Source organism: Paucibacter sp. Y2R2-4, from assembly GCF_025717535.1.
GTDB lineage: Bacteria > Pseudomonadota > Gammaproteobacteria > Burkholderiales > Burkholderiaceae_C > Paucibacter_A.
In genome coordinates this window covers 114,663-344,429 of the sequence record NZ_JAJIRO010000001.1, presented here as the reverse complement: position 1 = coordinate 344,429, position 229,767 = coordinate 114,663, and the positions used below count along the sequence as shown (strand labels likewise).

Annotated in this window: 192 protein-coding genes, 1 tRNA gene, 1 other RNA gene and 2 riboswitches (2 of these 196 running past the window's edge); of the genes, 117 read left to right on the top strand and 77 right to left on the bottom strand. The window is 61.9% G+C overall.

All coding sequences use genetic code 11. From position 1 onward, the window contains the following. The 3 genes from hslO to LNV06_RS01425 all read left to right on the top strand — a co-directional run. Positions 1-48, top strand: partial view of an Hsp33 family molecular chaperone HslO gene (hslO, locus tag LNV06_RS01435; protein WP_263536464.1) — the final stretch only. Its footprint begins 915 nt before the window's first position; only the last 48 of its 963 coding nucleotides appear in the window; the start codon falls outside the window, past its left edge; its stop codon occupies positions 46-48. 89 nt (positions 49-137) lie between these two features. Continuing rightward, positions 138-752: a LysE family translocator gene (locus LNV06_RS01430; RefSeq protein ID WP_263536463.1), complete on the top strand. Its 615-nt coding sequence runs from the start codon at positions 138-140 to the stop codon at positions 750-752. 48 nt (positions 753-800) lie between these two features. Further along, complete coding sequence (locus LNV06_RS01425; RefSeq protein WP_263536462.1) at positions 801-1,862, top strand: 6-phosphofructokinase; 1,062 nt, start codon at positions 801-803, stop codon at positions 1,860-1,862. Between the two features lie 12 nt (positions 1,863-1,874). On the opposite strand, the gene LNV06_RS01420 is transcribed toward LNV06_RS01425, so the two are convergent. The 8 genes from LNV06_RS01420 to mutS all read right to left on the bottom strand — a co-directional run bounded on the left by LNV06_RS01420 (position 1,875) and on the right by mutS (position 11,044). Beyond that, positions 1,875-2,537: an AAA family ATPase gene (locus LNV06_RS01420; RefSeq protein WP_318013404.1), complete on the bottom strand. Its 663-nt coding sequence runs from the start codon at positions 2,535-2,537 to the stop codon at positions 1,875-1,877. A 28-nt stretch (positions 2,538-2,565) separates the two neighbouring features. After that, positions 2,566-3,219, bottom strand: coding sequence for a nicotinamide riboside transporter PnuC (pnuC, locus tag LNV06_RS01415; protein ID WP_263536461.1), 654 nt, complete (start codon positions 3,217-3,219; stop codon positions 2,566-2,568). Positions 3,220-3,275: 56 nt separating this feature from the next. Beyond that, positions 3,276-3,545 (bottom strand): septum formation initiator family protein, encoded by a 270-nt coding sequence (locus LNV06_RS01410; RefSeq protein ID WP_263536460.1) that lies wholly within the window; start codon positions 3,543-3,545, stop codon positions 3,276-3,278. A 55-nt stretch (positions 3,546-3,600) separates the two neighbouring features. Then, positions 3,601-4,887, bottom strand: a complete 1,287-nt coding sequence (gene eno / locus LNV06_RS01405; RefSeq protein WP_263536459.1) for a phosphopyruvate hydratase — start codon at positions 4,885-4,887, stop codon at positions 3,601-3,603. Between the two features lie 113 nt (positions 4,888-5,000). Then, positions 5,001-5,858, bottom strand: a complete 858-nt coding sequence (kdsA, locus tag LNV06_RS01400) for a 3-deoxy-8-phosphooctulonate synthase (RefSeq protein ID WP_263536458.1) — start codon at positions 5,856-5,858, stop codon at positions 5,001-5,003. Between the two features lie 13 nt (positions 5,859-5,871). Further along, on the bottom strand, positions 5,872-7,515 hold the full coding sequence (gene pyrG, locus LNV06_RS01395) for a CTP synthase (protein ID WP_263536457.1): 1,644 nt from the start codon (positions 7,513-7,515) through the stop codon (positions 5,872-5,874). A 43-nt stretch (positions 7,516-7,558) separates the two neighbouring features. Continuing rightward, positions 7,559-8,434 (bottom strand): alpha/beta fold hydrolase, encoded by an 876-nt coding sequence (locus LNV06_RS01390; RefSeq protein ID WP_263536456.1) that lies wholly within the window; start codon positions 8,432-8,434, stop codon positions 7,559-7,561. An 18-nt stretch (positions 8,435-8,452) separates the two neighbouring features. Beyond that, positions 8,453-11,044: a DNA mismatch repair protein MutS gene (gene mutS / locus LNV06_RS01385; protein WP_263536455.1), complete on the bottom strand. Its 2,592-nt coding sequence runs from the start codon at positions 11,042-11,044 to the stop codon at positions 8,453-8,455. A gap of 105 nt (positions 11,045-11,149) precedes the next feature. Here mutS and LNV06_RS01380 point away from each other — a divergent pair, with 105 nt between their 5' ends. Then, positions 11,150-12,238 (top strand): hypothetical protein, encoded by a 1,089-nt coding sequence (locus LNV06_RS01380; RefSeq protein ID WP_263536454.1) that lies wholly within the window; start codon positions 11,150-11,152, stop codon positions 12,236-12,238. 72 nt (positions 12,239-12,310) lie between these two features. On the opposite strand, the gene LNV06_RS01375 is transcribed toward LNV06_RS01380, so the two are convergent. Further along, positions 12,311-13,261 (bottom strand): inositol monophosphatase family protein, encoded by a 951-nt coding sequence (locus LNV06_RS01375; protein WP_263536453.1) that lies wholly within the window; start codon positions 13,259-13,261, stop codon positions 12,311-12,313. 195 nt (positions 13,262-13,456) lie between these two features. Between LNV06_RS01375 and LNV06_RS01370 the strand changes: the two genes are divergently transcribed. After that, complete coding sequence (locus LNV06_RS01370; protein ID WP_263536452.1) at positions 13,457-14,212, top strand: RNA methyltransferase; 756 nt, start codon at positions 13,457-13,459, stop codon at positions 14,210-14,212. A gap of 44 nt (positions 14,213-14,256) precedes the next feature. Next, on the top strand, positions 14,257-15,036 hold the full coding sequence (cysE, locus tag LNV06_RS01365) for a serine O-acetyltransferase (protein WP_263536451.1): 780 nt from the start codon (positions 14,257-14,259) through the stop codon (positions 15,034-15,036). Positions 15,037-15,081: 45 nt separating this feature from the next. Here the strand turns inward: cysE and mog are convergent, their stop codons facing one another. Both mog and yjgA read right to left on the bottom strand, forming a co-directional pair. Continuing rightward, entirely contained in the window at positions 15,082-15,696 is a 615-nt protein-coding gene (gene mog, locus LNV06_RS01360) for a molybdopterin adenylyltransferase (RefSeq protein ID WP_263536450.1), read from the bottom strand. Beyond that, entirely contained in the window at positions 15,689-16,258 is a 570-nt protein-coding gene (gene yjgA, locus LNV06_RS01355) for a ribosome biogenesis factor YjgA (RefSeq protein ID WP_263536449.1), read from the bottom strand. The genes mog and yjgA overlap by 8 nt, the downstream gene beginning before the upstream one ends. A 233-nt stretch (positions 16,259-16,491) precedes the next feature. Here yjgA and pmbA point away from each other — a divergent pair, with 233 nt between their 5' ends. Both pmbA and LNV06_RS01345 read left to right on the top strand, forming a co-directional pair. Next, positions 16,492-17,916, top strand: coding sequence for a metalloprotease PmbA (gene pmbA / locus LNV06_RS01350; protein ID WP_263536448.1), 1,425 nt, complete (start codon positions 16,492-16,494; stop codon positions 17,914-17,916). 166 nt (positions 17,917-18,082) lie between these two features. Continuing rightward, on the top strand, positions 18,083-19,165 hold the full coding sequence (locus LNV06_RS01345; protein ID WP_263536447.1) for a TRAP transporter substrate-binding protein: 1,083 nt from the start codon (positions 18,083-18,085) through the stop codon (positions 19,163-19,165). Between the two features lie 114 nt (positions 19,166-19,279). Here the strand turns inward: LNV06_RS01345 and LNV06_RS01340 are convergent, their stop codons facing one another. From LNV06_RS01340 to LNV06_RS01315, 6 genes are all read right to left on the bottom strand, one after another. Next, positions 19,280-20,875 carry a TRAP transporter large permease gene (locus tag LNV06_RS01340; RefSeq protein ID WP_263536446.1) on the bottom strand — a complete coding sequence of 532 codons (1,596 nt, stop codon included), beginning with the start codon at positions 20,873-20,875 and terminating at the stop codon, positions 19,280-19,282. Further along, positions 20,875-21,483, bottom strand: a complete 609-nt coding sequence (locus LNV06_RS01335) for a TRAP transporter small permease subunit (RefSeq protein WP_263536445.1) — start codon at positions 21,481-21,483, stop codon at positions 20,875-20,877. Before LNV06_RS01335 ends, LNV06_RS01340 begins: the two co-directional genes overlap by 1 nt. A 219-nt stretch (positions 21,484-21,702) precedes the next feature. Further along, positions 21,703-22,044 (bottom strand): protein tyrosine phosphatase family protein, encoded by a 342-nt coding sequence (locus LNV06_RS01330; RefSeq protein ID WP_263536444.1) that lies wholly within the window; start codon positions 22,042-22,044, stop codon positions 21,703-21,705. 10 nt (positions 22,045-22,054) lie between these two features. Beyond that, complete coding sequence (locus tag LNV06_RS01325) at positions 22,055-22,501, bottom strand: GatB/YqeY domain-containing protein (protein ID WP_263536443.1); 447 nt, start codon at positions 22,499-22,501, stop codon at positions 22,055-22,057. Between the two features lie 205 nt (positions 22,502-22,706). Beyond that, positions 22,707-22,919, bottom strand: a complete 213-nt coding sequence (rpsU, locus tag LNV06_RS01320) for a 30S ribosomal protein S21 (RefSeq protein WP_007833691.1) — start codon at positions 22,917-22,919, stop codon at positions 22,707-22,709. A 183-nt stretch (positions 22,920-23,102) separates the two neighbouring features. After that, positions 23,103-24,320: a BaiN/RdsA family NAD(P)/FAD-dependent oxidoreductase gene (locus tag LNV06_RS01315; RefSeq protein WP_263536442.1), complete on the bottom strand. Its 1,218-nt coding sequence runs from the start codon at positions 24,318-24,320 to the stop codon at positions 23,103-23,105. A 369-nt stretch (positions 24,321-24,689) separates the two neighbouring features. Between LNV06_RS01315 and LNV06_RS01310 the strand changes: the two genes are divergently transcribed. Then, positions 24,690-25,712 carry a GGDEF domain-containing protein gene (locus tag LNV06_RS01310; RefSeq protein ID WP_263536441.1) on the top strand — a complete coding sequence of 341 codons (1,023 nt, stop codon included), beginning with the start codon at positions 24,690-24,692 and terminating at the stop codon, positions 25,710-25,712. 63 nt (positions 25,713-25,775) lie between these two features. Here LNV06_RS01310 and LNV06_RS01305 read toward each other — a convergent pair whose 3' ends face one another. The 5 genes from LNV06_RS01305 to nth all read right to left on the bottom strand — a co-directional run bounded on the left by LNV06_RS01305 (position 25,776) and on the right by nth (position 27,722). After that, positions 25,776-26,231: an EVE domain-containing protein gene (locus tag LNV06_RS01305; RefSeq protein ID WP_263536440.1), complete on the bottom strand. Its 456-nt coding sequence runs from the start codon at positions 26,229-26,231 to the stop codon at positions 25,776-25,778. Between the two features lie 86 nt (positions 26,232-26,317). Beyond that, positions 26,318-26,495: non-coding RNA, 6S RNA (gene ssrS / locus LNV06_RS22700), on the bottom strand. A 39-nt stretch (positions 26,496-26,534) separates the two neighbouring features. Then, a complete protein-coding gene (locus LNV06_RS01300; protein ID WP_263536439.1) occupies positions 26,535-26,852 on the bottom strand; it encodes a cell division protein ZapA in 318 nt (105 codons plus the stop codon). Beyond that, positions 26,849-27,064: a cell division protein ZapB gene (locus LNV06_RS01295; protein WP_263536438.1), complete on the bottom strand. Its 216-nt coding sequence runs from the start codon at positions 27,062-27,064 to the stop codon at positions 26,849-26,851. Before LNV06_RS01295 ends, LNV06_RS01300 begins: the two co-directional genes overlap by 4 nt. 16 nt (positions 27,065-27,080) lie before the next feature. Next, entirely contained in the window at positions 27,081-27,722 is a 642-nt protein-coding gene (gene nth / locus LNV06_RS01290) for an endonuclease III (RefSeq protein ID WP_263536437.1), read from the bottom strand. Between the two features lie 98 nt (positions 27,723-27,820). On the opposite strand from nth, the gene LNV06_RS01285 reads away from it, so the two are divergent. The 4 genes from LNV06_RS01285 to LNV06_RS01270 are packed head-to-tail and all read left to right on the top strand — an operon-like array spanning position 27,821 to position 31,531. Continuing rightward, positions 27,821-29,293, top strand: a complete 1,473-nt coding sequence (locus LNV06_RS01285; protein WP_263536436.1) for an ArnT family glycosyltransferase — start codon at positions 27,821-27,823, stop codon at positions 29,291-29,293. A 5-nt stretch (positions 29,294-29,298) separates the two neighbouring features. Continuing rightward, positions 29,299-30,339: a glycosyltransferase family 2 protein gene (locus LNV06_RS01280; RefSeq protein WP_263536435.1), complete on the top strand. Its 1,041-nt coding sequence runs from the start codon at positions 29,299-29,301 to the stop codon at positions 30,337-30,339. Then, positions 30,336-30,737, top strand: a complete 402-nt coding sequence (locus LNV06_RS01275) for a GtrA family protein (RefSeq protein WP_263536434.1) — start codon at positions 30,336-30,338, stop codon at positions 30,735-30,737. The genes LNV06_RS01280 and LNV06_RS01275 overlap by 4 nt, the downstream gene beginning before the upstream one ends. Then, positions 30,734-31,531 carry a ChbG/HpnK family deacetylase gene (locus LNV06_RS01270; protein ID WP_263536433.1) on the top strand — a complete coding sequence of 266 codons (798 nt, stop codon included), beginning with the start codon at positions 30,734-30,736 and terminating at the stop codon, positions 31,529-31,531. Before LNV06_RS01275 ends, LNV06_RS01270 begins: the two co-directional genes overlap by 4 nt. Positions 31,532-31,560: 29 nt before the next feature. Here the strand turns inward: LNV06_RS01270 and rsxB are convergent, their stop codons facing one another. The 3 genes from rsxB to LNV06_RS01255 all read right to left on the bottom strand — a co-directional run bounded on the left by rsxB (position 31,561) and on the right by LNV06_RS01255 (position 34,982). Then, entirely contained in the window at positions 31,561-32,214 is a 654-nt protein-coding gene (gene rsxB, locus LNV06_RS01265) for an electron transport complex subunit RsxB (protein ID WP_263537479.1), read from the bottom strand. A 49-nt stretch (positions 32,215-32,263) separates the two neighbouring features. Then, positions 32,264-33,592 (bottom strand): polyhydroxyalkanoate depolymerase, encoded by a 1,329-nt coding sequence (locus LNV06_RS01260; protein ID WP_263536432.1) that lies wholly within the window; start codon positions 33,590-33,592, stop codon positions 32,264-32,266. 187 nt (positions 33,593-33,779) lie between these two features. Continuing rightward, on the bottom strand, positions 33,780-34,982 hold the full coding sequence (locus LNV06_RS01255) for an amino acid aminotransferase (protein WP_263536431.1): 1,203 nt from the start codon (positions 34,980-34,982) through the stop codon (positions 33,780-33,782). Between the two features lie 137 nt (positions 34,983-35,119). On the opposite strand from LNV06_RS01255, the gene uvrB reads away from it, so the two are divergent. From uvrB to tsaD, 9 genes are all read left to right on the top strand, one after another. After that, positions 35,120-37,216: an excinuclease ABC subunit UvrB gene (uvrB, locus tag LNV06_RS01250; RefSeq protein WP_263536430.1), complete on the top strand. Its 2,097-nt coding sequence runs from the start codon at positions 35,120-35,122 to the stop codon at positions 37,214-37,216. Between the two features lie 201 nt (positions 37,217-37,417). Then, positions 37,418-37,951, top strand: a complete 534-nt coding sequence (locus LNV06_RS01245) for a Fe-S cluster assembly transcription factor (protein WP_263536429.1) — start codon at positions 37,418-37,420, stop codon at positions 37,949-37,951. A gap of 45 nt (positions 37,952-37,996) precedes the next feature. Then, positions 37,997-39,217: an IscS subfamily cysteine desulfurase gene (locus LNV06_RS01240; protein WP_263536428.1), complete on the top strand. Its 1,221-nt coding sequence runs from the start codon at positions 37,997-37,999 to the stop codon at positions 39,215-39,217. Between the two features lie 41 nt (positions 39,218-39,258). Beyond that, positions 39,259-39,663, top strand: coding sequence for a Fe-S cluster assembly scaffold IscU (gene iscU, locus LNV06_RS01235; protein WP_263536427.1), 405 nt, complete (start codon positions 39,259-39,261; stop codon positions 39,661-39,663). 12 nt (positions 39,664-39,675) lie between these two features. Then, positions 39,676-39,999 carry an iron-sulfur cluster assembly protein IscA gene (iscA, locus tag LNV06_RS01230; protein ID WP_263536426.1) on the top strand — a complete coding sequence of 108 codons (324 nt, stop codon included), beginning with the start codon at positions 39,676-39,678 and terminating at the stop codon, positions 39,997-39,999. 74 nt (positions 40,000-40,073) lie between these two features. Next, complete coding sequence (hscB, locus tag LNV06_RS01225) at positions 40,074-40,592, top strand: Fe-S protein assembly co-chaperone HscB (protein WP_263536425.1); 519 nt, start codon at positions 40,074-40,076, stop codon at positions 40,590-40,592. Between the two features lie 32 nt (positions 40,593-40,624). Further along, on the top strand, positions 40,625-42,481 hold the full coding sequence (gene hscA, locus LNV06_RS01220; protein ID WP_263536424.1) for a Fe-S protein assembly chaperone HscA: 1,857 nt from the start codon (positions 40,625-40,627) through the stop codon (positions 42,479-42,481). A 21-nt stretch (positions 42,482-42,502) separates the two neighbouring features. Then, a complete protein-coding gene (fdx, locus tag LNV06_RS01215) occupies positions 42,503-42,841 on the top strand; it encodes an ISC system 2Fe-2S type ferredoxin (protein ID WP_263536423.1) in 339 nt (112 codons plus the stop codon). Positions 42,842-42,849: 8 nt separating this feature from the next. Further along, a complete protein-coding gene (tsaD, locus tag LNV06_RS01210) occupies positions 42,850-43,881 on the top strand; it encodes a tRNA (adenosine(37)-N6)-threonylcarbamoyltransferase complex transferase subunit TsaD (protein WP_263536422.1) in 1,032 nt (343 codons plus the stop codon). Between the two features lie 34 nt (positions 43,882-43,915). Here the strand turns inward: tsaD and LNV06_RS01205 are convergent, their stop codons facing one another. After that, positions 43,916-44,356, bottom strand: coding sequence for an Hsp20/alpha crystallin family protein (locus LNV06_RS01205; protein ID WP_263536421.1), 441 nt, complete (start codon positions 44,354-44,356; stop codon positions 43,916-43,918). Positions 44,357-44,830: 474 nt separating this feature from the next. Between LNV06_RS01205 and rpsO the strand changes: the two genes are divergently transcribed. From rpsO to LNV06_RS01080, 25 genes are all read left to right on the top strand, one after another. Further along, positions 44,831-45,100: a 30S ribosomal protein S15 gene (gene rpsO / locus LNV06_RS01200; RefSeq protein WP_263536420.1), complete on the top strand. Its 270-nt coding sequence runs from the start codon at positions 44,831-44,833 to the stop codon at positions 45,098-45,100. Positions 45,101-45,374: 274 nt separating this feature from the next. After that, positions 45,375-47,504 carry a polyribonucleotide nucleotidyltransferase gene (gene pnp, locus LNV06_RS01195; protein WP_263536419.1) on the top strand — a complete coding sequence of 710 codons (2,130 nt, stop codon included), beginning with the start codon at positions 45,375-45,377 and terminating at the stop codon, positions 47,502-47,504. A 19-nt stretch (positions 47,505-47,523) separates the two neighbouring features. After that, a complete protein-coding gene (locus LNV06_RS01190; protein WP_263536418.1) occupies positions 47,524-48,513 on the top strand; it encodes an NAD(P)H-quinone oxidoreductase in 990 nt (329 codons plus the stop codon). Positions 48,514-48,536: 23 nt separating this feature from the next. Next, positions 48,537-49,277, top strand: coding sequence for a triose-phosphate isomerase (gene tpiA, locus LNV06_RS01185; RefSeq protein ID WP_263536417.1), 741 nt, complete (start codon positions 48,537-48,539; stop codon positions 49,275-49,277). A gap of 90 nt (positions 49,278-49,367) precedes the next feature. Continuing rightward, positions 49,368-49,748, top strand: coding sequence for a preprotein translocase subunit SecG (secG, locus tag LNV06_RS01180; RefSeq protein ID WP_263536416.1), 381 nt, complete (start codon positions 49,368-49,370; stop codon positions 49,746-49,748). A gap of 164 nt (positions 49,749-49,912) precedes the next feature. Further along, a tRNA-Leu gene (locus LNV06_RS01175) sits at positions 49,913-49,997 on the top strand. Between the two features lie 214 nt (positions 49,998-50,211). Then, positions 50,212-50,571, top strand: a complete 360-nt coding sequence (locus LNV06_RS01170; protein WP_263536415.1) for an NADH-quinone oxidoreductase subunit A — start codon at positions 50,212-50,214, stop codon at positions 50,569-50,571. A 44-nt stretch (positions 50,572-50,615) separates the two neighbouring features. Beyond that, positions 50,616-51,092, top strand: coding sequence for a NuoB/complex I 20 kDa subunit family protein (locus LNV06_RS01165; protein WP_046113908.1), 477 nt, complete (start codon positions 50,616-50,618; stop codon positions 51,090-51,092). 14 nt (positions 51,093-51,106) lie between these two features. After that, on the top strand, positions 51,107-51,700 hold the full coding sequence (locus LNV06_RS01160) for an NADH-quinone oxidoreductase subunit C (protein WP_263536414.1): 594 nt from the start codon (positions 51,107-51,109) through the stop codon (positions 51,698-51,700). Positions 51,701-51,703: 3 nt separating this feature from the next. Further along, positions 51,704-52,957 carry an NADH-quinone oxidoreductase subunit D gene (locus tag LNV06_RS01155; protein WP_263536413.1) on the top strand — a complete coding sequence of 418 codons (1,254 nt, stop codon included), beginning with the start codon at positions 51,704-51,706 and terminating at the stop codon, positions 52,955-52,957. A gap of 8 nt (positions 52,958-52,965) precedes the next feature. Continuing rightward, positions 52,966-53,490 (top strand): NADH-quinone oxidoreductase subunit NuoE family protein, encoded by a 525-nt coding sequence (locus LNV06_RS01150; RefSeq protein ID WP_263536412.1) that lies wholly within the window; start codon positions 52,966-52,968, stop codon positions 53,488-53,490. Between the two features lie 15 nt (positions 53,491-53,505). Further along, on the top strand, positions 53,506-54,858 hold the full coding sequence (gene nuoF / locus LNV06_RS01145; RefSeq protein ID WP_263536411.1) for an NADH-quinone oxidoreductase subunit NuoF: 1,353 nt from the start codon (positions 53,506-53,508) through the stop codon (positions 54,856-54,858). A gap of 18 nt (positions 54,859-54,876) precedes the next feature. Further along, positions 54,877-57,204, top strand: a complete 2,328-nt coding sequence (gene nuoG, locus LNV06_RS01140; RefSeq protein WP_263536410.1) for an NADH-quinone oxidoreductase subunit NuoG — start codon at positions 54,877-54,879, stop codon at positions 57,202-57,204. 16 nt (positions 57,205-57,220) lie between these two features. Continuing rightward, on the top strand, positions 57,221-58,279 hold the full coding sequence (nuoH, locus tag LNV06_RS01135) for an NADH-quinone oxidoreductase subunit NuoH (RefSeq protein WP_263536409.1): 1,059 nt from the start codon (positions 57,221-57,223) through the stop codon (positions 58,277-58,279). 14 nt (positions 58,280-58,293) lie between these two features. After that, positions 58,294-58,779 carry an NADH-quinone oxidoreductase subunit NuoI gene (gene nuoI / locus LNV06_RS01130; protein ID WP_263536408.1) on the top strand — a complete coding sequence of 162 codons (486 nt, stop codon included), beginning with the start codon at positions 58,294-58,296 and terminating at the stop codon, positions 58,777-58,779. Between the two features lie 70 nt (positions 58,780-58,849). Further along, positions 58,850-59,500 (top strand): NADH-quinone oxidoreductase subunit J, encoded by a 651-nt coding sequence (locus tag LNV06_RS01125; RefSeq protein WP_263536407.1) that lies wholly within the window; start codon positions 58,850-58,852, stop codon positions 59,498-59,500. Continuing rightward, positions 59,500-59,808, top strand: a complete 309-nt coding sequence (nuoK, locus tag LNV06_RS01120) for an NADH-quinone oxidoreductase subunit NuoK (RefSeq protein WP_263537478.1) — start codon at positions 59,500-59,502, stop codon at positions 59,806-59,808. Before LNV06_RS01125 ends, nuoK begins: the two co-directional genes overlap by 1 nt. Positions 59,809-59,815: 7 nt before the next feature. Next, a complete protein-coding gene (gene nuoL, locus LNV06_RS01115) occupies positions 59,816-61,867 on the top strand; it encodes an NADH-quinone oxidoreductase subunit L (protein WP_263536406.1) in 2,052 nt (683 codons plus the stop codon). Between the two features lie 19 nt (positions 61,868-61,886). Beyond that, positions 61,887-63,365 carry an NADH-quinone oxidoreductase subunit M gene (locus LNV06_RS01110; RefSeq protein WP_263536405.1) on the top strand — a complete coding sequence of 493 codons (1,479 nt, stop codon included), beginning with the start codon at positions 61,887-61,889 and terminating at the stop codon, positions 63,363-63,365. A gap of 16 nt (positions 63,366-63,381) precedes the next feature. Further along, a complete protein-coding gene (gene nuoN, locus LNV06_RS01105) occupies positions 63,382-64,863 on the top strand; it encodes an NADH-quinone oxidoreductase subunit NuoN (RefSeq protein ID WP_263536404.1) in 1,482 nt (493 codons plus the stop codon). Between the two features lie 16 nt (positions 64,864-64,879). Continuing rightward, entirely contained in the window at positions 64,880-65,188 is a 309-nt protein-coding gene (locus LNV06_RS01100; protein ID WP_263536403.1) for a DUF2818 family protein, read from the top strand. Next, positions 65,178-65,783: an NUDIX domain-containing protein gene (locus LNV06_RS01095; protein ID WP_263536402.1), complete on the top strand. Its 606-nt coding sequence runs from the start codon at positions 65,178-65,180 to the stop codon at positions 65,781-65,783. The genes LNV06_RS01100 and LNV06_RS01095 overlap by 11 nt, the downstream gene beginning before the upstream one ends. Positions 65,784-65,810: 27 nt before the next feature. Beyond that, a complete protein-coding gene (locus LNV06_RS01090; RefSeq protein WP_263536401.1) occupies positions 65,811-66,377 on the top strand; it encodes a DUF1178 family protein in 567 nt (188 codons plus the stop codon). A gap of 134 nt (positions 66,378-66,511) precedes the next feature. Beyond that, entirely contained in the window at positions 66,512-67,687 is a 1,176-nt protein-coding gene (locus LNV06_RS01085; RefSeq protein ID WP_263536400.1) for an efflux RND transporter periplasmic adaptor subunit, read from the top strand. 6 nt (positions 67,688-67,693) lie between these two features. Next, complete coding sequence (locus tag LNV06_RS01080) at positions 67,694-70,918, top strand: efflux RND transporter permease subunit (RefSeq protein ID WP_263536399.1); 3,225 nt, start codon at positions 67,694-67,696, stop codon at positions 70,916-70,918. A 21-nt stretch (positions 70,919-70,939) separates the two neighbouring features. On the opposite strand, the gene LNV06_RS01075 is transcribed toward LNV06_RS01080, so the two are convergent. Next, positions 70,940-72,349, bottom strand: a complete 1,410-nt coding sequence (locus tag LNV06_RS01075; protein WP_263536398.1) for an FAD-binding oxidoreductase — start codon at positions 72,347-72,349, stop codon at positions 70,940-70,942. Then, the gene (locus LNV06_RS01070) at positions 72,346-72,795 is read right to left on the bottom strand and encodes a DUF2069 domain-containing protein (protein WP_263536397.1); all 450 of its coding nucleotides are present in this window, start codon (positions 72,793-72,795) and stop codon (positions 72,346-72,348) included. The genes LNV06_RS01075 and LNV06_RS01070 overlap by 4 nt, the downstream gene beginning before the upstream one ends. An 18-nt stretch (positions 72,796-72,813) precedes the next feature. On the opposite strand from LNV06_RS01070, the gene LNV06_RS01065 reads away from it, so the two are divergent. After that, the gene (locus tag LNV06_RS01065) at positions 72,814-74,049 is read left to right on the top strand and encodes a YihY family inner membrane protein (protein WP_263536396.1); all 1,236 of its coding nucleotides are present in this window, start codon (positions 72,814-72,816) and stop codon (positions 74,047-74,049) included. A 47-nt stretch (positions 74,050-74,096) separates the two neighbouring features. Here the strand turns inward: LNV06_RS01065 and LNV06_RS01060 are convergent, their stop codons facing one another. Next, positions 74,097-74,684, bottom strand: a complete 588-nt coding sequence (locus tag LNV06_RS01060; RefSeq protein WP_263536395.1) for a helix-turn-helix domain-containing protein — start codon at positions 74,682-74,684, stop codon at positions 74,097-74,099. 94 nt (positions 74,685-74,778) lie between these two features. Between LNV06_RS01060 and kbl the strand changes: the two genes are divergently transcribed. From kbl to LNV06_RS01045, 3 genes are all read left to right on the top strand, one after another. Continuing rightward, positions 74,779-75,984: a glycine C-acetyltransferase gene (gene kbl / locus LNV06_RS01055; protein ID WP_263536394.1), complete on the top strand. Its 1,206-nt coding sequence runs from the start codon at positions 74,779-74,781 to the stop codon at positions 75,982-75,984. A 57-nt stretch (positions 75,985-76,041) separates the two neighbouring features. Next, positions 76,042-76,998: an NAD-dependent epimerase/dehydratase family protein gene (locus LNV06_RS01050; protein WP_263536393.1), complete on the top strand. Its 957-nt coding sequence runs from the start codon at positions 76,042-76,044 to the stop codon at positions 76,996-76,998. Positions 76,999-77,231: 233 nt separating this feature from the next. Then, positions 77,232-78,026 (top strand): MipA/OmpV family protein, encoded by a 795-nt coding sequence (locus tag LNV06_RS01045; protein ID WP_263536392.1) that lies wholly within the window; start codon positions 77,232-77,234, stop codon positions 78,024-78,026. 13 nt (positions 78,027-78,039) lie between these two features. On the opposite strand, the gene LNV06_RS01040 is transcribed toward LNV06_RS01045, so the two are convergent. Both LNV06_RS01040 and LNV06_RS01035 read right to left on the bottom strand, forming a co-directional pair. Next, positions 78,040-78,852, bottom strand: coding sequence for an alpha/beta fold hydrolase (locus LNV06_RS01040; RefSeq protein ID WP_263536391.1), 813 nt, complete (start codon positions 78,850-78,852; stop codon positions 78,040-78,042). An 18-nt stretch (positions 78,853-78,870) separates the two neighbouring features. After that, the gene (locus LNV06_RS01035) at positions 78,871-80,175 is read right to left on the bottom strand and encodes an O-acetylhomoserine aminocarboxypropyltransferase (RefSeq protein ID WP_263536390.1); all 1,305 of its coding nucleotides are present in this window, start codon (positions 80,173-80,175) and stop codon (positions 78,871-78,873) included. Between the two features lie 115 nt (positions 80,176-80,290). Between LNV06_RS01035 and LNV06_RS01030 the strand changes: the two genes are divergently transcribed. The 6 genes from LNV06_RS01030 (at position 80,291) to LNV06_RS01005 (ending at position 88,662) form a co-directional block, all read left to right on the top strand. After that, positions 80,291-80,761 (top strand): CBS domain-containing protein, encoded by a 471-nt coding sequence (locus LNV06_RS01030; RefSeq protein ID WP_263536389.1) that lies wholly within the window; start codon positions 80,291-80,293, stop codon positions 80,759-80,761. A gap of 148 nt (positions 80,762-80,909) precedes the next feature. Next, positions 80,910-82,010 (top strand): chorismate synthase, encoded by a 1,101-nt coding sequence (gene aroC, locus LNV06_RS01025; protein WP_263536388.1) that lies wholly within the window; start codon positions 80,910-80,912, stop codon positions 82,008-82,010. 5 nt (positions 82,011-82,015) lie between these two features. Further along, positions 82,016-83,218, top strand: a complete 1,203-nt coding sequence (locus LNV06_RS01020) for an MFS transporter (protein WP_263536387.1) — start codon at positions 82,016-82,018, stop codon at positions 83,216-83,218. Positions 83,219-83,346: 128 nt separating this feature from the next. Further along, positions 83,347-84,549, top strand: a complete 1,203-nt coding sequence (locus LNV06_RS01015; RefSeq protein ID WP_263536386.1) for an efflux RND transporter periplasmic adaptor subunit — start codon at positions 83,347-83,349, stop codon at positions 84,547-84,549. A gap of 10 nt (positions 84,550-84,559) precedes the next feature. Further along, entirely contained in the window at positions 84,560-87,781 is a 3,222-nt protein-coding gene (locus LNV06_RS01010) for an efflux RND transporter permease subunit (RefSeq protein WP_263536385.1), read from the top strand. 113 nt (positions 87,782-87,894) lie between these two features. Then, positions 87,895-88,662 carry a substrate-binding periplasmic protein gene (locus tag LNV06_RS01005; RefSeq protein WP_263536384.1) on the top strand — a complete coding sequence of 256 codons (768 nt, stop codon included), beginning with the start codon at positions 87,895-87,897 and terminating at the stop codon, positions 88,660-88,662. Between the two features lie 36 nt (positions 88,663-88,698). Here the strand turns inward: LNV06_RS01005 and arsH are convergent, their stop codons facing one another. Genes arsH through LNV06_RS00985 form a run of 4 tightly spaced genes read right to left on the bottom strand, consistent with a single transcriptional unit; the run spans position 88,699 to position 91,000 of the window. Then, positions 88,699-89,430 carry an arsenical resistance protein ArsH gene (gene arsH / locus LNV06_RS01000; protein ID WP_263536383.1) on the bottom strand — a complete coding sequence of 244 codons (732 nt, stop codon included), beginning with the start codon at positions 89,428-89,430 and terminating at the stop codon, positions 88,699-88,701. After that, on the bottom strand, positions 89,423-90,115 hold the full coding sequence (locus LNV06_RS00995; RefSeq protein WP_263536382.1) for an aquaporin: 693 nt from the start codon (positions 90,113-90,115) through the stop codon (positions 89,423-89,425). Before LNV06_RS00995 ends, arsH begins: the two co-directional genes overlap by 8 nt. A gap of 2 nt (positions 90,116-90,117) precedes the next feature. Next, positions 90,118-90,642 carry an arsenate reductase ArsC gene (locus LNV06_RS00990; RefSeq protein ID WP_263536381.1) on the bottom strand — a complete coding sequence of 175 codons (525 nt, stop codon included), beginning with the start codon at positions 90,640-90,642 and terminating at the stop codon, positions 90,118-90,120. Positions 90,643-90,676: 34 nt separating this feature from the next. Continuing rightward, complete coding sequence (locus tag LNV06_RS00985) at positions 90,677-91,000, bottom strand: ArsR/SmtB family transcription factor (RefSeq protein WP_263536380.1); 324 nt, start codon at positions 90,998-91,000, stop codon at positions 90,677-90,679. Between the two features lie 184 nt (positions 91,001-91,184). Here LNV06_RS00985 and arsA point away from each other — a divergent pair, with 184 nt between their 5' ends. Continuing rightward, complete coding sequence (gene arsA / locus LNV06_RS00980; RefSeq protein WP_318013401.1) at positions 91,185-92,966, top strand: arsenical pump-driving ATPase; 1,782 nt, start codon at positions 91,185-91,187, stop codon at positions 92,964-92,966. A gap of 11 nt (positions 92,967-92,977) precedes the next feature. On the opposite strand, the gene LNV06_RS00975 is transcribed toward arsA, so the two are convergent. The 7 genes from LNV06_RS00975 to LNV06_RS00945 all read right to left on the bottom strand — a co-directional run bounded on the left by LNV06_RS00975 (position 92,978) and on the right by LNV06_RS00945 (position 105,454). Continuing rightward, positions 92,978-94,369, bottom strand: a complete 1,392-nt coding sequence (locus LNV06_RS00975; RefSeq protein ID WP_263536379.1) for an L-serine ammonia-lyase — start codon at positions 94,367-94,369, stop codon at positions 92,978-92,980. A 99-nt stretch (positions 94,370-94,468) separates the two neighbouring features. Continuing rightward, a complete protein-coding gene (gene gcvP / locus LNV06_RS00970) occupies positions 94,469-97,366 on the bottom strand; it encodes an aminomethyl-transferring glycine dehydrogenase (protein ID WP_263536378.1) in 2,898 nt (965 codons plus the stop codon). A gap of 158 nt (positions 97,367-97,524) precedes the next feature. Further along, a complete protein-coding gene (gcvH, locus tag LNV06_RS00965) occupies positions 97,525-97,899 on the bottom strand; it encodes a glycine cleavage system protein GcvH (protein WP_263536377.1) in 375 nt (124 codons plus the stop codon). A gap of 137 nt (positions 97,900-98,036) precedes the next feature. Next, positions 98,037-99,158 (bottom strand): glycine cleavage system aminomethyltransferase GcvT, encoded by a 1,122-nt coding sequence (gene gcvT / locus LNV06_RS00960; RefSeq protein WP_263536376.1) that lies wholly within the window; start codon positions 99,156-99,158, stop codon positions 98,037-98,039. 54 nt (positions 99,159-99,212) lie between these two features. Beyond that, a riboswitch (glycine riboswitch) is annotated at positions 99,213-99,322 on the bottom strand. A gap of 17 nt (positions 99,323-99,339) precedes the next feature. Further along, a riboswitch (glycine riboswitch) is annotated at positions 99,340-99,443 on the bottom strand. Between the two features lie 54 nt (positions 99,444-99,497). Next, the gene (locus tag LNV06_RS00955; protein WP_263536375.1) at positions 99,498-102,857 is read right to left on the bottom strand and encodes an amidohydrolase family protein; all 3,360 of its coding nucleotides are present in this window, start codon (positions 102,855-102,857) and stop codon (positions 99,498-99,500) included. Positions 102,858-103,019: 162 nt separating this feature from the next. After that, complete coding sequence (locus LNV06_RS00950; protein ID WP_263536374.1) at positions 103,020-103,712, bottom strand: response regulator transcription factor; 693 nt, start codon at positions 103,710-103,712, stop codon at positions 103,020-103,022. After that, entirely contained in the window at positions 103,709-105,454 is a 1,746-nt protein-coding gene (locus tag LNV06_RS00945; protein WP_263536373.1) for a PAS domain-containing sensor histidine kinase, read from the bottom strand. The genes LNV06_RS00950 and LNV06_RS00945 overlap by 4 nt, the downstream gene beginning before the upstream one ends. 285 nt (positions 105,455-105,739) lie before the next feature. Between LNV06_RS00945 and LNV06_RS00940 the strand changes: the two genes are divergently transcribed. The 13 genes from LNV06_RS00940 (at position 105,740) to LNV06_RS00880 (ending at position 119,831) form a co-directional block, all read left to right on the top strand. Next, positions 105,740-106,141 carry a response regulator gene (locus LNV06_RS00940; protein ID WP_263536372.1) on the top strand — a complete coding sequence of 134 codons (402 nt, stop codon included), beginning with the start codon at positions 105,740-105,742 and terminating at the stop codon, positions 106,139-106,141. A 117-nt stretch (positions 106,142-106,258) separates the two neighbouring features. Beyond that, complete coding sequence (locus LNV06_RS00935) at positions 106,259-108,184, top strand: methyl-accepting chemotaxis protein (RefSeq protein ID WP_263536371.1); 1,926 nt, start codon at positions 106,259-106,261, stop codon at positions 108,182-108,184. 14 nt (positions 108,185-108,198) lie between these two features. Beyond that, the gene (locus LNV06_RS00930; RefSeq protein ID WP_263536370.1) at positions 108,199-109,782 is read left to right on the top strand and encodes a chemotaxis protein CheW; all 1,584 of its coding nucleotides are present in this window, start codon (positions 108,199-108,201) and stop codon (positions 109,780-109,782) included. An 18-nt stretch (positions 109,783-109,800) separates the two neighbouring features. Further along, entirely contained in the window at positions 109,801-110,931 is a 1,131-nt protein-coding gene (cheB, locus tag LNV06_RS00925) for a chemotaxis-specific protein-glutamate methyltransferase CheB (protein ID WP_263536369.1), read from the top strand. Positions 110,932-111,018: 87 nt separating this feature from the next. Then, the gene (locus LNV06_RS00920; protein ID WP_263536368.1) at positions 111,019-111,567 is read left to right on the top strand and encodes a HEAT repeat domain-containing protein; all 549 of its coding nucleotides are present in this window, start codon (positions 111,019-111,021) and stop codon (positions 111,565-111,567) included. 7 nt (positions 111,568-111,574) lie between these two features. Continuing rightward, the gene (locus LNV06_RS00915; RefSeq protein WP_263536367.1) at positions 111,575-112,420 is read left to right on the top strand and encodes a CheR family methyltransferase; all 846 of its coding nucleotides are present in this window, start codon (positions 111,575-111,577) and stop codon (positions 112,418-112,420) included. After that, positions 112,417-112,785: a response regulator gene (locus LNV06_RS00910; protein ID WP_263536366.1), complete on the top strand. Its 369-nt coding sequence runs from the start codon at positions 112,417-112,419 to the stop codon at positions 112,783-112,785. The genes LNV06_RS00915 and LNV06_RS00910 overlap by 4 nt, the downstream gene beginning before the upstream one ends. Next, positions 112,782-115,430 (top strand): chemotaxis protein CheA, encoded by a 2,649-nt coding sequence (locus LNV06_RS00905; RefSeq protein ID WP_263536365.1) that lies wholly within the window; start codon positions 112,782-112,784, stop codon positions 115,428-115,430. Before LNV06_RS00910 ends, LNV06_RS00905 begins: the two co-directional genes overlap by 4 nt. After that, positions 115,430-115,681, top strand: a complete 252-nt coding sequence (locus LNV06_RS00900; RefSeq protein WP_263536364.1) for a hypothetical protein — start codon at positions 115,430-115,432, stop codon at positions 115,679-115,681. The genes LNV06_RS00905 and LNV06_RS00900 overlap by 1 nt, the downstream gene beginning before the upstream one ends. Positions 115,682-115,683: 2 nt before the next feature. After that, positions 115,684-116,058 (top strand): response regulator, encoded by a 375-nt coding sequence (locus LNV06_RS00895; RefSeq protein ID WP_263536363.1) that lies wholly within the window; start codon positions 115,684-115,686, stop codon positions 116,056-116,058. Between the two features lie 36 nt (positions 116,059-116,094). Next, on the top strand, positions 116,095-117,342 hold the full coding sequence (locus tag LNV06_RS22515) for a methyl-accepting chemotaxis protein (RefSeq protein ID WP_318013400.1): 1,248 nt from the start codon (positions 116,095-116,097) through the stop codon (positions 117,340-117,342). Between the two features lie 86 nt (positions 117,343-117,428). After that, entirely contained in the window at positions 117,429-118,139 is a 711-nt protein-coding gene (locus tag LNV06_RS00885; protein ID WP_263536362.1) for a ParA family protein, read from the top strand. A gap of 699 nt (positions 118,140-118,838) precedes the next feature. Then, positions 118,839-119,831 (top strand): PEP-CTERM sorting domain-containing protein, encoded by a 993-nt coding sequence (locus LNV06_RS00880; protein WP_263536361.1) that lies wholly within the window; start codon positions 118,839-118,841, stop codon positions 119,829-119,831. Positions 119,832-120,457: 626 nt separating this feature from the next. Here the strand turns inward: LNV06_RS00880 and LNV06_RS00875 are convergent. Further along, positions 120,458-121,570, bottom strand: a complete 1,113-nt coding sequence (locus tag LNV06_RS00875) for an oxidoreductase (RefSeq protein ID WP_263536360.1) — start codon at positions 121,568-121,570, stop codon at positions 120,458-120,460. A gap of 1 nt (position 121,571) precedes the next feature. Further along, entirely contained in the window at positions 121,572-121,967 is a 396-nt protein-coding gene (locus LNV06_RS00870; protein ID WP_263536359.1) for a RidA family protein, read from the bottom strand. A 152-nt stretch (positions 121,968-122,119) separates the two neighbouring features. Between LNV06_RS00870 and LNV06_RS00865 the strand changes: the two genes are divergently transcribed. Together LNV06_RS00865 and LNV06_RS00860 are read left to right on the top strand one after the other, a co-directional pair. Beyond that, positions 122,120-123,037, top strand: a complete 918-nt coding sequence (locus LNV06_RS00865; protein ID WP_263536358.1) for a LysR substrate-binding domain-containing protein — start codon at positions 122,120-122,122, stop codon at positions 123,035-123,037. A 58-nt stretch (positions 123,038-123,095) separates the two neighbouring features. Next, positions 123,096-123,719 (top strand): DUF998 domain-containing protein, encoded by a 624-nt coding sequence (locus tag LNV06_RS00860; RefSeq protein ID WP_318013399.1) that lies wholly within the window; start codon positions 123,096-123,098, stop codon positions 123,717-123,719. Between the two features lie 881 nt (positions 123,720-124,600). Here the strand turns inward: LNV06_RS00860 and LNV06_RS00855 are convergent. Beyond that, positions 124,601-124,990, bottom strand: a complete 390-nt coding sequence (locus tag LNV06_RS00855; RefSeq protein WP_263536356.1) for a RidA family protein — start codon at positions 124,988-124,990, stop codon at positions 124,601-124,603. Between the two features lie 70 nt (positions 124,991-125,060). Between LNV06_RS00855 and LNV06_RS00850 the strand changes: the two genes are divergently transcribed. Further along, positions 125,061-125,756 carry an ArsR/SmtB family transcription factor gene (locus LNV06_RS00850; RefSeq protein ID WP_263536355.1) on the top strand — a complete coding sequence of 232 codons (696 nt, stop codon included), beginning with the start codon at positions 125,061-125,063 and terminating at the stop codon, positions 125,754-125,756. Positions 125,757-126,174: 418 nt separating this feature from the next. Here the strand turns inward: LNV06_RS00850 and LNV06_RS00845 are convergent, their stop codons facing one another. Genes LNV06_RS00845 through LNV06_RS00835 form a run of 3 tightly spaced genes read right to left on the bottom strand, consistent with a single transcriptional unit; the run spans position 126,175 to position 130,424 of the window. Further along, complete coding sequence (locus LNV06_RS00845) at positions 126,175-127,632, bottom strand: efflux transporter outer membrane subunit (protein ID WP_263536354.1); 1,458 nt, start codon at positions 127,630-127,632, stop codon at positions 126,175-126,177. A gap of 31 nt (positions 127,633-127,663) precedes the next feature. Then, the gene (locus tag LNV06_RS00840) at positions 127,664-129,271 is read right to left on the bottom strand and encodes a DHA2 family efflux MFS transporter permease subunit (RefSeq protein ID WP_263536353.1); all 1,608 of its coding nucleotides are present in this window, start codon (positions 129,269-129,271) and stop codon (positions 127,664-127,666) included. 31 nt (positions 129,272-129,302) lie between these two features. Further along, the gene (locus LNV06_RS00835) at positions 129,303-130,424 is read right to left on the bottom strand and encodes an HlyD family secretion protein (protein WP_263536352.1); all 1,122 of its coding nucleotides are present in this window, start codon (positions 130,422-130,424) and stop codon (positions 129,303-129,305) included. A 113-nt stretch (positions 130,425-130,537) separates the two neighbouring features. Here LNV06_RS00835 and LNV06_RS00830 point away from each other — a divergent pair, with 113 nt between their 5' ends. Then, positions 130,538-131,263 carry a TetR/AcrR family transcriptional regulator gene (locus LNV06_RS00830; protein WP_263536351.1) on the top strand — a complete coding sequence of 242 codons (726 nt, stop codon included), beginning with the start codon at positions 130,538-130,540 and terminating at the stop codon, positions 131,261-131,263. A gap of 849 nt (positions 131,264-132,112) precedes the next feature. On the opposite strand, the gene LNV06_RS00825 is transcribed toward LNV06_RS00830, so the two are convergent. After that, on the bottom strand, positions 132,113-133,228 hold the full coding sequence (locus LNV06_RS00825) for a chromate transporter (RefSeq protein WP_411970067.1): 1,116 nt from the start codon (positions 133,226-133,228) through the stop codon (positions 132,113-132,115). Positions 133,229-133,458: 230 nt separating this feature from the next. Further along, a complete protein-coding gene (locus tag LNV06_RS00820) occupies positions 133,459-136,125 on the bottom strand; it encodes a TonB-dependent receptor plug domain-containing protein (protein WP_263536349.1) in 2,667 nt (888 codons plus the stop codon). Between the two features lie 565 nt (positions 136,126-136,690). Between LNV06_RS00820 and LNV06_RS00815 the strand changes: the two genes are divergently transcribed. From LNV06_RS00815 to LNV06_RS00765, 11 genes are all read left to right on the top strand, one after another. Beyond that, positions 136,691-137,122, top strand: a complete 432-nt coding sequence (locus LNV06_RS00815) for a DUF6152 family protein (RefSeq protein ID WP_263536348.1) — start codon at positions 136,691-136,693, stop codon at positions 137,120-137,122. A 64-nt stretch (positions 137,123-137,186) separates the two neighbouring features. Continuing rightward, entirely contained in the window at positions 137,187-138,095 is a 909-nt protein-coding gene (locus LNV06_RS00810) for a hypothetical protein (protein ID WP_263536347.1), read from the top strand. A gap of 14 nt (positions 138,096-138,109) precedes the next feature. Then, complete coding sequence (locus LNV06_RS00805) at positions 138,110-139,093, top strand: hypothetical protein (protein ID WP_263536346.1); 984 nt, start codon at positions 138,110-138,112, stop codon at positions 139,091-139,093. Positions 139,094-139,115: 22 nt separating this feature from the next. Further along, positions 139,116-140,075 carry a hypothetical protein gene (locus LNV06_RS00800; protein ID WP_263536345.1) on the top strand — a complete coding sequence of 320 codons (960 nt, stop codon included), beginning with the start codon at positions 139,116-139,118 and terminating at the stop codon, positions 140,073-140,075. Positions 140,076-140,647: 572 nt separating this feature from the next. Further along, positions 140,648-141,175, top strand: a complete 528-nt coding sequence (locus tag LNV06_RS00795) for a rhodanese-like domain-containing protein (protein WP_263536344.1) — start codon at positions 140,648-140,650, stop codon at positions 141,173-141,175. An 8-nt stretch (positions 141,176-141,183) separates the two neighbouring features. Next, positions 141,184-141,675, top strand: a complete 492-nt coding sequence (locus LNV06_RS00790; RefSeq protein ID WP_263536343.1) for a DUF6644 family protein — start codon at positions 141,184-141,186, stop codon at positions 141,673-141,675. Between the two features lie 18 nt (positions 141,676-141,693). After that, positions 141,694-142,221, top strand: a complete 528-nt coding sequence (locus tag LNV06_RS00785) for a hypothetical protein (RefSeq protein WP_263536342.1) — start codon at positions 141,694-141,696, stop codon at positions 142,219-142,221. Positions 142,222-142,274: 53 nt separating this feature from the next. Continuing rightward, complete coding sequence (locus tag LNV06_RS00780) at positions 142,275-142,853, top strand: hypothetical protein (RefSeq protein WP_263536341.1); 579 nt, start codon at positions 142,275-142,277, stop codon at positions 142,851-142,853. 67 nt (positions 142,854-142,920) lie between these two features. Next, entirely contained in the window at positions 142,921-143,496 is a 576-nt protein-coding gene (locus tag LNV06_RS00775) for a GlcG/HbpS family heme-binding protein (RefSeq protein ID WP_263536340.1), read from the top strand. Between the two features lie 5 nt (positions 143,497-143,501). Beyond that, on the top strand, positions 143,502-145,712 hold the full coding sequence (locus LNV06_RS00770; RefSeq protein ID WP_263536339.1) for a protein-disulfide reductase DsbD family protein: 2,211 nt from the start codon (positions 143,502-143,504) through the stop codon (positions 145,710-145,712). Between the two features lie 68 nt (positions 145,713-145,780). Continuing rightward, complete coding sequence (locus LNV06_RS00765; protein WP_263536338.1) at positions 145,781-146,464, top strand: redoxin domain-containing protein; 684 nt, start codon at positions 145,781-145,783, stop codon at positions 146,462-146,464. A gap of 306 nt (positions 146,465-146,770) precedes the next feature. Here the strand turns inward: LNV06_RS00765 and LNV06_RS00760 are convergent, their stop codons facing one another. After that, the gene (locus tag LNV06_RS00760; RefSeq protein ID WP_263536337.1) at positions 146,771-148,642 is read right to left on the bottom strand and encodes a ricin-type beta-trefoil lectin domain protein; all 1,872 of its coding nucleotides are present in this window, start codon (positions 148,640-148,642) and stop codon (positions 146,771-146,773) included. Between the two features lie 47 nt (positions 148,643-148,689). Then, positions 148,690-151,836 carry a beta strand repeat-containing protein gene (locus LNV06_RS00755; protein ID WP_263536336.1) on the bottom strand — a complete coding sequence of 1,049 codons (3,147 nt, stop codon included), beginning with the start codon at positions 151,834-151,836 and terminating at the stop codon, positions 148,690-148,692. Positions 151,837-152,023: 187 nt separating this feature from the next. Here LNV06_RS00755 and LNV06_RS00750 point away from each other — a divergent pair, with 187 nt between their 5' ends. Next, positions 152,024-152,659, top strand: a complete 636-nt coding sequence (locus LNV06_RS00750) for a response regulator (protein WP_263536335.1) — start codon at positions 152,024-152,026, stop codon at positions 152,657-152,659. 39 nt (positions 152,660-152,698) lie between these two features. Here the strand turns inward: LNV06_RS00750 and LNV06_RS00745 are convergent, their stop codons facing one another. After that, the gene (locus LNV06_RS00745; protein ID WP_263536334.1) at positions 152,699-154,498 is read right to left on the bottom strand and encodes an ATP-binding response regulator; all 1,800 of its coding nucleotides are present in this window, start codon (positions 154,496-154,498) and stop codon (positions 152,699-152,701) included. Between the two features lie 415 nt (positions 154,499-154,913). Here LNV06_RS00745 and LNV06_RS00740 point away from each other — a divergent pair, with 415 nt between their 5' ends. Further along, positions 154,914-155,138: a hypothetical protein gene (locus LNV06_RS00740; RefSeq protein ID WP_263536333.1), complete on the top strand. Its 225-nt coding sequence runs from the start codon at positions 154,914-154,916 to the stop codon at positions 155,136-155,138. Between the two features lie 140 nt (positions 155,139-155,278). Here the strand turns inward: LNV06_RS00740 and LNV06_RS00735 are convergent, their stop codons facing one another. After that, on the bottom strand, positions 155,279-166,903 hold the full coding sequence (locus LNV06_RS00735; RefSeq protein WP_263536332.1) for an autotransporter outer membrane beta-barrel domain-containing protein: 11,625 nt from the start codon (positions 166,901-166,903) through the stop codon (positions 155,279-155,281). A 1,288-nt stretch (positions 166,904-168,191) separates the two neighbouring features. Between LNV06_RS00735 and LNV06_RS00730 the strand changes: the two genes are divergently transcribed. Continuing rightward, on the top strand, positions 168,192-168,677 hold the full coding sequence (locus tag LNV06_RS00730; protein WP_263536331.1) for an Hcp family type VI secretion system effector: 486 nt from the start codon (positions 168,192-168,194) through the stop codon (positions 168,675-168,677). Between the two features lie 151 nt (positions 168,678-168,828). On the opposite strand, the gene LNV06_RS00725 is transcribed toward LNV06_RS00730, so the two are convergent. After that, positions 168,829-170,013, bottom strand: a complete 1,185-nt coding sequence (locus LNV06_RS00725) for an esterase-like activity of phytase family protein (RefSeq protein WP_263536330.1) — start codon at positions 170,011-170,013, stop codon at positions 168,829-168,831. Positions 170,014-170,204: 191 nt separating this feature from the next. Next, entirely contained in the window at positions 170,205-171,098 is an 894-nt protein-coding gene (locus LNV06_RS00720; protein WP_263536329.1) for a dienelactone hydrolase family protein, read from the bottom strand. Between the two features lie 440 nt (positions 171,099-171,538). Here LNV06_RS00720 and LNV06_RS00715 point away from each other — a divergent pair, with 440 nt between their 5' ends. The 4 genes from LNV06_RS00715 to LNV06_RS00700 all read left to right on the top strand — a co-directional run bounded on the left by LNV06_RS00715 (position 171,539) and on the right by LNV06_RS00700 (position 175,749). Next, positions 171,539-172,228 (top strand): DUF3348 family protein, encoded by a 690-nt coding sequence (locus LNV06_RS00715; RefSeq protein ID WP_263536328.1) that lies wholly within the window; start codon positions 171,539-171,541, stop codon positions 172,226-172,228. Further along, a complete protein-coding gene (locus LNV06_RS00710; RefSeq protein ID WP_263536327.1) occupies positions 172,225-174,543 on the top strand; it encodes a hypothetical protein in 2,319 nt (772 codons plus the stop codon). Before LNV06_RS00715 ends, LNV06_RS00710 begins: the two co-directional genes overlap by 4 nt. Further along, positions 174,536-175,219, top strand: a complete 684-nt coding sequence (locus LNV06_RS00705; RefSeq protein ID WP_263536326.1) for an OmpA family protein — start codon at positions 174,536-174,538, stop codon at positions 175,217-175,219. The genes LNV06_RS00710 and LNV06_RS00705 overlap by 8 nt, the downstream gene beginning before the upstream one ends. Positions 175,220-175,281: 62 nt before the next feature. Then, complete coding sequence (locus tag LNV06_RS00700; RefSeq protein ID WP_263536325.1) at positions 175,282-175,749, top strand: DUF2894 domain-containing protein; 468 nt, start codon at positions 175,282-175,284, stop codon at positions 175,747-175,749. A 78-nt stretch (positions 175,750-175,827) separates the two neighbouring features. Here the strand turns inward: LNV06_RS00700 and LNV06_RS00695 are convergent, their stop codons facing one another. Both LNV06_RS00695 and LNV06_RS00690 read right to left on the bottom strand, forming a co-directional pair. Beyond that, on the bottom strand, positions 175,828-176,721 hold the full coding sequence (locus LNV06_RS00695) for a dienelactone hydrolase family protein (RefSeq protein WP_263536324.1): 894 nt from the start codon (positions 176,719-176,721) through the stop codon (positions 175,828-175,830). Positions 176,722-177,000: 279 nt separating this feature from the next. Continuing rightward, positions 177,001-177,687, bottom strand: coding sequence for a PEP-CTERM sorting domain-containing protein (locus LNV06_RS00690; protein ID WP_263536323.1), 687 nt, complete (start codon positions 177,685-177,687; stop codon positions 177,001-177,003). 216 nt (positions 177,688-177,903) lie between these two features. Here LNV06_RS00690 and LNV06_RS00685 point away from each other — a divergent pair, with 216 nt between their 5' ends. The 3 genes from LNV06_RS00685 to LNV06_RS00675 all read left to right on the top strand — a co-directional run bounded on the left by LNV06_RS00685 (position 177,904) and on the right by LNV06_RS00675 (position 181,910). Then, the gene (locus LNV06_RS00685) at positions 177,904-179,346 is read left to right on the top strand and encodes an aldehyde dehydrogenase family protein (protein WP_263536322.1); all 1,443 of its coding nucleotides are present in this window, start codon (positions 177,904-177,906) and stop codon (positions 179,344-179,346) included. A 138-nt stretch (positions 179,347-179,484) separates the two neighbouring features. Then, positions 179,485-180,279 carry a collagenase gene (locus LNV06_RS00680; RefSeq protein WP_263536321.1) on the top strand — a complete coding sequence of 265 codons (795 nt, stop codon included), beginning with the start codon at positions 179,485-179,487 and terminating at the stop codon, positions 180,277-180,279. A 47-nt stretch (positions 180,280-180,326) separates the two neighbouring features. Further along, positions 180,327-181,910, top strand: a complete 1,584-nt coding sequence (locus LNV06_RS00675) for a dipeptidase (protein WP_263536320.1) — start codon at positions 180,327-180,329, stop codon at positions 181,908-181,910. A gap of 5 nt (positions 181,911-181,915) precedes the next feature. Here the strand turns inward: LNV06_RS00675 and LNV06_RS00670 are convergent, their stop codons facing one another. From LNV06_RS00670 to mltG, 7 genes are all read right to left on the bottom strand, one after another. After that, entirely contained in the window at positions 181,916-182,152 is a 237-nt protein-coding gene (locus tag LNV06_RS00670) for a hypothetical protein (RefSeq protein ID WP_263536319.1), read from the bottom strand. Positions 182,153-182,315: 163 nt separating this feature from the next. Next, positions 182,316-182,951: an ankyrin repeat domain-containing protein gene (locus LNV06_RS00665; RefSeq protein ID WP_263536318.1), complete on the bottom strand. Its 636-nt coding sequence runs from the start codon at positions 182,949-182,951 to the stop codon at positions 182,316-182,318. A gap of 43 nt (positions 182,952-182,994) precedes the next feature. After that, positions 182,995-183,774, bottom strand: coding sequence for a TatD family hydrolase (locus LNV06_RS00660; RefSeq protein ID WP_263536317.1), 780 nt, complete (start codon positions 183,772-183,774; stop codon positions 182,995-182,997). Between the two features lie 55 nt (positions 183,775-183,829). Then, on the bottom strand, positions 183,830-184,255 hold the full coding sequence (locus LNV06_RS00655) for a PilZ domain-containing protein (RefSeq protein WP_263536316.1): 426 nt from the start codon (positions 184,253-184,255) through the stop codon (positions 183,830-183,832). Positions 184,256-184,321: 66 nt separating this feature from the next. Further along, positions 184,322-185,359: a DNA polymerase III delta subunit-related protein gene (locus LNV06_RS00650; RefSeq protein WP_263536315.1), complete on the bottom strand. Its 1,038-nt coding sequence runs from the start codon at positions 185,357-185,359 to the stop codon at positions 184,322-184,324. Continuing rightward, positions 185,353-185,964 carry a dTMP kinase gene (tmk, locus tag LNV06_RS00645; RefSeq protein WP_263536314.1) on the bottom strand — a complete coding sequence of 204 codons (612 nt, stop codon included), beginning with the start codon at positions 185,962-185,964 and terminating at the stop codon, positions 185,353-185,355. The genes LNV06_RS00650 and tmk overlap by 7 nt, the downstream gene beginning before the upstream one ends. 20 nt (positions 185,965-185,984) lie before the next feature. Beyond that, entirely contained in the window at positions 185,985-186,989 is a 1,005-nt protein-coding gene (gene mltG / locus LNV06_RS00640; protein ID WP_263536313.1) for an endolytic transglycosylase MltG, read from the bottom strand. Between the two features lie 67 nt (positions 186,990-187,056). Between mltG and ygfZ the strand changes: the two genes are divergently transcribed. Next, entirely contained in the window at positions 187,057-187,998 is a 942-nt protein-coding gene (ygfZ, locus tag LNV06_RS00635; protein WP_263536312.1) for a CAF17-like 4Fe-4S cluster assembly/insertion protein YgfZ, read from the top strand. Between the two features lie 11 nt (positions 187,999-188,009). Continuing rightward, positions 188,010-188,315, top strand: a complete 306-nt coding sequence (locus LNV06_RS00630; protein WP_263536311.1) for a DUF4936 family protein — start codon at positions 188,010-188,012, stop codon at positions 188,313-188,315. Here LNV06_RS00630 and LNV06_RS00625 read toward each other — a convergent pair. Both LNV06_RS00625 and LNV06_RS00620 read right to left on the bottom strand, forming a co-directional pair. Beyond that, positions 188,302-189,171, bottom strand: a complete 870-nt coding sequence (locus tag LNV06_RS00625) for a YbgC/FadM family acyl-CoA thioesterase (protein ID WP_263536310.1) — start codon at positions 189,169-189,171, stop codon at positions 188,302-188,304. The two genes, LNV06_RS00630 and LNV06_RS00625, sit on opposite strands and share 14 nt — an antisense overlap. Positions 189,172-189,182: 11 nt before the next feature. Continuing rightward, complete coding sequence (locus tag LNV06_RS00620) at positions 189,183-190,106, bottom strand: alpha/beta hydrolase (protein ID WP_263537475.1); 924 nt, start codon at positions 190,104-190,106, stop codon at positions 189,183-189,185. Between the two features lie 119 nt (positions 190,107-190,225). Between LNV06_RS00620 and gbd the strand changes: the two genes are divergently transcribed. From gbd to LNV06_RS00605, 3 genes are all read left to right on the top strand, one after another. After that, on the top strand, positions 190,226-191,374 hold the full coding sequence (gene gbd / locus LNV06_RS00615) for a 4-hydroxybutyrate dehydrogenase (RefSeq protein WP_263536309.1): 1,149 nt from the start codon (positions 190,226-190,228) through the stop codon (positions 191,372-191,374). 178 nt (positions 191,375-191,552) lie between these two features. Further along, the gene (locus tag LNV06_RS00610; protein WP_263536308.1) at positions 191,553-193,265 is read left to right on the top strand and encodes a hypothetical protein; all 1,713 of its coding nucleotides are present in this window, start codon (positions 191,553-191,555) and stop codon (positions 193,263-193,265) included. A gap of 297 nt (positions 193,266-193,562) precedes the next feature. Further along, the gene (locus LNV06_RS00605) at positions 193,563-194,102 is read left to right on the top strand and encodes a PEP-CTERM sorting domain-containing protein (protein ID WP_263536307.1); all 540 of its coding nucleotides are present in this window, start codon (positions 193,563-193,565) and stop codon (positions 194,100-194,102) included. Between the two features lie 95 nt (positions 194,103-194,197). On the opposite strand, the gene aceA is transcribed toward LNV06_RS00605, so the two are convergent. After that, entirely contained in the window at positions 194,198-195,496 is a 1,299-nt protein-coding gene (gene aceA / locus LNV06_RS00600) for an isocitrate lyase (protein WP_411970037.1), read from the bottom strand. A 460-nt stretch (positions 195,497-195,956) separates the two neighbouring features. Between aceA and LNV06_RS00595 the strand changes: the two genes are divergently transcribed. Then, entirely contained in the window at positions 195,957-196,598 is a 642-nt protein-coding gene (locus LNV06_RS00595; RefSeq protein ID WP_263536306.1) for a Vat family streptogramin A O-acetyltransferase, read from the top strand. Between the two features lie 56 nt (positions 196,599-196,654). On the opposite strand, the gene LNV06_RS00590 is transcribed toward LNV06_RS00595, so the two are convergent. From LNV06_RS00590 to LNV06_RS00580, 3 genes are read right to left on the bottom strand one after another with little or no spacing between them, the layout of a single operon-like run. Beyond that, the gene (locus tag LNV06_RS00590) at positions 196,655-197,257 is read right to left on the bottom strand and encodes a MarC family protein (protein WP_263536305.1); all 603 of its coding nucleotides are present in this window, start codon (positions 197,255-197,257) and stop codon (positions 196,655-196,657) included. A 25-nt stretch (positions 197,258-197,282) separates the two neighbouring features. Then, positions 197,283-198,284 carry a site-specific tyrosine recombinase XerD gene (gene xerD, locus LNV06_RS00585; protein WP_411970036.1) on the bottom strand — a complete coding sequence of 334 codons (1,002 nt, stop codon included), beginning with the start codon at positions 198,282-198,284 and terminating at the stop codon, positions 197,283-197,285. Further along, positions 198,238-199,215, bottom strand: coding sequence for a tripartite tricarboxylate transporter substrate binding protein BugE (locus LNV06_RS00580; protein WP_263536303.1), 978 nt, complete (start codon positions 199,213-199,215; stop codon positions 198,238-198,240). Before LNV06_RS00580 ends, xerD begins: the two co-directional genes overlap by 47 nt. A gap of 203 nt (positions 199,216-199,418) precedes the next feature. On the opposite strand from LNV06_RS00580, the gene LNV06_RS00575 reads away from it, so the two are divergent. Continuing rightward, a complete protein-coding gene (locus tag LNV06_RS00575; RefSeq protein WP_263536302.1) occupies positions 199,419-200,330 on the top strand; it encodes an AEC family transporter in 912 nt (303 codons plus the stop codon). 13 nt (positions 200,331-200,343) lie between these two features. Here LNV06_RS00575 and queG read toward each other — a convergent pair whose 3' ends face one another. Continuing rightward, complete coding sequence (gene queG, locus LNV06_RS00570) at positions 200,344-201,414, bottom strand: tRNA epoxyqueuosine(34) reductase QueG (RefSeq protein WP_263537473.1); 1,071 nt, start codon at positions 201,412-201,414, stop codon at positions 200,344-200,346. A gap of 45 nt (positions 201,415-201,459) precedes the next feature. On the opposite strand from queG, the gene tsaE reads away from it, so the two are divergent. Both tsaE and LNV06_RS00560 read left to right on the top strand, forming a co-directional pair. Then, complete coding sequence (gene tsaE / locus LNV06_RS00565) at positions 201,460-201,981, top strand: tRNA (adenosine(37)-N6)-threonylcarbamoyltransferase complex ATPase subunit type 1 TsaE (protein ID WP_263536301.1); 522 nt, start codon at positions 201,460-201,462, stop codon at positions 201,979-201,981. Then, positions 201,978-203,375 carry an N-acetylmuramoyl-L-alanine amidase gene (locus LNV06_RS00560; protein WP_263536300.1) on the top strand — a complete coding sequence of 466 codons (1,398 nt, stop codon included), beginning with the start codon at positions 201,978-201,980 and terminating at the stop codon, positions 203,373-203,375. The genes tsaE and LNV06_RS00560 overlap by 4 nt, the downstream gene beginning before the upstream one ends. Positions 203,376-203,408: 33 nt before the next feature. On the opposite strand, the gene LNV06_RS00555 is transcribed toward LNV06_RS00560, so the two are convergent. Beyond that, on the bottom strand, positions 203,409-204,050 hold the full coding sequence (locus LNV06_RS00555; RefSeq protein ID WP_263536299.1) for a DedA family protein: 642 nt from the start codon (positions 204,048-204,050) through the stop codon (positions 203,409-203,411). An 84-nt stretch (positions 204,051-204,134) separates the two neighbouring features. On the opposite strand from LNV06_RS00555, the gene mutL reads away from it, so the two are divergent. The 6 genes from mutL (at position 204,135) to LNV06_RS00525 (ending at position 213,656) form a co-directional block, all read left to right on the top strand. After that, positions 204,135-206,105 (top strand): DNA mismatch repair endonuclease MutL, encoded by a 1,971-nt coding sequence (gene mutL, locus LNV06_RS00550; RefSeq protein WP_263536298.1) that lies wholly within the window; start codon positions 204,135-204,137, stop codon positions 206,103-206,105. A 97-nt stretch (positions 206,106-206,202) separates the two neighbouring features. After that, positions 206,203-208,083, top strand: coding sequence for a pseudouridine synthase (locus LNV06_RS00545; protein ID WP_263536297.1), 1,881 nt, complete (start codon positions 206,203-206,205; stop codon positions 208,081-208,083). Positions 208,084-208,113: 30 nt separating this feature from the next. Further along, a complete protein-coding gene (gene miaA, locus LNV06_RS00540) occupies positions 208,114-209,109 on the top strand; it encodes a tRNA (adenosine(37)-N6)-dimethylallyltransferase MiaA (protein ID WP_263536296.1) in 996 nt (331 codons plus the stop codon). Further along, positions 209,096-209,788, top strand: a complete 693-nt coding sequence (locus LNV06_RS00535; RefSeq protein WP_263536295.1) for an ABC transporter ATP-binding protein — start codon at positions 209,096-209,098, stop codon at positions 209,786-209,788. The genes miaA and LNV06_RS00535 overlap by 14 nt, the downstream gene beginning before the upstream one ends. A 2-nt stretch (positions 209,789-209,790) precedes the next feature. Then, complete coding sequence (locus LNV06_RS00530) at positions 209,791-212,460, top strand: ABC transporter permease (protein ID WP_263536294.1); 2,670 nt, start codon at positions 209,791-209,793, stop codon at positions 212,458-212,460. After that, entirely contained in the window at positions 212,460-213,656 is a 1,197-nt protein-coding gene (locus LNV06_RS00525) for a lipocalin-like domain-containing protein (protein ID WP_263536293.1), read from the top strand. Before LNV06_RS00530 ends, LNV06_RS00525 begins: the two co-directional genes overlap by 1 nt. 43 nt (positions 213,657-213,699) lie before the next feature. Here the strand turns inward: LNV06_RS00525 and LNV06_RS00520 are convergent, their stop codons facing one another. After that, positions 213,700-214,479, bottom strand: a complete 780-nt coding sequence (locus LNV06_RS00520) for a GGDEF domain-containing protein (RefSeq protein ID WP_263536292.1) — start codon at positions 214,477-214,479, stop codon at positions 213,700-213,702. Positions 214,480-214,748: 269 nt separating this feature from the next. Here LNV06_RS00520 and LNV06_RS00515 point away from each other — a divergent pair, with 269 nt between their 5' ends. Then, entirely contained in the window at positions 214,749-216,899 is a 2,151-nt protein-coding gene (locus LNV06_RS00515; protein ID WP_263536291.1) for an acetyl-CoA hydrolase/transferase C-terminal domain-containing protein, read from the top strand. 109 nt (positions 216,900-217,008) lie between these two features. After that, positions 217,009-218,904: an ABC transporter transmembrane domain-containing protein gene (locus LNV06_RS00510; protein WP_263536290.1), complete on the top strand. Its 1,896-nt coding sequence runs from the start codon at positions 217,009-217,011 to the stop codon at positions 218,902-218,904. A 103-nt stretch (positions 218,905-219,007) separates the two neighbouring features. On the opposite strand, the gene LNV06_RS00505 is transcribed toward LNV06_RS00510, so the two are convergent. Genes LNV06_RS00505 through LNV06_RS00495 form a run of 3 tightly spaced genes read right to left on the bottom strand, consistent with a single transcriptional unit; the run spans position 219,008 to position 221,912 of the window. Next, positions 219,008-219,628, bottom strand: coding sequence for a DUF4136 domain-containing protein (locus tag LNV06_RS00505; RefSeq protein ID WP_263536289.1), 621 nt, complete (start codon positions 219,626-219,628; stop codon positions 219,008-219,010). Between the two features lie 46 nt (positions 219,629-219,674). Continuing rightward, positions 219,675-220,346 carry a hypothetical protein gene (locus tag LNV06_RS00500; protein WP_263536288.1) on the bottom strand — a complete coding sequence of 224 codons (672 nt, stop codon included), beginning with the start codon at positions 220,344-220,346 and terminating at the stop codon, positions 219,675-219,677. Between the two features lie 33 nt (positions 220,347-220,379). Then, complete coding sequence (locus LNV06_RS00495; RefSeq protein WP_263536287.1) at positions 220,380-221,912, bottom strand: copper resistance protein NlpE N-terminal domain-containing protein; 1,533 nt, start codon at positions 221,910-221,912, stop codon at positions 220,380-220,382. Positions 221,913-222,235: 323 nt separating this feature from the next. Here LNV06_RS00495 and LNV06_RS00490 point away from each other — a divergent pair, with 323 nt between their 5' ends. The 4 genes in view from LNV06_RS00490 to LNV06_RS00475 are tightly spaced (at most 15 nt apart) and all read left to right on the top strand, a layout consistent with a single transcriptional unit that may run on beyond the window. Continuing rightward, complete coding sequence (locus tag LNV06_RS00490) at positions 222,236-223,483, top strand: efflux RND transporter periplasmic adaptor subunit (protein ID WP_263536286.1); 1,248 nt, start codon at positions 222,236-222,238, stop codon at positions 223,481-223,483. Between the two features lie 15 nt (positions 223,484-223,498). Next, the gene (locus LNV06_RS00485) at positions 223,499-226,642 is read left to right on the top strand and encodes an efflux RND transporter permease subunit (protein WP_263536285.1); all 3,144 of its coding nucleotides are present in this window, start codon (positions 223,499-223,501) and stop codon (positions 226,640-226,642) included. After that, positions 226,639-228,078, top strand: coding sequence for an efflux transporter outer membrane subunit (locus tag LNV06_RS00480; RefSeq protein WP_263536284.1), 1,440 nt, complete (start codon positions 226,639-226,641; stop codon positions 228,076-228,078). The genes LNV06_RS00485 and LNV06_RS00480 overlap by 4 nt, the downstream gene beginning before the upstream one ends. After that, positions 228,079-229,767 carry the 5' portion of an AsmA family protein gene (locus tag LNV06_RS00475; RefSeq protein WP_263536283.1) on the top strand. It continues 402 nt past the right edge of the window, so 1,689 of the gene's 2,091 nt are visible here — the first part of the coding sequence; it begins with the start codon at positions 228,079-228,081; the stop codon falls past the right edge of the window.

The following is a 229,767-nucleotide window of genomic DNA, read 5'->3' as shown; positions in this document are numbered from 1 at the left end:
TTCGCAGCCGACCATGCGCAAGCCGGAGGTAGTGGCACGGTGCAGTAATGTTCTGTCGGCGCTTGCATTGCTGATCCCACGGTCGGAGGTCCGCGCATGACTAAGATGGCGGGGCACGCATCAGCAAAGGACACAGCATGTTTGGAATTGCGGACTACAGCGCCTTCGTCATCGCCATCATCGTGTTCTTGTTGATCCCAGGGCCGGGCAATCTGGCCTTGATCACCTCCACCGGCAAGGGAGGTATTCGCGGCGGCCTGGCAGCTACGCTGGGTGTGATTGCTGGTGACCAGGTCTTGATGTGGCTGGCCGTGGCCGGTGTGGCCGCCTTGCTGGCTGCCTATCCGGCGGCTTTTCATGCGGTGCAGTGGATAGGTGCGGCCTATCTGGCTTGGCTGGGATTCAAGATGCTGTTGGCCAAGCCCGGCGATGCGCCGGTCTTGAGCATGCAGCCCCGGCAGTTCTTTCGCCAGACAGTGCTGATCACCTTGCTGAACCCCAAGGCCATCGTGTTCTACATGGCCTTCTTTCCGCTTTTTGTCGATCCTAAACGGCACTTGGGTTTGCTGACCTTCGCAGCCATGGCGCTGACGATTGCGGCCCTGACTTTTCTCTATGGCTTGGTCATGGTCTTGTTGACTCATTTCTTGGCGGAACGCATGCGCGCCAACCCGCGTGTGGGTGCTTGGCTGAATCGCGTGGCCGGTGTGTTCTTGATCGGCTTTGGCATCAAGCTGGCGATCAGTAAGTAAGCAAGCAAGTTGGCAGCTCTGGCCTTCATGTGTTGAGGGAGTGCATCGATGCATATCGGCATCTTGACCGGCGGCGGCGATTGCCCCGGATTGAACGCAGTCATACGCGCCGTCAGCTTGGCGCTGATCAATGAATGCGGCGCCAAGGTCAGCGGCATTCGGCAGGGTTTTCTGGGTCTGATTGAGAAGCGAACGCTGGAGTTGGACAGCTTGGTCGTGAGCGGCATCCTGGCTCAGGGCGGCACCATCCTCGGCACGCACAATCGCTGCGACCCTTTCCACTACTTTGCGGCTGGCGGTGCCGATGTGTCCGCGCAGTTGCTGGCCTATGTGGCCGAGTTGCAGCTGGATGCTGTGGTGGTCATTGGCGGCGATGGCACCATGGCGATTGCCGAGCGACTGAGTCGTCTGGGCTTGCCGGTGGTGGGGGTGCCCAAGACGATTGATAACGACCTGCCACTGACCGAGCGCAGTTTTGGTTTTGATAGCGCTGTGGCCGTAGTCGCAGAGGCCTTGGATCGCTTGGCCACCACCGCGCGCAGCCATGGCCGCGTGATGATTGCCGAGACCATGGGGCGCTATGCCGGCTGGATCGCCTTGGAAGGCGGCATTGCCGGCGCTGCCGATGTGATTCTGTTGCCCGAGCTGCCTTATGAGCTCGAGGCGGTGGCTGAGTTCTGCCGGGCCCGTGAGGCGGAGCCGGGCTACACCTTGATCTGTATCGCCGAAGGTGCCCATCCGCGGGACGCCGGGATGGTGGTTCACCAAAAACTGAAGGACAGCCCTGATCCCCTGCGCTTGGGTGGGGTGGGGGCAGTGTTGGCGCATCAGCTGCAAGAGCGCCTGGGCAGCGAAGTTCGCTCCACGCTTTTGGGTCATGTACAGCGCGGCGGCACCCCGACGGCTTTTGATCGAATCTTGGCTACTCAGTTTGGCAGTTATGCCGCCCAACTGCTAAAGCACGGCCGCTTTGGTCGCATGGTGGCCTTGCAGGCGGGGGCCTTGACCGATGTGTCGCTGGCCGAGGTGGCGGGTGGCAACCGGCGGGTGCCGCTGGATCATCCGCTGCTGCAGGCAGCGCATGGCTTGGGGCTCAGTCTGGGGCAGTGATCGGGGCCAGGCTCAGCGCTTGAAGGCTTGGTGTTCGCATTCCGGCACATCGCAGTTCTCACAGGCCCAGCGCCATTCGGGCAAGGCGTCTTGCCGCGCATTCAGGCGGGTGAACAGACCCTGTCGAGCTTGTCGTTGGTGCTTCAACAAGGGCGTGATGGCGTTCAGCGCAGCTTCCAAGCGAGCCATGCCGCTGCCGGCCACCACCGACCAGTTCAGACCGCCGTTCAGCAAAGCGGCGCGAATAGCGGTATCGATAGGCCGCCGCACATGGGCACCGTCTCTCTGCAGCCCATCGGCCACCCAAGGTAAATCGAGCGCGGTCAGCAGGGTGAGGGCGCAGCGGCGGTGAAAAGCTAAGGCCTCCGCTAACAGCGACGCGTCGGAAAACAGGTACTGGCTGTAAATGGCGGTCATCAGCGCACTGGTGTCACAAATAACCAGATCATGGGTTTGTGCGGCAGCCTCGATACGTGCTGTTTGTTCGGCGGCGATGCCGGCCTGCTCCGCTATGCGCGGTGTGCGTTGTTGAACTTCGCACCATTCACGCAAGTATTCCGGCACCAGGGTGCAGCGCAGTCCTGTGGCTTGACTCAGGTGCAGGGTCAGGTCTTGCGCCAGCGTGCTCTTGCCGGTGCTCTCGGCGCCGACGATGGCGATCAGGGTGGCAGTCAAGATGGGTGTGCCGCGGGGCCCAATGGGCTCAAACGCCAATGGCTGCAGAGGCCGGGGCTGGTCGCATATGGCGATCCCAGGCGCGCCAACCGGCCACCGACATGGGGATGAAAACGGCGTAAAGCAACACGGTCAACCAATAGCCCTTGTAGGCAAACAGGGCAACGCTGATGACATTGACCAGCACCCAGACGCTCCAGTTTTCCTGGTACTTGCGCGCTAAGAGCCATTGGCCCAAAAGGCTGGCCACGGTGGGCAAGGCATCCCAAAAGGGCAACGGTGAATCGGTTTGATGTTTCAGAAAAAAGCCCAGAGCGGGCCAGGCGAGCAAAGTGATGGCGACCGATATCGCCAAACCCTGAGGGCTGAGCCTGCGTACTTTGAGCGCCGACCCATCCTCGCCCTTACCGCGCAGCCATTGCCACCAGCCCCACAAAGCCAAGGCCGCAAAGAGCAATTGCAAAGAGGCTTCGCCGTAAAGCTTGCCGCTCCAAAACAAGAGGAAGTACAGCAGCGAACTCGTGATGGCCAAGGGCCAGGCCAGCATATGCACGCGCATATTGCAAACCACCATCCAGACCGCCAGCGCAAAAGCAAGCAGCTCTACCCAAGTGATCGGGCTGCCCAGCAGCTCAAAAGCCGGCAAGAGCAGCGGTTGCAGCGTCAGCAGCAGCGCGTCCATGCGGGAAGGAGTAGGAGATATGGAGGGAAAGCGGGAAGTTCAAGAAGGGCCGCCGCTCAGCGCCGCACCTGGACGTAGATTTCGTCCGGCTTGATCATGCCGAGCTCGTAGCGGGCCTTTTCTTCGACCATTTCCAGGCCCTCGCGCAGATCGCGCAGTTCGGCTTCAAGCTGAGCATTGCGCTGGCGCGCCTTGTCGTTCTCGCTCTCGACCTGGGCCAGCTCTGCGCGCAACTGCACGCCACGCGGCAAGCCGCCCTTGCCCAACCAGAGTTGGGCCTGGACGGCCAGCAAAAAAGCGACGAGGAGCAGGCTGATCGTTTTCACACGCGAAGTTTAGCCCAGCGGCAAGACGAGTCTTGTGCCGCCGGGCCCGACCCGATTAACGCAGGTTGTAGAACGCAGCGCGGCCGGGGTACACGGCCACATCGCCCAGGTCTTCTTCGATGCGCAGCAGCTGGTTGTACTTGGCCATGCGGTCCGAGCGAGACAGCGAACCGGTCTTGATCTGGCCGGCGTTCAGGCCGACGGCGATGTCAGAGATGGTGCTGTCTTCGGTTTCGCCCGAGCGGTGCGAGATCACGGCGGTGTAGCCGGCGCGCTTGGCCATTTCGATGGCAGCGAAGGTCTCGGTCAGAGTGCCGATCTGGTTGATCTTGATCAGGATCGAGTTGGCAATGCCTTTGTCGATGCCTTCTTTCAAGATCTTGGTATTGGTGACGAAGAGGTCGTCGCCCACGATCTGCACATTTTTGCCCAGGCGGTCGGTCAGCAGCTTCCAGCCGTCCCAGTCGCCTTCGGCCATGCCGTCTTCGATCGAGATGATGGGGTATTTGTCGACCCAGGTGGCCAGCATATCGGTCCATTCCTGGGCCGTCAGTTGCAGGCCGCCTTCGCCTTCAAGCACGTACTTGCCGTCCTTGTAGAACTCGCTGGCAGCGCAGTCCAGGCCAATGGCGATTTGCTCACCGGCGGTGTAGCCGGCCTTGTCGATGGCGTCCAGGATCAGCTGGATGGCGGCTTCATGGCTTTCCACGCTGGGCGCGAAACCACCTTCGTCGCCGACGGCGGTGGAGATGCCCTTGTCGTGCAGGATCTTCTTCAGCGCGTGGAACACCTCAGCGCCCCAGCGCAGGGCTTCACGGAAGCTCGGTGCGCCGACGGGGATGATCATCAGCTCTTGCAGGTCGAGGCTGTTGTTGGCGTGCGCGCCGCCGTTGATGACGTTCATCATCGGCACGGGCAGTTGGTTGCCGTTCATGCCGCCGAAGTAACGGTACAGGGGCAGACCCGACTCTTCGGCCGCGGCGCGGGCCACGGCCATGGACACGGCCAGCATGGCGTTGGCGCCCAGGCGGCTCTTGTTCTCGGTGCCGTCCAGATCGATCAGGGTGCGGTCCAGGAAGGCTTGCTCGGAAGCGTCTAGGCCCAGCACGGCCTCGGAGATTTCGGTGTTGATGTGTTCAACGGCCTTCAACACGCCCTTGCCCAGGTAACGGCTCTTGTCGCCGTCACGCAGTTCGATGGCTTCGCGCGAGCCGGTCGAGGCGCCCGAAGGCACGGCCGCACGGCCCATCACGCCGGATTCCAGCAAGACATCGCATTCGACGGTCGGGTTGCCGCGGCTGTCCAAAATTTCGCGGCCGACGATATCAACAATGGCACTCATTCAAGCTCTCCAAAAGGTCAAAAATTCGGGTTCGGCGCGCATCTTGCCAGCTGGCAGTTACCGGCGCTGAACAATCTTGCGCGGCGTCCGCCCCGCAAGGCGGGCGATTCAATTCAGGCGGTGAAGTCGTTCTCGAGCAGGGGCTGGCTCTTGACCACGCGGTCCAGGGCCACCAATTGCTCCAGCAAAGCGCGCATATGCTTCAGCGGCACGGCGTTTGGCCCATCGGACCATGCTTCAGCCGGGCAGGGATGGGTTTCCATGAAGAGACCCGCCACACCGGCGGCGACGCCAGCACGGGCCAACACCGGCACCATCTCGCGGGCGCCGCCGCTGCTGGTGCCTTGGCCGCCGGGCTTTTGCACCGAGTGGGTCACATCGAACACCACCGGCGCGCCAGACTTGCGCATCTCGGCCAGGCTGCTCATGTCGGCCACCAGGTTGTTGTAACCAAAGCTAACGCCACGCTCGCAGGCCAGGAAACGGTCTTCCGACAGGCCGGCTTCGCGCGCAGCGTCGCGGGCCTTGTCGATGACGTTCTTCATATCCCAAGGGGCCAGGAACTGGCCCTTCTTGATATTCACCGGCTTGCCGGACTTGGCCACCGCGCGAATGAAGTCGGTCTGCCGGCACAAAAACGCCGGCGTCTGCAGCACGTCCACCACACTGGCCACCTCGGCCACCTGCGACTCATCATGCACATCGGTGATGATGGGCAGCTGCAACTGCTTGCGGACCTCGTCCAGGATCTTCAGGCCCGCGTCAATGCCCACACCGCGACGGGTCGAGCCCGAGGAGCGGTTGGCCTTGTCGAAGGAGCCCTTGTAGATCAGTGGAATGCCCAGAGCCGTGCAGGCTTCCTTCAGTTGGCCAGCGACGTCCATCGACATCTCCAGGCCCTCGATCGAGCAGGTACCGGCGATCAGGAAGAAAGGCCGGTCGATGCCGACCTCAAAACCGCAAAGCTTCATGGGCTAGATTCCTTCAGGCCTGTTGGTGGTCCAGCGCCGCCTTGATGAAGGCGGTGAACAGCGGGTGGCCGTCCCAAGGGGTGGACTTGAACTCGGGGTGGAACTGCACGCCCACATACCAGGGGTGAACCGCGCGGGGCAGCTCCACCATCTCGGTCAGCTTTTCGCGCTGGGTGATGGCCGAGATGACCAGACCGGCCTTCTGCAGTTGATCCAAGTAATGCTCATTGGCCTCGTAGCGATGGCGATGACGCTCGCTGACCACCGGGCCATAGATGTCATGGGCCAAAGTGCCGGGGGCCACGTCGGAGCTCTGAGCGCCCAGGCGCATGGTGCCGCCCAGATTGGAATTTTCGTCGCGCTTTTGAATGCTGCCGTCGGCGTCTTGCCACTCGTCGATCAAGGCGATCACCGGGTGCGGGGTCTCGGGGTCAAACTCGGTCGAGTTCGCGCCGCCCAGGCCCGCCATATGGCGTGCGTATTCAATCGTAGCGACTTGCATTCCCAGGCAGATGCCCAGGTAGGGCATCTTGTGTTCGCGGGCATATTGAGCCGCCAAGATCTTGCCTTCCACACCGCGCTTGCCGAAGCCGCCAGGCACCAAGATGGCGTCGTATTGCTTCAGTTGGTCGATGTTGGTCGCACTCAGCAGTTCCGAATCCACATACTCGATATTGACGCGAGCGTGGTTGTGGATGCCGGCGTGGCGCAGCGCCTCGTTGAGCGACTTGTAGGAGTCGCTCAAGTCGGTGTACTTGCCGCACATGGCGATGGTCACGTTCTTGGCCGGGTTCAGCACCTCGTGCACCAAGGTGTCCCAACGCTTCAGGTCGGTGGACTTGGTGTTGAGCTGCAGCTTTGTGCAGATCAGCTGATCCAGACCTTGCTCATGCAGCATGCGGGGCACCTTGTAGATGGTGTCCACATCCCACATCGAGATCACGCCGTACTCGGGCACATTGGTGAAGAGCGAAATCTTTTCGCGCTCGTCGTCCGGAATGCGGCGGTCGGCGCGGCACAGCAGCGCATCGGGCTGGATACCGATTTCGCGCATCTTTTGCACCGTGTGCTGGGTCGGCTTGGTCTTGAGTTCGCCGGCAGCGGCGATCCAAGGCACATAGGACAGGTGCACAAAGGCGACATTGTTCGGGCCGGCCTTCAGGCTCATCTGACGCGCTGCTTCCAGGAAGGGCAGCGACTCGATGTCACCGACCGTGCCGCCGATTTCAACGATAGCCACATCGACCGCATCGGCGGTGCCGACACCGGCGCCACGACGCACGAAATCTTGGATTTCGTTGGTGATGTGCGGAATCACCTGCACGGTCTTGCCGAGGTAGTCGCCGCGGCGTTCCTTCTCCAGCACGGACATATAAATCTGCCCGGTGGTGAAGTTGTTGGCGCGCTTCATGCGCGTGGTAATGAAGCGTTCGTAGTGGCCCAGATCGAGGTCGGTTTCCGCGCCGTCTTCGGTGACGAACACCTCGCCGTGCTGGAAGGGGGACATCGTGCCCGGATCCACATTGATGTAGGGATCGAGCTTGATCAGGGTGACCTTGAGGCCGCGAGATTCGAGAATGGCAGCCAGTGAAGCTGATGCGATGCCCTTGCCGAGTGAGGACACCACACCGCCCGTGACGTAGACGTATTTGGTCATGTCTTGCAGCGTCCATCAAAAACGCTGTGGTGGTAAAGCGCGATTATAGAGGAGGCGAACCTTGGGTTTCAGGCGCGGCGTGAGGCAAGTGCATCACTTCCAGCATTTGCAGCACCAAAGCGGCGGTGTCGTCGGGGCGCTCGAAGGGGTAGAGGTGCGAGCCCTCCATCCAGACAAAGTGCGGGTGGGCCAGCGCCTTGCTGGCGGCCGAGCCTGCTTGGCGCAACTCTTCCGATTGGGTTCCTGCAATGAAGCCGACAGGGCATTGCGGCGGGTGCTTTTGCATGAGTCGACCGAGGTGGTGGGGCAGGGTCTCGTAAATGCGGGTTTCCAATTCGCGCCGAAAGCGCAGATGAGTGCTGCCGTCGGCGCCTTCTTCAAAGCCGCTGTCGACATAGTCTTGCAGCACGCGCGGGTCCCAGCGGGCGAATTTGTGCTTGCCAGCAAAATGCGTCAGCACCGCCTCGCGGTTGGGCCACGTGTGGCGGCGCTGCCTGGACACGCGACCCGGCGACACCCGGGGCATCAGGCCTGTGGCCTTGATGACCTGCACACTGTGCGCGCGCCAGCCAGTCACCAAGGGAGAGTCCAGCATCAGCAGCGATTGCGCCAGATCGGGGCGGCGGCAGGCCGCCATCAGGCTGAGCAAGCCGCCCAGCGAATGCCCGACCAAGGTGACGGGGCCAGGCTCAGGCATGGAGGGCTGGACCTGCTGTTCGATGAACTGAATCAGCTGCTCGCGCAGATGCGGCCAGTTGCTGGTGATGGGAAAGACCGGGTCGTGGCCAATCTGCGGCAGGGCATGCACCGTCCAACCGGCGCGCTGCCAGGCCTCGAACAGCACGCGATAGCAACCGGCGCCAAAACCATTGGCGTGCGAAAAAACAAGGGTCTTGGAAATGCCGGGGGCGCGTTTCATCGGGACTTCGACTGTGTTTCAGCTGGGCTTGGATTTGCTCAGCTTCTTCAATTGATAGACCAGCGCCAGCGCATCGCGCGGGCTGAGGGCGTCGGGGTCCACATCTTCCATGGCCAAGACCAAAGCGTGGGTCTCCTGGGTGACAGCGGGCTCCGGTGTTGCGGGAGCAGCAAACAAATCAATTTGCAGTTTGCTGTCCGAGGCCTTGGCTTCCAGCGCTTCCAAGGTCGAGCGCGCCTGACGCACCAAGCTGGCCGGCATGCCGGCCAAACGCGCCACTTGCACGCCATAGCTGCGGCTGGCCGGGCCGGGCTGTATCTCGTGCAGGAAGACGATGGAGTCGCCGCTTTCCACCGCGCCCACATGGCAATTGATGGCCTGCTGATGCTTGGTGGGGAATTCGGTCAGCTCAAAGTAATGGGTAGCAAAGAGCGTGAAAGCGCGGGTCTTGTCATGCAAATGGCTGGCGATGGCGCCGGCCAGGGCCAGGCCGTCAAAGGTGGAGGTGCCGCGCCCGATCTCGTCCATCAAGACCAGCGAGTGCTCGGTGGCGCTGTGCAGAATCGCCGCGCCTTCGGTCATCTCCAGCATGAAGGTGGACTGGGCGTTAGCCAAATCATCGGCAGCGCCAATGCGGGTGTGGATGGCATCCATGGGGCCTAAGCGGCAGGCGCTGGCCGGTACATAGCTGCCCATGGCGGCCAGCAGGCTGATCAGGGCCACCTGCCGCATAAAGGTGCTCTTACCGCCCATATTCGGGCCGGTAATCATCAACATGCGGGTGCGCGCATCCAGCCGGCAATCATTGGCCATGAACTCGCCGGCACCGGTTTCGCGCAGCCGTGCTTCCACCACCGGGTGGCGGCCGGCCATGATGTCGATGCAAGGTTGATTGACGAACTCCGGCCGGCACCAGCGCAGGCTGTGCGCCCGCTCGGCCAGCGCGGCCAAGGCATCTAGGCTGGCCAGCGCCCGGCCGAGTGCGGTCAAGGCCTGCAGTTCTTCGGTCAGTTGGTCCAGCAACATTTCGAACAAGAGCTTCTCGCGCGCCAGGGCGCGCTCTTGGGCGGACAAGGCCTTGTCTTCAAACGCCTTCAACTCCGGCGTGATGTAGCGCTCGGCGTTCTTCAGCGTTTGGCGGCGCTGATAGTCCAGCGGCACTTTGTCGACCTGTCCTTGGGTGACCTCGATATAGAAGCCATGCACCTTGTTGAACTGCACCCGCAAATTGGGAATGCCGGTGCGGGCACGTTCGCGGGTTTCCAGGTCCAGCAAGAAGGCATCGCAATTGCTTTGGATGCCGCGCAACTCGTCCAACTCGGCATCAAAACCATCGGCGATCACGCCGCCATCCCGCACCAGTACGGCTGGCTCTTCGGCAATCGCATGGCGCAGCAGCTCTTCGATATGCGGCGAGGCGCGAAGCCCTTGTGCCAGGCTGTCGAGCAGGGCGCTGCCGCCGGGCAAGGTCTGTTGCAGCGCGGGCAAAACCTGCAAAGTGTTGCGCAGGCCGGTCAACTCGCGCGGGCGCACTTGGCGTAGCGCAATGCGCGCGGCAATGCGCTCCACATCGGAGACTTGACGCAAGCCTTCCCGCAGTGCCTCAGGCGAGGCGCGCATGAAGGCCTCGATGGCACCGTGTCGCGCCAGGGCCTCGCCTCGCTCACGCTTGGGATGAAGCAACCAGTGGCGCAGCGCGCGGCTGCCCATGCCGGTGCGGCAGCTGTCCAGCAGCGACATCAGGGTGGGCGAGCTTTCTCCGCGCAGCGTTTGTGTGAGTTCCAGATTGCGCTGCGTGGCGGGCGGCAAGTCCAGTAAATCGCTGCTGCGCTGCACCTGCAGGCTCTTGACGTGGGCGAGTGCCCGACCCTGTGTGTGTTCGGCATAACTGAGCAAGGCAGCGGCGGCCGCTTGGGCCGCGCTGAGTTCTTGCGCATTGAAGCCGGCCAAGCTGGCCACGCCCAGCTGCTCGCACAGCTTGCGCGCGCCCAGATTGCTGTCGAACTGCCAACTGGGTCGATTGGTGATGGCCACATGCGCGGCCAGCACACCGGCGGGTTGCCGCTCCCGGTCCACCAGCACTTCGGCCGGGCTCAGGCGCGCCAGCCAGGAGGGCAGCTCTTTGTCGTTGCATTCGGCCAGACCGAGTTGCCCTTGGGTCATCGACAACCAGGCCAGCCCGTGGTTCTTGCCTTGCTGCACCACCGCCAGCAAGACCGAATCCTGCTTGTCGGCCAGCAACTCGCTGTCCGTGACCGTGCCTGGGGTGACCACGCGCACCACCTTGCGCTCAACCGGCCCTTTGCTGGTGGCTACATCGCCGACCTGTTCCGCAATTGCCACCGCTTCGCCCAGCTTGATCAGCTTGGCCAAATAGCTCTCTAAAGCGCTGACCGGAATGCCCGCCATCACCACAGGTTGGCCGGCGCTTTGGCCGCGGGCGGTCAGGGTGATGTCCAGCAGCGCATTGGCCTTGCGAGCGTCATCAAAGAAGACCTCGTAGAAGTCACCCATGCGAAAGAACACCAACTCATCGGGGTGCTCGGCCTTGATGCGAAGGTACTGCGCCATCACGGGTGTATGGGCGCTGAAATCTGGGGTCTGGCTCATGGGGCTTTCAAACATGAACAAAGCCCTCGGGTGGAGGGCTTTGAGGTGGAGCCGTAGTTTAAGCGGCGCTGGCCCTGTTATCGTCTCGCGCCGCAGGAGGGAACAATGGCGAATTGGACGGGGCGTGTTTGGGGATCGGCTTTGCTTGCATTGGCGCCATTGGGAGCGGCAGTCGCCGCGCCTTTGTGTGAGCAACTGGCCAGTCAAGCGCGAGGCCTGCCGGAAACGGCCTGGCGGGCGGTGAATTCGCCCATGCGCGAGCTTTTGCGTTTTGAGTCTCGGCCGCAGGGGCGAGTGCCTGCGGCATTGCTGCGAGAACTGCGCCACAGCCCAGACATGCGAGAGGCGCTCGGGATCACAAGCGACTCGGCTTTTGAAATTGAGCGACTCTCAGGCACCCAGGTCTACCGAGTGGATGCCTTTGGCGGAAGCGCCAACTGCCAGTCATCGGTCTTCTATCAAATCAAGCCCAAGGGCAAACCCAAGCGCATTGATGCGCCGTTTGAGGACTCGCTTTGCGCCACGCAGTCGGGCGCGTTTGGCCATCCTTTGGGGCAAGCGGCTTATGTGGTGTACGGAAGCAGCAGTGCGCTGAGTCAAGACGAAGTGATTCAGTTGGCGCCGTGGACGGGGCGTGGGTGGGGCGCAGTATGCAAGCTCAGTTTGAGTTTCAAAATCGCCTACCGTATCAGCCGAGAGTTCTGTGCGGACCCGGCGCTGTGTGCTTCGACCCGCCAAACAGCGCTGGCCCTGGCCAGGGCCTATAGCAAGACACGAGAGCCAGAGCTTGAGCAAGAAGCGCACGACAAGGCGATGGAAGAGCGGGGTCTTGACACTTCGCGCTGGGCCGAGGGGCGAGTCCCCGATGAAGAGTTTTCGCAGGCGCTTCGGCGCATGGACAGTCAGATCGAAGCGCCTCAGTCCATTGAGTTCCCGAGTTTCGACGCAGACCCTCGCTCACTCGACGTGTTCATCAGCAGCTATGCCAATGTCGATGTCCGCAAAGTGCCCTTGTTGCTCAATGGCCAATGGGTGCTCGCCGTGGTCGGACAGGCGGGCGTGGCTTGGCGTGAAAGCACGGTGACTTTGGTGAGCCTGTTTCTGCTCAAGGATGGGCAGTTGCAGCCCGTAGCAAGCTTCCAAGTGCAGGCTGAACGCGCAAGACTCCGGGAGGCGCTTGCGGCTCAGCCATGAAAAAAGGCCCTCCGTAAGAGGGCCTCGTCATTTGCAACTCAGCAGCTGAGTTGCTACCGGCACTGGGTTCGGTTACTCAGTGTCGGTTTTCTTAATGCGTACTGCGGCGCGCTTCTTGGTGGCTGGCGCTGCAGCGGCGGCAAGCGCGTCTACGGCAGAGGTCTTGCCTTCAGCGTCGCCACTCTCGGCCTTGGCCTCGTCCTCGGCGCTGATCACGCGGGTGTAGGGTGCCAAGATGGTGACCAATTGGCCGTAGATCTTGGGGCTGCCGGCCACCACTTCTCGCTGATGCAAGAAGTCGGATTCGCCGGTGAAGTTGCCAATCAGGCCACCTGCTTCGGTGATGATCAGCGAGCCGGCTGCCACGTCCCAGGGTTGCAGGCCGGTTTCAAAGAAGGCGTCGTAGTAGCCGGCGGCCACATAGCAAAGATCGAGTGCGGCAGCGCCGGGGCGGCGCAGGCCGGCGCATTCCACCATCACGGCCTCGAACATCTTCATATAGCGCTTGAAGTTGTCGCCGCGGCGGAAGGGGAAGCCGGTGCCGATCAGGGCGTCGCTCAAGCGGGTGCGCTTGGAGACACGCAGGCGGCGGTCGTTCATGAAGGCGCCGCGACCCTTGGTGGCGTAGAACAGGTCGTTGCGGGTGGGGTCGTAAACGACGGCTTGCTGCACCACGCCGCGATGCGCCAGCGCGATCGACACGCAGTACATCGGCAGGCCGTGGATGAAATTGGTGGTGCCGTCCAGCGGATCGATGATCCAAACGAATTCAGAATGCTTGGCGCCATACTCGCGGCCCGACTCTTCGGCGAGGATGCCGTGGTCGGGGTAGGCTTGCAGCAGCGTTTCAATGATGATTTTTTCAGCAGCTTGGTCCACCTCGGTCACAAAGTCATTGGGCGACTTGGTGTTGATCTTCAGAATGTCGAGGTCCATGGAGGCGCGGTTGATGATGGCACCGGCCGCACGCGCCGCCTTGATGGCGACATTGAGCATGGGATGGAGTGAAGCTTGCTGCGTCATTCGTGAAAACCTTGGTTGGCCGGCGCACATGGCTTTGCACCATGGGCTCGGGAGGTGAACTGGCGGAAAAAAAGAGCGACCTGAGTTGGGTTTCGCGGTCAATGTTTGGCCGGACTCAGGATAATCCCGTATTTTAGCCGAGCCTTGCCGATTCCTCCAAATTCCAGCTCAGCGGGATGTGATGCCGGCGTAGATATGACACGATTTATCCTGATTCAAACCAGCCATCCCGGCAATGTCGGCGCCACGGCTCGCGCCATGAAGGTGATGGGTTTTTCTGAACTGGTCTTGGTCAAGCCGCGTTTTGCGGATGTGCTGAGCCAGGAGGAAACGGTGGCCATGGCCAGCGGTGCTGCAGACATTTTGGTTCGCGCCCGCATTGTGGAGACGCTGGAAGAGGCGCTCGACGGCGTGACCTTTGCTTGCGCCACGGCCATGACGCCGCGTGACTTTGGCCCGCCCGTGCGCGAGCCGCGCGCTTTGTTTGGTGAGTTGGCCGCCAGCCCGCACAAAGTTGGTCTGGTGTTCGGCTCCGAGCGCTACGGCATGAGCAATGAGGATGTGTACCGCTGCCATGCGGTGCTGTCGATACCGACCCATCCTGACTACGGCTCATTGAATCTGGCCCAGGCCGTGCAACTTTTGGCCTATGACTGGCGGCAAGCCTTGGGCGGTTTTTCTGTGGCGCCACGAACCGACGAACCGAACTTTGCGGACGCGAAGGCGGTGCAAGGCTTGCTGCAGCACTTGCAAAGCTCTTTGGAAGCGATTGGCTATCTGAACCCCGCCGCGCCCAAGAAGTTAATCCCTCGGCTCAACCAGCTCTTCAATCGCGCCGGACTGACGAGCGAAGAGGTGCACATCTTCCGAGGCATTGCTCGCGCCATGGTGGAAGCGCCTCGCAGCCCTCATGCCAAGCCAGGCGCAAGCCTCACCGCCAGCGAAGATTGAATCGCACCGCTAAACTGGCCGACCCTCTCTTGCTTTGAGTCTCCATGTTCCAGCGCATCCGCGAAGACATTGCCTGCATTCTTGAACGTGACCCGGCCGCACGCACGGCCTGGGAAGTGCTGACCTGCTACCCAGGGCTGCATGCGCTGATCCTGCATCGCCGGGCGCATTGGTGCTGGACGCATGGGCTGAAGTGGCTGGGTCGCTTCATCTCACATTGCACTCGCTTCTTGACGGGGATCGAGATTCACCCGGGCGCAACGATTGCTCGCAAGGTCTTCATCGACCACGGCATGGGCATCGTCATCGGTGAGATGGCCGAAATCGGCGAGGGCTGCACCATTTATCAAGGTGTGACTCTGGGCGGCACCGCATTGGTGAAGGGGGCCAAGCGACACCCCACTTTGGAGGCCGGCGTCATCATTGGTGCCAATGCCTGTGTCTTGGGCGGTTTTACCGTGGGCGCGGGCGCGCGGGTCGGTTCAGGTGCGGTGGTGACCAAACCAGTCCCGGCGGGTGCCACGGCCGTGGGCAACCCTGCTCGCATCATCGAGGCCAAGGCCGATGTGCTGCGCGAAGAAGCTGCAGCCAAGATGGGTTTCTCAGCCTACGGAGTCAGCCAAGGCGATGACCCGATGGCACAGGCCCTGCGCGGCTTGATTGACAACGCCGCCGGTCATGAACATCAAATCGCCTTGTTGTGGCAGGCGGTTTGCAAGCTGTCTGCCGCCTCGCGCTCGCCCGTTGGGGACTGCGTTCCACAAGACGCCCAGCAAGACGAAGCCTTTGATGCGGCCTCTTTGAGCCGCCTGGTCAAAGAGTAGTTGCGGCTAGTGGCGCCGGCCGGGCAGAGCCCGGTCACCAACCCATCAGCTTGCGCTGCGTGCAGGCCGCTGCGCAGCCTTGGGGCGAAAGGCTTTCACCACAGCTTCGCGAGTTTCCATATACGGCCCGCCGATCAGATCGATGCAATAAGGTACGGCAGCAAAAATGCCGTCAACCTCCTGCTTGCCCTGCGCGTCCTTCAAACCGCCCAGGGTTTCAGCAATCGATTTGGGTTGGCCCGGCAGATTGATGATCAGCGCTTTGCCGCGGATCACCGCCACTTGGCGCGACAAAATTGCCGTCGGCACAAAGCGCAGCGAGATCTGCCGCATTTGTTCGCCAAAGCCCGGCATTTCTTTGTCGGCCACATCCAGGGTGGCTTCTGGCGTGACGTCGCGCAGCGCCGGGCCGGTTCCGCCGGTGGTCAAGACCAGGTCGCAGGACTTCTCGTCCACCAGTTCACGCAGGGTCTTGGCAATCAGAGCCCGCTCGTCAGGAATCAAGCGCGCTTCGTACGTGATGGGGTTGATCAGCGCCGAACCCAGCCAAGCTTGCAGGGCCGGTAGTCCTTTGTCTTCGTAGACGCCCTCAGAAGCCCGGTCACTGATCGAAACAATGCCGATGCGTAGCATGTCCGGGGGCGGCAAGGCCTCACTCATCCGTCTCGTCCTCAGCCGATTCGTCCGCAGGTGACACGCGCAGCTGTTCCGTTTTGATGAACTGAAACAGATCACGGAAGGCTCGGCCGGAGCGTTGCTCAGGTGCGGCGGCCGCGTCTTTGCGAGCGGCACGAACCAGGCTGCGCAGTTGCTGAACATCAATGCCTTCATGTTCGGCAATGAACTGCTGCAAGGCCGAGTCATCGGCCAGCAGGCGTTCGCGCCAGCGTTCGCTCTGGTGCAGGGCCAAGCTGTCTTTGGCGTGGCCGAGCTTGTAGGCGGCAACCGCTTCGCGCAGCGGTTCTGGGTCCACGCGGCGCATCAGCTTGCCGATGTACTGCATCTGGCGCCGCCGGCCTTCGTGCGAGGTGATTTTCTTGGCGGCGCGCAAAGCGTCCGCCAGGATCTCAGGCAGTGCCAGGGGCTCAAGCCTGCTGGCAGGCAGCGTCAACAGTTCTTCGCCCAGCGCCTGCAGTTCGGTCATGTCGCGCTTAAGCTGGCTTTTGCTGGGGCGATCGAAGTCATCGTCTTCGTCGGCCGGAAATTCTTCTTGTGTTCTCATGATGCGGGTCTTGCTTGTCGTGCGGATAGGCAGATGGGGCGGGCGGCGCGCCCAGGACGCCCGAGCTTTTGAAAGGCTCAAGTCGTCTGGGAAGCGGGCACTGTTGATAAGTGCTGCTGCGCACGCGGATGCTCGGCGGCTCGTATGATTGTCCCCCAGTTCTGATTCTCAGTGCAGCAGGCTCTTATTGAGCTCGCGCTGTGCGGCCATTCTTTTCTACGGCACCTTTATCCATGTCCAAGCTCCTCAAGTCTTCTTTCAGTCAAAGCGCCGACAAGCCCGCGAGTTCGGGAGTTTCCAGCGGCAGTGGCTTTGCCTACCGGAGCGAGCAATTCCAGCAATTGATTGAAGACGTCTTGGCCGAGGCCAAAAAGCTCGGCGCCTCGGACGCCGGCGCGGAAGTCTCCGAAGGCTGTGGTTTGTCCGTTTCAACCCGTATGGGTGAGTTGGAGAACGTCGAGCGCAACCGCGATAAGTCCTTGGGGGTTTCCGTCTATGTGGGCCAGCGTCGCGGCAATGCCAGTACCTCGGACTTTTCACCGCAAGCCCTGCGCGATACGGTGCGCGCGGCCTTCGACATCGCGCGCTTCACTGCCGAAGATCCGGTGGCTGGTTTGCCGGATGAGGAAGATTTGTCGCGGGACGCGTCCAGCCGCCCCGAGCTCGACCTGTTCCACCCGTGGGCCATCGATGCGCAGGCGGCAGCGGAATTGGCGCTGCGCTGCGAAGCCGCTGCCTTTGCGGTAGACCGCCGCATCAGCAATAGTGAAGGTGCTGCGGTTTCGGCGCAGCAATCGCATTTCTTCACCGGCAATAGCCGTGGTTTTCGGGGTGGCTATGCCAGTTCGCGCCATTCGATTTCGGTCGCGCCGATTGCCGGCCGCGGCGCGCAAATGCAGCGCGACTCTTGGTACAGCTCGATGCGCGATGCCAACGACTTGGCTTCTGCCGAAGCAATTGGCCGTTACGCAGCTGAACGCGCATTGGCCCGATTGAAATCGCGCCGCGTGCCGACGGCCGAAGTGCCGGTGCTGTTTGAAAGCACGGTGGCCGCGGGCTTGCTGGGCGCTTTGGTGCAAGCAGCCAGTGGTGGCGCCTTGTACCGCCGCGCCAGCTTCTTGCTCGATAGCTTGGGTAAACCGGTCTTAGCCTCGCATATCGACATTCATGAGAATCCGCATGAGCTCAAGGGCAAGGGCAGTGCGCCTTTTGACGACGAAGGCGTGATTACTCGTCCGCGCCATGTGGTCGAAGGTGGTGTGCTGCAGGGCTATTTCTTGAGCACCTATTCCGCGCGCAAACTGGGCATGCGCACCACCGGGCATGCCGGCGGTTCACACAATCTGCGCATGACTTCCCGCTTGACCGCGCCGGGCGACGATTTGCAAACCATGCTGCGCCGCTTGGGCACCGGATTGTTTGTGACCGAGCTGATGGGGCAGGGCGTCAATTACGTGACCGGCGACTATTCCCGAGGCGTCAGTGGCTATTGGGTGGAAAAGGGCGAAATCGCTTTCCCGGTGCATGAATTGACCATTGCCGGCAATCTGAGCGAGATGTTCCAAAACATCATTGGCATTGGTTGCGATCGCTACACCATGGGTGGCAAGACCATGGGTTCGGTGCTGATTTCTCGGATGAAATTAGCGGGCAGCTAATGCGAATTGTCAGCTGACAGTCAGCTTCGACTCAGGCGTTTTTGGCTCTGCATTGCCGCCCCAAGAAAGGGCGTTTTTTGACCGGGTTTGCACCGGTGAGCATTGTTTTGGGGCACCCTAGAATCGGCTCGCATTTCGCGCAGTTCATCAACCAGGAGTCCCCAAGATGGAGCGTCGTTCCTTTGTTCGGCAAGCAGGTCTGGCCGGTGTGTTGGCTGCAGGTGCGGCACCCGCTGTCGTGCATGCCCAGGCCAATGTTCGTTGGCGTTTGGCCTCGAGTTTCCCCAAGTCCTTGGACACGATTTTTGGTGCAGCCGATGTGTTCGCCAAAAAAGTGAATGAGCTTTCGGGCGGCAAGTTCCAGGTGGCCGTGCACGCGGGCGGCGAGTTGATGCCCGCCTTTGGCGTGGTCGACGGGGTGCAAAACGGCACGGTGGAAATGGCTCACACGGCGCCTTACTATTTCTTCGGCAAGGATGAGACTTTTGCGCTTGGTTGCGCCGTACCCTTTGGCTTGAACAGCCGTCAGATGACGGCCTGGATGGTTGAGGGCAATGGTCTGAAACTGATGCGAGAGTTCTATCGCAACTACAACATCATCAGTTTCCCGGGCGGCAATACCGGTGCGCAGATGGGCGGCTGGTATCGAAAAGAAATCAAGTCGGTGGCCGACATCAAGGGCATGAAGATGCGCATTGGTGGCTTTGCCGGCAAAGTGCTGGAGCGCATGGGTGGCGTGCCGCAGAACATCCCCGGGGGTGAAATTTACTCGGCCTTGGAGAAGGGCACGATTGATGCCGCAGAATGGGTTGGCCCCTATGACGATCAAAAGCTGGGTTTCAATAAAGTGGCGCCCAACTACTATTACCCAGGCTGGTGGGAAGGCGGCCCCGAGCTGGACTTCTTCATCAACATCAAGGCTTACGAGGCTTTGAACCCTGAGTACAAGGCGATTGTGGAGGCGGCTTCTGCTGTGGCCCATATCGATATGCAAGCCAAGTACGACGCCAAGAATCCGGCGGCTTTGAAGCAGTTGGTGGGCTCGGGCACCAAGCTGTTCAAGTTCCCCAAGGATGTGCTGGATTCGGCCTTCAAAGAGTCGATGGCGCTTTACAGCGAGTTGTCCAGCAAGAACCCGAACTGGAAAAAGGTCTACGAAGACTATTCAAACTTCCGGCGTGACCAAAACCTGTGGTTCCGTTTCGCAGAAGCGGGTTTTGACGACTTTATGCAAGCGCAAAAGCTGTAACTCCAGTCCGCAAAGAATGAAGCCCTGGGGCCGAAAGGCCTCAGGGCTTTTTCAATGGGAAAGGCCGTTTTCGAGTGTCGGCAAACGGCCTTGTTTCATGGCAGTCTGAATAACTTACTTCTTGCTGGCCGCTTCTTCTTGCATGGAGCGCTTCACAGCTTCCATCGGGTCGGCCTCTTGCGGGCTTGATGCGGGAGAGGAAGCCGCTTGCGCGGGCGGGTCGAAACCAAACAACTTGCTGGCCTCGTCCGCCGAAGTCTCAGCCTTCTCTGGTTTTTCTTCGGCGCTATTGCCCATGCCTTGCAGCAGTTCGGTGGCCTGGTTCATATCGACCACCTTTTCTTTGTCCAAAAAGGCGGTCACCGACTGCGGGAAAGCGATCACGATGGCCACCAAGACCAATTGCATGATGACCCAGGGAATGGCGCCCAAATAGATGTCTTTGGATTGAACCTTGGCAGGAATCGAACCGCTCTTGAAGAGGCTGTCGGAGATGCCGCGCAAATAAAACAAAGCAAAGCCGAAGGGTGGGTGCATGAAGCTCGTCTGCATATTCACGCACAGCATCACGCCGAACCACACCAGATCGATGCCCATCTTGTCAGCCACAGGGGCCAGGAAGGGCAGGATGATGAAGGCGATCTCGAAGAAGTCGAGGAAGAAGGCCAGGAAGAAGATGAAGATGTTGACGGCGATCAGAAAGCCCACCTGGCCGCCCGGCAAATTGGACAGCAAGTGCTCGATCCAAATGCCGCCTTCCACACCTTGGAAGACCAACGAGAAGGTGCGCGAGCCGATCAAGATGAACACCACCATGGCGGTGATGCGCATGGTGCCGGCCATGGCTTCTTTGACCAAGGGCCAGCTGAGGCGGCCATGCATTGCAGCCAGGATGAACGCGCCGACCGCGCCCATGGCGCCGGCCTCTGTGGGTGTGCAAACGGCGGTGTCGATGCCGGGCAGGCCGCCCATGCTGCCCAACACGGCAAAGATCAGCACCGCTGAAGGGATGATGCCGCGCAAGCATTTGATCCACAGTGCGGCGCCTTGCAGGCTACGTGCAGTCTTGGGTACGCCGGGTACATGCTCTGGCTTCACGCGGCTCAACACAAAGGTGTAGAGCGCGAAGATCAGCACTTGAAGAATGGACGGTCCCCAGGCCCCTTTGTACATATCGCCGACGGAGCGGCCCAGTTGATCGGCCAACACCACCAAGACCAGCGATGGCGGCACCAATTGAGTGATGGTGCCCGAGGCTGCCAGCACGCCGGTGGCATAGCGCATGTTGTAGCCGTAGCGCATCATCACCGGCAGCGAGATCATCGCCATGGCGATCACTTGACCGGCCACGGTGCCGGTGATGGCGCCGAGGATGAAGCCGACGATGATGACCGAGTAGCCCAGGCCACCACGCACCGGGCCAAAGAGCTGGCCCATCGAGTCCAGCATGTCTTCGGCCAGGCCACATTTTTCCAGCATGGCTCCCATCAAGGTGAAGAAGGGAATGGCCAATAGCAAATCGTTGGACAAAATGCCGAACACGTTTTGCGGCAGCGCGGCCATGAATTCGGGTGGGAACCAGCCCTGCGAAATGGCAAAGAAGCCGCAGGCCAAGCCCAGTGCGGCCAGCGAGAAGGCGACAGGGAAGCCGATCAGCATGACCACGATCAGCCCCGCGAACATCAGCGGGGGGAAACTCTCCATGCTCATCATTGCAGCGGCCTCTCGTAGTGGGTGTCCATCTCGTAGCTATGGGTCAGCCAGCCGATGCGTTTGATCAACTCAGCCAGCCCTTGCAGCCAGACCAGGGCAAAGCCCAGAGGCAGGGTCAACATGGCGGGCCAGCGGATCAAACCGCCCGAGTTGTTGGACATCTCGCCGCTGCTGAATAGCTTCCAGACATAACCCAAGAATCCGAGGCTTGCGACGCTGTCTTCAGGCCGCATTCCTGTGGTCAGTTTGACCATGAAGAGGGCCCAGGAGAGCCAGGCCATATAGGCAATCACCGGCAGCAGAAACACCAGCAAGCCGAATAGGTCCACATAGACCTTGCCGTGTCCGGAGAGGCGGCTGTAGAACAGGTCGACTCGCACATGTTCATTGACCTTCAGCACCTGCGCAGCGCCAAACATCACGCACACGGCGAACATGTACCACTGGATCTCCAAGAAGGAGTTGGAGCTGTAGTCAAAGGCGTAGCGCACAACCGCATTGGCGGCGCTGACCAGGCATGAGATCAGAACTGCCCACTTGGCAATGACGCCGAAGCGGGCTGTTAGAGCATCAATGCCTCTGGCGAGGGCGAGGAGGGCTTGCATCTGGAGTCCGACTGAAAGATTGGGCCATGCGAGGCAGCGCTACAAACCCAAGATCACAGGGCTTGTGGCAACTGACGCGCCGGGGTCAAAAAAAGACCCCAGCCGCACTGTAGCCAGTCGGAACTGCATGAAGCCTCAAATTCCCTGAGATTCAGGGAAAGCACCGAGTCGATGCTTGGGGCTGGCGCTTGTTGGCGCCCTTTGCCCGTGCCCTCGAGTTCAGGCGGCAGTTGCCGCGTTAAACAGTCGCGTAGAGCGTGCGCCCGAGCGGCAAAAAGCCAGAATAGGTCGAGGCAGCTCGGCCAGCAATTGCTTGAATTGCTCGATCTCTTCGGGAGATTGATAGCCCCCATTGACCGGCAGGTGGCAATAGGCCAGACCGGCATCCAAGGCCGCGGCTTCGATCTGCGCGCTGGTCGGCTGATCGGGCCCGCCCTCAAAGTCTGGGCGATTGTTGATCACGCTGCGAAAACCTGCAGCTGCCGCCTCGGCCATCGCTGCAGGCTCCAACTGCGGTGCTACACAAACCTCGGGCGTCAGGGCTTGGATAGTTAAGCTCATGGCTTGATGCTCACTGGCTGAGGGCTTGCTTGACTGCGACCGAGACCAAAGACATCTCAGCCTTGCCGCTCAGTTGCGCCTTCACGGCGGCCATGACTCGACCCATATCGGCCGGGCCCTTGGCGCCCAGTTCGCTGACGATGGCATTGACCGCTGTCTGCACTTCCTCGGCGCTCATGCGCTGGGGCAAATAAGCTTCCAGCACTTTCAACTCGACCGCTTCTTTTTCGGCCAAGTCCGGGCGACCGCCGGCGGTGAATTGGCTGATGGAGTCTTTGCGTTGCTTGATCAGCTTGTCAACGATGGCCACCAAGGCGACATCGTCTACAACGATGCGCTCATCCACTTCTTTTTGCTTCACGGCGGCCAGCAGACCTCGAATGGTGACCAGCTTGTCAGCCTCTTTGGCGCGCATCGCGGCCTTCATGTCTTCGGTGATGCGGTCTTTCAAACTCATGGCGAATCCTTTAGCTCGGTAAAAGGGCTTGGGTGAAATTGTGAGGGCAAATAGATGAAGGCAAAGACGTGCCAAGCAAAGTGGGCTGCGCAAAGAAAAGGCCCGCGACAGCGTCCTGTGCGGGCCTTGTTCTTGAGCTTGTTCAGCTGCTTCGGCTTGAGCCGATTTTCGTTTCAGCGCCCAAAGGCGCTAGCAAAGTCGAAAATCAGTACAGCTTCTTGGGCAGCTGCATGCTGCGAACGCGCTTGTAGTGACGCTTGACGGCAGCAGCCTTCTTGCGCTTACGCTCAGCCGTGGGCTTCTCGTAAAACTCGCGGGCGCGCAGATCGGTCAGCAGGCCCAGTTTTTCGATAGTGCGCTTGAAACGGCGCAGAGCCACATCAAACGGCTCATTCTCTTTGACGCGAATCGTGGTCATGAAAAAGTATTTCCTTCAATATGCGCTCGGTGTTCGTCAATCACTTCGTTCAAATCGACTCCTTGCAGAATCATTTTGAACCCCGTGTTTGAAGCGGCTTTTCCGGATTCCGCTTCAAAAATGTTGCGAATCGACGCGCAGGGTTTGCCAGCAAAGACAGCGATTGTAGCCTGATTTTCACACTTATTCCATAGTCTCGCAGATAGATCTTGCGCAAGCTGCCGCGCTGGACCACGCCCACTGGAAGTTATAGCCCCCCAGCCAGCCGGTCACATCCACCACTTCTCCAATGAAATGCAGGCCGGGCACGCGCTTGCTTTCCAGGCTTTGTGAGCTCAATTCGCGTGTGTCAACGCCGCCACGCATCACCTCGGCCTTGCGCCAGCCTTCGCTGCCATTGGGCGTCAAGCTCCAAGCCTGTAGTTGCTTGGCGAGGTTTTGCAGGTCTTTGTCTTTGCATTCAGGCATGGCCCGATTGCTCGGCAAGCCGAGACGCTCCAGCCAGGCTTGAGCCAGGCGTTGCGGCAGCATCGTGGCCAGCAAATTGCCTACTTGGCGACGCGAGTCGGATTTGGCGGCCTTGAGTTGCTCTTGCAAATCAGCGTCGGGGGCCAGGTTGATTTGCAAGGCTTGGCCTTCCGTCCAAAAGCTGGAGATTTGCAAAATTGCGGGGCCACTCAAGCCGCGATGGGTGAACAGCAAGTCTTCGAGAAAGCGCCCGCCAGACTTACCTTTGCCGGTGCTGACTGTGACCGGCAGCGAGAGTCCCGACAAGGCGGAGAAGGGCGCCCAAGCTTCGGCGTCAAAGGTCAAGGGCACCAGCGCAGGCCTAGGCTCCACAATCTTGTGGCCGAAACGCTTAGCCAGCCGCAAGCCCCAATCGCTGGCGCCAATTTTGGGGATGGAGAGTCCGCCGCTTGCGATCACCAGTCGGCGAGCAAGAACCTGGCCACGCGAGGTTTCGATGATGAAACCCTCTTTTTGTTCGCTTTGCTGCTGCACATCGAGCACGGTGCAGGGCTGCCAACGCTCAACCCCGCCGACCTCGCACTCATTCAGAAGCAGGCGAATGATCTGTTCGCTGGAGTCATCGCAGAACAGCTGACCTTTGTGCTTCTCGTGGAAAGCGATGCCGTGCTTTTGCACGAGTGCGATGAAGTCCTGGCTGCTGTAACGCGCCAAAGCCGATCGGCAAAAAGCAGGGTTGTCGGACAAAAAATTGTTAGGCCCGACGTCACGGTTGGTGAAGTTGCAACGGCCGCCGCCTGAGATGCGAATCTTCTCGGCGACCCGTTCTGCGTGGTCGATCAAGAGCACGCGCTGACCGCCTTGACCGGCCATGCCTGCGCAAAAAAGGCCGGCTGCACCGGCACCGACGACGACCAAGTCAAAACTGTGCATGGGGTTTGTTTTTCTAAGTAAAGCTGTGTCTGGCTTGGGTTCAGCCCTCTTGGGCAGGCATGCGCGCCTCCAAGTTCGGGCATTGTCCCGCAGATGAGGTGCTGGAGCCCCTTAACTCTCGCACTCAACGGAGTCTCCTGGTGCGATAGTTCAGCCAGCTGGGCGCTTCAAGTGTTTGTGCATTGATACCATCGCACTCAATCCTTGCTGGTATCGGTTTGCTGCCAAGCTAGGGGGAAGAGCTCCGGGCATGATGAAGTCCACTTGATCAGGCAAGCCGAAGCCCACTACATTTCCGACACATAGGTCGATCAACCGGCACTGGATGCAGCAAGACCAGTGGACGGGGCAAAGAGCATTCGAGGATTCATGGACATATCAGCCGCAGCTTTTGACGATGCCGTGCCAGGACAGAAGTCTTTGGCTCAATGGCTGGCCAGCCAGCCTGAATTGGCTTCGGGCTTGGGGGAAGCGGTCCTGAGTTTGATCGAACCTTTGGATGCATTCGCGGCCATCAAGTCACTGGCCTCAGGGCGTTATGTCTATGGCAGCGCGGGTCTTGAGCATTTATTCGGGCAGGGCAGTTTGGTCGGAAGCTTGGACAACGATTTGATGCGAGCCGACGAAGTGATCGGCATGCGTCGGGTCGAACAGGCGGTCATGGCTCAGCGCAGCATGGTCGTTAGCGAGCATAGGCTTGAATTGGCTGGGCGTCGGCGTGAGTTCACGGTCACCCGAGCGCCCTTGGGAACGGATCACATCCTGGCAGTTTGGCGTGAGCGCACTGAGGAGCGCCACCGAGAGACGCATCTGCAGCGTGCCTTACAGCAGATCGAGCAACAGCAGAAAACCATCGAGCAAATCCGCCGTGAGCTGCAGCAAGGCTCGGGGCGGGACGACACCTCGGGTCTGTATTTGCGCGCCCAGTTCGACGATCAGCTCTTGCGCGAGATTGATCTCTCCACCCGCGAACACCGGGAATTCGCGCTGGTCATCATTGCTTTAGATCCGGTGCCAGCAGCCGCGCAGGCCATGGGCGAAGAGGCGAATCAGCGCTTGCTGGAAGGCATGGGACGCATGTTGCGCGCCAATACACGCGCCATGGATGCGGCCTGCCGGATTGGCGAAACGCGCTTTGCCGTGCTCTTGTCAGGCGTGGGCCTGGCGACAGCGCATGCCCGCATGGAGCAATTGCGTCGCCAATGTACGGCTCAGATCATCGTGCTGAACGGCGTCGATATGGGGCTGTCGATTTCGATGGGAGTGTCGAGTTTTCCTCACACGGCCTCGAAGCAGGAAGAGCTGGTGTCGGCCAGCGAAGCGGCAGTGCAAGAAGCGCAGCGGCGTGGTGGCAACCAGGTCGTATTGGCTTCCATCCCCTTTATCAACTGACGCCACTGCGTCAATCGAGTCGACTTGGCCGTTTGCTATGTATCGGCAAGACGGCGCCCTGCATCAGAGCCTGTCCAGCAGCATTTGCCATTCGGTCGGCGTAACTGGCGTGATCGAGAGCCGGCTGCCGGGTTGCAGCACTCTTAGGCTTTGCAGAGCGGGGTCGGCTCGAAGCTCAGCCAAGCTGAGCAGCCGGGTCTTTTTTCCAAACTTCACGTCGACATGCAACCAGCGCGGCGATTCCAAGCTGGCCTTGGCGTCGAAGTAGGGGCTGCTCGGGTCGAACTGCGTCGCGTCGGGGTAGGCCTCGCTGGCCACTGTGGCCAAACCAGCAATGCCGGGCGCTAGGCAGGATGAGTGATAGAACAGAACCCCGTCGCCGATGCGCATCTGGTCGCGCATGAAGTTGCGAGCCTGATAGTTACGTACCCCAATCCATGGCACCGTTTGATTGGGCGCAAGTTCGAGATCGTCGATCGAGCACTCGCTGGGCTCGGACTTCATCAGCCAGTAGTTCAAGAGCGTGCCGACAAGAGAAGTTGGGGGAGCAAGCTTCAGGCCTTGGGATCGCAAGGTGCTGCGATTTGGCCTGAAATCAGGAATAAGGTGTCCACCGCGAACCGTGAGCCGCAGTCCTGAACCAGGGGTTCAGGTGGGCGAGGTCAGCCGAGCATTGGGTTCATCTGACGCGAGACGATCACGCTTGCTGGGCGATATTCCAAGCCCTTGCTCAGAGAGCATTGGTTCAAGGACATATAAAGCTCACGCGAACGCAATGGACGGAAGTGATTCTAAGCCCAGCGTCGTGACAAACCGATGGCCTTAGAGCAATTGCCCGTCGTGGCCGAGGGCTTCGTCAAGGCGACGCATCAGACCTTCAAGGTCGGGTAGGGATTCGGATCCATTCGCCGCAACTTGTGGTGCGCTCGGCGCAGGGGCGGACCCATCCGCCAACTGATAAGCCAGATTCAATGCGGCAAGAACGGCGATGCGTTCACGGGCTTTGACGCGCCCAGCGTCGCGGATCGCGCTCATTTCTCGGTCGACTTGGCCGACCGCCTTGCTCAGGGCGGCCTCGCCGCCGTCGGGGCAGCCGAGCAGATAGCTCTGGCCCATGATGGTCACTTCCATTTGCTTCACGAAGAACTCTTTCCGGATTCGTTTTCTACAGGCAGACGTTCCAACAGTACGTCAATGCGTGCTCTGGCTGCGTTCAGACGCGAGCGCAGGTTGTCGCGCTCGTGGCTCAGCTCCTTCACCTGCTCCTGCAAGAGGGTGTTGGTGCGTTTCAATTCGTCGTGGCGGAGCAGCAGGCGCTCGACGCGGTCGATCAAGTCGGTGATGCTTGGCATGGTTCCCCGTGGCTCCCTAGGCAGACTTGAATTGTAGGCGGCCATGATCACATTGAGCCGCCACGCTGCAACTTGCACATAAGGGGGTGCGAGCCTTGCAGACATAGCGGCCATGCAGAATCAGCCAATGGTGGGCGTCCACCATGAACTCGGCTGGGATTCTTTTCATCAGCCCCAACTCAACCGCCAGAGGCGTTTTTCCTGGCGCGAGTCCGGTTCGATTGCTCACTCGAAAAATATGCGTATCCACCGCCATGGCTGCTTGGCCGAAAGCTACGTTGAGCACCACATTGGCGGTCTTTCGACCCACGCCGGGCAGCGCCTCCAGCGCTTCGCGGGTATTGGGCACCTTGCCGCCATGCTGTTCGATCAAGATCTGGCAAGTGGCGATCAAGTGCTTGGCCTTGCTGCGAAACAGCCCAATCGTGCGGATGTATTCGCACAGCCCAGGCTCACCCAGCGCTAACATTTTTTCAGGCGTGTTGGCCACCACAAACAAGCGCCTCGTGGCTTTGTTGACTCCCACATCGGTGGCCTGAGCCGACAGCAGCACGGCGGCCAATAGCTCAAAGACACTGGCGTACTCCAGTTCGGTCTGAGGCGCGGGATTGGCGGCGCGCAAGGTTTCGAAGAAAGTTTGAATGTGCTGAGCGTTCATTGCTTGCCATTGTCTCCTCTGGACGGGCTGACCACAGCTCGCTGGATTTGCAGAGAAGCGGTGGCATGATGCCGGCATTCCACCGTCTCACCCTGTCCATGTCTCGTCCGTCCGAAAAAACGTCGTCAAACGCCGCGCTCAGACCCTGGCTTGTTTTGCTGCTCTGCATCTTGCTGCTGCGACTGCTGACCTTGCCATTGCTGCCATTGACCGACCACACCGAGGCGCGCTACGCCGAGATCGCTAGGCTGATGGTGCAGACCGCAGACTGGATCAGCCCCCACATCACGCCCAGCGAGGTTTTTTGGGCCAAGCCGCCTTTGTCTACTTGGGGGCAGGCCATCTTGATGAGCCTGTTCGGCATCAGCGAATGGTCCGGCCGTTTGGCCGCGGTGCTGTGGAGCGTGATGGGTGTGCTGGCCCTGGCTTGGATGCTGGACGGCGTCTTCAGTCGCTTGCAGATTCTGGCGGCGCAGGTTTTGCTGGCTTTGTGCCCTTTGTTCTTCATCAGCGCCGGCGCGGTCATGACCGATGCCACGCTGGGTGCTGCCGTGATCTTTGTGCAAGCTGCTTGGTGGCGGGTGTTGGCGGCGCAGGGCGCCTCACGCCAACGCGCCGCGCGATGGCTTGCTTTTGGCATGGCCTTGGCCTTGTTGACCAAGGGACCGGCCGCCGCGGTACTGGCGCTCTTGCCTGTGTTCATGCATGCCGCCTGGCGCAAACATTGGACCGAAGTGCGCGCCGTTGCCTCTGATCTCTGGGTTTGGCTGATTTGCTTGGGCGTGGCTTTGCCCTGGTATGTCATGGCTGAATTGAAGACCCCCGGCTTTGTTGAGTACTTTGTGCTGGGTGAGCATGTGATGCGTTTCCTGCAGCCTGGGTGGAAGGGCGATCGCTATGGATTCGCGCATGCCCAGCCCTTGGGCATGATCTGGTTGTTCACCTTGGTAGCGGCCTTGCCGGCGGTCGTGGTCCTGCTGGGGCGTCTGCCCTATCTGCGCTTCAAACAAGGGCGGGGCGCGATCACAGCGCAACTTCAACTGGGCAGCCAGAGTTCTCTGGAGGCCGGCCGCAAGATTGACTTGGCCTGCTATGCCCTGTGCATTGCCTTGGCCCCCTTGCTTTTGTTCAGCGCTGCTCGGAACCTGATCTTCACCTACGCAATGACGGCCTTGCCGGGGCTGGTGATTCTGGCCATTGCGCTATTGCCTGAGACTTGGCTGCGTCGCTCCGCCAGTTATTTGAGCTTCTCGGCCTTGGCGCTTTTGTACGCCTGGGCCTTTGTGTTCAAGCTGCCGCAGATCAGCCGGGCCAATTCAGATCTGCCTTTGATTGAGGCCTATCGCCAGGCTTGCCTGACGCAAGATTGCAAGCTCAGCTATGCCGGCAAACCCAATTACTCGGCCTACTTCTACACCTCGGGCCGGCTCTATGCGGGCATGCCAGGTGTAGCGGGTCGTCCTGCGTTCAAAGTGCTGCGTGTCGATAGACAATCGGAGTTGCGCGCAACAGCCCTGGCCTGCAACAAGGACCAGTGCCTGGTGCCCGACGATGGCTCCGAAAGCAAATGACTCTGATGCAAACCAGCACTACTTCCAACTTGACTCCTCAGCAGCAGGCCGTTGATAGGCCCGGCGGGCTGCTCAGCGACAGCGTTCGCGACAAGCCGCGGCTGCTCAGCATCGTTTTGCCGGCCTTCAACGAAGCGCGCAATCTGGCCATCTTGCTGCCAGAACTGAGCCTGAAATTGAGCGGTCAGGCTCAGCAACTGGAGTTGCTGGTGATTGACGATGGCAGCAGCGACGACACCGTCCTGGTGGTTCAAAGCCTGATGGCCCAGGGCCTGCCCGTGCGGTTGCTGCGGCTGTCGCGCAATTTCGGTAAAGAAGCGGCGCTGTGTGCTGGTTTGGATGCCGCCGATGGAGACGCGGTCATCATCATGGATTCTGACGGGCAGCACCCCATCAGTAGCGCACTGCAGATGCTGGAGGACTGGCGCGCAGGGTTTGACGTGGTGTACGCCGTACAAAAGGGCCGCAGCGAATCTCAGTCCTTGGCGCGTCGTAGCTATACCAAGGTTTTTTACTGGCTGATGCGCCACGGCTCGCGGGTCGATATGCCGCCTAATGCCGGCGACTTCCGCTTGCTTGATCGCAAAGTGGTCTTGGTGCTGCGGCGCCTGCCTGAGCGCGCGCGTTATATGAAGGGCTTGTTCGCTTGGGTGGGCTTCAAGGCCAAGGCTCTCGAGTACGTACCAGACGCTCGCTTGCACGGCGAGTCGACCTTTGGCTATATGCAGCTTTTGTCCTTCGCCGTCGTGGGGCTGACGGCCTTCACCAAGATGCCGCTGCGGCTGGTGTCTGTGCTCGGTCTGATGGTGTCCTTGGTGTCGGTCGGCTTTGGTTTTTGGATCGTGATGGAAAAGGCCGTATTTGGCCAACCGGTGAGTGGTTTCACCACCTTGGCCGCGTCCATCACCTTCCTGGCGGGCGTGCAACTGCTGTGCTTGGGCATCATTGCCGAGTACCTGGGGCGCGTTTTTGATGAGGTGAAGCAGCGCCCCTTGTATGTGACGCAAGACCTGACCCCGCCGCTGCAAGCGCCGGAGTCCAAGTGAGTTCATTGGTTTGGTTTGGCCTCGTTGGCGCCAGTGCTGCCGCGGTGCATTTGGGCGTGGTCTGGTGGCTGGTGGAACAGTTTCATCTGGCCGCCTTGCTCGCCAATGTCTTGGGTTTTCTGCTCGCTTTTTGCGTGAGTTTTGTCGGTCATCATCGGTTCAGCTTTGCGGCCCAACAGGCCCAGGTTCGCCAGGCGCTGCCGCGCTTTGCGGCCGTGGCGCTGCTGGGCTTTGTCAGCAATGAGGCCTTGTATGCCTTGCTGCTTCGCGCGGGCTTGGAGTACCGCTTGGCCCTGTTCTTGGTGCTGGTGGCCGTCGCCGGCATGACCTGGCTTTTGAGTCGCTTTTGGGCCTTCCGTTCGAATGGCGCGAGCGGCTCCAACGGGGCGCAAGTTTGAAGCGCATCCAAATTTGTGCCGACGATTACGGCTTTGATGCCGGTGTCAGCTTAGGGATTTTGGAGTGCATTGATGCGGGGCGCATCAGCGCCACCAGCTGCATGGTCTTATCGCCGGACTGGTCAGAATGGGCGCCGGCCTTACGCGATCGACTTGACATGGCTGATTACGGCCTGCATCTCGATCTGAATGAGTTTGCACTGTACGCACCAGGGCGAGACTTGAAGGGATGGATTGCTGCCAGCTACCTCGGTCAGCTGCAGGCCTCGCAAGTGAAGGATTGGGTGGAGCAGCAGCTCGATGCCTTTGAGTCGGCCATGCAATCCGCTCCGGCCTATCTGGATGGGCATCAGCACCTGCATCAGCTGCCGGTTGTGCGTGAGGCGGTTTTAGACGCTTTAACTCGGCGTTATGGTGTTGATTGCGCCTTGCGGTCCACGCGCAGTCGCAACTGGCGCGGGCTCAAAGCGGCGGTGATTGCCGGATTAGGCGAGGCCGCGCTGCGTCTGGGTGCGCGCCAAGCAGGCTTGCGCATGAATCAGGACTTTGCGGGTGTTTACGGCTTTGGTCCTGAGACTTTGTTGCCTGACTTCATTGCGAGCTGCCTGGCCAGTTTGCCGGATGCGGGCTTGCTGATGATCCACCCGGGACGTGAGGCCTCAGGGACGCGGCCGGATGCCATTCGGGCCGCACGCCTGCGAGAACGAGCGTTTTGGCTTAGCGCGGATGCCGGAGAGATGCTGGCGATCCACGGCGTGCAACTGGGCATGAGCGAGGACTGGCCGGCGGCTTGAGTGCCCGATCGCCAAATGTTCAGTCCGGCTTAGCCGTGGCGTTTGGCTCTTGCTCGCGCCAGAGCGGCTTCAATCACCGCACGCTTGCGGTCCAGCTCTTGCGGATCGGTGATCTTGGACGCTTCTTCAAGATGGGCCAACTTGGCCTCAGCCTTGGCCTGCAAGCGGGCCTCGTTTTCACGGGTCTCGCGGCTGCGCTTCAGTTGGTGGAACTGGTAGCGGCCGCGTGCCTGTTCGGCCTGTGCTGGGCTCCAGGCATCCCAAGCGGTGAGCGTTGGCTGAAGCTCGACCATTGAAATGCAGTCCACCGGGCAGGCCGGCACACAGAGCTCGCAACCGGTGCACTGTTCATTGACGATCAAGTGCATTTGCTTGGGCGCGCCCACAATGCAGTCCACCGGGCAGGCCTTGATGCACAGGGTGCAGCCGATGCACCAGCTTTCATCAATCACCGCCAGCTTGAGCGGCCCTTCTTGGCCATGTTCAGCACTCAAGGGCAGAGTCGGCAAGCCCGTCAATACAGCAAGCCGCCGAATGCCCTCGGCGCCGCCCGGCGGGCATTGGTTGATGGCCGCTTCTTGCTTAGCCACGGCTTCGGCATAGCTGTGGCAATCAGGGTAGCCGCAGCGGGTGCACTGGGTTTGCGGCAAGGCCGCATCGAGGCTTGCAATCAAAGACCGCAAGGGCTCTGAAGCGACAAGAGTACTTTCTTTCAAGTCAAAGAACCTACACTCAAGCCTGCTTGCTGCGCGACGTTTTTTGCGCAGCGCTGCGGGTCTTTGCCGCTGGGCTTGCCTTGGCTTCCGAGCTCAGCGCATCAGGCCGGTCGTAGCTGGCGATGAACTTTTGAACTTCGGGATAGACCTTTTCGCGCCAACGACGGCCCGAGAAAATGCCGTAGTGGCCGGCACCGATGGCGTCGTAGTGGTACTGGTGATCACTCGAAATACCTGAGCAAAGCTCATGGGCAGCACGAGTTTGCCCAGCGCCAGAGATATCGTCCAATTCGCCTTCCACCGTCAGCAGGGCAGTGCCGGTGATGTCTTGCGGACGAACCAGCTGGCCCTTCACGATCCAGGTGCCGTTGACCAGCGCAAAGTCCTGGAACACGGTTTTGATGGTGTCGAGGTAATACTCGGCCGGCATGTCCAGCACCGCGTTGTACTCGTCGTAGAACTGGCGGTGCGAGTCGGCGCCATCATCGTCGCCACGCACCAGGTCGAGGAAGTAGTCGTAGTGCGAGCTCAGATGGCGGTCTGGGTTCATGGCCACAAAACCGGTGTGCTGCAAAAAGCCAGGGTAAACCGCCCGCGATGCACCCGGGAAATTGGTTGGCACCCGGTAGATCACGTTCGACTCAAACCAGTTGAAGCTGCGGTTCATGGCCAGGTTGTTGACCGCGGTAGGGCTCTTGCGGGCGTCAATGGGGCCGCCCATCATGGTCATGGAGCGCGGCGTTTGTTTGCCGTTGGAGGCCATCAAAGAGATGGCGGCCAGCACCGGCACGGTGGGCTGGCAAACCGAGATCACATGGCAGTCCGCGCCAATATGGCGAATGAACTCCTGCACATAGGCGATGTAGTCGTCCAGATGGAAGGGGCCTTCTTCCAGCGGCACCATGCGAGCGTCGGTCCAGTCGGTGATGTAGACCTTGTGGTCTTTCAGCAGTTGGCGCACCGTGTCGCGCAGCAGGGTGCTGTGGTGGCCGGACAAAGGCGCAACCACCAAGACGGTGGGTTGGTCCTTCATCTTGGACAGGACGGTTAGATCGTCGGTGTAGCGCTTGAATCGCAAGAGGCGGCAAAACGGTTTGGTCAGCGGAACGAGTTCCTGCACAGCCACTTCCACGCCGTCGACTTCCACACCGCGAATGCCGAATTCCGGCTTTTCGTAGTCTTTGCCCAGGCGGTGCATCAGGTCCAGGCCGGCTGAGACCCGTTGGGCCATCGGCGAATGCGAAAACGGCGAGAGCGGGTGGCTGTAGAGCTTGGCCGACGCACTCGCGAACTCCGCGAAAGGACTCATCAGCGCGCGCTGAGTTTCAAACAGTTGATACAGCATGGTCGTCTGTCCTTTGCTTGCAATAAGAACGCGGGCGGAGGGCCCGCGTGTCGTGCACAAGATCTATCTTGCCTGAATTTGTGCATTGCAGCATTTTACGAGGCCCGCTCGGCCGCGTATGTTTCGCAAAACCCCAATAAAGGGTGATTTATTGAAGCTTGCCTGCTGACTTTGGGGCCTGGACCGCTCAGCCTTTGATGACGGTGGCCATCGCGCGAGCGACGGCGGGCAGGTTCTGCTCATTCAAGGCCGCCACACAAATGCGGCCCGAGTCGACGCCGTAAATGCCGAACTCGCTACGCAGGCGCTGCATTTGAGCGGCCGACAGACCGGAGTAGCTGAACATGCCTTTTTGGCGCGTCACAAAACTCAGGTCTTGCTGCACGCCCGCGGCCTGCAGGGCTTCGACCAAGGCCACACGCATGGCGCGGATGCGCAAGCGCATGCCGGCCAGTTCTTTTTCCCACAGTTCGCGCAGCGCCGGGGTCGACAAAACGGTCGCCACCACCTGCGCGCCATGAGTCGGCGGGTTGGAATAATTGGTACGGATCACGATCTTCAGCTGACTCAGCACGCGCGCGGCTTCTTCGGCCGAGCTGCACACCACGCTCAAGGCACCGACGCGCTCCCCGTAGAGCGAGAAACTCTTGGAGAAGCTGGTGGACACAAAGAAATCCAGGCCGGCGGCCAAAAATTGCTGAATCACAGCGCCGTCTTCCTGGATGCCTTCGCCAAAGCCTTGGTAGGCCAAGTCCAAGAAGGCTACCAAGCCGCGCGCTTTCACCACCTCGACCACTTGCGCCCATTGCGCGCTGCTCAGGTCGTAGCCGGTTGGGTTGTGGCAGCAAGCGTGCAACACCACCACGGTGCCCACAGCTGCGGCATTCAAGGCGGCCAACATGGCTTCAAACGCGATGCCGAGATTGGCTGCGTCGAAGTAAGGGTAGTTGCCGACCTCGAAGCCCGCGTTGCTGAACAGAGCGCGGTGGTTTTCCCAGCTGGGGTCGGAAATCAGCACTTTGGCGCTGGGATTGAGGCGTTTCAAGAAGTCAGCGCCAATTTTCAGACCGCCGGTGCCGCCAATGGCTTGGACCGTTGCGACACGCTTGTCTTGCACCACGGCGCTGTCGGCGCCAAAGACCAGGCCCTGGACGGCCTTGTCGTAAGCGGCGATGCCGTCAATCGGCAAGTAGCCGCGCGCCTTGGGGGCGGCCAACATGGCAGATTCAGCTTCAGCCACGCATTTCAGCAGGGGAAGCTTGCCAGCGGCATCGAAATAGACGCCCACGCCCAGATTGACCTTGGCAGGGTTGGGGTCGGCATTGAATTGTTCATTCAGACCCAAGATCGGGTCGCGAGGGGCCATTTCGACGGCGGAAAACAAAGACATGGACGGCTTTCCTGACAGAACGGTGTCAACAAGTGAGGGCGGGGTTGAGGGCATGAAGCCTGCGTCTGAGCTAACCTGTCGGGTTGCGCAGACCGCGAATTCTAGGCGGCGATGCGCGTTGATTCCGGGATGACCCTATGCAAGATTCGACCGCCCTCATAGACAAAAACGATGAAAACGCCGAGGCGCCGAAGGGTGAGTTCGTGACTTTCGAAGGTTCGCCGTTCCAGCTGTTCCAGCCTTTCCCTCCGGCAGGCGATCAGCCGGTCGCGATTGAGAAGCTGGTCGAAGGCGTGAACGATGGTTTGAGTTTTCAGACCTTGCTGGGCGTGACGGGGTCCGGCAAGACCTTCACCATGGCCAATGTGATTGCCCGTCTGGGCCGGCCCGCCATCATCTTTGCGCCCAACAAGACTTTGGCGGCGCAGCTGTACTCCGAATTTCGGGATTTCTTTCCCAACAATGCGGTCGAGTATTTCGTTAGCTATTACGACTACTACCAGCCCGAGGCCTATGTGCCGCAGCGCGACCTTTTCATTGAAAAAGACAGCGCCATCAACGAGCACATCGAGCAGTTGCGGCTGTCTGCCACCAAGAGCTTGATGGAGCGCCGCGATGTGGTGATCGTGGCCTCGGTTTCAGCGATTTACGGTATCGGCAACCCAGCTGACTATCACCAGATGGTGATGACGCTGCGCACCGGCGACAAGATGGGCCAGCGCGATGTGATCGCTCAACTGATCCGCATGCAATACACCCGCAATGAAGTGGAGTTCAGCCGCGGAGCCTTTCGGGTGCGCGGTGACACCATCGATGTCTTCCCCGCCGAGCACTCGGAGCTGGCATTGCGCATTGAGCTCTTTGATGATGAGGTCGAGACCTTGCAGCTCTTTGACCCGCTGACCGGCAAGATTCGCCAGAAGATTCCTCGCTTCACCGTCTACCCCAGCAGCCATTACGTCACGCCGCGGGAGCGCGTCTTGGCGGCGATGGAAACCATCAAGCAAGAGTTGCGGGAGCGCCTGGGCCAGTTCGTGCAAGACGGCAAGCTGGTGGAGGCCCAGCGTCTGGAGCAGCGCACCCGCTTTGATCTGGAGATGCTGCAAGAGGTGGGCCACTGCAAGGGTATTGAGAACTACACCCGGCACATCTCAGGCGCACAACCCGGCGAGGCGCCACCGACTTTGGTGGACTACCTGGCCAAAGATGCCTTGATGTTCTTGGACGAAAGCCATGTGCTCATCGGCCAGTTTGGCGGCATGTACAACGGCGACAGGGCGCGCAAGACCACGCTGGTGGAGTATGGCTTCCGCCTGCCTTCGGCACTCGACAACCGACCACTCAAGTTTGATGAGTTCGAGCGCAAGATGCGCCAGGCCGTGTTTGTCTCCGCCACGCCGGGCAATTATGAACAAGAAAACTCCGGCCAAATTGTCGAGCAAGTGGTGCGCCCGACCGGCTTGGTCGACCCCTTGGTTGAAGTGCGGCCGGCGACCCATCAGGTCGATGATGTCTTGCAAGAAATCCGCGAACGCGTGGAGGTGAACGAGCGGGTCTTGATCACCACGCTGACCAAGCGCATGGCCGAACAGCTGACGGATTACTTGAGCGACAACGGCGTCAAGGTGCGCTACCTGCATTCGGACGTGGACACGGTCGAGCGGGTTGAGATTTTGCGCGACTTGCGCCTCGGCACGTTTGATGTGCTGGTGGGTATCAATTTGCTTCGCGAGGGTTTGGATATCCCTGAGGTTTCGCTGGTTGCGATTTTGGACGCGGACAAAGAAGGCTTTTTGCGCTCCGAGCGCAGCTTGATCCAGACCATAGGCCGAGCTGCGCGTAATTTGCGCGGCAAGGCGATTTTGTATGCCGATCGCATCACCGATTCCATGAAGAAGGCCATGGGCGAGACCGAGCGGCGCCGCATCAAGCAGTTGGCCTTCAATGAAACCCATGGCATCACGCCGCGTGCGCTCAACAAGCGCATCAAGGACTTGATCGACGGCGTCTATTCAGAAAAGAGCGGCCGCGACGACCAGAAACTGCTGCAAGTGGCCGAGGTCGAGCAAATGTCCGAGAAGGACCTCAGCAAGCGTATGGCCTTGTTGGAAAAGCAGATGCTCGAACATGCGCGCAATCTGGAGTTCGAGAAGGCCGCCCGCGTGCGCGACCAACTGGCGCAATTGCGCGAGCAAGCCTTTGGCGCGGTGGTCCACGACCACATCCTCAAGTAGTTCGGGTCTGCTTTTGAGGGCTCTCCAGCAAGCTTGGCAGTAATTGAGTAAAATGGTCGGAATTGATCCAGGGTAAACCCGCTCGTTGAAGTTCAAGGCGGTATGTCTGGCTCAGGCGCGAAGGTCTTGCGCTGCGTTTCTGATTGCTTTTGCACTGTTTTTGCTCGGCCACCCGGTCGTTCGGACCATAAGGAGAGATAGATGCGACTCACCACCAAGGGCCGTTTTGCCGTCACTGCGATGATTGATTTGGCCCTGCGCGAGAACGGTGGGCCGGTGGCTTTGGCCGCCATCAGCCAGCGCCAGCAAATCTCACTGTCCTATCTAGAACAGCTGTTCGGCAAGCTGCGTCGACATGAACTGGTTGAGAGCACGCGTGGACCCGGCGGTGGTTACTCCCTGGGCCGCAAGTCCAGTGAAATCACCGTGGCTGACATCATCGTCGCGGTCGATGAGCCCATCGACGCAACGGGTTGCGGTGGCCATGAGAACTGCATGGGCGAGAACACCGGCCGCTGCATCACCCATGAGCTCTGGACCAGTTTGAACGCCAAGATGATCGAGTATTTGGACTCGGTATCGCTGCGAAAGCTGGTGGAAGACCAAGTCGCCAAGGGCGTGACGATTGAAGAGTCACCCATGAAGCGCGCCATTTCTTCCACGCCGGTGGTGAAACCCATCCGCATCACGGCGCCGAATTCGGTCTTTGCCCTCGGCAATGCCTTCACCAAGTAAATACGTTTCTACAGAAATCAAGCCAAGCAAGAAGCCCAGCCAAAAATGGATATGACCCCGCATTTCCCGATCTATTTGGACTACGGCGCGACCACGCCCGTGGACCCCCGAGTCGTTACCGCCATGGTGCCCTGGTTGAGTGAGCACTTCGGCAATCCGGCCTCACGCAGCCACGCCTGGGGCTGGGAAGCCGAAGCCGTTGTCGAGAAGTCTCGCGAAGAGGTGGCGGCCCTGATTGGTGCCGACCCGCGCGAAATCGTCTGGACCTCCGGTGCCACCGAGTCGATCAATCTCGCACTCAAAGGTGCTGCGCAGTTCTACAAGACCCGTGGCAAGCACATCATCACACTGAAGACCGAGCACAAGGCAGTGCTGGACACCTGCCGTGAGCTGGAGCGTCAAGGTTTCGAGGTCTCATATCTGGATGTTGAGGCCAATGGCCTGGTTGATCTGGACAAGCTCAAGGCCGCCTTCCGCCCGGACACCATCTTGGTCTCGGTGCTGTTTGTCAGCAATGAGATCGGCGTGATTCAGGACATCCCCGCCATCGGCGCGATGTGCCGCGAACGCGGCGCGATCTTCCACGTGGACGCGGCTCAGGCCACGGGCAAGGTGGCCATCGATCTGGCCACGCTGCCGGTTGATTTGATGAGCTTGGCTTCGCACAAGACCTATGGCCCCAAAGGCATTGGTGCTCTATATGTGCGGCGCAAGCCGCGGATTCGCCTGGAAGCGCAGATGCATGGTGGCGGCCAAGAGCGCGGTATGCGCTCTGGTACCTTGGCCACGCATCAGATCGTCGGTATGGCCACGGCTTACCGCATCGCTCGCGAAGAAATGGCGGAAGAGGGCGCACGCATCCGTACCCTGCACAAGCGGCTGCTGGATGGCTTGAGCGGCATCGAACAGGTGTTTGTGAATGGTGACCTTGAGCGCCGGGTGCCGCACAACCTGAACATGTCCTTTAACTATGTGGAAGGTGAGTCGCTGATCATGGGCGTGAAGGGTTTGGCCTTGTCGTCCGGCTCGGCCTGCACCTCGGCCAGCTTGGAGCCTAGCTATGTCTTGCGCGCCTTGGGCCGCAGCGATGAGTTGGCGCATTCCTCTTTGCGTATGACGATCGGCCGTTTCACCACCGTCGAAGAAATTGATTATGCGATTGCGACCCTGAAGGACAGAGTCGGCAAATTGCGCGAGTTGTCGCCGCTTTGGGATATGTACAAGGACGGCATCGACCTCAGCACCATTCAATGGGCTGCTCACTGAGTTGAGGCTCAGACCGGCACGAACAGAATCAGGAGAACATCATGGCCTATAGCGAAAAAGTCGTTGATCACTACGAAAACCCCCGCAATGTCGGCGCCTTCGAAAAGGGCGATGACTCGGTCGGCACTGGCATGGTCGGTGCACCGGCTTGCGGCGATGTGATGAAGCTGCAAATCAAGGTCAACCCAGCCACCGGTTTGATCGAAGACGCCAAGTTCAAAACCTATGGCTGCGGTTCCGCCATCGCCTCCAGCTCGCTGGTGACCGAATGGGTCAAGGGCAAGTCGCTGGATCAGGCGCTGGATATCAAGAACACCCAAATCGCCGAAGAGTTGGCGCTGCCGCCGGTCAAGATCCACTGCTCCATCTTGGCGGAAGACGCCATCAAGGCCGCTGTGGATGATTACCGCGCCAAGCATGGCGGCGCAGCACCAGCAGCCCAATAAGGGATCACCGGCATGTCAGTGACTGTGACCGAAGCTGCTGCGCGCCATGTGACGCGCTACATCACCAAGCGCGGCCGGGGCGTGGGCGTTCGCTTAGGCGTCAAGACCACCGGTTGCTCCGGTCTGGCCTACAAGCTGGAGTACGCCGATGACGTGGCGCCCGAGGATGTGGTCTTCGAGGGCCATGGCATCAAGATCTTGATCGACCCCAAAAGCCTGCCCTACCTCGATGGCACCGAGTTGGACTTCGTGCGTGAAGGGCTGAACGAGGGCTTCAAGTTCCGCAATCCGCGCGAGAAAGACCGTTGCGGCTGCGGCGAGTCCTTCCGCGTGTAAAGTTGCGCCCCTTTTTGTGTTCGGTCCAGGGCGCGGCGAAAGCTGCGCCTTTTTCTTGAAGCGTAGAGCCTCTGATGCGACTTGATGACGATGACTTCAGCCTTTTTGGCTTGCCCCAGCGGCAGGACCAAAATCGCGCCGATATCGATGCATGCTGGAAGCGGCTGCAGTCACAAGTCCATCCAGACAAGTTCGCCAGCGAAGGTGCTGCGGCTCAACGCATCGCCATGCAATGGGCGGTGCGAGTGAATGAAGCTCATCAGCGCTTGCGTGACCCGCTCAAGCGTGCCGCTTATCTCTGCGAACTGCGTGGAGCACCCTTGCGTACCCACGAAAACACCCGCATGCCTGCCGCCTTTTTGATGGAGCAGATGAGCTGGCGTGAGGCGCTCGACGATGCTGCTGACGCCTCAGCGGTGGAGGCGCTGGATGATCAAATTTCAGCGCGTGAAGCTGAGTTGTTGGCCGAAGTGCAAAGCTTGCTCGATCACCAAAATGATGCTTTGGCCGCTGCCGAGCAGGTGAGGGCGCTGATGTTCCTCGCCAAGTTTCGCGCTGATATTGCGCGGCGTCTGGACGCGCTGGATGCGTGACCCGCGCTGAACCCTCAAAAGACAACAAGAACATGGCATTGCTGCAAATCTCCGAACCCGGCCAGTCGCCCAATCCTCATGAGCGCCGCATCGCAGTCGGCATTGATCTGGGCACGACGCACTCACTGGTTGCTGCGGTGCGCAGCGGTGTGGCCGAGTGCTTGCCCGATGAACAAGGGCAGGTGATCCTGCCCTCGGCCGTTCGTTATCTGGAAGAGGGCCGGCGCCAGATTGGCGCAGCGGCGCTGCATGCTCAGGCTGAAGACCCGGTGAACACGATTGTGTCGGTCAAGCGCTTCATGGGTCGTGCTTTGGCTGATATTGCGAATCTCGACAAGCTGCCCTACCAATTTGAAGACACGCCCGGCATGGTATCGCTGGCCACGCGCGATGGCATCAAAACGCCGGTTGAGGTGTCGGCCGAGATTTTGGCTACGCTGCGTTTCCGCGCTGAAGACAGTTTTGCCGACGATGTGTTCGGCGCCGTCATCACGGTGCCGGCCTATTTTGATGACGCGCAGCGTCAAGCCACCAAGGACGCCGCGCAACTGGCCGGCTTGAATGTGCTGCGGCTGATCAATGAGCCGACCGCCGCCGCGATTGCTTATGGCTTGGATAACGGCAGCGAAGGGCTTTACGCCGTTTACGACCTTGGCGGCGGCACCTTCGACATCTCCTTGCTGCGCTTGAGTCGTGGTGTGTTCGAGGTGGTGGCCACCGGTGGCGATGCGGCCTTGGGCGGTGACGATTTTGATCGAGTGATTGCTGATGCTGTGCTTGCGCAGGCGGGTTTGTCTGCCGACAGTGCGCATGACAAGCGAGCCGTCTTGGTAGCGGCGCGTCGCGCGAAAGAGCAGCTGTCAGCGACGGACAGCGTTAGCTTTTCGGCGAAACTGGACGCTGGCGCCATTGATGTTCAACTGACGCGCTTGCAGTTCGAAGCCTTGGCTGAGCCCTTGGTGGCGAAGACCTTGAGTTCCGTGCGCCGTGTGCTGCGCGACGCCAAGGTCAAGGCCGAAGAAGTGCAGGGTGTGGTGATGGTGGGTGGCTCCACCCGCATGCCCATCGTGCGCGCATCGGTGGGCGCTTTGTTCGGCCGCGAGGTCTTGACCAATTTGAATCCCGATGAGGTGGTGGCCCTGGGGGCGGCCATCCAGGCCAATCAATTGGCAGGCAATGCAGCGGGTGGCGACATCTTGTTGCTGGATGTGATTCCGCTCTCGCTGGGTCTTGAAACCATGGGCGGCTTGGTCGAGCGGGTGATTGAGCGCAATGCCACCATCCCGGTCGCGCAGGCGCAAGACTTCACCACCTTCAAAGATGGCCAAACGGCCATGGCCGTGCATGTGCTGCAAGGCGAGCGTGAGTTGGTCAGCGAGTGTCGCTCGCTGGCTCGCTTTGAGTTGCGCGGCATTCCGCCGATGGTGGCCGGCGCCGCGCGCATTCGGGTGACCTTCCAAGTCGATGCCGATGGTCTGCTCAGCGTGTCGGCCAAGGAGTTGATCTCGGGCGTCGAAGCGGCCATCAGCGTCAAGCCCAGCTATGGTCTGTCAGACGATCAAATCGCCGGCATGTTGAAAGACGGCTTTGCCAGTGCGGAAGCCGATATGGAAGCCCGCAAATTGCGAGAAGCCTCGGTCGAGGCGGAGCGCATGCGTCTGGCCACACTCTCTGCCTTGGCGGCAGACGGCGATCTGCTGAGTCAGAGCGAGCAAGCCGATATCGCCGGCTTGCTTCAGGCATTGTCTGAGGCTGCTGCAGGCACCGACGCCGCTGCGATTGATGCTGCTGTCGAGCGTTTGGCACAAGGCACCGAGGCCTTTGCGGCCGCACGAATGAATCGCGGCATTCACAAGGCCTTGACCGGCCGCAGCATCGAGCAAATCTAAGTTCAGGGAAAGAAGTTCATCATGCCTGTCATCAAAATTCTTCCCCATCCCGAATACTGCCCCGAGGGTACGACGGTGAGCGCGCCTGCCGGAACCTCGATTTGTGAGGCCCTCTTGGACAACCAAATCGCGATTGAGCATGCCTGCGATATGGTGTGCGCCTGTACCACCTGCCATGTGGTGGTGCGCGAAGGCATCAGATCCCTGTCTGAGATGGAAGAGGGCGAAGAAGACATGCTGGACCGCGCCTGGGGTCTTGAGCCCGACTCACGCCTGAGTTGCCAGGCCATCTTGGGACAAAAGGATGTGACGATCGAGATTCCCAAGTACTCGATCAACCACGCCAAAGAAAATCACTGAGGGCCGGCATGCTGGTTCTAGGCTTTGAGTCCTCCTGCGATGAAACCGGTGTCGCGCTGATTGAAGTGCCGCAGACGGGCGCTCCGCGCTTGCTGGCGCAGGCCCTGCACAGCCAAATCAGCATGCATCAAGCCTATGGGGGCGTGGTGCCCGAGTTGGCTTCGCGTGACCATATTCGCCGGGTTTTGCCTTTGACGCGCGAAGTCCTGGCCGAGTCAGGTCACGCATTGAGTGACGTGGACGTGATTGCCTATACCCAGGGGCCCGGTCTTGCGGGTGCCTTGTTGGTTGGGGCGGGTGTGGCGGTGGCCATGGCGGCGGCACTCGACAAGCCAACCTTGGGGATTCATCACTTGGAAGGGCATTTGCTCTCGCCCTTTTTGTCGGCCGACGCGCCAGAGTTTCCCTTCGTGGCCCTGTTGGTCTCCGGCGGACACACCCAGCTGATGCGGGTGGACGATGTGGGTCAGTATCAAATGCTGGGTGAAACCATTGACGATGCTGCCGGCGAAGCCTTTGACAAGAGTGCCAAGCTCTTGGGGTTGCCTTATCCGGGCGGCCCTCATCTGGCCAAACTGGCACTGTCGGGCGACCCCAAGGCTTTTGACCTGCCTCGCCCGATGTTGAAAAGCGGCAAGCCTGACTTCAGTTTTGCCGGCCTGAAGACGGCGGTGCTGACCCAGGTGAAGCGCCTGGGCGATGCACCGAGTGATCAACAGCGCGCCGATTTAGCGGCATCCACACAGGCTGCAATTGTCGAACTGCTGGTGCGTAAATCGCTGCTGGCCTTGAAAGAAACCGGCCTCAAGCGCTTGGTGGTGGCCGGTGGCGTCGGGGCCAATGCCTCTTTGCGGGAGCAGTTGAATGCGAGCTGCGCCAAACGCGGTATTCGGGTGCATTACCCGGAACTGAGTTTGTGCACCGACAACGGCGCCATGATCGCGATGGCGGCGGCCTTGCGACTGCAGCGTGGCATGGCGACGCTGGAGCGCGATGGTGCTTTTGCGGTACGGCCGCGCTGGACCTTGGGCGCAGCCTAACCCGAGCTAGACCCACGCCCAATCGATCGACGGCTTACATCACCGGCAAATGGCTGGCAGCTGCAGGCTGTCGTTTGGCCAGCGTTAAGGTCAACACGCCCAGTTCCAGCTTGGCCTTGGAATCCGATTGAATGACCTCCTTGGGTAGCACGATGCTGCGCGAGAAGCGGGTCAGGGCGCGTTCTTGATGCAAGACTTGTCCTGCAGCGTGGCCTGCCTCGTTTGTGGTTTGCTCGGGTTTGGCTTGTTCGGCGTCAATGCTGACGCGGCGACCTTCGATTGAGATCTTCACTGCTTCCTTGTTGACGCCGGGCAGGTCCAGTTGCAGCACATAGCTGTGCTCGGTTTCCTTGACGTCCAGGGCCGGTGAGCGCAAAGAAACTGCGTCGGCATCGGTCTTGAACATGCGTTCGATTTGGCGGGTGAACTCGGCTTCTTGGCGGTGCAGATTGCGGCTGACGGGGATCACAAACATGATGGACTCCAGGTTGGAGAGGCCTTTGTCGCAAAGAGACATTCAGTGCGCGGCCCCCATGGCTCCTCAGTTTGTAGTGCTCGCAAGCCTTTCAAGGGCTCTGAAAAATACAGTTTTTGGCCTCTTGGAACGAGGATCTCCAGCGCCATATGCTGGCGCCCGCGTGGCGCATGTGCCGCTTGGGTACGTGCCTTACGGGGAGGGTTTTCAAATCCTGTTGACTCGACTTTTGTTGGTGCCCGTCTCAGGTTCTGGGCGCAAACATCGATTCGGTCTATAATCGACGAGTTTTGTGCCCTGAGCTTGGCCGACTGCAGTGTTCGCACCGCGATGGGTATTCAGGCAAAAGGCGCAAAGCACAAGGCACGGCTCGGGTCGGTTTCACCCGTGACCGCAAGTAAAACCATGGAAACCGTCTGCGTACCAGAGCACTGAGCCTGTGTTGCCAGCGGATTCCGATACCAAGGAACGCAAATGTCCGTCGCAGATATCAACAAGGCAGAGATCGTTCAATCGAACGCCCGTAGCGCCAACGACACTGGCTCGCCAGAAGTCCAAGTCGCTCTGCTGACAGCTCGCATCAACGCGCTGACCCCTCACTTCAAGGCAAACATGAAGGACCATCACGGTCGTCGTGGTCTGCTGAAGATGGTCAACACGCGCAAGAGCTTGCTGGCTTACCTGAAGTCCAAAGACGCATCGCGTTACACCGCACTGATCCAGAAGCTGGGCCTGCGTAAGTAATTCGCGAGTGAGATCAAGGAGCCTGTCTGGGTTGCATGTCCAGTACAGGCTCTTTGTCTTTTGAGAATCCATTGGAGTTGAGCTGACGTGGCGCTGCTGTGTCATTCCAATACCTCGGTCCCCAGTCCGCAAAAATCGGTACGGGCACGAGCGATGTTTTGGAATGGCATCCCGCCAAACCCAGTCTCACTCTCGGTTGTGAAGCGGCACCGCAAGCCGCATCGAAACAGCTGCGCGGGCCTGTGCGCCTGCCAGTCAAGAGGAGAGACACACAATGAGCATGTTCAATAAAGTCACCAAGACCTTCCAGTGGGGCCCCCATTCCGTCACGATGGAGACCGGCGAGATCGCCCGTCAGTCGAGCGGCGCCGTGGTGGTGAACATCGAAGGCACCGTGGTGCTGGCAACCGTCGTTGCCAAGACCGAAGCCAAGGCCGGCCAGGATTTCTTCCCGCTGACCGTTGACTATCTGGAAAAGACTTACGCCGCCGGCAAGATCCCCGGCAGCTTCTTCAAGCGTGAAGGCCGCCCCAGCGAGTTGGAGACCCTGACCAGCCGCCTGATCGACCGTCCGATCCGCCCGCTGTTCCCTGAAGGCTTCTACAACGAAGTTCAGGTCGTCGTGCATGTGCTGTCCTTGAACCCAGAAGTTCAGGCCGACATCGCCGCTTTGATCGCATCGAGCGCCGCTTTGGCCGTCTCGGGCATCCCGTTCAATGGCCCGATCGGCGCTGCGCGCGTGGGCTATGTGAATGGTGAGTACATCCTGAACCCCGGCAAGACCGAGTTGGCCAACAGCAAGATGGATCTGGTGGTTGCCGGTACCCAAGCTGCTGTGCTGATGGTGGAATCCGAGGCCGATGGCCTGAGCGAAGAAATCATGCTGGGCGCCGTGGTGTTTGGCCATGAGCAAGGCAGTATCGCCATCGCCGCCATCGACGAGTTGGTGCGCGACGCCGGCAAGCCGGCTTGGGACTGGAAGGCTCCGGCCAAGAACGAAGAGCTGATCGCCAAGGTCGGCGCACTGGCCGACGACGCCCTGGCTGCGGCTTACCAAATCCGCAACAAGCAAGCCCGTACGCAAGCCTGCCGCGCCGTGACTGCTAACGTCATGGCTGGCCTGAAGGCCGACGGCGTCGAGTTCGACAAGGTCGAAGTCGAAAGCATGCTGTTCGAGATCGAAGCTCGCATCGTGCGCGGCCAAATCCTGGCGGGTGAGCCGCGCATCGACGGTCGCGACACCCGCACCGTGCGCCCGATCGAAATCAGCAACAGCATCCTGCCCCGCACCCACGGTTCGGCCCTGTTCACCCGTGGTGAAACTCAGGCGCTGGTGGTTGCCACGCTCGGCACCGACCGCGACGCGCAGCGCATTGACGCGCTGGCTGGCGAGTTCGAAGACCGCTTCATGCTGCACTACAACATGCCTCCCTTTGCTACCGGCGAAACCGGTCGGGTGGGCAGCCCAAAGCGCCGCGAAATCGGCCATGGCCGCTTGGCCAAGCGTGCGTTGATCGCTGCGCTGCCGAGCAAGGAAGACTTCCCGTACTCGATGCGTGTCGTGTCGGAAATCACCGAGTCAAACGGCTCTTCGTCGATGGCTTCGGTCTGCGGCGGCTGCCTGGCTTTGATGGACGCTGGCGTGCCGATGAAGGCCCACGTGGCCGGTATCGCCATGGGCCTGATCAAGGACGGCAACCGTTTCGCCGTGCTGACCGACATCCTGGGTGACGAAGATCACCTTGGCGATATGGACTTCAAGGTGGCCGGCACCACCGGTGGTATCACTGCGCTGCAGATGGACATCAAGATCCAGGGCATCACCAAGGAAATCATGCAAGTCGCCTTGGCTCAGGCCAAGGAAGCTCGCCTGCACATCCTGGGCAAGATGGTCGAAGCCATGGGTACGGCCAACACCGAGGTGTCGCAGTTCGCGCCGCGTCTGTACACCATGAAGATCAACCCGGAAAAGATCCGTGACGTGATCGGCAAGGGCGGCGCCACCATCCGTGCGCTGACCGAAGAAACTGGCACCACCATCGACATCGGCGAAGACGGCACCATCACCATCGCCTCGACCGATGCTGAGAAGGCCGAATACGCCAAGAAGCGCATCGCCGAGATCACCGCCGAAGTCGAAATCGGCAAGGTCTACGAAGGCCCGATCACCAAGATCTTGGACTTCGGTGCCCTGGTGAACCTGCTGCCTGGCAAGGATGGTCTGCTGCACATCAGCCAGATCGCCCACCAGCGCGTCGAGAAGGTGACCGACTTCCTGAAGGAAGGCCAGATCGTCAAGGTCAAGGTCATGGAAACCGACGAAAAGGGTCGCATCAAGCTGTCGATGAAGGCTTTGATCGACCGTGACTCGGCTCCTGTGCAAGCGCCGGCTGACGCAGAGTAAGACGAAGTCGTCGCTGCCGATGAAGGCAATCGCCATCACCCGCCCAGGCGGGCCTGAGGTGCTGCAGATGATCGAGCGCCCCGACCCCATCGCTGGGGCAGGGGAGTGCTTGATCGTGGTGGAGGCCTTTGGCCTCAATCGCCCCGATGTGCTGCAGCGCAAGGGCGCTTATCCGGCTCCGGCCGGTGCCAGTGATTTGCCAGGCCTAGAAGTGGCCGGGCGAATCGTCGCGGGTGATGCGCAGGCCTTGGCTGAGGCGGGCTTCAAGCTCGGCGATGCGGTGTGCGCCTTGGTGGCGGGCGGGGGCTATGCCGAGCTCTGTACAGCACCGATTGGCCAATGCCTGTCGGTGCCTGAGGGTTGGAGCATGGTTGAGGCTGCCAGCTTGCCGGAAACCTACTTCACCGTTTGGTCCAATGTTTTCGAGCGCGCGGGCCTGATGGCAGGCGAAACACTCTTGGTTCACGGCGGCAGCAGTGGCATCGGCGTGACGGCCATTCAATTGGCCAAGGCCATGGGTGCTCGCGTGCTGGTCACGGTGGGCAATGCCGACAAGGCTGATGCGTGTCTGAAGCTGGGTGCCGATCTGGCGATTGACTATAAGCAACAAGATTTTGTTGCGGAAGTCGCCGCTGCGACGGCCGGTCGCGGCGTTGATGTCATTTTGGATATGGTCGCGGGCAGCTATGTTGAGCGTAATGTGCGCTGCTTGGCGGAAGATGGCCGGACGGTGATCATTGCCGTTCAAGGTGGGGTTGATGCCAAGTTCGATGCTGGCTTGGTGCTGCGTCGCCGCTTGACGGTGACCGGCTCAACCTTGCGGCCGCGCTCTTTGGCTTTCAAAGCGAGCATTGCGCGCGCCTTGAGGGACCGAGTTTGGCCCTTGTTGTCGCGGCGGGAGATTGGCCCGGTGATCTATCGCAGCATGCCTGCGGATCAAACGGCTGCCGCGCATTCATTGATGGAATCGGGCGAGCACATCGGCAAGATCGTGTTGAGCTGGCACTGATTCACAAATAAAGGACAGAGACAATGCGCAAGAAGCTTGTTGTTGGCAATTGGAAAATGCATGGCAGCCGAGCCTCGAATGCCGCCCTGTTGGGTGCATTGAAGGATGCTGGGCCGTGGAGTGCCGACGTTGCTGTTTGTGTGCCGTTTCCTTATCTAACGGAAACCGCCTTGACGCTGACGGGTCAACAGGTGCTGTTGGGTGCGCAAGATTGCTCATCTCATGAGCAGGGCGCTTACACCGGTGAAGTCTCGTCGGCCATGTTGTCCGACCTGGGTTGCCGTTATGTCATCGTCGGTCATTCCGAGCGGCGTGCCTATCACCATGAAAGTGATCAGTTGGTCGCGGACAAGGCCAAGGCCGCTTTGGCCCATGGCGTCACGCCCATCGTCTGTGTGGGCGAGACGCTGGCAGAGCGCGAAGCCGGTCAAACCGAGTTGGTGGTGAAGCGGCAGTTGGCGGCTGTCATCCATACGCTGACGCATTGCATCGGTGAAATCGTGCTGGCGTACGAGCCGGTGTGGGCCATTGGTACCGGTTTGACCGCTAGCCCCGAGCAAGCCCAGGCCGTACATGCGGTGCTGCGCAAGCAGTTGCAGGCAGCCAGCCAGAAGGCTGACACCATGCGCATTCTGTATGGTGGCAGCGTCAAGCCGGACAATGCGGCGCAGTTGTTTGCCCAGGCTGATATTGATGGTGGTTTGATCGGTGGTGCGGCCTTGAAGGCTGCGGACTTTGCCGCCATCTGCCGGGCGGCCATGTAAAGAGTTTGTAGTTTGGCCTCGGAGCCTTTTGCCGAGCTTGGGGTCTCGCAAGTCGAGGCCAAAAGATCAAGAATTTTTGGAGTGTTTGAAATGCAAGTTTGGATGAATTTGGTCTTGGTTTTGCAGTTGCTGAGTGCTTTGGCCATGATTGGCTTGGTGTTGGTGCAGCACGGCAAGGGCGCTGATATGGGGGCCTCGTTTGGTAGCGGCGCATCGGGTAGTTTGTTTGGTGCCACTGGCAGTGCCAACTTCCTGTCGCGCAGCACGGCCATCTGCGCCACCATCTTCTTTGTCAGTACTTTGGCCATGGCTTACTTGGCTAATCACCGCGGTGGCGCGAGCAGCAAGGACACGATCCTGGACCGTGCAGCACCTGCTGCTGTTGCTGCCTCTGGTGCTGCCGCCATTCCTGGCGCCGCACCGGCCTTGGTCGCGCCTGCGCCCGTTGCAGCGTCTGCTGCAGGAAACTGACACGAGCATTTCGGGCTCGTGGCCTGTCGGCCTCTGTCAACAAAATGCAAACATTTTGCTTTTGCCAGCTAAGAGGCCTTGAAATTTCGGTATAGAATTCGAGGCTGACTTGATAGCGATCCCTCTCGCTATATAAAGCAAGTCGAGATTAGATTTAAGTATTGGCCGTCGTGGTGAAATTGGTAGACACGCTATCTTGAGGGGGTAGTGGCGAAAGCTGTGCGAGTTCGAGTCTCGCCGACGGCACCAAAACATAGGTTAGTATTCCAAGGTTGGAGCCCGAAGAATGCTGATCGGAGCGCCCTGTCGCGGAGTAAGTCGGGATGAAATTCTTGATTGCAATGCCGGGGACCAGGCGGGCGCAGTCCGTAAGCGATTTATCGCTGTCGGTGCGCCCGTTGCTTTTTTCGAATCGCTGTGGACCGCTTGGAGGCGGAAAGCAGCTCTAGACAGAGCGTCACCCATGAACTTGGATCAGTACCTACCCGTCATCCTCTTCATCCTGGTCGGCGCCGGCGTCGGCGTGGCGCCTCAAGTGCTCGGCTTTCTGCTTGGGCCAAATCGGCCTGATGCGGCCAAAAACTCCCCCTATGAATGCGGCTTCGAGGCCTTTGAAGATGCTCGAATGAAATTCGACGTCCGGTATTACCTCGTGGCCATTTTGTTCATTTTGTTTGACTTGGAAATCGCGTTTCTCTTTCCTTGGGCAGTTTCTCTGCGCGAGATTGGAGCGGTGGGTTTCTGGTCGATGATGATTTTCCTGGGCATTCTGGTCGTAGGTTTTGCCTACGAGTGGAAAAAAGGCGCCCTGGATTGGGAATGATGCACCTGGTCTGCTGACAGACTCAGAACTCGGAAGCGCACCTCATGGGTATCGAAGGCGTTCTAAAAGAAGGCTTTGTCACCACCTCGGTCGACAAGCTGATCAACTGGTCCAAGACCGGTTCCTTGTGGCCAATGACCTTCGGTCTGGCCTGTTGTGCGGTTGAGATGATGCACGCTGGCGCGGCGCGTTATGACATCGACCGTTTCGGCATGTTGTTCCGCCCCAGCCCTCGTCAGAGCGATTTGATGATTGTTGCCGGCACGCTGTGCAACAAGATGGCACCCGCTTTGCGCAAGGTCTACGACCAGATGGCCGAGCCGCGTTGGGTGCTCTCGATGGGTTCCTGTGCCAATGGCGGTGGTTACTACCACTACAGCTATTCGGTCGTGCGCGGTTGCGATCGCATCGTGCCGGTCGATGTTTATGTGCCTGGCTGCCCACCAACGGCCGAGGCCTTGCTGTACGGCATCCTGCAATTGCAGGCCAAGATTCGTCGTGAAAACACGATTGCGCGCTGAAGGAACAAGTACCGATGAGCAAACTTGCCACCCTGCAAGCCGCACTTGAGTCTGTCCTTGGCGACAAGATTCAAAAACTGAAGAATCAGTTTGGTGAAATCACCATAGAAGTTGCTGCTGCCGACTATCTGTCGGTCGCGAAGACCTTGCGTGATCACCCAGAACTTCGCTTTGAGCAGTTGATTGACCTCTGTGGCCTGGATTACAGCAGCTACAAAGACGGCGGCTACGAAGGCCTGCGTTATGCCGTGGCTTCGCATCTGCTGTCGGTCAACAAGAACTGGCGTGTGCGCCTGAAGGTCTACTGCCCAGACGACGCGTTTCCTTGCGTTGCCGCCATCACGCCGATTTGGAACTCCGCCAACTGGTTTGAGCGCGAGGCATTTGACCTGTACGGCATCATTTTTGATGGTCACGAAGACCTGCGCCGCATCCTGACCGATTACGGATTCATCGGTCACCCAATGCGCAAGGACTTCCCGACTTCGGGCAATGTGGAAATGCGTTACGACGCCGAGCAAAAACGCGTGATTTATCAAGCGGTGACGATTGAGCCGCGTGAAATCACGCCGCGCATCATCCGCGAAGAAAACTACGGTGGTATCTGATTCATGGCTGAAATCAAGAACTACACGCTGAATTTCGGTCCTCAGCACCCGGCTGCGCACGGTGTGCTGCGCTTGGTCTTGGAGCTCGACGGTGAAGTGATTCAGCGGGCTGACCCGCATATCGGTTTGTTGCACCGTGCCACTGAAAAGCTGGCCGAGAGCAAGACTTATATCCAGTCGCTGCCTTATATGGACCGTCTCGACTATGTGTCGATGATGGCCAATGAGCAGGCCTATTGCCTGGCCATCGAGAAGATGATGGGCATCGAAGTGCCGATCCGTGCGCAATACATCCGTGTGATGTTTGCCGAGATCACGCGCTTGCTGAATCACCTCATGTGGTTGGGCGCGCACGGTCTGGATTGCGGCGCGATGAACGTGCTGATTTACGCTTTCCGTGAGCGTGAAGACCTGTTCGATATGTACGAAGCCGTCTCCGGCGCGCGCATGCATGCGGCTTATTTCCGTCCTGGCGGTGTCTATCGCGATCTGCCGGACAGCATGCCGCAGTACAAGGTCAGCAAGATCAAGAATGCCAAGACCTTGGCCAAAATGAATGAGAACCGCAGCGGCACGCTGCTGGACTTCATCGAAGACTTCTGCAATCGCTTCCCCAGCAATGTGGACGATTACGAAACGCTGCTGACCGATAACCGGATCTGGAAACAACGTACCGTCGGCATCGGCGTGGTGTCGCCCGAGCGCGCTTTGAATATGGGCTTCACCGGCCCAATGCTGCGTGGTTGCGGCATCCCTTGGGACTTGCGCAAGAGTCAGCCTTATGACGCTTACGCCAAGGTGGATTTCGACGTTCCGGTCGGCACCAACGGCGACACCTATGACCGCTATGTGGTGCGCGTCGAAGAGATGCGCCAATCGAATCGCATCATCCAGCAATGCGTGGCTTGGTTGCGCGCCAATCCCGGCCCGGTGATCACCGATAACCACAAAGTCGCTCCTCCTTCTCGTGTTGGCATGAAGTCGAACATGGAAGAGTTGATCCACCACTTCAAACTCTTCACCGAAGGATTCCCCGTCCCCGAAGGCGAAGCCTACGCGGCGGTGGAGCATCCCAAGGGTGAGTTCGGCATCTATATGGTCAGCGATGGGGCCAACAAGCCTTACCGACTGAAGATTCGCGCCCCAGGCTTTGCCCATTTGGCAGCGCTGGATGAAATGGCGCGTGGCCATATGTTGGCTGACGCGGTAGCCATCATCGGCACGATGGACATCGTGTTCGGTGAAATCGATCGGTGAGTCATTCGATGAGCAATGAATACATTCTGAGTGAAGCCACCGCGGCACGTTTTGCGCGCGAAGTGGCCAAGTACCCGGCCGACCAGAAGCAGTCGGCCGTGATGGCCTGCCTGTCCATCGTGCAGCAAGAGATTGGCTTTGTGTCTCGTGCCAGCGAGGACGCGATCGCTGCCTACTTGGGCATGCCGCCGATCGCTGTTTACGAAGTGACGACCTTCTACAACATGTACAACCAGCGCAAGCTGGGTCAGTTCAAGTTGAACGTCTGTACCAATTTGCCTTGCCAGTTGCGCGACGGCCAGAAGGCGCTCAACCACCTGTGCGAAAAGCTGGGCGTGGAAGAGGGCGGTACGACGGCCGACGGTATGTTCACCGTGCAAAAGAGCGAATGTCTTGGCGCCTGCGCCGACTCGCCGGTGATGTTGGTCAATGACCGTCAGATGTGCAGCTTCATGAGTCACCAGCGCCTCGATGAGCTGGTCGACGTGCTCAAGGCCCATGCAGCAGCCGAAGCCGCTGCGGCCAAGAACTGAGGAACGGGAAGAAGCATGCTGGATCTATCCAAGTTTCAGAGTCAGGGCGTCGAGACCTGTTTCCATGATCGCCACATCGGCGCGCAGATCTATGACGGTCTGGATGGCAAGAATTGGGGTCTGAAGGACTACGTCGCACGTGGCGGTTATGCCGCACTGCGAAAAATCTTGAAAGGCGAGGGCGCGCCCGAAGGCACGCCGCTGACGCAAGACCAAGTCATCGCCGAGGTCAAGGCTTCCGGCCTGCGCGGCCGCGGCGGCGCTGGTTTCCCAACCGGCTTGAAGTGGAGCTTCATGCCGCGTCAGTTCCCGGGTGCCAAGTACCTGGTTTGCAACTCGGACGAAGGCGAGCCCGGCACTTGCAAAGACCGCGACATCTTGATGTTCAACCCGCACATCGTGATTGAAGGCATGGCGATTGCCGCTTTCGCCATGGGCATCAAGACCGGCTACAACTACATCCACGGCGAGATCTTTGAGGTCTACGAACGCTTCGAAGCGGCCTTGGAAGAAGCTCGCGCGGCCGGTTTCTTGGGTGACAACATTCTGGGTTCGGACTTCAGCTTTCAGCTGCACGCTTTTCACGGTTTCGGCGCCTACATCTGCGGTGAAGAAACCGCGCTGCTCGAGTCGCTGGAAGGCAAGAAGGGCCAGCCACGCTTCAAGCCGCCGTTCCCCGCCAGCTTTGGACTGTATGGTCGTCCGACCACCATCAACAACACCGAGACCTTTGCGGCTGTCCCCTGGATCATCCGAAATGGCGGCCAGCCCTATCTGGAAATCGGCAAGCCCAATAACGGCGGCACCAAGATCTTCTCGGTCTCGGGTGACGTTGAGCGTCCCGGCAATTACGAGATCCCATTGGGCACACCGTTTTCCAAGCTGCTGGAACTGGCGGGTGGCGTGCGCAAGGGCCGCAAGCTGAAGGCCGTGATCCCAGGCGGATCGTCCTCGCCAGTCTTGACCGCCGAAGTTATGATGGACTGCACGATGGACTATGACTCCATCGCCAAGGCCGGTTCGATGCTGGGCTCGGGTGCGGTCATCGTGATGGACGACAGCCGTTGCATGGTCAAGAGCCTGCTGCGCTTGTCTTACTTCTATGCCCACGAGTCCTGCGGTCAATGCACACCTTGCCGTGAAGGTACCGGCTGGATGCACCGCGTGGTCGAGCGTATTGCCAACGGCCATGGCAAGCCCGAAGACATCGATTTGCTGAACTCGGTGGCGGACAACATTCAGGGTCGCACCATCTGCGCTTTGGGCGATGCAGCGGCTATGCCGGTGCGCGCCATGATCAAGAACTTCAAACACGAGTTCGTTCATCTGATCGAACACAAAACGGCTCTGGTGCCGGCCTCGGTTTGAGGCAGGACAGGACACGACATGATTGAAATCGAACTCGACGGTCAGAAGCTGACGGTTCCTGCGGGCAGCATGGTGATGCATGCCGCCGAGCAGGCCGGCACTTACATCCCGCATTTCTGCTATCACAAGAAGCTCTCCATCGCCGCCAACTGCCGCATGTGCTTGGTCGATGTGGAGAAGGCGCCCAAGCCTATGCCCGCCTGCGCGACGCCGGTCACGCAAGGCATGATCGTTCGCACCAAGAGCGACAAGGCGCTGAAGGCCCAGCAAGGCGTGATGGAGTTCTTGCTGATCAACCACCCGCTCGATTGCCCGATCTGCGACCAGGGTGGCGAATGCCAGTTGCAAGACTTGGCGGTGGGCTACGGTGCCGGCAAGTCGCGCTACACCGAAGAAAAGCGCGTCGTCTTCCAGAAGAACGTCGGCCCTCTGATCTCCATGCAAGAGATGAGCCGCTGCATTCATTGCACCCGCTGCGTGCGCTTCGGCCAAGAAATTGCCGGCGTGATGGAACTGGGCATGGCGCATCGCGGCGAGCATGCCGAGATCCAGACCTTTGTCGGCCGCTCGGTCGACTCGGAGTTGTCGGGCAATATGATCGACATCTGTCCGGTCGGCGCCTTGACCAGCAAGCCCTTCCGCTACAGCGCTCGTACTTGGGAGTTGTCGCGCCGCAAGAGTGTCAGCCCGCATGACAGCACCGGTGCCAATTTGATCGTTCAGGTCAAGGGCAATGAGGTGATGCGCGTCGTGCCGCTGGAGAACGAAGCCGTCAATGAATGCTGGATCGCCGATCGCGACCGCTTCTCTTACGAAGCTCTGAACAGCGATCAGCGTCTGACCCAGCCGATGATCAAGCAGGGCGGCGCTTGGAAGACGGTTGATTGGAGTACAGCGCTCGAGTACATCGCTAACGGCCTGAAGGCCATTCGTGCAGAGCATGGCCCAGCCGCCATCGGCGCGCTCGGTTCCGAGCACAGCACCGTGGAAGAGTTGCATCTGCTGGCCAAGCTGGTGCGCGGTCTGGGTGGCGAGAACATCGACACCCGTCTGCGCCACAGCGACTTCGCCAACCAGGCTGAAGCCGGCAAGGCTTTCTGGCTGGGCTGCTCAATCGCCTCCTTGAGCGAGTTGGACCGCGCCCTGGTGGTCGGCTCCAATCTGCGCAAAGATCACCCTCTGTTTGCGCAGCGTCTGCGTCAAGCTGCACGCCACGGCGCGCAGGTGATGAGCATCCATGCTGCGGAAGACGACTGGCTGATGCCGGTCGCTGCCCGTGTGACTGCTGCACCGAGCGCTTGGGTGCAAAGTCTGGCCGATGTGGCCGCGGCGATTGCCTCCGCCACCGGAGCAAGCGCCCCGCTGCCCGGCCAAGCCACCGAGGCCGCACAGGCGATCGCCGATGCGCTGCTTTGCGGTGATCGCAAGGCCGTGCTGTTGGGCAACGCCGCCGCACAGCATCCGCAAGCCAGCAGCCTGCTGAGCTTGGCCAACTGGATTGCGGCGCAGACCGGCTCCACCGTTGGTTATCTGAGCGCTGCCGCCAACACCGTCGGCGCACAGCTGGCCTCGGCTTTGCCCAAGGCCGGTGGTCTGAATGCTGGACAGATGTTGAACGGTCAGCTGAAGGCCTTGCTGCTCTTGAACAACGATCCGGTGCTGGACAGCGCCAATCCGGCGGCCGCTGCCAAAGCCTTGGCCGCTGCTGAGATGGTCGTGGTGATGAGCGCCTTCAAGACCGGTCTGGAATACGCCGATGTGATGCTACCGACGGCACCGTTCACAGAAACCTCGGGTACTTTCGTCAACGCCGAAGGTCGCGCCCAAAGTTTCGTCGGTGTGGTCAAGGCGCTGGGCGAAACCCGTCCGGGCTGGAAGATTTTGCGCGTGCTGGGCAATTTGCTGGCGCTCGAGGGTTTTGCGCAAGACAGCTCCGAGCAGGTGCGGACCGAGGCCCTGGGTCCCGACTATTCCGACCTCAACGCACGTCTGAGCAATGCTTCGAGTGCGGTGCCAAGTCTGGCCGGCGCCGCCGCAGGTTTGGAACGTTTGGCCGATCTGCCGATCTACGCGACCGACGCCCTGGTTCGCAACGCCAGCTCCTTGCAGTTGAGCAGCGATGGCCGCAATGCAGCCGTTGCGAGCTTGCCTCAAGCGCTGTGGACGCAGCTGGGTCTGAGCGAAGGCGCTTCAGTGCGTATCAGCCAAGAAGGTGCTGGCGAAGTGCAGCTGGCCGCCCGTTTGGATGCCAAGCTGCCTGCCACGGTGGTGCGTGTGCCGGCCGGTTTGGCCGAAACCGCAGCGCTGGGCTCGTCTTTCGGCGCTTTGAGCGTGGCCAAGGCTTGAGAGGCTTAGAACAGCAATGATTGACACCTTTTACCAATCTGGCGCGCAGCTGCTCGGCGGCGCTTGGCCCGTGATCTGGAACCTGATCAAGATCATCGTCTTGGTCGCTCCGCTGATGATCTGCGTGGCCTACCTGACGCTGTGGGAACGCAAGGCGATCGGCTGGACGCAGATTCGTCCGGGCCCGAATCGGGTCGGTCCCTTCGGCTTGCTGACACCGATCGCCGATGCGGTGAAACTGATCTTCAAGGAGATCATTGTTCCCTCGGCCGCCAATAAGGGTTTGTTCTTCATCGGCCCCATCATGACCATCATGCCGGCCCTGGCTGCCTGGGTGGTGGTGCCCTTCGGCCCTGAAGTGGCGCTGGCCAATGTCAATGCCGGCGTACTGCTCTTGATGGCCATCACCTCGATCGAGGTTTACGGCGTCATCATTGCCGGCTGGGCTTCGAACTCGAAGTACGCTTTCTTGGGCGCGCTGCGTGCCTCCGCACAGATGGTCAGTTACGAAATCGCCATGGGCTTCGCCCTGGTGGTGGTGCTGATGGTCAGCGGCAGCCTGAACATGACCGACATCGTCATGGGGCAGGGCAAGGGTCAGTTTGCCGACATGGGCATGGGCGTCTTGTCTTGGAACTGGTTGCCTTTGCTGCCTATCTTCGGCGTGTACTTCATCTCTGGTCTGGCCGAAACCAACCGTCACCCCTTCGACGTGGTTGAAGGTGAGTCTGAAATCGTGGCCGGTCACATGGTCGAGTATTCGGGCATGTCTTTCGCCATGTTCTTCTTGGCCGAATACGCCAATATGTGGCTGGTCTCCATCCTGACTGTGCTGTTCTTCCTGGGTGGTTGGTTGTCGCCGTTCGCAGCGCTGGACTTCATCCCCGGTTGGATCTGGTTGGGCGCCAAGACCTTTGCCGTCGTCACCATGTTCTTGTGGGTGCGAGCCAGCTTCCCGCGCTACCGCTATGACCAGATCATGCGTCTGGGCTGGAAGATCTTTATCCCTGTGACCCTGGTCTGGTTGGTCGTCATTGGCCTCTGGATTCAGTCGCCCTACAACATCTGGAAGTGAGCTGAGGTCCTCCCATGTCTGCAGTAAGCTTCATCAAGAGCTTCATGCTCATCGAGCTGTTCAAGGGCCTGGCCCTGACTGGACGGCATTTCTTGTCGCGCAATATCACGGTGCAGTTCCCGGAAGAGAAGACACCCTTGTCGCCTCGTTTCCGTGGCCTGCATGCGCTGCGCCGTTATGAAAACGGCGAAGAGCGTTGCATCGCCTGCAAGCTCTGCGAAGCTGTTTGCCCCGCCATGGCCATCACCATTGAGGCCGGCGTGCGCGAAGACGGTTCACGGCGTACCACGCGTTATGACATCGACCTGACCAAGTGCATCTTCTGCGGTTTCTGCGAAGAAAGCTGCCCGGTCGACTCGATCGTCGAAACCAGTATTTTTGAGTATCACGGCGAAAAGCGTGGCGACCTGTACTTCACCAAGGACATGTTGCTGGCAGTCGGTGACCGATTCGAGCCCGAGATCGCAGCCCAAAAGGAGGCCGACGCCAAGTACCGCTGATCGCTCCGGGTGGGCTGGAGTCAAGCTCTAGCCTCATCCCGCGCGAGACTGCTGCTTTGCAGGAAGACGCATGGAAATCACCACTGCTTTGTTCTACATCTTCTCGGCCGTGCTGCTGGGTGCATCGTTCCGTGTGATCACGGCGCGCAGCACCGTGCATTCGGCCCTATTCCTGATCCTGGCCTTCTTCACCGCCTCCTGCATCTGGATGCTGTTGAAAGCCGAGTTCCTGGCCATCACCTTGGTGTTGGTTTATATCGGCGCCGTGATGGTGCTCTTCCTCTTCGTGGTGATGATGTTGGACATCAACTCCGACCATGTGCGCGAAGGTTTCTGGAAGCACCTGCCGCTGGGTGCGCTAGTGGGCACCCTCATCGCCTTGGAAATGGCGGCCGTGCTGATGGGCGGCTTCCGTTTGAGCGAAGCGCCCGCTGCCACTGAAGCTGCTCTGAAGCTGGGCAACACCAAGATGCTGGGCGTGGCGATCTACACCCAGTACCTGTACCCCTTGCAAATCGCGGCCGTGTTGCTGTTGGTGGCCATCATTGCCGCCATCGCGTTGACCCTGCGTAAGCGCAAGGACTCACGCAGCCAGAACCCGTCTGAGCAGGTCAAGGTCAAGAAGGCCGATCGCCTGCGCATCATCAAGGTGGCACCGAGCGTGGAAGTTGCTGCTGCCCCTGCTGCTGAAGCAGCAGCTGACACTGGAGCCAAAGCATGATGACCCTGACGCTGGGCCACTTCCTGACCTTGGGCGCGATGCTTTTCGCGCTGTCGGTGGTGGGCATCTTCATGAACCGCAAAAACCTGATCGTGCTGCTGATGGCGATCGAGTTGATGTTGCTGGCCGTGAATCTGAATTTCGTTGCCTTCTCGCACTACTTGGGCGATATGGCTGGGCAAGTCTTTGTGTTCTTCATCCTGACCGTGGCGGCCGCAGAGTCGGCGATCGGCTTGGCCATTCTGGTCGTGCTGTTCCGCAACCGCGCCACCATCAATGTCGAAGAACTCGACGCGTTGAAGGGCTGATCGCCATATGTCCGCACAACTCTCTCAAAACATGTTGCTTGCGGTGCCTTTGGCACCCCTGGTCGGCGCCATCGTGGCCGGTCTGTTTGGCAAGCAGGTGGGGCGCGCAGGCGCCCACAGCGTCACCATTCTGGGCGTTCTGATCGCCTTCATCATCTCGGCGATGACCTTGAATTCGGTCATCAACGACGGTGCCCGCTTCAACCAAACCATTTATGAATGGATGGTGGTCGGCGGCCTGAAGATGGAAGTGGGCTTCTTGGTCGATGGCCTGACCGCCATGATGATGTGCGTGGTGACCTTTGTGTCGCTGATGGTGCACATCTACACCATTGGCTATATGCAAGAAGATCCGGGCTATCAACGCTTCTTCAGCTATATCTCGCTGTTCACCTTCTCGATGTTGATGCTCGTCATGAGCAACAACATGCTGCAACTGTTCTTCGGCTGGGAAGCCGTGGGCCTCGTCAGTTACCTCTTGATTGGTTTCTGGTACACCAAACCTACCGCGATCTTCGCCAATATGAAGGCCTTCCTGGTCAACCGTGTCGGTGACTTTGGCTTCATCCTGGGCATTGGTTTGCTGGTGGCTTATGCAGGCTCGCTGAACTACACGGAAGTCTTCGCCAAGCGCGCGGAGCTGTCCACCATCGCCTTCAACGCGCCTTTGTGGGGCAGTGATTGGATGATGCTGAGCGTCGCTTGCATCTGCTTGTTCATCGGTGCCATGGGCAAATCGGCCCAGTTCCCGCTGCACGTCTGGCTCCCGGACTCGATGGAAGGCCCGACCCCCATCTCCGCGCTGATCCACGCCGCCACCATGGTGACCGCCGGTATCTTCATGGTGGCTCGCATGAGCCCTTTGTTTGAGTTGTCGGACACTGCTTTGAACTTCGTGCTGGTGATCGGTGCCATCACGGCCTTGTTCATGGGCTTCTTGGGCATCATCCAGAACGACATCAAGCGCGTCGTGGCTTACTCGACCTTGTCGCAGCTGGGCTATATGACGGTGGCGCTCGGTGCTTCGGCCTACTCGGTGGCGGTCTTCCACCTGATGACGCACGCCTTCTTCAAGGCCTTGCTGTTCCTCGGCGCGGGCTCGGTCATCATCGGCATGCACCACGACCAAGACATTCGCAATATGGGTGGCCTGCGCAAGTACATGCCGATCACCTGGATCACGTCGTTGCTGGGTTCCTTGGCTTTGATCGGAACGCCGTTGTTTGCTGGCTTCTACTCCAAGGACAGCATCATCGAGGCGGTGCACGCCAGCCATCTGCCCGGTGCAGGCTTTGCGTACTTTGCGGTGATTGCCGGCGTCTTCGTGACGGCCTTCTATTCCTTCCGCATGTACTTCCTGGTCTTCCACGGCAAGGAGAACTTCCGTCACAAGCCTTTCCCCGGCGAACATGACCATCATGATGACCATGGCCACCATGAACCGCATGTGCCGCATGAGTCGCCTTGGGTTGTGACCCTGCCATTGGTGCTGCTGGCCATTCCTTCGGTGGTGATCGGCTACCTGGCCATTCAGCCGATGTTGTTCGGTGACTTCTTCAAGGACGCGATTTTCGTCAACCATGAAGTGCACCACGCCATGAAAGAACTGGCGCATGAATTCCACGGCGCCGCCGCGATGGCCGTCCACGGCCTGAGCACCTTGCCGTTCTGGCTGGCTCTGGGTGGCGTGGTCACGGCTTATGTCTTCTACTTGATCGCACCGAACATTCCCAAGACCATTGGCCGTGTGCTCTCGCCGGTCGTCAATGTGCTGGAAAACAAGTACTACCTGGACTGGTTCAATGAAAACGTGTTGGCCAAGGCCGCGCGTGGTCTGGGTCTGGCTTTCTGGAAGGGCGGCGATGCGGCCCTGATCGACGGCTTGATCATCAACGGTTCAGCCCGCACTGTGGGCGGCATTGCCAGCTTGGTGCGCCGAGTGCAAACCGGTCACCTGTACTGGTACGCGCTGGTGATGATTCTGGGCGTGATCGGACTGATGACGTGGCAGCTGTGGCCCTATATATGGCCCCAATTCAAGACCTTGGCTGGTCTTTGATCTAGGGCGGAGAACAAGAATGTTGCTTAGTCTTGCCATTTTTCTACCCATCGCCTGCGGCCTGATTCTCTTGGCCCTGGGCCGAGACGACCAAGCCAAGACCGTGCGTTGGTTGGCCCTGATCGCCTCGCTGGCCTGCTTTGCGGTCACGCTGCCTTTGATTGGCGGTTTTGACACTTCGACCGCTGCCATGCAGTTCGTCGAAAACCAGCCCTGGATCGAGCGCTTCAATGTGCGCTACCACCTGGGCGTGGACGGCATTTCGATGTGGTTCGTGCCGCTAACGGCCTTCATCACCGTCATCGTGGTACTGGCGGCTTGGGAAGTGATCGAGTCGCGCGTCAATCAGTACATGGGCGCTTTCATGATCCTGTCGGGTCTGATGATCGGTGTGTTCTCTGCGCTTGATGGCCTGCTGTTCTACGTCTTCTTTGAAGCGACGCTGATCCCGATGTACATCATCATCGGTGTTTGGGGTGGTCCGCGCCGTGTCTATGCGGCCTTCAAGTTCTTCCTCTACACGCTGGCTGGCTCCTTGCTGATGCTGATCGCGCTGCTCTACCTGTACTTCCAGTCGGGCGGTTCCTTCGACATCCTGACCTGGCACAAGCTGCCCTTGAGCTCGCAAGCGCAAACCTTGTTGTTCTTTGCCTTCTTGGCCGCTTTCTCGGTCAAGGTGCCGATGTGGCCGGTGCACACCTGGCTGCCTGATGCTCACGTGGAAGCACCCACTGGTGGCTCGGTCGTGCTGGCCGCCATCATGTTGAAGTTGGGCGCCTACGGCTTCCTGCGTTTCTCCATGCCCATTACGCCAGACGCTGCGCATCAATGGTCCTGGTTGATCATCGCCATGTCCTTGATCGGTGTGGTCTATATCGGCTTGGTGGCCTTGGTGCAGCAAGACATGAAGAAGCTGGTGGCGTATTCGTCCATCGCGCACATGGGCTTTGTCACCCTGGGCTTCTTTATCTTCAATGAGTTGGGCATGGCCGGCGGACTGGTGCAAATGATCTCGCACGGCTTCGTGTCGGGTGCGATGTTCCTGTCTATCGGTGTCTTGTACGACCGTGTGCATTCCCGCGAGATCGCCAGTTATGGTGGTGTGGTGAATACCATGCCCAAGTTCGCGGCCTTTGCCTTGTTCTTCGCCATGGCCAATTGCGGCCTGCCTGCTACCGCCGGTTTCGTCGGTGAGTGGATGGTGATCCTGGGTACGGTCAAGTACAGCTTCTGGCTGGGCGCGATCGCAGCCACCGCCTTGATCTTTGGCGCTGCCTATTCGCTGTGGATGTACAAGCGCGTGTACTTCGGTGCCGTCACCAATGACGATGTCAAGAATCTGAGCGATATCAACGCCCGTGAATTCCTGATGATGGCGGTGCTGGCGATTGCCGTGCTGTGGATGGGCGTCTATCCCAAGCCCTTCACCGATGTCATGCAGGTCTCCGTGAGCGAGTTGCTCAAGCATGTGGCCGTGTCCAAGCTGAGCGGCATTTGAGAGAGGCCACACCCAAATGAACAATATGAACTGGCTCGCGGTCTACCCCGAAATCGCTCTCCTGGTCATGGCCTGTATCGTGGCCATGGTGGATCTGTTCGTCACCGATCCTGAGCGTCGCCCCACTTACTGGCTGACACAGCTGACCCTGGCGGTCGTCGGTGGCGTGCATCTCAGCTATTTCAACGACGGCGCGACCGTCTACGCCATGCAAGGCATGGTGGTGGCCGACCCGATGGGCCACCTGCTGGCCTTCTTCGCCTGCGTCGCCACCATCGTGACCCTGGTGTATGCACGACCCTATGCCGCTTCGCGCGACATGCTGAAGGGCGAGTTGTTCACCCTCAGCCTGTTTTCGCTGCTGGGCATCTTTGTGATGCTGTCGGCCAACAACTTCCTGGTCATCTATCTGGGTCTGGAGTTGATGAGCTTGTCGCTCTATGCCTTGGTGGCCTTGCGCCGTGACCATGCCAATTCGACCGAAGCGGCAATGAAGTACTTTGTGCTCGGCGCCTTGGCCAGCGGCTTCTTGCTCTACGGCCTGTCGATGATGTACGGCGCCACCGGTTCGCTGTCGATCCCGCAGGTCTTCAACGTCATCAGCACTGGCGTACCAAACAAGTCCGTCCTGGTCTTTGGCGTGGTGTTTGTGGTCGCTGGCTTGGCCTTCAAGCTGGGTGCTGCACCTTTCCACATGTGGGTGCCCGACGTTTACCAAGGCTCACCGACTGCTGCAACTTTGCTGATTGGCGCCGCGCCCAAGCTCGCTGCTTTTGCCATCACCATTCGCTTGTTGGTGGAAGGCATGATCGGCTTGGCCGTGGATTGGCAACAAATGCTGATCGTCTTGGCCGTGATGTCGCTGCTGGTCGGTAACTTGGCTGCCATTGCACAGACCAATCTGAAGCGCATGTTGGCTTACTCAACCATTGCGCAGATGGGCTTCATGTTGCTGGGTTTGGCCTCTGGCGTGGTTAACAACAACACGCTGTCGGCCGCCAATGCCTACAGCTCGGCGATGTTCTATGTCGTCACTTATGTGATGACCACCTTGGGCTCCTTCGGCATGATCTTGCTGCTCTCGCGTCAAGGCCATGAAGCCGAAGAGATCAAAGATCTTGCCGGCTTGGCCAAGCGCAGCCCTTGGTATGCCGCCGTGATGACCATCTTTATGTTCTCTCTGGCGGGCGTGCCGCCCACCGCAGGCTTCTACGCCAAGCTGTCGGTTCTGCAAGCCATGGTCTCAACCAATGTGAACTTCTATCTGGCGCTGTCGGTGCTGGCGGTGGTGGTGTCCCTGATCGGCGCCTTCTACTACCTGCGCATCGTCAAGGTGATGTTCTTTGATGAACCCACCGACACAGCGCCCCTGGCCGCTCCCAGCGATGTGCGCGTGGTCATGTCTTTGAACGGCGCCGCCGTGCTGTTCTTTGGTTTGCTGCCGGGCGGTTTGATGGCCATGTGCGCTCAGGCCATCGTCAAGACGCTGGCGACCTGAGGCTGTATTTCGATTGATGGATAACCAGACAGCGATCTGGCTGGTTTTGGTCGCCGCCGTTGCGGCGGCGAACTTGCCGTACTTAAGCCACCGAATCTTGTTGCTGGGCCCGCAGCGCAAGCCCAAGGCCGCCGGATGGCTTTTGCTCGAGCTCGCCTTGCTGGCTTGCTTGACCTTGGCCCTGGGGTTCGCGATTGAAGCCAAGCTGGGTCAGCGCCAGCCGCAGGGTTGGGAGTTCTATGCGGCCGGGCTTTGCCTCTTCATCACCTTGGGTTTCCCTGGCTTTGTTTGGCGCTACCTGAGGCGCTCGCGTCATGAAGACTGACTCAGCCGCCCATGTTGACGAGGCGGACCTCCATCTGCGCGAACAATGCGTGGAGTCAGCTGCGGTCTACACCGGCAGCTTTTTGAAGGTTAAGCGCGATGTGGTGCGCATGCCCGACGGGGCGACCGCCACGCGCGAGTACATCGTTCATCCTGGCGCTGTGATGATCGTCCCTCTGTTGGATGACGACCGCCTGCTGATGGAGCGACAGTTCCGCTACCCCATGGGCCGGGCCATGCTGGAGTTCCCTGCGGGCAAACTCGATGCCGGCGAGGCGCCTCTGGTTTGTGCGCAACGAGAGTTGCTCGAAGAAACCGGTTACAGCGCAGCCGAATGGGCTCATGCCGGCGTTTTGCACAATGCGATCGCCTATTCAGATGAAGGCATTGAGATCTTTTTTGCCCGCGGCCTGAAGGCAGGAAAGCAGTCGCTGGACGAGGGCGAGTTCTTGGACATCGTCACCCACAGTGTGGGTGAACTTGATGCTTTGGCAGCCAGCGGCGCCATGACCGATGCCAAGACCTTGATTGGCCTGCTCTGGTTGTCGCGCTGGCAGCGCGGTGAGTGGGCCTTGGATTGGCAGGCCGCCGTCTAAACCTGCTTCGTCCTTTCTCTCTAGCGCATGATTGTTTTGAATCTGGCTTGCAGCCACGACCATCTGTTTGAAGGATGGTTTGGTTCCGCCCATGACTTCGAAACTCAGCTGACTCGCGGGCAATTGTCATGCCCGCTTTGCGCTGACACTTCGATACGCCGCATGCCGACTGCGGCACGCTTGAACGTGTCAAAGCTGCGCGAAGAAACGCATCGCGCGAGCGATGCCAGCGGGCGAAAAGCCGCTGAACCCAGCGCTGCGAAACCTTCGCAAGCCTCAGCTTCAGATCCAGGTGCCGTTGCACCCATCGCGCCGGCTGCCGCTGCTGCTCAAGGGGCAACACAGCCCAATGTCCAGCCCAGTGCCCAGCAAATACAAGCCCTGGTCTTGCACGCCGTGCGAGAGTTGATGGCCAAGACCGAAGACGTCGGTGGCCAGTTCGCCGAAGAAGCGCGCCGCATTCACTACGGTGAAGCCGAGGATCGGGCCATTCGCGGCCAGACCAGTGCCGAAGAGTTGGAAGCCCTCAGCGACGAGGGCATCGAAGTCCTCGCTTTGCCTCTGCCGCCGCCTTTGGCCGGCACCTTGCAATAAGGCAAAAGCCAAGCCCCTAGGGAAAATACCTGGGTGGATTGGGGGGCCATGACCTCTGGTGCCAGAGGCAATGTGGCTTAAGCTGTCGCGCCCCAAGATCAATTGATCTAAAACAAATTTTCGGAGTTCGTCTGATGACGCGTCGTCCTGTCTCGCTGACTGTCTTGTTCGCTGCTACCGCCGTTTTTGGCGCTTTGGCCCTGAGCGCTTGCGGCAAATCGACGTCAAGCCCTGATGCCGCGAAAGGGGACAAGGCGGCCGCTGCCGTGTTGCAGATCGCCCCTGAAGACATCTTGACCATGAGCTTGGGGACCTATGCCTCCGGCCCCGTGATCACCGGCTCTATTCAACCGGAAAAGCGTGCCGATCTGCGCGCCGAAGTGTCGGCTGTGGTCTTGCAGGTTTTGAAGGAAAACGGCGAAAACGTCCGCGCGGGTGACTTGCTGGTGCGTCTGGACAGCACTTACATCCGGGATCAGCTGACTTCCGCCGAGGAGTCCGCACGCGTTGCTGGCCAATCGTTCGAACAAGCCGAGCGCCAGTTTCAGCGTCTCAAGACTTTGCAAGCGCAAGGCATGAGCTCACTTCAGGCCATGGAAGACGCTGAGCAGCGCCGCAATACCGCTCAAAGCGATCTCGTAGCTGCCAAAGCGCGTGCGGTGCAAGCCCGCCAGCAATTGCAGCGCACCGAGGTGAGGGCACCGTTTGACGGGGTCGTGAGCGAACGCAAGGTTTCCGCCGGTGACACGGCTCAAATCGGCAAAGAACTCGTCAAGGTCATTGACCCTCGCAGCATGCGCTTTGAAGGCTTGGTGTCGGCCGACCGCATGAGTGAGTTGAAGGCGGGCCAAACGGTCAGCTTCAGCGTCAATGGATTGGGTGAGAAGGACTTCAGCGGCAAGATCCGCCGGGTGGATGCTGCGGCCAATGCCACCACCCGCCAATTGGAAGTCTTGGTTGATTTCGTGCCCGGCACCGCGCCCAAGGTCGCTGGCCTCTATGGCGAAGGTCGGGTCGAAACCGGCAGCACCAGCACCTTGCTGCTGGCTGATGCTTCCTTGGTCCGTGCGGGCGACGAGGCCTTTGCCTGGTTGATCCAGGGCGACACCCTCAAAAAGGCAGCCGTGAAACTGGGAGAGCGTGATGCCCGCCGCGGTGAATTCGTGCTGCTCAGCGGTTTGAAAGCTGGGGACCGGATTTTGCGTAAGCCCGGCTCCAATTTGCAGGACGGTCAAAAGATTCAACTGGTCCCTTCGCCCAAAGCCAGCGTTCCTGCGGGCGCGGCCAAGGCAGCCTCGGCAGGGAAGTAAGAAGCCATGTTTCTTTCCGATTTCAGTATCAAAAAGCCGATCGCCACGATCGTCATCATCATCTCCTTGATGTGCTTGGGCCTTCTGGCACTCAAGAAGCTGAAGGTCAATCAAATCCCCGATGTGCAAGAGCCGGTGCTGGTGGTGGGCATTTCCTACCCCGGAGCCTCGCCTGAGACGGTCGAGCGCGAGGTGGTCAATCGCATCGAGAAGTCGTTGCAGAGCATCTCGGGCGTTGCCCGCGTGCGCTCCAGCGCAAGTGAAGGTTATGCGCAGATTGTGCTGATCTTCAACTTCAACAAGAACCTGATCGAAGCCTCGGATGAGGTCCGCAACGCCATCGATACGGTGCGCTACAAGCTGCCCACGGAAATCCGCGAGCCTGTGGTGCAGCGAGAGGACCCGGCGGCTGAGCCCATCATGCAGTTGGCCTTGTCCAGCAGCAAACAGAGCCATGCCGAGATTTCTCGCATTGCCGAAGACCAATTGGCCGACAAGTTCCGCGGCGTGCCCGGCGTGGCCGTGGTCATGGTCAATGGCTCGCTCAAACGTGAGTTGAGTGTGCTGCTGCATGCAGAGAAGCTGCGCGAGAACAATGTCTCGGTCACCGAGGTGGTGGCCGCGCTGCGCAATCAGAACAGCACCGCGCCGGTCGGCAAGGTACGCGGCACGCTGGAAGACCAAAGCATTCGCTTGATTGGTCGCATCGAGTCGCCGGCCGAGTTCCAACAAATCGTGGTGAAGCGCCGCGGAACCGAGTTGGTCCGCCTCTCGCAAGTGGCCAGCATTCAAGACGGTTTCGCCGAGATCAACCGCATCAGCCTGCGCAATGGCAACCCCAATGTGGGCATCGCCATCACACGCTCGCGGGATGCGTCGACCGTCACGGTGGCGACCAAGATTCGCAAGATGGTCGAAGAGATCAACAAGACTTTGCCGGAAGGCGCCACCCTGGAGGTGACGCAAGACGGTGGCAAGGACGCACAGAACAGCCTGAACAATGTGATCGAGTCTCTGGTGCTCGGCGCTGGCCTGACGATTTTTGTCGTCTATGTGTTCCTGAACTCTTGGCGCTCCACCTTGATCACCGCGCTGTCGCTGCCGACCTCGGTGATTGCGGCTTTCATCGCTGTGTGGCTTTGCGGCTTCACCTTGAACTTCATGAGCCTCTTGGGCCTGTCATTGGCGATCGGCGTCCTGATTGACGATGCCATCGTGGTGCGTGAAAACATCGTGAGACATATGGAGCGGGGTTCAGATCGCCGCACCGCCGCACTGAACGGCACGGCGGAAATCGGCTTGGCTGTGGCTTCGACCACTTTCGCCATCGTGGCCGTGTTTGTGCCGGTGGCCTTCATGCCTGGCGTGTCGGGTGAGTGGTTCCGACCCTTTGCCTTGACGGTGGTGGCTTCGGTGATGGTGAGTTTGTTCATCTCCTTCACCTTGGACCCAATGTTGTCCGCTTACTGGGGCGACCCACCGAATCACCATCTGGCGCCCAAGAATGCCCTGGGCCGCTTGCTGGAACGCTTCAACCATTGGTTTGACCATCAAACCGAGCGTTATGGTCATGTGATCGCCTGGGCTCTGCATCACCGCGTCTGGATGTCTTTGTTTGCTGTGGCCAGCCTCGTCGGAGCCTTGTTCTTGCAAGGCAAGTTTGGCGGCTCCAGTTTCTTGCCGGTGACTGATGCGGGCATGGTGGCCGTGGAAGTTCGCACTCCGGCCAGCAGCAGCTTGGAATACTCCAAGCTGAAGTTGGAAGCCGCGGCCGAGCTGGCCCGCCGTTTGCCCGAGACCGTGGCCACCAACACCAATGTCAATATCGGCGGTGGCCGCATTTATGTGGATATTGGCAAGAGCAATAAACGCAAACGCTCCGCCACCGAGGTGGCCAATGACTTGCGTGAGAAGGTCAAGGGCCTGGTGGGCGCCGAGTACGCTGTCTCCGATGACTTGAACGGCGGCGGCCGCAAGCCGGTGCAGATTCGTTTCACCGGGGCCGATTCCCGCAAGCTCTTGGACATCACCAATGCCTTCATGGCGCAGATGCGCGGTATCAAGGGCGCGGTGGATGTGGGTCTGTCCGAGCAAGATCCGCAAGACGAATTGCAGATTGAGCTGAACCGGGGCTTGGCCAATTCGCTGGGTATCTCAGTGACCGATGCCGCACAAGCGCTGCGGGTCGCCTTTGCCGGCGTTGAAGTCGGCGACTGGGTTGACCCCTCCGGCGAGACCCGCGATGTGGCGGTTCGTCTGGCGCCCGAAGACCGGGTCGATGCCAGCAATATCGAGCGCCTGCCGATTGCCGTCAGCGGCAGCAATGTGATGGTGCCGTTGGAGCAGATCGCCACCGTCACCATGGGCAAGGGACCTAGCAAGATTCAGCATGCCGACGGCAAGCGCACCATTGCGGTGGCCGCCAATGTGCAGGGACGCTCCCCCGGCGAGGTGACGGCCGAGGCCTTGAAGCTGGCCAAGGCGATCAACTTCCCGCCCGGCTACAGCCTGGAATTGGAAGGTGATTCGCGCGAGCAGGAAGTGGTGTTCACCGAAATGGGCATCGCGCTCGTCTCAGGCATAGGACTGATGTATCTGGTCTTGGTGATGCAGTTCGGCTCCTTCACTGCGCCGCTGCCGGTGATGCTGTCCCTGCCTTTGTCCCTCATCGGTGTGGTCTTGGCGCTTTTGATGACCAAGAGCACGCTGAATCTGATGAGTTTCATTGGCGTCATCATGCTGATGGGGCTGGTGGCCAAGAACGCCATTCTCTTGCTGGATGCAGCACGTCAACTCGAGGCCGAAGGCATGGACCGCGAAGATGCTTTGATGACGGCCGGCCGCAAGCGCTTGCGCCCGATTCTGATGACCACTTTTGCGCTGATCGCCGGCATGCTGCCGGTGGCGATTGGCTTGGGCGAAGGCAGCGAGTTCTACCGTCCGATGGCGGTGGCCATCATTGGCGGCACCATCACTTCGACGATTCTGACCTTGTTGGTGATCCCCACCTTCTACGACAGCATCGAGATCGCGCGTGACCGCATGATTGCCAAGTTCGGCCGTCGCTCGGCGCGCTGGAATGGGCTGCTGGCCTTTGTGCTGACCTTTGTAGAGGCCCTCTTGACGATGCTGATGATTCGCTTCGTCTGGCGCATGCTGCTCAAGCTTTGGAATCTCGCCCGCGGCAACCCAGGCAAGGCGGCGGTCGCCGCCGCGCATTTGTCGCCTTGAGTCCTTAGGCGCCGCGGCTGCTCAGAGCAGCCGCCCTGGATTCATCAAGCCCTGGGGATCCAGGGCTTTTTTGATGGCGCGCATCATTTGCAAGGCGACCGGGTGTTTGCGCTGGGTCAGCTCTTCGCGCTTGAGGCGACCAATGCCATGTTCGGCTGAGAAGCTGCCGCCAAAAACCGCCACCGCGTCGTAGACGATGCGGTTGATGGTTGCTTCATGCGCGGCCAAGAATTCCTGCGGCGCAATGCCAAGTGGTGCCTGCACGTTGTAGTGCAAATTGCCATCGCCCAAATGCCCGAAGTTGACCAAGCGAATACCCGGCACTGCCTGAGCCAGTGCGGTGTCAGCCGCCGCTACAAAGGCGGGGATTGCCGACACCGGCAGGGCGATGTCATGTTTGATATTGAGCCCCTCTTGCGCCTGGGCCAGGGGAATGGACTCGCGCAAATGCCAGAGGCCTTGCGACTGGCTTTGGCTCTCGGCAACCGCTGCGTCCGTGATCACGCCACCTTCCAACGCTTGCTCCAACAGCGTTTCAAAAATACGGCGCGCATGGGCTTCGCTCTCAGAGTCCGAGAGTTCTAACAACACCGTCCATGGGCTTGCCGCCAAAGGTTGCTGCAGCTGCGGGAAATGCTGTCGCACCAAGCTCAGCGAGAAGGCATTCATCAGCTCAAAGCCGGTCAGCGACGATCCCGCGCGCTGCTGCGCCAGAGCTAACAATCGAAGCGCATCTTCTAACGTGGCACAAGCGGCCAGTGCGGTCATTTGCGCCAGCGGCTGCGGATAGAGTTTGACTGTGGCGGCGGTGATCACGCCCAGCGTGCCCTCGCTGCCGATGAAGAGGTCGCGCAAGTCATAACCGGTGTTGTCTTTGCGTAGGCCTGAGAGTCCATCCCAGACATCGCCTTGTGCAGTCACCACTTCCAGGCCCAGACAGAGTTCGCGGGCATTGCCATAACGCAAGACTTGAGTGCCCCCGGCATTGGCGGCCAGATTGCCGCCAATGGTGCAGGATCCTTCGGCTGCCAAGCTGAGCGGAAACAGCAAATGCTGTTCGGCGGCCGCTGCCTGCACCGCTTGCAAGATGCAACCGGCGTCCACCGTCATCGTCTGGTTGTCCGCATCAATCTGGCGAATGCGGTTCATACGGCCCAAGCTGAGCAGCAGTTGTTGGCCGCTTTCATCGGGGGTCGAGCCGCCCACCAAGCCGGTATTGCCCCCTTGCGGCACCAGAGCGACGCCGTACTGGCCGCACAGCTTGACGACGCTGGCTACTTGCTCGGTGTTGGCCGGTCGGGCCACCGCCAAGGCGCGACCGGCATAACGGCCGCGCCAATCGCGCTCAAAGGCCGAAAGATCGCCATTCTCTAGCAGCCCCGCCTCGCCGAGCAAATCGCGCAAGGCGTCCAACAGGGTGTGGGTGTTCATGAGGCGGAGGCTTCGCTTGCGGCCTTGGCCGCAGCCAGGCGCAAGCGCACATGCAGGGCGCAGGCGCAGAAAATCAGCACGCTCAAAAGCACCTCAATGGCGGCCAAGCCGGCACTCAGGCCGTGCTCGCTGGTGGCGCGCACCGCGCCTTCCGCAAAGTACAGCCAGATCATCAGGCTGAGCCAGCGGAAGGTGTAGAGCCGGTAGCGCCACAGTCCCAACATGGGGATCAGCAAGGGCAGGGCCTTGATGGCCAAGCTGCCACGGCCGGTGGGGGCCAGCCAAAGCTCCCAAGCCAGGCACAGCACAAACAGGGCAATCAAAGAGCCCAAGGCCAAGCTGCGAGACAGCGCCTCACGATGGCTGGCTTGGGTGCGCAAAACGGGCGCGGCCGTGGTTTCAGCAGGAGCAGCCGAGGACGGCGAATTCAAGGGAGGCATAGACATGCTGGCATCATAGCCAGCATGCGCAAAATCTCTCCCGAACAACTCCAACTGAAAGACTGGGCCGGCCTTCTTGTTTCGACCTTGAATCGCTGGCCATGGCGATTGATGGTGCAAAGCCTGCATCTGCGCTTTCGCGAAGGGCGCTTGGGCCTGACCGCCGGCAGCCTGACCTTCACCACGCTGATTTCTCTGGTGCCCTTGCTGACGGTGATGTTGGCCTTGTTCACCGCATTCCCGATCTTTTCCTCTTTCCAAGTGGCTCTGGAACAGTACTTCGTGAAAAGTCTGATTCCGGTCAATATCGCCAAGCCGGTTTTGGGGGCATTGACGCAGTTCGCCTCCAAGGCCAATCGTTTGGGGGCCGTCGGCTTGGTGGCCTTGGGTCTGTCTGCTTTAGCTTTGATGCTGACGATTGACCGTACGCTCAATTCCATCTGGCGGGTACAGAGGTCGCGACCCTTCACCCAACGTCTCTTGGTTTACTGGGCTACCTTGACCGCCGGCCCTTTGGTTTTGGGGGGCAGTTTGGCCTTGACCAGTTACGCCATCACCACCGGCCATGGCTTGTTGGCCAATCTGCCCTTCAGCTTGGCGGTACTGTTCAGCGGCATCGAGTTTTTGATCATGGTGGTGGGCGTGGCGGCGCTGTTTCGCTATGTCCCCAATACCGATGTGCGTTGGCGTCACGCCTTGGCGGGCGGCGTCTTTGTCACCCTGGGATTTAATGTGGCCAAGAGCGTACTGGCTTGGTACTTCAAATCGGTGCCGACGTTTTCGACCTTGTACGGCGCTTTTGCCACGGTGCCGATTTTTCTGGTTTGGCTTTATGCGGGCTGGGTCATCGTGCTGCTGGGTGCTTTGCTGGCAGCCAATGCGCCCAGTCTCAGCACGGGCATGTTGCGTCGACCTGAGATGCCAGGCCTGAGTCTGGAATTGGCCTTGGGTGTGCTGCGCGAATTGCGTTTGGCTCAGCACTTAGGTGAAGGCGGCGTCAGCACGCTGGGCTTGGCCCGCCGGCTGCGCGTGGACCCATTGCAGCTGGAACCGGTCTTGGATCAGCTTGGCGATTTGGATCTGATCGGGCGGCTGGAGGAGGGCGGCGCTCAGCGCCTGGTGCTCTTGGGTGTGCCCGAGCATGTGGCTGCAGCGCCGCTTTTGCGCACCATGCTGGCCGAGCGAACCATGAGTTTGGCCCCGCTCTGGCAACGCAGCAGCTGGGAAAAACTCAGCATCGCAGATCTGCTGGGAAGCTGAGTCCGCAATAGCCCACAATAGCCCGCAAAGCCCGCACTGGCAATCAATCAGGGGTGCAAGACCACCAACAAGGCGATCGCGGGCTCGCCATCCGGCTTGGCCTTGTTGCGAATTGCGTGGGGGCCGTCCACCGCATAACGGGCGGTTTCACCGGTCGCCAGGGTTTGAATGCTGCCGCCGGCGCTGACCTCCAAGCTGCCACTCAAGACACTCAGATGCTCTCTTGAGCCCGGCTCATGGGCGGCTGACTCCAAGACGCCACCCGGCTGCACTGTCAGCTGATACCACTCGAACTGGCCCGCCAGATCAATTGGCCCCAAGATGCGCAGCTGGCAAAGCCCGTCGGGGCTGCTCATGCCGGGAATCGAATGCGCGGCGACTTTCTCAATCGCAGGCGCTGCGGTGCGTTCGCCGCCCAGCAGCTCTGACATCTCGACCCGCAGCGCATTGGCCAGACGCCAAACCACCGCAACGGTGGGGTTAGCCTGGTTGCGCTCAATCTGTGAAAGCATCGACTTGCTGACGCCGGCGCGGCGAGACAACTCGTCCAGCGACAGACCCTGCGCCTGACGCAGGCTTTGGAGTGTGGCGCCCACCTTGGGCGGCTCCAGACTCTCCAGATTGGGGATGGACATGCTTGACCTTGAAAACGAAATCCCAGATACTGCACGAAAGTTCGGTATATCGAACTGCGTTCAATTTAGTGAATTGTGCACCAGGAGACAGACGATGGCCAACACGCAAGAGTTCTACGCCCACCTGAACAGCGAGCTGCAGAGCATCCGTGAGGCGGGTCTGTACAAAAGCGAGCGCGTCATCACCGGTCCGCAAGGGGCCGTGGTGCACACCAATGACGGCAAAGAGGTGATCAATCTCTGCGCCAACAACTATCTGGGCCTGTCCTCGCATCCCAAGGTCATCGAAGCCGCGCACGAGGCCTTGCGCACCCATGGCTACGGCCTGTCCTCGGTGCGTTTCATCTGCGGCACGCAGAACCTGCACAAGACCCTGGAGCAACGCCTGGCCAAGTTCCTCGGCACTGAGGACACGATTCTTTATGCGGCCGCTTTTGACGCCAATGGCGGCCTGTTCGAGCCGCTTTTGGGTGAGCAAGACGCCATCATCAGCGACGAGCTGAACCATGCCTCCATCATCGACGGCATCCGCCTGTGCAAGGCCAAGCGCTTCCGCTACAAGCACAACGATATGGCCGACCTGGAGCGCTGCTTGCAGGAGGCCCAGGCCGCCGGTGCGCGTTTCACCTTGGTCTTCACCGACGGCGTGTTCTCGATGGACGGCACCATTGCCCAGCTCGACAAGATCCGTGAGATCACCGACCGCTACGGTGCTCTGCTGGGCATCGACGAATGCCACGCCAGCGGCTTCCTCGGCAAGACCGGCCGCGGCACCCATGAGTACCGCAATGTCTTCGGCAAGATCGACATCATCACCGGCACCCTGGGCAAGGCCCTGGGTGGCGCCTCAGGCGGCTTCACCAGCGGCCGCAAGGAAGTGATCGAATTGCTGCGTCAGCGTTCGCGCCCCTACTTGTTCTCCAACACCGTGGCGCCCAGCATCGTCGGCGCGTCTATCGCGGTGCTTGATCTGCTGGAGGGCTCGACCGATCTGCGCGACAAGCTGGAGGCCAACACCGCCTACTTCCGCGAAGCCATCCAAGCTGCTGGCTTCGAGATCAAGCCAGGCACCCATTCCATCGTGCCCATCATGGTGTACGACGCCGTCATGGCGCAAAAGCTGAGCGCACGCATTCTGGAGTTGGGCATTTACGCGGTGGGCTTTTTCTTCCCCGTGGTGCCCAAGGGCCAGGCGCGCATCCGCGTCCAGGTCTCGGCCGGCCATGAGCGCGAGCATCTGGAGAAGGCGGTGGCGGCCTTTGCCCAAGCCGGCCGCGAGCTGGGCCTGATCAAGGCCTGAGCCCTTTTTGCATTCAAGAAATTCCTCGACACGAACTCCCGCGAGAGCTTTAAACGCATGAGCACCACCAAGATCCTCATCATCGGCGCCAATGGCCAGATCGGCACCGAGCTGGCCCAAGAACTCGCCTTGCGCCATGGTGACGACAATGTCATCACCAGTGACTTAGCGCCCAAGGGCCGGGTGCCGCAGTTGCACCACGAGGTGCTGGACGTGACCGATGCCGCGGCCCTGGATGGCGTGGTCAAGCGCAATGCCATCACCCAGATTTACCACCTGGCGGCGGCCCTGTCGGCCACCGGCGAGAAGCACCCGATGTGGGCCTGGGACCTGAATATGAAGGGCCTGCTCAATGTCTTGGAGCTGGCTCGCACCCAAAAGCTGGACAAGATCTTCTGGCCCAGCTCGATTGCCGCCTTCGGCCCGAATACGCCTTCGCTGGACACACCGCAAACCACGGTGATGGACCCGACCACCATCTACGGCATCTCCAAGCTCGCGGGTGAGCGCTGGTGCGCCTGGTACCACAAGAACCACGGCGTGGACGTGCGCAGCCTGCGCTACCCCGGCCTGATCAGCTACAAGACCCCGCCCGGCGGCGGCACCACCGACTACGCCATCGACATCTTCCACTCGGCCTTGAAGACCGGGCGCTACACCTGCTTCCTGGAAGAGGGTCAGGGCTTGCCCATGATGTACATGCCCGACGCTCTGCGCGCCACCATCGAGTTGATGGAAGCGCCGGCCGAGGCGATTGTTCAACGCGGCAGTTACAACCTCGCAGGGGTGAGCTTCACGCCGGCCGAGATTGCCGCTGAAATTGCGCGCCAGCTGCCAGGTTTTGAAATCGACTACGCGCCCGACTTCCGCCAAGCCATTGCCGCCAGCTGGCCGCAGCGCATTGACGACAGCGCCGCGGTGCAAGACTGGGGCTGGAAGCTGCAGTACGACCTGAGCGCCATGGTGCGGGATATGTTGACGCAGTTGCGCCCCATCTTGGGCATTGCAGCGTAAACCGACCAAGACCCATCAAAACGAATCAAGGCAAAAAGCGCCGGAAAAGTGGCGTTTGAAATAAGCTGGTCCTCAGGCCCGGCACTGCTAAGCTCAGAGGCATGAGAGTCTCTGAGCTTTTGCCTTGTCTGGCCCTGCTGGTTTGCACGCTTTGTCCTGCTAATGAGCAGCCAGCATCCCCAGCTGCCTCTGAGCCGAGTGCTGATCCGATCGCGGGTCTGCTCAAGCCGCCCATGAAAGCCATGATCACCGTGCTCGACCCCGAGATGGCGCATGGTGAATTGGTGGACGATGACTTTCGCTACCTGCTGGGCGTGGCCAGCCACTATGGGCCCGATTACTGGGGCTCGAAGAGATACAGCACTTCGATTGGGCCGATGTGGGCGCTGCGCTGGGGCAAGTGGCGTATCTCCACTTCGGGCGGAGCCGCCTTGATGGGCTTTGGCCATGCGGCCATTGGGCCAGGCCCTGGCGCCAGCCGCGACCTCTACAGCGATGGGCGATTCAGATTCGGCCTCAGCCTGCGTCTGGATGGCGGCCGCAAAACCAGCAATGAAGGTGTGACCGCCGGCTTGCCCGAAGTGCGCAGCACCTTGCGCGGTCGCCTCTATGGTGCTTACACCCTGGCGCCCGAATGGCATCTGTCCGGCGCGCTGGGGCAAGACCTGGCGGGGCGGGGTGGTGGCTTGGTCGGTAATTTGGACTTGAGCCACAGCCTTTACCGCGACAGTCGATCTGAGCTCTTGGCCGGCATCAGCTTGGGTGGCGGCGATGCCCGCTATATGGACAGTTACTTCGGCGTGCCCGAAGGCAGCGTCGCCGCGACCCGCCTGGGACGCAGCTACCGGGCCAAGGCCGGCTTGCGCGAGTTCAGCTTGAATGCCGGCTATACCTATGCTTTCAGCCCCCATTGGCTGGGCTTTGCGAGTGCGGGCTACAGCCGCCTGCTGGGGCCGGCTTTGAGCAGCCCCATCATCGAGCAAAGCCAGGGCTACAGCCTGGGCCTGAGCATCGGTTATCGCAACTGAAGTCGCCGCAAGCTCAATCCCTTTGACGAGCCAAGGCCAGGCGAACGGCTTGCAGCATCAAGTCTGGTTGCTCGGCCATCAGCGAGTGACCTGCCGGCAGCAAATGAATCTTGGCCTGCAGGGCTTCGGCCAGTGAGCGGCTTTGTTTTGGCGAGGTCATTTGGTCGCGATCGCCCAGGATGAAGTCGCATGGGCATGTCACACGAGCTGCTGCCTCAAGACCACCGTCGTAGGCGTCACACAGCCGGAAATCATGCGCGAACAGATTGAGGGCCGTCTGCTTGGCTTGAATGCGCCGTTTCAACGCCAACTCAGCCCCTTGCAGCCAGGCCCCAGGGCCGGGGTATGAGGGTTTGGCAGCCAGGCTGGAGAAGGAGAACTGATTGACCATCTGAATGGCCTTGCCCGGGTCTGCCTCGGCGGTGTTCAAAAGCGCTTCGCTGACCTTCATCGGATAGGCGGTGCCTACCATCAGCAAATGGCTGGCGCGTTCCCACTGCCGGGCCGCAGCCTCAAGCGCGATCAGCGAGCCCATGCTGTGGCCAACCAAGGCCGCGCGGCTGATGCCGGCTGCATCGAGCAGATCCCAGATCCAATCGCCCAGCTCGGCAATGCTGCTCAGCGCCGGGCCGCCGCTGCGACCGTGGCCGGGCAAATCGACGGCCAATACCGCATGCCCGTGGTGAGCAAACCAGCGCGCCAGCAGGGTCCAGACGCTGTGGTCGTTCAAGGCGCCGTGGATGAAGACGAGCGCGGGCAGGGTGGGGTCCAGCGGCTTGCCGCCGGTGTAGGCATAGGCCTCATGGCCTTTGACGATGGTTTTCATCTGGCTGCTTCCCTGCGCTTATTTGGAGGCGAGCTTGAGGGCACGCTTCAGGTCATCAATCAAGTCGTCGGCATCTTCCAGGCCGATCGAAAGCCGGATGGTGCCCGGCGCAATGCCAGCCAGCGCGAGCGCGGCGTCGTCCATGCGGCTATGGGTGGTGGAGGCGGGGTGGATCACCAAGGACCGGCAGTCGCCCACATTGGCCAGGTGCGAGAAGATCTTCAAGCCCTCGATGAAGGTTTGCCCCTGAGCCCTGGAGCCTTTCAAGTCAAAGCTGAAGACCGAGCCGCAGCCGCGCGGCAGCAAGGTCTGCGCCAGCACATGGTCGGGGTGGCTGGCCAAGCCGGGATAGGCGACCTTTTCCACTTGCGGGTGTGCCGCCAAGAATTCGGCAATCTTCTGCGCGTTCTGCACATGGCGCTGCATGCGCAGCGACAGGGTCTCGATGCCTTGCAAGATCAGCCAGGCGGTGTGTGGGCTCATGCAGGCGCCAAAGTCGCGCAGGCCTTCGCGGCGGGCGCGCAGCAAGAAGGCGCCAACGGTGCTCTCCTCGGCAAACACCATGTTGTGAAAGCCCGCATAGGGCTCGCACAACTCAGGGAACAAGCCGTGCCGCTCATGCGCGGCCTGCCAGTCAAAGTTGCCGCTATCCACCAACACGCCGCCCACCACCGTGCCGTGGCCCGACAAAAACTTGGTGGCCGAGTGATAGACCAAATCCGCGCCATGCGCAAAAGGCCGCATCAGATACGGTGTGGTCAGGGTGGAGTCCACCAGCAGGGGCAGACCTGCCTCGTGAGCGATCTGGGCGATGTTCGGGATGTCCAGCACATCCAAGCCGGGGTTGCCCAGCGTTTCGCCAAACAGCAGCTTGGTGTTCGGGCAGATGGCCGCGCGCCAAGCGTCCAGGTCGCCGGGCTTCACAAAGGTGGTCTCGATGCCGAAGCGCGCCAGCGTGTAGTGCAAGAGATTGTGTGAGCCGCCGTAGAGCGCGCCGCTGGAGACGATGTGCGAGCCAGCGCCGGCAAGCGTTGCAATCGCCAAGTGCAAGGCGGCCTGACCGCTGGCCGTGGCAATGGCGCCGACGCCACCTTCCAAGGCCGCGACACGCTCTTCAAACACGGCCGTGGTCGGGTTGGACAAGCGCGAGTAGACATGGCCGGCGCGTTCCATATTGAACAGCGAGGCGGCGTGCGCTGAGTTCTCGAACACAAACGAAGTGCTTAGATGCAGCGGCGTGACGCGCGCGCCGGTGCTCGGGTCAGGGGCGGCTCCGGCGTGTAGCGCCAAGGTGTCAAAAGCAGGGTCGGCATAGCCGGACATGGTGTCTCCCGGGTGTTTGATGCGCAGATTGTGTGCTATGTTTCCAACCGGTTACCAACCCAGGAACGGGGCCCGAAAATTCGGCCCTTTTTGCCTAGTGCTTGAGGAGAAATTCATGAAGGTCGTCGACATACTGCGGGTCAAGGGCGGAACGCTGTTCACGGTCACGCCGGACGAACCCTTGTCGGTGGCCGTGACCACCATGGCCGAGCGCGACATCGGCTCGCTGGTGGTGATGACGCATGGCGATTTGATCGGCATGCTGACCTTTCGCGAGGTGATTGCGGCGATCGTGCGCAATGGCGGCAGCGTCGGCAATATGCTGGTTCGCACCGTCATGGACGACCATCCGCTGACCTGCACCCCTGAGACCGAAATCGACGAAGTGCGCCGCATGATGCTGGGCCGCCACGCCCGCTACATGCCGGTGCTTGACGGCCGTACGCTGATGGGCGTGATCTCTTTTTACGACGTGGCCAAGGCCGTGGTCGACGGCCAAGACTTTGAGAACCGCATGCTCAAGGCCTATATCCGCGACTGGCCGCTCGAAGACAACCCGCAAACAGCGGGTGAGTCCAAGTTCTAAAGCTCGGGCTGATTCAGCCCTGCTGAAAACAAAGCGACCCCAGGGTCGCTTTTTTCTTGGCCGCCCGGCTTGCCTTGCAGGTGGCCGATAGAATCGGCTCGGCCTCCTGAAGGCCACTTCCGCAACGCTTCAGCACTCCAGGTTCCCCATGTCAGGCAGCACTTTCGGCGAATTGTTCCGTGTCACCAATTTCGGCGAGAGCCACGGACCCGCGATCGGCTGCGTGATTGACGGCTGCCCCCCGGGCCTGGCCTTGAGCGAGGCCGACATCCAGCCCGAATTGGATCGCCGCCGCCCCGGCACCTCGCGCCATGTGACCCAGCGCAATGAACCCGATGCGGTGGAGATCCTTTCCGGTGTGTATGAAGGCTTCACCACCGGCACGCCGATTTGCCTGCTGATCAAGAACACCGATCAGCGCAGCAAGGACTACGGCAACATCCTCGACACCTTCCGCCCCGGTCATGCCGACTATGCCTACTGGCGCAAATACGGCCTGCGTGATCCGCGCGGCGGCGGTCGCAGCTCGGCCCGCATGACGGCGCCCATGGTCGGCGCCGGCGCGGTCGCCCGCAAATGGTTGAAGGAGAAATTCGGCACCGAGTTCCGCGGCTGCATGACGCAACTCGGCGAGATCGAGATCCCCTTCGAAGGTTGGCAGCATGTGGGTGACAACCCCTTCTTCGCAGCCAACGCCAGCAAGATTGCTGAGCTGGAAGCCTATATGGACGCGCTGCGCAAGTCGGGCGATTCGGTCGGCGCACGCATCCGGGTCGAAGCCACCGGCGTGCCTGTGGGCCTGGGCGAGCCGCTGTTCGACAAGCTCGATGCCGATATCGCCTACGCCATGATGGGCATCAATGCGGTCAAGGGCGTGGAGATCGGCGCCGGTTTTGGCGTCGTCACTCAGCGCGGCAGCGAGCATGGCGACGAGCTGACGCCGCTGGGTTTCGCCTCGAACAACTCGGGCGGGATGCTGGGCGGCATCTCCACCGGCCAAGACATCGTTGCCTCTATCGCCATCAAGCCCACCAGCTCGATTCGCACGCCCAAAGCCTCGATCAATCGCGCCGGTGAGGTCTCAACGGTGGAGACGTTCGGCCGCCACGACCCCTGCGTGGGCATCCGCGCCACGCCGATTGCCGAGGCCATGCTGGCCCTGGTCTTGATGGACCATGCGCTGCGCCACCGCGCCCAATGCGGCGATGTGGTCTTGCCGATTGAAGCGATCAAGGCCTCCGCTCCTTGAATTGAATGACTGACAGCGCCGCCTCCAGGCGCACGCTGCTGGCTTGCAGCGCGCTCTCATTTGCCTACTTTGCAGCCATCGGTGGCTTCAACCCCTTTGCGCCGCTTTGGTACAAGGAGCTGGGCCTGCCGGTGGTGGCGATTGGCTTCTTGGTATCGCTGGCCAGCTGGACCCGGCTGTTCGCGCCCTATGCCTGGGGCGCGCTGGCTGACCGCAGCGGCCAGCGCATCAAGATCATCCGTTATGCCGCCCTGGCCAGCTTTCTTGCGGCGCTTGGCTTTTTGTTGCCACCGCCTTGGCAGACGGTGAGCACGCTGGCGGCATCCACCTTTTTGATGTTCAGCTTCAACGCGGCCATCGTGCCGCTGACTGAGACGCTGATCGCTGCGCAACTGATGACGCCCGATGGCAGCATGGATGCGCGCCGTTATGGCCAGGTGCGGGTCTGGGGCTCGGTGGGCTTTTTGGCGACGGTATTGATCGCCGGCTGGTGGTTTGAGCATTTCGGCATGAAGGCCTTTGCCATCACGACCTTAGTCCTGTTGGGTGCTGTGGTCGTGATGGCCTGGCGGCTGCCGCAGCAACAAGAGCGCCCGGCCCATGCCCATGCGCCGGCGCCACCGGTGGCCAAGGTCTTGCGCCGCCCGGAAGTGCGCTGGTTTTTTGCCGGTGTGTTCTTGACGGTGCTGGCGCATACGGCGCTCTACACCTTCTTCAGCTTGTTCATGGATTCCATGGGCTACGGCAAGCAGATCGTGGGGCTCCTGTGGGCTGCCTCGGTGGTGGTGGAGATTGCCTGGTTCGCTTTGCAGGGCCGCATGATGGAGCGGGGTAGCCTGCACCACTGGCTGATTGCGGCGGCGCTGCTGACCGCCTTGCGCTTCGGGCTGACCGGGGCTTTTGCCAGCAGCTTGAGCATCTTGGTGCTGGCGCAATGCCTGCACGCCATCACCTTTGCGGCCCAGCACACCGCCTGCATTGCCTTGGTGACGCGCTATTTCCCCGGCACGCTGCGGGGTAGGGGGCAGGCGCTCTATTCGGTGTTGGGCTATGGCTGCTCCGGTGTCTTGGGTAGCGTGGCTGGCGCTTGGCTGGTTTCACATACCGGCTATGCCGCCGTCTTCGGCGTGGCCTCCCTGGCGGCCTTGGCCAGTGCCTTGTGCTGCTGGCGCAGCTTGGTTTGGGACCGTCGCAACGGCACTGCTTAAAACCCACCATCGGTGCCGGAAGCAGATCGTGCCCCGCATTCTGCAGTTCATCCCACTTGCCCTCCCGGCGGCGGCCCCTCATCCCTACACTGCGGCCACTTTCAGCTCGACAGTCAATGGGGGACTCCATGCGCAAGCAGTGGCTTATCGGCGGCATCGCCGCAGTGGTTTTGGCAGGTGGCGCCGGCGTGGCGCTTCTGGGTAGCAGCAAGGCCAGTCAGTCTCCGTCGTCTGGCGCAAAGGCCAGTGAGAGCAAGAAGGGCGAAGACGGCAAGGCCAGCGTGGCGCTCGAGTTCGTGCCCAACGAGGTGGTCAAGCCTGTGCTGACCAGCATGCCCGCGCAGATCGAGTTCTCAGGCCCCTTGGTGGCGCCCGGCACCGTGGTCGTGCGTGCCAAATCTACCGGCACCCTGGTGAACCTCAGCGTGGCCGAAGGCAGCCGAGTCAAGGCCGGCCAGAACCTGGGCCAACTGGACCTGGAAGAGCTGCGCTATCGCATCGCCGAGCGCAACGCCTCTTTGGAGTCGGCCCGCGCGCAGTTTGACCAAGCCGAGCGTCAGTTCAAAGCCAATCAAGGTCTGGCGGATCAGAAGTTCATTGCCTCAACGGCGCTGGACACTTCAAGAGCCAGTTTGGAAGCCGCCCGCGCCCAGGTCTCGGCCGCCAAAGCGCAGTTGGACACCGCCCAGGTGACGCTGCGTCAGGCCGCCTTGGTGGCGCCCATCAGCGGTGTGGTCAGCAAGCGCCATGCGCTGCCCGGCGAGAAGTTGGCACCCGAACAGCAAATTCTCAGCATCGTGGACTTGAGTCGCCTGGAGTTGGCCGGCTTGGTCGGCACCCACGAGGTCAGCCGCTTGAAGCCCGGCATGCCGGTGCAGATCAAGGTGGAGGGCAGCGATCGTCCGGTGGAAGCGCGCATCAGCCGCATTGCCCCGGCCGCTGAGCCTGGCACCCGGTCCATCGGCGTGACCTTGGAGTTGGCCAATCCGAAAGAAGAGTTCCGCGCCGGCCAGTACGCAGTGGCCCGCGTGGAGTTGCCCGACGATGCCCAGCGCCTGACCGTGCCGCAAGCGGCGGTCAGCAGCAATGCCGGCCAAGAACAGGTGTGGATGATTGAGAACGGCGCCTTGCTGCGCCGCATCGTCACCACCGGCCGCAGCGATGCGCGAGAGGGTCGCGTGGAGGTGCTGCAAGGCCTCACGCCCGCTGCCCAAGTGCTGGCCGCACGCTTCGACAATCTGCGCGAAGGCGCCAAGGCCTCGGTGGTGCCCGCCAAGACCAAGGTGGCAGCAAGCTCGGCGCCAGCGGCCTCTGCAGCTGCGGTGAACTGAGGATCGCATCATGTGGATGACCAAAGTTTCGATCCAGAACCCGGTCTTCGCGACCATGGTGATGGTGGCCTTGTGCGTGTTGGGTTTGTTCTCCTACGCCAAGCTGGGCGTTGAGAACATGCCCGACATCTCAATCCCAGTGGCCTCTGTGGATGTGCGCTATCCCGGCGCTTCGCCCGAAGCGGTGGAGCGCGAAGTGGCCAAGCCGCTGGAAGAAGCGCTCAACTCGATTGCCGGCGTTGAAAAAGTGATGTCGCGCAGCTTCGAAGGCCGCGTGCAGGCCCAGGTCGAGTTTGGCCTGAACACCGATATGGGCCGCGCCATGCAAGAGGTGCGTGACCGTGTCGCTGCGGCTCAAGCCGCTTTCCCCAAAGATGTGAAAACACCGACGGTGGCGCGGGCGCAGATCGAAGACAGCCAGCCTATCGTGCTGGCCGCGCTGATGAGCAAGACCCGGCCGGCCCGTGAGTTGTCCATGATGGCCGAGCTGAGCATTGCAAAACGCCTGGGCCGGGTGGACGGCGTGGCCCGCGTGGATGTGGGCGGCCTGGTGACCCGAGAGGTGCGCATCGATCTGGATCCGCTGCGCCTGCGCGCTTATGGCGTGACCCCGGCCGAGATCTCGCAAGCCTTGCGCGAGGCCAATGCCGACCAACCGGTGGGCCTGATCTCTGACAAAAACGCCGACGCGATCCTGCGCGTTGAGGGCCGGGTCAAAGACCCCAAGCAGTTCTCCAATATCGTGGTGGCGCGACGCGGCAATCTGGTGCTGACCCTGGGCGACCTGGGCACCCTGGTTGAACGTGAACGCGAGGCCGACAGCATTGCCCGCATCAATGGCGCGCAAGCCGTCAGCTTCAATGTCTTCAAGCAGCAAGACGCCAATATCGTGACCACCGGCGAAGGGGTCAAGGAAGCGATGGAGGAGCTGCGCAAAAACCTGCCGGCCGATGTTGAGCTGAACCTGATTTTTGCTTCCAGCGATAACGTCAAGAATGCACTGGACGGGCTCAAACACACGCTGGTGGAAGGCGCGCTGCTGACCATCGCCATCGTCTTCCTGTTCCTGCACAGCTGGCGCTCGACCATCATCACCGGCCTGACCCTGCCGATCGCGGTGATCTCCAGCTTCATCGCCGTCCATGCTTTTGGCTTCACGCTGAACTTCATGACCATGATGGCCCTGAGCCTGTGTATCGGCCTCTTGATCGATGACGCCATCGTGGTGCGCGAGAACATCGTGCGCCATGTCGGCATGGGCAAGGACCACCGTACCGCCGCCTTTGACGGCACCAACGAGATCGGTCTGGCGGTGATGGCCACCACCTTCGCCATCTGCGCGGTGTTTGTGCCGATCTCCTTCATGGGCGGCATCATCGGCAAGTTCTTTTATCCCTTTGGCATCACCGTCGCGGTGGCGGTGCTGGTGAGCTTGTTTGTGAGCTTCACGCTGGATCCGATGCTCAGCTCGATCTGGAAAGACCCACCCAGCCACTATCTGCAGCGCGTGCCTGTCATCGGTCATTTGCTCCGCGCGACCGACCGTGGCATGGACGTTTTGCACCGCGTCTATGAGGTGGCGATTCGCTGGGCCTTCTCGGGTCGCCGCTATCGGATTTTCGTGCCGCCGATCCCGGTGTTTGGCCGTCCCTTCGATGCGCAAGGTCAGCGCGATCGCAGCCAAAAGCGCCGCCTGCGTCTGGCCACCATCACGCCGCGCGGCCTGGTGATGATGGCCGGCGTGGGTAGCTTTGTGCTGGCCTTGGTGCTGGCCGGCTTTGTCGGCAGCGAGTTTGCGCCCAAGACCGATGACAACTTCACCCAAGTCAATCTGCGCATGCCCGTGGCCTCCAGCCTGGAACGCAGCAATGCCAAGGTGGCGCAGATCGAAGCGATCTTGAGCGACTACAAAGAGATCAAGACGGTTTCCACCGTGGTCGGCGGCACCGGCGAGGGCATGACCACCGGCCGCAACCAAGCCACCTTGAGCATCTCTTTGGTCGACAAGAAGGAGCGCAAGCGCAGCCAAAAGGAGGTTGAAGACGCGATCCGTGCCGACATCGCCAAGATCCCTGGTGTGGACGCCAGCGTCGGCGGCGACCGCGCCATCTGGATCACCTTGCTGGGCAATGACCCGCAAGTGCTGACCCAGGCCGCCAATGATTTGGTGGCCAAGATCAAGAAGATTCCGGGTGCAGTGGATGTGGAAACCACGGTCAAGCCCGGCCTGCCGGCCTATGCCGTCAAGCTGAAGGATTCGGCCGTGCGCGAGCTGGGCCTGACGGCGCCGCAGCTGGCTGCCTCCTTGCGCGCCTATGTGAACGGTGATGTGGCCACCTACTGGACCACGCCGGACGGTAACCAGGTCGAGGTGCTCTTGCGCTTGCCGGTCGAGGCTCGCCAACGGGTGGATCAGATGCTCAAGCTGCCGGTGGCCTTTGCCAAAGACGGCTCGCCCATCGCGCTGGACCAGGTCGCCACCATCGAGTCGGTCTTCAACCCGGAGGTGATCCGTCGCCAGAATTTGCAGCGCCGCGAGGCCGTGTTTGCCGGCACCGAAGGCCGCCCGTCTGGTGACGTCAATGCCGATGTGCAAAAGATGATCAAGGCCACCCAGCTGCCGCCCGGCGTCAGTTTCAATGTGGACGGTGGCGCCAAACAGCAGGCCGAGGCCTTCAAGGGTTTGTTGGCGGCCATGGGCCTAGCGGTGATCTTCATCTACATCGTGCTGGCCAGCCAGTTCGGCAGCTTTGTGCAGCCCATTGCTATCATGGCTTCGCTGCCATTGGCTTTGATCGGGGTGATGTTGGCCTTGCTGATCACCGGCTCGACGCTGAATGTGTTCTCCATGATTGGCCTGGTGATGCTGATGGGCTTGGTCAGCAAGAACGCGATTTTGTTGGTGGACTTTGCCAACCATGCCCGCAAGGCTGGGGCCACGATTCCTGAAGCGCTTTTGCAAGCCGGCTTGATCCGTATGCGACCCATCATCATGACCACCGCAGCCATGGTCTTCGGCATGTTGCCGATGGCGATTGCGCTGAACCAAGGTGCTGAGGTTCAGGCACCGATGGGCCGCGCCATCATCGGCGGGGTGATCACTTCCACGCTCTTGACCCTGGTGGTGGTGCCGGTGCTGTACTCCTATCTGGTGCGCGAGCGCAAGCCGGCGAAGAAGGCTGCCGCAGCAGATGAGTCCAGTGCCTCGCTGGGTTTGATGCCTGCGGAATAGACCGGCAGCAGCTGACAGAGAAGAGGGCGCCTTGGGCGCCCTTTTTTCATCAGGGGATGATTCTCATGGGGTGTCGGCAAAGCAGATTTCTTGCTGCTATCCTCACGCCACCGATGCAGACCCCCATCACAATTTTGCGCTACGGCTTGCCTTGCCTCTTGCTCAGCCTTTGCTTGATGCGGCCTGCGCAGGCCGATGTGCGGCTGCTGAGCGAAGAGTTTCCGCCGGTCAACTTCAGTCAGGACGGTGTGCCCAAGGGCCTGGCAGTTGAGATCGTTCAGGAAATCCAGCGCCGGCTGGGCCAGAAGCAGAGCATTGAATTCATGCCCTGGGCCCGAGCCTTCCGCGAGGTCAAGGGGCCAGGCGCAGTGGCGCTGTTCTCGATGGCTCGCACGCCGGAGCGTGAGAAGCAGTTCAAATGGGTCGGCCCCATCGTCACCTTTTACAGCTCCATCTATGCGCCAGCAAAGAATGGCATGCGTTTGCGCAGCATGGACGACGCCAAACGCGCCCAGGCCGTGCTGGTGGTGCGCGACTGGTTCACCGCCGAAGAGCTCAAGACCTTGGGCTTTCAGAACTTGCTTCCGGTCACCGACCCGGTGACCGCCATCAAGATGCTGCTGGCCAAGCGGGCGCCGTTTTATGCCACCGAGCGCTTGTCCATGCCGCAGATCATGGCCAAGGCGGGGGTCTCAGAAGAAGCGCTCGAGATCGTCTACAGCTATGCCAGCTCGGAAGGCTATATCGCGTTCTCTACGGATACACCCGACGCTGAAATCAAAGCCTGGTCCGACAAACTGCAAGAGATGAAACGCGATGGCAGCTTCTTGGCCATCTACAAACGCTGGCTGCCCAAGGACAAACCGCCTTTGGATCGCTAGGCCCAGGCAAGGGGACGCCCGGGCCTTGGCTCTTACTCAAAGTGCGCGTTGATTGACTCGCTGCGACAGCGCTTCGGCACTCTCCTTGCGCTCGCTGTAGCGGTCCACCAGATAGGGGCCCAAGTCACGCGTCAACAAAGTGAACTTGACGAGTTCTTCCATCACGTCCACCACGCGGTCATAAAAAGCCGAAGGCTTCATGCGGCCCTCTTCGGTGAATTCGGCAAAGGCCTTGGCCACCGAGGATTGGTTGGGAATGGTCAACATACGCATCCAGCGCCCCAACACCCGCATCTGATTCACCGCATTGAAAGACTGCGAACCGCCGCAGACTTGCATCAAGGCCAGGGTCTTGCCTTGCGTTGGGCGAACCGCGCCGGCCGCCAAGGGAATCCAGTCGATTTGCGCTTTCATCACGCCCGTCATGGCGCCATGGCGTTCGGGTGAACACCAGACCATGCCTTCGGACCAGGCCGCCAATTGCCTCAGCTCTTGCACCTTGGGGTGACTGTCCGGCGCATCGTCGGGCAGCGGCAGGCCGCTGGGATCGAAGATGCGCCCCTCGGCGCCCATCGCCTCCAGCAAACGCGCGGCCTCAAAACTCAGCAGCCGGCTGTAAGAGCGCTCCCGCACCGAGCCGTACAAGATCAGGATGCGGGGGCGATGCGCTGAAGGCTGGGGCAGCTGCAGCTGCTCTTGTGTGGGGCGCTCGAACAAGTCCGCATTCAGCGCCGGGAAGCTGGCGTCGGGAAAGAGCAGCTCAGACATGCGGCAGCTCTACGCCTGCATGAGTACGGGGCGCCTTGGCCGGCAACAAGATCTGGTGCACTGCCACGGCCAGGCCCGCGCCGAGCAATTGCGCCAGCACGAAACCGATGGCGCTGCTCGGTGCAATGCCCGCAAAGCTGTCGCTGAACATGCGGCCGAACACGGCCGCCGGGTTGGCGAATGAGGTGGAGGCGGTGAACCAATAGGCCGCGCCGATATAGGCCGCCACCATGGCCGAAGCCCGGCCGGCCGGTGCCCGCAGAATCACCAGCAGCAGACCGAAGGTGGCCACGGTCTCGGCAATCCATTGGCCGTTGCCGCTGCGCAGCTTGGTCGAGAACTGCCAAATACTCATGTCGAACATCGCATGCACCAGCCAGGCGCCCAGCATCGCGCCCAACAGTTGCACCGCCACATAGGGTGCGAAAAGCGCCTTGGGCAGATCGCCCCGAAAGGCCATCACCAGCGAAACTGCCGGATTGAAATGGGCACCGCTGATGGGGCCAAACACCTCGATCAGGATGTAAAGCCCCCCCACGGTCGCCAGCGTGTTGGCCAGCAAAGCCAGCGCCACATTGCCGCCCGACAAGCGCTCGGCCATCACGCCAGAGCCGATCACCACGGCCAGCAACAGGGCAGTGCCCAGTGCTTCGGCCAGAAGCTTTTGTGAGGTGCTGCTGTTCATGTTCAAGAGGCCGCAATCTCGTTCAAAGCGGCCAGCAACTCGGCCTTGCTCAATTGCCCCAAGGGCAAGCTCAAGAGTTGCAGCATGCGGTAGGCAATCGCCTGGCGGGTCAACTCAAAAGCACGGCGTTTGCCTTCATCGCCGCCCTCGGCATTGGACGGGTCGGGGTAGCCCCAGTGGATCTTCAAGGGCTGGCCGCCCGCTGAGGGCGCGCCAAAGAAGACCGGGCATTGCTCGGCCGCAGCGCTGTCGCAAACGGTGATGACCAAGGACAGCGGAGGCGCCTCGGGCGTGGTGAACTCGTCCCAGCTCTTGCTGCGGTAGCCGCTGATGTCTACGCCGGCATTGGTCAGCGCCTCCACGGCAAAGGGGTTCAGGCGACCGCTGGGCGCACTGCCGGCGCTGAAGGCGCGCACGTCTTTGCCCAGCTTTTTTGCCCAATGGTTGAGCATGCCTTCGCTGAGCACGCTGCGGGCCGAGTTGTGGGTGCAGAGGATGAGGACGTTGAAGCGGGTGGATGGATTCACGGTAGAGGGGCTTTCAGACAAGACGAGGGAGGAGTTAGCAGCCGCAGCTATCGGCTGAAACCGGCAGGCAGGCTTCACCTTGGCAGCAGTTTTCGGTCAGATAGGCCATCAAGCCATTCATGTGCTCAAACGAGGCGCGGTAGACCATATTGCGGCTCATGCGCTCTTGGCTGACCAGGCCGGCATTGGCCAATTCCTTCAAATGAAAGGACAGCGTCGCTGCCGGTAGTTCCAGTGCCTCAGCAATGGCGCCAGGCGTCAGACCCTCTTTGCCGGCCACCACCAAAAGGCGAAAAACCTTCAGACGGTGGGTCTGCGCGAGGGCGGCGAGCGAGCGGATGATGACTTGTTCTTCCATAAGTCGATAATTCTATAGAAGTGGAAATATGGATGCAAGGATTGATGCAGCGCAATCAAGAGGTTTGAAATAGTTGCAGACTGGCGAGGCCTGGGCTCGAGCTTCAAGCGACTTGTCGCCATACTGAGAAGCATCCCCCAAGTTCTTTCCCATCGCCCTCGTCGGGCGGACACTGCGGAGCAAGATGGACACAAGCTTGAAATTCCTCGATCGCCTGCCTCGCTTTGCCTTCTTCACCGGCAAAGGCGGCGTTGGCAAAACCTCTCTGGCCTGTGCTACCGCCTTGAAACTGGCGGATTCTGGGCAGCGGGTGCTCTTGGTCAGCACCGACCCGGCGTCCAATGTCGGCCAGGTCTTTGATGTGCCGATTGGCAATGAGATCACCGCAATCCCGGCCGTGCCCCGGCTGTGGGCCTTGGAGATTGACCCGCATGCGGCAGCGCAGGGCTACCGTGACCGCATCGTTGGCCCTTCACGCGGGGTGCTGCCCGATGACATCGTCAAGGGCATGGAAGAGCAAATGTCGGGCGCTTGCACCACCGAGATTGCCGCATTCGATGAGTTCACCGGCTTGTTGACCGATGCCGCGCTGCTGGCGCGCTTTGATCATGTTTTGTTCGACACAGCACCCACCGGCCACACCATTCGCCTTTTGCAGCTCCCTGGGGCTTGGAATCAATTCTTGGAAACGGGCCAGGGCGACGCTTCCTGCCTAGGTCCATTGGCGGGTTTGGACAAGCAGAGAACGCAATACCAGGCCGCGGTGGAGGCCCTGGCCGACCCGCTTCGAACCCGGCTGGTATTGGTGGCGCGCGCGCAAGCATCGAGTCTGCGTGAATTGGCGCGCACCCACCATGAGTTGGCGGCCGTCGGCCTGTCTCAGCAGTATCTGGTCATCAATGGCCTGATGCCCGCGGACGAAGGCACTGGTGATCCCTTGGCGGCGGCGGTGGTGCACCGAGAGAGCCAGGCACTCGCGGCGATGCCGGAGTTGCTGCGCTCGCTGCCTATGGATTGCATCCCATTGCAGGGCTTTGATTTGGTCGGTTTAGACGCCTTGCGGCAGTTGCTGATGGAGCCTCTCAAGCCCACCGCGCGGCAGCAGGCTAGCCAGGCGCTGACACCGCTGCAGGCACCTGCCTTGTCCGATTTGATCGACGAGTTGGAGGCGCCCGGTCACGGGCTGATCATGGTGATGGGCAAAGGTGGCGTCGGCAAAACCACCTTGGCGGCGGCGCTGGCTCTGGAGTTGGCCCGGCGCGGGCATGAGGTGCATCTCAGTACCTCAGACCCGGCCGCTCATTTGCAGGAAACGCTCAGCGGGGCCATGGCGCAGCTCACCGTCAGTCGCATTGACCCGCAGACTGAAACTCAGCGCTACCGTGATCAAGTCATGGCCAGCAAGGGCAAGAAGCTGGATGCACACGGCCGTGCCCTGCTGGAAGAAGACCTGCGCTCGCCTTGCACCGAGGAGATTGCGGTCTTCCAGGCCTTCTCTCGCATCATCCGTGAGGCCGGCCGCAAGTTTGTGGTGATGGATACCGCGCCCACCGGCCACACCTTGCTGCTGCTGGATGCCACTGGCGCCTATCACCGAGAGATCAGCCGGCAGATGACGGATGCGGGCCTGCGCTTCACCACGCCCATGATGCAGTTGCAAGACGCCAGCCGCACCAAAGTTTTGATCGCCACGCTGGCCGAAAACACGCCGGTTCAAGAAGCCGCCAGGCTTCAGCAAGACCTGCGCCGAGCCGGCATCGAACCCTGGGCTTGGATCATCAACAACAGCCTGGCCGCCAGCCAGACCCGCTCACCCTTGCTGCAAGCCCGAGCAGCGAAGGAATTGCCCTTCATCCAGGCCGTGGCTGCTGAGCATGCCCAGCGTTATGCGGTGGTGCCGCTGCAGGCCGAGGAGCCCGTGGGCATCACTCGGCTCACGGCCTTGCTAAGGCCCCAGCTCCACTGAGCGAGGCCAGATCAGCACTCGACGATATTCACCGCCAGGCCGCCGCGCGCGGTTTCTTTGTACTTGGTCATCATGTCGGCGCCGGTGTCGCGCATGGTCTTGATGACCTTGTCCAGGCTGACAAAGTGCGTGCCATCGCCGCGCAAGGCCATGCGGGCGGCGTTGATGGCCTTCACCGAGGCAATGGCGTTGCGTTCGATGCAGGGGATCTGCACCAGGCCACCCACCGGGTCGCAGGTCAAGCCGAGGTGGTGTTCCATGCCGATCTCGGCGGCGTTTTCCACCTGCTCGGGCGTGCCTCCCATCACTTGGCAAAGCGCGCCCGCAGCCATGGAGCAGGCCACGCCCACTTCGCCCTGGCAGCCGACCTCGGCGCCCGAAATCGAAGCGTTTTCTTTGTAGAGAATGCCGATCGCTGCGGCGGTCAGCAAGAAGTCGATCACGCCGTCGTCATTGGCGTGGTGCACAAAGCGGCTGTAGTAATGCAGCACGGCGGGCACGATGCCGGCGGCGCCGTTGGTGGGCGCCGTCACGACGCGGCCACCCGCTGCGTTCTCTTCATTCACCGCCAGCGCATAGAGATTGACCCAGTCCATCACCTGCAGCGGGTCGCGCAGGGCGGCTTCCGGGTTGGCGGTCAGGTCACGGTGCAATTGCGGCGCGCGGCGCTTGACCTTGAAGCCGCCGGGCAAGATGCCCTCGGTTTTGCAGCCGCGGGTCACGCAGTCTTGCATGACCTGCCAAATCTTCAAAAGACCGGCGCGGGTTTCTTCGTCTGTGCGCCAGTGGCGCTCATTGCGGCGCATCACTTCGGCGATGCTGATGCCGTGCTGCTTGGTCAAAGCCAGCAACTCGTCGCCCGACTTGAAGGGGTAGGGCAGCACGGTGGCGTCAGGCGCGATGACTTTTTGCTTTTGCCCGTCGGCCAAGACCTCTTCGGCCACCACAAAGCCGCCGCCCACCGAGTAATAGGTGCGCTCAGTCAGCAACTCGCCTTGCTCGTCATAGGCGCTGAACTTCATGCCGTTGGCGTGCAGCGGCAGACTTTGGCGGCGGAACATCACCAGGTCCTTGGCCTCGTTGAAGGCAACAGTTTTCTCGCCCAGCAAGTTCACGGAATTGCCGCTGCGGATGGCGTCCAGATAAGCCGGTACTTGCTCGACATCTACCGTGTCTGGCTCATGGCCGGCCAAGCCCAACAAAACCGCCTTGTCGCTGCCGTGGCCCTTGCCTGTGGCGCCCAAAGAGCCGTACAGCTGCGACACCACACGCGCGGTTTTGCCCAGAAGCTCTTCATGGCGCAGGCGCAGCACGAAGAGGCGCGCGGCGCGCATGGGGCCCACGGTGTGGCTGCTGGATGGTCCGATGCCGATCTTGAAAAGGTCAAAAACTGAAACGGCCATGGGGCCTCCGCAGGAAAAAGTGAAATCGTGAGTTCAAAAAAAACCGACGGCGCAGCAGTGGTTTCTGCGCGCGGTCGGTTTTGCTGTTCAGAGTGAGGATCAGCTCTGGTAGTCGCTCATCGGTGGGCAAGAGCAGGACAGATTGCGGTCACCGTAGACGTTGTCCACGCGGCCGACCGGCACCCAGTACTTCTGGCGGCGCAGCGTGGCCACCGGGTAGGCGGCGACTTCACGGCTGTAGCCATGGGTCCACTCGGCCTTTAGCAAGCTCTCGGCGGTGTGCGGCGCGTTCACCAGCGGATTGTCTTCGCGGCTCCAAGTGCCCTTGGCCACTTCTTCGATTTCGGCGCGGATGGCCAGCATCGCATCGCAGAAGCGGTCCAGTTCGAACTTGGACTCCGACTCGGTCGGCTCCACCATCAAGGTGCCGGCCACCGGGAAGGACAAGGTCGGTGCATGGAAGCCGTAGTCGATCAAGCGCTTGGCCACGTCTTCGGCGCCGACGCCGGTGGCGTCCTTCAAGGGACGGATGTCCAAGATGCACTCGTGCGCCACGCCGCCACCCTTGACGCCAGCGATATTGCCGCTGAAGTGGATGTCATAGGCCTCGGCCAAGCGCGCAGCCACATAGTTGGCCGACAGGATGGCCACTTCGGTGGCGGCCTGCAGGCCATCGGCACCCATCATGCGCACATACATCCAGCTGATCGGCAGCACGGCGGCATTGCCCAGAGGCGCAGCCGAAACCGCGCCGATAGCGGTCTTGCTTTCATAGCCGGCCGAGCGATGCACCGGCAGATAAGGCACCAGATCGGCCACCACGCAAACCGGGCCAACGCCGGGGCCGCCACCGCCGTGCGGGATGCAGAAGGTCTTGTGCAAGTTCAGGTGCGACACATCGCCGCCGAACTCGCCCGGAGCCGCCACGCCGACCAAGGCGTTCATATTGGCGCCGTCCACATAGACACGGCCGCCATGGCTCTTCACCAGCGCGCAGATTTCCTTCACATGGGTGTCAAACACGCCATACGTGGAGGGGTAGGTGATCATGATGGCGGCCAGATTGGCGCTGTGCTGTTCGCACTTGGCCTTCAGGTCGACCAGATCGATATTGCCTTCCTTGTCGCACTTGGTCACCACCACGCTCATGCCGACCATCTGGGCCGACGCGGGGTTGGTACCATGGGCCGATTCAGGGATCAAGCAGATCTTGCGATTGCCTTCGCCACGCGACTCATGCCAGGCCTTGATGGCCAAGAGACCCGCATACTCGCCTTGAGAACCGGCATTGGGCTGCAGGCTGATGCCGGCATAGCCGGTGGCTTGGCAGAGCCAGCCGGTCAGCTGCTCGTTCAACAGGGCATAACCCTTCAGCTGATCGTGCGGCGCGAAGGGGTGAATCGCGGCGAACTCGGGCCAGGTGATGGGGATCATCTCGCTGGTGGCGTTCAGCTTCATGGTGCAGGAGCCCAGCGGGATCATGCTGCGGTCCAGCGCCAAGTCCTTGTCCGACAGGGCGCGCAGATAGCGCAGCATTTCGGTTTCGGAGTGGTAGCGGTTGAAGACCGGGTGGCTCAGGTAGGCCGAAGTGCGTTGCAGTTCCGCCGGAATCAGCGAAGCCACGCCCTTCTCAAAGGCCGAGAAGTCGGCGGCAGCCTTGCCAGCCGAGAACACCGCCAGCAGCGCTTGCAGATCGGCGCGGGTGGTGGTTTCGTCCAGCGAGATGCTGACGGCGTCCACGGCCGCACGGCGCAAGTTCATGCCAGCAGCGACGGCGGCAGCCAGCACGCCATCGGTCTTGCCGCCGGTTTGCACCGTCAGTGTGTCGAAAGCGCTGGCGTTAGCAATCGTCCAGCCCAGGCCTTGCAAGCTCTTGGACAGCACCGCGGTGAAGCTGGCAACGCGCTGAGCGATGCGCTTCAAGCCTGCCGGGCCGTGATAGACCGCGTACATGCTGGCCACCACGGCCGGCAGCACCTGAGCGGTACAGATGTTCGATGTGGCCTTTTCGCGGCGGATGTGTTGCTCGCGGGTCTGCAGCGCCAAGCGGTAAGCCTGATTGCCGTGAGCGTCGATCGAGACGCCAACCAGACGGCCGGGCAGATTGCGCTTGTACTCGTCCTTGCAAGCCATGTAAGCGGCGTGCGGGCCGCCATTGCACATGGGCATGCCGAAACGCTGGGTGGTGCCGATGGCGATGTCGGCGCCCATCTCGGCCGGGGCCTTGATCAGGGTCAGGGCCAGCAAATCGGCGGCTGCAATCAGCAAAGCGCCTTGGGCATGCAGGGCATCAGCGGCGGCTTGCAAGCTGCGCACCTCACCGAACACGCCGGGGTATTGCAGCAGGGCGGCAAAGCACTCGCTCTTGCCGGCTTCGGCAGCGGGGCCCACTTGCACGCTAAAGCCCAGCGGTTCGGCACGGGTGCGGATCACTTCCAGCGTCTGCGGCAGCACATCGTCGGCGACGAAGAAGACTTGTGACTTGCTCTTGCCCACGCGAGCGGCCAGGGTCATCGCTTCGGCGGCGGCGGTGGCTTCGTCCAGCATGGATGCGTTGGCGATGGCCATGCCGGTCAGGTCGGTCACCATGGTCTGGAAGTTGACCAGGGCCTCCATGCGGCCTTGCGAGATTTCAGCTTGGTAAGGTGTGTAGGCGGTGTACCAGGCGGGGTTTTCAAGGATGTTGCGCAGGATGACGCCCGGAGTGAGGGTGTCGTAATAACCCTGGCCGATATAGCTCTTCAGCACCTTGTTCTGCGACGCCACGGCCTTCAACTCGGCCAAGGCTGCGGCCTCGCCGGCCACCGGCGGCAGGTCCATGCCGACCGAGCGCTTGATGCTGGCGGGCACGATGGCTTCGATCAGCGCGCGACGTGAGGCGGCACCGATCACCGACAGCATGGCGACTTCATCGCTGGCGTAGGGGCCAATGTGGCGGGCGTGGAATTCGGAGGCGTTTTCGAGCGCGGCCAGCGGCTGCAGGGTGGACATCAACATGGCAATTCCTTGCTGGAGTGCGCCGGCTCGTGGCGGGCAGACTCCGATCATTCGGGGAAGGGCGGGGCGCTCTTGAAAGCACCCCTGGGACTTCTAAGCTATCCAGGCTTCTGCCGAGCTTTGCCCGCACGGGGCCGAGCCGGCAGCAGCCCTGTCAATCAGCTGTTCTTGACCAGCTCGTCGTAGGCGGTGCTGTCCATCAGGCCATCGAGTTCTGCGGCGTTGCTGAGCTTGACCTTGAAGAACCAGCCGGCCTTCAGCGGGTCGGAGTTGGCCAGCGAAGGGTCGTCGCGCAGGGCTTCGTTGACTTCGGTGATTTCGCCGCTGACGGGCATGTAGACGTCGGCTGCGGCCTTGACGGACTCGACCACGCCGGCCACTTCCTTGGCGGCAAAAGAGGCGCCAATGCTGGGCAGGTCAACGAACACCACATCGCCCAGCGCGTCTTGCGCATGCACGGTGATGCCCACGGTGACGATGCCGTCAGCTTCGATCTGGACCCACTCGTGGTCGTGCGTGTACTTGATGCTCATGTGTTGCTCCGTGAATAAATGAGTGCAGGAGGGAGAAAAATCGAATCAACCAAGAAAGTTCAGCAAAATCTGACCCCAGCAGGGCCAGGGATCAGCCGCGAACTTGGGCGCGAACTTAGCCGCAAATCAACCGCGAATCAACCACGGTAGTAGCCGTTAGGTGTGAAAGGCGTGCTGGAGACCGTCATCGGCGTGCGCTTGTCACGCACGATGGCGAACACCTCGGTGCCTAGGGCTGAGTAATCCTTGCTCAGATAGGCCAGCGCAACTGGCTTGCCCACCGTGGGGCCGAGGGTGCCGCTGGTGACGACGCCGATCTCGGCGCCATCGGCATTGACCAGCTTGGCGCCTTCGCGCACCGGCATGCGTTCGCTGCTGACCAAGCCGACGCGCTTGCGGGCGGCGCCGTTGGCCAATTGTTCGTCCACCACGGCAGCGCCGGGGTAGCCACCGGCACGGGCGCCACCGGCGCGGCGTACCTTTTGGATGGCCCAGGTCAGCGAGGCTTCGACGGGGGTGGTTTCGGTGTTGATGTCATGGCCGTAGAGGCACAGGCCGGCTTCCAAGCGCAGCGAGTCACGCGCGCCCAGACCGATGGGCTTGACTTCCGGCTGAGCCAGCAGCTTGCGGGCCAAGTCGACCGCTTGGTCTTGGTGCACCGAGATTTCGAAACCGTCTTCGCCGGTATAGCCCGAGCGGGTCAGGAAGGTGGCTATGCCGTCCAGATTGAAGAAGCCGCCGGTCATGAAGGTCAGCTTGGCGACTTCAGGATTCAGGCGCGACAAGGCGGTCACGGCTTGTGGGCCTTGCAAGGCCAGCAGGGCCTGCTCGGGCAAAGGCAAGACCTGGCACTTGTCACCAATCTTGGCTTGCATATGGGCGATGTCTTGCACCTTGCAACCGGCATTGACCACCACAAAGAGGTCGTCCGGGCGGCGGGCGATCATCAAATCGTCCAAGATGCCGCCGGCCTCGTTGGTGAACAGGGCGTAGCGCTGCTTGAACAAGCCCAGGTCGATCACGTCCACCGGCACGATGGTTTCCAGCGCGGCGGCGGCGCCTTCGCCGATCAAGCGGACCTGGCCCATGTGGGAGACGTCGAACAAGCCAGCGGCAGCGCGGGTGTGCTTGTGTTCGGCCATCACGCCGCTCGGGTACTGCACCGGCATGTCGTAGCCGCCAAAGGGCACCATCTTGGCGCCGAGTTCAATGTGCAGCGCGTGCAGGGGAGTCTTGAGGAGGGTTTGATCAGCGGACATGGCGGACTAAGTCGAGGGCAGTCATCTGGCCTACTCCAACCAGGGAGTAGGGGGAATGCCCTCGCTGTCCGCTTTACCTGAGAGATTGGCCGCCGGCGTATTGCCCGCAGCTTGCCCCTTCGGTGGACGGGCTCAAAGGCTCGTCTCTCTCCAGTGAGGAACGCCCGACGTTTTGTGAACGGACGTTTTGTCAGTCCTTTTGCCTGAGCGTTCGCAGCGTGGGATCACCAGTGCCACTGCGCCTTCGGCGGTTCCCGCGAGGGAACTCTCTCCTGACGGGGGGCATTGTAGCCATGCTTTGCCCCCACTCGAACGAGACTTTTTCAGCCCCCGCACAGATCAATCATGGCCATGGGCATGCGCTTGGCCCGCCAGTTCTTCGTTGATGGGCGCCGCTTCGCCGTTCACACCCTCAAAGAAGAAGGGTCGGCGGGTCTTGCTGCGCGGCAAGACCTCGTTCATGGTCTTGGCCTCGAACAAACGGCCGTTTTGCATCACCTGGCTGATCTGGTCGCTGTTGCGAATATTGCCGAGCACATCGCCGCTGATGATCACCAAATCGGCCAGCTTGCCCACCTCCAGCGAGCCCAGGTCTTTGTCCAGGCCCAGGGTCTGGGCCGGGTTCAAGGTGGCGCTGCGGATGGCTTCCAGCGAGCTCATGCCGCCCAGGCCATACATCCACATTTCCCAATGCGCGCCCAGGCCTTCGCGCTGGCCATGGGCGCCGATATTGGTGCGCACGCCGGCGCGCTGCAGCTCGGTGGCGGTCTTGGCGATGCGCAGGATGTTGAAGTCTTCGTCCGGGGCGGTCAGGCGGCGCACGCTGCGCGCTTGCAGCAGGGCGCGGGGCACATAGCGGGTCAGCAGTGGGTGCTTCCAGACCTCGGTGCGGGCGTACCAGTAATGCTCACCGTCCAAGCCGCCAAAGCCCACGTTCAAGGTGGGCGTGTAAGCCACCTGGGTTTGCGACCAGAGCTGCTTCACATCGTCATAGACCTGGGCCACCGGCAGCGAATGCTCGATGGTGCTGTGGCCGTCCACAATCATGTTCATATTCAGCTGGAACAGCGAGGCGCCCTCGGGCACCACCATCATGCCGGACTGGCGCGCGGCCTCGATGATTTGCTGGCGTTGCTCGCGGCGCGGCTGCTGATAGCTCTTCACGCTGATGGCCCCGGCGGCTTGTTGGCGCTTCAGGTGCACCAGTGCATCGTCCAGCTTGTTGATGACGGCGGTGAAGGGCGTTTTGGCGCCATACAGAATCGTGCCGCTCGAATAGATGCGCGGCGCCAGCACGGTGCCGGCGCGCTGCATTTCGGCCTGGGTGAAGATGTCGCCATTGCGGTTGGAGGGGTCATGCAAGGTGGTCACCCCGAAGGCCAGCGATGCGTAATTGACCCAGCTTTGCTGCGGAATGATTTCAGTCTCGCCCATGCCACCGTGCCAATGGGCATCGATCAGGCCGGGGATGATGGTCTTGCCGCTGGCGTCCAGCATCCGAGCGCCGGCAGGCACCTGCACCAGACCCTTGGCGCCGATGGCTGCGATGCGATTGCCCTCGACCACGATCACGCCGTCTGGGATGACCTCGTCGCCCTTCATCGTCACGATGCGCGCGCCGCTGATGGCAATGGCGCCACCGGGCTTGTCGGCCTTTTGCACAAAGCCGATAGGGCGGCCTTGGGCGGACGGCTTGAATTCGCTGGCCTTGCCTTCGGACGCCGCAGCGCCGGGCTTGTAGGCATCGGCTAGGGCGGTGGTGAACAGCTGATCGGCCGCGGTGAAGTGCACGCTGCGGCTGTCGCCGCTCCACTGCATGGCCTCGCCGCTGATCACGTCCAGCTGACGCACCGGCAAGGCTTCCATTTTGGGCCCCACGCTGATCGACTTGCCGGCCTGCGGCAGCGGCGTCACATAGGCATGGAAGCGCTCCACAAAGCCCAGCCACTGGCCGTCCGGCGAGAGGCTGAACTCGGTGGCAAATTCGGACTTGGCGATCTCGGTTTCTTGCCGGTCTGCCAGGTCAATGCGCACCAGCTTGCGGGCGAAATCCACCTCATTGCTCAGCGACGAGCGGGTCAGGAAGATGGCATCGCTGCGTGCGCCGAACTGCGGGGAATCGCCGTCCTTGGCAATGCGCTGGGGCGCGCCGCTGCCATCGGCAGCGGCGATGTAGATGCCTTTGTCCAGGCCGTGCCAGGGCGAGGTTAGGTAGCCGCCAGGCTGTTTGCTATAGACCACCGACTTGCCATCGGGCGAGAGCTTGGGCGCCAGGTATTTGCCGGGCGCCTTGGTGATCTGGGTCTCGCGGCCGCTGGCCAGGTCCAGCTTGCGCACCGCGCCGAGTTGCTCGTCGTTCCAGGTCACAAAGACCAAGGACTTGCCATCCCGTGAAAAGCTTGGAAAGAACTCGAAGGCGTCGCTGCGTTGCGTGAGTCGGCGCGGTGCCTGCGCCTCTTTCTCCGCGCGCAGGTCCTTGATGTAGAGTTGGCCGAGCGCGGAATAGACCACTGCGCTGCCGTCCGGCGCCACCGTGGCCCAGCGCAATTGCTTGACGGCAAATTGATCCGGAGCCACTTCTTGCGTCTGGCGCAAGGCCTCGCGCACCTCGCGCTGGTCCTTCACATGAAATGGGATCTCGGCGGCCGTGCCTGCAAACGGGTCGACCTTCCAGATGCGGCCTTGGGCCCAGGTCACCACATGCTTGGCATCCGGCGTCCAGGCGAAGGCGGGGTAGACGCCGTTCACCGACCAAGCTTCTTGCAGGTCACGCTCCATCTGGGCCCAGACCGGCTTCTCTTGGCCGCTCTTCAAGTCCTTCAGAAACAGCGTGCTTTGGTTGCGGATGCGGCGCACAAAGGCCAGGTATTTGCCATCGGGCGATGGGGTGGGGCGGATGGCGCCCCCGGCGCCCCGCACAAAGGCTTCCACCGTGCCATCGCGCAAGTCCTGGCGGAAAATCTTGAAGATCTCGCCATTGGCGTCTTTGTTGTACTCAAACTCACGCCCGGCGGTGGTGTCGCGTGAGTAGTAAAGGTAGTTGCCGTCCGGCGAGAGCGCGGGCTCGCCCAGGTCTTTCTGCCAGTTGGGTTTTTCGTTCAGCTGCACGCCCTTGTTGTTGGCGCCGCCATCCAAGTGATAAAGCCAAATCTCACCGGAGCCAGCAGACCGCGTGCCGGTGTAATGCTTGCGCGCTGCGATGTATTTGCCATTCGGGTGCCAAACCGGGTTGTTCAGCAGACGGAAGTCCTCGTTGCTGATGGCACGTGGGTTGGAGCCATCGGCATTCATCACCCAGATGTTGTCGCCGCCGCCGGCGTCGCTTTGAAAGGCGATCAGCTTGCCGTCGGGTGAGAAGCGTGGCTGCTGCTCCCAGGCCACGGAATGCGTCAAGGCCCGCGCCTCGCCGCCAGCGATGGGCAGCAAATACAGATCACCCAGCAAATCGAAGACGATGCTTTGGCCATCTGGGCTCACGTCCAGTGACATCCAGGTGCCGCTGTGGGTGTCGATCGAAACTTGGCGTGCTTGACCGGGCGCTTGGTTGACGTTCCATTTGCTGGCACTTGCTGGCGCCGCAGCATTGGCCGGCACCGGCGCAGCCGGCAGCGTTTGCGCACAGAGTTTGGCGCAGAAAAGGGAGAGCGCCAGGGTGCTGAGTTGCAGGGCGCGTGCAGGGGAAGCTTGGGTGTTCTTCATGGGCTTGTGGCGGCTGTCTGGCGAAATGCTGTCGCAGGTCTGCGGTGGCGCAGCATATTCCAGATGGGCTGAGCGCAAGCTCCGTCAATTCCCCAACTGTGCGCCATGCGCATGGCGCGTTTCTCAGGCCTGCTCACGCCTGCTCAAGCGCTCAATGCCGCTTCAGTGGCCCAGAGGCAAATTGCGCTGTGGGTTCGCAGGCTCCGGCCCCGAGTGCAGCGCTGCCTTTTCTTGGCCGAGCTTGAACAGCGCAGCGTTGTTGCTGACATTGAGCTTTTCCATCAGGCGAACTTTGTGGGTGCTGACGGTTTTGATGCTCAGCCCGAGATTCAAAGCCACTTCGCTGACGCGTTGCCCATCACACAGCAATCTCATCACCTCGCGTTCCCGATGGGTCAAGTCGGCATCCCAGGCCGGGCCGATCTCTGTCTTGCGATGCACCATCATGCGCTCGACCAGATTGGGGTCGAGAAAGCGCCGCCCATGGCGGACATGGCTAACGGCCTCCTGCAGCAACTCAATCGAGCTGTCCTTGGTCACATAGCCCAGGGCTCCGGCCTCGAGTGCACTTTGAACAATGGCGGGGTTGTCGTGCATGGACACCACCAGAATGTTCGCAAGGCCATGGACGGTCTTCAGGCTGGAGATCAATTCAATGCCGGCCTTCAAACCGGCGGCGCCCAGATTCAAGTCCAGCAGCAACACATCAAAAGCCAAGCCTCGGTGCAGCAGGCCCAATAACTGGCTGCCGCTCGACACATCGGCGACCACCTCATGCAAGCCATCGTGCTGCAAGGCCCGGACCAGGCCGGTTCGGACCATGTCATGGTCATCGCAAACGACAAGGCGGATCATGCACTTCCCCCAACAGTGTTCAGATGAAAGCGTCCGCGCACGCTGGTGCCTTCACCCAGGGTGCTCTGCACGGCGAGTTCCGCTCCCAGTTGTTTGGCACGTTCTTGCATGCCCAACATGCCCAGGCCGCGGTTGCCACCGCGTCGATCCAGTGAGAAGCCACAGCCGTCGTCGCGCACTTCGAGATCCAGCACATCATCATGGCAGTCAAGGCGCACGCAAATGGCATGGGCGTCCGCATGAATAGAAGCATTGGTCAGCGCCTCTTGCACGATGCGATAAAGCGTTCGGGCGGTTTGCATGGGCAAGGCAGGTAGCTGCTCGGGCAGATGCGTCTGGATGTCAACGTCGGTGCCCATGGACATCTCCTTGGCCATGCTGCGCAATGCGGGCAAGAGCCCCAATTCCAAGGCTTCAGGGCGCAAGGCTCGGCTGACATCGCGCACGGAATTGACGCATTCCTGGATCATGGTTCGCATATGTTGCAAATCGGCAGGCCCATCGGTCTTCATCAGCAAGTCCACCTCCAGCTTGAGGGCGCCCAACATCTGCCCGAGTTGATCGTGGACATCGCGCGCCAACTCGGCGCGAAACTCGTCGAACTCTTCTTGCTGACGAAGGGAAAAGTCTCGCAATTGCTGTTGCGCGGCATGCAGGGCCAGTTCATTGCGAACCTGTGTCGTCACATCAGACAGCACGCTCAAATGCACGCCGGGCTGGATATGCGCGACGGCCGAGTATTCAACGATCAACGCTTGGCCATCCTTGCGCCACATCTGGGTGCGACCGCTCTGGCGGGCGCTGGCAAAGAGGCGGCGCCACAAGTTCATGTGCGGGTCTTGGCTGTGCCCCTGAATCATCAATTCTTGCGGTGACATCCGCAGCAGTTCCGTCTTGGTGTAGCCCAACATATGGCAGGCCGCTTCGTTGGCATCAATGCAATGGCCCTCGTCATCGGCCAGCAAGATGGCATTTAAAGCGCCGTCAAACAAAGCCTGCAAGCGCCCATTGGCCGCCTGCGCCTGCTGACGTATGGCCACCAATTCGGTAATGTCTTCGGTGCTGCCGTGGTGGCCGATGATGCGGTGAGGCTCTTCGGAGTCAAACTCTGCTTCGCCTCGAATCAGCACCCAGCCGGGGCTGCCGTCACCGCGTTGGACCTCAAGTTCTATGGAGTAGGGGCGGCGCAGGCTTGCCGCTTGCACCCGCATTTCGGCCAATCGCGCACAACCTTTGGCTCCAAATGTGCTCATCCACTCATTTTGAGATAGAGGGCCTAAAGCCGGATCTCGACGGTAGATTGGGTACATATCAGCAGACCAATGGCGTTTTCGACCACTGCGCGAATGCCACCAGATGCCGGTCCGCCCTGAGGCATGAAGCTGGCCCGTCATGCTCGCAGTTATCGGGGTTTGCATCGAGATAAAGCCACGCAGAGTTTCTGCCTCAAACATGGGCTCGATGTCCATCATCACTTTGTAGGGCGTGCCGTCCTTGCGGTGATTGATCAGCTCCAGCCCATGACAAGGCTTGCCTTCGCGGACCGCCGCGGCCATGGCTTCAACGGCCTTGGGGTCGGCGTCCTTGCCCTGCAAGAGTTGGCCCGGAGACCGGCCGCACATGTCTTCGATGCTGTAGCCGGTATGAGCGGTGAATGCGCCATTGACAAAGCGAGTGCGGCCCAATTCGTCGGTGACGATCAGATGGTGCTCGACTTCAAACGACTGGTAAGTCTGAGGCATGGCGTGATTCCTCGGGGCCGTAGGTTCACGCTAACACAGGCCGCCCGGCTCAAACTTCCAATTCAGTGGGTCTTGATTCAGGTCAAAAGATCGGATTAATCCTAGAGAGCCTCAGATATTTGATCCTCGTTTCTCGGATTTGGCCGACTGACAGCTTGGGCCTTGGTCCCTAGGATGGACCTCGAAGTGATCGATTTCACCTGCAGTCTGCTGCGGCTGATTGGAGAAATCGTTCGGAACCGTTTCCTTCTTGAGTTTGCGTCAACCTGAATCGATGGGCCTTTCATGCGCACGAAGATTTTGGTCTTGGGCGATACCACCAGCTTTTGGCGACTGCTTCTGGCATCGCTGGAGGATGCGGGTTATGTGCTGTTCAGTGCTGCGGATGAGGCGCAATGTCTCAGCTTGGCCTTGTCTTGCGCGCCGGACCTGCTCTTGCTGGAAGTCAAGCCCGCACCCGAAGCCAGCCATGCGCTGTGTCAGTTGATGGCTGCTAACCCAAAGTTAAAGCAGATTCCGGTCGTGATGCTGGCGAACTCCGCGGACGAAGCGCAGCAGGACTCGGGCCTGAAGGCGGGCGCCCGGGCCTATTTGGTCAAACCTGTTCACGTCAAAGAATTGCTGGCCTTGTTCCAGCGCTTGCTTGGCCCTGGCGCTTCGATTGACCCGCTCGGTCACTCGCCTTGAGGCCTGTCACCGCTGATTCCATGCTTCGCTGTCATCTCGGTTCTCTTGTTCCCTTCAGATCGAATTCAAAACCGCTGCTTCACAAACGCTGAGCAGCCGCACGAAAGGATTCCCACCATGGCACTGATCAAGAAAGTCGCTCCAAGCGCTGTCGCAGCCTCGCTCAGCACACAGGCATCGCGCAACTCGTCGAGCGCAGCCCGTGAGGCGGAACAGCTGCGCAAGCGTGCGCGAACGCTGGCCAAGCAGCAGCAGGCGGCCGAGCGCATTGCCGCAGCGACCGGACAGATGTCCTCGGGGATCGCGCAAGCCGCTTCCGCGGCGGAAGAACTCAAGCGCGCCGCCGATCAGATTGCCACCGGTGCAGAAGAGGCATCGGGGGCGGCACAAGAATCTCTGGCCGCATTCAAACAGGTGGAAATCTCCATCGGACGACAGTTGATGAATGCGGATACCAGCAGCAAACGCGCCGATGAATCTCAAGTCTTGGTCGCCAAGACCAGTGAAGAGGTCACCCAGCTGATCACCAATGTGGGCATCGCCGCTGAACGCCAGGCCGACTCGGTCAAGATGGTGGCCGAGTTGGAAATGCAGGCGGCCAATATTGGCGACATCGTCAAGGCTGTGGCCCGCATCGCTGATCAGACCAATCTGCTGGCCCTGAACGCCGCCATCGAGGCGGCGCGCGCAGGCCAGCATGGCAAGGGCTTTGCGGTGGTTGCCGACGAAGTGCGCACCTTGGCTGAGACCAGCGAGAAAAGCGCCAAGCAGATTCAGGAACTGGTGGGCCAGATCCAGCAGGAGGTCAAGGTCATTGCCGATGGCATCAGTGAGTCGTCCAAGGCGGTGGCTGCTGATGTGGAGAACGGCAAAGTCATCACGCAGCAGCTGGAACAAGTGCGTGTTGATGTGATCGATATCGTCAAGGGCGTGAGCGAAATTGCCGTCGGCGCCCAACAGTCTTCCACTGCGGCCAAGCAGGCGCTGAAGGGTTCTGAGGACATCGCTGCAGCCGCCGCCGAACAGTCGGCCGCTGCGGAGGAAGCCGCCAAGACTGTGGACGAGCAAGCGCAGGCCCTGGCCGCCAGTGAGCAAACGGCGCAGCATTTGTCGGAGATGTCTGAGGACTTGAAGAACTCGACCGATGTGGCCAAGAGTGCGGAAGAGGTGGCCTCGGCCGCGGAAGAGTTGTCTTCGGCCGTGCAGGAAATCAGCCGCTCCGGCACTCAAATCATGACGGCGATTGAACAGATTCGCCGCGGTGCCGATGTGCAATCGGCCGGCACCGAAGAAGCGGCAGCCGCCATCAGCCAGATTGAGCGTGGCGCACAGATTGCGCAACAACGCGGCCAAAACAGCCAAGAAAAGTTGGCGAACGTGCGAGCACTGCTGGCGACCAATAAGGAGTCGGTGGACGCCTTGATTCGCAATGTGGGGGCTTCGGCCGAAGCGAGCAAGGTCAGCATCCGGCAGGTGAAGGAGCTGGAGTTGGTGTCACGGCGCATCGACAAGATCGTCGATGCCATCACCACCGTCTCGATTCAAACCAATATGTTGGCCGTCAACGGCTCCATCGAGGCGGCCCGCGCCGGGGAGTACGGCAAGGGCTTCGTCGTGGTGGCTACCGACATTCGCAACCTGGCACAAGACTCGGCCGAGAACGCCGATCGCATCAAAGATCTGGTGAAGGCGGTGCAAGACCAGGTGGTCATCGTGGCGCGTGATCTTGCGGAGATTGTGGCCACTGCGCTGGCCGAGGTCGAGAAGGCTCGCGCCACGACGCAAAACCTCATTGCGATCGAAAGCAATGTCTTGGAAGTTGAAAAGGGCGCCAATGAAATCCTCGCGGCCGCCGAAGAGATTGGCGCCGCGGTGGCACAGGTCAAACGCGGCGTCGAGCAAATTTCTGCGGCGGCCCAAGAGGCGCTCAAAGCCTCCGAGGAAGCGGCGGCTGCTGCCAAACAGCAGGCCCAGGGCTCCGAGGAGTTGGCCAGCGCCATCGAGGAAATTTCCTCCCTGGCCGATGAGCTGCAAAGCGCTTGACCCGGGGCCTCGCCATGAACAGCCCCAATGCCGAATCAGGCCTGGCCGCCTCAGAAGCCGGCACCGCCAGTGCCGGTGGCCAGGTCAGCAGTGCCAGCCAATATGTGACCTTTGAAGCCGGCGATGAGGTCTTTGCCGTGGCCATGGCGCCGGTGCAAGAGATCATTCGCGTGCCCGATGTGGTGCGCGTGCCGCTCTCGCCGCCCACACTCGACGGCCTGGCCAATTTGCGCGGCAAGGTGCTGCCGATTGTGTCCTTGCGTCGCGCGCTCGGCTTTGAAGACCGAGCCGCCGACGACGCCTCCCGTGCGGTGGTGATCGATCTGGGCCAGCCCATTGGCTTTGTGGTCGACCGCGTGGCCAGCGTGGTCGGCGTCGATGCCAGCAAGATCGAGGACGTGGGCAGCATCAGCGGTACGGTGAATGCCGATTTGCTCTCAGGCCTGATCAAAGACATCGGCGGCCACGCCATGGTCATGATCTTGAACTTCGAGAAGCTGATTGCTCAGGAGTTTGCCCAGATCGCCGCGATCGGGCAGCGCTCATCGGACGCCATCAGTCAAGGCACGGCGAGCACGGTGCAGGCCGCAGACACTGCGCAAGGCGACGATGAGCTGCAATTGGTGAGCTTTGATGTGGCCGGGCAGGAGTACGCCATCACCATCGAGGACGTGCAGGAGATCGTGCAAGTCCCCGAGCAAATCATCCAAGTGCCGCATGCACAAGCGCATGTGCTGGGCGTGATGACCTTGCGCAATCGCCTGCTGCCCTTGGTGGCCTTGCGCCGCATGTTTGTGCTGGCGGAGCAAGACGCGAACGAGCAAAGCCGTATTGTGGTGGTGGGCATCGGTGGTGCCTCGGTCGGGGTGGTGGTGGACAAGGTCAACGAGGTCTTGCGTGTGGCGCGCCGCGACGTGCAGGCCATGCCTTCTTTGCTGGCCCAAGATGAATCGATGAGTGATGTCAGCGAGATCTGTCGCCTTGAGGGCGGCAAGCGCTTGGTCTCCATCATTTGCACCACCAAGCTCTTCCGTCATTCCGTCATCAAGGAGGCATTGAACGCCGTGAACGACGAATCGCATTTGGCTGACGAAGACCACGCCCAGGAGCAGGCTGGCGAGGGCGGTCGGCGCACCGATGATGACGAGCAGGTGGTGGTGTTTCGCCTCGGCTCCGAGGAGTTCGGCGTGCCGATTGACAGCGTCCAAGAGATTGTTCGCGTGCCCGATTTGCTGACCCATGTGCCCAAGGCACCGGCCTCGGTGGAGGGCGTGATCAATCTGCGCGGCACGGTGCTGCCGGTCTTGGACCTGCGGCGTCGCTTGGGCTTGGCGGCGATTGCGCGCAATGACGGGCAGCGCATCGTGGTTTTTTTGATCCGCGGCGTGCGCACCGGCTTCATTGTCGACGCGGTGGCCGAGGTATTGAAGGTGCCGCGCCGGGCCATCGAGGCCGCGCCGCAGCTCTCGGATGAGCAGTCCACCTTGCTGGCGCGCATGGCCAATCTTGAGAAGCAAAAGCGCATGTTGCAACTGATCGACCCGGCCTATCTGCTGGCTGCGGGCGATCTGCAGCATGTCGCTGAGTTGGCGGCTTAGCAAGAAGAGCGCTGAACCATGATCAAGCTGCTCATCGTCGACGATTCGGCCTTGATGCGCCGGCAGCTGACCCAACTGTTCGAAGCGGAGGGTGACTATCTGATCCGCCAGGCCCGCAACGGCGCCGAGGCGGTCGATGAGTGCCGCCGCTTCGAGCCCGATGTGGTGACGCTGGATATCAATATGCCCGAGATGGACGGCATCACCGCGCTCTCACTGATCATGGCGGAGCGGCCGGTGCCGGTGGTGATGGTCTCTTCATTGACGGAGAAGGGCGCGCTCGCCACCTTTGAGGCGCTCAATCTAGGCGCGGTGGACTATGTGGCCAAGCCCGGTGGCACCATCTCGCTGACGCTGGATCAGGTGCGGGTGGACTTGTTGGCCAAGGTTCGTGCAGCGGCCAAGGCCAAGGTGGGGCGCTCGCGAGCCGCGCAGCCCATGCGCCCTAGCGCAGCTCGCACCAGCAGCGGGGGCACTGCCGTGGGCTTGGCTCAGCGCCTGCGCGAGGAGCGATTGGCCGCCAGTGAAGCCGCGGCTGCCGAAGCGGCTGAGGCGGGCCGCGGCAAGGCGGATGTTCAAGGTTTGCTCTTGATCGGCGTTTCCACAGGTGGGCCCCGCGCTCTTGAGGAAGTGCTGCCGAGTCTGCCGGCCAACTTCCCTTGGCCGGTCTTGGTGGCGCAGCACATGCCGGCCAGCTTCACTGCGCCCTTTGCAGCCCGGCTGGACGGCGTTTGCCCGCTTGCGGTGGTCGAGGTGAATCGTCCGATGAGCTTGCAGGCCGGCACCATCTATGTGGGCAAGGGCGGCGCCGATATGGTGGTGACCCGTCGCGACGGCCAACTCACGGCGCTGCCCAAACCGGAGTCGCGCGAGCATCTTTGGCACCCTTCGGTCGAGTTGTTGGCGCGCAGTGCCTTGGAGTGCGTGCCGGCTCGCCACATCGTCGGCGTGATGCTCACCGGCATGGGCTATGACGGTGCCGATGGCTTCACCGCCATCAAGCAGGGCGGCGGGCGAACCATTGCCGAGTCCGAGGACACGGCGGTGGTGTTTGGCATGCCGGCGGAATTGATTGAACGGGGTGGCGCCAGCCTGGTGCTGCCGCTGGGCCGTGTGGGCAGCCAGTTGCGCGCCTGGATTGCGCGCTGAACAGGAGCAGACATGGGCCTTGTCAAACGATCCCCCGATGAACGCGACGGTAGTTGCGAGCGCCGCGATGCGCGGGATTGCACGAGCTTGTCGCGACAATTGGCCGATGAGAACGCCGAAGCGCGGCGTTGGGCCGCTCGCGACTTGCTGAACTGCCCGAACTGCAGCACTGACCTCTTGCTTCGACTGAATGAGGAGTCAGATGGCTCGGTTCGCGAAGTCATCTTGACCACCTTGACCCGCGTCGGCGACGCCCTCGCGGTGGCGGGGCTCGTCACTTGCCTGCGCAGTGAGGACGTGGCGCTGCGCAATGAAGCCATTGAGGCCATGAAGCAATTGCCCGATGAGGTGGCGCCCATCATGCAAGACCTGCTGCATGACGAGAGCAGTGATATGCGCATCTTTGCGGTGAATATCTTGGAGTCCTTGCGCCACCCGCAGGTGGAGGCTTGGTTGTGCGAAGTGATCGCGCATGACGCGCATGTCAATGTCTGCGGCGCCGCGGTGGACCTGCTGTCGGAGCTGGGCTCGCCGGCCGCCTTGCAGCCCTTGTTGCAGCTTAAAGAACGTTTCCCGGATGACCCTTACATCCAGTTTGCCGCCGATCTGGCCATCACCCGTCTGAACGAAGACTGAGACCAAGATGGCCGAGCCGCACATCAGCGAAGAAGACTTCATGAAGTTTCGCGAGTTCTTCTATCGTAAAACCGGCATTCAGTTCGACGCCTCGAAACGCTACTTTGTGGACAAGCGATTGCTGGAGCGCATGGAACTCACTGGGCATGAGACCTTTCGCAGCTACTTCATCATGCTGCGCTTTCAGGCGTCGGGTGAAGAGTTGCAGGCCTTGACCAATGTGATGACGGTCAATGAAACCTATTTCTTCCGCGAGTCCTACCAGTTCGATTGCATGGTGAATTCGCTCTTGCCTGAGCTGGTCACGCGCAAGACGGATGGTGACCCTTTGCGGATTTGGGTGATCCCGTCCTCCTCGGGGGAAGAGCCTTATTCGATCGCGATCTATCTCTTGGAGCGCTGGCCCGGCATCAAGAATTACGACGTCGAGATCATTGCCTCAGACATTGACACGCGCATTCTGAGCCAAGCGCAGCAGGGCTTGTATTCGGCGCGTTCGGTGGCGCAATTGCCGAAGAACTATTTGCACAAGTACTTTTGCCGGGAGAGCGACAGCTTCCAGATCAGTGATGACTTGCGTGAGGCGGTGCAATTCACGCGGGTCAATCTCTCTGAACCGGCCGACACCCGGCCCTACAGAAACTTCGACCTGATCTTTTGCCGCAATTTGCTGATCTATTTCGACGATCTATCGCGCAAGTCGGCCGCTGAGACTTTCTACGACGCACTCAGACCCGGAGGCTTTCTGTGTCTGGGGCACTCAGAGTCGATGAGTCGAATCTCTTCGCTCTATAACGTGCGCAAGTTTCCCGAAGCCATCGTCTACCAAAAGCCTTTGGGAGTCAGACCATGAAACGAGTGCTGATCATTGATGATGCCGCCACAGTGCGGCTCTACCACCGCCTCATTCTTGAGGGCGCGGGCTATCAGACCGATGAGGCCATCAACGGCATCGAAGCCTTGGAGAAGGTCTTGCAGTCCAGCTTCGACCTCTTGCTGGTTGATGTGAACATGGCCAAGCTGGATGGGCACGGGTTTCTGCGCCAGCTGCGTCGTCTTGATGTGCCGCAGATGCCGGCCATCATGATCTCGACCGAAGCCTCGGAAGACGACCGGCGCTTGGCGCTCGAGTCCGGCGCCAATCTCTATCTCGTCAAGCCACTCAAACCGGATCAGTTGTTGGCCTCCGCGGCCATCCTCTTAGGGGAGGCCGAATGAACGAATTGCTGGAACAGTTTCTTGCCGAAGCCAAAGAGGCTTTGGAAGGGATTGCCGATCTGTTGATGCAGCTCGAATCCGCGCCCAGTGATGAATCGCTGATGGTGCAACTGTTCCGCTTGGTCCACACCTTGAAGGGCAATAGCGGCCTCTTCGAGTTGCCCGAAATGACCCGCGTCCTGCATGCCGGTGAAGACTTGATGGATGCCGTGCGCAACGGCCGCGTCAGCTACTCGCAAGTCTTGGCTGATCGTCTGCTGGAGGCCATGGACTTTGTCGGCTTGATCTGCAGCGACTTGGAGGCTGAGCGCCCCACCGATCCGAGTGCTGCGGCCGAAGCGAGCGAGCTGGCGCGTGGACTGCGCGCCTTGATCCCGGGCACTTCGAACCTTGCGGCTGGCGAAGCCTTGCCCTTGACTGAAGCCGCGGTAGATTGTGTCGATCCTGCGCAACTCTTGCGCGTCCCGGAGTTGCAGCGCCAGCAAGCCTGGCGTGAAGCACAGCAAGGCAAGCACTTGCTGTGGCTGCACTACCAGCCGGATGCGGAGTGCTTTTTCCAAGGCGCTGATCCGCTGCACCAAACGCGTCTGACGCCCGGCTTGCTCTGGGGCGGCATTTGCCCGCCAGCCACTTGGCCCAGCCTGGCCGCGCTGGATGCCTATCACTGCGTACTTGGCTTTGAGCTCTTGAGCAGCGCTAGCCAGGCGGAACTGGAGGAGCATTACCGCTACGTCATCGATCAGGTGCAAATTCAGCAGGTTCCGGCGCTCAGCTTGGTGCAGCCCAGCGGCGATCCGAACGGCGGCCCGGTCTACGAGGACTTTGTTGAAGAAGCCTTGGCCTTGATTGCGGCCGATGACGGGGCGGGTTTGCTGCGCACTGTCCGGGCCATGTTGGAGCTTTCCAATGAGGGCCTGTGGCTCTCGTCCGCACTGAGATGGCTGCTGGTCTTGCTCGAAACCCTGCCGGCCCAATCTGGCGAGGTTCGCGCTTTGCTACTTTCGCTGCAGACCTTGTCAACCCCGCAATGGCCGGAAGCTTCCAGGGCCACCTTACCGACTGGGGCTCCAGTGCCCTCAGTGCACCCTGTGCCCAAGGCAAGCGAAGCGCTGCCGACGCTGCGCGAGATGGCCTTGCGCGATGTACTGGCCTTTCAACGCGAAAGCCTGGCCGCCGAAGGACTGGCTTTCGAGCCCGGTCGGCTGCGCGCAGTTGCTGCGGCGCTCTTGAACTGTATGCAAGCCAGCGGCCGCGCGGTGGAGTCTGAGGCGCTCGATCAGGCTTTGAGTCAAGCCCTGCAGGCGCATTCGAGCCTGCCCCTATTGAGCTGGATGGATGCCTTGAACTCGAGTGCCTCCGACACCCGTCCCGCTGCCACCGACAGCACCGACGCAAGGCCCTTGGCTGCGCCCGATGGCGAGACGGCAGAGCTCGACCTGCGCATGAATCGCCGTGCCGATGACTCGCCGAACGCCAAGAGCTTGAAGGTCGATCAAGTCAAGATCGAGCGCTTGATGAACCTGATCGGCGAGATGGTGGTGGCAAAAAATGCCATGCCCTACCTGGCCAATCGCGCGGAAACGGTTTACCAGGTGCGCGAGCTGTCGCGCGAGATCAAGGCGCAGTACGCGGTCGTGAATCGCATCTCCGAGGAGATGCAAGACGCCATCATGCAGATTCGCATGATGCCGGTCTCCTTCGTCATGCAGCGCTTTCCCCGCTTGGTGCGCGACATCTCCCGGCGTTTGGGCAAGGAAGTGAATTTGGTGCTGGAGGGGCAAGACACCGCCGCCGACAAAAACATCATCGAGGCCTTGGGCGACCCCCTGGTGCACATCGTGCGCAACAGCCTGGACCACGGCTTGGAAACCACGGCGCAACGCTTGGCCTCGGGCAAGCCCGCCATTGGCACCTTGCGAATCACCGCCCGTCAAGAGTCCGACCGAGTCTTGATCGAGATCGTGGACGACGGCCAAGGCATCGACCCCGAGCGCATCAAGCGCAAGGCCTTGGAGCGTGGCCTGATCGAAGAGGCGCAGATGGAGCGGCTGAGTGAGCAAGAGGCCATCAACTTGGTCTTCGCTCCTGGCTTCTCGACCGCCGAAGTCGTATCCGACCTTTCCGGGCGCGGCGTCGGCATGGACGTGGTGCGCAGCGCGGTGCAAAGGGTCAACGGCAGCATCGATTTGAGCAGCGTCAAAGGGCAGGGAACCACCATCACGATCTCCTTGCCCCTGTCCATGGCCGTGAGCAATGTGATGACGGTGCGCTCCGATGGGCAAATGTTTGCCGCGCCCTTGGAAGCCGTGTTGGAAACGGTGAGGGTGCCGCGTACGGCGGTGCACGCCATCAAACAGAGTTTGACCACGGTGCTGCGGGGTCGCATTGTGCCCTTGCTGTCGCTGAACAAGTTGCTGGGCTTGGCCGCGCCGCCGCTGGCGAACGCCGACGACGAGTTGGCGGTGCTGGTGGTGCGGCATGGCGATTCGGTGGTGGGCCTCTTGGTGGACGAGTTCTGCGGCACCAGCGACATCATTCTCAAACCCTTGACCGGAGTCTTGAGCCATCTGCGCGCCTACAGCGGCTCGGCCTTGATGGGTGATGGCGCGGTCCTGATGGTCTTGAACGTGAAGGAGTTGTTCTGATGCCGATCGACTACCAAGAGGCCGGCCCGGTCTTTCGCGGTCAAGTGGGTGTTGAAGACGCCGAGACCTTGTTGGAGTGCTTGCAACAACGTCCCACGGCGATCGCTGATTTGTCCGAATGCGAACACCTGCATCCCGCCAATTTGCAAGTGCTGCTGGCCGCAAATATCTCGGTTCAAGCATGGCCAAGAGACGCCGGCCTCACGGCTTGGCTTCGCAGCGCTTTTGAGTTCCACTCACACGGAGAATGAAAATGGCCAAGACGATCCTGATCGTGGATGACTCCTCCACCATGACGATGAGCTTGAAATCAAGCCTGGAGATGAATGGGTTCTCGGTTCAGGCCGCATCTGACGGTGTCCAAGCATTGGAGAAGATCAAAGGCGGTTTCAAACCCGACCTGGTCATCACCGACATCAATATGCCCAATATGGGCGGCCTGGAGCTGATCAAACACATCAAGGCTTTGCCCGGCATGCGCTTCACGCCGATCTTGACCTTGACCACCGAGAGCGATTCCAGCAAGCGCGACGAAGGCAAGCGCCTGGGCGCCACCGGATGGTTGGTCAAGCCCGTCTCCAGCGCCGATCTGGTCAAGATCGTGAAGCAGGTTCTGCCTGGCGCTTGAAGAGATGATGCTGACTGACGCACGCTGGAGCCCGACATGAACAAGTCCGAAGGGCCGGGAAGTCCGCCTTTGAAGGCAGACCGCCGACTTCTTTCTGTGATCGCTGCCTTGCTCATCGCTGGCGCGATGGCTGGCGTGTCCTATGGGCTGCAATCAAAGCCCTTGTCCGGCATGGGTGCCGCCGCACTGTCGGCCGCGGTGAGCCTGGCGAGCCTGTTGCTCTGGCTCACGGCCGGCATGGTTTTCAAGAAAATGGGGACGCGCTGGGCCCCTCCGGAGCAAACCGAGGGCCCCATGCCGCGTGCCGCTGCGGTGGAAGAAGTTCGTCATGTCGAGCCCTACCTGAAGGTGATGGTGGAACAACTCTCCGGTGCGCTGACCGATGTAGAGCAGGGCGTTATTGCATTGATCACGCTCATCAACTCGGTGCACCAGGTATCAGAAGCGCAGGTCGATCGCATCGAAGCGTCTCGCGACAACGGCGAGGAACTCAGTCGCGTGATGGCCGAAAAAGCCTTGATCGATCAGCAACTCGGCGCCATCTTGGATCTTTTCTCTAACCGGCAAGAACAAGAGGTGTTGGCAAATATGAGCCGCATCAAGCGCCTGCATGAGGTCAAGGCACTCGCCCCCTTGGTGGATGTGATCGCGGTGGTTGCCCGGCAGACCAATCTGCTCAGCATCAACGCAGCCATCGAGGCCGCGCGCGCGGGCGAGTCCGGGCGAGGCTTTGCCGTGGTTGCAGCCGAAGTTCGCGCGCTGTCCAGGCGAACCGCCGAGGTGGCCGTTGAGATCGGCGAGCGCATCAATGCCGCGACCGAAGGGATCGACGCCGAATTGGCGAACGCTTCGCAAGGAGCCAAAGGCGGATCTTCGATAGAGACCATTCGAACCGTTCTGGCGGAGATCCATGAGATGCAAGAGCGTTTTGCATCCGCGACCTTAAGGCTGCGAATAATCATCGATGACGTGAAGCTGGGCCATGTGGACATCGTGTCCAAACTCTCCGAGGCGCTCGGGGCGATTCAGTTTCACGACGTCATGCGCCAACGCGTAGAGCCCGTGCAATCCGGGCTGCTTGAACTCAATGGCCATCTGCAACTATTGGCCGATCAATTGCTCGCCGGGCCTTGGGATCAGGCCAAGAATGCCACCATGCAACAACGCCTAGACGAACAGGTAGAGCGTTATGTGATGCAGAGCCAGGTCGAGACGCACAGGGCGGTGACGGGGCAGGCAAGTGTCGAGACGAGCCAAGAGCGGCCCAAGATCGAGCTGTTTTGAATGAGCCGTCTTGCATGAGCTTTCCACGCGCCCATTGCATCTCCATCTGCAACCGAAAAGGGGGCTCGGGCAAGAGCTCAACGGCCGTGAACTTGGCCGCCGAGATGGCGGCCGCGGGGAAGAGAGTGCTGCTCATCGACCTCGACACGCAAGGCCATTGCGCCATCGGCCTCGGTATTCAGCTGCCTCGCAAAGCGGCCACGGTTCACGGTTTCCTGGCGGGGAGTAACGGCTTGCGGGAAGGGATTGTGGCGTCGCGCTGGGCAGGTCTGGACCTGCTACCGGCTGACCCTTTGGCCGACCATGGTGCGGCCTGGGGCGATGAGCGGCATCTCAGGCATGCACTCGAGGCGGAGGGACTGCTTGATGACTACGACGAGATATTGCTGGACAGCCCGCCGTCACTGGACGGACTGCTGCTGAATGCGCTGTGCGCGGCGGACCAGGTTTTGGTGCCTTTTGTGCCTCATTTTTTGTCGGCCGACGGCGTTAAACAGCTCGCCCGTGTGATCCTTCGAGTCGCCAGCCGTGGCCTCAATGAGCGCCTGCGCATGCTGGGCTATGTGCCGGTGATGATGGATGCCCGAATCGGGCAACACCGCTGGGTCAACACCAGCTTGGCTCAACAGTTTGGAGCCGCGCGACTCTTGCCTGGCATCCGCAACGACATCCGGGTTGCTGAAGCAGCCTGTGCGAGAGTACTCACCGAAAAGCCGGGCGGCCGCCGACTATCAAGTGCTGGCCGCAACGATAGAGACCAGGAGACTTTCTTATCAATGCGCGGCGGTCTGACATGAAATCCGCGGGCCAGCCATCGATATGTGATTTTACATAATACACATTGTCGACTAAATTGACGCTTTTGGCTTTGTTGCGTTTGATTTAGAACCATGCACTTTAGGAATACGGCCACCGCAGCCTGGCGGAAGAGTTTGACCAAATTGAACTGCCCGAAGAATAAAACCTCATGCTTGCCGCAAGCAAGGCGGCAACCGGCGCCGAATGACTGCAACCGCTGCGCTACTGACCCCCACCTTCGGCATCGAATTTCGGCTCGGGGCATGGAGCTGCCTAACGGCTACTTGCCGCGGATTTGCTCCGCTTGATCTTCTCGGCCAGCTCGTAGGCTCACCGGAAAGGTGCAATTCGGTTCGTGCAAAGTGGCCGGCCAAGGGCTGCTTCCAGGCGTAACGTCGAATTCAGACTTCCGGTCATAAGCGGTCGTCGGCGACAGTCCTCTATCGGATCGTCGAACGAGGCTCGTTCCTGATGACGTTCTTCAGCCTGTGACGGGAAATAACCTAGTCCGCCATTGTGTGACACATGCTTTGACGCCCCTCGCGTCTTGAACTCCATCAATATTGATGATTCAGCTCGGCAAGCTCACTTCTAGACTCCGCGCAACTTCACGCCGCCCGGCTTTGGATTGACATGCCTCTGCGACTTGGCCCAGTGAGCGTCCACCCAAGACGTGCCCCCGCACTTTTGCTCGCGTTGTGCGCGATCTGAACTTTTTGACTCCATCCGATCTTTTCGACATCGAGGCCACTATGCGCAAACTTTGCCCCCACTCGGCCCCCCGGTTGCTAGCCCCGTTGCTACTCCTGGCCCACATCAGTGCCAGTGCGGCAGTGCCAGAAAGTGGCAGCGTCAACCAGATCCTTCGATCACCGGGCTTCGCGGATGGCAGCACTGAGCTCTTGCGCTTTGCAGGGTCCAAGGCCTCTAACCTAAATCTCGCCCCCATCCAGTTGTCCAACGGAATTTCACTCACATCCAGCGTCAGTGTGGATGAACCGAACGCCCAGTTGCGTACCTACCTCGACTACAGCCTTCCGACATCCTTGCCAGGCACCCCCTACCTCCAGGCCTTTGGTTCTTTAGGCGCCTATTCGGTGTTTCATGGCCCGTCTGCCTCATCCACCGAGGCTGTGCCCATCACTTTCGAACTGAACTTTCATGGCAAGTTCTCCAGTTTTCTCCCCGGCAACGCTAGCCTCAATCTAGCCGGGGGTGTTTCTCTTGACATCAGAAATTCGTTCGATGGCGACTCTCTGGAACGCGATACCGTCGTGCTTTCCTTTCTGCAGACCTCAGGTCAAGTCCAGGTCCTCCAAACCACAGACCAAGAACTCAACAACGGCCCGGTAAATCACAGTTTTGCCGGGGCTCATGTGAACCCTCTCAGCAATTCGCCGGACAACATCCTTGGCACCGTCAGCCTGACTACCCTCGTCAAGCCTGGCCAATGGATCATTCTCCAAAACGGCCTGTTGTCTGCTGCTATTGCGTCCAGTCAATCTGGCGGCACTATCGATGCCCTCAACACCGCTTCAGCCAAGGTCTACGTGCCCAGTGGCTATTCCTTTGATACGACTGCTGAGTCTTTGTTTTCGCATGCCGTCGTTGCCGTCCCTGAGCCACAGAGCTATTTGCTTTTCGGCATTGGCTTTGGTCTTCTTGCCTTTTATCGCCGACGCATAACCTAGCACCTCGGCGGATTCAATGTGCGATATCGAAGTCATTACGGTCATAAAGCCTTGCTGGCAACAGATCGACCAATCAAAGCGTGTTGAATGGCTGGTGCTCGATCCGCCGAACTCGCGGAATCGACCCACTGCCGACTTCCGGGCTGGTGAATTGGCCGCCCAAGAGCCGACGGTCATCTCGCGTGCAACAAGGGCGTCACCGGCGTGCATGCGAGTTTTTTTGCTGCAGCATGTCATAGACATCGCGCCCCAGCCCGTCTACACGCCGGCATGAGGTCAGTGGCTGAGCTGCACGCGCAGCATCGACGGATTTCTTGCGCGATTCATGCTGGCCGCCCCCCGGCATCCGCCCTGCCGCCCTCGCTGGCCAGCATTCGGGCACCTTCCCATTCATTGCGCGCAGCCTGTGCCGACAAAAGCACGGCTGCTCCAGTCCGCGCCGCAGTCACAAGGCCAAGCTTCACCCCAGTCTGGCCTAAAAGTGGTGAGGCCAGAGACCGACGGCATTGGATTGCTAAAGTCCGCAGCATTGGAGCGTGGCGGCTTGCAGACCGCGCAGCAACATGCCTGCCAACCCCTTGGACCGACAAGCGCTGGCCCCGACTTCTCGTGGAATACCAGCGGTGTCACGCCACTCCGTGCGGTACGCCTCGCAGGCGGTCTGCGTTCGCCAGGTCGGCGACGGGCGAGAGCAACGCTCGATCAAAGGCCTCTAGGACTTGACCGTCGCGAAGGCGATGTGGCCAGTTGGCATGGGTGAGCGCCCCTCGCCCTAGCGAAACCAGGTCCGCTTCGCCACGCGCGATCATCCCCACGGCCTGGACGGGTGAATGCAAGGAGCCGTTCGCTATCACTGGCACGGTCCCGTGATGCCGCGCGAGCGCCGCAAGACTGGGGCCTTCTCCGAATGCCGACTGCCATGCCTCGAACTCGGTCGTGTGCAGGTAGTCGAGTGGCGCTGCCGACAAAGTCTGGAAAATCGCTGCCGCCTCAACTTCACCTCCACCCCACTTGTGCGTGAAGTCGTTGACCTTGCCCAGCGACACCCGGTAGCCGATCGTGAAGTCGGACCCAACTGCTTGACGCACAGCCAGGATCGTCTCCACGCAAATACGCAAACGACGCTCCAGCGAACCGCCGTAGCCGTCGGTGCGTTGGTTGGTGTAGTCGGTCAGGAACTGATCGAGCAGGTAGCCGTTTGCGCCATGGATTTCCACGCCATCGAAACCTGCCTCCTTCGCACGGACCGCCGAGCTCGCGAATCCGCCAACCACCTCGTCCAGCTCGGCGAGCGACAACTCGGCAGGCAGCCGGTAGAGGCCTTCCCCGCGGTAGATGCTCATCTGCACGCCTCGCGGCTGTACCGCCGAAGGACCCTTGGAGATTGGCCTATGGCGGTTGCCCTGCGAGATGGCGCCAGCGTGCATAAGCTGGGCGACGATACGCCCGCCGCTCGCATGTACGCGCTCCACGACCGGCCGCCATGCCTCGCCCTGGATGTCGTCGGCAAGCCCAGGCTGGAAAAGGTAGCCCTGTGCATACGCCCTGTCGGTGTAGACGCCCTCGGTGATGACCAAGCCGAATCCACCGGCGGCGAAGTCGCCGTAGTAGTCCGCCATCCGGGTTGTGGCCAGTCCGTCGGCCGTGGCGCTGACCCGCGTCATGGGCGCGACGGCCAGACGGTTCGTCAGTCGCAGCTGACCAAGCGCGGCCGGGTCGAGAAGAGTCGACACGCTCATGTCAGCGGCCCGCGGGATTCGGAACAAGGGCAATCGCCTCGATTTCGATCATCGCCTCTGGTGTGTAGAGGGCACTGATCTCGGCGATGGTGTCGGCGGGGTATGGAGCAACGAAGAACTCGCGCCGCAGCGTCACGACATCGTCGAAGTGGCCCATATCGGTCACGAAGATGGTGACCTTGACAACATCCTTCAGACTGGCGCCACCTGCCGCAAGGGCTCGATGCAGGTTCGCGAACGCCTGGCGTCCCTGGGCTAGGAAGCCGCCCGGGACGATCTGGCCGTTCTCGCCGGCGCCGGCTTGACCCGAGATGAACAACCAACTATTGGCCTTGATGCCCTGCGACAGCAGGAATGGCTCATAGGGGTCCGGATGGGTAATGACACGCTCGATCATGATGAGTACCTTTCATTTGTTGACCCGCCCTAGGCAGCGGTTGGAAGAGAAGATACTCATTGAAACTTCAGGCGACAAAGGTTCAATTGTCAGTTGTCAGATGACTTAAACTCATTCATATGATGTGCCGATTCATCGGCCTGTGTGTATCCATGCATCGACGAGCCTTACAACTTTCAGCACTTCGTGCGTTCGAGGCAGCAGCCCGCCTAGGCAGCTTCAAAGCCGCAGCTGAGGAACTCGCGGTTACGCCTACGGCTGTCAGTCACCAGATACGTGCGCTTGAGCAGCAGCTTGGGGAGGCGCTCTTCAACCGGCAGGTTCGACGCGTCGCGCTGACCGAGGCGGGCGCACATCTGTATCCGGTGCTGAGAGATGGTTTCGATGCCTTCCAGGCGGCATTGGAACGGCTTACGAAGGCTCGCCAGAGGCCGCAGGTGGTCATCTCGGCGACCAACGCCTTCACCGCGAAATGGCTCTTGCCCAGGATGGGCTCCTTCCGCAGCGAGTTGGGGGGAATCGACCTGCAGCTACTGGCATCGGACGAGACGGTCGACTTGCGCTCTACTGCGGTCGACATCGGCATCCGCTACGGCCGCGGCCCCTATCCAGACCTCACCGTCGAGCCGCTCTTCAATGACCGGTTCGCACCCGTGGCAAACCCGCGCCTGGGCGTTCGCACGGTCGAGGACCTGGCTCGGTGGCCGTTGATCTACTTCGCCTGGCGGCGGTCCCACCCGCAAAATCCCACCTGGAAACGCTGGTTCGCTGAAGCGCAACTGACGGAAGGATCTCCAGCTGGCGAACTGCGGTTTTCGGACGAAGGCCACGCCATCCAGGCAGCGGTCGCTGGAGAGGGAGTCGCCCTGGTCAGCCAGGCCTTGGTCGCAGAGGAACTGGCGGCAGGTCGACTTCATCAGCCATTCGGGCCCAGCATCGCCGGCCACGCATACCACTTGGCCGTCAGCAGTGAACGTGCGCTGTCACCCGGCGCGCACGCTGTCATGGCTTGGCTGAGGACGCAGGCCAAAGGGAGCTGCGACGTCCTAGATGAGTTTTCCAGCACGTAGCCCGTGACCGCGACGGATCGGCAGCGACTGTTCGCGAATCGCTGATCCTACCGCTCATATGGAAAGCCGCTGGCAAGGTCGAGGTGGATGCCGTGGAAGGCTGCTTCCAAAGTGGACCGGTCGACGGACGATGTTTGGGTCGAAGGCGCGCCGTGGATCGGCAGGGATCCAGATGATACGAAGACTAGTCGGGCTCTGTGCAATGGCCGTCCCTGTTTGGGTTGTCTGCGTGTACGTCGGGATGGCTAGCCTTCGACCAGATTTTTGGCACATGAACATGTCGATAAGTGAGCTTGGTTCATGGGGTGCGCCTCATCTTTTGTCCTGGAATATCCTTGGCTACATCTTGCCAGGGCTAGTTATTGCATTCCTAGTTGCTAGTTTGAAGGCCGAGCGAAACGTATCCGGGCGAGCCTCTTTTCCATTCGTCGCGCACACGCTTTCTGGGCTGTTCCTCGCGCTGGCCGGAGTCTTTCCAGCCGACATGAACAACAAACCCTCCACAACAACTGTTGTTCACTCCGTAGGCTCATTTGGGTCCGGTGTCGCGTTCATAATTGCGGTAATCTGGCTGCCATGTCATTTCAGAAAATCCAGTAATTGGCAATGGCCATCAGCACCTTTGCTGACTATGGCTTGGGGCTTGGGGCTTGGTATTGAGCACGCCAATCCGGTCAACTGACTGTCCGGGCTTAGGTCAATGAATTAGCTTTGGAATCTACTTCGTCTGGATAGCACTTGTTGGCTATGGGCAGCACCGCAGTGCGGGTAAATATTTTGATGCGTAACAGGTTATTTGAGCAGACATCTCAACGGATGTTGGCTACAGCTCACAATTTCATTGTGGACCATCCGCGCCCAGGCGTTGCTCGCGGCACAACTTCGACGTTAGAGCTCACCAAGTCCCCTTCCTTGCATGATCCTTGCCCCATCAACTAAATGAACTTTAGAACTCTCTCTGTAGTTGCGTTAGCAATAGGAATGGGCCTGGCCACGTTGGTCCTTGCGTCATTCGCGTTTACATCGCTTTTGGATTGGTTTGCGACGCTTGCACCTCAAACGAAGCGGATGGTTCAACCTCTCTTGACTGTGTCAAGCGTGGTGATGATTCTGATCGGAGTTGTTCTTCGGCGTCGCGCTGAAGCTGGAGGTGACTGTGAGCTCTAACAATTAGCTCGAACTGACCACTTGTATGCTGCGCCCATCGTTGTTGACTGAGCTCGAACGTTAGACTTTAGATTGCCCCCTTGACTCCCCGGATACATTCCATCGCCTATCTTCCAGATAGGCGCGGACCGTCCGGAGGACTTAACATTCTGAGATCACTGAGTTGATACCCAATCCGTGTGGGTGAGTGTTTGCGATGTTGGATTTTGGTTCATCAGTGAAGTGAGATCGCGCTGTTTGCCCGCCTGTTTTTTGAATCCAGGTTTGCCCGAGGCCCGCATTTGAGAGCTCTTCAATACTGAATCGCCCCGGGTTTGACGAGTTCAGTTGGTGTAACTCAGGCCATTGTTCTTCGGCCTGAGTGGCGAGTTGCTCCTGCTAGGCCACCTCGCGTTTTCAGGTGTCGGCCTTCGCTGCAATTACCTCGATTTCCACCAGAAACCCCGGACGTACCAGAGCCGGAATCACCGCCAGCATCGAAGCTGGGCGTGCTGCGCCCATGATGCGCTTGCGCACTTTCGCGTATTCCGCGATGTCGGATTCACGTGTCAGATAGTGCGTGGTCTTTACCAGATCATCGAGCGTCATGCCCGCAGCTTCCAGCATCGAGACGATGTGCTGCCAGGCGAGTTCGGCCTGGGCGGCAACGCCTTCGGGCACGTGGCCATCCCGGCCCAAGCCGGGTGTGCCGGAGCTCATAAACCACCGGGCTTTGGCGGGGATTGCCACCGCGTCGCTGTAGTGGCCAATCTGGCTGGCCACTCCAATGTTGAGTTTCGAATTCATGATGACCTCCTGATGTGAGGTCTTAATTGTTGGAGGCCCCTACACTTGACGCTTCACCTCAGGATGAAATATGGATGTCGCGCCGCAAATTCCCCGCGTGGCTATGCTGCTGGCCGATCCCGCCCGTGCGGCGATGCTGTGGATCTTGATCGATGGCACCACACGCCCGGCTGGCGAACTGGCGTTCGCGGCCAATGTGTCGGCGCAGTCGGCGAGTGCCCATCTGGCCAAGCTGGTGGAGGGTGGGCTCTTGGTGGCCGAGGCATTGGGTCGCCACCGCTACTTCCGCATCGCCAGTGCCGAGGCAGCACATCTCGTCGAGAGCCTGGCCTCGTTCGCTGCAGCCAATCGCCCGCGCCCACCTCGCCCGCCTGCGCTGGTGCGCTCCATGTCTAGCCAGTTCCTGCATGCACGAACCTGTTATGACCACCTTGCCGGAGAGACCGCAGTGCAAGTGCTGCAAGCCATGCTGACGGCGCGCTGGTTGATTCCGGTCGGTACCGAGTTCGAGCCCACGCCGTTGGGCATGGAGCGTCTAACGGCGCTGGGCGTCGACCTGTGCCAAGACTGCTCTGGCCGGCGCGCGTTTGCGCGCGGTTGCGTGGACTTGACCCAGCGCCGCCCGCATCTGGCTGGCGCACTGGGCGCTGGCTTGTTGGCCTTGTATCTGCGCGAGGGTTGGGTGTTGCGTACGCCGCGTTCGCGCACGGTGAGCATCACGCCAAAGGGTCAAGTGGCGTTCGCCCGCATGCTCGATATGCAGTAAATGGTCCATCGGCAACGCAAAAGTTGCCGAGCATTCCTCGAGTTGGACTTAGGAAATTGGTCACATTAGGCCGGCTGCGTAGATACATTTAGCTAAGGCGAATAACCGACGGCTCAACCGGACCCGTAACGTCCTGCCGCCCGCAGGCCTCATTTCATTCTGGCCTTGCGGCCACTTGCCATCGCGGGCCGGTTAGCTTCAGCGCTTAGCCATGCACTAAAGCGCTTAACTGTGCCGGCTATCGCCGCACCGCGCTCACTAGGGATGGTGGCCAGAGGTCTGGCGACTACCGTGCTCCGGGCCAATCTGCTGCTCGATACCTGTGCCTTCGCGGTCAGCATGGAACCCCGCGGCGGTTGACCGCCGAGTCAGCCGACCGGGCCCATCGTGATGGCGGGCAGCATCTGAGGGCTCGCGCTCAGCGCGGCGCGGCTTGCGCCAACTTCGACTCGCCAGGCCAGCCACCGCCCAGCGAACGGGCCAAGTTCACTGCCGCGAGCAAACGCTGCGTGCGGATCTGAGCGGCGGCACGGTCGGCCGCTAGGTTGCTGCGCTGGGCATCGGTCACGTCTAGATAGCTTGATACGCCGCGTTCATAGCGCGCACGTGCCACTTCGTAGGCTCGTGCGGCAGCCGCTTGGGCCTGGGCCTGCGCGTCGGCCTGCAACTGACGCTGCTGGATATCGGACAGCGCATCCTCGACCTCGCGCAGCGCGGTCAAGAGCTTGCTCTGGTGGTTGGCCAGCGCCTGGTCATAGCGCGCCTGTGCGGCGGCCAGGTTGGCCTTGTTGCGGCCGCCGTCGAACAGCGGCAGGTTCAGCGCCAGCGGGCCAAAGCTGAATTGCTGCGAGCCGCCCTGCCCCAGTTCGCGCAGCTTCTCGGACGCGACGCCGTAGTTGCCGGTCAGGCTCAGCGAGGGATAGAAGGCGCTCTGCGCCACGCCGACCTGCGCATTGAGGGCACGCAGCGTGGCAACACTCGCAGCCAGGTCGGGCCGCTGCGACAAAAGCGTGGCTGGCAGGCCGGTGGGAATGGCAGGCGGCAGGGGTAGCGCTGCCGAGGCCGCAGCCAGAACCGGCTCGCTCGGCGAAGCCCCCACGAGCACGGCCAGGCCATGCTCTAGAGTCAGGCGCTGGCGCCGCGCGTCGTGCAGATCTGCCTCGGCATTGGCGCGTTCCAAGCGGGCCCTCGATAGATCCAGCTCGTTGGAGAGGCCACTGTCAAAGCGCGCTGTGACCAGCTGTTCGGTCTCGCGTCGGGTCTCGAGCGCGCGCTCGAGGATGGCGATGTCGGTGTCCAGGCCACGCAGCTGGAAGTAGCTGCCGACGACCTGGCTGGAGAGCATCAAGAGCACGCTGTCGCGATCGTCCTGGGCGACCAGCGCCTGCGCGTCAGCCGACTCGATGGCGCGGCGCACCCGACCCCACACATCCAGCTCGTAGGACAGCGACGCGCCAGCCGTAAAGTTGGTCCCTTCCACCGTGCGCCTCCCCAGCATGATGGCCTGCGAGGTGTTCTCGGAGCTGTGTGAGTAGGCCGCCGAGGTGCCCACTCCGAGCTTCAGCCCTTCATCCGAGCGCGCCAGGCCCAGCTGGGTGCGCGCTTCGACGAGGCGTTGAAAGCTGGTTTCAATGCTGGGGTTGTCGCGCAGCGCACGCTCCTCGAGCGCGTCGAGCGCTGGTTCGTTGAAGAGGGTCCACCACCTGGCAGGCATGCTGGCCTGCTCAGCAGTCGACGATGCATGGCGGTAGCTGGCGGCAGCTGGCTCGAACCTGGGTTCAGCGAAGTTGGGGCCGACACTGGCACAGCCACTAAGTACAGCAACTGCAGCCAGCGCCGCTGCAGCGATGGCGCTGCGAATCAAAGGCTTGTTCATTTTCTCTACCTCGATATTCATCGCTCGTCGGTCAGTGCGCACCGGCACCGCCTCCCGAAGGAGACTTGGTCTTGTCGGCAAACCACAGCACTGCAATGCAGGCAAACAGCACGGCGGCCATGATCATGAAGCCGTCGTTGTAGGCCATCACGTAGGACTCGCGGCGCACGATGCGGTCGATCACCGCGAGCGCCTGGTTGGCGGCTTGCGCCGGGTCGATGCCGGCGGCGATGAAACCTTGCGTGAGCTGATCGAGCCGCGCCTGCGTGGCATCGGACAGCGCCGTCACCGACTCGCCAATGCGTGCCGAATGGAAGTGCTGGCGGTTGGTCAGCATCGATGCCAGCATGGCAATACCGATCGAGCCGCCCAGGTTGCGTGTCATGTTGAACAGGCTGGAGGCCGACGGCGTGTCCTTGGGCGCGATGCCGGCCATCGCGAAGTTGGAGAGCGTCAGCATGATGAAGGGCTGGCCCAGGGCGCGCACCACCTGCGAAGCGAGTAGTTGGTCGTAGCCCACCGTGGCATCCATGTAGCCGTTCATCAGGCAGGAAACACCGAACAGGCCGAGGCCGATGGTGCACATGATGCGGTTGTCCACCTTGGACGACAGCGCCGCCGCAAACGGCATGATGAAGAGCTGCGGGAGGCCGGCCCACATGATCACCTCGCCGATCTGCATCGGCGTGTAGTTGGCGATCTGGCCCAGGTACAGCGGCAGTAGGAACGACGAGCCGTACAGCGCCATGCCGGTGACGGCAGCCAGCACGGCAGCCACGAAGAAGTTGCGGCGCAGGTACAGGCGCAAGTCCACAAACGGGTCGCGCCTGAGCATGCTGGTGGCCACCCAGCCCACCAGGCCCACGGCCGCCAGCGTGGCAAAGCCGCGGATGAAGCCGGAGTCGAACCAGTCCTTGGCATTGCCCTCTTCCAGGAAGATCGTGAGGCTGCCCAGGCCCAGCGCCATGAAGGCGATGCCCACCCAGTCGGCATTGGCCAGCAGCGACCAGTTCTTCTGGTCCTTGTCCAGGCCGTAAAGGATGCCGGCGATCAGGAGCACGCCGGGAATCCAGTTGATGTAGAAGATCGAAGGCCAGCCGTAGATTTGCGATAGGTAGCCGCCCAGCGTCGGTCCCATGGTCGGCGCCAGCGTGGCGGTGAGGCCGAACATGGCCATGCCGATGGCGCGCTTGGAGGGTGGCAGCTTGGCCATCACCAGCGTCATCGCCATCGGAATCAGCGCGCCACCGGTGAAGCCCTGCAGCATGCGGAACACAATCATGCTGGGCAGGTTCCAGGCCGCGCCGCAAAGCGTGGAGAAGATCAGGAACAGGGCTGTGGTCGCGACCATGTAGGCGCGCAGGCCGAACACTCGGGCCAGGAGGCCGGTCAGCGGGATGACGACGATCTCGGCGCACAGGTAGGCGGTGGAGATCCAGGAGCCCTCCTCCTGCGTGGCCGACAGCGTGCCGAGGATGTCCTTCAGCGATGAGTTGGTGATCTGGATGTCCAGCACCGCCATGAAGGCACCGAGCAGGCCGGCGGCCACGGCGAACCAGGTGCGCAGGTCGACACGCGCATCATGCGCGGCGAGCATCGGCGCCAGGGCGGCTGACGAAGAGGAAGAGGAGTTGGCCATGGCCGTCTTGTCTCGTGTGACGGGTGGCTTGTCAGTGCTTGGACTGGCGCAGGTCCACCTCGACCACGGCCGACATGCCCGGCACCAGGCGGCCGGCCAGGCGCTTCAGGTCGGCCTCTGCGAACGTGAGCTTGACCGGCACGCGCTGCACGATCTTGGTGAAGTTGCCGGTCGCGTTGTCGGCCGGCAGCAGGGCGAACTGATTGCCAGAGGCGGGAGAGAAGCTGTCCAGGCGGGCCTTGAGCTTCTCGCCGGGCAGCGCGTCGATGGTCACGTCCACTTCCTGGCCCGGCTTCAGGCCGGCCAGCTGGGTTTCCTTGAAGTTGGCCGTGACCCAGACCTGGTCTTCGACCAGGGCCGCCAGTTGCTGGCCCGGCTGCACGCGCGCACCGACCTCGACATTGCGCTTGCCCAGGCGGCCCGCCACCGGGGCGACGATGCGGTTGTAGGCCAGCTGCTGCTGGGCGTCCTTGGCCTGGGTCTGCAGCACCTTGATCTGGGCCTTGAGCACTTCGCGGGCCGACTGGGCGGCGCCGATCTGGGCCTGCGCTGCAACGGCTGCGTCCTTGCGGGCGGCCACATCAGCCAGCGTGCTGGCGCGGGCTGCCACGGCGGCATCGAGCTCGGACTTGGCCACGGCCTTCATCTGCGAGTTGTAGAGCTGGCCGTAACGTTCGGCGTCCTGACGGGCGCGCTGCGCCTGCGCTTCGGCCTGGGCCACCTGGGCCAGCGCTGCGCTGGCCGAAGCACGCACCTGCGCGGTCTGGGCATCGGCCTGCAGCACCTGCTGCTCGACCGAGGCAATCTGCGCCTGGATCTGCTCGAGCTTCACGCGCTGGTCGGCCGGGTCAAGCTCGGCGATGAGTTGGCCTTGCTGGACGGTCTGGTTGTCTTCCACCAGCACCTGGCTCACCACGCCGGCGATGCGCGCCGAGATCGGATGCACATGGCCAGCCAGATAGGCGTTTTCGGTCTCGACGAAATTCTGGCTGCGCCAGTACATGCGGCCGCCAAAGCTCAGGCCAGCGAGGGCCATCATCCCCAGCACGACAAAGGCGCGGGTCTTGCCAGGCGCCTTGGGCGCCGGCGTTGCTGCGGCGGGGGGAACGGCGTCAAGGGCGACCGGCTCGGTCTTGGGCGGGGTGCTTTGCATGGCGCGGACTCGGTGTAATGAAATGGAGCCTGCGCATTATTTGCGGCGACTTTGTAGTTGTCAAGAAATGAAATTGTTTCATTTCATTTGGCTCTGGATTAAGATTACGACCCATGCCGACCAAGCCTGCCCAGTCCTTGCCAGCCGTTCTGCCCTCAGCCGTCGCACCAGCAAGCAAACGGGCGGCCCGTTCAGCTGTCGTCAAGCATGCAGCCGTCTCCAAGAGCGCCGGCCGGCCGCGCGCCGCCGAGGTTGAAGCCCGGCTGGACGAGCTCAAGCACATCGCTGGTCAGCTCTTCCTCCACAAGGGCTACGGCAATGTCAGCCTAGAGATGATTGCGCGCGAGGCCCGCGTGGCCGTGCGCACGATCTATGTGAAGTTCGGCGGCAAGAGCGGCCTGCTGGCCGCCGTGCTGAAAGACAAGCGCCAGCGCTTCTTCGCAGACATGGACATGGAGAAGGATCCACGGCCCCTCAAGGAAGTGCTAAACGACTTCGCTGCCCGCTTTTACACCATGCTCACCACGCCTGCGGCCACCAGCATGCAGCGGATGCTGGCCGCCGAGGCCAACAGCAATCCGGAGCTGGTCGAGACCTTTTTTGCCGAGGGGCCGAACGTCTCCCGCGACGCCATCGCTCGCTTCCTGCACCGGCCCGATGTGCGAGCCCAACTGCGCGACGATCTGCCGTTCGAGCAACTGCCCGTCTACCTGATCAACTGCATCCTAGGCGATCAGATGTCACGCGTGCTGCTGAATCCGGACGACGGCACGCCTGAACACCGTGCCGCTGCCTTGGCCCAGCGCATGGAGCTTTTCTACCGCAGCGTGCTGCGCTGACCGGGCGTCATCAGCCGTCCTGCTGCATCCAGAAGTCGTCAATGTTCTTGCAGTTCCAGTAGGACGGCAGTTCGCGCCCGACGACGCGGTCGCCGTCGCCCGACAGGTCCAGTAGCTCCGCAGAAATGGGTATCAGCTACTTGGTCGAGAAGAACTCTTTGAACGTGGTTGCCTCGAGCTTGCTCTGGTGCTGGCCCACCACACCACGCTCTGCAGCCCGCCTGTTCGCGCTCGGAGTGAAGTGCGCCAGCTTGCTTCTCAAGCAGATCGTGCCCAAGTAGGACACAACCGCAGACTCCAGGAGTCCACCTTCTACCTGACCGGAAAACTTAAGGGATGCCTGCAGCGTATTCGGCAGCTCCAGTTCGCGAACCGGGGCTGCAGTCGATCTGGCAGGTCGATCAGGCAGGTCGATCTGCCAGGGCGACCGTGATAGCGCAGCTGGGGTGTCAGCGATGCCCACAAGCCGCCATGTCGTTCGACACCACACCGGTGACCTAGTGGCGCGTACGCCCCTGACACCCCACTTCACAACCCGAGCGCAACTGGCCGAAACCGCTGCGGTGGCGGTCGTCAACTTCTCAGATCAAACCCGTGAAGGCTGGTTTCACAATCAGATGGTGGAGTAAGTGTTACTGGAAGAGATCTGCCTCAAAGGAAAGGTAACCGTCCAAAAGGGGACTGATGGCTACTCTTCGGAAGAACGCAAATACAAACATCCTCGGCTTGAGGACTTGGTGAGTTTCGTTCCGGGACTAGCCGAAGCGCTCAGGAACAAAGGGCTCTAAGACGCAAGAGCTAATCCCAACTACCGGTTCTCATACAAATCTTGATCGAACGACCAGCCACTCATCCCACGCGCAAGCCTGGGTATAGAGCCCAGCCGATCAGCGCAGCGAGAAGCACGATCAAGGGCTCGGGGGCTTTTTTGAAGCGCCACAAGATGGCCACGGTGCCCAAGGCCATCGCGGCAGTGAGCCAATCGCTGATGGAGCGTTGCCCGATCACAAGTACCGCGCCTGCAATCGCGCCAATCGCCGCGGCGGTTACGCCGTCAACAAAGGCCACGATGCCCGGGCGCTTGCCGTACTTCTTGAAATACGGTGCAGGCAGGATGGTGAACAAATAGCAAGGAACAAAGGTCGCGACGCCGGCGACGACGGCGCCCCAGAATCCGGCGACCAAGAAGCCGATGAAGGCTGTGGTGATGACCACCGGGCCTGGTGTGATCATGGCCACCGCCACAGCATCCAAGAACTGGCGGTCATTCAACCAGTGGTGTTCTTGCACAACCCCGCTGTAGAGAAAGGGCACGATGGCCAGTCCGCTGCCGAAGACAAAGCTGCCGGCATAAGCGAAAAATGCTCCCAGCTCCAGCAGCTTGGGCCATTCCACCAAACCAAACATCGAAACAGCCAAAACCGGCCCGGCCAAGGCCATGCTGTTGAGCTTGCCCTTGAACTTTGGCCGCGTACGCACCAACCAGACCAGCAGCCCAGAACCCAAGAACACCGACACCAGTTCCGACTCCGTTGCCACGGTGAACGCCGCACTCAGCAAGAAAATGGCCCAGAGCAACTTGTCCTTGCCAAGGTTCTTGCTGCTCAGCTTGTAGGCGCTCATGGCGATGATGCCCATGACCGCGGCGCCGACCCCATAAAAAACGGCTTGCATCCAGCCGATGCCGCCATAGGCAAGGTAGACCGCTCCCAGCGCAATCACCATGCAAAACGAAGGCAGCACAAAGGCCAAACCGACCAAGGTCGCGCCGAGTATGCGGTAGTGAACATAGCCCAGATAAATTGCCAACTGGGCGGCCAGTGGGCCTGGCATCAACTGCGCCAAAGCCAGGCCTTCTTTGTAGTCCTCGTCACTGATCCACCCGCGGCGCTCCACCAGGTCGCGGTACATCATGCCGACGAGCGCCACCGGCCCGCCAAATCCCCAGGTGCCCAAGCCCAGCATATAGACCAGCAACTGGCGCAAGGTATAGGGCAGAGGCTGCGATGCCACTTCTGGGACGCGGATTGATTCATTCAAGGTAGGGGCCTTTTCACACAGACGGCGACTGTTTTCGAAACGGAGGGAGGCTGCAGCTTAGTCGATCGTGTGGCGCCCTCCTCTTAGAGCACTTCCTCTTTGAGTACCTCCCTCAGCCCACCCGTCCTGGCGCCCTCTCCCTGCTCTTTGCCGACTTACAAGCTATAGCTCAGGCCCACCGATACAAAGCGGCCCGAAGCGCCATTCGGCGCGATGAAGGAGTACGGATTGACGCCGCTGGCGCGGTTGCCGTTCACGTACTTCTCGGGGTAGCTGTTGAAGACGTTTTGCACGCCGATGTCGAGCTTGAGTTGCTTGTTGACGGCATAGAAGGCCGCCAGATCCAGATAGGTCTCGGCCTTAAAGTCCTGGTCGATATTGCCGTTCACGGCGGCCGCCCCAGGCACATTGCCGGCGTTGTAGCGGTACTTGCCAAAACGAGTCAGCGTGGCGTCGGTGGTCCAGTCGCCCAGGGCATAGCGAGCGCCCAGTACCAGTTTGTTTTTCGGTACGCCGGTCTCGGCGTCGCGAATACGCGAGGGGCCGACGACAGTTGCGGCCGTGCCGCGCACGTTCACGCTGCTTTTCACATCGCTGATCTTGGTGTCAAGCAGGCTCAGCGCTGCGCTCAGATCCAAGCTGCCGCCCGCCACATCGATGCGGCTGCGTCCGACCAGATCCAAACCATAGGTGCGTGAAGTCCAGCCGTTGTAGTAATACGATGCTGAGACATAACCCGGAAGACCGGCGGCATTGAAGGCGGCGACAGCGGCTGGCCCTTGGATGGTGTCCGTGGTGATGATGACGTCTTTGACCTCCAGGCGATAGAAGTCCAGTGTGAGCGAACTGTTCTTGGCCGGGCGCAGCACCGTGCCCACCGAATAGGTGCGCGATCTTTCGGGCTCCAAAGGTAGCGCGCCAAAGGCTGCAGCCGCTGGATCGTTGGGGCGGAACAAGCGGGTGCCGCCCGGCGCCAGAATGCCAATGCCGTTATTGCTGAAGGAGCCCGTTACCCCGGTAGTCTGCGTGCCCAAGGCCGCGAGGCTGGGCGCATGAAAGCCTGAGCTGACTGTGCCGCGCAGCGCAATCGTCTCGCCGAAGTCATAGCGGCTGTCGAGCTTGAAGGTGTTGGTGTTGCCAAAGTCGGAGTAGTGCTCAAAGCGTCCGGCCAGGCCCAACTGCCAATTCGCTGTCAAGTTGGCATCGACGCTGGCGTAGCCGCCGCGCACCTGGCGGGTGATGGAGTTGGCGTCCTCTGGGCGTATGCCTGAGGTCGAGGCGCCGCTGACCGGAATGCGGGAGCTGTCGCTGGCGAAAGCCGTGCCCGGGTAGAGCGAGCCCACGGTCTTGCCGGCCAGTGGCCCAGCTGTATAGCCGATGGCGTCGCCCAGATCGCCGGTGCGCCAGGTTTCCTTGCGCGCCAGCAGGCCGGCTTGCAGGCCGAGTGGCTTGTCCAGGCTTTCCAGCTTGATCTCACGCTGATAGTCGGCGGTCAGGCTTTGGGTATCGCTCTTCCAGGAGCCGAGATAGAACGAGGTCGGGCTGTTGGCGCCGTAGCTGGGGTTGATGGTGTTGCTGCTGCGGCGTGAGGTCTCATTGCTGCCATGGCTCAGGCCCAGGTCCAATTTGCCAAAAGCGCCCTCCTCCAGACGCACGCCGATGACCGCCGCCAAATCCTTGGCGGTGTAGTCGATCTTGGGCTGGTAGCCATTCGGGTACACCGAGAGCACCGCGTTCTCGCTGATCTTGTCGCCGGCGGTCGCCGTCACGCTGGTGGTGCTGGCCTTCACCACCCGCTCGGGGTTGACGTAGTTGCCGGCCGTCTTGCTGGCGTAGTTCACCCAGCCATAAGCCGCCCAGTGCGGTGCAAGCGCCAGCTCGGCGTTGATCAGTCCGCTCCACTGGTCACGTGAGGACTGGCCCCAAATGCCGTACTTCTTGTCGAAGCTGCTGTTGCGCGGATCGCCATTGGGAAAGAGTTGCCGCCAGTCGGCTTCGCTGCGGTCCACCTGATTGTTTTGCAGGCGGTCCAGGCTGAAATTCAGGAATCCATCGCTGCCCAAGGGCAGACCTTTCCATGCCGTGGCCGTCACGGTGCGGCCACCGCCGTCGCTGTAGCCGCCGCCATGCAGGCTGAGCTTGCCGCCGGTATCGCTGTCGCGCAGCACGATATTCACCACCCCGGCAATCGCGTCCGATCCATATTGGGCCGCCGCGCCATCGCGCAGCACCTCAATGCGCTGCACCGCGCTGACGGGGATGACATTCAAGTCCACCACGGTGGCGGCCGGCCAGGGGTCGGTGCCGGTCAGTTGCGCTGAGGCATTACGCCGCTTGCCGTTCACCAAGACCAGGGTGTAGGCGGGGCTGACGCCGCGCAGCGAGGCGCTACGCACGCCCTGCCCTTTGACTGCGTTTTGCCCTTGCGGAAAGTTAAAAGACGGGTGCAGCTTGGCCAGTGCCTGGTTGATGCTGACCGCGCCGGTCTCAGCAATTTGCTGTGAGCTGAACACATCGACTGGCGCCGAACTGGTCAGCACGGTGGCATCGCCGCGCACTGAACCCAGCACAACCACGCTGTCCAGCACATTGATGCCGGCTTCGCCCGGCTCGCCGCGAAGAGCTGATTCCGGCGTGGCTTTGGTGCTCGCGGCCACTTCATTGGCCAAGACACCATGCGATGCGATGCTGAGCAGGCAGGCTGCAGCCAGCGCCGTATGGCGCCAGCCTCCGAGGCCTGGCGCTGAGCTTGAATTGAGGCTCAGGAGTTGGGCGGGGATCAAACGCGTTAACAGCACGGAGTCGAAAGACGGATGGGACATATCGAAGTTGAGTCGCAGCTAAGTTGAAGAGAAGAGAAAAGACGAATAGAGAAAATGCAAAGCTTTGCGACGTCTTTCGCAGCATTCGTGCCAAGTCGGCTCGAAGCCTTCGCTTCAGAGTGAGCAGCATGTGGCTGTGCAGGGCTCCACAGCGGCTGGGCGGGCTCTTACGGGCCTGGTGAAACGACTTCAGCCCGGATAGTCATTGGCTTTGTTAAGCCCTATCGCGCGATCGCCCTTGCCGCCAACTGTTGCGAAGGCAGCAGTCCATCAGCAGCACGCCTCTGTTTTGGCAACAGTCCAGCGCCAAACAGGTCCTGCGCTCGCTGCGCTTAGTCATCCAGTCGACCGCCTCAAAGGCGCCTCAAACGAGGGCGTGCACAGATGAAAGGCAGCTCAGAAGTCCGAAGGCATCGGTGTTTCGGGGTTGTGGCGTGAAAGCCAGGCGCTGAGCTTCAGCCCAGCCTTCGCACCGCTGCAGAGTTGGCACAGCGTTTGCGTAAGGAAGGACATCCGCGACCGGACTCGCGCCGCCGCACCCCTCACTGCCACTGGAGACGTTTTCATGAACTTGTTCCGCCCTCAATTGCTGAACCGCCGTATCGGTGCCGGCTTGGCCTTGGCCGGCCTTGCGCTCTTGTGCAATACACCGGTGAACGCCCACCATGCGTTTGCCGCGGAGTTTGATGGCGACCAACCGGTCGAACTCAAGGGCCAGGTCACCAAGATCACCTGGGTCAATCCCCACAGCTGGCTGTACGTGGACGTGAAAGACGCCAAGGGCCAGGTCACCAATTGGGGTTTCGAGTTCGGTGCGCCTTTCAGCCTGCAGCAAAAGGGTTTGAGCAAATCTTCTCTGCCTCCTGGCACCGAGGTGGCGATCAAAGGTTTTCGCTCCAAGAACGGCAAACCTTTTGCCTACGCCAGTGTGGTGACCCTGGGTGATGGCCGCACTTTCCAAACCGGCGGCGCGCCCGATGTGCCGGCCGTGCCCTGAATTCGGCCTGAGTTAGGCCTCATTCAGCCCTGCGCCTGCCCTCATTTTTGCGGAGACCTCATTCTTGAAACCCAATGTTCTGAATCCTCTCGTCCGACTTGCCCCGCTCACCCAGACTCGTATCCACGCCCTGAGCTTGGCGCTGCTCGGAGCCTTCTTCTTGGCGGGCGTGAGCTCGTCCATGGCGGCAGAGGCAAGTGCCACTCCACCTAAAGCGACGGCCAAGCCTGCCTCCAAGGCCGCGAGCAAGAAGCAAGACCTCAACAAGATTCCACGCGCGGCCAATGGCCGGCCGGACTTCTCAGGTATCTGGCAGACCACCAGCGCCGCCGAATTCGACCTCGAGCCGCATGCCGGTCGGCCAGACGCCCCACCCGGCCCCGGCGTGGTGGAGGGCCATTACCTGCCCTATCTGCCCTCGGCCTTGGCGCAGCGCAAACAGAACTTCGAGAATCGACTGAGTGAAGATCCGCGCTTGAAGTGCTACACCCCAGGTGTGCCGCGCAGTGTCTACACGCCCGAGCCTTTCCAGATTTTTCAGCGTGATCGTGACCTGACCCTGGTTCATCAATTCGGTCACACGGTGCGCACCATCCACACCAACAACACCGATCACCCCAAGGAGCCGAATGACTGGTGGCTGGGCGACTCGCGCGCTCGTTGGGAAGGCGACACCCTGGTAGTGGATGTGAAACATTTCAACGACGGCACCTGGCTGGACCGCGCCGGTAACTTCCACAGCGACGCCCTGCATGTGGTGGAGCGCTGGACCTTTTTGGATGCCAACACGCTGGAATACAAGGCCCGTGTGGCGGATGAAAAAGTCTTCAGCCGGCCTTGGGAGCTGAGCGTGCTGCTGCACCGTCATCGGGAGAAGAACTTTCAGTTGATCGAGAACTACTGCTTCACCCACGCATACGACGCCTACTACCCACCCAAGCCGCCGGCCGCCGCCAGCGCTGCCGCACAGTGAAGGGGGTGACGAGCATGTCGCAAGCCCTGAACTCCGCGCCCGTCTGGCGCGCCTCGGCCCTTGCTGTGGCGGCATTGGCGACTTTGGCCGCTTCGCTGGCCCCGGCGAGCAGCCAGGCCCAACCCGCACCGGCCGGTGGTCAGTGGGAGACACGCATCGCGGTGATTGCGTCCGGCCCATGGAAAGGCCCGCGCTTGCCCGATGGCCAGCCTGATGTGCAAGGTCATTGGTCCAACACGGTGGCCAACCACAACAACTGGACCGACCCGCAAGGCGGCGTGCCCGGCGCGCCGGTGCGCAACAACCCGAATATTCGGCCGCTGCCACCGCGTGAGCAGCGCGCGCCCAGCCGGGTCAGCGACCCGGCTGATGGTGAGGTGCCCTTCCAACCCTGGGCACGTGCCGCGCAGCAAGAGTTCTTGAAGAACTTTCATAACCCGACGCAGCCTCAGTACATCGAGCCGCTGGCTCGTTGCGCGCCGGGCGGTGTGCCCAAGAGCTTCATCTGGCATGGCTACGAGATTCGCCAATACCCAGGTTATGTGCTGATCTTGTTCAACTCGGGCACCCGCATCATCCATCTGGACGGCAAGCCGCATCTGCCCGACAGCGTCAAGCTCTGGAATGCCGATTCGCGCGGCCACTGGGAAGGCAATACCTTGGTGGTGGATGTGCGCAACAACAATAGCAAAGCGCTGTTCGGCCGCACTGGCGAGTTCGCCAGCGAGAACGTGCAGATCACCGAGCGCTTCGTCTTTGCGCCGGATGGCAAACGCTACAACTATGTGGCCACCTTCACCGACCCGAGCGTCTACACCCGCCCCTGGACGGCCACCATCCCGGCGCGTCGCTACACCGTGGACGACGCACCGAACGGCTGGCATTTCGAGGCCTCCTTGGCCACCCATGCCGGCAAGGAGCCGATCTTGGAACGCGAGGAACGCATCTGCCATGAGAACAACGGAGGCTTCGGCAATGTCGCAACGCAGCGCAAATAGACCGTTTGGGGCTGCACGGCCCTTGGGTCCGCGCCTGTTGATGATCTGCCTGGCCTTGGGCAGCCTAGGTAGCTTGAGCAGCAGTCTGAGCCTGGCGCAAAACGCGCCGGGCAACGGCGGACTGCGTCGCGAAAGCAGCTTCCCGGCAATTGCCGAGCAAGCCTGGACCGGCGCGCGCTTGGCCGATGGGCAACCCGATGTGCAAGGCCATTGGTCCAACACGATTGGCAACCACAGCAACTTCACCGACCCGCAAGGGCGCCAGCCTGGCGCGGCCGAGCGGGCCAGGCCGGAGCGCGCTGCTGAGCGGCCGCGCAGCGAGCGCGCGCCCAGTCGAGTCAGCGATCCGGCCGATGGCCAGGTGCCCTTCCTGCCCTGGGCTCGCGAGGCGCAGCAAGACTTTGCCGCCAACTTCGCCAACCCCAAGCAGCCTCAGTACATCGAGCCCTTGGCGCGTTGTGCCCCGGGCGGCGTGCCCAAGAGCTTCATGTGGCATGGTTTCGAGATCCGCCAGTACCCGGGCTATGTCTTGTTCTTGTTCGACTCGGGCTCGCGCATCGTGCATTTGGATGACAAGCCGCATCTGCCGGACAACATCAAGCTCTGGAACGCGGGTTCACGGGGACATTGGGAAGGCAACACCTTGGTGGTCGATGTGCGCAATAGCAATGGTAAAGCCTTGTTCGGCCGCACCGGCGAATTCAGCGGCGAGAACACCCAGGTGGCTGAACGTTATGTTTTTGCTCCGAATGGTCAGCGCTTCAACTACATCGCCACCTTCACCGACCCCAGCATCTACAGCCGCCCCTGGACGGCCACCATCCCGGTGCGGCGCTACACCGAGGCCGATGCGCCCGACGGCTGGCATTTTCAGACCACGCTGGCCAATCATGCCGGCAGCGAACGCATCATCGAACGTGAAGAGCGTATCTGCCATGAGAACAACGGAGGTTTTGGCGGGGTGGCTACGGCGCGTCGCTGAGTCAGGGCCCATCAATCGGGTCCAGCAGGTCTTCTAAACAATCCACGTGCCCTGTGTGCGTGACCGAGTACAAGCCAGATGCGGTGGCTGTGTTTGCGGCGGCTTTTAATGCATGCCGCCGCATCTGGTCTTGTGCCTTTGCAGGTCGATCCCGTCTTGGGGTCGGCCTATTTTTTTGCCCAATCGCTGGAGGACTGGCGGCTCGATGAGAGTTGGCTACACCGCTGTACCGGAGCCGCCAGTGCCTTGTTGCTGCGCTGTTGCCAATTCAACAGCCAGAAGCGGCTTTGCGGCCTTTGCCAAAAGACCGGGCCATGGCGAGCGCAAGCCCACCCCCAAAAAACAGGCCTGAAATCAAGCGCTTAGGGCTTGGGAGCCCCTTGAGCAGCGGGGACGACTGAAGAACAAGGCGACTCGAAAAAGCTGGCACAGAAGCTGCAAACAGATCAAGCGTGTGTTGGCTTTGCAAGCGCCTGACTCCAGGCGAGGTCAAAGCGATGCCCAAGCTGTTTGCTCCACCCACCGAGCTGAAGGCCTTGAGTGCCTGAGCTTCACAAGAAAAGGAACCTCCCATGAACCGCCGAACCGCTCCTCTTGCCAGCACCACATTCCTCAGTACCCTTTTGATCAGCCTGAGCGCTTTGAGCCTGAGCTTGAGCAGCAGCACCGTGTCAGCCCAGGCGACTCAGCCAGGCGCCGCGCCAGCAGCGCCCGTCTACAAAGCTAAGTCGCCCAAGCTCAGCCGCGCTGAACTGGATGCCTTGCTGGCCAAGCCAGACCAGGTGGTGATCATTGACGTGCGTCGACCCGACGAACTCAGCAGCATTGGCGGCTTTCCTGCTTATCTGAGCATCCAGAGCAAGGAGCTGGAGAAGAACCTAGGTTTTGTGCCGCGTGACCGCGCCATCGTGACCGTCTCCAACCACGCCGGTCGCGCCGGTGCCGCCGCAGATCTCTTGGCCAGCAAGGGCTTCAAAGTGGCCGGTGCCGTGGGCGCACAAGACTATGAGGCCGAAGGCGGCAGCTTGGTCAAGGTGAGCCCGCCGCCACCGCGCACCGCGACCGCTCCTGCCGCCGCGGCCACCAACGCTTCACTCTGAGGTCCAGCATGTCGCAACTGCTTGCATGGGCCGAGGCCATTGAACAAAGTCGCGTTGGCTTGGCCCTGGCCGAATCAGCGCTCGCCTTTCCGTTGATTGAGGGCGCCCACCTGCTCGGCTTGGCCCTGTCCTTTGGCCTCTTGGCCATTGCCGACCTCCGTTTGCTCGGCCTGCTGCTGCGCCAAGTGCCGGCGCATCAAGTGCTGCGGCAGTTGCGACCCTGGATCTTCGGCGGCTTCGCCCTGACCTTCATCACCGGCGGACTCTTGTTCTGGTCAGAGGCTGCCAAGATTTTGTTCAACCCCGCCTTTGTGGCCAAGCTGGTGCTGACGGTGCTGGCCTTGGCCAATGCCCTGGTGTTTGAGACCCGACTGGCACCGCGCGCCATCGAATGGGGTCAGGCCTTGCGTCTGCCCACGCCGGTGCGCCTGGCGGGCCTGGCCTCGCTGACGCTGTGGAGCGGTGTGCTGATCACCGGCCGCTTGATCCCCTATCTCTGACGTCCTGGAGTCCGATTCATGAGTCTGAATTCCGTATTGCAAGCCGTACAAGACAGCCCGGTGGGCCAGTTGCTGCGCGGCTCCGACCCCTTGGTGGTGATCGCTTTTCAATTGCTGCACATCATTGGCCTGTTGGTCTTGCTGACCGCCGTGCTCTTGCTGACCTTGCGCTTGTTCAATCTGGGCCTGCGCCAGCAAAGCCCGCAAGAGGTGGCCCAGTTGGCTCGACCTTTGCAGCGCCATGGCTTGCTCACCGTGGTGATCAGTGGCGCCGCGATGTTTGTGTCCAACGCCGTGGTCTATGCGGCCAACCCTGCCCTGCAATTGAAGCTGCTTTTGCTACTGCTGGCCGTGGGCTTGCAAGCGAGCTTGACGCATCTGTTGCTGAAGGGCCCCGTGGGTGCAGAGAAGCCGGCTACTGCAGAGTCGGAGCAGCCTGCCCATGACCTGCAAAGCTTGCCCGCGCTGGCCCGTGTTGGCGCCCTGGCTTCTTTGCTGCTGTGGACCGGCACCGGTCTGGCCGGGCGCGCGATTGGGTTCATCTGATGCAAGTGCCTGCGTTGAAGTTGCGATCCGCCGCCCTGCCGTTGCTTCTTTGCATGAGCTTGAGTCTGGTGGCCTGCCACCCGGAGCCCAAGGCCAGCCCAACCGTTCAAGGCTCGCCAGGTCCTCAGGTCAAAGCCAGCATTCAAGAGCTGATGCAGAGCCTGGTCGACCCCTCGGCCGATGCCTTGTGGGAAGCCGTGGCCACCGAGGTCAGCGCCAAGGGCGAGGTGCAACATGCTCCGGCCGATGACGCCGAGTGGCTGGCCTTGCGCCAGCACGCGCTGCGCCTGATCGAATCAGCGAATCTGCTGGCTATGCCGGGGCGCGCGGTGGCACAAGCCGGTGTGCGCTTGGAAGACCACGAGGTGCCTGGCATTTCCTCGCCCGAGCAGATCGAGGCGGCCATTGCCAAAGACCCGGCGGCCTTCGCCGCTGCCGCCGCCAAGCTGCAGCACACCGGCTTGCAAGCTTTAGCGGCGATTGATGCGCGCGATGCTCAGCGACTGTTCGCCATTGGTGAGCGCATCGACCAAGCCTGTGAGCAATGCCACAGCCGCTACTGGTACCCCGGCGCGAAGACGCCGCAATGGCCGGCCCCCATTCAAACGCCTGCGGCCAGCGTATCGCGTTGATCGCCTGGCCTGGTCGCACCCTGAAAGCTTCTTCCGTCCTTTTCCCCACTATTTCTTTGAGATTCTTATGGCTTCCAAGAACCTGTTCGCCCCTGCCCTGCTGAGCCTTGGCGCAGTCTGTTTTGTCGCGAGTCCTGCTGGTGCCCAGACGCCTGCCGCCGCTACTGCTGCAGGAACGCCTGCTGCTCCTGTTGCAGCAGCCTCCGCGCCCCCACCGGTGCCGCCGGCACGAGGCCCCGCCTTCGCCGAGGCTTTGGAGCTGGCTCGCGTGGCCTTGCAGAGTTGCAGCGATCGCCAGCAGCGCATTGCGGTGAGCGTGCTCGACTCCGCAGGGGTTCACAAAGTGCTGCTCGCGGCGGACGGCGCTTCGGCGCGCGGTGTTCAGTCCAGCACCAACAAAGCCTTGACGGCTTTGCAATTCAAAGCCGCCACCAGCGCCTTGGGCGAGCAAGCCAAGTCTGACAAGGCCCTGGGCGATCAGCTGGCCGCCAACCCGGCTCTGAACGCTCGCGCCGGCGGCATCGTCTTGCGCGTGGGCGAGCAAATCATCGGCGCCGTGGGCGTCGGCGGCGCACGGGGTTCTGAGAACGACGAGGCCTGCGCTTTGGCCGGCCTCGCCGCGGTTCAATCCCGTTTGAAGTGATGCGCATGGGTTTCGGCCTCGGCGTCGGCGTCGGCTTCAGCTTTAGGCGCTTGCTCGCCATGATCGGCGTTCTGCTCGTCGCTAGCGGTCTGCAGGCGGTAAGTGCCGCGCCGCCGCCTGCCGCAGGCAGCGAGGAGGTCCAGCTTCGCCTGCTCAGCAGCCACCGGGTGCTGCAGCCGGGCCAAACCGTTCATCTGCTGCTGCGCCAGACCATTGCGCCGCATTGGCACACTTATTGGTTGAACCCGGGCGACTCGGGCCAAGCCACGCGCATCGAGTGGCGCCTGCCCGAGGGGGTTCAAGCCTCTGAGCTGCAATGGCCCGCGCCGCAACGCTTCAGCCTGGGGCCCGTCAGCAATTACGGTTATGCCGATCAGGTGGACCTGATCACCGAAATTCGCCTGCCTGCCAACTGGCCCCAGAACCGGGCCCTGCAGCTGCAAGCACAGGTGTCTTGGCTGGTCTGCAAAGACATCTGCTTGCCGCAAGAGGCTGAATTGTCCATCGCGCTGCCGGTGCAAGCCCGGGCTCAAGCAGATGCCGAAGGCCAAGCCGCTTTGACGCTGGCGCAGGCGCGTTTGCCCAAGACCGCCCCTTGGCCACTGAGCCTGCACTCTGAGGGTTCTCAATTGCTGCTGCGCTGGCCGGTGCAAGAGGCTTCCGGCAAAGACGCACCGCAGGCGGAGTTCTTCGCTGAGCAATGGGGGCCGCTGCAACACAATGCGCCGCAAGAGCTGCGTCGTCAAAGCCAGCAATGGCAGCTCAAGCTCACTCCAGGTGAAGCCCCGCTGAAGGCGGCCCAGCCGCTGCGCGGTGTGCTGGTCTTAACCCAAGCCGGCGCACGTCAGGCCTACCAGATCGAGGTACCACTGGCTTCGGCGCCGCTGCCTTCAAGAGCCTCAGCGACATCTGCACCGCTGGACTTGGGGCTGCCCTTGGCCTTGCTGCTGGCGCTAGCCGGTGGTTTGATCCTGAATCTGATGCCCTGCGTCTTCCCGGTGCTGTCCATCAAGGCCTTGTCGCTCTTGGGCCAGGCCCATGGCGACCCCGCTCAGGCTCGGCGTCATGGCATGGCCTATAGCGCGGGGGTGCTACTCAGCTTTGCGCTGCTGGCGGCGGTCTTGATCGGTTTGCGGGCCGCCGGCGCCGAGGTCGGCTGGGGCTTTCAGTTCCAGTCACCTTTGTTTGTGCTGGGCGTGGCCTGGCTTTTGTTCGGCCTGGGCTTGAGTCTCTCGGGCTTGCTGGAACTGGGCGGAGGCATTGCCGGACTGGGCCAGGAGCTGGCAGCCAAGGAGGGCTATGCCGGTAGTTTCTTCAGCGGCGTGCTGGCGGCCGTGGTGGCCACGCCTTGCACGGCACCTTTTATGGGTGCGGCCATGGCTTACGCCCTGAGCCAGTCGGCGCCGGTGCTCTTGGCGGTGTTGCTGAGCCTGGGCTTGGGCCTGGCCCTGCCCTATCTGGTCTTGAGCAACTGGCCGGCTTTGCAAGCCCGCCTGCCGAGCCCCGGGGCTTGGATGGAGCGGCTCAAACAGGGCTTTGCCTTCCCTATGTATGGCGCGGCGATCTGGCTGGTCTGGGTGCTGGCCCAACAAGGCGGCCCCAGTGCCGTGCTGCTGAGTTTGAGCGGTATGGCTTTGCTGGCCCTGGCGGCCTGGCTGCATCGCATCGCTCGGGAGATTCGCCCGGGAAAGGGCCGGCGCCTGACGCAGCTCGCAACGGTGTTGAGCCTGGGCGTCGTGGTGGGCCTGGCCTTTTTGCAGTCGAGCGCCTTGCCTGAGGGCAGCGGCTCGCCGTCCTCGCTCGCCCAGCAGACACCGCAGACCCCACAAGCGACCTTCGAACCCTACACGCCGGAGCGCCTGAGTGAGCTGCGGGCCCAAGGCAAGCCGGTCTTCGTCAATCTGACGGCCGCCTGGTGCATCAGTTGCCTGGTGAACGAGAAAGTGGCGCTCAGCCAGGCCAGCGTGCATCAGGCCTTTGCTCGCGAAGGCGTGGTCTATCTGAAGGGCGATTGGACCCGCAAAGACCCGCGCATCTCGGCCTTGCTGGCCGAGCATGGCCGCAGCGGCGTGCCCTTGTATCTGTTCTATCCCGCAGGCCTGAGCTCATCACCTCAGGTTCTGCCGCAGTTGCTGACCCCAGGCTTGGTCTTGCAAGCCCTGGAGGATGCAAAAAAAGGCGCGCCTCCAGCCAAGCCCAGCGCGGGCGAGGCTTGAAAGAACGCCTTTGATTTTTCCGCTCTCTATCCCTATCCCTAGCCATCATCAATCAAGGAGCTGTTGTTGTGAATCGAATCAAGTCATCTCCACTCACAGTGGCCGCAGGCCGCCGCCAGTTTGCACGCGCCGCCGGCGGCCTCGGCCTAGCCCTGGGTCTGCTGGGCACGCCGCTGCTCAGCCAGGCCCAGTCCGGCAGCAACGCGGCCACGGTGGACCAAGCCGCCCCGGCCTTCACCGCCACCACGGCCGAGGGCCGCAGCCTCTCCTTGAGCAGCCTGCGCGGCAAGACCGTGGTGCTGGAATGGACCAATCATGAGTGCCCCTACGTCAAGAAGCACTACGGCAGCGGCAATCTGCAAGCCCTGCAAAAAGACGCCACCGGCCAAGGTGTGGTCTGGTTGCAAGTGATTTCCTCGGCGCCTGGCAAGCAAGGCTTTGTGGACGGCCCCACGGCCCTCAAGGTCAACACCGAGCGTGGTGCTGCGCCCACCGCCACACTCCTGGACCCGACCGGCCAGCTGGGCAAGCTCTACGGCGCCCAAACCTCGCCGCATCTCTACATCATCAATCCCGACGGACAGCTGGTCTACAAGGGCGGCATTGACAGCATCGCCTCCAACAAGGTGGAAGACGTGGCCAAGGCCGACAACTATGTGCGCTTGGCCCTGAAGGATCTGGCCGCTGGCAAGAAGCCCACGCAAGCCACGACCAAGCCCTACGGGTGCTCGATCAAGTACGCCGACGCTTGAGCCGCGATCGAGCTACTGCCTAAGGCCTACCTAAGCGCCTAAGTCGTCCTTGCACTTGGGCGCTTAGTTGGCGGGTCAGATGGCGCTCAGATGGCGATTCTGAAGCGCTGCCACTCAGCTCAATCTGCCAGTCCAACAAGCTCAGGTCACTCAGATGTCCAGAACGAGCGACAGCAAGGCGCCCCTTGCTATCGCCCAAGGTAAGAGGACTGATCAGAGTCACTCCCGGCTGGATGCCTAAGCGTCCGCTCGGTCATCACCGGACATGCGCTGGGCAAAGGCTCGATTGACGGTTTCACCCCACAATCAGGGCATTGCGGTGTGATCCATGCAAGGCGGCTTGGCAAAGGCGTCCATGACGCCGGTGATGCCGGTTGGGTCTATCGTCGTGATGATGAGGGTGTTGAGGTCCAGCAGCAGATCGGAGATGTAGTAGAGCAAATTCCGTGCGGCCCATTCCCGGGCGATGTGCTGGTAGTCGGGCGAGCCTTTACCGTATTTGCGGGCGATCTGAGCTTCAATCTCGACGCTGGAAATGCCCGCCAGATCGTTTTGAGCCGCCAGCAAAAATTTTTCGATGTTCTCGGACAGGAGGAGCAAGGCATCCGCCAAGTCGTCTGCCGTCTTCGCCGCCTCTACGGCCTCCTTGGCCGTCATCACCCCAACCTTCACCTCCCCCGCAGCGCCGGCCGTGGCGAAGCTGGCGAACATGATGGCCGTGCTCACCACCATATTGCTGATGGTGCTGGCGCATTGGTTGGCATTGCTGGCGCAGGCGGCCACGCCGCAGTCGGCAATCCCGGCGGCGCAGCGTTGATTGCAGTTGCTGGCATTGCACTGATAGCCCGAGCGCGGGTTCTCGTAGCACAGGCCGGCTTGCAAGACGCGATTGGACTTGCAGGAATTGGCCGCTTTGCCCGCACCATTGCCGTAGGAGGCCTTCTTGAGCCAGCAAACCCCGGCCACATTGGTATAGCCGTCGCGACAGTGAAGGAGGCCGGCACCGTAGGACAGCGACTGATCGCTCCAGCACACCGGCCCAACGCCGTGATAGCCGCTGCGGCAATTGCTGTAGCACAGCCCACCGTCCTTGTACTGGCCATCGGCGCAGTCGGGCAAGATGCCGGCGCCACGGTCATAGGGCTTGGTCTTGTAGCAAAACGGGGTGGTGCTGATCGAGGTTTCGCGCTGAATCCAGTTGACCACGGTGTTGACCTGGCCCGAACTCAAAGTCTGCTTGGGCACATAGGTGGTGGGCTTTCTGGGCACGCCGGCGGGCCAGTTGCCGGCCACGATGGTGCTGGTGCTCCAGTACTGCGACAGCTTGCCGGCCTCGCAGTTTTGCAGTTCGACGCCCGTGCCGCTCTTGGCCAACTCCAGACACAAGCCGATGCTGCCGGTGCTGCTCGACACGATGCTGGCATTGGGACCGCGCTTCCACAACTGATTGGCGCCGGGAGGCACGCCGGTGTCGCCGCAAGCGCCTAAGCCAACCGCCGAGCCCAGCCCGCCTGTCGTGCTCAGGCAATAACCATTCAAAACGACGGCGCCTTGGTTGGTGAACTGAAAGTACTCGGTCTTTGCTCCCAGCGTGCAGGCCGCAACGCTCAACTTGATGGCGGCCAGCGGGGCGCTGAAGTCGCTTTGCTGCAGGCAGTTCCTGGCGCTGCTCTTGACTTGCGTCTTGCCAGGCTCGGGCTGCCCGACCGGCAAAGGATTGGCGAGCGTCCACTGTTGATTGGCCGCGCTGGCCGAGCATTGTGCAAGCTCGGCGCGCAGCGTCCCCGATACAGGCACCGATAGGGGCCGCGACAAACACATCGTCGTCAAGGCCCTCGACTCGCTCAGTTGCAGGCGGTTACCACCGGGCCGGCTCCAGTAGGTGCTCGCATTGCCGGTGGCTAGCGTGTTGCTGAAGCCAATCGAATGGCTGGCGAATAAATTGCCCTGCAAATACCGCTTGCCTTCGCTGGAGTCCAGGTAGACCGTCCCGTCGGCCCCGAAGACGAAGCGCTGCTCGGCCCCACCGCAGGGGCTGAGGACGGCGTTGCTGTCCAGGCATTTGCCAGCACCGCTGCCGACGCTGCCGACGATGTTGTAAGACGTTTCGGCAGCCCGAGCCGAGGCCAAGGCGCCTAGGGCTGCAAGCGTGATGATGAGACGAGAGAACCAGTTCATGGTGATAGCTCCGATGAATGCTGCGGCGGGCTTTTGTGCACAGATGCTCAGGCGCTCGCGCTCGCGCTAAAGCGCTTGCGCCAAGCCAACAGGCTCAGACCCGCCAACATCAGCGCATAGCTCCGTGGTTCAGGCACCGCGGTCACCCAAACTTCGCCCGTGGTGTAGAGCTGGCTGTAGTCCAGCTGCGTGCCGGCGGCGAGTTTGAAACCGGTCGCATCGATGGTGTTGAAGCTGCCGCTGACCGATCCCCAGTCCAGCAGATCAAAGCTCTGGCCGGCCTGCGCTTCAAAGCCGTTCCAAGACGTCAGAACCAACTTGCCGCCGAGCTTGAACTTGCCACCCACCACCAATTTGTCATAGCTGCTATCCACCAGCGGCGAACCTTCGTCGCAACGCTCCGCCGTGCAGGCATGGATGCCGCCGATCTCGGCCTCGTAGAAATTGCTGGCGGAGAAGGTCACCTGGCCCTGGATATAGCCATAGCCGGGCGAGTTGCCCACGCTCAAGCCGCCCTCGTAGAACATCTTGCCGTCACCGTTGATGTTGGCGCCACCGCGCTGTTTGACCTCGGCTGCGAAGGTGGCCACCGAGCCTTCGGAGACCCGCAACTCGGCGTCCTTTTTCACTTCCACCTTGCCGTAGAAGGTGGTGTTGCTATTGCCCGAGAGAATGATCTGGCTCGCCGCCAGCGCCTGCACATCCGAGTACACCGCCGATACACCGCCACTCATCAGCACCAGCCCCTTGTTGCTCAGCATTCCGCTGCGGATATCGCCGTAGCCGCTGATCGAGCCGCCCAGGTCGTTGGTCAGCGCGAAGCCGCCGTTGTCCAGCGTGCCACCCGAGAGCTGGATCTTGCCGGCATTGGGCGTCATGCCCTTGGCGGCAAAGATCGTCGCATCGCGGCTGGCCGAGACGATGCCGCTGCCGGTATTGCTCAGCATGCTGCTCAAGGTCAGCGTGCCGCCCTTGGCATTGATGGTGCCGAGATTGTTGATGCTGTTGCTGATCTGCCCCAGACCCTCAATGCGGCCCGAGTTGGTGACGGTGCTGCCGGTGACGCTGGCGTCAATCGAGTTCAGCAGAAGTTGGCCGCTATTTTTAAGCTCATAGGTCAGCGCAAAAGTGCCGCCCTGCACGATCAAGCGCCCGTCGTTCTGAAACGGCACGCTGAACAAACCATTGCCGGTGACGGTGCCGCCTGCCGCGTTGACGAAGCTGCCACCCTTGGCACCTGCCGCGTCGATCTTGGCGCTGTCAAAATTCATCGAGCCCCGGTTGGTCAGCGCCGTGTCGCGCAGGGTCAGCGTTTTGCCTTTTTGGATACTCCAGGAGCCGATGTTTTCATTCGAGCCGCTATTGGCGAGTTCCAGGAAGCCGGTCTGCTCGAAATATCCGTTATTCCTAAAGCCGCCTGCCCCCGCGATCGTGCCCGAGCCCAGCATCTCCGCGTTATTGAGCAGCGCACCTTCGATGCGGCCGCCGGCGAGGGTCAGGCTGCCTTGGTTGCTGATGTTTGCTGCGCTCAAGTTGCTGAAGCTGCTGACGGTGGCGGCGCCCTGCGCGTCGATCACAAAACTCAGGGCCTGCAGATTGCCGCCGCTCAGCCCTAAGCTGTAGCCGGGGCTGACGCGGATTTCGCCGTCGCCCTTGAGCGTCTTGCCGGCCGTGATCAGTGGCGCGCCGCCCAAGAAGGCGATGTCGCTGGACTTGATATTGCCGCTGAAATTGAGCGTACCTGACTCCCAGTTCAGGGCTCCGCCCAAGCCCAAGCTGCCCACCTTCAGCGTGCCTCCCTGCAAATTGACGGTGCCCAGATTGCCGATCACCAACTGCCCGGCGTCGACCAGGCCGCCGCTCAAGACATCCAAGCGGCCGGCGCCGGCGGAGCCCACGTCAAGCAGGTGGGCAACGCTCAAGGTGGACCCGCTCCCGCCTACCGAAGCCACAAAGCTGGCGTCTCCGAGCTGGCCTATGCTCATCTGGTTCTTGACTTGAAAGACGGCGCCCATGGAGATGTTCAGGAGGCCCGCGTTAGCGTAGGCACTGTTGGTCGTCACTCTGGAGCCAAGGCCGTTTACTTCGAGCACGCCAAAGCCGTCTGAGCCGGCTTCGCCGATAAACAGGCCATTGCCAATATCGGCGCCGGCGCCATTGCTGACTTGCAGCAGGCCGTTGCCGACGTTGCCGATATAGAGGCCTTGATCCACTTTGAAAAGCGAATTCGCATCCTTCACCGTCACACTGGCGTCCGAGTTCGCGCCGCGGATACCAAAATTTCCGCTGCCCGTGAATTTTCCGCCGGCCGAGATGCTGGCGGAGCCGTTGTACAAAATCGTGCTGCCGGTGCTGAAGCTCGAACCAACGCCGGCCACCGTCAGGGCGCCACTGCCGTTTTTGCCCATGTACAAGTTCTTGCTGGAGGCGCTGGCGCCGGTGTCGATCAGCAAGGTGCCGGTGCCGACGTCGCCCAGCTTCAGGTCGGTGCCAACAATAAAGCTGCTGTCCTTGTCGTGCACATTGATGATGCCGCTGCTGGACGGAGAAACGCCGCCGACAATGACTTCGGTTCCGGTGCTGTGGCTGCTGCCGGAATTGATCGTCAAGCTGACGGTCGAATTGGCGGCGTAGCCGATGGCGGTGGCGGCGAGTTGCTTGTAGGCGACTTTGTTGTTCAGGGTCAGATCATGTTGTTGGTCCATGCCCCCGGTGATGCTCATGCCGGCCGTGCCACCGTCCCAGGTCTGGTTCGCGCTGATGACGAAGCCCGCCGTACTGCCCCAATCGAAGACCTGCACATTGCTGCTTTTGTTGACGATGCCGTTGGTGAGCCCGATGTTGTTGCCCACACCCTGCAGCGTGTAGGCACTCGCACCGGTCTCGAAGGAAATTTGGTTGTAGACGCGGTAGCTCAGATCATGGACGACCGTCGTGAAGGCCGAGCTGCCGAAGTGCAAAATGTCCCCTGCGGCAGGCTGGGTGTTTTGGTTCCAGTTCTGGCCGACGCTCATGCGTCCCGACAGCCCGCCGGACACCGTGCCGCCCTTCCAGGTCAGATCGGCCGCAGCGGCCAGGCCCGCGCTGCAAAGCGCGGCAATGGCCAAGCACAGCGGCAATGGGCGCGGCCGGCGGGCGGCTCTGGGCTGCCGCGACGTAGCTGACTGACGAAGAGGCGATGCTGGCTTGTTCATGTTGATTCCCTGGGTGGCAATGGTTTGATGGGCGGCCCGGCCGCCGTGTTGAAAAGGCGGGGCAGCCCACACGGTTTCAACGAGCGCGAGTTTCTAATCTCGCAACTGCACGCACAATCGGACCTTGGACCCAAGACTTGGTCTCGGGACCTACCCAGCCCCTGCGCCGACTGCTAGAGTGCGCTGCATGAAACTGTTGTTAGTCGATGACCATCCCCTTGTGCGCGCCGGGGTCGTCGCCGCGCTGCAAAGCCTAGGGGCGCACGAACTGATCCTGGAAGCCAGTGACGGTGTCGCCGCCATGGACTGCTTGGCCCAGCATCCCGATGTGGACGCCGTGCTTTTGGATCTGCGCATGGCCGGCATGGCCGGCATGGCGCTGCTGGAACAGCTCAAGCGGCACTATCCGCTGCTGCCCAGCTTGGTGCTGTCATCGTCGGAAGACCCTGCCGATGTGCGCCGCGTGCTCAAGGCCGGCGCACGCGGCTATTGCCCCAAGTCGGCCAGCCCGGCTACGCTGCTGGCGGCGCTAACGCTAGTGCTCGGCGGCGAAATCTATGTGCCACCCTTGATGGCCATTGCACCCGAGACCGGCTCAGCCGAGCCGAACTTGAGTGGCCTGACGCCGCGCCAGCGCGAAGTGCTGCAAGAGCTGTGCAATAGCAAATCCAACAAAGAAATTGCGCGCGATTTGGGCATGGAGGAGAAGACCGTGAAGGGTCATGTCTCGGCCATCTTCAAAGCACTGGGCGTGGTGCACCGCCTGCAGGCCGTTGAGGCCGCTCGGGCGGCCGGCATGGTCAGTCAGGCGCTGTCCTATTGAAGGTTTTCATCCCCCTCCATCCCAGCCCACAAAAAACGATCAGCCAGGATGAAGGGGCTGAGCGAGCTGTAAGCCAATGCTTGAAGCCGCAGACGCCTTGCTGGGCAGCAAGGCATCGCAGACTGCCTCGCGCAATTGCGCTTGCGAGAGCGGCTTGTGCAGCAAGGTCAGGCCCTGGTCCAGCGCTTCCTTGATGCGTTCTGGGCCCGTGTCGCCGCTGAGCAGCAAGGCCGGGATGTCGCTGTTGAACAGTTCACGCAGCCGCACAATTGCGCCGCTGCCAGATTCGCCGCCAGCTAAGTGGTAGTCGCATAGCAGCAGGCGCGGCGCGGTGCTAACGCGCATCAACTGAGGCATCAGCTCGGCCGCGCTGGCGGCGCTGACGACGCCTAAGCCCCAGGCCGACAGCAGAGTGGTCAGGGCCAGCCGAATCTCGGCGCTTTCATCCAGCACGATGACCATCTCGCCCTGCAGCTGGGCTTGAAGGGCCGAGCTGGGTGCTTCGGTAGGCCCTTCGTCAAGCGGCTCCAGCATGAGCGTGAAGACGCTGCCCCGGCCCGGCCGTGAGCGCAGCCGAAGCCCTAGGCGCAGCAGGCCGGACAGGCGCTGAACAATTGCCAGACCCAGGCCGAGGCCTTGGCCCGAGCCGTGCAGTTGCACGAACTCATCAAACACCTCGGCGCGGCGCGCCCGGGCAATGCCCACCCCGCTGTCGGCCACCAGCAGCTCGATGCGGCCATGCCGCCGGCGAGCCCGGAGCAGCACGCCACCCTGGGTGGTGTAGCGCAGCGCATTGGAGAGCAGGTTGCGCAGCACCCGCTCCAGCAAGGCCGGGTCGCTGTGCACAGTCAGCGCGGCCTGTGAGCCTCCAGCGGGTGGCAGATCGCAAACAAAGCGCAGCCCCTTGGCCTGCGCTTGCAGGCTGTGGTCGGCCGCCATGCGGCTCATCAGCACGCGCAGATCGACCGTCTGCCACTGTGGTTGCAACTGCTCGGCGTCCAGCTTGGAGATGTCCAACAAGGCGTTGAACATCGCTCCCATGGCATCGACGGCACTGCTGACATGCTGCAATATTTGCGCGGACTGCGCCGGGCTGGGGTTTTGCTTGAGCGCGCCAACAAACAGCGACAGCGCATGCACGGGCTGGCGCAGATCATGGCTGGCGGCGGCCAGGAAGCGGCTGCGCGACTGGCTCAGCTTGACGGCCAGGTCTTTCTCCAGCCGCAAGCTCTCGGTCAGCTGGGCGAGCTGGTGCGTTTGGCGCAGCGAATCCCACAGCAGGCGCCGCAGGGAAACAGCAAAGTGAATGTAGAGCGTGGACCCCAGTAGCAGCACGGCCAGGATGGCCCAAGAGTCAATTGCGCCATGCACCAGCACGGTCAGCAAGAGCCCCAGCAGGACTGGCCCCACCATGGCGAAATAGGCCGGCAAATAGGCATGCAGGGAATGCAGTGCGGCGGAGCTGATGCCTATCATCCAAGCCAAGAGCAACATGCGCTGTGCGTCGCTGCCGCCAGGCCAGAAGATCTGTACCGCCAGCAGCCAAAGCAAACCGTTGATCCCTGAGGTGCGTGTCACCCGGCGCAGCCAGAGCGGCGCATTGCTGATCGTCAAATGACTGCGCAACCAGCGCAGGCCCAGCCAGAGGTGAAAGGCCATGTTGATGAACTGCAGGCCCAGCCAACTCGCCACCCAAACCGGCGGCGCTGCCTTGTGCAGGCTGGCGGCAACCAGCAGCGCTAATGCGAAATTGCCCACGGTCAGACTCAGATCATTGCTGCGCAGTCGCTGCGCCACGTCCATTCGGACCAACGCCTGCAAGCGCGTCTCGTCAATCATGGGTCGGCATGGCAATGTTTGAATGCATGGGTTTGGCGCGGATTGTGCATCCTGCGTCCGAATAGCGCGACGGTCATGAAGGCGTGCGACCGGTTCCAATCGTGCCGATCGCGCTTATTCGAAGTGTCAAGCATCGGCCTTTCGGATTAGGGTGACAGAGGAGTGAATGAACTCCCCAACTGAATGTCCGCGGCACATTGGAGACCCGACATCCGTGCTGCAAACTCTGCCAAGAGTCAATTACCTCCGAGTAGCCCGAATCCTAAGACTAACTCTCTGAAACCAATGACAGGAGCCGCTGCTTGCTTGACTGAGGGGACAGCAATCTCGATGCCCGCTTTGAGCATGCCCATGACGGTGGTGGCTGACTGCAAGGTGACCAGAGCTGTCATTTGATGCAGGCCTTAGGCCGACCATGGGCATCAGCCTGTCCACCGCCTTGTCCAGCATCTGTGCCGTGCAGGTGAAGCTGCGCGCTGCAGCTCAAAACACGGCTAGTCAGGGGACCGGTGATTGCCGACGCCCACAGGTTGAAACTCAGACCCTTGAAACCGGGGACTTGACGGCGCAGCTGCGTCAGCTTGCTGCCAACAGCAATGCCGCGCCCAAGGACATGGCCGCGCACAAGCAGGGGACCTAAGCCTTTGTGGCGAATCTCCGTATGCTGCCGCCCCAAGTGAACGCATCGCGCGCCTTGCTCGATATCCAAGCCTGAGTTGGCGCGCTTTGACGCGGTCTGCCCGAATCGGGCCGCCCAGCCCCTGCTGCAGGGTCTTTTCCTTACCAGTTGTAGCGCAGCGCGACACTGCCTGCCCGCGTACGGGTGGCTTGGCCGTACTCTCCTTGCAGGTTGATCTCCACGGCCAGTGATGGGCTCAGGCGCAGTTCGGCCTGGCCGGACAAGGTGGCCAAATCGGGTGTGGGCATCAGGCCGGTGACGCTGAAGGGCCGACCGTTGAGGGTCTTGAAGGATGCATACATGCGGTGCTCGCTCCAGGATTCGTGGGCCCAGCCCAGACGTCCCCTCAGCTGGACCGAGGCGCCCCATCCCAGCATGACACGGCCCTCCACCGCCGCGCCCAGCTCGCTGCGCAGCTGGGTGAAGGCGCTGCGCTGATAGCTGAGTGCCAGGTGAGCTTGGTCCGAAGCCTGCTCGTCATGCGCCCGAATCGTGTAGTGCTGCAACTGCAGGGCGGCAAAGGGTGCGACGCGCCATCCTGGCGAGCTGACGCGCAAGCCCGTCTCGACCCGTGCGCCCCAGGCTTGGGTCGGCATCTGGGCTCGGTAGATGGAGCCCATCAGTCCAAAGCGGCGTTCGGTATCCAGCGTTTGGCGTGAATGCGTCAACGAGCCCGTTAGGTACACCTGGCCCCAGCGGCTGTCGGCTTGGCGCACTGCGTAGGCACCCAATTGAACGCCGGGCCCATACGCCTTGTAGCCGTGGGACATCTCTAGATTGGAGCGGTTGCTTGACAAGGCAGCGCCCACCCAGGTGTCCGCGTCGAGTGAGGTCTCAAGCCCGAAGGCCAGGCCGCCCAACTGGGCTTCGACATCCGATGTCCCCGCTCCATCGTAGGTGGCGCTGTGGCGTTCGCCCAGGATCTGGACCCAGGCATGGTGGGCGGGCTGTCCCGAAGATGCTACGTTGGACATCGTGCCTGCGCGGTCCGTCAACAGCCGTCCGAAAAGGGTGCTCAGCCGGGTGCCTACCGTCGCCACCGTGGTGGCACCGGCACCGCTGAGCTCCCAGTACACCTGGTGTAGCTCCTCAGGCCTGGTGAGGGCCACCAGCCGGGCGGTCAGGTCGCGGTAGTTCTCACGTGATTCCGACTGGGCTGTGCCCAGCAAGTCGCCCAGACGCTGCACGTCCTCGTTCATGCCCTCGGGGCTGAAGTCGGCATGCACGCTGAACCCCAGCTTGCCATCCTGGGGGTGCAGGCGGAAGTCCAGGATGGCCGTGTCGGTCACGGACAAGCCGCTGGCGTCCAGCCCAGCACCCGCGGTGAAGATCGTGCCCAGCGAGTGCGTGCCCGGCGCGATCAGGTGCGCGGTCTGCAGCACCGGTTGCAACCGGCCCTTGAGGGTCGCGCTGCCCGTGACGTGCAACTGATCAGCCACGCCGGTGGCATGGTCCATGCGGAGCGCCAGCGTGCCGCCCTCCCCTTGAATCAGATGACCGTTGATGACGGTGGCGGCACCGGTCTCGCCGCCGTGCATGATCGTGCCCTCGTTGTGCAGCGTGCCACTGCCGCCGAGGTTGAGGGTGCCACCGTGCAGCATGCTGGCGCCGCTGTGGTTGTGCACCTCGTTGCGCGCGCTCTCGGTGAGGTGCAGATCGCCGAGCAAGGTCCCGTAGTTGTGAACGGTGATGTCGCCTCCGCTGGTCTGCAGTGCGCGACCAGCGTGTCCGTCGGCGCTGCCCACATGCCCCCGGTTGTGCAGTTCGTTGATGGGCCCCTCGAAGTACATGGCGGCTCCGCCGCTGCCGCCCACCACGCGAGCGCCCTCAGCGACCTCGACGATGGGGTCGGTCGAGGATGCGCCCCAGATGCCATGGGTGCCGCGGCCCGATGGAGTTACGTTCACACCCGTCGCAACGTTGACCTTCACCACGCCGCTCTTGCCGTCACCGCCTTTGTAGGCGGTGGTCTGGGTACCGCTGGCGATGATGCCGCCGCCGCCGGCGACCGACTGCACCACCACACCATGAGCGCCATCTCCGCTGGTGATGATGTCCGCATAGACATTGACGGTCACGTCCCCGGCGTCTCCACGGCCCGTGTTGTGGATCGCGGTCAAGGCATTGCCCACGCCAATCACGGCGCCGCCCCCGCCGCCCACGCTCTGGGCCAGGATGCCGTAGGCGTTCACACCCGAGGTGCGGATGGGGGCATAGCTGTTGACCTCCACCTTGCCGCCATGGCCGCCGCCGCCGCCCGCGCCGATTGTGGCGCTGTTGCTGGCATAGGCCAGGCCGCCACCATTGCCCACGCTCTGCGCGACGATGCCAATGGAGCCGGCCCCTGTGGTGCTGATGGCCGCGCGGTTGTTCACGAGCACGGCCGGTTTGGATCGCTGATCCTCGCCCGGGTAGGCGGGGCTGCCGGGCAGCCCGCCCAGCTTGGCTTGGCTGACCAGCGCCAGACTCAAACCGCCGCCACCGCTGACTGTTTGGGCCACCAAGGCCGGCGCCATGTCGCCGCGTGTGCTGATGCTGCCACCGTCCAGTTGCACCGTCACTGGCCCGCTGAACTTCCAATCGTTCTTGCCATTGGCGGTCGAACCCAGGTTCATCGTGCCGTTGAAGACCTGGCCCGCACGTCCTGCGGCCAGGGCCACGCCGCCGCCGTTGGAGACGCTTTGCACCACCAGCCCGGCCGAGTGCAGGCCGCTGGTGCTGATCGAGGGGCTGCCGCTGACGCTGGCATCGAAGGCGCGGCTGCCACTGCCGGTCTGTCCCAGTTGGCCGCTCAGGGTGGCGTTGGTGCTGGTCGCACTGCCGGGCGCCGCCACGGTCGGCGCCACCCAAGAAAACACACCGCCGCCGCCCGCCACGCTTTGCGCCAGCACACCCAGGCTGCCTGCGTCGCCGGTGCTGATGGCTCGCGAGCCGAGGGTTACCTGGGCGGTGCCGCCGTCACTGCTGCCCCCGGTGCCGCCGAGCTGGAAGCTCAGGTCCACCTGGCTGGCCTGGGTCAGGTTGGTATGGGCAAAGTAGCCGCCACCACCGCCAATGCTTTGCGCCACGAGTGCGGGCGCGTTCATGCCGCTGGTGCTCCAGGCCTGCGAGCCTTTGCGTGCATCCACGCTGACCGCCGCACCGGTGGATACGTCTGTGCTGTTGGCCGGGGTCAGCTTGTGGGTGACGCTGCCGGTGGCCCAGTAGTGGTCCCCGACCAGGCCGCCGCCCGCCCCGATGCTCTGTGCCACCAGGCCGGCGGCCCCATGGCCTTGTGTGCTGATGGCCTGGGCGGTCCAGACGGTCACGTCGCTGCCGATGGCACCGCTGCCGCGCAAGGTGGTCTGCAGCGGGTTCTCCGGGCTGAGCACCATCCCGCCGCCGCCGCCAATGCTCTGGGCCACCAGGCCGTGGCCGAGTGCGCCATGGGTGCGGATGCTGCCCGTCAGTGCGACATCGCCGCTGCACTGACCGGCGCTGTCCAGCCCATTGCACAGGCGCACCACGCCGCCGTTGGCAAAGCCCGGCGCGCCACCCAGGGTGGCTGATCCGAAGGAGGTCGACAGGCCGCCGCCGCCGCCGATGCTCTGGGCCACCAGGCCCGCGGCCCCCGTGCCGCTGGTCTCCACCGCAGCGCTGCTGGACAGCAGCACGCGAGCGCCCGCCTTGGCCTGACTGTTCCCCAGGACGGTGCCGCTGGCCCGGCTGAGGTTGAGACCGCCGCCGCCGCCAATGCTCTGGGCCACCGCCGCATGCGCCAGGTTGCCGGAGGTGCTGACACGCTGACCCAGCGCCAGCTCCACCGTGCCGCCCGCGCCGCCTTTGCCGCCGCTGCCGCCGAGGTTCACGCTGCCGCTGAAGGCGCTGCCCTCGCTGGACGAGGTGGCCGCTGCACCCACGCCACCGCCGCCGCCCACGCTCTGGGCCAGCAGGCCCACGGCCAGGTGTCCTGCGGTGCTCAAGGTCTGGTCGGACAGCAGCCAGATACCGCCGCCATCGCCCCCATCTCCGCCGCTGCCGCCCAGCTGGCTGCTGATCGAGACGCTGCCCAAGCTGCCGGACTGTTGCCAGGCGGCCGCGCCCCCGACACCGCCGCCGCCACCAATGCTCTGTGCCATGACCCCGAAGGCGGCCAAGCCCTGCGTGCTGATGTTGGAGTTGATATCACGCAGAGCCAGCGTCACCGCACCGCCGTTGCCGCCGGCGCCGCCAGCGCCCCCGAGGTTGAGCCCCAGGCTGTAGCTGCTGCCCTTGGCGCTGCTGCTGCTTTGGCTGCTGCCGCCGACACCGCCGCCGCCGCCAATGCTCTGCGCCATCACCGCGGCGGCGAAATGCCCCTGGGTGGCCAGGGTCACCGTGCCGTTGGTGCTGACGTTGACCGTGCCACCCTGGCCGCCGCCGTTGCTGCCACTTTGGCCACCCAGCGCCAGGCTGACTGACTTCGTGTTGTCCCCACCTGTGTTGCTGCTGGCGTTGCCGCCGCTGCCGCCACCGCCGCCAATGCTTTGCACCAAGAGGGCGCGGGCCGCTTCGGCCTCGGTCTTCACGCTGCCAGAGAACAGCGTGACCGCGACATCGCCACCTTTGCCGGATGCACCGCCCTGGCCGCCCAGGGCGAGGGACGCAGCAGCTGTTCCTGTCGATGCGCTGCTCGACGCTGCGCCTCCGGTGCCACCGCCACCCCCGACGCTTTGCGCCACCAGGCCATCTGCGCCCCAACCGCTGGTGCTGATGCTGCCACCGCTGTTGACCTTGACGGTGCCGCCATCCTGTCCGCTCCCCGCCTTGCCGCCCAAGGACAGGCTGGTGTTGCTGTTGCCGGCATCGGCGCTGGTGGCGCTGGTGCTGCCCGCCACGCCGCCACCGCCGCCCACGCTCTGGGCCATCAAGCCCTGAGACATCAGGCCGCGGGTTTGCAGCTGGGCGCTGCTGGCCAGGTCCACCGACACATTGCCGCCCCGGCCGCCGCTGCCGCCGCTGGCGCCCAGCGCCAGGCTCACCGCATGGGCACCGCTGCTGGCGTTGCTGCTGCTGCTGCCGGCCTCACCGCCACCCCCGCCCACACTTTGGGCAAACAAAGCCGTCGAGCGTGCCCCGAGGGTGCTGATTGATGCCGCGATGGAGAGTCGGACATCCCCCCCGTAGCCGCCGCTGCCACCGCTGCCGCCCAGGGCGGCTGCCACCGCCACACCGCTGGAGGCAGAAGCCGAACTGCTGCCATTGCCCGTGCTGGCGCTGTTGTCACTGCCACTGGCGTCACCCGCCGTGGCTGCCGCGCTGACGGCTCCGCCACTGCCACCGCCGCCGCCCACGCTCTGGGCGAACACACCATGCGACTGCACGCCGCCGGTGCTGATGCTGCTGCCCAGCGCAGTGCCGCAGCTGCCATCGGACTGGGGCGTGCCACACACCGTCACCGAGCCCCCGTGGCCGCCGCCACCCGCGGTGCCGCCCAGCCCCATGGCCACCGAGGCCGAACTGCCTTGGCTGGCCGTGGAGGTGGACGAGCCCCCGTTGCCGCCACCGCCACCCAGGCTTTGCGCGATCAGCCCGGACGACAAGGCGCCCCGCGTGCTGAGATTGCCGGCGCTGGCATGCACGGCCACCGTGCCGCCATCTCCACCGCCAGCCCCCAATCCACCCAGTGAGATGGCCACGCTGCTCTTGGCCGCATCGGCATTGCTGCTGCTGCTACCCCCTTGGCCACCGCCGCCGCCCACACTCTGGGCCAGCAGGGCCGGGGCGTGGGCGATGCTGTGCACGACACCGTCTTGCACTGCGAGGCCTGTGCTCACGCTGCCGCTGTGCTGCACCACCACCGTGCCGCCATGACCCGCCTTGCCACCCGCTCCCCCGAGGGCGAGGCTGGCTGCGTAGCCGGTGCTGGCCCCTGCGGCGCCTCCCTTGGTGGGGGTGCTGCCGGACACGCTGCCGGCGCTGGCCGAGTTGCTCTGGTTGTTGGGCGATGAGCTGGCCGTGCCGGTGCTGGCACTGGTTTTGCCGTCGTCTGCGGCCGGTGTCACGCTGGCGGCCGTGCTGGCGGCGCCCCCGTTGCCACCGCCTCCGCCGACGCTCTGGGCAAACAGCCCGCCGGCGTTGCCCAGCCAGGTGCTGACGCTGCCGGTGTTGATCAGATTGACGTTGCCGCCACTGCCACCGCCGCCGCCGCTGCCGCCCAGACCCAAGGAGGCGGCGGCCTTGCCGCCGGCCTGTGAGGTGGCGCTGACCGAGCCGCCATCACCGCCACCGCCGCCCACGCTCTGGGCAAAGACGCCCAGGGACTGGGTTCCGGCCGTGCCGATGCGGCCGCTGTTGCGCACCTGCACCGAGCCCGCGTCGCCGCCGGTGCCGCCGCTGCCTCCGAGGCTGACGGCGACGGCACTGTTGCCGCCCTTGGCATTGCTGGTGCTGCTGCCGCCGTGACCGCCACCGCCGCCCACGCTCTGCGCATACAGACCGGCCGACAGATCGCCCAAGGTGCTCACCAGCGCGCTGCTGTCCACCGCCACGGCGCTGCCTTTGCCGCCCAGGCCACCGGCGCCGCCGATGCTGAGGGAGGCCCCCACGCCGTTGTCGTTCTTGGCGCTCGAGCTGCTCGGCGCGCCGTTGTCTTGGCTGAACTTCTGCGCCACGGCTACTGTGGCATTGCCCACGTTCGAGCCCACCAGCCCGGTGTACGCCGCGACACCGGCCGCCTCCACCGCGCCTTGTGAGCCGTCTGCGGAGGCCGATGCCGAGCCGCCATGACCACCGCCGCCGCCAATGCTCTGTGCCAGCACCCCAGGCGACTGCGCGCCCGTTGTGTTGAGGGCGCCAGTGGGGGTCACCACCACCATGCCGGCATCACCGCCGCCGGCACCAAAACCACCGACCGCCACCGAGGCCGCGTGCTGGTTGCTGACGGCGCTGGCAGAAGCGGCGCCGCCCTGCCCCCCGCCGCCGCCGATGCTCTGAGCCACCATGGCGGGCGCCTGCTGACCGAAGGTGCTGACGCTGGGCAAGCTCACCTTGTTGACCGGGGTGCTGCCCGCCGCTGCGCTGGCCGAGCGCCCCTCGGCCTGGCCGGTGGTGATCCAGTGCACCGTGGCGGCGCGGGTGTCGTCACCAAAGCTGGCCCGCAGGTCAGCGTAATTGGCCAGGTACTGGGCCGGATTGAAGCTGCTGGTCACGCGACCTTCCCCATACCCCCAGTCCCGGTAATGCCGCAGCCCGGCGAGCGGATCGTTGCCCAGGGCACGGATCAAGTCGGGGTGGGAGGCGATGTAGATCAGCGGGTCCACGAAGGCACTCGCGCTGTCGGTCAGCGCCAGTGCGACCGGGGTGCTGCCGGCGGGCGCGCTCGCGCTGCGGCCCTCGCTGACGCCGGTGCTCACGTAGTGATTGGTGGCAGCTGCCAGGTCGCCGTTGAACGAGGCTTGCAGGTCGCTGTAGTTCGCCATGTACTGCGCCGCATTGAAGCTCTGCGTGGGACGGCCCTCGCCGAAGCCCCAGTCGATGTAGTGCTTGAGGGCAGCCGCCGGGTTGTTGCCGTAAGCCTTGAGCAGGTCGGCGTTGCTGGCCAGATAGGTTTGCGCATCGAAGTTCAGCAAGGCATTGCCCGCGTTGCTGCCGCTGCCGCCGCCACCGCCGATGGCCACAGCCGCCGCGGCGGAGCCGGCGATGGCGTGCGAGCTGGCCGCGCCCCCCTGGCCGCCGCTGCCGCCGATGCTTTGCACCAGCACACCCGCTGCACGGTCGCCTTGGCCGGCCGCGCCCGAAGCGCTGTTGCGGCTGGGCACGCCTGTTTGCACGGCATCCAGCAAGCGCACGGCGGCCTCGGCCCCGGCGCCTCCGGCCGCGCCCTTGCCGCCCACCGTCACAGCGGCGGCCATGCTCTTGTTGTTGGGGTCGCCCCCAGAGGCTGAAGCTGCAATCGCGGCGGTGGCCCCGCCCTGGCCACCACCCCCGCCGATGCTCTGAGCCACCACGCCCACCGCCCCTTGACCCTGGGTGATGACGGTGCTGCGGCCCACCACAGCGACGTTGCCAGCGTTCTGTCCACTGCCCCCCGTGGCACCTGCCGCACCCGCCGCGCCGACGGAAACCGCCATGGATGGGTTGCCCGTCGATGCGCTGGCCGACAGGGCCGAGCCGCCATTGCCGCCGTTGCCGCCAATGCTTTGCGCCAGCAGGCCGAATGACTGCTGGCCGCTGGTGAGGACCGGCGCTTCTGCCTTGATGTTGACCGTCCCCCCTTGTCCGCCCGTGCCGCCCGTGCCGCCGATGCTGGTCGCCATGGCCACGATGGTGGTGGCCGAGCCGGCGGCCGTGAAGCCGCCGCTGCCACCGTTGCCACCGATGCTTTGAGCCGCCAGGCCTGGGGCCATGTGTCCGCTGGTTTGCACGGGTAGGCGGGCCGTCATGGACACCAGTCCGGCCTTGCCACCGGCGCCACCCGCGCCACCCAGGGAGACGGAGGGCGCTGCCGCCATGCTGGCCGAAGCACTGGCGGCCCAGCCGCCGGTTCCGCCCGAACCGCCCAGGCTTTGCCCCAGCACGCCAGGCGACTGGTCGCCCTCGGTGACCAGCCGCTGCTCGGGGCCATGGACATGCAGCCAGACATCCCCACCGGTGCCACCCTTGCCGCCGCCACCACCCAGGTTGGCGGCCAGGCTCAGTCCGCCGGCCAAGGCGCCTGCCAGGGTGTGCCCCCCATTGCCGCCATTGCCGCCCAGGCTCTGGCCTTGAATGCCCGGGGAAAAGGCGCCACGGGTGAGCAGGCTCGCGCCATGGTCGATGCTGACCGTGCCGGCACTGCCCGCATTGCCACCGCCACCGCCCACGGCCAGCGCGACACTGCCCTGAAAGGACAGCGCCCCTGCGGCGCTGAAGCCGCCTTGGCCGCCGCCGCCGCCGATGCTCTGCGCCAGGATGCCCGGGGCATGCCCGACCTGGCTGGATTGAGCGGCGATCGCACCGGTGCTGTTCACCTGCACCGATGAGGCCACAGCCCCAGAGCCACCACTGCCCCCCATGCCGATGCTGATGCTGCCCATGCCCGCCACGGTGCCAGCGATGGCATGGCCCCCCGAGCCGCCGCCGCCGCCAATGCTTTGGGCCAGCAGCACGGGGGCACCACCGCCCTGGGTGGTCAGCGCTCCCTTGTTGGTGACGTTGACCGTTCCCGCATGGTTGCCCGAGCCGCCGCTTCCGCCCACGCTGACCGTGCCGGCCACGAACTCCGCGCCGGACAGTGCCACCGAGTAGCCGCCATGGCCGCCACCGCCGCCAATGCTCTGAGCCACCAGGGCGCTCGCACCGCTGCCCTGGGTGGTGATCGCGCCGCGTCCGTAAGTCGGATTGCTGCTGCTGTCCTCATTGACGAGGGTGACGTTGCCGCCGGTTCCACCGGTGGCACCATTGCCGCCGACCGCCAGGGAGCCGGCATAGCGTCCCGAGACCGCCAATGTGATGGCCGATCCCCCATTGCCGCCGCCGCCACCAATGCTTTGTGCCACCAGCCCTTGTGATCCTTCGCCGCTGGTGTTGATCAGGCCACCTGGGTTGTGGACCGCCACCGCACCGGCAGCTTGACCACTGCCCCCTTTGCCGCCCACACCCAAAGAGGCGGAGCTGCCGGTGTACGCCAGGCTCAGGTCCATGGTGCTGCCGCCGGAGCCGCCACCGCCGCCGATGCTCTGGGCCAGCAGCCCAGGTGATTGCGCCCCGGAAGTGTTGATGCTCTGTCCATTGCTGCTGGCAAAGACCTGACCCCCGGTGCCTGCCGCGCCGCCGCTGCCGCCAAATCCCAGCGACTGCGAGCCGAACAGGCTGCCGGACAGGGACATGGCGTAGCCGCCCGCGCCCCCGCCTCCGCCAATGCTCTGGGCCACGATGCCTGGCGAGGCGAGGCCGGTGGTGGCGATGCGGAAGTCTGTTCGGACCGCGGTCAGCACAGGGGTTCCGGCGCAGGGGCTGAAGCTGGAAGAGAGTGCGCTGTAACTGTTGCAGTTCACCAGCACGTTGCCGCCATTGCCACCGCCTCCGCCGGCCCCCCCATGAGACACGGCGGCACTGTCGCCGGCCAGGGCTGTCGCATAGGCCAGGGCCCCGCCCGCACTGCCCCCGCCGCCGCCAATGCTCTGGGCCAGTAAGGCCGGGGAACTGATCTCGGCGGTTCCCAGGTGACCGACATGGGTCACCAGCACCTTCGCGCCCACGCCGCCACTGCCGCCGGTTCCGCCCACGGCCATGGCCGACGCGTTGCCGAAAATGGTTGTGGCCCGGCCTTTGGCTTTGGCAAAGCCGCCCACGCCGCCACCGCCACCGATGCTCTGGGCCACCAGCGCGATCGCACCGCCTGCTGTCGAGTCATCGGCCGCCCAGCGGTCCTGACCGTTGCAGGCGACGCCGGTGCACAGGCTGTTCCAGTTGATGACGGTCACGGCGCCACCGTCACCGCCCGCGCCGCCGGCGCCGCCGACGGCCGTGGTCTTGCTGCCACTGGATATCGCCATGCCGCCCGAGCCGCCGCCGCCGCCAATGGCCTGGGCGAACAAGCCGGTGCTCGAGGGACTGAACACCGAGACCGATCCGGTGTTGTTCACCACCACGGCGCCCGCGTGCCCGGCTGCACCACCCTCGGCACCCAGGATATGAAGCCCTGCACTGGCGCCGGCATGGCCGCCGCCACCACCGACCGATTGCGCCGCGAGTCCGAATCCGCCCGCGGGATTGCAGTTCGTGGTGACGCTGTCGTTGCAGCCCACGCGGGACCCAGATCCGACCTGCAGCGACCCCGTGTTGTCCACGGCCAGGGTGCCGCCATTGCCACCCGTGCCGCCACTGCCACTGTGGCTTTTGGTGTTCACACCGCCATCACCACCAAAGCCGCCAATGCTTTGTGCAGACATGGCGTTGCCGCCGTCGGTCAGGATCTTGCCGGTGTTGCGCAGGACCACATCACCCCCGGTGCCACCGCTCTTGCCACTGCCCGCATTGGCTTTGTTGGCGGCATCGCCGCCGGTGCCACCGGCGCCGCCACCGCTTTGGGCCACCAGCCCCAGCGCACCGAGCCCACCACTGACCTGCATGGACAGTGCGTTCTCCAGCCGGACATTGCCGCCAGCACCGCCTGCCCCGCCATCGCCGCCCTTGTAGTCGTTTTTGCCGCGGGTGTTGTCGCCACCATTGCCGCCCGATCCACCATGGCTGACCGCCACCACGCCGGTGCTCGCGGTGCTGTAGATCGCTTCGACCGGGTTGGCGCCGGGCTTCACGAACACGGTCACAGAGCCGCCTGCAGCGCCAGGGCGACCGTCAAAGTCACCCTTGCCGCATTGGCCGGAGGCATCCCCATTGCCGCCTTTGCCGCCATCGCCGCCGCGGCTGCTCACGCCGATGAGCGTTCCCGGGTAAACCAAGGACATCAGGCTCAAATTGACCGTCTCGTCAATCGAGGGGCCAACAGCACCCGCCGTCCCCGGTACGGGGCCGCTGACGCAAGAGCCACCGCCGACCGCATCCTTGCCCGCGGTGCCATTGGCGCCGCTGCGCGCATCGGCGAAGTAGTAGCTGGGGCCGGCAGTCACCGCCTGTGGCCAGGCTGCAGTCGGTGCGCACAGGCACAGAATGCCCCAGCCTCGCGCCAGCATCAGCCGGCGCAAGGGGCGATGGGCAAAAGCCGCGTGAGGCGCGTGCGAGTTCGTGACGAGCTTGGTGGCAGAGGAAGTGATACGTGGAGTCATGGCAGCAGACGGCAAGTGAGGCGGTCGCCTGGCACTTGGCTTGCCCAGATGCCTTCACAGTGGTGGGCGTCTGGGCTGCGCGGTGCAGGAGGCGGATTCGCTCACAATCTTAAAAAAGCCTCTTGAGCGGGAATCGCTCAGTTAGCGGGCTCAAAAAAGCACTTTTCGCGCCATCGGCTGATGGGCAACACCAAGTCTTGCGCTGCGTTGATCGCTTGTGACCCTGCCTCTGTGGTGCTGGCCGCCATCCGGCCGCCACGCCAACGCAGGTGGGTGGGCGGATTTGTCGCTGGCTGGTGCACCTTGCGTACAGCGTCTTTAATCCCGTGTGGGGATGAGCTTCGTTGAAATGCTCGGTGCACCGGGCAATTGCACCCGCCTTGTAAGCACATCTGGCAGTTCCACGGGGCTCATGCTGGCTCGTCCGCGACTTTCTGTCGCTCCACACGCCCTTTTCGATCTGCTCTGCTCCTGACAGCCTGAAACCAGCGGTGCACCATGTTGGCGTTGAGCGCGTGGGCCACCAGCCACCAACCACCAACCACCGAGGCGCCAGGTGGCCGGCCGCAATGACTTGTCGCTTGAGTTCAGGCGTGAGGCGCCGCCGACTTGGCTTGTTGAGCGTGTCTTGCGTGGTGTCCCCCGATTTCTTGAGTGGACGCCATCCTCGCCGCCAGGCTCTGGGCGCTCTAGATGACTTCGCCGGAGGCTTACGCTGGGCCAGGCCGCTCGCCGCATCCGTCGCTGAGTTGGGTCTAGGCCAACGTGCCTTGAACTGACACGGTGCCAGACAAGGGGCGGCTATGCCGGCCCCTTTCTTTTGGTCAGCCCGGCACGGGCGAAGCGGAGTCGAGAGAGGCACGTATCGGGGTCAAGTCCAAAAAGACCAAACCCCCATCCCATGCCGCTTAACGCGACACGAATGCCCGGCAAGGGCACAGAGTTGCCGCTCACCATGGGTGTCTGATCGATAGGCGCTGATCAGGAACTGCTTCTTCCAACCACACCCAATCGCCGAGCTTCGGTGCGTGCAACTTTGGCAGGCTTTGCCGCCCCCCTAATTTGAGCCTCGACCCGCGAGCTTGGCTGGCTTGTTGGAGCGCACACGCGTGGTAGAAGTTGGGCGTTAGGACCACGGTGCAGTTGTCGATTCACTGTTCACCCTGCCGCTGAACAGATTCAATGCGAGCCCACGCGGGGAGCCGCGCTCAACGGGGATCTATGGCCGGACAGCGTTTTGAGTCGGGCGTGCAGCCTTTCAATCCATCAACCCAGGAGCTTCCACATCATGAGTATCGACTTCTATCTCAAAGTTGACGGTGTCGACGGCGAGTCGACCCATATTGAGCATGCAGGTGAGATAGCGCTTCTCAACTGGAGTTGGGGTGTGAGATCAGGGAGCGCTAGCGCTAGCGCTACTGGCGTGGCCACCGGTCCGGGCAAGACTTCGCCGGGGGACTTTGTGTTCAGCCACATTTATGACAAGGCCTCGCCTCTGCTCGCCAAGCATTGCGTTTCCGGCAAAGTCCTCAAAGTGCTCAAGCTCAGCGCCCGCAAGAGTGGCGATGGGCAGAAAGACTTTTTGCTCATCACGATGAAAGATGTGCTGCTGACCAGCGTTGCTCCTGCGGCCAATGCTGACGGCGAGATCCTAGAAGAAGTCCACTGCACTTACCGCGACATCGAGTTTGCCTACAAACCGATGGATAAAACGGGCGGACTGGGGGCCCCAGTCATCTTTGGATGGAATGTAGCCACCAACGCTACACGCTAAGAACGGCCAGCTCGGATTGCGGCGCCTCACAGTCCTGCCAGCTTGGTGGACGGCGAGTCGGCGCAATCCGCGGGTCCGCAGACTAGGCTTCGGCCCGGCCCAAAGAAACCGGCCGCCTGAGCCGGTTCTTTCGCACAGCAAAAGCCTGCAATTACTGCTGCTTGCTGCGTCGGCGAGCTACTCCTGCGACGAGGCCAAGACCGGCAAGCATCAATGCGTAGATATGTGGTTCGGGCACGGCGCTGACTTCAAAGGCCATGAACTGGGTGCTTTGGTTGGCGGCAAAGTTGTTGTCCACGGCCAGCACCAGGGTGCGATTGCCATTGGCCAGGGTCTTGCCCCAAGTCACGGCTTCGGTGTTGTCCATGGTGATGCCTTGGAACTGCAAGGCCATTTCCAAGAGCACTTCGCGGCTCATGGCGGTGACGCCGCTGGCGCCATTCAAACTGGCGATGCCGCTCACATCGGTGGCGCCGGTGGTGTCGGTCAGCACCAGACGGATGGTGTTGCCCACACCCGAAGCGAAGGCGCGTTCCACGGCCAAAAAGCGGGTGTCCGATAGTGCCAGCAATTCGGGCAGGCCGTTGTCCGGGCCGAAGGGCGCGCCGGGTGCGGCGTCCACCGGGATGGGGGGCAGTTGATAGGCGTATTGCGCGCCAGACTGGCCGGTGAGCGGGTTCAGCGCGGTGACGCGCACGGTGCTGCCGTTGTTGATGGACGTGATCTTGCCGTCTTGGATCAAGGCATCTTCATTGGCCGTCCACACTGTGCCATTGGGGGCCACGGTGAGCGCCTCGAACAGCTTGTTATTGCGGCCGCCCGTAGTGGTGTTGTCCACGTAATTGAACATGGCCGGCGTGTTGAACTCACGCACAAAGCTGCCATCGGTGGTCATCTCGCGGACGAAGGGTTGGAAGCGCTGCTTGGGGTCGGCGTTCCAGTTGCCTTCGCTGGACCAGTACAAATTGCCATTGGGCGCCACGCGGATGCTTTCAGGGTCGACAGTGCGGGCGTTGGACGGGAAGGCGCTGCCATCAGGTCGCTTCATATAGGTCTGGCTGTTGATGCTTACGCTCTTGAAGCCTTTGGCGTCATAGTCCAGATTGAGGTTGTAAAAACGCGGCGTGCCGCGCTCGCCACCACGATCATCCGAGATGGCGTAGTAGCTGCCATCGGCGGCGCGGTCCAGGCCCGAGATGCCACCGAACTCCACGCCTTGGAACATGGTGCCCGTTGGCACGGAGGTGCTGCCGATCAGGCGCAGTTGAAAGTCAGCCGCCTGGCTGCTGAACACGGTGCAAGCCAAGGCCAAGGGGAGGAGCGCGCGGTACTTCATGAGAGGCTTTCTGGAACGGTTGAGAATGCCGCCGAGCCTATCCAGCGCTGATGAATGCTTGGCGGCGCCCCATGAGTCGAACAGATCAGGGCATCGACCTGCCCGCGATGTGGCTGGCAGCCTGCGAGCGGCCACAAAAAAAGCGGACCTCGGTCCGCTTTGCTTTGCTTTGCTGCTGAGGAAAGCCGCGCTCAGCCCAGGTGGGTCTTGAAGAAACTCAAGGTACGCTGCCAGGCCAAGCGGGCCGCCTCGGCGTCAAAGCGCGGCGTGGTGTCGTTGTTGAAGCCATGCTGCACGCCAGGGTAGATATGGGCCTCATAGCGCACGCCGGCGGCTTTCAAAGCGGCCTCGTATTTGGGCCAGCCGGCATTGATGCGCTCATCCTGGCCCGCGTAATGGATCAACAAGGGCGCCTTGATCTTGGCGACCTCGGCCTCCGGCGGCTGGCCGCCGTAAAAAGGCACGGCAGCTGACAAATCGGGCACCTGCGTGGCCAGATAGTTGGCGATGCCGCCGCCGAAGCAAAAGCCGACCACGCCGACCCGGCCATTGCCTTCGGCAAAGCTCTGCAGGCCACGAGTCGCGGCGACGAAGTCGGCACGCGTCTTGTTGGCGTCGAGCTTGCCAAACAGTTCGCGGGCCTTGTCTTCGTCGCCGGGATAGCCGCCCACAGGCGCCAGTGCGTCGGGGGCAAAGGCCAGAAAACCATCCAGCGCCAAGCGCCGGGTGATGTCTTCGATATGTGGATTCAGGCCGCGGTTCTCATGCACCACCAGCACCGTGGGCAAGCGGCCCTTGGCCCCAGCGGGCTTGGCCAGATAACCCTTGACCTCGCCGGAACCCTCGGGAGAGGCAAAGCTGTGTGGGCGCGTGATCAAGCGCGCATCGTCGGCCTTGACCTGCTGGGCCTGGGCAAACTGCGGGCTCAAGCTGGCCAGCAAGGCACTGGCCGCGGCCGCACTGCCGGCATAGCGGCTGGCTTGATCTAGAAAACCACGGCGGCTCAGGTCGCCATGCACATAACGGTCAAAGAGTTGCAAGACCTCGGGCTGGAAGTCCCGGCTCGTCAAACGAGGCGTTGTCATCGCTGGCTGTCCTTTCAGTTGGGGAAGAAGAAGTTGTGGACGGTGATCCCGAAGAGCTGCTTAACAAGAGTCCGAAACGTTTCGACTGAGAGCAAAAGACATTGCGTTTGATGCCCAAGCGGTCCGCTGAATGAACATGTTTGCACCGGCGGTGATGGTAGGAGATTTGATTCACCACCGCTTCGATACGGGCATGTCATTCAGCCCGACCCTCGTCAAACAAACGCTCACGCTGCCGCGCCAAGGCCCGCCAGGAGGTGACAACGACCTGCCAAGACTGTAGACGCCAGGCCGAGCGCGACCAAGATCCAGCGCAGGCTCAAGCGGGCGGGCGGTTCCCGTCCGAACACGGCTTCCGGCTGCGGCGATCAGGCAATGCCGATCTCCCAATTTAAAATGCCCGCTTTCAGTAATCAAAGCGTTGGCGTCGGCTTCACCGAATGCATCCAATTTCCAAGCCGATCCCGCCCTTGCCGCCCTTCCCGCCCGAGTCACTGTCTCGGCTGCTGCGGCAATGGAGCTTCACGCCAGGCACGCCAGCGCCGGCCGCAGAACGCCTGGGTTCTTGGTTCAGCTGGGCGGATGCAATCGAGATCTCGCAAGTTTTGACCACTTCCTCGGGCAAAGCCGCATCTGCGGCGGCTCAAACCCAGGCAGCGTCCTGGGCGAGCACTGAACTGGAGCGGCTTCAGGCCGAATTGGCAGCCAGTTTCAATCACGTCGAGCTGGCAACAGGGTCCGAACCGATACCCGAGGGCGCAACACTCGCTGAGCAACTTGCAACCTATTTGCAGCATTTCGCGCAACAGCAGCGCGTGATCGGAACTTGCACCACCACCCTCCGAATGCGTCTGCGCGCCAAGCTTGCGCTCGCCTCCGACGAACTCGCTCGGCTGGCTCAGTTGGACGAATACATTGAACGAGCCATGACTGCGCCCCAATTGCGAGCCACGGCTGGGCTCGGAGCTGTGCTGGAGACGCGGGCTCAGAAGCACTACGCCGCCGACCCGCTTCGCTGGCGCACCCCTCTTTGGACAGACCTGCAACGCTTGTTGCGGGCCGAGCTGGACCAAAAACTTCAACCTGTGCTGGGTCTCATTGAGGCCTTGAACACCCAAAGCCCCCCATGAACCGATCTCTCAACGCCCTCTACCCTATCGCGATGGCGGCCGGTTTGGCCGGCATCGCCGGCGCCGGGTTGGCCGCCGCAAAGAATCACCCCGTCGCATTGGCCATGGCGGTGTTGATCGCTGTCTTTTTTGTCATTGGCGCCTGGGAGCTGGCAGCTTTTCGCCGAGACAACCGTGCGTTGGCCGCGGCCACAGAGCGCGAAGTGCAAGGCGAAGTGCAAGACGATTGGATTGCCGCCGTGCCGCTCGCTTTGCGCAGCGCTGTGCAGATGCGCTTGGAAGGCCAGCGCGTTGCCCTCCCAGGCTTGGCATTGGCGCCTGCGCTTGCCGGGCTGCTGGTCCTGCTGGGCATGCTCGGCACTTTTATTGGCTTGGTCATCACCCTGAGTACGACGGCCAGCGCACTGGGCGCCTCCGCTGACCTGACCGCTTTGCGTTCGGCGCTGGGTGCGCCGATTCAGGGGCTTGGCCTGGCCTTCAGTGCCAGCGTGGCCGGCGTTGCCGGGTCTGCCATGTTGGGCCTCATGGTAGCCCTGGCTCGCAGGGAGCGCGCGGCCTGTGGTGCGCTGCTGGATGTCGCTTTGCTGGGGCGGCTGCGGCCGCTGACGGCAGCACACCAGCGAGCGCTGGAGCAGCAAGCCTTGCATGCTGCGGAGGTGGAGCGTGAGAACGCCAAGCAAGCCGAGATGCTCGCCCTGCTCCAGCAATTCACCGAACGCATTGCTGAGCAACTGTCCGCCCAAAACAGCCGCTTCCACAGCGAGACCAGCCAAGCCTATGCCGCATTGGCCAGCAGTGTCGACGCCACCCTGCGCGGCAGCCTGGTGGATGCGGCCAAAGAAGCCGGCGCTGCAATTCAGCCCGCAGCTACCGCGGCCATGGCCGCCATCGCACAAGAAGCTGCTTCCTTGCATGAACGCGTCGGAAGCGCAGTGACGGATCAGTTGACCGCACTCAGCCGCCGCTTTGAGGAAAGCGCCGAGCGCATGGCCCATCACCATGGCCAAGCCGCCCAGGCGCAATCCACCGCCTTGCAAGAGCAGCGGGAACTCGCGCTGCAGTTCCTGAAAGACGCCGGCGCGGCCTCGCAGCGCGCCAGCGAACTCCAAGCCCAGCGCTCGGCCTCGGATTCGCAAGCGATGCTCACGGCGATCGACGCGATGGCCACACGCCAGCAGGCAGCGCAGGCTCAGGCTGATCAAGCCCGCTGGGCCTCATTCCAAACGCATCTTGACGCGCTCACCGAGCAACAGAGCGCAGCGCGAGCCCTTGTGGCCCAAGCCGCACAGCAGTTCGCCACGCAGACGCAGGCTCTGCTGGACCGTGTCTCGGAGGGGCAAACTCGACAACTCAGCTTGCTGGCCGAACTGGACGCTCAGCGCCGCGCCGAGGCCTTGGCCGATGCGAAGGCCATGAGCCAAGAGCGGGAAGGCGTCGAACAGTTGCTGTCCATGCAGCGCGAGGAAGCCCTGCAAATGCTGCGCGACAGCGAAGCACGTGCGCGACAGGGCGTGGCCGAGATCACCCGCCTCTGTGCCGAACAAGCCCAGGCTGGCGTCACAGCCCTGGCCGATGCCTTCACTCGATTGCAGGCGAGCAAAGAGTCCAATGACGCGCAACAGCTTGCCGCATGGCGCGCTGAGCTGGCATCGGCCGGTGCCGCGCAGTTGAAGCAACAGCAAGTGCTGGCCGACGACCTGTTGGCCAACACCCGCAGTCTGGTCGAACAGGCCGAGTCCTATTCTCAAAAAACTCTGGCGGAAGCCGGCGCCGTACTGCAAGCGGCTGGTGATGCGCCACGCGCTGCGGTCGAGGTCGTCAGTGCGCTGCGCGAGCAGCTTGCCCAAAGCCAAGCCCAGGACCGCGCGGCGCTGCTGGAACGGACTGAGCTGATGGGAACGGTATCGACACTGCTGGCGTCGCTGCAGCAAGCAGCGGGGGAACAGCGCGCCGCCATCGATTCGCTGGTGGATCGTTCCGCCATTCAGATCGAGGCCTTGGGTCAGCGCTTCACAACAATGGCTGCAACCTCGGGGCAGGCGCTCGCCGACGCGGCCACAAACTTGGCGGCCAGCGCTGCCGACGTCGCCAGCGTGGGCGAAGGTTTTGGCGAGGCCATTGAGCAGTTCCAGGGCGCTAATGCCCAACTCGTGCAGCACCTCACTGCGCTTGAAGAACGCCTGTCGGTGTCGATCACGCGAAGCGACGAGCAACTGGGCTATTACGTGGCCCAAGCCCGCGAGGTCATCGATCTATGCCTGGGCTCACAAAAGCAAATCCTGGACGCGCTGCAAGGCGCCGCAAACCATGGATGAGCAGCTGGAGTATGAGCACGAAGGCACCGGCGCTTCCGCCTGGGCGGCTTTTGGCGACTTGATGGCCGGCGTGCTCGGCGCCTTTGTTTTGGTACTCGCCGCGGCCCTGGTGGGTCAACTGGATCTCGCCACCCAATTGCAAGCTGAAGTGCAGCAGCGCATCGCCGAACAGAATCGCCGGGAAGCCCTGGAGCGCGCCCTGGCCGGTCCGCTGGCGGATGGACGCATCACGCTGGTCGAAGGTCGCATTGGCATCAATAGTGCAGTGCTTTTTGCCACGGGCTCCGACCAACTGCTCGCCGAGGGCCGTGCCTTGCTCGGCGCTTTGGCAACGCCGCTGCGCACCTACCTGGCGCAACGCGATGAGATCCTGATGGTCAGCGGCTTCACCGATGATCGCGGCCTTGTGGCGGGCATGCAGTTCACCGACAACTGGGACCTGTCGGCCAAGCGGGCGCTGAACGTGACGCGGGCTTTGTTAGCGGATGGCCTGCCACCGGACGCGGTTTTTTCTGCCGCATTCGGCTCGCAGCAGCCGGTGGCGCCCAATGACACAGCGGCGGGTCGTGCGCTCAATCGTCGTGTGGAAATCGCACCGACACCGCGGCCGCGGCGAGCCACGGCGGCTGCTGTGTCTGCATCAGCGCCTGCTTCTGCTCCTTCTTCTGCGCCGTGAGCTCTCTCGAAGATCCTGTCCAATGGGTCGCTGCGCAGCGCGCAGATCCGGTTCGCCGACGCATGCTGCACGCACTCGCCCTGCGCGCGGCTGCCCAGCCACCAGGCGCTCTGCGAGACAAGCTGCTTGAAAAACTACAGGAGCGCGCTTCGCGAGCGCCGCTGGCGCAACAGAAGCAGGACTACCCTGCCCTCGCCAACCCAATGGCCGAACTGCTCGCCTTGCTGCCGCCTGATGCGAGCCAAGAGTTGCGCCACGTACGCATCCACCAAAGCAGCTGGCGCCAGCTGCGCGTCGCACAAAGCATGGCCGACCTGCGTGCGCCGGTCACCGGGCATTTGGGGCCCCTCAATGGCCAGGCGCTGGCCACGCGCATGCTCCAGCAGGTTCAGAGCCTGGCTCCAGACTATTTGCTCAGATTGCTCACGCAGATGGATGCAATCTCCAGCCTGGAACAGCTGCAAGTTGCCGGCGAGACCGAAAGACCCGCGCGCGCGATCAAGAAAAAGGCGCCAGAACGGCGGCGCTGAGCCTTGGCGCAGGAAAAAAGCGGACCGAGATCCGCTTTGCGCTCACTGAAGCCACCGTCGGCAGGCCTGCCCAATGAACTAGCTGAGATTGGCCTTGAGGAAGGCCACCGTACGCTGCCAGGCCAAGCTGGCCGCTTCAGCGTCATAGCGTGGCGTGGTGTCATTGTTGAAGCCGTGCTGCGTCCCTGGGTAGATGTGAGCTTCATAGCGGACCTTGGCAGCCTTCAGTGCGGCTTCGTACTTGGGCCAAGCGGCGTTGATGCGCTCGTCTTGTCCCGCGTAGTGAATCTGTAAAGGCGCCTTGATCTTGGCGACTTCAGCTTCTGGCGGCTGGCCTCCATAGAAGGGCACGGCTGCAGCGAGCTCGGGCCATTGCGTGGCCAAGTAATTGGCGATGCCGCCACCAAAACAAAAGCCGACGACACCGACGCGCCCATTGCCTTCGACGAAGGATTGCAAGCCTTGCGCTGCAGCGACAAAGTCAGCGCGCGTTTTGTTGGCGTCCAATTTGCCAAAGAGCTCTCGGGCCTTGTCCTCATCACCTGGGTAGCCCCCCAAGGGCGCCAAAGCATCGGGGGCAAAGGCCAGGAATCCGTCCAATGCCAGGCGCCGGGTGATGTCTTCGATATGCGGATTCAAGCCGCGGTTTTCATGTACCACCAAAACCGTAGGCAAGCGCCCTTTTTCTAGCTTGGGCCTGGCCAAATAACCCTTGACCTCACCGGAGCCCTCAGGAGACGGAAAGCTGTGCCTGCGGGTCAGCAGCCGGGCATCGTCGGCTTTCACCTGTTGTGCCTGGGCAAACTGGGGACTCAGGCTGGCCAGCAAAGCGGTGGCCGCGGCGGCGCTGCCAGCGTAGCGGCTTGCTTGGTCGAGAAATCCACGGCGGCTGAGGTCGCCATGCACATACTGGTCAAAGAGCTGTAAGACCTCAGGCTGGAAGTCGTGGCTTGTCAATCGTGGCGTTGTCATCGGTGGCAATCCTTTGTACGGCGATCTATCTGCGGCGATCTATGTGCGGTGAACCAAATCCGGCCTAAGGCCCTGGCGTATCAAGCCGGGCTTGCGGACCGGGAATTTCGGGCCGACCCGCACGAACTCGGAGCCCAGATATTAGGCGTTTTGATTCACCGCCCCTTGAGTACGGGTTTGCTTACCAACTCCACGCCCCAAGACTTTTTCGAATTTGAGCTTACTGCCAGGCGGCCCAACTCGCTGCGCCGCCCCCACCACCTACCAATCAACGGCCTTTCAGCTCACGCACTTCCTTTGCTTTCGGCGCGCCACGCCCGCAGCGGCCAAGCCCAGGCCAAGCAAGGCCAGACTCGCCGGTTCGGGTACCGTGTTGATCGGCGTTTCGGTGACATTGAATGCCAGCTGACTCAGGCCGATATTCCACGAGGAATTCTTCCATTCAATCACCCAGCCTTTGCTGGAGCTGAGGGAGTTGAAGTTGATCTGGGTGCCAGCCGTGTTGTCCACCATCACCCGCTGATTCATCAGGTCCAGATTGCTGTCCAATTCGTGCACTTGCAGCAGGGTGCTGATATCGGGGGCGAAGGAAGCGAGGCCTAAGCCTTCAAGGCTGATGCTGTGGCCGGCGATGGCCTTCAGAACGATGCTGGCCTTCGAGTCCGTATCGCTTTGGCCTCCCCACAATACGCCATTGGCGCCGCCGTAGCCGGCGCCCCACCAGGACAGACTGCGTTCCCAGCCGAAGGTCTTGTCTTGGTACTGCACGTCAACGCCTGCCGTGTCGCCATAGCTTTGGTGAATGAAGCCACCATCCGCGCATTGGATGACATTGCCCGAGCCCTCTTGATTGTCAGAACAATGATTGCCAGGGGCGAAACCAAGCACGGTGCCCGCATGGGCTGTACTCACCATGGACATGGCTGTCAGCGCCAAAGCGCCGGCCAGAGAAACATAGGATTTCATCAACAGCTCCCTCGTGGTTTGAAGTTAGGTCGCTGAATGCTAGAGGCCGAAATGGCGGATGTCTTGAGTCATGGGCCCTCTTTGACGGGGTTTCGTCACAGGCTGGCAGCAGTGGGTTTGTGCCGATTGGGTGCTCAAGAACGCCACGATTGGCTACTCACTCAGTAAATATATTTATGATATTCTTTGATGAAATCACCATCACCTGATTGCCTCATGAGTTCAGCCATACACGCCAACTACATCGCCGGTCAGTGGACCGAGGGCCCTAGCCAGCGCTTCAATATCAACCCATCAGATACCCGCGATCAGATTGGCCGCTACACCCAAGCAGACCTGAATCAGGTGGAGTTGGCACTCGCGGCCGCTCATGCCGCGGCGCCGGCGTGGGGCCTCAGCAGCCCGCAACAAAGAGCCGATGTGCTGGACAAAATCGGCAGCGAAATCTTGGCTCGCAAAGAAGAGCTCGGCGAGTTGCTCTCGCGAGAAGAAGGCAAAACCCGACCCGAAGGCATCGGTGAATTCGCCCGCGCCGGCGCCATCTTCAAGTTCTTTGCCCAAGAAGCTTTGCGACTGCGCGGCGACAAGCTGGCTTCGGTGCGCCCCGGCTTGGAAGTGGAAGTGACGCGTGAACCGATCGGTGTGGTCGGCCTGATCACGCCGTGGAACTTCCCTGCGGCCATTCCAGCCTGGAAGATCGCGCCGGCCCTGGCCTACGGCAACGCCGTGCTCTTCAAGCCGGCGGAGCTGGTGCCCGGCTCGGCCTGGGCCATCAGCGAGATCATCAGCCGCTCCGGCCTGCCCGCGGGCGTTTTCAATCTGGTGATGGGACCGGGCTCGGTGGTCGGCCAAGCGCTGCTCAACGATGCGCGCATTGATGGCCTGAGTTTCACCGGCTCGGCCGGCACCGGGGCGCGCATTGCCCAGGGCGCGGTGCAGCGCGGCGCCAAGTTCCAGCTGGAGATGGGCGGCAAGAACCCCTGCGTGGTTTTGGATGATGCCGACCTGGAAAACGCGGTCAACTGCGTGCTGCAAAGCGCCTTCTTCTCGACCGGCCAACGCTGCACCGCCGCCTCGCGCATCATTGTTCAAAAAGGCATTTACACCGAATTCCTGACCCGCCTGACTGCGGCCACCCAGAGTTTGCGTGTGGGCCACGCCTTGGCCGCCGACACCCAGATCGGCCCGGTGGTCGATGAGAGCCAGCTGGCCCAAGACCTGCGCTATATCGCCATGGCCAAAGCTGAAGGTGCGCGCCACATCTGCGGCGGCGAGCAGCTCAAAGCTGACACGCCGGGCCACTTCCTCAGCCCGGCCTTGTTTGCCGACTGCGACAACCGCATGCAGCACTGCCAGGAAGAAATCTTCGGGCCGGTGGCCAGCGTCATCCCGGCCGATAACTATGAACATGCACTGAGTCTGGCGAATGACACACCGTTTGGCTTGTCCAGCGGAATCTGCACCACCTCGCTCAAACATGCCACGCATTTCAAGCGGCATGCCCAGGCCGGCATGGTGATGGTCAATGTGCCCACGGCCGGCGTGGACTACCACGTACCCTTCGGCGGCCGCAAGGCCTCCAGCATCGGCTCGCGCGAGCAAGGCACTTATGCCGCCGAGTTCTTCACCACGGTCAAGACCAGCTATCTCCAAGCCTGAAGCACCATGTCCATGCCCGCCACTCTTCTCCTGCGCTCTGTTTCTGCTTGTTTGGGCGCAACAGCCGCCCTGCTCCTGGGCGCGTGCAGCGCGATCTCGACTGCGCCTGCGCCAGCGGCGGGCTCGGTCGATCAGATCTTGAGTCGCAGTCACCGCTGCAGCGACAGTTTGAACCTGCGTTCGCAAGCGCTCAACGCCAGTCAAGAAGCCGCCATCTGCTCGGAGTTGGCCTTGGTGGAACAACGCTTTCACAGCGTCTTCAAGACCCTGGGCCGGCCGGTCAAGGGTGACCTGAACCGTTCGCTGCGCGCCAATATTTACGCCTCGAACGAGGACTTCGGCCGCTATGCCGGTCAGCACTTCAATATGCCGACCGACAACGGCGGCATGTATCTGGAAGGCCTGCCCGACCAGCCCGGCAATCAGGCGGAGTTCATTGCCAACCAGCGCAAGGACGGCAGCGTGCGCAATCTAGCGCATGAGTATGTGCATTACCTGGATGGGCGATTCAATCTGCACGGCGACTTCTGCGCCGTTTTGCATGACTCGCATTCACCACCCGAGAACTGTGCCCGCCCTGCACCGCTCACGCCCTATTTGGTCTGGTGGACGGAAGGTGTGGCCGAGTACATCGCCCATGGCGAAAGGCTAAGCGCTCGCCAACGCGAAGCCGCTGCCGCCAAGACCTTTGCGCTCAGCCAGTTGTTTGACACCGGCTACGAGACCAATACCGGCGAAGCTCGCGTTTACAGCTGGGGCTATTTGGCGGTGCGCTTCATGATGGAACGCCACCGCGCCGACATCGAACAAATGCTCAGCCTGACGCGCGTGGGTGACTATCCTCGCTACCAGGCCTTGGTGAAGCAATGGGGCAGCAGCTTTGATGCCGAGTTCGCCGCCTGGCTGACAGAGCTGCTGGCACGCCCCGTTTAAGCTACAGCACTTCGAGGCTGAACGCAGAGAAACAAAGGCTTGCGCCCATGTGTACCGTGATTGCCATCGGCCCCCAGGCCAGTGTGGACGGTTCCACCTTGCTGAGCCACTCCGACGCCGGCCAAGATTCACGCGTGCGCAAGATTGCGGCGCAAGACCACCCGCCGGGCGCCAAGGCACCGGTGCACTTCGGCTTGCAAGAGATCACACGGCCAGAGCTGGACTATTTTGGCGAGGTGATTGGCGAGATCGATCAAGTGGCGCACACCTACGCCTACTTTCACTCGGCCTATTCGCACATCAACGAGCACCAGCTGGCCATTGCTGAGAGCACCACCTCGCAGCGCCCCGAACTGCGCTGCGAGCGCGGTCAGGGCGAGCAGATCATGACGGTGGAGCAGGCCATGGTCTTCGCCCTGCAACGCTGCCGCAAAGCCCGCGAAGCAGTCCTCTTGATCGGCGCGCTGATGGAAGCCCATGGCTTCCTCAGCTCCTGCGGCGATGGCAGCGAGCTGCTCTGCATTGCCGACCCCGAAGAAGTCTGGGTGTTGGAACTGCTGGGCGTAGGCCAAGGCTGGTGCAAGGGTAGCGGCGAGCCGGGGGCGATCTGGGCTGCTCAGCGCATGCCGGCCGACCATGTCTTGATCGTCGCCAACTGGAGTGTCTTGCGCGAACTCGATTTGCAAGACAGCGCCAATGTGCTGGCTTGCGCCCATGTGAAGAGTTATGCCGAAGCGCGCGGCTGGTACACGGCCAGCTCGGGTCGGCCTTTTGATTGGCGCCAGGCCTATATTCCCTTGCCGCGCGAATGGGCCGCCTCAAGGCTGTGGCTTTTTTATTCCGATGTCGCCCCGAATCTGCGGCCCTGGCCGGAACGGCGCCTGGGCAGCGACAGCATGGACTGCCTGGATGCCTATCACCAGGTGGTCGAGCCGCTGGAGATCTACCCTTTTTCGGTCAAGCCCGAACGGCGGCTCTCGCTGCAGGATGTGATGCGCTTTCATCGCTCCACCTTTGAGGGCACGATTTACGACATCACGGCCCAGCCGGCTTGGCAGGTGGCCGACGCTGCCGGGAAGCTCAGCAAAAGCCCTTTGGCCACGCCCTTCCCCAGCCCGGATCAGCGCCGCCTGCTGCGGCTGACGCACAGGCGCCCGGTGGCGCGGCATTTTGGTTACTACAGCGGGATCTGTCAGCTGCGCCAGTTGCGAGCAGATTTACCCGAAGACATCGCGGGTGTCTATTGGTTGGCCTTGGGCAACCCCTTGGTCAGCACCTGGGTGCCCATGCATCTGGGCATTGAAGCACTACACGCGAGCTTCAGCAGCTATGAGCCTCAGCGTTTCGACGAAGGCTCGGCACGCTGGTGCATCGAGTTTGTCGACAATCTGATGCAGCTGCGTTTTCAGCAAGCGCTGCCGTTTCTGCGCGAGTTGCGCGAGGCCTTTGAGGCCGAAAGATCCACCGAGTGGCGGGTCTTGGAAGAAGAGTTGCAAAAAGAGCCGGACGTTTCAAAGCGTGCTCAACGCTGCACAGCGTTCGCCCAAAAAGCGATGGCGGCGGTGCCTCACTTCTATCGTTCGGTCCGAGAACGGCTCTTGGTTGACTTGAACCATTGCCGTACGAGCTGAAGCGCTCAGGCGTTGACGATGTCTTGCTCGTCCACGCAGCTCAGATCTTCATCTTCGGCTTCGTCCACCATGCGATCGAAGTCAGCATCGGCGAGCTTGTTCTTGGCGATCAGCGGCTTGTCCAAAGGACGATAGACGCGGCTGTGCAGGCGATTCAGGCGGTCCGAGTGTTCCATGGCACGCAGCACTTGCTCGGGGTTGAGCAACATGGCGAAGGGGCTGGCGATTTGGGTATTCAGCATGATGGGACTCCGTTGGGCTTTCGTTTCAGGATGTAAGCCACTGTAGGGAGTCTGGCCTTGGCTACCTAGTCGGGGGGCGGCCAAAGCGCGTGTCAGACAAAGTCTTACGCCACTGCTGGTGTCGCGCAGCTCTTTTGTAGGGCGGCAGCCCCGCCGGAACGCATCAGCGCAATTTGGGCATTAGCTTTTGATGCACATCGTCGCGGCCGGCTTTGATGGCAAAGTCTGCCGCAGCCAAGCCTTGCTGATTGCGCAGCGAGCCATCGGCGCCCGCCTTGAGCAGCAGCGCCGGCAGGTCGATGGCACCATAGCCGGCGGCCAGCATCAAGGGCGTGCTGCCATTGGGCGAGCGGGCGTTGATGTTGGCGCCCTGGCTCAGCAACCAAGCAGCCACACCGTTGTCAGGGCCGCTGCAGGCGTAGTGCAGCGGGGTCCAGCCTTCACGATTGACGGCGGAGCCTCGCTTGACCAAGCTTTGCACCCAATCCAAACGCCCTTTGAGGGCTGCCAACATCAGCGGTGTCTCGCCTTTGGCATTGGGGCTGTTTACATCGAGCCCAGGTGCTGCTAACAAACTTTCCAGAGCCTTGCTGGAGTCTTCGCGCATGGCGATTTCCAGGGCCAAACGACCCCGTGCATCCTTGACGTTGGGATCGACGCCGCGCAAGAGCAGACGGGTGATGTTGTAGCCGTCATCCAACTCGGCGGCCATCACCAAATCATCGATAGGCGCGGCCTGGGCGGCCATGCCAACCAACAAGGCAGCGATGAGAAGAAAACGCGTTTTGAACTTGTTCATGGGTGCGAGCCAAGAGAGCAATAGAACAGCGAGAACCTGGCGATCAGTTCAGGCCAAACAAGCGCCGGGTATTGGCGCTGGTCTGCGCCGCCAACTCGGCAATCGAGACCCCCTTCACCGCCGCCAAGGCGGAGGCCACATGGGGCACATAGGCAGGACTGTTGGTGCGGCCGCGGTACGGCACGGGGGCGAGATAGGGGCTGTCGGTCTCGATCAGCAGACGCTCCAGCGGCAATTGGGCCGCCACGTCGCGTAGGTCTTGCGCGTTCTTGAAACTGAGGATGCCGGAGAAGGACACGTAATAGCCGCGCTCGATGGCGGCCAAGGCCACCTCGACGTTCTCGGTGAAGCAATGGAAGACGCCGCCGGCTTGCTCGCCGCCTTCTTCATCCAAGACCCGCAAGGTATCGGCTGCGCTGCTGCGGGTGTGGATCACCATCGGTTTGGCGGCTTGCCGAGCGGCGCGAATATGGGTGCGAAAGCGCTCGCGCTGCCATTCCATATCGGCTTCGATGCTACGGCCATTCAGGCGGTAATAGTCCAGGCCGGTTTCGCCAATCGCCACCACCTTGGGGTCGGCCGCGGCCTCGACCAGTTCTTGCACGCTGGGCTCATAAACATCTTCATTGTCCGGATGCACACCCACCGTGGCCCAGAGCTGCGCATGATCGAGTGCTAAGCCCTTCACCACCGGAAACTCTTCCATGGTGGTGCAGATGCAAATGGCCTGTTCCACCTGAGCGGTCATCATCTCGGCCAAGATCTGGGGCAGCTGGGCGCGCAGTTCAGGAAAACTCAGATGACAGTGGGAATCGATGAACATGACAAGGGCCTAGGGAAGGAAAGCAGCGGACGGACGCGGCGGCCCGCCAGGCAAGTCAGATGGTTTGGGTCGGCTTGGAGGAGGAAATCTGGGTGCCCAGGATTTCCTCGATCTTCAGCTTGATCAGGCGGCTTTTTTCATCCGAAGGAAAGCGCACGCCCACACCCTGGGTGCGGCCACCCGAGGCATTGGCCGGGGTCAGCCAGGCGATCTTGCCGGCCACCGGATAACGTTGATTGTCATCAGGCAGGGCCAGCAGCAAGTAGACGTCTTCGCCCAGGCGGTACTCGCGGTTGGTCGGCACGAACAAGCCGCCATCGGTGAAGACCGGCATATAGGCCGCATACAAAGCCCCCTTTTCCTTGAACACCAGCTGAATCACGCTCGGCCGCGGCCCCACCGCCGGGACATTGGTGGTGGGGAGGTCAGCTTTCAGGCCGGCTGGCCCGTTCGCAGGAGTCTTGGAAGGCAGATCGCTCATGGAGGGCAAGTGTAGCGAAGCCTTGCGGGTGTAAAGCTCAGGAGCAAAGCTCAGATCAAGCCTGGATCAGCGCTTTGGCATGGCGTCCCGCAAGGCCTGCTGACCCTGAGCCACCAGCGACTCCATCAACAAGCCCGCGTTCAGCGGATGCTCGGCATGCCGGGCAGCCCGGCGCAGCGCCTCGTCCCAGCTGTGCAGCGGCGCGCTGAGCTTGGGCGTGGGCAAGGACTCGGCCGGAAAGTAGCTCGGCGCAGCGCCGTGCGAGCGACGAATCAGGTCATGGCAGAGGCGCTGCAAGGCATCGATGGCGCGCGGCTGCGGCCAGTCGGTCAAGGCCTGGGCTTCGCCACGCGCCACACGTTGCGGCAGCTGCTGCCAAGCGGCGGCGCGCAGGCCGGCTTCAAACCAGTCGCGCGCTTCTTGCGGGCGACCGCCGGCCGCATCTAGCAGGACTTCAGCGCCCTCCACACCCTGCTGCTTCAGCCAAGTCAGCGATGCGGCACGCTCGGGCAGGCCCAGCGGCAACGGTTGGCAGCGGCTGCGTATGGTGGGCAGCAAGGCTTGCGGCGCACTGCTGGCCAGCACAAAGCGCAAGAGGCCGGCGGGTTCTTCCAGGGTCTTGAGCAAGGCATTGGCCGCCACGGTGTTCAAGGCTTCAGCCGGATAGACCACCACCACCTTGGCGCGGCCGCGCGCCGAGGTGCCCTGGCTGAAGCCAAGCATGGCCCGCACCGCATCGATCTTGATCTCGCGGCTGGGTTTGGTCTTGCTAGCTTTGGGTTCACCGTCGCGGCCCACCTCGCCCTCAGCAGCCCAGCCGAGTTGCTCACGCAGGGCCTCGGGCAGCAGCAATTGAAAGTCAGGATGGGTGTGCGACAAAAACAAATGGCAGCTGGCACAGTCGCCGCAGGCGCTGCCGTCGGCATGCGGTTTTTCACACAGCCAAGCCTGCGCCAGCAGCAAGGCCAGATCAAACTGGCCCACGCCCGCCGGCCCCTGCACCAGCAAGGCATGCGAGCGGGCATTGGCCAAGGCCTCGCGCAGCGGGCGCTCCAACCAAGGCAAGGGCTGAACCAAGGGCGCGTCGGCAGCGGCAGTCACCATCCTCGGGACTCCATCACCGCTTCGATTTGCGCCGCGACCTCGGCCACAGTCAGGCTGGCGTCGATGCGAGCAAAACGCTCAGGCGCGGCAGCAGCACGAGCGGCATAGCCGGCGCGCACACGCTCGAAGAATTCCAGGTCCTGGGCCTCAAAGCGATCGGCCTCGCGGGCGGCAGCGCGGCGCTGCGCGGCGATGGCCGGGTCCAGGTCAAACCACAGCGTCAAATCGGGTTGACGGCGGCCTTGCACCCATTGCTCCAGTGTGCTGAGCACCGTCAGGTCCATGCCCCGGCCGTGGCCTTGGTAGGCAAAAGAGGCATCGGTGAAGCGGTCGCACAAAACGGTTTGACCGGCGGCCAGGGCCGGCTCGATCAGGGTCTGCAAATGGTCACGCCGGCCGGCGAACACCAGCAGCAGCTCGGTCAGGCTGTCCATGGGCTGGTGCAAGAAGAGCCCGCGCAGCGTCTCGGCCAGCGGGGTGCCGCCGGGCTCGCGGGTGTTCAGCACCGCGGCGCCGCGGGCCTTCAAGCGTGCCGTCAAGGCCTCGATATGGGTGGACTTGCCGGCCCCGTCTATGCCTTCAAAACTGATGAATCTGCCTGCCACGTCTGCTTTCGATGGCGGCCTCAGCGGCCGCGCTGGTATTTGTTGACGGCGCGATTATGCGCGGCCAAGTCTTCACTGAACTCGCTGGAACCGTCGCCGCGCGCCACAAAGTACAAGGCACGGCTGCGCGCCGGGTGCAAGGCCGCCAGCAAAGAGGCATTGCCCGGCATGGCAATCGGCGTGGGCGGCAGGCCGCCGCGGGTGTAAGTGTTGAAGGGCGTGTCGGTCTGCAAATCGCGCTTGCGCAGATTTCCGTCGAAGCGCTCACCCAGGCCGTAGATCACCGTCGGGTCAGTCTGCAAAGGCATGCCGATGCGCAGACGGTTGATGAAGACGGCCGACACCAGGCTGCGGTCGGCCGCAGTGCCGGTTTCTTTTTCGATGATGGAGGCCAAGATCAAAGCTTCGTCTGGGCTCTTCAGCGGCAGACCCTCGCTGCGCCCGGCCCAGGCCGTATCCAGCCGTTTTTGCATCGCACGGTAGGCGCGCTTGAGCACGGTGATGTCGCTGACGCCGCGGCTGTAGGCATAGGTGTCGGGGAAGAAGCGCCCTTCAGCCGCCTGGCCCGGCGCGCCCAGCAAGGTCATCAATTCCGCCTCACTCAAGCCTGCTGTGGTTTGCTTCAATGCCGGGCTCTTGGCCAAAGCGGAGCGCATCTGGCGGAAGCTCCAGCCTTCGATCAGGCGCAGCTGCTCCAGCACCTCGTCGCCGCGCACCATCTTGCCGAGCAGATCACGCGGCGTGTCACCGCGGTGAATCTCGTAGCTGCCGGCACGGATCTGCCGTGCCTGACCCGACCAGCGGAACCACTGATACAGCAGCCGGGCATCGTCTTGCACACCCGCATTGGCCCAGGCCTGGGCCACCTCGCGCGGCGAACTGCCAGATTCGATGGACAACTCCACCGAGGGCGCGTTCAAGCTCAAAGGCGCTTGCAGCCACCACCAGCCCCAGCCCGCCGCCCCCGCAGCGCAGAGCAATAAGAACAGCGTCATCAGCCATGACAGCCGTTTGAGAAATTTCATCGTCAGCCCAGCCCTTCAATGCCCTTGGGTTCACGCCCAGATTCGGGGGCTGATGATAATCGTGCCTATGAACAGCTTGAACTCATTGAACACCGCACCCTTGAGCGGCGCTGCGCGCCTGAGCGATTGGGGATTGATCCGAGCCGCAGGCGAAGACGCCGCCAAGTTTTTGCACAGTCAATTGACGCAAGACTTTGCCTTGCTGGGCCTGAACGAAGCACGCCTGGCCGGCTTTTGCTCAGCCAAGGGCCGCTTGCTGGCCACCATGATTGGTTGGAAGCCCAGCGAGCATGAGGTCTTGCTCGCCCTGCCGACCGAGCTCTTGCCGGCGATTCTGAAGCGCCTGTCCATGTTTGTGCTGCGCGCCAAATGCAAGCTCAGCGATGCCTCGGCCGAGTTGCAGCTTTGGGGCTTGGTGGGGGCGGACGCCGCTCAAACGCTGGTCGAAGCAGTGCCAAACAGCCCATGGACCTTGAGCCAGAAGAACGGCGCCACCGTGATTGCCCTGCCCGAGGCTGCCGGTCAAGCGCGCTTTTTGTTGGTGCAAGCGCAGGATGCCGCAGCCCCAGCTCTGCCGGTTCTGGCCGAGAGCGACTGGCAATGGCTAGACTTGCAAAGCGGCCTGGCCTGGGTGCGCAGTGCCACCACCGAGCAGTTTGTGCCGCAGATGCTGAATCTGGAATTGCTGGGCGGCGTCAACTTCAAAAAGGGCTGCTATCCGGGCCAAGAGGTGGTGGCACGCAGTCAGTACCGCGGCACCCTGAAGCGCCGCACCTTCTTGTTTGCGCTGCAGGGTCAGGCCTTGCCGGGTCAAGAGATCTTCCACAGCGAAGACCCGGGCCAGCCCGCGGGCCTGGTGGCCAACGCCGCCAGCAAGGACGGCCGCAGCCTGATTCTGGCTGAGACCAAGATTGCCGCCCTGGACTCCGGCAGCTTGCACCTCGGCAGCGTTGATGGCCCGCTGCTGCAGCCGCTGCCCTTGCCTTATGCCCTAACAGAAGCCCAGTGAGTGAAACGGCAGTGACGGGACATTCAAACGGGCTGGAGCTCTACGTCTATTACAAGCTGGAGCCTGCTCAGGCTCAGCCTGCGCAGCGGGCTTTCGCGCTGGCCAGTCAAGGCCAGACCGAGCTTCAAGTGGAACTTCGCCAGCGCGAGGATGCGCATGAGGCCCTGCTGACCTGGATGGAGATCTACCGCGGCCCGCCCGCCGCGATCGCTGCCCTGGAGGCGCAAGTTGCTGAGGCTTTGCGCCCTTTCATCCAAGGCGCACGCCATCTCGAGCGATTTCGGCCGCTGCCTGGCCCACAGCTCACAGCACCCTGACCATCTCCACATGACCGATGCCGGCCTCCTCGAACACCGGGCCGCGCTGAACAAAGCCTGAGCGGGTGTAGAAGGCAGCGGCTGACATCTGGGCATGAAGCAAGACCTCGCGATAGCCCTGTTGTCGCGCTGCCTGCATCAAGGCCTCGAGAACTTGGCGCCCAACCCGCCCGCCGCGCATGGAGCGCAAGACGGCCATGCGACCGATTTTGGCCACGCCCGGTACATGCGGCAGCAAGCGGCCCGTGGCGAGCGCCTGTCCCATGCGATTGAACGCCACCGCATGCAGGCAGCCGGCGTCGCCCGCATCCCACTCCATCTCGGCGGGGATTTTTTGCTCTTCGACAAACACGGTTTGGCGGATCTTGCCGGCATGCGCGCCGAGTTCGGCCCAGTCTCCCAGACGCACATCGACGATGTTCTGCCCGGCCTCAAAGGCTTCAATCACCGCGCGCAACTCGGCCGGCACCGGCTTGGGGCTCTGCGTCTGGGCATCGGCAAACACATAGACCAACTCGCCTTGCACCAGCAGGTCGGTACCGCGGAACACTGCGGCGTCAATCTGCATGGAACTGTTGCCGATGTGTTTGCAACGAATCCCGATGTCGAGCTGATCATCAAAGCGGGCCGAGCCCTGGTAGTCGAGGCTGGCCTTTCGAACATAGAGATCGCCCCCCAAGGCCTGCATGGTGTCCATATAGGGCAAGGCCAAGGCGCGCCAATAAGCGCTGACGGCGCTGTCGATGTAGTTCAGGTAGTGGCCGTTGAAGACGATTTGCTGCGCGTCTATTTCGGACCAGCGCACCCGCAGGCGCTCGGTGCATCGGAAGTCAGCAGGCTTGAGTGAAGTCGTCATGGTTTGAGGCCTCAGGGCTGAGCGCTTGTTTGAAAAGCTTGTTGAATGGCTTGGCCGCAGACCTCGAGCGCGCTCAAGGCCTCGGGGATGGCACGGCCCATCTTGATGAAGTCATGGGTGACGCCGCGGTACAACTCCAGCTGCACCTGGCCACCATTGGCCCGCAGCCGATCCGCATAGGCAATGCCTTCGTCCACCAGCGGGTCGCATTCGGCCAAGACCACGCAGGCCGGCGCCAAGCCGCTGTGGTCTTCGGCTTCCAGCGGTGCAAAGCGCCAATCGCGCTTGTGATGGCCGTCGATGTAGTGATTGAAGAACCAATCAATGGAGGCTGCGTCCAGCAAAAAACCATTGGCAAACAGCTTGTGCGAGGGGGTATCCGCATGGGCGGTGGTGCCCGGGGTAATCAAGAGTTGCAAAGCCAGCTTCAAGCCCATACCGCGCGCGTGCAAGGCGGACACCGCCGCCAAGGTGCCTCCGGCACTGTCACCGCCCACAGCAATTCGAGAACCGTCCAGGCCCAAACTGGATGCAGCTTTGACCAACCAGGCCAACACCGCCCAGCAATCGTCAACAGCCGCAGGGAAACGGTGTTCGGGCGCCAGTCGGTAATTCAGCGACAAAACGGCCGCACCGCTGCGCAAGGCCAGTTGCCGACACAGGCTGTCATGCGTGTCAATGCTGCCAATCGTGAAACCGCCGCCGTGAAAATACAGCAGCACCGGCAGACCTTCGGCCTCGCTGGGCGCGTACAGCCGGGCGGCCAGCGGCCCCTCGGCGCCGGGCACCTGCAGATTGTCGACACGGGGCAAGGGCGCACGCGGAAGATCCAGGATTTCTGCGCCCATCAGATAGCCAATGCGCGCCTGTTTGGGGCTCAGGCTATGAAAAGCCGGCCGATTCGCCCGATGGATGCGGCTCAAGACGCCCGCCATCTTCGGTGTCAACAAGGTGCTACTCAACAAATACTCCAGGGTTTAGGCTTGGGGGCGGGCCAAAGTCAGCCGAACCGAGCCCAAGAACCCGCGATTGTCCCATCTCGAAGGAATTCAGCATGGCCTTGATTCAGTACCTGACTCAGATCCACTTTGACTTCGGTGCGGTTTCGCAATTGCCGCAGATCTGCGCGCAGGCCGGCATCTTGCGGCCCTTGGTGGTGACCGACGCCGGCATTCGCGCCGCTGGCGTGCTGACTCAGGCCCTGTCCGCTTGGGGTGAGGAGGCGCCGCCGGTGTTTGACCAAACGCCCGCCAACCCGACCGAAGCGGCCGTGCGCTGGGCCGTCAAACTGCTGCATATGGGGCATTGCGATGGCCTGGTGGCCATTGGCGGCGGCTCCAGCATGGATCTGGCCAAGGGCGTGGCCCTGGCGGCCCACCACGAAGGCCCCTTGAGCCAACTGGCCACCATCGAAGGCGGCAGCGCGCGCATTGGCGCTAAGTTGCTGCCTGTGATCGCGGTACCAACCACAGCGGGCACCGGCAGCGAGGTGGCCCGTGGCGCCCTGCTGATCGTGGATGATGGCCGCAAGCTCGGTTTTCACCACTGGGCCCTGCTGCCCAAGGCGGCGATTTGCGACCCCGATTTGACCTTGGGTTTGCCGCCGGGCTTGAGCGCTGCTACCGGCATGGACGCCATCGCCCATTGCATGGAGACCTTCATGTCCAATGCCGTCAACCCCCCGGCCGATGGCATTGCACTGGAGGGCTTGCGCCGTGGTTGGGCGCATCTCGAGCGGGTGGTGCGCGATGGCCGTGATCGCGAAGCCCGCTGGCAGATGATGAGTTGCAGCATGCAAGGCGCCCTCGCCTTTCAAAAAGGCCTGGGCTGCGTGCATTCGCTCAGCCATGCGCTGGGCGGCGTCGATCCGCGCTTGCACCATGGCACCTTGAATGCCGTCTTGCTGCCGGCCGTGATCCGCTTTAACGCCAAAGCGCCAGGCATGTTGCGGGAGCAAAAACTGGCTCGCATGGCTCAGGCCATGGGCCTGCCCGGCTGCGACGGCCTGGGCACCCAGATCGCCGAGGCCATCACTCAGATGAACGAGCGCATCGGGCTGCCGGCGGGTTTGGCCGCCATGGATGTGGACCCCGCGGTGTTTGATCGCGTCATCGAGGGCGCGATGAAGGACCATTGCCATGCCAGCAACCCACGTCAAGCCCAGGCACTGGACTATTTGGAAATGCTGCACGCCTCGCTATGAGGCCAGTTCTGCATCCCGGAAACTGCATACGCAGTTGAACGAGGAGAGCAAGATGGGCGCCTTTCTCTGCTATAGCGACATTTACCGTTGACCGGGGCGCTGTAGCCGATGCGAGTAGGCCTTATGCTCGCCCTGCCCACATCCTGATTTCTGTGCCGAGCGCAGCGAAGGGGGATTGATGAAGCGTTTGATTGCACGCCGACTTGAAGCGCCGGCTCTGTTGCGTGACGCATTCTCAGTCTTCGCAGACCCAATGCGACTGAGCATCCAGCGTTGGGCAAGCTTTTCAGGCTTGGCGCCTTTTATGTCCAGCGCTCTTCGGTGGCATCAGCTGGGCCATCAAGGCTGCGAATCGGCCAATGAAGGGTGTGGAGCTGCTGTAGCCGAACCCAAAGCCATGGCTCCGCTTTCGGCGGCATTGATTCCTGTAGCAAAAGCGCCTACGCACTGTTTGTCCAGGCAAGGCTTGCGCACCTGCCTCGCCCTCCTCGCCTATGCCATCTTGCAAGGCGGCACGGCAGCCCAGGCCGAGGATCTGACTTCGAGCGTGCAGATCAGCCGCGGCGACCTCGTCTTTAACCCGGTCAGCAACAGCTTCGATGCACGGGTCACGGTCAAAAATACCTCAACGATCACTTTGCTCGGGCCACTCAAGCTCGCGTTGGCAAGCGTACAGCCTGTGGACGTCGCCTTGTACAACAGTCGCGGCCGACTCAACAGCGGAGAAGAGGCCGGTGCCGACTACTTGGTTCTGCCTCTCTCCGCAGGCACCCTGAAACCAGGTGCCAGTACCCAGACCACGCTGCGCCTGACGGCGCCCTCGAAGGACATCGGGACCATCACCTTCGTGCTTGATGGGGAACGCTTGCTGGCCGGACAGACGGGCACGCTCAAGATCCGGGCCGTCTATGCCGGAGCGGATGGCCAGGGCGCTAGGCAAACACCCGTAGGCGCTGGCTATCAAGTGCTAATCAACGATGTGCTGCGCGGCTTGACGGACGCTGCAGGCCGCCTGGATTTGCTGACCAAGGCCGGCCTGTCCCACATCTCAGTGCGCAAGTCCCCTGGCGAGGGCGGCAACGAAATCGCGAATCTTGTGCCTGGCGCGAGCATGCCGGTAACCGTCGTCATGGACGGTGGAAAGGAAGTTCCTGCCGATGGCTTTCTACGCCTCGACGCCGTGCAGCAAGGCATGCTCTCACGCAGCGCGCCTCGCATCGCGCTGCGCTTTGAAGACTCGCGCGAACAGAGCATCAAGCTCAGCTACCTCTCGTCCGTCACGATGCTGGACTGGAAGGGCAGCCTCGTCAATCTCACCGATCTGTTCAGCGTGCAGCCTGACGGTTCCGTGGCTGCAGATCCTTCCGCCTTTTATGTCGCCATTTTATATGCGGGCGTCAGTCTCCATACCTTGACGGTCGTCGGCGAGGACGCTGCTGAGAATGTTTATGAGGACAGCGTCAATTTCTACTTGGCCGACCACAGGGTGCGCGTCCAACTGATGGCGCCCCCCTCCAATCCCGGCTTGCGCCTGGCCGATGTGGTGTTGACGGCCAGCATGCTCGGCAGCCCGATCCGGTTCAAGGCGCAGTCCGATGCGACGGGTCTTGTGACCTTGCCCGATCTGCCCGAGGGCCTGATCGATCTGAACGCTACGACTTTGGATGGACCGAAGTACTACATCGGCGACGGTTTGACCTTTCTTGGTTTTGATGCACTTATCTCGCTGAATCTGAGAGCGTCTCAGGACGTCCTGGCCAATGTCCCGGCCATCGCAGCAGTACAAGAGTTGCCGACAGGCCGCTCTGATTCGTCGGCAAGGGCAGCACGCAAGGCGCCAAGTAGCAGCGAAGCAAACAAGGCCGCTCGCGATGCCGCCCTGCAGCGGTAAGCGCAGCAAAGATCGGTCTCGGCAAGAGGAGCACGAGCGCGAGCTTTGTCGCTCAGAACGGCGAACACGATTCCGATTGAACCGGTCGGTATGTACTCAGGAATCGCTGGGGCTGGCGATAAGCAGACACTGTGCCGTGCTGGTACAGATTCGAGATGACGGCACGATGAAGGGATGGGAAAGTCATGCCCCTAGCTCGTGGGAAATGGCGCGCAATTCAATCGTTATGGGCCTAGATTAGCGTTGCGTGGAGAAACTCAATCTCGAGATGCGCCACGAACCCAGGAGGATGTTTCAATGATCTTTCGTACTCTGGCAAGCGCCGCAGCGGCCTTCGCACTTTTTGGCGGCGCACAAGCGGCAACTTACGACTTCGCGGGCGACACCACGGCAGCTCCGACCTATCACCGTGCTCTCGCTGGATTCAGCGGACTGTCTGCTGTCGGAACGGCGGTGCATTACCAAACGCTGAGCTTCAGCGTGGACGCCGCAGGTGCTTACGACTTCAGCAGCAAGGTGACCGGCTGGGACAATTTCACCTTTCTCTACAAAGACGTTTTCAATCCAGCCGATGCGCTGAGCAATGGCGTGATTGGGAATGACGATCTTGGAGGCGTCATCGGCACCTCCGGCTTCAGCGCGAACTTGAGCGTGGGTACGACCTACATCATGGTGACCACAGGTTTTGAGAACTTTGATGCCGGTGCTTATGCCAACAGCATCAGCGGCGTGGGTAATGTCATCACCGCTGCAGTCCCTGAGCCCGAAAGCTATGCCTTGATGGCTTTGGGCCTTGGTGTCGTGGCATTTGCGGCGCGCCGTCGCAAACACGCCTAAGTTGGCGGCAAGCCGGTTTCAGCGGCTCCGCCTAAGAAAAAAGCCCGGCAGATGCTGCATCTGCCGGGCTTTGTTTTTCAGCGACGGGCTGTAAATCAGCCGTGCTTGGCCTCGAAGAATTGCTCGTCTTCGGTGGAGCCTTTCAAGGCGGCAGTGGAAGCTTCGCGCTCGATGGTGGTGGTCACGGCGTCGAAGTAACCCGTTCCGACCTCGCGCTGATGCTTCACAGCGGTGAAGCCCTTCTCGGCAGCGGCGAACTCAGCTTCTTGCAACTCGACGAAGGCGCTCATATTGTTGCGAGCGTAGCCATAGGCCAGGTTGAACATCGAGTAGTTCAGGCTGTGGAAGCCGGCCAGCGTGATGAACTGGAACTTGTAGCCCATGGCGCCCAACTCGCGCTGGAACTTGGCGATGGTGGCGTCGTCCAGGTTCTTCTTCCAGTTGAAGGAAGGCGAGCAGTTGTAGGCCAGCAGCTTGCCAGGGAACTTGGCGTGGATGGCGTCAGCGAATTGCTTGGCGAAGGCCAGGTCCGGCTTGCCGGTTTCGCACCAGATCATGTCGGCGTAGGGTGCATAAGCCAGGCCGCGGCTGATGGCTTGCTCGATGCCATTGCGGGTGCGGAAGAAGCCTTCGACGGTGCGCTCGCCGGTGCAGAAAGGCTTGTCGTTGTCGTCGATATCGCTGGTGACCAGGTCGCCGGCTTCGGCGTCGGTGCGGGCCAGCAAGACGGTGGGCGTGCCCATGACGTCGGCAGCCAAACGTGCGGCGACCAACTTGGACACGGCTTCCCGGGTGGGCACCAAGACCTTGCCGCCCATATGACCGCACTTCTTGGCGGCGGCCAACTGGTCTTCGAAGTGAACGCCTGCGGCGCCGGCTTCGATCATGGCCTTCATCAGCTCGAAGGCGTTCAGCACGCCGCCGAAGCCGGCTTCAGCATCGGCCACGATGGGGGCGAAGTAATCGATGTCGTTCTTGCCTTCGGACCATTGGATTTGGTCGGCGCGGGCGAAAGTGGCGTTGATCTTCTTGACGACCTTGGGCACCGAGTCCACCGAGTACAGCGACTGGTCGGGGTACATCTCGCCATTGCTGTTGGCATCACCGGCAACTTGCCAGCCGGACAGATAGATGGCTTTCAGGCCAGCCTTGACCTGTTGCATGGCTTGGTTGCCAGTCAGCGCGCCCAGCGAGTTGACGAAGGGCTCGGTGTTGACCAGGCCCCAGAGCTTTTCAGCGCCGCGCTTGGCCAGCGTGTGCTCGATGGCCAGCGAGCCGCGCAGACGCACCACATCGGCAGCGGTGTAGCCGCGGGTGATGCCCTTCCAACGGGGGTTCTCAGCCCAGTCTTTTTCGAGGGCTGCGATTTGCTGTTCACGGGTCAAGTTCGTCATGATTTGCTCCTGCTGAGACGTTGGGAAGAAAGGAAGGAAGAGAGAAGAAAAAGCGTCTTGCTTGGAACTAAATTTATTCCTCTTTCCGTCGCAGCGGAAGACTTGTATCTTATATAAGACTAAATATCTTTTGGTTTAAATTCAATGACTTACAAACTTAATTTCTGAATGTGAAATTGCATTCACCATGATGAGAAAAAATGCGGCGGCGCAGCAACGGATAAGTTCACGATATGAAATCACCGTTTCGCATCGTGAATTGAGCAAGAACTGACCCGAATTGATGCGCGATGACGCGATCCGGCCGCTACAGCAGACTACCCTGGGCAGCAGACCCGGCGCAGCGCCATAGCCGCCCCATTGAATCACCCAGCGTGACGAGAGCTGCAGCCCCCGATTGCGTCTGGGCGCCCTCGCTATAGTGGGGAAGCACCAAGCCAAAAGAAGAGAAAAGAACACTATGCAAGGCCCCGAACCCAGCACCCTCCATCCCATGCCGGGCTTTCCGCAGGTGGCGTATTTGAAGAATGCGCTCAGCCACAATCCCAACATCATCGTGGGCGACTACAGCTATTACGACGATCCGGAAGGCGTGAGCAACTTCGAGCGCAATGTGCTCTATCACTTCCCCTTTATTGGCGACAAGCTGATCATCGGCAAGTTTTGCGCCATCGCCCGCGGCGTCAAGTTCATCATGAACGGCGCCAACCACAAGACTTCGGGGTTTTCGACCTACCCCTTCTTCATCTTCGGCAATGGTTGGGAGACTGCCGCTCCCCAGCCCGGCGACTTGCCCTACAAGGGCGACACGGTAATCGGCAATGACGTCTGGATTGGCTATGACGCCTTGATCATGCCGGGAGTCAAGATCGGCGATGGCGCCATCATCGCCTCGCGATCGGTGGTGGTCAGCGACGTGCCGGCCTATGCCGTGGTGGGAGGCAATCCGGCGCAGTTGATCAAGCAGCGCTTCTCAGACGAGATAGCCCAGCAGTTGCAGGCGCTGGCTTGGTGGGATTGGCCGGCCGAATTGATCACCGCGAATCTACAACTGATCACCGGCGGCGACCTGGCGGCACTGCAGGCCGCAATCAAGCGCTAGAGGGCGAGGCCGAGAATCGGCCTATCGCCCCCCGTGCCTAGCTCAGTGCTGCTGAATCAAAGCCCGCCGACGAAATAACGCTTCAGGCCGGCCAGCACCATCTCCACCGCAATCGCGGTCAGCACCAGACCCATCAGCTTTTCGATGGCGGAGACCACCGAGTCGCCGAGAATTTTGCGAATGCGGTCGGCCAAAAGCAAGGTGAAACCCGACACCAGCATGGCAGCGGTTAGGGCCCCAATCCAGTCGAAGATGCGCTCGGGCTGACGTGAAGCCAATAGCAAGACCGTAGCCATGGCCGAAGGGCCCGCCAATAAGGGCACGGCCAAGGGGAAGATGAACGGCTCTTTGCCCGGCTCCAGGCCATAGGCCGATTCGCCCGAGCTGCCGAAAATCATCTTGATCGCAATGATCAAAAGAATCACGCCGCCGGCCACCTCCAGCGAGCGTTCGGACAGGTGCATCACCTCAAGGAAGGAGCCGCCCAAGAACATAAAGGCGAAGAGCACGGCAAAGGCAATGCCCACCTCGCGCGCCGCCACCCGCGTGCGCCGCTCTTTGGGCACCTCGCGCATGATGGAAATGAAAATCGGCAGGCTGCCCAGCGGGTCAAGCACCAGCAAGAGCAGGATGAAGGCGGAGAGAAAACTGTGGTCCATGGGCGTGATTGTCGCGTGTGCCGGCTCAGCCGCGCGGATGATGTTGCGCATGAATGGCTTTGAGCCGCTCGCGCGCCACATGGGTGTAGATCTGCGTGGTGGACAGATCGGCGTGTCCTAGCAGGAGCTGAACGGCACGCAGGTCCGCGCCGTGATTGAGCAAATGGGTCGCAAACGCATGCCGCAAGGTGTGCGGCGAAATGGGCGAGTGAATACCGGCCTGCTGGGCGTATTTCTTCACCAAAGTCCAAAACATCTGGCGAGTCATGCCCTCACCACGCACCGTCACAAAAAGCGCATTGCAGGCCACGCCTTTGAGCAGTTGCCCGCGCGCTTCCTGCAAGTAGCGCAGCAGCCAGGCATGCGCTTCCTCACCAAAAGGCACCAGACGTTCCTTGGAGCCCTTGCCGGTGATGCGCAGCACGGCCTCTTTGAAGCCCACATGCACGCTATTGAGCGTGACCAACTCCGTCACCCGCAAGCCGCTGGCATACATCAGCTCCAACATGGCCCGGTCACGCAGGCCCAGGGCACTGCCCACATCGGGGGCGGCCAGCAGGGCCTCCACCTGCTCTTGAGTCAGCAACTTGGGCACACGCAAGGGCTGCCGCGCGTTTTGCAAGCGGAGGGTCGGGTCTTGCGTGATGCGCTGTTCGCGCAGGGCCCAGCGGAAGTAGCGTTTGAAGACGCTCAGGCGCCGGTTCGAACTGGTCGCCCGGCTGCCGGCATGGCGAGCGCTGGCATAGGCCAGCAAATCAAGCTCGCTGCAGCCATCCAGGCTGACCCTCGGGTGTGTTGCCAACCAGTCGGCCAGCAAGCGCAGGTCGCGGCGGTAAGCCTCGAGCGTGTTGGCGGCCAAGCCGTCTTCCAACCACAAGGCTTGGCCAAAGCTCTCTATCGCAGCCTGGCTTTGCAGGCTGAGCCGGCGGGCGCTTTCATCATCCAGCACCGGCTCGGCATCAGCACCTGCTTTCGTCGCTTCAGTCAAGCTTGAGCTTTTGCTGTTCAACGACTTTCTTGTAGACATCAAACTCGCTCTTGATCTGCGCGGTGAACTGCTCAGGCGTGTTCAGCACCAGCAGCGAGCCCGTGCCTTCGATGCGGGCCTTCACCTCAGGCAGTTCGGCTGTTTTCTTGACTGCGGCATAGACCTTGTCCACCACATCCTTGGGCAGATTCTTGGGGCCGTGAATGCCGTAATAGGCCATGCGGTTCACCGGCTCCAGATCCAGCTCCTTGAAGGTCGGCACATTCGGCAGCTGACTCAAACGCTGCGGCGCGGCCACCACGATGGGGATCAAGCGGCCATCTTTGATGAAGGGCAGCGCCGAGGGCAGATTGTCAAAAATCATCGGCACCTGGCCGGCCACCGTATCGTTCAGGGCCGGGCCGGCGCCGCGGTAGGGAATATGAGTGACAAAGACGCCGGTCAGGCTCTTGTACAACTCCATCTGCAAATGGCCAATGCCGCCGGTGCCCGAGCTGGCGAAGCTGTACTTGCCGGGGTTCTTTTTCAGCTCAGCGATAAAACCTTTGTAGTCACGCGCCGGGAACGAGGGGTGCACCGCGATCACATTGGGCGTGGCCGCTACATTGGTGATGGCGGTGAAATCGGTCAGCGGGTTGTAGGCAATCTTGGGGTTGATGGCCGGGTTGGCTGCGGTGGTGGACACGGTGGCCACGCCGAGGGTGTAGCCATCCGGCGTCGACTTGGCGATTTCGTTGGCCCCGACCGAGCCGCCGCCGCCGGCCTTGTTTTCGACCAGCACCTGCTGGCCCAGCGCGAAATGCAGCTTCTCGGCCAAGACGCGGGCCACGATATCGGTGGTGCCTCCAGGGGCAAAAGGCACGATCAACTTGACCGTTTTATTGGGATAGTTTTGCGCCCAGGCCGCGGGTGCCGCCAGGCTGCTCAGAACCAGGGCACTCAGGGCCCCCATCCATTCACGACGAATCATCTCTTTGCTCCAGATCTTGGTTTGGCCGAGGTCTCCATCTCCGATACATCCAGGCTCTCGGCTCAAGGACACCGGAGCGCAGCATGCCATAAGCTGGCCCCTGCTTCCGAGACTTCGCCATGCCTGGCTGCAAAAGTTCGCCGCTCGCACCGCGAATACCAGCTTTTCGAATGAGACCTTGGCGGACGAGGCACACTCGAACCATGCCCGACGTCCTCTTGCTGCTCCCCGATTTCTTGCTGATTCTTTGCGGCTTTGTGCTGTGCCGCTACAGCGCGCTGAACCGCCCGGTCTGGGAGTCCGCCGAGCGCCTGGTCTATTACCTGCTGTTCCCGGTGCTGCTGTTCAACTCGATTTTGCGCACGCCATTGCAGTTGGGCAGCACAGCGGGCCTGGCCCTGGGCGGCTTGGCTACCGTGCTCAGCGGCGTGGTCTTGGCCTATGCCCTGCGCTGGCTGCCCGCCTGGCGCGGCGAGTCGCAGCGACAATTGCATGCCTCGGGCGCGCAAGTGGCGTTTCGCTTCAATTCCTTCATCGCCTTGGCCCTGGCCGAACGTCTGCAAGGATCACAAGGCGTAGCTTGGGTGGCATTGCTGATTGCACTTTGTGTGCCCGTCTGCAATGTCGCGGCCGTATGGCCCTTGGCTCGGCACGGAGGCCATGGCTACTGGCGCGAGTTGTCGCGCAATCCTTTGATTTTGAGCACGGTGGCCGGCCTGCTGGCCAATCTGGCAAGCTTGAGGCTGCCCGAACCCGCCGCCCTCACCTTGCACCGTATCGGCTTGGCGGCGCTGCCGCTGGGCTTGATGGCGGTGGGCGCCGGCCTGCGTTTTGGGGCTTTGAAACAGGCCCCCGGCTTGGCCACTGCGCTGCTTTCCATCCGTCACTTGGTGCTGCCCCTGGTGGCTTTGCTGATCGCGCAGATTTTGAAGCTGCAAGCTGAACAGCGCGCCATGCTCTTGATGTTTGCCGCCTTGCCCACCGCCTCCAGCGCCTATGTGCTGGCGGTACGCATGGGTGGCAACGGACCCTTTGTCGCGGGGCTGGTGACCCTGTCGACCTTGCTGGGCATGCTCAGCCTGCCCTTGTGGCTGATGGTTTTGAACTGGCTCTAGCCCGCGATGGCAGTCAAAGCGGCGCGGGTGTTTGCGCCAGCGCCCAGTGCAGGTGCTCCGCCAGCAAGTCCGAGGCCGTGGGCAAGAGCTTCATCAGCACATCGCGCAAGGCCAGATCCTCTTTTTTTGCCAAGGCATTGCCACTGGCCACCGCCAGATTGCGCTGCCAGCGCTGATGACCAATGCGCCGAATGGCAGAGCCCTCGGTGCGGCGCAAGAACTCGGCCTCATCCCAGGCCCACAACTGCAACAAGCTCGGCGCACTCAAGTCGGGCCGTGGGTCAAAGTCGACCACGGTGGACTTCTGCGCAAATTTGTTCCAAGGACAGATCAGCTGGCAATCGTCACAACCGTAGATGCGGTTGCCCATCAGGGGGCGCAGCTCCAGCGGGATTGCCCCGTCATGCTCTATCGTGAGGTAAGAAATGCAGCGCCTGGCGTCGACCCGCTGCGGCGCCACAATGGCCCCGGTTGGGCAGGCGTCCAGGCAAGCACTGCATTGGCCGCAATGCGCAGTGACGGGCTCGCTGACCGGAAGGGCCAAGTCGATATAGATCTCGCCCAGAAAAAACATCGAGCCGGCCTCGCGGTGCAGGGTCAGCGTGTGTTTGCCGCGCCAGCCTATGCCGGAGCGCGAAGCCAACTCCACCTCCAGCACCGGGGCCGAGTCGGTAAACACGCGGTGGCCGAGCGGCCCGACCGCTTCGCCCAAGCGCTCGGCCAGTTTTTGCAAGCGGGCGCGCAAGACCTTGTGATAGTCCCGGCCACGCGCGTACATCGACACCTGAGCGCGCTGCGGGTCGGCCAAGCCTTGCCATTCCATGGCTTGCCAATCAATTGAGCTCGTGCGTGGCAGATAGTCCATGCGGGCGGTGATGACGCGCAAAGTCCCGGGCACCAACTCCGCCGGGCGGGCTCGCTTCATGCCATGCGCCTGCATATAGTGCATGCTGCCGTGAAAGCCGGCCGCCAGCCAAGCCTGCAAGCCGGGCTCGGCCTCGCTGAGGTCAATACCGGCCACGCCGATCTGGGAGAATCCCAGCTCACGCGCCCAAGTGCGCAGCCGCTCCACCAGCGCCTGCATTGCCTCTGGGCTGAGTTTTTTGATGTCTTGTGGAGCCTGGGTCATTTGCGCATTCTAGAAACCCGCCATTTGCAATGGGCCGACGAGGCGGCCTGCGAGTCTTTCGCTCAAAGCCTGGCCGCACGCTTGCAGCGCAGCGCCACACCGGTCAATGCAAGCATCGAGTTGCACGGCCCCTTGGGCGCCGGCAAAACCAGCCTGACCCGCCATCTGCTGCGTGCGCTGGGCGTTAGCGGCCGAATCAAGAGCCCCAGCTACGCGGTGCTTGAGAGCTATGGTCTCGGCCCCGACTTTGCTCAGGTCGGCGAAGTCAGTCACTTTGATTTCTACCGTTTCAGCGATCCACGCGAATGGGAAGACGCCGGCTTTCGCGACATCTTCGCCGCCCCTGGCCTGAAGCTCAGCGAATGGCCCGACAAGGCGGCTGGCATGTTGCCGCCCGCCGATTTGCAGATCTGGCTGACGGTGCAAGAAGACGACAGCCGTGAGGTCGACTTGCGTGCCGGCAGCGACTTTGGCGTGTCTCTCTTGCAAGGACTGGGTCAAGGACTGGAGGCCCGCGCATGAAGGGCCGTCGCGAGGCGCTGGGCGCCATGGGTGGCTTGCTGCTGAGCTTGCGTTTGCAGCCGGCGCAGGCTGCGTCTGCCGCCGCAGCGCCCAAATCCAGCACCATCCTGGCGGTGCGAGTCTGGCCCGCAAGCGACTACACCCGCGTCACGCTGGAGTCAGACAAGCCGCTGGAAGCCAAACATTTTTTGGTGGAGGGGCCAGACCGCTTGGTCATCGATGTCGAAGGCCTGGAGCTCAGCCCAGGCTTGCGCGAGTTGCTGGCCAAGGTGCGAGCCGATGACCCATACATTGCCGGGGTTCGGGTCGGCCAGAACACACCGCGTGTGGTGCGCTTGGTGCTGGACTTGAAGCAGCCGGTGGCGCCGCAGATCTTTACCTTGGCGCCGGTGGCGGCTTACCAGAACCGCTTGGTCTTCGACCTGTATCCCAAGCAGGAGCAAGACCCCTTGCTGGCCCTGGTCAAGGACAAAGAAGCCGCTGAGCAAGCCGCGGCGCAGTCGGTGCAAGATGCGCTGGGCGAACTGATCGGTCGCATCGGCAAAGCGCCGATCACCACGCCCGCAGTGGTCGCCGCGGCCAAGCCGGCCAGCAGTGTGCAAACGCCCGTCCCGGCCCCCACCCTGCCCCCGGCTCCGACAAGCCCAGATGACAAAGAATTCAGTCAAGCCAAGCTCGATCGCTTGATCGTGATCGCGCTCGACCCCGGCCATGGCGGTGAAGACCCCGGGGCGGTCGGCCCCTCGGGCCTGAAGGAAAAAGACGTGGTGCTGGCCGTGGCGCTGAAACTGCGCGACCGGCTCAATAGCAATCCGAATATTCGCGTCATGTTGACCCGTGATGCTGACTTCTTCGTGCCCTTGCATGAACGGGTCCGCAAGGCACGCCGGGTGCAAGCCGACCTGTTCGTGTCCATCCACGCGGATGCTTTCTTTACCCCGGCCGCGCGTGGCGCCTCAGTGTTTGCGCTCAGCGACGGCGCCGCCAGCAGTGCAGCCGCACGCTGGATGGCCAATAAAGAAAATGCCGCCGATATGGTGGGCGGGGTCAACAATATGGTCGTCAAAGATGCCACCGTGCTCAAGGCCATGCTGGACATGAGTACCACCGCCCAAATCAAAGACAGCATGAAGCTGGGCAAGGAAGTGCTGGGGCAGATCGGCCGCGTCGGTCAGCTTCACAAAAAGCAAGTCGAGCAGGCCGGATTTGCGGTGCTTAAAGCGCCCGATGTGCCTTCTATCCTGGTGGAGACGGCCTTTATCTCCAACCCGGCGGAAGAAGCCAAGCTGCGCGACCCCGACTACCAGCAGCAATTGGTGGAGGCCTTGGCCACGGGGATTGCCCGTTACTTTGCCAAGAACCCGCCGCTGGCCCGCCACCGCGTTTTGTCTTGACGCCGGCCTGGGCAGCTTGGCCTGAGGAGCGTCTTAGGCGCTCTTCTTTTTGCCGCGCATGCCGCCAATGATGATCACCAAGCCGGGGATGATGATCATGGCCCAGATGATCTTCTCCAGATTGTGTTTGACGGCGGGCACATTGCCGAAGGCATAGCCCGCCAGCGTCACGCTACCAATCCAGAGCAGCGCACCGGCCACATCGTAGAAAGTGAATTTGCGACGCGTCATCTGCGCCACGCCGGCCACAAAAGGCGCGAAAGTGCGAGCAAAAGGCATGAAGCGGGCAATGATCAAGGCCACGCCGCCTCGGCGCTCATAAAACTCATGCGCCGTATTGAAGGCTTCTTTGTTGAAGAAGCGCGAGTGCTCCCACTGGAACACTTTGGGGCCAAAGAAGCGGCCAATCGTGTAATTGGTCTGATTGCCGGCCACTGCCGCGGTCAACATCACCGCCATGGCGGTGCCCAGGTCCATCAAACCGGTGCCGCACATGGCGCCCACCACGAAAAGCAGCGAGTCGCCGGGCAAGAAGGGCATGACCACCAAGCCGGTCTCGACAAAAATGATCAAGAACAGCAGGCCGTAAATCCAGTTGCCGTAAAGCGCCACGAAGTCAGCCAAATGGCGGTCCACATGGACGATGAAGTCAATCAAGGAGGTGAGAAGTTCCATGGCGGCGGATTATGGCTGCAGATGATGACGGCAGATTTGGCCGCCCGAGTCGGGCCATGCAGCCATACTTCTTACAATAGCGTCATGGATGTGTCCTCCCCTGTTTCTTTGCCGCCTGCGCCGAGTGGCGCCGTGGCCCAGCCCGCCGCCCGGCGCGCCATTCGCGAACTCCCCGATGAACTGATCAGCCAGATCGCTGCCGGCGAGGTGGTGGAGCGGCCTGCGTCCGTCGTACGCGAGTTGGTGGACAACGCGCTTGACGCGGGCGCCAGCCAGATCCAGGTGAAGCTGATGGCCGGCGGCGTGCGCGCCATCGTGGTGGAGGATGACGGCCTGGGCATCCCCGTCGAAGAATTGCCGCTGGCCTTGAAGCGTCATGCCACCAGCAAGATCCGCTCGCTGGACGAGTTGGAGTCGGTGGCCACCATGGGTTTTCGTGGTGAGGCCCTGGCCGCTATCTCTTCGGTGGCCGAGATGGCGGTTTCCAGCCGTTTTGAGGGCGCCCCACATGCCCACCGGCTCGACGCCCGCTCGGGCGAGTTGCAGCCGGCCGCTCGGGCGCGCGGCACCAGCGTGGAGGTGCGTGAACTCTTTTTCAGTACCCCGGCACGCCGCAAGTTCTTGAAGACCGACGCCACCGAGCTGGCGCATTGCCTGGAGTCGGTGCGCCGCCATGCGCTGGCCCGCCCGGATGTGGCTTTCAGCGTTTGGCATGAAGGCAAGCTGGTCGAGCAATTGCGGGCCGGCGGGTCCGAGCAGCGCCTGAGCGATGTCTTGGGCGCCGAGTTCATGGCAGCAAGCCGACCGGTCTACTCAGAAGCCGGGCCACTGCGCATCTATGGCCGGGCTGGCTTGCCGGAAGCGGCGCGCAGCCGCGCCGATATGCAGTACGTCTATGTCAATGGCCGTTATGTGCGTGACAAGCTGATTGCCCACGGCATCCGCTCGGCCTATGAAGATGTCTTGCACGGCCATCGCCAGCCCTGCTATGTCTTGTTCATCGAGATCGCGCCGGATCGGGTCGATGTGAATGTGCACCCGACCAAGATCGAGGTGCGCTTTCGCGATGGCCGCGAGATGCACCAGCAGGTGCGCTACGCGGTGCAAGATGCGCTGGCGGCCTCGCGCTCCAATGAGTTGGCTGCGCCTGAGCCTGCACAAGCCTCGATCACTTCGGACACCGAATCCGCCGCAACCGTGATCACCGGCACCCGCCCCTCGCCCGGCAATCCGCCGGTCTGGTTCAAGCCGGCCGCCGCTCAGGCCGAGGAGAACCGCGCCGACTACAACAAGGGAGTGCCCAGCTGGCGCAGCAATACCCAGAGTTCCTTGGGGCTGAGTGAGGTCGCAACGCTGTATGGCCAGAATTCAGCAAACTTGCCCATGGCAAGACCTGACCCTGCGGCAGCTGATTCTCCTTCCCAATCACTGCCGGCCCATACATTGCCAGCCCAAACACTGCCCGCCCATGACTGGCCCTTGGGCCGCGCGATTGCGCAGATCCAGGGTGTTTATGTGCTGGCCGAGAACGCCCAGGGCCTCATCATTGTCGATATGCATGCGGCCCATGAGCGCGTGGTCTACGAGCGACTCAAGGCCAGCTTAGGTTCAGCCAAGATCGAATCCCAGCCCTTGCTGATCCCCATCACCTTTGCCGCCACCGCCGCCGAGATCGCCGCCGCCGAAGCGCATGCCTCGACGCTGGAGCGCTTGGGCATGGATGTCGCCCCCCTGTCGGCCAAGGTGCTAGCGGTGCGCGCCCGCCCGGCGCTGCTGATGGGCGGCGATGTGGTGGACTTGGTGCGTGGCGTGCTGGCCGAGTTGGGGCAGTTTGACGCCAGCCATGCGATTGAGCGTGCGCAGCACGAGATTTTGGCCACCATGGCCTGCCATGGTGCAGTGCGGGCCAATCGCCAGCTGAGCTTGGAAGAAATGAATGGGCTCTTGCGCGATATGGAACGCACCGAGAGAGCCGATCAGTGCAATCATGGTCGCCCGACTTGGCGGCAACTGACCATGCGTGAACTGGATGCGCTGTTTTTGCGCGGACGTTGAAGCAGTTTTCCTAGGCGCAACGCCCGCGCTCGTTTGCCGCTGAAGCCTTGATGGGCCGCAGCGGCGACATGTTTTTGATGGACCCCCCGGAGGCAAGATGGCCACTTTAAAACTCAACAAGAAGAACAATGCAGGCCCTAGTGGTTCCGGCAAACGCGGTCCCGACGCCGAACGTCGCGCACCGATCCGCGGCAAGGGCGTTTCACGCCCTCGCCAAAGCCTGGAGCAGGCCAAGGCCGAGCGTGAACAGCGCCAGGCTCAGTTTGAAGGCCGCCGCGGCGATGAGCGCCGCTCGGGGCCACCGGGGCGTCCCTCGGATCGGCCCACTGACCGTCATTCCGACCGCCCGTCCGATCGGCCCTTCCGTGGCCATGAAGGTGGCGACCGCGGCGGCCCACGTGGCGATGCCCGTGGCCCAGCGCGTGGTCCCGCTAACGAGGGCCATGGAGGCCATGGCGGCCAAGCCCGCGATGGTTGGCGCAATCAAGGTCAGCGCTTTGAAAGCCGCTCGGAGCAAGGCTTCCGTGGGCGTGAGCAGCCGCGCTTTGAGGGTCGCAATGAAGGGCGCAATGACGATCGCTTTGAAGGTCGTTATGAGGGGCGCCCTCAATTCCGTGACGACGGTCGTGGCCCACAGGGTCGCCCGTATGAGTCGCGCGATGCACGCGGCCCCGGAAGCTATGGACCACGCGGCTCGCAAGGTCCACAAGGTTCACAAAGCCAATATGGCCAACAAGGCCCGCGTCAAGACGACAGGCGCCCCGGCTTTGGCCGCGATGCCAACCCTGGCCGAGGCTATGGCCAGGGCGGGTCGGACGGAGGCCCGCGCCGCCATCCCGATGATAGGTTTGCCCCCAGCGGCCCTGGCGGTGCCGGTCGTCGCGAAGACCGCTGGCAAGGCCAGCGCCCGTCTTACGCCCAAGAGCCGCGCCGCGAGTCTTTCCACGATTCGAGGCGCGAAGACCCGCGCGAGGGCTATCGGGGTCAGCGCCAAGACCCACGTCAGGATCCGCGCCAAGACTCACGCCAAGAGCCCCGTCAAGATCAACGTCGTGCCAGCGGCCCGCGCCCCGGCTACCCCCGTCCTTCCGCAGCCGCCGAGCGCGCCGGGCAACAACTGCCTGCGCATCTGCGCGAGGCTGCCGCTCAATTGCGGCGTCAGCTCAATGATGACGAGGATGATGAAGACGGCGACGTCTACATCGACCCGAACAGCGAAGGCGTGCGCTTGTCCAAGCAAATGGGCGTACTCGGCCTGGCTTCACGCCGCGAAGCCGATGAGTGGATTGCTGCCGGCTGGGTGCGCGTCGACGGCAAGCTGGCCGTGTTAGGTCAACGCGTTTCGCCCGATGTAAAGATTGAGATCGATCCGCTGGCCCACAAGGAACAGGCCAAGCGCGTCACCATCCTCTTGCACAAGCCGATCGGTTATGTGTCCGGTCAGGCCGAAGACGGCTATGAGCCTGCGTCTGTCTTGATCAAGTCAGACGCGCAGTGGAGCGAAGACAGCTCGGGCATCAAGTACCACATCGGTCACTCGCGTGGCCTGGCTCCGGCCGGACGCTTGGACATCGACTCCACCGGCCTGCTGGTGCTGACCCAGGACGGTCGCATCGCCAAGCTGCTGATCGGCGAAGACTCCAGCATCGAAAAAGAATACCTGGTGCGGGTCGAGTACCACGGCCGCGACGGTGTGCGCAGCGAAGACGGTCGCCTGCCGGCCGCCGATCTGGAACTGCTGAACCATGGCCTGGAACTGGACGGCGTTCAGCTCAAGCCCGCCAAGGTCAGCTGGCAAAACGAGGACCAACTGCGCTTCGTGCTGCGCGAGGGGCGCAAGCGCCAGATTCGCCGCATGTGCGAGCAAGTCGGCCTCAAGGTGGTGGGGCTGAAGCGGGTGCGCATCGGCCGCATCAATCTGGGCAATCTGCCGGTCGGCCAATGGCGCTTTCTGACGCCTTGGGAGCGTTTTGACTGATGCAGTGCCTGGCAGTTTGCGCCTAAGAAAATGAAGCTGACCCCCATTCAAAAGATGCAGTTCACGGGGCCGATTTGCATTGCCGGGCCGACTGGTTGCGGCAAGACGGCGGCCGCCTTGGCCGCAGCCGAGTTCTTGCCGGTGGAAATCATCAGCGTCGATTCGGCCCTGGTCTACCGAGGCATGGACATCGGCACGGCCAAGCCGACGGCGGCGGAGTTGGCGGCAGTACCACACCATCTGATCGACATCATCGATCCGCTGGAGTCTTACTCGGCCGCACAGTTCGTCGCCTCGGCGCGGCAGTTGGCCGATGAGATCTTGGCGCGCGGCAAGCTGCCGCTCTTGGTTGGCGGCACCATGCTCTACTTCAAGGCCTTGTTCGATGGCTTGAGCGAGATGCCGCAGGCCGACGAGGATTTGCGTGCCGAGCTTGATGCCAAGGCGGCGGCCCAAGGTTGGCCGGCCCTTCATGCCGAACTGGCAAGACTTGACCCCGTCACGGCAGCGCGCCTGGCGCCCGGCGATTCGCAGCGCATTCAAAGAGCGCTGGAAGTTTGCATCTTGTCGGGCCGGCCCATGAGTGAGTTGCACCAAGTGCGCAGCCTCGGTGTGGATTGGCCGCTGATCTCCCTGGAGCCCAGTGACCGAGGCTGGCTGCACGCCCGCTTGGCGAAACGTTTCGAGCAGATGCTGGCTGACGGCTTGGTGGACGAGGTGCGCGCACTGAAGGCGCGCGGTGATCTCAATCCTGAGCTGCCTTCGATGCGCTGCGTGGGCTACCGCCAGACCTGGGAGTCGCTGGACAGCGGCGACTTCAAGTCGCTGCCAGAGCGCGGCATTGCCGCCACCCGGCAACTGGCCAAGCGCCAAATGACCTGGCTACGCAGCATGCCGCAACGCCAGGTGATTGCCTGCGAAGATCCGCAGGCGCAGCTGCATGTGCTGGCCGCCTTGCAGCGCCTGCTGCGGAAGTCCCAAACCTCAGCCCAGCCGAGCGCCAACGCCAGCCATGGCCCTGCTTGAAGCCCGCGCGCTGAGCAAGGCCTACGCGGGCCAAGCGGTCTTTGCGGACCTGAGTCTGCAATTGGCTGCTGGCGAGATGGTGGCCTTGCTGGGCGAATCCGGCTCGGGCAAATCCACCTTGATGAATTGCCTGGCCGGCTTGGACCGGCCCGACAGCGGCAGCGTCTGGCTGGACGGCGTGGAACTCAGCGCGATGAGCGAGCCCGAGCAAGCCCGGTTGCGCCGCGCCAAACTGGGCTTTGTGTTCCAGGCCTTTCATTTGCTGCCGCACCTGAGCGTGGCCGACAACATCGCCCTGCCCTTGCTCTTGCTGCAGCGCCCCGACCCCGCTCGGGTGCAGCAGATGTTGGCCAGCGTCGGTTTGCCAGGCCTAGGCGCGCGCATGCCGAGGCAGCTTTCCGGCGGACAAATGCAGCGCGTCGCCATCGCCCGAGCCTTGGTGCACCGCCCGGCCCTGGTGCTGGCCGATGAGCCCACCGGCAATTTGGACGCCAGCAGTGCCAGTCTGGTGCTGGATCTGCTGCTGGCCCAAGTTCAAGAACAAGGTGCGGCCTGCCTTTTGGTCACCCACTCGGAGCGCGCCGCAGCGCGTGCACATCGCTGCCTGAGGCTGGATGAGCGAGGGCTGAGTGAAGTGCGCTTCGGCGACTCGTCTTTGCGCGATCACGACGCGCACTAAACATGCAGCCTGGCCCGCTCCTGCATTGGTTGCGCTGGCTGCGCGGCTTGTCATGGCCGGTGCTGCGTCACCAAGCGGGCCGCCAGTCGCTGGCCCTCTTGGCCATCGTGCTGGGCGTGGCCCTGGCCTACGCGGTGCATTTGCTCAATAGCAGCGCCTTGGCGGAATTTGGTCGCGCGGCGTCCAGCATCGAAGGCCGGGCCGATTTGATCGTGCAAGGTCGCTCGAAAGAAGGCGCGGGCGCCATCTCAGAGGCCGACTATGCCCGTATCGCCGCCCTGCCCGGCCTGAGCCTGGCCGCAGCGCGGCTGGAAGGCCAGGCCCAGCTCCGGGGCAGCGATGGCAAGCCTTTCAATTTGACCGTGATCGGCATCGATGCCTTGCAGGCGGCGGCAGTCTCGCCCGATTTGCTGCCTCAAGCCGAGAGGGACGCCGGCCCTGCGAACGCCGCATTGCAATTGCTCGACCCTGAGCGCATCTTTCTCAATGAAGCGGCCCTGCGTAGATTGGCCATTAGCCCTGCGATGGGTGAACCCTTGACCCTGCGCGTGGCCGAGGCCAAGAGCGGACAAGGCCGCGACCATGTGCTGCGCTACGGCGGGCGCCACCAAGGCGGCGCGGCGCCACTGGCGGTGCTGGACATTGCCGGCGCGCAAGTGCTTTTGGGTCGCCTGGGCCAGATCGATCGCATTGATCTGCGTTTGCAGCCCGGTCTTGCGCCGGACACCTGGGCTCGTGCATTCTCCAAAGCAGCCGTGCCGCAAGGACTGCCCGCCGGCCTGAGCCTCAGCCCGCCCAGCGATGAGGGCGCATGGATGAGCGACATCACCCGGGCCTACCGAGTGAATCTTGGCATGCTGTCCTTGATGGCCTTGTTCAGCGGCAGCTTTCTGGTCTTTGCGGTGATCTCTTTGTCGGTCAGCCAGCGCCTGCCGCAGCTGGCTTTGCTGGGCGTCTTGGGGCTCAGCGCCTCCGAACGAGGCCGGCTGATCCTGTTTGAGGGACTGGTGCTGGGGCTCTTGGGCAGCTTGCTGGGTCTGCTGCTGGGCTGGGCCTTGGCCGATCTGGGCCTGCGCCATGTGTTGGCGGGTGATCTGGGCTTGGCCGTGGGGCTAGGCAGTTCGGTCGGCTTGCACTTCGACGCGAGCCACCACCTGCCTGCGGCCGCTGGCTTTGGTCTCTTGGGCTTGTTGATCAGCTTGATGGCCAGCGCCCTGCCCGCCTTGGCGGTCAGGCGCATGCCGGTGGCCCAGGTGCTCAAGGGTCTGGGCAGTGACAGCGGCAAGCCCTTGCCGCGCTGGCTGGGCCTGGCCCTCTTGCTGCTGGGGTTGCTGCTGGCTTTGCTGCCGCCCCTGCCTGCGTCTACCGGCTTGGCCGAAGTGCCGGTGGCCGCCTATGCGGCCATGCTGAGCTTGCTGCTGGGCGGCATTGCCTGCGTGCCCAGCCTCTTGCGGGCGAGCACTTCGTTGCTGAGCTTCTTTCCGCAGAGCGCCACCTTGCTGCTGGTGCGAGAACACGCCAAAGACCAAGCCGCCGCATCCAGCCGCGCCTTGGCCGGCGTTTTGGTGGCGCTGAGCTTGTCGGTCGCCATGCTGGCCATGGTGGGGAGCTTTCGCAGCGCCTTGCAGACCTGGCTGGACCAGATGCTGCCGGCCGACTTGTATCTGCGCTCCAGCTTGCGGGTGGGCAGCGGCCAGGTGGCGCCCTTGCCGCAGCACTTGTTGGACCAGTTGCAAAGCAGCGGCCTGGCGGCAAAGACCCTGCCCCAGTACAGCGGCAAGCTTTGGCTGGCCGGCCAGGCCAACCCTGTGGCGCTGATGGCCCGCACGGTGAACGAGAAAGACCTGCCTTTGAGTGGCCTCTTGGCGCCAAGCCCGCAGCCGGGTGCCCAAGCGGTCTACATCAACGAAGCCATGCGAGACCGCCTGAAGCTGCGGCTGGGGCAAAGCTTCTGGCTCAGTCTGGATGACATTTCGGGCGAACAAGCTCGCCCAAGCGAGGCCGACCCACGCCAGCGCCTCGCCTTTGTGCGCGGCGTTTGGCGCGACTATGCCCGCCAGAACTCGGCGCTGATCATGGCGCTGTCGGACTACCGCGCCTGGAGTGGCGAGCGCAGCACCACCGAGTTGCTGCTCTGGCTGCGCCCTGGCGAACGCGCCAGTGAGCTGAGCCCGCGCATCCGCGCGCTCGCAGACCAAGCGGAGGACCTGGAGCTGGCCTCGTTGGATGAGCTGAGCAGCATCTCCATGCATATCTTCGACCGCAGTTTTGCCGTCACCCGCTGGCTGCAAGCGGTGGCGCTGGCCATTGGGCTCTTTGGCATTGCGGCCAGCCAGTCGGCGCAAGCCTTGGCGCGCAAACGGGAGTTCGGCCTGCTCTGGCATCTGGGCCTGAGCCGCGCCGGCATCTTGCGTCTGCTGACGCTGGAGGCGGCGCTGCTCTGCGGCGTGGGCGCATTGGCGGGCTTGGCCCTGGGAGTGGGCCTCAGTGCGGTGCTGGTCTATGTGGTCAACCCGCAGAGCTTTCACTGGAGCATGGAACTCAGTCTGCCCTGGCAGCCGCTCTTGAGCTTGCTGGCCGCAGTGTTTTTGGCTGGCGTGGCCACCACGCTTTTGGCTGGGCGCCAAGCCTTGAGCGCGAAAGCGGTGCAAGCCGTCAAGGAGGATTGGTGATGCAGGCTTGGAACACTGGTAGCCACTGGCTGCAAAGACGGCGCCTTTTGTTCTTGGCCGCAGCAGCGGCAACGGATACGGCCAAGATCGCTATCGCAGTGCCTCAGCCGTCGGCGCGGCGAAGCCCTCTGAGTTTTCCACGCGACTTCGGCGCTCATCCTCAAAGCCGTTTGGAGTGGTGGTATTTGAGCGGCCTCTTGTTCGATGGAGATGCGCCCATCGATGCGCAAAGCCAGCCGCGCTATGGCTTTCAGCTCACCTTCTTTCGCGTTCGTGGTCCAGCGGCTGCGGAACACCCTAGCAACTTTGCTGCGCGCCAGTTGATGATGGCCCATGCCGTCCTCAGCGATATTGGCGCGGCCAGCTTAAGCCATGATCAACGCATCGCCCGCCAGTTTCCGGGCTTGGCGCACGCCAGTGAGCAAGACTGCGATGTGCAGATGGGCGCTTGGTTCTTGCGTCGCAAGGACAGCCGGGAAGGCAAAGACGGCACCGCCTCTCACTATGCCGCCGCGATGCAAGGGAGCAGCCATGGCCGCTTTGATTTGGCGCTCCAACTGCTCGCCCTGCAGCCGACTTTGCTGCAAGGAGAGGCCGGCTTCTCGCGCAAGGGGCCGGGTGCCGAGCAGTTCAGCCATTACTACAGTCAGGTCCAACTCCAGGGCGAGGCGCGCCTCAAGCTGGAAGGCCGCCAAAGCAATCTGCGAGCCCTGGCTTGGTTGGATCACGAATGGAGCGATCAGCTGCTGGGCGCGGCCGAAGCCCGCAGCGCCGATAAAGGCGTGGGCTGGGACTGGATGGGCATCAATCTGCATGATGGCGCCGCCCTGACCCTGTTTCGCCTGCGCCGTGCCGATGGCAGCACGCTGTGGAGCGGCGGTAGCTATCGGACGGCCTCAGCAGGCCTTGTGGGTGAAGCACAGAACTTCGCCCCCGAGCAAGTCAGCATGCAGGTCCTCAAAACCTGGCGCAGCCCCACCAGCCAGGCGCAGTATCCGGTGGCCTGGCGCCTGCAGACACCTGTGGCGACCTTCACTTTGCACGCCCTGATTGAGGCGCAGGAGATCGATGCCCGGGCCAGCACTGGCATGCGATATTGGGAGGGGCCGGCGGAGTTGCGCAACGCGACGGGCAAGCGCCTGGGCCTGGGCTACCTCGAAATGACCGGTTATGCCGGCGCAGTAAAACTGGCCTGAAGAAGACGCCGTCGCAATCAGCGCGGCTAGACCTCGCGATCTCTCAGTTGCGCATCAAGCTGCTCGCTTTGCCGGATAGCAAGCCTGCACCGGCCCGGACACAGTTGCGCCCCTCCGTCTTAGCAAGGTCTAGCGCATCTTCAGCCTCGTGAACCAGATGCTCCAAAGCCTGATGTTTGGGCTGCAGCGCGGCCACACCCACACTGGCGCTGACCGGAATGCTGTGACCGTTCCAGGCGAAATTGAGACGCTCAATGCGCTCGCGCACACGTTCCGCCACATCCAGCGCACCCAAGGGATCGGTATGCGGCAAGAACAAGATGAACTCTTCACCGCCAAAACGAGCCAGCACATCGGCTTGACGCAGGGTTTCGCTGCAGGCGTCGGCGATTTGGCGCAAAAGCAGATCACCGCAGCGGTGTCCAAAACCGTCATTGACCCGTTTGAAATGGTCGATATCAATGACCAGCAAAGCGCAGTCGGTGTTGTAGCGCCGCGCCAAAGACCATTCGCGCTCCACCTGGTTTAGAAAGTGGCGGCGATTGAAGACACCGGTCAGCGCATCCAAGCTCGCATGGCGGCTGAAGTCCAGGTCTGTTTGTCGCTGAAACGCCAACTGACCCAAGATCAAATGTCCGAGTCCAAAGGCCAGCACGCTGGCGCACACACCGGCGGCCCATGCCGCAGTGAGTCGGTCTCCCAGGGCCAAGACCGATACCAAAACCTGAGAAGCGGCCAAGGCCAGCAGGGTGGCCAAGACGGTGAACACGAGCAAAACAGGCGCGGTGCCAAATCGGGCCTGAGCCTGGCGGATGGGATTCAAGCTGACTGCTTGCTCCAACTTTTTAACCATGTGCGAATAGCGCGCTTTTGAGTGGTCTTAATTTCAGCACAGGCTCATCCCAGCTCAGGCCCATCCCCCGAAAGAAGGTATCAATACCCACGCCGCCTGTTGCAAGCTTGCCTCATGTCAAACCCTGTATGCGCGCGATCAGACAGACTGTGTTCGGAAAACCTTGGGCAAACTCAAAAAGCTCACTGAAGCACTAACAGAACGCTGACGCCTTGATGCGCAGCCTGGAGACAAAACCTATGCAAACGGCAGCAAAGCCACTTCAGCCGCGGGTGTTGGATAGTGTGGAGCGCACGGTCGATCAAATCCTGCAAACCGTGCAGGGCGATATCGTGATGGCGATTCCGCTGGGCATTGGCAAACCCAACCCGTTGGTGAATTCGCTTTACCGCCGCATCGAAGCCAATCCGAGCCGGCGCTTGAAAATATTCACCGCTTTGTCGCTGGAGAAGCCCAAAGGCAGCTCTGAACTGGAGGCGCATTTCCTGGCGCCTTTGGTCGATCGGGTCTTTGAGGACTACCCCGATCTGGACTATGTCAAGGCGCTGCGCAGCGGCACTCTGCCCGCCCATATTGAGGTGCACGAGTTCTTCATGAAGACCGGCGACTACCTCGGCCACGCCGCCGCACAGCAGGGCTTTGTTTGCACGAATTACAGCTTCGCGGTGCGCGACATGATGTCGCATGGCATCAATCTATTGATGCAAGCGGTGGCGGCGCGACCGGGCGCGGATGGCGAGATGCAGTACTCGCTGTCTTGCAACCCTGACCTCAGTTTTGATCTTTGGGAGCGGGCTCGCGCACTACAGCAGCCCCTGATGACGGTGGCCATGGTGAATCGGCAATTGCCCTTCATGAGCGGCCATGCCCTGGTCCCCGCTGAAATGTTTGATTGGATCGTCGACGCGCCGGGCTGCAGCCATGCCCTGTTCGCGCCGCCGAACGCCTCCATCAGCTGGGCCGACTACGCCATCGGCCTGCATGCAGCGAGCTTGGTGCGGGACGGCGGTACGCTGCAAATTGGCATTGGCTCCCTAGGCGACGCCATTGCGCAATCGCTCTTGGTACGCGATCAACGGCCTGAGAACTTCAAAGCCATACTCACCGCGCTGTGCCACGGCCAGACACAAGGCCGCGAACTGGGCCGCTTTGAACAAGGCCTGTATGGTTGCTCGGAGATGTTCGTCAACGGCTTTATGCGATTGATCCAGGGTGGCGTGATTCGCCGTCGTGTCTACGCCGACCTCGGCATGCAAAACCTGGCCCTGGCAGGCCGCTTGGGTGACAAGCCTGATAAAGACGCCCTTCAAGACTTGCTGGAGGCAGGTCTGATCACCTCGCCCCTTCGTGTCAAAGACTTGGATTTTTTGCAAGCGCAGGGGCTTTTCAAGCCCGGTGTTCAGTTGCTGCAGGATCGCTTGGTTCTCGGAGCGCATTCGCTGCTCAATGATTTGCGCGACCCGAGGGCAGCAGCCGCGATTGCTCAGCATCTCTTGGGCGAGCGCTGGTCCAAGGCCACCTTGATGCACGGCGGTTTCTTCCTCGGCCCACGCGACTTTTACCAAGCCCTGCGCGATCTGCCGCCCGAGATGCTGGCGCAGATCGACATGACCCGGATTGCCTTCATCAACGAGCTGTACAGCGACAGCACCGGCAGCGAAGCGCTCAAGCGTGCTCAGCGGGTCAAAGCCAGCCTGATCAATACCGCCATGAAGGTCAGCCTGCTGGGGGCGGCGGCCTCTGATGGTTTGGAGTCTGGGCAAGTGGTGTCGGGCGTAGGAGGCCAGTACAACTTCGTGGCCATGGCCCACGCGCTGCCCGATGCCCGAAGCATCTTGATGCTGCGCGCCAGCCATGACAACAAAGACGGCTTGCGCAGCAATATTGTCTGGAGTTATGCCAACTGCACCATTCCACGGCATCTGCGCGATGTAGTCATCACCGAATATGGCGTGGCCGAGTTGCGCGGCTGTACCGATGCCGAGTGCATCAAGCGCTTGCTGGTGATCGCGGACTCGCGCTTTCAAGCGGAGCTGATGGACGAGGCCAAGGCTCATGGCAAGCTGGAGGACGACTACCAACTGCCGGAATGGGCGCGCCACAACAGCCCCGAAGCCTTGCGAGAAAAGCTGCGACCCTGGCGCAACGCGGGTGACTTGCCCGACTTCCCCTTCGGCACCGACTTGAATGCGGACGAGTTGGTCATCGTGCGCACGCTGAAGAAGCTCAAGCATGCCAGTCGTCATCCGGTGGAGTTGGTCGGCATGATTTTGCGGAGTTTGGGACCAGAGAAGCCCGTCCCTCCCGCTTATCTGGAACGTTTGGGCTTGGGCGAAGCGAAGAGCTTCAAGGACCTGTTCATCAAACGGCTGTTCGCCAGCAATCTATGAGCCCTTGAAGCCTCAGGGCTGCAAAGGGTGAAGGACTGCAGGGCTAAAGAGCTGAAGGACTTTGAAGCAGGCACAAAATTTCCTTCACCTGCGCCGCCTACACTGCGGCATGGTTTCCAAGTCAGCACCGATTCAATCGGCAGAAATGCCCCAAGCGAGCGTCCCGAGCAGCAGCCTGCCTGAGTCCGCCGAACTCGACAGAAAAGACGCGAACGAAAAGCCTAAGGGCAAGCCACGCTCGCTGAGCGGCCTGTGGCCGTTTTTACGCCCCTACCGGCGTCATATCGGCGTGGCCCTGGTGTTCTTGCTTTTGGCCGCTTTGGCAACATTAGCCTTTCCCCTGGCCCTGCGCGGCTTGGTCGACCAAGGAATGCAGGGCACAGGAGGCGCAGCTAGCAGCGGCCCGGCCCAGCACGGCGAGCGCTTGATGGCCATGCGCGAGCATTTCTTGGCCTTGTTTGCGGTGGGCGCCGCGCTGGGTGTCTTCTCGGCAGCGCGCTTTTATATGGTGACCTGGCTGGGTGAACGCGTCACCGCTGATTTGCGCAGCGCGGTCTACCGCCATGTACTCAAACAAAGCCCAGAGTTTTTTGAAACCACGCAAACCGGCGAGGTGTTGTCGCGCATCACCACCGACACCACCGTGGTGCAAACCGTGGTGGGCTCAAGCTTGTCCATGGGTTTGCGCAGCACGGTGATGGGCGTGGGAGCCATGCTCATGTTGATCGCCACCAACCCCTTGGTGATGACCCAAGTGCTGGGCATCTTGATCTTGGTGGTGTCGCCCGCGATCTATTTTGGCCGGCGGGTACGCAAGCTCAGCCGCGCCAGCCAGGACCGCGTCGCCGATACCAGCGCTATTGCCGCCGAGGTCTTGAATGCCGTGCCTGTGGTGCAAAGCTATACCCAAGAGGTGGCCGAGGCCGAACGCTTCGCCCAAGCCAGCGAGAACGCATTTGACACCGCCCGCAAGCGCGCGCTGGTGCGATCGGGCCTGGTCGCCTTCATCATCACCGCCACCTTCGGCGCCCTGCTCTGGGGGCTTTACCAAGGCACGCAGGCCGTGATGGCGGGCCGCATCAGCGCCGGCCACTTGGGGCAGACCATTGTTTATGTGATCCTGCTGGTCAGCAGCGTGGCGGTCTTGGCCGAGGTCTACGGCGACGTCTTGCGCGCCGCCGGGGCGACCGAGCGCTTGATGGAGTTGCTGGCCAGCCAGAGCAAGGTGGCGGACCCCGCCGAGCCGCTCAGCCTGCCGCCGTCCAGCGGAGGCCTGGCCCTGCATCTACAAGCCTTAAGCTTCAACTACCCCTCGCGGCCTCAACAAGCGGCGCTGCAAGACTTTGACTTGCAAATCCAGCCGGGCGAAACCGTGGCCCTGGTCGGCCCCAGCGGCGCCGGCAAGAGTACGGTCTTGCAACTTCTGCTGCGCTTTTATGACCCGCAATCGGGCCTCATCAGCCTGAACGGCGTGCCCACCCAGCGCCTGCGCCTGCAAGACCTGCGCTCCGCCATCGGCCTGGTGCCACAAGACAGCGTGATCTTCTCGACCAGCGCCATGGAAAACATCCGTTATGGCCGCCCCGAGGCCACAGATGCCGAGGTCATCGCCGCCGCCAAGGCCGCGTTTGCTGACGAGTTCATCCTGCGCCTGCCCGAAGGCTATGCCAGCTTTTTGGGTGAACGTGGCGTGCGCTTGTCTGGCGGCCAGCGGCAGCGCATCAGCATTGCGCGGGCGATGTTGAAAAACCCACCACTGCTGCTGCTGGATGAAGCCACCAGCGCGCTCGACGCCGAAAGCGAACGCATGGTCCAAGCCGCACTTGAGGCCGCGATGCAGCACCGCACCACGCTGGTGATTGCGCACCGCTTGGCGACGGTGCAACGTGCCGACCGCATTGTGGTGATGGAGCAGGGCCGCATTGTCGAGGTCGGCACGCACGCCGAGTTGAGTGCGCGCGGCGGCCTTTATGCGCGTCTGGCGGCGCTGCAATTCGCAGCTTGAAGGGCAGCCAATAGTTCTCAGCAAGACGAAAAAACGGCTGCATCTTGCAGCCGTTTTTCTTTGGACCTAACGGTCCATCCTCGCCCCTGTACTGTCCCTTGGCTCAGGGCGACTTCGGCGCAGTCGCTGCGGCAGGCAAAGCCACCGGGTACTTGGCAAAAGCGGCCTTCACCGCAATATCGATGCTGGTCTTGAGTTGATCCAGCTCTTTTTGCGTGACGCTGTCCGTGACCACACCCTCCCACACCAGTTGCTTGCGTGCGGCGTCAACCACATCGATGTTCAAAGTGCCCTCGGTGTACTGCGTCACCGTCTGTTGCTCGGCATACAGCGGCCAGGCGGTGTACATGCCAGCGCGATAGCCGTAATAGCCCATGCCCAACATCGGCGCTGGCGTCGACATGACGCGCATCTTCTCGTTCAAAGAAGCGCTGAAGTTCACCAGCAGTTGCGGTGAGCTCGCCACATAACGCAGGCCGCGAGCCTCCAACTCTTGCTTGGTCGCGTCTTTCAGGTGCTGGCTGACGATGCTTTGGTAGCCGCCTCGGTCGGTGCCCAAGGGGTCAGCAAAGGCAAAGGTCTGGTATTGGCTGAACTCGGCCGACTTGTCCATGCTGACCCGCACCTGTGGGCCGCTCGCGCAAGCACTCAGCAAGACGACCAAAGCGGCCACGCTGAAGCTAAGGACTGTCTTGCGTCGGCTGGTCAAAAAATTCAATGCCATGGCGAGCTCCTCAATCTAGAAATGCAAAAACGCTGGGCCACACGTCTTATTTCGACGCGGCCGAGGCTGCAGGCTTGGCGGCCTTGGGCGCAGCGGGCTTGCTGGCGGCAGCTTTGGCAGCTGGCGCATGCTCGATGCTGATGGCCATCGCTTCCACCATGGCCAGGCGGACTTCGTCGCCCACCTTGAGTTTGTTGATGTCCACATTCGCGGGCACGGCCAAAGTCTCGGTGCGTTTCACGCCGCGCAAAGTGGCGGTGTTCGCCTTTGGGTCCAAGGCGGTGATGACGGCAAGCACTTCCACCGTGTGACCGGCGGCCACGGCTGGCATGCCGCCAGACTCAACACGACCTTCGGAGGAAGACTCCACCCGTTCACGAATACCGCTCTTGCTGGTGGGCTCCATGGCCGCTGCGATGGCGGTGGCATAACGGATCACCAGATCGTCACCGACGCGAACCTTCTCAAAGTTCTGCATCTCGGCCGGCACCTTGACCGTGCTCAAGCGACCCTTGGGGCCGCGCAGTGTCAGCAGGCGATTGCCCGCATCCAGCTCCACCACACGGGCGCGGTACTCGATCTCCGCACCCTTCATGCGGGCACCATCGGTCTTGGCACTGACGGTATTGGTGGTCACGCCTTGGGCTTGGGCCGACAAAGGCAGGCTGGCAGTGAAGGCCAAGGTACAGGCCAAGGCGAGAGCAGAAAAACGATTCATCGGAGATCCATCCCTAAACAGTAAAAAACAAAATCAACGCAGGTAAACAGATTCAAAGCGAGCCAAGTTTTGGTCGCCGCCCATCAACAGCAATTGCTCGCCCTCAATGCGGTAAGTCTGGCTCACGTTCAAAGCCTGAATCAGTTTTAGAACGAGGGCCTTGGCAGGCTCGGGGCATGTGCTGATGGTACCCGCCATAGCGCTGAATTTCAGCGTATTGCCATTCAATTGATAGGCCCCGACTGCATTGCCGCAAACAGATTTGAGTCGAGCCCTCGCCTCTTGTTCGCTCAAGCTCAGGCTCACATCGCCCAAGGCCTGAACAGCCGTGCCCAGCAAGGGCTGGCCCTCAATCTCGATCAGCTTCCAATAAGTATTGAGTAACTGGGCCAGCGGCGGCCGCGCTTCGGGCGCCAGCGTCTGCGCCGGGGCGGCGCAAGAAGCCGCGCCATCGGCGGCAATGAACTGATCCACCAAGACATGCTCACGCGGCGGCCCTTCCATGCTGGGCGACAGGGCCACACGGCCCTTCAACTCAACCCAGATGCCGGCACCGGGCGAACTCCGCAACTCACCATAGCGACGCTCCAGCGCCAAATAGTCACCGCCCATTTGCACGGGCCAGCGCAAGCCGCTGGCGCAATCGGTGAAGTTGGCGGCATCGGCCATATAGCGAAACTCACCGCGCAAGCGCAGCGGCTCCTGGCCTTCGTCTTGTGCTGCGACTGGATGCAGGTCCAGATTTGCGGAAGACGAGAAGTGCCGGCCCTGGCGATCCAGTTGACGCAGACGCGCTGGAGTCTTTTGAGTGCCCGGCACCAGCACAAAATGCCTGGCCTCTTGGCGAGCCCCTTGCAAGAGCAAGCGTCCAGGCATCAGCCCTTGCTTGGGCTGCACAGACCACCGGCCCCACTCCGTAAACAGGCGGCCCGGCTTGCCCAAGTAGTCCAAACGCAGACGATAGCTTCCGTCATCGCGCAGGGTCAGGCGGTGCTGAATGCCTTCGCAATCGGCGCAGGGCAAGACCCCCGAAAAACTGCTGGGCATTTCGGATCCAAACACTGAACCCGGCTGAGGCGCATGGGGGAGCGGCGTAGTCACTGGACCCACAGCCTCGAGGGGAATCTCCAGGCGCTGGCCATTCAGCGTGGCACTACCTGGGCCATCAGTTGCAAACACAGGATGGAACTGAGTGCTGGTGAAGCGCAAAGCCGCTGCTTCATGGATCGTCGCGCGCAGCGAATAGCGGCGGTGAGGAGCAATATCAGCCTGCGCCACTGTGATCTTGAAGTCCAACTTCGGATCGGAGCCCGTCAAGTCTCGCTTGAACTCAGCCATCAATCGTGCAGGCGCATCGGCCAAGCTGACGTCTTCAACTCGAACGGTCAAGACCGCTTGCTTGGGTAAAAGCGCAGCAGGCGGCAACAGCACCCGCCCCGTCAGCACCCGATTCTGGATTGGTGCTTCGCCAGCACTGGACGCACTGCCCGCACTAGCCCAACTGGCCGCGTGGGGCAGGCCCAAGCTCATGCCGGCCAAGAGGCTCAATGTCAAAACGCGCAGCATGAAAAAAAGCTTCATTGGTACAGGCGAATCCATTCCGGCCGCAAAAGCCTCAAGGGTCAAGGCTTGTCAGCGCCTGTACTTTATCGCTGATTTCGACCTCAACTCAGGCTGCGGGCCCTGCCGCCAAAGCATCTCATTTCGACACCAACAGAGGCTGAGTAACGGGCCGTTTGGACGGAAGAACCTAGGGGAAATCCACGGGCCTCAGCGCACATCTTTCTGCCAAATTCGCCCGTTATAGTGCGCCAGTCATGCTGATCAAAAGCTCTAGCGCCAGCGGCATGACGGTTCAGGTCCAGCCAACTCTTGACGGAATCAGCACCATGCCTCAGCCGCAGCCTTTGTCCCGGGTGTCCAAACGAGCAATGGGGGGCCGGATCCTGATCCCCCTGCTCACCCTGCTCACCCTGGTTTTGGGCCTGAGTGCCTGCCAGAAGAAAGAGGCCGTGGCCCCGAAAGCCTTGCCTCCGGCTCCGGTCAAGGTCGTGGCCTCTCGCTCAGAGACAGTGCCGGTGAATAACGAGTACGTTGGTCGGGTAGCCGCCTATCGCTCGGTGGAAGTGCGGGCCCGGGTCGAGGGCATTCTGGAGCGCCGCCATTTTGTCGAGGGCGCTGAGGTCAAAAAGGGCGATTTGCTCTACACCATTGACCCAACGCCCTATCGCATTGCCTTGAACGATGCCCAGGCCGATCAGGCCCGCAGTGCCGCCAACTTGGCCAGCGCCCGTTCCAAAGAGCGCCGCCTGGCACCGCTGGTGAAAGAGAACGCCATCAGCCAGCAGGACTATGACGATGCGGTCACGGCGGTCAAACAGACCGAAGCCTTGTTGGCCGTGTCTAACGCCAATGTGGAGCGGGCTCAAACCAACCTGGGCTATACCCGGGTGACGGCGACCGAGTCCGGCAAGATCGGCGCCGCGCTGGTGCCCGAGGGGCGCTTGGTCGGCCGCGGCGAATCCACCCATCTGACCACGGTGGACCGCTTGGATCAGGTTTATGTGAACTTCAATGTGGCCGATCGTGACGCCTTGATTCTGCGGCGCGAACTCAGCGCCGGTCGAGTCAAGACTGGCGAAGGCACCGGCAGCGCGCAGGCGCGGCTCTTCCTGCCGGACGGCAGCGAGTTTGAACGCAGCGGCCGGCTGGACTTTTCTGAATCTCAGGTCAACCCCAGCACGGGCACCATCACCTTGCGGGTGGTGATGCCCAATCCGGCGCAAAAGCTCTTGCCGGGCATGTATGTGCGCGTGGTCTACACCGCAGGCGCAAGGCCAGACACCATCCTCATTCCACAAAAAGCCGTCACCAAGACGCCTACCGGCCATATCGCCTGGGTGGTCGGGCCTGAGAACAAGGTCGAACGTCGTGACCTGGTGGTGGGCGAATGGCTGAAGAGTGACTGGATCATCGAGAAAGGCCTCGGCGCCGGCGAAAAGGTCGTGGTGGAGGGCTTGCAGCGCTTGCAGCAAGGCGCGGTGGTGAGCCCCTCGCCCTGGACGCCGGGTGCGGGCGGCGCGGCGGGATCGCCGGCCGCTGCGGCTGCTCTCCCGTCCTCTGGCGCCAGCCGCTGACCTGAGGGCCCGACCATGGGATTCTTTGTCAAACGCCCGGTGATGGCGACCGTCATCGCCCTGCTCTTCATGTTGATCGGTATCCTCGCCAGCAGCCAGCTGGCGGTGGAGCAGTATCCCAACGTGGCGCCGCCCCAGGTGCAGATCACCGCCACCTACCCCGGTGCCAGCCCCGAAACGCTGGAGACGACCGTGGCCGCGCCACTGGAGCGCGAGATGAACGGCATCGCCGGTCTGCTCTATATGCAGAGCACCAGCTCGGCCAGCGGCCTGATGCAGTTGCAAGTCTTCTTCCAGCCCGGCACCGATCTGGACTTGGCGGCGGTGGAAGTCAACAACCGCGCCAAGCGGGTGGAGTCGCTGCTGCCGCAAGAGGTGCTGCGCAATGGCTTGCGGGTGGACAAGACCAATCCGCAGATCTTGCAGGTTCTGGTGTTGCAGTCGGAAGACCCGCGCTTTGACCGCACCTATATTGCCAATCTGGCCAATAGCCAGGTGGTCAATGAACTGAAACGCCTGCCTGGCGCTGGCGATGTGACCCTGTTCGCTGCGCCCTATGCGATGCGCTTGTGGCTGGACCCGGACCGCCTCGCCAAATACCGCCTTACTGCCTCGGATGTGGGCAATGCGGTGCGCGAGCAAAACCAGAATTTTGCGGTCGGCGAGATCGGCCAGTCCCCGGCCGATAACGGCCAAAGCTTGACCTTCCCGGTGCAGACTGCCGGCGGCCTGACCGAGGTGGAGCAGTTCAAGAACATCGTGATCCGCGCCCTGCCGGATGGCTCGGTGGTGCGGGTGCGCGATGTGGCGCGGGTGGAACTGGGCGCCGATGACTATCAGTTTGAGTCGCGCCTGAACGGCAAGCCGGCGGTGGCGATTGGTGTCTATCTGCGCCCTGGCGGCAATGCGCTGGAGTTAGCCAAGGCCTTGAAGACCCGCATGGACCAGCTGACCCTGGCCTTCCCGCGCGAGATCAAATGGTCGATCAGCTACGACACCACCAAGTTCGTTACCGCCTCGGTGGAATTGGTCAAGCACACCTTCATCGAAGCCTTCATTCTGGTTTTGGTGGTGGTCTATCTCTTCCTGGGCAGCATGCGCGCCACCATCATCCCCTTGCTGGCGATTCCGGTCTCGATTGTGGGCACCATGGCCGGCCTGCTGCTGGCGGGCTTCTCGATCAATATGCTGACGCTCTTCGGCCTGGTGCTGGCAATTGGCATCGTTGTGGACGACGCCATCGTGGTGGTGGAGGCCGTCGAGAAGATCATGCACGACGAGCACCTGGACGCCACCAGTGCGGCCATCAAGGCCATGCAGGGCATTGGCGGCGCCATCGTGGGCGTGACGGCGGTGATCTGTGCGGTCTTTGTGCCGATCGCCTTCTTGGGCGGCGTGACCGGCACCTTGTACAAGCAGTTCGCCATCACCATCACCTTCGCCACCCTGCTCTCGGCCATCACCGCCTTGACGCTAACGCCGGCCCTGTGCGCATTGATCCTCAAGCCGGGCATGAAGAAGCTCAAACCGATTCAGGCCTTTGACCGTTTCTTTGAACGTGTCACCGGTGGCTATGTCGCTGGCGTCAAAATGCTGCTGGGGCGCAAGCTAATCTCCTGGGCGGTCTATGGCGGTTTGATCGCTGGCGTGGTGTATTTGTTCGGCGCGATTCCGGGCGGCTTTGTGCCCGAGGAGGACAAAGGCACCATCTATGTGGCGGTGGACTTGCCGGCCGGCGCCTCGCCGGAACGCACCCGCGAAGCCTTGAAGAAAGCCGAAGCCATTTTGGCCAGCGAAGAGGCCATCAAAGACAGCACCGCCATTCTGGGTTTCTCGATCTTTTATCGCTACGCCAATCAGGCTTTTGTCTTCACCACCCTCAAACCTTGGGAAGAGCGCAACACGCCGGAAACCCGCGTGGCCGGCCTGATCAAGCGACTCAATCAAAAGTTCGCCAGCATCACCGAGGCTCGAGTGTTCGCGCTGAACGAACCGCCGATCTCGGGCATGGGCAATGTGGCCGGCTTTGACTACCGGCTGCTGTCTTTGGATGGCGACCGAGCCAAGCTCAATGCCGCCACGCTGGCGATTGCCGGCGCGGCCGCCAAGGACGAGCGCTTGCTCGGCGCCCGCAGCGTGGCCGCGCCCGAGGTGCAGACCCTCTTCCTCGATGTGGACCGCAACAAGGCCAAGGCCTTGGGCGTCTCGGTGCCTGACCTCTATGCCACCGTGGGCACCCTGATGGGCTCGTCCTTCGTCAATCAATTCACGGCCTTTGGTACCAATCTCAAGGTCAAGATGCAGGCGGAGCAAAGCTTCCGATCCGACCCTGCCGCTTTGGAGCGCTTCCAGATCCGCAACAGCAATGGCGACTTGGTGCCCTTGGCGGCCTTGATGCGCACCGAATGGCGCTCGGCCCCCATCGCCTTGACCCGCTACAACGGCTACCCCTCGGTGCAACTCAACGGCGGGCCGGCGCCTGGCCGCAGTTCCGGCGAGGCGCTGCAGGCCATGGAAGAAATCTCCGCCACCACGCTGCCCGAGGGCACCAGCTTTGAGTGGTCGGGCCAGTCTTTGCAAGAGCGCTCGGCAGGCTCGCAATCGGCCGGCATCTTTGCGCTGTCTTTGGTGTTCGTGTTCCTCTTCCTGGCGGCGCTCTACGAGAGCTGGACGCTGCCGGTGGCGGTGTTCCTGATCGTGCCCATTGCGATTCTGGGCGCCTTGATCGCCCTGCTCTTCCGACAGTCACCAAACGATGTGTTCTTCCAAGTCAGCTTGATCACCTTGGTGGGCTTGGCGGGCAAGAACGGCATTCTGATCGTTGAGTTCGCCAAGCAGCAGTACGAGTCCGGCAAGGGCTTTGTCGAGGCCGCCGTTGAAGCGGGGCGCCAGCGCCTGCGCCCGATTGTGATGACCTCGCTGGCCTTTATCTTGGGCGTCTTGCCGCTGGTGAAGGCCACCGGCGCGGGTGCCGCCACCCAGCATTCGGTGGGCACCGGCATCTTGGGCGGCATGTTGGCTGCCACCTTGGTAGGCGTGTTTTTCACGCCGCTGTTCTATGTGGCCATGATGAGTTGCTTCGGCGGCAAACCCAAACCGACAGAGGCAGTGCCAGACGCAGCAAAGCCCAGCAACAAGACCGAGGAGGTGCACTCATGAAACGCCTTCGCCCTTCGCTCAGCACATCGGCACCCATGACCCTGGCCTTCTTGGCCAGCGCCCTGCTGCTGAGCGCTTGCAGCAGTACGCCAGAACGCGCAGTCGATGGGCCTCAGGCCGATAGGCCGCTGAGCTTGCCGCAGGGCTGGAAGAGCCCGGCCAACACGCAAAGCAATCTGGCCGAGCGCCCCTTCGCCAGCCTGTTTCGCGACGCCGAACTGGAAGCCTTGATTCAAGAAGCGCTGCGCAACAGCCCAGACATTCGCATTGCCGCGCAAAGAGTGGAACTGGCGCGTGCCCAGTACGGCCTGCAGAAGTCCGCGTCTCTGCCCAGCCTGGGCGCTGACGCCAGCGCAAGCCGGCAACGCGCGCCCAGTGGGCTCAGCAGCACGGAGAACCTGGTCTCTTCCAGCTATCGCCTGGGCTTGGCCATGCCGGCCTGGGAGATTGATTTGTGGGGGCGGCTGGGCTCTTTGAATGATGCAGCGCTGCGCAATCTCGAATCCAGCGAAGCGCTGCAGCGCTTTGCCCAGGTGGGTTTGGTCTCCGAGATCGCGGCGGGCTGGCTCAAGCTCTTGGAGTTTGATCAGTCCATCGAGATCGCCAAAAGCACCCAGAGCTCGCGCGCCGAATCGCTGCGCATTGTGCGGCTGCGTTTCAATGCCGGCGTGGTCTCCAAAGTGGATGTGACCCAGGCCGCCACCTCCTTGGCCCAAGCCGAGGCGGCGCTGGCCTTGATGCAGCAAAACCGCGGCCTGCAAGAAAATGCGCTGTGCCTGCTGATCGGCCGCAACCCCGGCCCCTTGCACGCCAGCACGCCGCTGAGCCAATATGCGCTGCCAGAGACTTTGCCGGCCGGCATCCCCTCGGACCTGCTGAGTCGCCGGCCCGATGTGCGCGCCGCCGAACTGAGCTTGGCGGCCAGCCAGTCCAGCGTCGCCGCGGCTCGCAAAGCCCATCTGCCCAGCATTTCATTGACTGGCTTTCTGGGCTTCATCAGCCCGCAGCTGAGCAGCTTGGTGGACGGCGACCGCAGCGCCTACACCGTCACGCCGGCCATCAACCTGCCCTTGTTCACCGGCGGGCGCCTGAGCAGCAATCTGGCCGCCGCCGAAGCGCAGCAAAGCATCGCCGTGGAGAACTACGCCCGCACCACGCAGATCGCACTGCGCGAGGTCGAAGACGCGCTGCTGCGCTTTCAGCACCTGCGCGAGCAACGCAATGCCACGCAAACCATCGTCAACGAAAGTCGCGAACGGCTGCGCCTGGTGGACCTGCGCTATGCCAATGGGATTTCGAGTTACTTCGAGGTCTTGGACTCGCAGCGTCAGCTCTTTGACGCGCAAATGCAGCTGACCCAGTTGACCAGCGGCACTTATGCCTCGGTGATTGCGTTGTATCGCGCCTTGGGCGGGGGCTGGACGCCGCAGAGCTGAATGCACAAGCAAGGGCGATCCAAGCTGCGCTGGGCCTTGGGGCTGCTGGCCGCCCTCGTCCTGATTGCGCTGCTGGGCTTTCTTGCGCTGAAACGGGCTTATCCGCCCGAGCGTCTGCTGGCCATGGTGGCCGAGCAGGTGCAAGCCAAGACCGGCCGTGAGTTCGCGATCCGCGGCCCCATCAGCTGGCGGCTGCTGCCCAATATTGCGGTGGTGGTGGAAGACCTGCATCTGGCCAATCTCGATTGGGGCAGCCGGCCTGAAATGCTCAGCATCAGAAAGGCGGCGCTGGAGTTGGCGCTTGAGCCCTTGCTGGACGGGCGCATCGAGGTGCAACGCATTTTGATCGAGGGCGCCGACATTTGGCTGGAAGTCGATGAGCAAGGGCGCGGCAACTGGGCCTTCAGTCCGAGCCAGTCAGGCGCTAGCCTTGATTCCAAAAGCAAGCCCAAGCCACAGGGCAAGCCGGGTGATTTCAGCCTGGCCCATATTCAATGGGCGGACTCCAAAATCACCCTGCACAGCCCCCGCATGCCGCGAGACTTGCTGCTGCACATCGATGAACTGAATTTGCATGCACAGCAGGCTGACTATGCGCTGCAAGCTCGGTTGAGCTTGGCCGAACAGCCTCTGCGCATCGACGGCAGTTTTGGTGGCTTGGCGGCCTTCAGGGCCGAGAGCGAGTTCTGGCCATTTGATCTGAAGCTGCAGCTAGAAGGTTTGAACTTGAGCAGCAAGGGCCAATTGGCCCTGGGCGTGCATGCCGGGGATTTCAATGTCGAGCTGAAGGCCGCTCTCAGCGACAGCCAAGCGCTGCAAGCCTTGATGCCTCGGCGTGCCGAACTGTTCAGACAATTGCCCCAAGCCCTGCAACTCGATGCGCAAGTGCGCCGCCAAGGCGCCCTGCTCTCGGTGCAACCCTTCAAGATTGCCGCTGCTGGGCAGAGCATGGAGGGCGAACTGTTCGAGCGCGGCGGCCAGCCGCTGCGTTTGGAGATGAAGCTGAAATCCGATTCCTTGGACCTGGCGCCCTTTTTGCTCCAGCCGAAAGGCCAAAGCTCGAAAACTCAAGTCACACAGAAGTCCGCTCGGACGACTCAAGTGAGCGGCCCGGTCTTCAGCCGCGACTCCTGGCCCCTGCCCAAGGCCTTTCCCTTCGAGCTTGATCTGGCTTTGGACATTCGTTCGCTGCAGTTGCCGAAAATGCCACCGATGCAGGGCTTGCTGGCGCAGGTGGAGATGGCAACACAAAGCCTGAACCTGAAGAGCGCGCAGTGGCAAATGGCGGGCGGGCAATGGCAGGCTTCGGCGGGCATGGATTTACCGGCTTTGGACGCGGGCAAGACGGCCAAGGCAGGCGCTGCGCAAACAGGGGCAAAGCCGCCAAGTTGGCGCCTCAAGCTCGATGGCCGAGACATCAAGGTCGACGACTTGGCCCCCTACCTGAGCAGCGCATCACCGCCTGCGCTGCGCGGTGGCGCCCTGCGCATGGCGATCGATGTGGCCGCCAAGGGCGACGATGCCCGCGAATGGGTCTCGTCGCTGGAGGGTCAGGTCTTGCTCGATGCACGCAACTTCGTCTTGCAGGGCCAAGCCAAGCACCTGGGCACCGATGTCTTGACCGGCACTTTGCGAGCGCTGCTGCCGGGCGATCAAAAGCGACGCGACAACCCGATTCGCTGCGCCGTG

What these genes read in the sequence shown, in the direction of transcription:
- LNV06_RS00665 (WP_263536318.1), bottom strand. Translation starts at nt 182,951, where the DNA reads ATGAACAAGTTCAAAACGCGTTTTCTTCTCATCGCTGCCTTGTTGGTT.
- LNV06_RS00855 (WP_263536356.1), bottom strand. Translation starts at nt 124,990, where the DNA reads ATGAATTCGAAACTCAACATTGGAGTGGCCAGCCAGATTGGCCACTAC.
- LNV06_RS01245 (WP_263536429.1), top strand. Translation starts at nt 37,418, where the DNA reads ATGCGACTCACCACCAAGGGCCGTTTTGCCGTCACTGCGATGATTGAT.
- LNV06_RS00650 (WP_263536315.1), bottom strand. Translation starts at nt 185,359, where the DNA reads ATGGTGACTGCCGCTGCCGACGCGCCCTTGGTTCAGCCCTTGCCTTGG.
- nuoG (WP_263536410.1), top strand. Translation starts at nt 54,877, where the DNA reads ATGATTGAAATCGAACTCGACGGTCAGAAGCTGACGGTTCCTGCGGGC.
- LNV06_RS00690 (WP_263536323.1), bottom strand. Translation starts at nt 177,687, where the DNA reads ATGAAATCCTATGTTTCTCTGGCCGGCGCTTTGGCGCTGACAGCCATG.
- LNV06_RS00705 (WP_263536326.1), top strand. Translation starts at nt 174,536, where the DNA reads ATGGATGAGCAGCTGGAGTATGAGCACGAAGGCACCGGCGCTTCCGCC.
- LNV06_RS01205 (WP_263536421.1), bottom strand. Translation starts at nt 44,356, where the DNA reads ATGTTTGTGATCCCCGTCAGCCGCAATCTGCACCGCCAAGAAGCCGAG.
- LNV06_RS00985 (WP_263536380.1), bottom strand. Translation starts at nt 91,000, where the DNA reads ATGGAAGAACAAGTCATCATCCGCTCGCTCGCCGCCCTCGCGCAGACC.
- nuoN (WP_263536404.1), top strand. Translation starts at nt 63,382, where the DNA reads ATGAACAATATGAACTGGCTCGCGGTCTACCCCGAAATCGCTCTCCTG.
- LNV06_RS00515 (WP_263536291.1), top strand. Translation starts at nt 214,749, where the DNA reads ATGCAAACGGCAGCAAAGCCACTTCAGCCGCGGGTGTTGGATAGTGTG.
- LNV06_RS00895 (WP_263536363.1), top strand. Translation starts at nt 115,684, where the DNA reads ATGGCCAAGACGATCCTGATCGTGGATGACTCCTCCACCATGACGATG.
- LNV06_RS00830 (WP_263536351.1), top strand. Translation starts at nt 130,538, where the DNA reads ATGCCGACCAAGCCTGCCCAGTCCTTGCCAGCCGTTCTGCCCTCAGCC.
- mutS (WP_263536455.1), bottom strand. Translation starts at nt 11,044, where the DNA reads ATGAGCCAGACCCCAGATTTCAGCGCCCATACACCCGTGATGGCGCAG.
- LNV06_RS01030 (WP_263536389.1), top strand. Translation starts at nt 80,291, where the DNA reads ATGAAGGTCGTCGACATACTGCGGGTCAAGGGCGGAACGCTGTTCACG.
- LNV06_RS01345 (WP_263536447.1), top strand. Translation starts at nt 18,083, where the DNA reads ATGGAGCGTCGTTCCTTTGTTCGGCAAGCAGGTCTGGCCGGTGTGTTG.
- uvrB (WP_263536430.1), top strand. Translation starts at nt 35,120, where the DNA reads ATGCAAGATTCGACCGCCCTCATAGACAAAAACGATGAAAACGCCGAG.
- LNV06_RS00950 (WP_263536374.1), bottom strand. Translation starts at nt 103,712, where the DNA reads ATGATCCGCCTTGTCGTTTGCGATGACCATGACATGGTCCGAACCGGC.
- rpsO (WP_263536420.1), top strand. Translation starts at nt 44,831, where the DNA reads ATGTCCGTCGCAGATATCAACAAGGCAGAGATCGTTCAATCGAACGCC.
- LNV06_RS00730 (WP_263536331.1), top strand. Translation starts at nt 168,192, where the DNA reads ATGAGTATCGACTTCTATCTCAAAGTTGACGGTGTCGACGGCGAGTCG.
- LNV06_RS00975 (WP_263536379.1), bottom strand. Translation starts at nt 94,369, where the DNA reads ATGGCCGTTTCAGTTTTTGACCTTTTCAAGATCGGCATCGGACCATCC.
- LNV06_RS00805 (WP_263536346.1), top strand. Translation starts at nt 138,110, where the DNA reads ATGTCGCAAGCCCTGAACTCCGCGCCCGTCTGGCGCGCCTCGGCCCTT.
- cysE (WP_263536451.1), top strand. Translation starts at nt 14,257, where the DNA reads ATGTTCCAGCGCATCCGCGAAGACATTGCCTGCATTCTTGAACGTGAC.
- nth (WP_263536437.1), bottom strand. Translation starts at nt 27,722, where the DNA reads ATGAACGCTCAGCACATTCAAACTTTCTTCGAAACCTTGCGCGCCGCC.
- LNV06_RS00915 (WP_263536367.1), top strand. Translation starts at nt 111,575, where the DNA reads ATGGCCGAGCCGCACATCAGCGAAGAAGACTTCATGAAGTTTCGCGAG.
- LNV06_RS00725 (WP_263536330.1), bottom strand. Translation starts at nt 170,013, where the DNA reads ATGAAGTACCGCGCGCTCCTCCCCTTGGCCTTGGCTTGCACCGTGTTC.
- LNV06_RS00685 (WP_263536322.1), top strand. Translation starts at nt 177,904, where the DNA reads ATGAGTTCAGCCATACACGCCAACTACATCGCCGGTCAGTGGACCGAG.
- LNV06_RS00995 (WP_263536382.1), bottom strand. Translation starts at nt 90,115, where the DNA reads ATGAACAGCAGCACCTCACAAAAGCTTCTGGCCGAAGCACTGGGCACT.
- pnp (WP_263536419.1), top strand. Translation starts at nt 45,375, where the DNA reads ATGAGCATGTTCAATAAAGTCACCAAGACCTTCCAGTGGGGCCCCCAT.
- LNV06_RS00610 (WP_263536308.1), top strand. Translation starts at nt 191,553, where the DNA reads ATGAAGCGTTTGATTGCACGCCGACTTGAAGCGCCGGCTCTGTTGCGT.
- LNV06_RS00850 (WP_263536355.1), top strand. Translation starts at nt 125,061, where the DNA reads ATGGATGTCGCGCCGCAAATTCCCCGCGTGGCTATGCTGCTGGCCGAT.
- LNV06_RS00670 (WP_263536319.1), bottom strand. Translation starts at nt 182,152, where the DNA reads ATGCTGAATACCCAAATCGCCAGCCCCTTCGCCATGTTGCTCAACCCC.
- nuoK (WP_263537478.1), top strand. Translation starts at nt 59,500, where the DNA reads ATGACCCTGACGCTGGGCCACTTCCTGACCTTGGGCGCGATGCTTTTC.
- LNV06_RS00625 (WP_263536310.1), bottom strand. Translation starts at nt 189,171, where the DNA reads ATGACGACTTCACTCAAGCCTGCTGACTTCCGATGCACCGAGCGCCTG.
- LNV06_RS00700 (WP_263536325.1), top strand. Translation starts at nt 175,282, where the DNA reads ATGCTGCACGCACTCGCCCTGCGCGCGGCTGCCCAGCCACCAGGCGCT.
- LNV06_RS01005 (WP_263536384.1), top strand. Translation starts at nt 87,895, where the DNA reads ATGCAGACCCCCATCACAATTTTGCGCTACGGCTTGCCTTGCCTCTTG.
- LNV06_RS00940 (WP_263536372.1), top strand. Translation starts at nt 105,740, where the DNA reads ATGCGCACGAAGATTTTGGTCTTGGGCGATACCACCAGCTTTTGGCGA.
- LNV06_RS00840 (WP_263536353.1), bottom strand. Translation starts at nt 129,271, where the DNA reads ATGGCCAACTCCTCTTCCTCTTCGTCAGCCGCCCTGGCGCCGATGCTC.
- LNV06_RS00530 (WP_263536294.1), top strand. Translation starts at nt 209,791, where the DNA reads ATGCAGCCTGGCCCGCTCCTGCATTGGTTGCGCTGGCTGCGCGGCTTG.
- queG (WP_263537473.1), bottom strand. Translation starts at nt 201,414, where the DNA reads ATGCAGGCGCTGGTGGAGCGGCTGCGCACTTGGGCGCGTGAGCTGGGA.
- gcvP (WP_263536378.1), bottom strand. Translation starts at nt 97,366, where the DNA reads ATGTTGATGTCCACCCTGCAGCCGCTGGCCGCGCTCGAAAACGCCTCC.
- LNV06_RS01075 (WP_263536398.1), bottom strand. Translation starts at nt 72,349, where the DNA reads ATGAACACCCACACCCTGTTGGACGCCTTGCGCGATTTGCTCGGCGAG.
- tsaD (WP_263536422.1), top strand. Translation starts at nt 42,850, where the DNA reads ATGCTGGTTCTAGGCTTTGAGTCCTCCTGCGATGAAACCGGTGTCGCG.
- LNV06_RS01050 (WP_263536393.1), top strand. Translation starts at nt 76,042, where the DNA reads ATGAGCACCACCAAGATCCTCATCATCGGCGCCAATGGCCAGATCGGC.
- mog (WP_263536450.1), bottom strand. Translation starts at nt 15,696, where the DNA reads ATGAGTGAGGCCTTGCCGCCCCCGGACATGCTACGCATCGGCATTGTT.
- LNV06_RS00655 (WP_263536316.1), bottom strand. Translation starts at nt 184,255, where the DNA reads ATGAGCGATCTGCCTTCCAAGACTCCTGCGAACGGGCCAGCCGGCCTG.
- LNV06_RS01080 (WP_263536399.1), top strand. Translation starts at nt 67,694, where the DNA reads ATGTTTCTTTCCGATTTCAGTATCAAAAAGCCGATCGCCACGATCGTC.
- tpiA (WP_263536417.1), top strand. Translation starts at nt 48,537, where the DNA reads ATGCGCAAGAAGCTTGTTGTTGGCAATTGGAAAATGCATGGCAGCCGA.
- LNV06_RS01040 (WP_263536391.1), bottom strand. Translation starts at nt 78,852, where the DNA reads ATGAAAACCATCGTCAAAGGCCATGAGGCCTATGCCTACACCGGCGGC.
- LNV06_RS00500 (WP_263536288.1), bottom strand. Translation starts at nt 220,346, where the DNA reads ATGAATCGTTTTTCTGCTCTCGCCTTGGCCTGTACCTTGGCCTTCACT.
- aceA (WP_411970037.1), bottom strand. Translation starts at nt 195,496, where the DNA reads ATGACGAACTTGACCCGTGAACAGCAAATCGCAGCCCTCGAAAAAGAC.
- LNV06_RS00675 (WP_263536320.1), top strand. Translation starts at nt 180,327, where the DNA reads ATGTGTACCGTGATTGCCATCGGCCCCCAGGCCAGTGTGGACGGTTCC.
- LNV06_RS00660 (WP_263536317.1), bottom strand. Translation starts at nt 183,774, where the DNA reads ATGTTCATCGATTCCCACTGTCATCTGAGTTTTCCTGAACTGCGCGCC.
- hscA (WP_263536424.1), top strand. Translation starts at nt 40,625, where the DNA reads ATGGCATTGCTGCAAATCTCCGAACCCGGCCAGTCGCCCAATCCTCAT.
- nuoH (WP_263536409.1), top strand. Translation starts at nt 57,221, where the DNA reads ATGATTGACACCTTTTACCAATCTGGCGCGCAGCTGCTCGGCGGCGCT.
- LNV06_RS01090 (WP_263536401.1), top strand. Translation starts at nt 65,811, where the DNA reads ATGATTGTTTTGAATCTGGCTTGCAGCCACGACCATCTGTTTGAAGGA.
- LNV06_RS01150 (WP_263536412.1), top strand. Translation starts at nt 52,966, where the DNA reads ATGAGCAATGAATACATTCTGAGTGAAGCCACCGCGGCACGTTTTGCG.
- LNV06_RS01295 (WP_263536438.1), bottom strand. Translation starts at nt 27,064, where the DNA reads ATGCCAAGCATCACCGACTTGATCGACCGCGTCGAGCGCCTGCTGCTC.
- LNV06_RS00790 (WP_263536343.1), top strand. Translation starts at nt 141,184, where the DNA reads ATGTCGCAACTGCTTGCATGGGCCGAGGCCATTGAACAAAGTCGCGTT.
- LNV06_RS01085 (WP_263536400.1), top strand. Translation starts at nt 66,512, where the DNA reads ATGACGCGTCGTCCTGTCTCGCTGACTGTCTTGTTCGCTGCTACCGCC.
- rpsU (WP_007833691.1), bottom strand. Translation starts at nt 22,919, where the DNA reads ATGACCACGATTCGCGTCAAAGAGAATGAGCCGTTTGATGTGGCTCTG.
- cheB (WP_263536369.1), top strand. Translation starts at nt 109,801, where the DNA reads ATGATCAAGCTGCTCATCGTCGACGATTCGGCCTTGATGCGCCGGCAG.
- LNV06_RS01070 (WP_263536397.1), bottom strand. Translation starts at nt 72,795, where the DNA reads ATGTCTATGCCTCCCTTGAATTCGCCGTCCTCGGCTGCTCCTGCTGAA.
- LNV06_RS01310 (WP_263536441.1), top strand. Translation starts at nt 24,690, where the DNA reads ATGGACATATCAGCCGCAGCTTTTGACGATGCCGTGCCAGGACAGAAG.
- hscB (WP_263536425.1), top strand. Translation starts at nt 40,074, where the DNA reads ATGCGACTTGATGACGATGACTTCAGCCTTTTTGGCTTGCCCCAGCGG.
- secG (WP_263536416.1), top strand. Translation starts at nt 49,368, where the DNA reads ATGCAAGTTTGGATGAATTTGGTCTTGGTTTTGCAGTTGCTGAGTGCT.
- LNV06_RS00480 (WP_263536284.1), top strand. Translation starts at nt 226,639, where the DNA reads ATGAAACGCCTTCGCCCTTCGCTCAGCACATCGGCACCCATGACCCTG.
- LNV06_RS00510 (WP_263536290.1), top strand. Translation starts at nt 217,009, where the DNA reads ATGGTTTCCAAGTCAGCACCGATTCAATCGGCAGAAATGCCCCAAGCG.
- LNV06_RS00930 (WP_263536370.1), top strand. Translation starts at nt 108,199, where the DNA reads ATGAACAGCCCCAATGCCGAATCAGGCCTGGCCGCCTCAGAAGCCGGC.
- LNV06_RS01160 (WP_263536414.1), top strand. Translation starts at nt 51,107, where the DNA reads ATGAGCAAACTTGCCACCCTGCAAGCCGCACTTGAGTCTGTCCTTGGC.
- nuoL (WP_263536406.1), top strand. Translation starts at nt 59,816, where the DNA reads ATGTCCGCACAACTCTCTCAAAACATGTTGCTTGCGGTGCCTTTGGCA.
- LNV06_RS00545 (WP_263536297.1), top strand. Translation starts at nt 206,203, where the DNA reads ATGGCCACTTTAAAACTCAACAAGAAGAACAATGCAGGCCCTAGTGGT.
- LNV06_RS01375 (WP_263536453.1), bottom strand. Translation starts at nt 13,261, where the DNA reads ATGACGCAGCAAGCTTCACTCCATCCCATGCTCAATGTCGCCATCAAG.
- LNV06_RS00505 (WP_263536289.1), bottom strand. Translation starts at nt 219,628, where the DNA reads ATGGCATTGAATTTTTTGACCAGCCGACGCAAGACAGTCCTTAGCTTC.
- mltG (WP_263536313.1), bottom strand. Translation starts at nt 186,989, where the DNA reads ATGAAATTTCTCAAACGGCTGTCATGGCTGATGACGCTGTTCTTATTG.
- LNV06_RS00815 (WP_263536348.1), top strand. Translation starts at nt 136,691, where the DNA reads ATGAACTTGTTCCGCCCTCAATTGCTGAACCGCCGTATCGGTGCCGGC.
- LNV06_RS01015 (WP_263536386.1), top strand. Translation starts at nt 83,347, where the DNA reads ATGCGCAAGCAGTGGCTTATCGGCGGCATCGCCGCAGTGGTTTTGGCA.
- pyrG (WP_263536457.1), bottom strand. Translation starts at nt 7,515, where the DNA reads ATGACCAAATACGTCTACGTCACGGGCGGTGTGGTGTCCTCACTCGGC.
- pnuC (WP_263536461.1), bottom strand. Translation starts at nt 3,219, where the DNA reads ATGGACGCGCTGCTGCTGACGCTGCAACCGCTGCTCTTGCCGGCTTTT.
- LNV06_RS00875 (WP_263536360.1), bottom strand. Translation starts at nt 121,570, where the DNA reads ATGAGCGTGTCGACTCTTCTCGACCCGGCCGCGCTTGGTCAGCTGCGA.
- LNV06_RS01380 (WP_263536454.1), top strand. Translation starts at nt 11,150, where the DNA reads ATGGCGAATTGGACGGGGCGTGTTTGGGGATCGGCTTTGCTTGCATTG.
- LNV06_RS00825 (WP_411970067.1), bottom strand. Translation starts at nt 133,228, where the DNA reads ATGCTGGGCTTGGGCACCTGGGGATTTGGCGGGCCGGTGGCGCTCGTC.
- nuoF (WP_263536411.1), top strand. Translation starts at nt 53,506, where the DNA reads ATGCTGGATCTATCCAAGTTTCAGAGTCAGGGCGTCGAGACCTGTTTC.
- mutL (WP_263536298.1), top strand. Translation starts at nt 204,135, where the DNA reads ATGGATGTGTCCTCCCCTGTTTCTTTGCCGCCTGCGCCGAGTGGCGCC.
- LNV06_RS01340 (WP_263536446.1), bottom strand. Translation starts at nt 20,875, where the DNA reads ATGAGCATGGAGAGTTTCCCCCCGCTGATGTTCGCGGGGCTGATCGTG.
- LNV06_RS00485 (WP_263536285.1), top strand. Translation starts at nt 223,499, where the DNA reads ATGGGATTCTTTGTCAAACGCCCGGTGATGGCGACCGTCATCGCCCTG.
- LNV06_RS01125 (WP_263536407.1), top strand. Translation starts at nt 58,850, where the DNA reads ATGGAAATCACCACTGCTTTGTTCTACATCTTCTCGGCCGTGCTGCTG.
- LNV06_RS00695 (WP_263536324.1), bottom strand. Translation starts at nt 176,721, where the DNA reads ATGACAACGCCACGATTGACAAGCCACGACTTCCAGCCTGAGGTCTTA.
- LNV06_RS01370 (WP_263536452.1), top strand. Translation starts at nt 13,457, where the DNA reads ATGACACGATTTATCCTGATTCAAACCAGCCATCCCGGCAATGTCGGC.
- ygfZ (WP_263536312.1), top strand. Translation starts at nt 187,057, where the DNA reads ATGAACAGCTTGAACTCATTGAACACCGCACCCTTGAGCGGCGCTGCG.
- gcvH (WP_263536377.1), bottom strand. Translation starts at nt 97,899, where the DNA reads ATGAGCATCAAGTACACGCACGACCACGAGTGGGTCCAGATCGAAGCT.
- LNV06_RS00785 (WP_263536342.1), top strand. Translation starts at nt 141,694, where the DNA reads ATGAGTCTGAATTCCGTATTGCAAGCCGTACAAGACAGCCCGGTGGGC.
- LNV06_RS00490 (WP_263536286.1), top strand. Translation starts at nt 222,236, where the DNA reads ATGCCTCAGCCGCAGCCTTTGTCCCGGGTGTCCAAACGAGCAATGGGG.
- LNV06_RS00835 (WP_263536352.1), bottom strand. Translation starts at nt 130,424, where the DNA reads ATGCAAAGCACCCCGCCCAAGACCGAGCCGGTCGCCCTTGACGCCGTT.
- LNV06_RS00955 (WP_263536375.1), bottom strand. Translation starts at nt 102,857, where the DNA reads ATGAAGAACACCCAAGCTTCCCCTGCACGCGCCCTGCAACTCAGCACC.
- LNV06_RS00560 (WP_263536300.1), top strand. Translation starts at nt 201,978, where the DNA reads ATGAAGGGCCGTCGCGAGGCGCTGGGCGCCATGGGTGGCTTGCTGCTG.
- LNV06_RS00555 (WP_263536299.1), bottom strand. Translation starts at nt 204,050, where the DNA reads ATGGAACTTCTCACCTCCTTGATTGACTTCATCGTCCATGTGGACCGC.
- LNV06_RS01325 (WP_263536443.1), bottom strand. Translation starts at nt 22,501, where the DNA reads ATGAGTTTGAAAGACCGCATCACCGAAGACATGAAGGCCGCGATGCGC.
- LNV06_RS01065 (WP_263536396.1), top strand. Translation starts at nt 72,814, where the DNA reads ATGCGCAAAATCTCTCCCGAACAACTCCAACTGAAAGACTGGGCCGGC.
- LNV06_RS00865 (WP_263536358.1), top strand. Translation starts at nt 122,120, where the DNA reads ATGCATCGACGAGCCTTACAACTTTCAGCACTTCGTGCGTTCGAGGCA.
- LNV06_RS01330 (WP_263536444.1), bottom strand. Translation starts at nt 22,044, where the DNA reads ATGAGCTTAACTATCCAAGCCCTGACGCCCGAGGTTTGTGTAGCACCG.
- LNV06_RS01240 (WP_263536428.1), top strand. Translation starts at nt 37,997, where the DNA reads ATGGATATGACCCCGCATTTCCCGATCTATTTGGACTACGGCGCGACC.
- LNV06_RS00495 (WP_263536287.1), bottom strand. Translation starts at nt 221,912, where the DNA reads ATGCTGCGCGTTTTGACATTGAGCCTCTTGGCCGGCATGAGCTTGGGC.
- LNV06_RS00910 (WP_263536366.1), top strand. Translation starts at nt 112,417, where the DNA reads ATGAAACGAGTGCTGATCATTGATGATGCCGCCACAGTGCGGCTCTAC.
- LNV06_RS01060 (WP_263536395.1), bottom strand. Translation starts at nt 74,684, where the DNA reads ATGTCCATCCCCAATCTGGAGAGTCTGGAGCCGCCCAAGGTGGGCGCC.
- gbd (WP_263536309.1), top strand. Translation starts at nt 190,226, where the DNA reads ATGGCCTTGATTCAGTACCTGACTCAGATCCACTTTGACTTCGGTGCG.
- LNV06_RS00740 (WP_263536333.1), top strand. Translation starts at nt 154,914, where the DNA reads ATGGGCATCAGCCTGTCCACCGCCTTGTCCAGCATCTGTGCCGTGCAG.
- LNV06_RS01100 (WP_263536403.1), top strand. Translation starts at nt 64,880, where the DNA reads ATGGATAACCAGACAGCGATCTGGCTGGTTTTGGTCGCCGCCGTTGCG.
- LNV06_RS01280 (WP_263536435.1), top strand. Translation starts at nt 29,299, where the DNA reads ATGCAAACCAGCACTACTTCCAACTTGACTCCTCAGCAGCAGGCCGTT.
- LNV06_RS22515 (WP_318013400.1), top strand. Translation starts at nt 116,095, where the DNA reads ATGAACAAGTCCGAAGGGCCGGGAAGTCCGCCTTTGAAGGCAGACCGC.
- kdsA (WP_263536458.1), bottom strand. Translation starts at nt 5,858, where the DNA reads ATGAAGCTTTGCGGTTTTGAGGTCGGCATCGACCGGCCTTTCTTCCTG.
- LNV06_RS00760 (WP_263536337.1), bottom strand. Translation starts at nt 148,642, where the DNA reads ATGAACTGGTTCTCTCGTCTCATCATCACGCTTGCAGCCCTAGGCGCC.
- LNV06_RS00770 (WP_263536339.1), top strand. Translation starts at nt 143,502, where the DNA reads ATGGGTTTCGGCCTCGGCGTCGGCGTCGGCTTCAGCTTTAGGCGCTTG.
- LNV06_RS01390 (WP_263536456.1), bottom strand. Translation starts at nt 8,434, where the DNA reads ATGAAACGCGCCCCCGGCATTTCCAAGACCCTTGTTTTTTCGCACGCC.
- arsH (WP_263536383.1), bottom strand. Translation starts at nt 89,430, where the DNA reads ATGTCTGAGCTGCTCTTTCCCGACGCCAGCTTCCCGGCGCTGAATGCG.
- LNV06_RS01155 (WP_263536413.1), top strand. Translation starts at nt 51,704, where the DNA reads ATGGCTGAAATCAAGAACTACACGCTGAATTTCGGTCCTCAGCACCCG.
- LNV06_RS00860 (WP_318013399.1), top strand. Translation starts at nt 123,096, where the DNA reads ATGGAAAGCCGCTGGCAAGGTCGAGGTGGATGCCGTGGAAGGCTGCTT.
- LNV06_RS00870 (WP_263536359.1), bottom strand. Translation starts at nt 121,967, where the DNA reads ATGATCGAGCGTGTCATTACCCATCCGGACCCCTATGAGCCATTCCTG.
- LNV06_RS00820 (WP_263536349.1), bottom strand. Translation starts at nt 136,125, where the DNA reads ATGTCCCATCCGTCTTTCGACTCCGTGCTGTTAACGCGTTTGATCCCC.
- LNV06_RS00605 (WP_263536307.1), top strand. Translation starts at nt 193,563, where the DNA reads ATGATCTTTCGTACTCTGGCAAGCGCCGCAGCGGCCTTCGCACTTTTT.
- LNV06_RS01045 (WP_263536392.1), top strand. Translation starts at nt 77,232, where the DNA reads ATGAAAGCCATGATCACCGTGCTCGACCCCGAGATGGCGCATGGTGAA.
- LNV06_RS00720 (WP_263536329.1), bottom strand. Translation starts at nt 171,098, where the DNA reads ATGACAACGCCTCGTTTGACGAGCCGGGACTTCCAGCCCGAGGTCTTG.
- LNV06_RS01170 (WP_263536415.1), top strand. Translation starts at nt 50,212, where the DNA reads ATGAACTTGGATCAGTACCTACCCGTCATCCTCTTCATCCTGGTCGGC.
- kbl (WP_263536394.1), top strand. Translation starts at nt 74,779, where the DNA reads ATGGCCAACACGCAAGAGTTCTACGCCCACCTGAACAGCGAGCTGCAG.
- LNV06_RS00745 (WP_263536334.1), bottom strand. Translation starts at nt 154,498, where the DNA reads ATGATTGACGAGACGCGCTTGCAGGCGTTGGTCCGAATGGACGTGGCG.
- LNV06_RS00845 (WP_263536354.1), bottom strand. Translation starts at nt 127,632, where the DNA reads ATGAACAAGCCTTTGATTCGCAGCGCCATCGCTGCAGCGGCGCTGGCT.
- LNV06_RS01255 (WP_263536431.1), bottom strand. Translation starts at nt 34,982, where the DNA reads ATGTCTTTGTTTTCCGCCGTCGAAATGGCCCCTCGCGACCCGATCTTG.
- LNV06_RS01425 (WP_263536462.1), top strand. Translation starts at nt 801, where the DNA reads ATGCATATCGGCATCTTGACCGGCGGCGGCGATTGCCCCGGATTGAAC.
- LNV06_RS01035 (WP_263536390.1), bottom strand. Translation starts at nt 80,175, where the DNA reads ATGTCCGGCTATGCCGACCCTGCTTTTGACACCTTGGCGCTACACGCC.
- LNV06_RS00535 (WP_263536295.1), top strand. Translation starts at nt 209,096, where the DNA reads ATGGCCCTGCTTGAAGCCCGCGCGCTGAGCAAGGCCTACGCGGGCCAA.
- LNV06_RS00755 (WP_263536336.1), bottom strand. Translation starts at nt 151,836, where the DNA reads ATGAACAAGCCAGCATCGCCTCTTCGTCAGTCAGCTACGTCGCGGCAG.
- nuoI (WP_263536408.1), top strand. Translation starts at nt 58,294, where the DNA reads ATGTCTGCAGTAAGCTTCATCAAGAGCTTCATGCTCATCGAGCTGTTC.
- fdx (WP_263536423.1), top strand. Translation starts at nt 42,503, where the DNA reads ATGCCTGTCATCAAAATTCTTCCCCATCCCGAATACTGCCCCGAGGGT.
- LNV06_RS01430 (WP_263536463.1), top strand. Translation starts at nt 138, where the DNA reads ATGTTTGGAATTGCGGACTACAGCGCCTTCGTCATCGCCATCATCGTG.
- aroC (WP_263536388.1), top strand. Translation starts at nt 80,910, where the DNA reads ATGTCAGGCAGCACTTTCGGCGAATTGTTCCGTGTCACCAATTTCGGC.
- eno (WP_263536459.1), bottom strand. Translation starts at nt 4,887, where the DNA reads ATGAGTGCCATTGTTGATATCGTCGGCCGCGAAATTTTGGACAGCCGC.
- LNV06_RS00575 (WP_263536302.1), top strand. Translation starts at nt 199,419, where the DNA reads ATGCCCGACGTCCTCTTGCTGCTCCCCGATTTCTTGCTGATTCTTTGC.
- LNV06_RS01315 (WP_263536442.1), bottom strand. Translation starts at nt 24,320, where the DNA reads ATGCACAGTTTTGACTTGGTCGTCGTCGGTGCCGGTGCAGCCGGCCTT.
- LNV06_RS01010 (WP_263536385.1), top strand. Translation starts at nt 84,560, where the DNA reads ATGTGGATGACCAAAGTTTCGATCCAGAACCCGGTCTTCGCGACCATG.
- LNV06_RS01285 (WP_263536436.1), top strand. Translation starts at nt 27,821, where the DNA reads ATGTCTCGTCCGTCCGAAAAAACGTCGTCAAACGCCGCGCTCAGACCC.
- iscA (WP_263536426.1), top strand. Translation starts at nt 39,676, where the DNA reads ATGTCAGTGACTGTGACCGAAGCTGCTGCGCGCCATGTGACGCGCTAC.
- LNV06_RS01095 (WP_263536402.1), top strand. Translation starts at nt 65,178, where the DNA reads ATGAAGACTGACTCAGCCGCCCATGTTGACGAGGCGGACCTCCATCTG.
- pmbA (WP_263536448.1), top strand. Translation starts at nt 16,492, where the DNA reads ATGTCCAAGCTCCTCAAGTCTTCTTTCAGTCAAAGCGCCGACAAGCCC.
- LNV06_RS00795 (WP_263536344.1), top strand. Translation starts at nt 140,648, where the DNA reads ATGAACCGCCGAACCGCTCCTCTTGCCAGCACCACATTCCTCAGTACC.
- arsA (WP_318013401.1), top strand. Translation starts at nt 91,185, where the DNA reads ATGGACACAAGCTTGAAATTCCTCGATCGCCTGCCTCGCTTTGCCTTC.
- LNV06_RS00735 (WP_263536332.1), bottom strand. Translation starts at nt 166,903, where the DNA reads ATGACTCCACGTATCACTTCCTCTGCCACCAAGCTCGTCACGAACTCG.
- LNV06_RS00525 (WP_263536293.1), top strand. Translation starts at nt 212,460, where the DNA reads ATGCAGGCTTGGAACACTGGTAGCCACTGGCTGCAAAGACGGCGCCTT.
- LNV06_RS00780 (WP_263536341.1), top strand. Translation starts at nt 142,275, where the DNA reads ATGAGCTTGAGTCTGGTGGCCTGCCACCCGGAGCCCAAGGCCAGCCCA.
- LNV06_RS00900 (WP_263536364.1), top strand. Translation starts at nt 115,430, where the DNA reads ATGCCGATCGACTACCAAGAGGCCGGCCCGGTCTTTCGCGGTCAAGTG.
- LNV06_RS01165 (WP_046113908.1), top strand. Translation starts at nt 50,616, where the DNA reads ATGGGTATCGAAGGCGTTCTAAAAGAAGGCTTTGTCACCACCTCGGTC.
- LNV06_RS00620 (WP_263537475.1), bottom strand. Translation starts at nt 190,106, where the DNA reads ATGGCGGGCGTCTTGAGCCGCATCCATCGGGCGAATCGGCCGGCTTTT.
- LNV06_RS00580 (WP_263536303.1), bottom strand. Translation starts at nt 199,215, where the DNA reads ATGATTCGTCGTGAATGGATGGGGGCCCTGAGTGCCCTGGTTCTGAGC.
- LNV06_RS01260 (WP_263536432.1), bottom strand. Translation starts at nt 33,592, where the DNA reads ATGCTGTATCAACTGTTTGAAACTCAGCGCGCGCTGATGAGTCCTTTC.
- iscU (WP_263536427.1), top strand. Translation starts at nt 39,259, where the DNA reads ATGGCCTATAGCGAAAAAGTCGTTGATCACTACGAAAACCCCCGCAAT.
- LNV06_RS00595 (WP_263536306.1), top strand. Translation starts at nt 195,957, where the DNA reads ATGCAAGGCCCCGAACCCAGCACCCTCCATCCCATGCCGGGCTTTCCG.
- LNV06_RS00775 (WP_263536340.1), top strand. Translation starts at nt 142,921, where the DNA reads ATGGCTTCCAAGAACCTGTTCGCCCCTGCCCTGCTGAGCCTTGGCGCA.
- LNV06_RS00715 (WP_263536328.1), top strand. Translation starts at nt 171,539, where the DNA reads ATGCATCCAATTTCCAAGCCGATCCCGCCCTTGCCGCCCTTCCCGCCC.
- yjgA (WP_263536449.1), bottom strand. Translation starts at nt 16,258, where the DNA reads ATGAGAACACAAGAAGAATTTCCGGCCGACGAAGACGATGACTTCGAT.
- LNV06_RS01020 (WP_263536387.1), top strand. Translation starts at nt 82,016, where the DNA reads ATGACTGACAGCGCCGCCTCCAGGCGCACGCTGCTGGCTTGCAGCGCG.
- LNV06_RS00590 (WP_263536305.1), bottom strand. Translation starts at nt 197,257, where the DNA reads ATGGACCACAGTTTTCTCTCCGCCTTCATCCTGCTCTTGCTGGTGCTT.
- LNV06_RS01190 (WP_263536418.1), top strand. Translation starts at nt 47,524, where the DNA reads ATGAAGGCAATCGCCATCACCCGCCCAGGCGGGCCTGAGGTGCTGCAG.
- miaA (WP_263536296.1), top strand. Translation starts at nt 208,114, where the DNA reads ATGAAGCTGACCCCCATTCAAAAGATGCAGTTCACGGGGCCGATTTGC.
- LNV06_RS00935 (WP_263536371.1), top strand. Translation starts at nt 106,259, where the DNA reads ATGGCACTGATCAAGAAAGTCGCTCCAAGCGCTGTCGCAGCCTCGCTC.
- LNV06_RS00945 (WP_263536373.1), bottom strand. Translation starts at nt 105,454, where the DNA reads ATGCCTCAGACTTACCAGTCGTTTGAAGTCGAGCACCATCTGATCGTC.
- gcvT (WP_263536376.1), bottom strand. Translation starts at nt 99,158, where the DNA reads ATGTCCGCTGATCAAACCCTCCTCAAGACTCCCCTGCACGCGCTGCAC.
- xerD (WP_411970036.1), bottom strand. Translation starts at nt 198,284, where the DNA reads ATGTCTACAAGAAAGTCGTTGAACAGCAAAAGCTCAAGCTTGACTGAA.
- LNV06_RS01335 (WP_263536445.1), bottom strand. Translation starts at nt 21,483, where the DNA reads ATGCAAGCCCTCCTCGCCCTCGCCAGAGGCATTGATGCTCTAACAGCC.
- LNV06_RS00750 (WP_263536335.1), top strand. Translation starts at nt 152,024, where the DNA reads ATGAAACTGTTGTTAGTCGATGACCATCCCCTTGTGCGCGCCGGGGTC.
- LNV06_RS01110 (WP_263536405.1), top strand. Translation starts at nt 61,887, where the DNA reads ATGTTGCTTAGTCTTGCCATTTTTCTACCCATCGCCTGCGGCCTGATT.
- LNV06_RS00905 (WP_263536365.1), top strand. Translation starts at nt 112,782, where the DNA reads ATGAACGAATTGCTGGAACAGTTTCTTGCCGAAGCCAAAGAGGCTTTG.
- LNV06_RS00710 (WP_263536327.1), top strand. Translation starts at nt 172,225, where the DNA reads ATGAACCGATCTCTCAACGCCCTCTACCCTATCGCGATGGCGGCCGGT.